Genomic DNA, 227,103 nt, shown 5'->3' with positions numbered 1-227,103 from the left:
AGCTCGTCGAGGCGTTCGCGGCGCAGGTCCTGGCCTTCACGGACGCACTCGACCTGCCCGACGACGACGCCCGCCTGTGCGCGGACGGCGGCGCCCTGGCACTGGGGCACCCGTGGGGCGCGAGCGGGGCCGTGTCGGTCGTGCGGCTGTTCAGCAGGCTCGTGCGCTCGGGCGCCCCCGCGGGGTCGCTGGGCATGGCGGCCGCGGCCGTGGGCGGGGGCCTGGGAGTGGCGGGGCTGTTCGAGGTGGTCCGATGAGAGGGACGAGCATGCGGAGGACGGCTGCGACGGAAGCCCCGGCCCAGGTGACGTCACCGCCCGAGGTGGGTTGCGTCGTCGGGCTCGAGGACGTGCACGTGCGCCTGGGCGAGCGCGACGTGCTGCGCGGGATCACCGTGGACCTCACGGAGCGGCGCATCGGGATCGTCGGCGCGAACGGCTCGGGCAAGAGCACCCTCGCGCGGCTGCTCAACGGGCTCGTCCTGCCCACCCACGGCACCGTGCGGGTCGACGGCCTCGACACCCGCCGCGCAGGTGCGCAGGTCCGCAGGCGCGTGGGGTTCGTGTTCTCCGACCCCGACGCGCAGATCGTCATGCCCACCGTCGCCGAGGACGTCGCCTACTCCTTGCGACGCAGCGAGCACGACCGCGCCGCCCGCGACCGCCTCGTCGCGGACTGGCTCGCGCGCCACGGCCTCGACGGGCACGCCGACCACCCCGCGCACCTGCTCTCGGGCGGCCAGAAGCAGCTCCTCGCACTCACGTCGGTCCTCGTGACCTCGCCGCGCCTCGTCGTCGCCGACGAACCGACGACCCTGCTCGACCTGCGCAACACGCGCCGCGTCGCCGCGCTGCTGGCCGAGATCCCGCAGCAGGTCGTGCTCGTCTCCCACGACCTCGACCTCATGACGGGCTACGACCGCGTGCTCGTGATCGACGAGGGCCGGGTCGTGGCCGACGACCAACCCGCCCCCGCGATCGCGTACTACCGGCGGCACCTGGACGAGCGGCCATGACCCCCGCGAGGACGGCCCCGCCGCGCACAGCAGCAGGCACGGCGACGGGCACGACCGGGGCCTACGTCGTCGGGCGCTCGCTGCTGCACCGCGCCCCCGCCGGACCCAAGCTCGCCGCGCTCATGGTGTGCTCGCTCGCCCTGCTGCTCGTGCGCGACGCCGTGGGCGTGGGCCTCGCGGCCCTCGCGGTCACAGGGCTCTACGCGCTCGCGGGCCTCGGGTGGCGCACCGCGTGGGGCCAGGTGCGCCCCCTGCGCCTGTTCCTGCCCGTGGTGTTCGTGCTCCAGTGGTGGCTCATGGACCTCACGTCCGCCGCGGTGCTCAGCACGCGCCTCCTGGTGCTCGTGGCGCTCGCGGGCCTCGTGACCTGCACGACGCGGGTCTCCGACCTCCTCACCGCGATCGAGCGCGGGCTCCGGCCGCTCGGTCGCGTCGGCGTGGACGTCGAGCGCATCGCGCTCGTGCTGGCCCTCGCGCTGCGCAGCGTGCCCGTCATCGCGGACCTCGCGGGACGGGTCCGTGACGCGCAGCGCGCCCGCGGCCACGAGCGCGACGTGCGCGCCTTCGCCGTGCCGCTCGTCGTGGGCGCGATGCGGCAGGCCGACGCGCTCGGCGAGGCGCTGCGGGCCCGTGGCTTCGACGACTGATCCCGTCAGGCCCGCCGCTGCTCGAGCCACTCGATCGCGACGACGCCCTGCCGCCGCTGGAACGCGCGCAGGGTCGGCATGGTCAGCGGGGCGGGGTGGCGCGCCGCGTCGAAGAAGTACCCGGCGAGACCCGCGAGGAACGCGTCGACGTGCTCCCGCGTGGCCACCCGGAACAGCGGGTGGGTCGCCGCGATCCGGTCGACGTCGACCGTGCTGCCGTTGACCCGGGCGTCGAGCAGCAGGGTCACGCCGTCGATCCAGCGTGCGCCCGTCCCGGCCCACGGCCAGTCCACGACCCACACGCGGGCGGACGTGTCGACCAGCACGTTGTCGCACCGCAGGTCGAGGTGGACGAGCCGGTCGCCGTGCGCTGCCCGCGCCGCCCCGGCCGCGAGCGCCTCGAGCTCGTCGAGGTGACCGGCGGCCCAGGCCGGGAGTGCAGAGAGCTCCCCGTCGGCCCGCAGTCGCGTCCAGCCGTCGAAGAGCGAGGCGAGCTCGGCCGTCGCCTCGGGGAACGGCGAGGCGCCAGAGGGGTCCCGGACCACGGGCTGCTCGAGCAGCGCACCGAGGAGCGCGATGAGCTCGCGGCGCTCGGTCGGCAGACCGGGGTGGCGACCCTCAACGTCCTCGATCACGAGGGCGACCCACTCGTCGGACTCGTGCGCACCCAGGAGCCGGGGCGCCGGCGCGGCGTCGGGCAGGCGGCGCAGCACGTCGAGCTCACGGCGGTGGATGTCGTAGGCGTCGACGCTGCGGGTGCGGCTCACGGCCTTGACGAAGGCGCGGGCGCCCGCGGACGTGCGCACTCGGTCGGCGCTGCCCGGGGAGTACCCGTGCGCCTGGCTCTCGGCCAGGACCACCTCGCCGCCGAGGATCTTCTCGACGTCCGTGCGTACGTGCGGTGCGAGCTCCTGCCAGGTCGTGCGCCGCGTCGAGACGGTGCGTCGTGTCGAGTCCATCCGGGTGACAGTAGTCGGCGTGCGGCGCGGGACCGCTGAGCGCGCGCCCGCGAGTCCTGTCGAGTCCTGGCTGGCGCTCGCTGCCGCTGAGTGCGTGGTTCGGCGGCGACTCGCCGGGCGTGTCGCAGCCGAATCACGCACTCAACGGCCGGCAGCCTGCGCGGGCTCCGCGGCCTCCTCCGCCGCGGACGCCCGCGATCCCTTGAGCGAGAGCAGCATCGAGACGGCGAGCCCTGCCGCGGTGACCCCGACGAGCAGGCGGTAGTCGACCGCGCCGACCACGGCCGCCGCGACCACGGTCATGGCGAGCTGCGGAACGTTGAGCAGCATGTTCGTCGCGGCCGACGTGCGGCCCTGGAGCGTCGACGGGGTCTTGAGCTGGCGCTCGGTCACGAACCCCACGATGGCCCACGTGACGCCCAGCCCGATCGCTCCCATCCCCGCGATGATCGCGGGGAGGTTCGTGCCCAGGGCGGGCAGGATCCCGAGGGTGACGATCCCGAGCGCGAGGGCGACCAGGCGCTGCGACCCGATCCTCTTGATCATGCGTGCGGCCGTGAGTCCCGCGACGATCGCCGTGACGCCCTGGACGCTCGAGATCGGTCCGAGCATCTCCGGGCCCAGCCCCAGCCCGTTCTCGATGACCGCGAAGCTCACCGCGTTGAGCACGCCCACGGCTCCGAACGCGACCGCGAGCGCGACCGTCAGGACACCGAGCGGCGCGGTGCGGACCAGGTGCCGGAAGCCCGCGGTGACCTCGGCGAGGAACGGCTCACGCTCGTCCTGCGGCGTCGGCGGGGTCTCGACGAGCACGATCCGGGACACGAAGAACGCCGCGATCACGAACGCCACGACGGCCGAGACCACGAGCGGGAGCGGCCCGACGGCGACGTACACGCCCGCGCCGATGACCGGCATGACGAGGCGGAACGTCTGGTCGATGGTCGTGAGGCGACCGTTGGCGGCCCCGAGCGCCTCGTCGGGCAGCAGGTCGCGGATGAGCCCGGACTGGGCCGCGGCCGTCGCGAAACCGATCCCGGAGTACACCACCGTGACGACGAAGATCAGCCACACCTGGTCCGGACCCCGGACAGCGAACAGCGAGAGCAGCGAGACCGCGCCGACGAGGTAGGCGACGATCATCATCCGGCGGCGCGAGACGCGGTCGGCGACCTGGCCGAGCAGCGGCGAGACGAGCGCCGGGAGGCCCAGCGCCGCGAACACGAGGCCCGCCGTGCCGTTGGATCCCGTGAGGTCCTTGACCCACACCGCGAAGATGACCGCGAGGACCGAGTCCGCGAAGTTCGTGAAGCCCCACGCGACCGTCAGGAGGCGGAAGGGGCGCGTGCGCAACGCCCGCTTGACCGGTGCCGCGGTGTCGGTGTCGGCGCTCATGCGTCGGCCTCCTCGCCGGTCGGCAGCTCGATCGTGACCGAGCCAGGGGTGGGAGCGCCGGGAGCAGGCGGGGCTGCCGCGGACGGGGGAGCGTCCGGGTCGAAGGGGTCCGCGTTGACGACGCCGAAGAGCCGGGCGGGCCGCGACCCCTCGGGGCGCAGCTCAGGGTGCGCCCAGCGTCCCTCGAAGCGGTCGGTGATCGCCTGGAGCTCGCGCGAGAGCTCGGCGAGCTCTGCGGGCGTCGCCCAGAACGAGCTCTTGGTCATGACGGACGCGAGCAGCCACTCGTGGGGCTGGCGGGGCGCGCCGTCGATCCAGTGCGTGATCCGCGCAGCCTCCTGGCCGACCACGATCCGCGCGAGCTCGCCCGCGGCACGCAGCGACTCGGGCTGCTCGGGGTCGTAACGGCTGGTGCGCCCCGCCCCCACAGGCTTCCACGGCTTCTCGCGCCCGACCCGTTCGGCCGGTTCGACGAACCCGTACTTGGCCAGCATCCGCAGGTGGAACGAGCAGCTCGCGACTGACTCCCCCGTGACCTCCGCGCAGCGCGTGGCGGTGGCCTGGCCCTCGTCGTCGAGCAGGTCGAGGATCGCGAGGCGCAGCGGGTGCGCCAGGGCGCGGATGCGTTCCGGGTCGGAGGTCGTGACGGCCTCGTCGCGCTGCGCCGGAAGCGGGGGCTGCGCGGGCTGGTGAGCGGCGTCGTCGGGCGGGGTGGTCTGCGGCATGACAGCCACGGTACAACTCTAAAGAAGTCTTGCGCAAGGGTTCTTTAGAGTCAGGTAGACAGCTGGCTCTCCTGCCGCAGGTCGTGCAACCGGTCGATCACGACCACTCCCCCCAGTACCGCGACGGCCAGGCTCGCACCGGCCAGGACGTCCGTCACGAAGTGGTACCCGAGGTAGAGCCGGCTCCCTGCGACCACGACGATCACGACGACGCTCACCACGACCCACAGCGCGAACACGATCCGGCGCTGACGCCCCTCCTTCCACTGCCGCCACACGAGGTAGCCCCCGACGAGCACGAGGGTCGCCGCACCGATCGTGTGCCCCGACGGGAACGAGAAGCTGTGCTCGACGCCCGCGACGACCATCGCGGACTCGTCGGGTCGCGGCCGGGCGACGAGCGCCTTGAGGACCGTCGAGACGAGCGTCGAGGTGATCATCGCCCCGACGAGCAGCCCCGGCTCCCACCAGCGCCTGGTCGCGAGTCCCCACCACAGGCAGCCCACGGCCACGAGGATCGGCAGGACCACGGGCCCGAACATGGTGGTGACGAACGTCAGCACGGTCGTCGCGGTCGCGCTCCGGTGCGCGACCATCCACTCCAGCACCACGTCGTCGGTGAACCAGAGGTCGTCACGCTCGCGCACGGAGTCGTAGACGACCACGAACCCCAGGACGCCGATCACGATCAGGACCAGGCCCGGCAACGCGGCCACCAGCCGCGAGCGCCACACGTCCCGCCCGCCCGACGGCGCCGCCTCCCCCGCACTCAGGTCACCTCGGGCGCCGCGCGCCTCGTCGTCAGGGTTCATCCCGAGAGCCTAGGGAGAAAAAGGGGTGCGCCGCTCGGCGAGGAGGTGGAAGTGTGGCACCCATCACCGCGGTGGCGTCCGTCCGGTCAGTACCGGGCGGTGGAGGGCCCGGCCAGGTCCACGAATCCGACGTCACGAGAGACACCCACCATGCATCCCCAGCTCATGTACGACGTCGCCGACCTCGGCCGGCGCGAACAGCTCCAGGAGCAGACCCTCCGCCGCAGCTCGCTGCGCCGGGCGACGACGCGCCTCCCGGAGCACACCCGGCGATCCCGCCGACCCCGTCACACCGCATGACGCGGCTCGACCCTCCGGCGCCACCCGCCGACCGGGTTCCCGCACAGCGAAGGCCCTGACCCCTCACGGGAGCCAGGGCCTTCGTGCTGTCCGCGGGCTGGTGTCAGGCGTGCACTGCGCCGACAGCCAGGACGGCGTCGATCTCGCGCAGGAAGTCGGGGAGGTCGTCAGGATTGCGGGACGTCACGAGCGTCCACCCGCCGGCGTCGTCCCGGACCACGGACCGGTCCTCCCAGGTGCCGCCCGCGTTGCGCACGTCGGTCCGCAACGACGGGTAGGTCGTCAGGGTCCTGCCCTCGAGCACGCCCGCCTCGACGAGCACCCACGGACCGTGGCAGATGGCCGCGACCGGTCGGCCGGACGTCGTGAACGACGTCACGGCGGCGATCGCCGCGTCCTCGAGCCGCAGGGAGTCGGCGTTGAGCGTGCCGCCGGGGACGAGCAGCAGGTCGTAGCCCGCGGGGTCGACGTCCTGCAGCCGGAGCGTCGGCGGGACGGTGGTTCCCGGGTCCTTGTCACCCACGAGGGTCTCGACGGGGTCGATCGTCACGGCGGCGACGTCGACGTCCGCCCCGGCCGATCGCAGGTGCTCGAGCGGCACCACCAGCTCGTCCTGCTCGACGCCGTAGTTCGTCACGATCGCCAGGACGCGACGGCCCGCCAGGTCGGTCTCAGCCATGGTTGTCTCCTTCTCGTCGTCGTGGGAGCACCCGGGTGCGGTCGCACCCAGGTCCTCCTCGACCGTAGGTCGGGCACGTCCGGCTCGCAGCACGGACGTTCAGGACCTCGGCCCCGGCCCCCACGGCCTAGGCTGTGGGCGTGAGCCCTGTGAACACCAACGACCGCATCGTGTGGATCGACTGCGAGATGACCGGCCTCGACCTGGGTGCCGACGCGCTCATCGAGGTCGCCGCCGTCGTCACCGACTCCGAGCTGAACGTCCTGGGCGAGGGGGTCGATGTCCTCATCACCCCGCCGGACGAGGCGATCGAGCAGATGGGTGACTTCGTCCGCGAGATGCACACCACCTCGGGGCTGCTCGAGGAGCTGCCGGGCGGCACGACCATGGCCGACGCGCAGGCCCGTGTGCTGGAGTACATCCGCACCTGGGTGCCCGAGCCCGGCAAGGCCCCGCTCGCGGGGAACTCGGTCGGCACCGACAAGACGTTCCTCGAGCGGGACATGCCGGAGCTGGTCGGGCACCTGCACTACCGGATCGTCGACGTCTCCTCGATCAAGGAGCTCGCCCGCCGCTGGTACCCGCGGGTCTACTTCGCGTCCCCGGCCAAGACGGGCGGCCACCGCGCGCTGGGCGACATCCTCGACAGCATCGACGAGCTGCGCTACTACCGCGAGGCCCTGTTCGTGCCCCAGCCCGGCACGGACTCGCGGACCGCGAAGGCGATCGCCGAGCGGATCAAGGAGACGAGCGTCGGCACGACCCTCGGGACGATCGTCGCGCCCCCAGCAGAACCTGCCGCAGGAGCCGCCGCGGGAGCCCCGGCGGGCCCTGGTTCGGCGCCCGCCGGTGGCGAGGCCGAAAAGCTGTCCTGAGAGCCCTCAGAAACCAGGTACACTTTTCGACGGCTGCTAGAACGGTTCCTCGGAACTCGAGCAGGCCGTGGTGGGTATAGCTCAGCTGGTAGAGCACCTGGTTGTGGTCCAGGGGGTCGCGGGTTCAAGTCCCGTTACTCACCCCACGGGAAGAGGCTCCTCGCGTTCGCGCGGGGGGCCTCTTCTGCATTCTGCACCCTGCGAGCTCCTGGCGGCGGCTGTGATCCCGCTCACCGGTGGAGTCGGACTACCTGCGGACAGCCCGACCGAGTGGCCGCGCGGAGCGAAGGTCCTGGACGAGCCGAGGCGTGCTCGGCTGACGGACTGCGGCCGGGAGCTGCCGCACCGGGTAGGCCAGGCGGACCACGTAGTAGTTGACGTACTCGGCGGCTGCGAATCCCCAGACTCCGGCGACGAGCAGCATCACGGTGACGTCGCGGGGCCACCACACCACCACTCCGATCAGGCCGGCCGCCAAGGCGCCGGCGGTGAGGGCCCGGAGGGCGCGGTACGTCACTGCCACGGCTGCCGGCATCGGTGCTCGTCCGACCCAGGTGCGCGCCAGGAGCCAGTAGGTGCCCGCCTGCACGAGGACGAGGAGCAGAGGGACGAGCGCCGACCACAGTGCTGCCTGGTCGCGGGGGGCGGCGAGCCTGGGCGCCACGACGGTCAGCGCGGCCGTCGCGAAGACTCCCGCGGCGGCGAGCTCGCCGGTGCCGAGTCGCAGGTAGGCGCTTCGCAGCTCGTCCCGCCGTTGCTCCAACATGGCGGCACCGTAGCAGGGCGGCCCCTGAGAGCCTCTCACCGCCCCGCAAGGCCCGCGGCAGCGACGGTGATCCCGCTCACCGGTGGCGGCTCCGCCAACCTTCCCTACAGTGGGTGAGGTGTCAGCCCCCGCGAACACTGCCGTCCGTGGTGAGCACCAGCACGCGCAGGCCGTCGCCACGTTGGTGCGCTCCGCCTCTGCCGTCGACCCCGGCCGTCCTCTGCGCCTGGCGAAGCGGACGACGAACCTGTTCCGCCCCCGGCGCCCGTCCCCTGGTCCCGGCCTCGACGCGTCGGGCCTGACGGGGGTGATCTCGGTCGACGACGCCGCGGGCACGGCAGACGTGCAGGGCATGTGCACGTACGAGGACCTGGTCGCGGTGACGCTGCCGCACGGTCTGGTCCCGACCGTCGTCCCTCAGCTGCGCACGATCACGGTGGGCGGCGCCCTGGCGGGGCTCGGCATCGAGTCGAGCTCGTTGCGCAACGGCCTGCCGCACGAGGCGGTCCTCGAGATCGACGTCCTGACGCCGTCGGGCGAGCTCGTCACGGCCAGGCCCACGGGTGAGCACGCCGACCTCTTCCACGCGTTCCCCAACTCGTACGGGACCCTGGGGTACGCGACGCGCGTGCGGCTGCGCCTGGACCGGGCCGAGCCGTTCGTCGCGGTCCGCAACGTGCGCTTCGGGTCGGTCGCGGAGGTTGCTGCGGCGGTCGGCAAGATCGCGGCGGACGGCTCGTGGGAGGGGCAGCGGGTCGACTTCTGCGACGGCGTCCTGTTCGAGCCGGGCGAGGTGTACCTGTGCCTGGGCCGCTTCTCGTCACGCGAGGAGGCTCGGTCGCTCGCGCCCGCGCCGAGCGACTACACGGGGCAGCACATCTACTACCTGTCGGTGCGTGAACGTCCGCTCGACGTGCTGAGCACGCACGACTACCTGTGGCGCTGGGACACGGACTGGTTCTGGTGCTCGCGCGCGTTCGGGGTGCAGAACCCGGTGGTGCGCAGGCTGTGGCCGCGTCGGTGGCGACGCTCGGACGTCTACCGCCGGATCGTGGGCCTCGACGAGCGCCTGGACCTCACGGGCCGGCTCGCCGACCTTCGCCGTCGGCCGCGCGACGAGCGGGTGGTCCAGGACGTCGAGGTGCCGCTCGACCAGCTCGAGAGCTTCATGGCGTGGTTCACGGGCCACGTCCCCATGACGCCCGTGTGGTTGTGCCCGCTGCGGCTCGCCTCGCCCGAGCCGTGGCCGCTGTACCCGCTCGAACCGCACCGCGTGTACGTCAACGTGGGCTTCTGGGGCGGTGTCCCGATCGCCGAGGGCGGGCGCGACGGCGACGTGAACCGGCTGATCGAGATGGCGGTCGCGGTCCGGCACGGTCACAAGTCGCTCTACTCGACCTCGACGTACGGGCGCGAGACGTTCGACACCTTGTACGGCGGCGTCGACTACGCGGCCGTCAAGGACCGCTACGACCCGGCAGGGCGCACGCCGACGCTCTACGAGAAGGCGGTGCTGGGGGCATGACGCAGATCGCGGTGGCCGAGGTCCTCGACGAGCTGGCGGACGGCCCGCTGCCGTTCGGCTTCAGCGCGTACGACGGGTCGAGCGCGGGTCCGCCCGACGCCTCGTTCCACGTGCACCTGGCGAACGAGCGGGGCCTGCGCTACGTCGCGACCTCACCCGGCGGGCTGGGGCTCGGCCGCGCGTACGTCGCGGGCGACCTGCAGGTGGACGGGGTGCCGGGCGGCGACCCGTACCCGTTGCTCCGGGCTGCTGCCGACGGGCTGCGGCTGCGCCGTCCGAGCCCGGTCGAGGTGGCCCGGTGGGCGCGCGGTCTGGGCCTGGGCGTCCTGCGGCCTCCCGAGCCGCCTCCCGAGGAGCACCTGTCGCGCCTGCGCCGGCTCACCGAGGGGCTGCGGCACTCGCGGCAGCGGGACGCCGAGGCGATCAGCCACCACTACGACGTCTCGAACACGTTCTACGAGCACGTCCTGGGGCCGTCCATGACGTACACGTGCGCGTGCTTCCCCACGCCGCAGGCGACGCTCGAGGAGGCGCAGGAGCACAAGTACGCGCTGGTCGCGGGCAAGCTGGGGCTGCACCCGGGCATGCGGCTGCTCGACGTCGGGTGCGGATGGGGCGGCATGGTCCGGCACGCGGCGCGCGCCGGGGTGCGCGCACTGGGGGTCACGCTGTCCCGGCAGCAGGCCGAGTGGGCGCAGGCCCGGATCGAGGCCGAGGGGCTGGCGGACCTCGCGGAGGTCCGGTACGGCGACTACCGCGACGTGACCGACGGCGGCTTCGACGCCGTGAGCTCGATCGGGCTGACCGAGCACATCGGGGTCGCGAACTACCGTGCCTACTTCACGTTCCTCCAGGGGCGTCTGCGCGACGGCGGCCGTTTGCTCAACCACTCGATCACGCGCCCGACCAACACGGCCCGTCCCCGCGCGGGCGGCTTCATCGACCGGTACGTCTTCCCGGACGGCGAGCTCACGGGCTCGGGCCGGATCATCTCGACCATGCAGGACGTGGGTCTCGAGGTGCGGCACGAGGAGAACCTGCGCGAGCACTACGCGATGACGCTGCGCGAGTGGGGCGCGAACCTCACGCGGCACTGGGACGCGTGCGTGGCCGACGTCGGGATCGGCACGGCCCGCGTGTGGGGCCTGTACATGGCCGGCTCGCGGCTCGCGTTCGAGCGCAACGAGATCCAGCTCCACCAGGTGCTCGCGGTGCGCCCCGAGCCGGGCGGGGCGTCGGGCTTCCCGCTGCGCCCGGACTGGACCCCGTAGGCCCGACGGCGCCGCTCGCCGTGGGCGCTCGAGCACGGCGTGGCGAGGGTCAGGCGAGCGACGCTGGGCGCACGTGGACCCACAGGGTGCTCACCCAGCCCCACCCTCGCTCGGCCGCTTCACGGTCACGCCGGGCGACGAGCTCGACGTGCACGTCGCTCGGCGGTCCCCACGGCGAGGTCGGGTACGGGAGGTGGACGCGGTCGCTCGTGTCGGGTCCCTGGAGGAAGTGCTTCTCGCCGAGGACGTAGATCGACGGCGGCTCGTGCTCGTCGAGGACGAGGTCGAGAAGCTCGGGCCTGTCCTGTGGCGGGGCCTCGGACCCGGCCAGAGGTACGGCCAGGGCGACCCGGCAGTCGGCCGACAGTCCTCGCGTCGCCCTCAGGAGGGACTCGAGGACTCGGGGGACGTCATCGAGCCCGTCCCAGCCCTCGCCCAGCTCGTCGAGGTGCCGGGTGTCGAAGTGGTGGGGCGCCTGCCCTTCCTGGATGCGACCGACAGCGGTCCGCAGCCACGCGATCGTCTCGCTCATCGAGCCTTCCTGTTCGTCGCTCCTGCAGGCGCAAGCATGACAGCCCGCGTCCGCGGCTTCCAGGGGCATCCGCGGGGCGAGGCGGCGGCCGCAGCCCGACGGCGCAGAACGCCGAGGGTGCTCACGGCGGCCGTGCGTCAGGACCCGTCGCGGGCCGCCGTGAGGTGCGTGTGCGCGCACCGCCACCCGTCGGCGCCCCGGACGAACACGTCGGTGATCCACTCGTCGGAGGTGAACGCCTGGCCCTGGTAGTGGCCGGTGTTGGCGCCGCGGCCGACGAGCACGGCGACGTCGCCCAGCAGGCGGACGCTGCCGGTGATCTTGCTCATCGACTCGTGCGTGAGGTCGCCTGATCGCACGAGGGTCAGGAAGTCCTCCCGGGACGTGGTGCCGTCCTCGCCGACGATCAGCCAGTCGTCGGTCATGAACCGGCCGATCGCGTCGGCGTCGTTGGCCACGATGGCGTGCCCCCAGTCCGCCTCGACGGCTTCCAGCTCGCCCTGCAGGTCGTGGTCGGCGTCGTGTCCCATGCCACCCTCCTGGCGTTCACGGACCCGTTGCGGAGGACCGCTCGGGACCTTCGTCCCGGGCCCGGAGAACCTTCGGCCCTACGCGTCGGAACGGTTCGGCGGGCCGCTTCTCCCGAGAGTGACACTCTGTCATCTCCACGTGACGGAGGCCACAGATTCTCGCTTGTGAAGGCGTTCACAAGGTCTGTAGGGTCGACTTATCGAAGCGCTCCCAGCATAGGGATCGCAACGAAGTTCGAACCTTTCGCACCTCATCTCAGGTCGCCTCGACCTCTTCTTCTGGGAGTCACACCATGAGCACCAGCACCGCTGGCCCCGCCCGCTCCGTCCGCCTCATCGGCCTCGTCACGATGATCGCAGGCCTCGTGCTGCTGCTCGCCGGCGCAGCCACCTGGGCCACCATCAGCTCGCAGCTGGCCGCCGAGAAGATCACGGTCTCCGAGGACGCCTCGATGCTCGCCGGCTCGCCGGTCCGGGGCCCGTTCAGCGCCTACGCCCAGGCAGAGGTCATCAACGAGCACGCGCTCGCCATGAGCGAGGGCAAGACCTACGCAGAGCTCGACAAGGAAGACCCGACCCGTGCCACGGTCATGAACGGCTCGTTCCTGCGCGCCTCGCTCTTCACCTCGGTCGTGTCCTACGGTGTCAGCGCGCTGGTCATGGGCCTCGGTGTCCTGTTCGGTCTCCTCGGCTACGCACTGCGCCGCATCGGAGCAGCCCCCGCACTGAGCGCCGGCACCGCGACCACCCCTGAGGTCGTCAACGCCTGACGCAGCGGCGCAGCAGCACCAGCACGACCAGCTCGGCAGATCACCCGGCAAGAATCTCCCGGCATGGTGAAGGCCCGACGAGCAACCGCTCGTCGGGCCTTCATCACGTCCGGGGTCGGGGCGCCGTGACGTGCGCCCGCCTGACGAGGGCGGGCGGTCAGGCCTCGGGGCTCGCCGCGAGCCGCCGTGCCACCGCGTCCGCGAAGCGGTCGAGCGAGCCCTTGCCGAGCGAGAAGAAGAGCGAGGGCTCGGTGAGCTCGGCCTCGATGACCATGGGGGCGCCGTCGTCCCCGTTCACCAGGTCGACCCGTGCGTAGAGGTTGGGCTCCTGCCCGGGGACTGCCTGCGCCGCGACCGCGAGCGCCTGCTCGGCGACCGCGAGCTGCTCGGGGCTCGCCTCGAAGCGGCTCATCTCCTCCTGCTTGTACAGGCCCTGGGTAGGCCGGTGCGGTCCGGTGAGCAGCGCGTTCTTGCGCACGGCGTGCGAGAACTCGCCGTCGATGAAGACGAGCCCGGTCTCCCCCGCGGTGTCGACGCTGCGGACGTACGGCTGGACCATGACCTGGCGGCCGGAGGCCAGGAGGTTCTTGGCGTGCTGGATCGCGAGGCCGCGCGAGTGCGCCTCACCGGACTGGTAGCGCCCGGTGTCCTTGGCCCCGGCGCTCACGACGGGCTTGATGACGAAGTCGCCCTGCGCGGGCAGTCGCGTGTGGATGGCGCGCGAGGACAGGTTCTGGCTCGGGTCGAGCCAGAGCGTCGGGATGACGGGTACGCCCTGCTCCTCGAGCTCCTTGAGATAGCGCTTGTCGGTGTTCCAGCTGATGACGGCGGCGGGGTTGAGCACACGACCGGCGCGCTCCGCCCACTCGACGAACTCGTCGCGGCGCGGCGCGTAGTCCCAGGCGGAGCGTACGACGACCGCGTCGAACGACGACCAGTCGACCGACTCGTCGTCCCACACCGACGGCACGGCCTCGATGCCCCGGGCGACGAGGGCGCCCACGAGGGGGGCGTCGTCGGGGTCGAGCCGGGGCAGGACGGAGCAGGTGGCGAGGGCGATGCGCGCGGTGGTGGTCACGCGTACGAGCCTAGACGTCCCGCGCGCACCGTACACGCGCGGGCGGTGAGATCTCCGTCGCGCCGCTAGACCGCGGCGGCGTCCGCGGTGCGCCGCAGGGCGGTGAGGATCCCGTCCGCGGTGAGGGTCCCGACGACGTCGCCCGCGTCGTCAGCGACGGGCACCCGGCCCATCGCGGAGCCGGGCAGCGCCGCGATCGCCTCGAAGGCGACGGACAGCGGCGCGCCCAGGCGGATGGGGTCGGGGGCAGGTGCCGAGATGAGGTCGACGCTCTCGAGGTCTGCGCGCTGCACCATGGCGAGCCCGAGCATGCGGACCGGCGCGCCCTCTCCGATGAACTCGCGCACTGCGTCGCTCGCGGGGTGGGCCAGGACGGTCAGGGGCTCGGCGAGCTGTTCGAGGTGCCCGCCGAAGCTGAAGACCGCGATGCGGTCGGCGAGGTGGACGGCCTCGTCGATGTCGTGCGTCACGAACAGGACCGTGGTCCCGAGCTCGCGCTGGATGCGCCGGAACTCGGACTGGAGCCTTCGGCGCCCGGCGGGGTCGACGGCGCCGAAGGGCTCGTCCATGAGCAGGACCGGTGGATCGGTCGCGAGGGCCCGGGCCACGCCGACGCGTTGACGCTCGCCGCCCGAGAGCTCGTGCGGGTAGCGCTTGGCATAGGTGTCGGGGGCCAGGCCGACGAGCTCGAGCAGCTCGCCGACCCGTGAGCGGGTTCGTGCCTTGTCCCAGCCGAGCAGGCCAGGGACGGTCGCGACGTTCTGCGCGACGGTGCGGTGCGGGAACAGGCCGACGTTCTGGATCACGTACCCGATGCGACGCCGCAGGGCCACGGGGTCGCCCTGCGTGATGTCCTCGCCGCGCAGCAGGATGCGCCCGGCCGAGGGTTCGACGAGACGGTTGGTCATGCGCAGCGTCGTGGACTTGCCGCAGCCGGACGGCCCGACGAGCGCGAGCATCTCGTGCTCGCGCACGCTCAGGGACAGGTCGCCCACGGCGACGGTCCCGTTCGGGTACTCCTTGCGGACACCGTCGAACTCGATGACCGTCTCGTCGGTGATCGTCGGGAATGCTGGGGTGGCCTCGGTGGTGCCGGTCGGGGTGCTCGCCATGCCCCGACGCTACCCGGCGCACCACCCCGTCGCGCGAGCGGTGGGCGGCTCGGGATAGGTTCGACGGCATGCCACCCAACCCGTGGTTCTCGTGGAGCTACGTCCAGAACAACTGGGGAGAGATCTCCCAGGCGCTCGTCGAGCACACGACGATCACCCTCCAGGCCGTGCTCATCGCGCTGGTCATCGCCCTGCCGCTCGCGGCGCTCGCGCACCGTGTGCGCTGGCTCGCCGTCCCCGTGCTCGGGACGACCGGCGTCATGTACACGATCCCCTCGCTCGCGCTGTTCTCGATCCTCGTCCCGTTCACGGGGATCGGCCGGACCCCCGTGCTCATCGGTCTCGTGATGTACGCCCTGCTCATCCTGGTGCGCAACATCCTGGTGGGCCTGCAGGGCGTCGACCCGGACGTGCGCGACGCGGCCAAGGGCCTGGGCTACGGGCCCACGCGACTGCTGGCCTCGGTCGAGATCCCGAACGCGCTGCCGAGCATCATGACCGGCGTGCGGCTCGCGACCGTCTCGACCGTGGCGCTCGTCACGGTCGGGTTCGTGGCAGGGTTCGGCGGGCTGGGCACCCTGATGTTCCGCGGCTTCCGGTCGAGCTACAACGCCCAGATCATGACGGCGACGCTCCTGTGCCTGCTGCTGGCGGTCGTGCTCGACCTGCTGCTCCTGCTCCTGGGTCGGGTCCTGACCCCGTGGTCGCGCACCCGGGCGCCGGGCTCGGCAGACCGCTCGGCAGACCGCTCGACGGACCGCTCCGGACGGGGCGCGGATGAGGCGGCGGTCGCGCAGGCGGCCGAGGCGGCGAGCGAGCGGACCGCATGAACGTCGTCCAGGAAGCCCTGACGTGGCTCAACGACCCGCTCAACTGGACCGGCCCCGACGGGCTGCTGGTCCGCACGGGCGAGCACCTGGAGATGACCGCGGTCGCGGTCCTCCTGGCCGCCCTGATCGCGCTGCCCGCGGGCATCTGGCTCGGCCACTCGGGCAAGGGCGCAGGGCCGACGATCGTGATCGTCAACACCTCGCGCGCGCTGCCGACGTTCGGGATCCTGCTGATCCTCGCGGCGGGCGGGCTGTTCGGGGACCGGGCCGCGGTCATCTCGGCCGTGATCTTCGCGATCCCGCTCATCCTCGCGAACGCCTACACGGGCGTCGCCGAGGTCGACCCCGACGTCAAGGACGCGGCGCGCGGCATGGGCATGAGCTCGCAGCGCTCGCTGTGGCTCGTCGAGGTCCCCCTCGCGGTGCCGCTGGTCGCGGCCGGACTGCGGACGGCGATCGTGCAGGTCATCGCGGTGCTGACGCTCGCGGCGTTCGTGGGCGGCGGAGGGCTCGGCGTGCCTCTGCGGGTCGGCTTCTCCAACCAGCGCTACGGGCAGGTCCTCGCGGTGGGCGTCGTGATCGCGGTGCTGTGCCTCGTCGTCGACGCGGTCCTCGCGCTCGTCCAGCGGGCTGTGACCCCCGCACCGCTGCGGGTGAGGGCGCGCACCGTCCGCTGAGGGGCCCTCGGGTTGCCGGGGCCTCCCCTCAGGGGTGGAATGGGGTGTTCGTGCGAGCCGACGACCCGAGAGGCACCTGACACCCATGTCACGGCGATCCACCACTTTCCGCTCCCTGACCGCTTCCGCTCTCCTCGTCGTCGCTCTCGCGGCGTGCGGTGAGGCCGGTTCCTCCGGCACCGAGGCGTCCGGGGGTTCCACGTCGACCGCGAGCGGCACGGTGTGCGAGCCCGTCGCGGGCGACGCGCTCGTCGTCCTCGAGGACGACGAGAACCTGCAGACCGTCGACAACATCATCCCGGCGGCCAACGCGGCCGCCGTCGCGGACCAGCCGGCCGTGCTGGAGCTGCTCGACACCGTGTCCGCGGCGCTCGACACCGACAAGCTCATCGCGCTCAACAAGGCCGTCGACGTGGACCGGCAGACGTCCTCGCAGGCCGCGGCGAAGTTCGTCGAGGACGAGGGCCTCGCGGCGACGTCGACCCCGGGGACCGGTACGTCGCTCGTCGTGGGCGCGGCCAACTTCTCCGAGAGCACGACGCTCGCCGAGATCTATGCCGCGGTCCTGCGCTCGGGCGGCTACGACGTCACGGTGCAGACCGTCGACGCGCGCGAGACGTACCTGCCTGCGCTCGTCTCGGGCCAGCTCAGCGTGTTCCCCGAGTACGTGGGGACGCTCACCGAGTTCCTCAACAAGGAGCTCAACGGCGCTGACGCCGAGCCCCTCGCGAGCGGGGACCTCGACTCCACCGTGACCGCGCTGCGCGATCTCGGGACGCAGAAGGGCCTGACGTTCGGCGAGCCGTCGGCAGCCCAGGACCAGAACGCGTTCGCCGTCACGACGGCCTTCGCCGAGGAGCACGACGTGACGACGCTCAGCGACCTCGCCGAGGCCTGCCCCGGCGGTGTCACGCTCGGCGCCGGGCCGGAGTGCCCCGAGCGCGCGTTCTGCCAGCCTGGTCTCGAGGAGACCTACGGCCTGAACATCACGAACTTCGTGAACCTCGACGTGGGTGGGCCGCTGACGAAGTCGGCGCTCCTCCAGGGCGAGATCGCGCTCGGCCTCGTGTTCTCCTCGGACGGCCAGCTCGGCTGACCGAGCAGGCGGCCGCTCGGGGCCCCGCGGCTACAGGCCGTAGGTCTCGAGCAGCCGTAGCCAGACCTCGCTGATCGTCGGGTAGGCGGGCACAGCGTGCCACAAGCGTGCAAGCGGCACCTGCCCGACGATCGCGACGGTCGCGGCGTGCAGCATCTCCGCCGCGTCCGGGCCGACGAACGTCGCGCCCACGACGACCTGCCGGTCGGTGTCGACCACGATCTGCGCGGTCCCCTCGTAGCCCTCGGCCACGAGCACGGCCCCGGACACCGAGCCGAGCTTGTACGACACCGCCTTGACCGTGAGCCCCGCCTTCCTGGCCTCGGCCTCGGTCATCCCCACCGACGCGACCTCGGGACGGGAGAACAAGACCTGGGTCTTGGCGCCGTGGTCGGCGGTCGCGGCGTAGCGGCTCCAGGGCTCGGGGGTCTCACCGTCCGCCCCTGCCGCCGCAGCCTCCCCCGGCTTCGCCCTCCCGAACCTCGCCGCGACCACGTCGCCCACGACGCGTCCCTCGTACTTGCCCTGGTGCGTGGTCGCCACGCGTCCGGTCACGTCGCCGCACGCGAACAGCCAGCCACCCTCGACGCCCTGGACCTCGAGCTGGTCGTCGACCGCGAGCGCCTTCCCGGGCTCGAGCCCGAGGACGTCGATCCCCAGGTCCGCGGTGCGCGGCACGCGGCCCGTCGCGACGAGCACCTGCGCCGCCGCGACCGACCCCTTGCCCTGCGGGCCGTCGTACGCGAGGCGCGCTCCGCCGTCGGGCAGGGACGACGCTCCCGTGACGCTCACGCCCAGGCGCACGTCCACGCCGATCGCCTTCAGGCCGGCCGCGACGGCCTCGCCCGCGAAGGGCTCCGAGCGCCCGAGCAGTCGTCCGCGCGAGAGCAGCGTGACCTTCGACCCGAGGTCGCGGAACGCCGTCGCCATCTCGACGCCCACGACTCCCCCGCCCAGGATCACGATCGAGGTCGGGACGTCCTGGACGCTCGTGGCCTCGCGGCTGCTCCACGGGTCGGTCTCGGCGAGGCCCGGGGTGTCGGGCAGGACGGGCACGCTGCCCGTCGCGACGACCACGGCGTGCCGCGCGGCGAGCAGGCGGGTCTCGGGGAGGTCGTCGACGTCGGCGTCGGGGTCCTCGGGGCTGACCTCGACGAGCTTGGTCCCGACGAGCCGGCCCAGGCCGCGCACGAGCGTGATGCCCGCGCCGTCGAGCCACTGGACCTGCCCCGAGTCGTCCCAGTGCGAGACCATCTCGTCACGGCGCGCGAGGATCGGCGCGGAGTCGAGCACCGGGTCGGCCTGGACGCCGGGGACCGCGCGCGCGGCCGCGAGCGCCGCGCCCGGACGCAGCAGCGCCTTGGACGGCATGCACGCCCAGTACGAGCACTCGCCGCCGACGAGCTCGGCCTCGACCACGGCGACGCTCAGCCCGGTGCGGCTCGCGCGGTCGGCAGCGTTCTCACCGACGGGCCCACCGCCGATCACGATCACGTCGTAGGTCTCGTCCGGGGTGGCCTGGGTGCGTGGGTCGGTGCTCATGCCTCCCATCGTGACCCGGACCTCGCGCGGTTGCCCGCCGGGCGGGGTGGACGCCCGCCTCAGGTCACGTCGTCGACACGGGCCTCGTCGAGGCGGTCGAGGATCTGCGCGACCGTCTCGGCGACGGTCCACCCGGTCGTGTCGAGGTGCAGGCCGCCCGGGGTCTCGCGCGCGGCCGCAGCGAACTCGTCGGGGGTCCACGCGCCGTAGGCCTGCTTGTGCCGGGCGGCGTCCCGCGCGGCGAGGGCCGCAGCACTGGGCACCAGCACGACGGCGTAGCGCGGCCGGGTGCGCAGGCTTGCCGTGAAGCGGGCCAGGTCGGGCCCCAGCAGGATGTCCTGGACCACGGCCGTGATCCCCGCGGCCGCGTACGTGTCGGCGGTGCGGGCCGCGAGCACGTGGCGCAGGTCGAGCTGGGAGCGGGCCCGCGCCGAGAGCGGCGGGTCCATCGACGCCTGCCCGCTCACCACGAAGCGGCGGAACATGTCGCCGCGCACGTGCGACGCGAGAGGGAAGGACCGGGCCAGGGCCTGCGCGACCGTCGACTTCCCGGAGGCCATCGCCCCCGTGACGACGAGGACGGGAGCGGACGCGCCGGCGGGAGCGGCGCCGTCGGGCAGCGGGGTCTCAGGGGGCATGCCCGGACCCTAGGACGTGCGGCGGGCCGGACGCGAGCGGATTGTCGGGCGCTCGGCGACCTCAGACCCGGCGGAACTCCAGGTCCGTGATGACCCGGCCCGCAGCACGGCCCTTGTTCTCGAAGCTCGTGAGCACGCGCCCCTCGAAGCGCGGCGCGACCGCCCCGACCCCGTGGACGTTCTCGAACGACGGGTCCGCGCCGACGACCTCCAGCATCTGGTCCGCGTACTCGGCCCAGTCGGTCGCGAGCCGCCACGTCCCCCCGGGACGGACGACCCGGGCGGCGAGCCGCGCGAGCTCGGGCGTCACGAGGCGGCGCTTGTGATGGCGCGCCTTGTGCCAGGGGTCGGGGAAGAAGATCCAGAGCTCGTCGACCGAGCCCTCGGGCAGCGTCGTCGTCAGGACCTCGGCCGCGTTCGCCTGCACCAGGCGCAGGTTCGTCAGCCCGCGCTGCGCCGCCCGCAGCACCGTCTGGGCGAGGCCCGGCGTGTAGACCTCGACGGCCAGGAAGTCACGTCCCGGGGTGGACTCGGCCGCGTTGACCACGGCCTCCCCCAGACCCGACCCGACCTCCACCACGAGAGGCGCCGTCCGCCCGAAGGTCGCTGCGACGTCGAGCACGTGGGCCGGGTCGACGGACGTACGCGCGACCGCCCGCGGGACGTCCAGGACGAACTGGTCGGCGTGGTCGTCCCACGCGCGCTGCTGGCGGGCGTTGAGGCGGCCGCTGCGGCGGACGAAGGACACGATGTCGGTACGGAAGCCCTGCTCGCGGGCCTCGGAGAGGGTCTCGGGCACCCGCCCAGTCTAGGCGGGCGCCCGAGACCCCCGCGCGCAGCGTCAGACGTACTGCGCGTACGCCGGCAGGTCGAGCTGACCGTTGCCCGACAGCCCGATCACGACGACCTCGGGCTCGGTGAGCGTGCGCGCGTACGCGATCGCCGCCGCGACCGCGTGCGTCGACTCCGGTGCCGGGACGATGCCCTCCGACCGGGCGAACTCCAGCCCCGCCCGGAACGCCTCGTCCTGGTCGATCGCGACCGCGTCCATGAGCCCCAGGTTCACGGCGTGCGACACCATGGGCGACATGCCGTGGTACCGCAGGCCGCCCGCGTGGATGGCCGGCGGCACGAAGTCCTTGCCCAGCGTGTGCATCTTCAGCAGCGGCGTGAGCCCCGCGACGTCACCGTGGTCGTAGCGGTACTCGCCCCGCGTGAGCGACGGGCACGCCGAGGGCTCGCACGCGACGAGCCGCGTCGTCGTCCCCTCGCGCAGGTTGCGCCCCAGGAACGGGAACGTGAGACCCGCGAGGTTCGACCCTCCGCCCGCGCACCCGAACACGACGTCGGCGACCGGCTCCCCCGCCTCCTCGAGCTGGACCAGGGCCTCCTGCCCGATGACCGTCTGGTGCAGCATCACGTGGTTGAGCACGCTGCCCAACGAGTAGTGCGCCTGCGGGTCCTGCGCCGCGACCTCGACGGCCTCGCTGATCGCCATGCCGAGCGAGCCCGTCGTGTCCGGGTCGCTCGCGAGGATCGCACGGCCCGACGCCGTCAGCTCCGAGGGCGACGAGTGGCACACGCCACCGTAGGCCTCCATCTGGAAGCGGCGGTACGGCTTCGACTCGTACGACGCCCGCACCTGCCACACCTCGCACGTCAGCCCCAGGAGCGCCGCCGCCATCGAGAGCGACGCCCCCCACTGCCCCGCGCCCGTCTCGGTCGTGAGCCGCGTCGTCCCCTCCATCGCGTTGTAGTAGGCCTGCGCGATCGCCGTGTTCGGCTTGTGCGACCCGACCGGGCTCACGCCCTCGTACTTGTAGTAGATCCGGGCAGGCGTCCCGAGCGCGCGCTCCAGGCGGTGCGCGCGGATGAGCGGCGCCGGCCTCCACATCGCGTAGATCTCACGGATCGTCTGCGGGATCTCGATGTAGCGCTCGGTGCTGACCTCCTGCTCGATCAGCGCCAGGGGGAACAACGGGGCCAGGTCGGCGGGCACCAGGGGCTCGAGCGTGCCCGGGTGCAGGTGCGGCGGGACCGGCTCGGGCAGGTCCGCGTTCAGGTTGTACCAGTGCGTCGGGACGGTGGAGGGGACCTCGACGCCGAGCGGCTCGAGCGAGCGAGCGGTCGAAGCGGCGGGCACCGGGGGCGCCGCCGGTACCGCGGGAGCTGCGGGCGCCGCGGGCGCCGGGGTGGGGAGGGGGGACGTCGTCAAGGAACTCTCTCCTTCGCGGATGGGCACGTGCGGGGGGCACGTTCCGGGCGATCCACTCCGGGAGACCTGCTGGACCGCCCGTCGTCGGGCTCGGTCAGCACGCCACAGCGTCCGACCGTCAGCGGTCGGGCCACCAGGTGTGTGCGGTGAGCAGGTTCACGGGCAGACCATAGCCCGCCGGGTGGCGGATTGTGAAGCGCGTCTCACGGACGGCCGCGCGCCGGGGACGACGAAGGCCCCTCCCCGCGTCTACGCAGGTGAGGGGCCTTCGTGGTGGTGCGCCATCATGGACTCGAACCATGAACCCGCTGATTAAGAGTCAGCTGCTCTGCCAATTGAGCTAATGGCGCCTGGTGGTGCTGGTCGTGCGGTGCTGCCAGGTCCGCCGCTGCGGACGTCACGACGGCCCCGTCTCCGGGGCCGTGATCGTGGTGCGCCATCATGGACTCGAACCATGAACCCGCTGATTAAGAGTCAGCTGCTCTGCCAATTGAGCTAATGGCGCGCGAGAAGAAACACTACTGAACCGGCCCCCCGGAGACAAATCAGGGGGCCGGGCAGGGCTGTGACCTGCACGACAACCCGCTGCGCGGGCCGCCGTCCGCACCGCGCGTGCTACAGGTACAGCCCCGTCTTGCCGCTCGTCTCCTCGGGCTGCGAGACCGCGCTGACGTCCTTCTCGCGCAGCAGCACGAAGCTCTTGCCGTTCAGCTCGACCTCTGCGCGCTCCTCGGGGTCGAACAGCACGCGGTCGCCCCGGCTCACGTGCCGCACGTTCTCGCCCGTCGCGACGACCTGCGCCCACGCGAGCCGCTTGGGCCCGACGGCCGTCGCGGGGATCACGAGCCCTGCCGAGGACTGCCGCTCGGACGAGTCGACCTCGGGCAGGACGAGGAGGCGGTCGTGCAGCATGCGCAGCGGCAGGCGCTCGGGCTCGCTGCCCGACGGCGTCGCGCACGTCGCCGAGGTCTTCTTCCGGGAGGTGGTGGCCGGGGACGCGGCGGGCTCGGGGTGTGCGTCCGGCTCGGGGGCGTCGTGCGGGGTGGGGGTCGTCGTGCTCACGGTCCCCACGCTACCGGTGTCCTCTAGGCTCGGTGTGAACCACGAACGCACCACGAGGAGTTCCATGAGCACGCGCCTTGCCGTCGGGGACGACGCCCCCGACTTCACCCTGCCGACCGCCGACGGCGGTTCCGTGACGCTGTCCGACCTGCGCGGCAGCTCGGTCATCGTCTACTTCTACCCCGCGGCCTCGACGCCCGGCTGCACCAAGGAGGCGTGCGACTTCCGCGACTCGCTCGCGTCGCTCCAGGGCGCGGGCTACAAGGTGGTCGGCATCTCGCCCGACGCGCTGCCCAAGCTCGTGAAGTTCGCCGAGGCGGAGGCGCTGACGTTCCCGCTCGCGTCCGACGAGTCCAGGCAGACGCTCGAGGCGTACGGGGCGTGGGGCGAGAAGAAGCTCTACGGCAAGACCGTGACGGGCGTGATCCGCTCGACCGTCGTCGTCGACCCCGACGGCAAGGTCGCCCTCGCGCAGTACAACGTCAAGGCGACGGGCCACGTGGCCAAGCTGCGCCGTGACCTGGGGATCGACCCCAAGAAGTAGGTCGCCCGGCCTGCGAGCCGCCGACCGGTGCACCCCTCGCGCGCCCGTAGACTGTGCGGGCGCGCGAGTGGCGTAATTGGCAGCCGCGCCAGGTTTAGGTCCTGGTGTCTTCGGACGTGCGGGTTCGAGTCCCGCCTCGCGCACCACGGTCGGTGAAGGTCAGCCGACCGGCACGTCGATCGTCCCGGGCACCAGTCCCGGCTTCTTCTCGGCGCAGTCGGTGTCCGGGTCCAGGCCCCATCCCTTGACCTGGACCGCGTCACCGGCGCACCCGACGAGCGTCCGGTCCCCGAGCGGTTCCTCGAGCTCGACCGTCGTGAGCCGGACCCCGAAGTCCTCGCTGCACGCTCCCCTGGTCCGCTGGACGAAGGCCCGGACCTCGACGCGCCGGGCCCCCTCCTCGACCTCGATGCCGTCGGCGTCGGTGCACGTGCTGCCGCCGGCGTAGACCCCCAGATCGAGCGACGCACCCTCCTCGGACACCAGGATCCACTCGACCTGCTGTCGTGGGGGCGTGCCCAGACCGCACCCGACGAGCGTCCCCGAGCCGACCGCGCACACGACGGCTCCTGCGACCACCCGACCGATCAGGCCCGGTCCCCTCCGCACGGGCCTTCGCCCGCCCCCTGTCCGTCTCGTCATGCCGGGACCCTACCGTCCACCGGGCCGGCCCCCGCCCCTGCGACGCCTCGTCGTCCTACTCTGGGAGGAGGTCTCGAGGAGGCGATCCGACGTGCCGAACGGTCACAGGGTTCAAGCGACCACCGCGCGCGACGTCGCGGCGGCGATGTCGGCGATCGACCGGCGGCGCTTCCTGCCGCGCAACCAGCGCCCGTACGCGCGCGACGACCGGCCGCTGCCGATCGGTCACGGCCAGACGAACTCCCAGCCCCGGACGGTCGCCGACATGCTGCGTCTGCTCCAGGTTCCTCGGGGCGCGCGCGTCCTGGACGTGGGATCGGGTTCGGGGTGGACGACGGCGCTGCTCGCCCACCTGGTCGGGTCGAGCGGGAGCGTCGTGGGCGTCGAGATCGACCCGGACCTCGCGGAGTGGGGGGCGGCGAACCTCGCGACCTACCCCATGTCGTGGGCCCGGATCGAGGTCGCCGAGCCGGGCGTGCTCGGGCGCCCGACCATGGGCGGCTACGACCGTGTCCTCGTCTCGGCGGCGGCCCAGGTCCTGCCGCAGGAGCTCGTCGACCAGCTCTCGATCGGTGGGCGTCTCGTGATCCCCGTGCAGCACGTGCTGGTCCTCGTGGAGCAGCACCTGACGGGCACCGTGACGAGCCGGCACGGGAGCTACAGCTTCGTGTCGCTCATCGGGTCGTGACCCCGGATCCCCCCGCACCCACGCGCCAGCGTGCTGCCGAGAAGTGGACGCGGCACCGCGCCTGGTAGGACTCGACGCCTCCGACGTGCTCGGCCCCCGCCGCGAGGGCGTCGCCACGTCCGTCGTCACCACGGCCGACGACGACCCGCTCGTGGAAGGGGGCGTCCTCGCCGCAGACCGTGCAGACGGCCGTGAGGCGGTCGGTTCGCTCGGCCAGCGCACCGAGCGCCGGGATCGGTTCGAAAGGGCGTCCGTCGAACGTCACGTCGAGCCCCGCGACGATCATGACGAGGCCCGTGTCGGCCGCGTGCTGCACGACGTCGAGGAGGTCGGGCCCGAAGAACTGCGCCTCGTCGACCGCGACGAGCTCGACCGCGGGGTCGATCAGGTCGAGGATCTCCGTGGCGGACGTCGCGGCGCGCGAGGGGATGTCGAGGCCCGAGTGGGAGCTGACGATGCCCTCACCGCGCCGGTCGTCGAGCGCGTGGTGCACGACCTCGACACGGCGACCCGCGATCTGCGCCCGGCGCACGCGCCGCAGCAGCTCCTCGGTCTTGCCCGCGAACATGGGGCCGCTGATGACCTCGACCCGTCCCCGCCGCACGTCGTCCACGCAGTCAGTAGACCATGTGACGACGACAGCGGCAGCACCCGGGAGGGCATGGCCCGGGGCTCAGTCTCGCGCGTCCCACTCGGAGCGCAGCACGCCCATGACGACCGCGTCGTACCGCTGCCCGCGCACGACCCGCGCGTCGCGGAAGCGGCCTTCCTCGACGAACCCGAGGCGTCGGCCGACGGCCAGCATCGGTGCGTTGCCGGACCACGTCGCGAAGTCCAGCCGCGCCCAGTCGGTCACCGAGAAGAGGTACGTGGTCCACAGCGCGAGCGCCTCGCGGCCGACCCCCCGCCCGCGCACGGCCGGGTCGTAGACGCCGATGCCCATGCGCGCCCACGCGGTCTCCTGCGACTCCCAGTACCAGGAGACGGTCCCGACGAGGTGGTCGTCGGGGTCCGCGATCACGGCTGAGCGGGGCGGCAGGCCGTGCACCACTCCGGGCGGCGCCTGCGCAAGGGCGGCGACCCGCGCGTCGGCCTGCGTGTCGTCGGGCACGGGGTAGTACGGTCCGTCCCACTCGTGCCACTCGTGGTGGGGACGCAGCCACTCACGGAAGACGGCGAGGTCCGCGGGCCGCCAGGCCCGGAGCCGGGCAGCATGCCCGACGCCGTAGACCGGCACCTGCGGATCCCTCGCCGTCATCGGTGGTTCAGCGTGCGTCAGTCGACGTCGCCCTGCGGCGCGGAGCCCTCGTCGGACGCCTCGTCGGTCACGTCAGCCGACGCCGCAACCTCCCCAGCAGTCGTCTCGTCAGCGGCGGCCTGCTCGACCGGAAACGAGTCCTGGTCGTCGGCGACCTCCGGGGCACCCTCCGTGGACTCGGCGTCCGTCAGCGCGGTCTCGATCCCGACCGCTTCGGCCTCGGCCGACTCGACGGCCTCGACCTCGGTGACCTCGGTGACCGACGCCTCGGCGACGACAGCCTCCTCGGCGGGCGCGACGCCGTCGTGCTCGTGGTCGTGCGCATGGGCCGCCGCGGCAGCGATCGTGGCGAGCGTGGCCTTGACGGCCTCGCGCGCCTCCGACGTGACCTCGGGCAGGACCGGGACCGCGGGGGTCGCGGCAGGTGCCGTCTCCTTGGTCGCGCGCTTGCGGCGCGACCGAGAGCGCGAGCCCTCCGACTCGGCGGGCTCCTCCTGCGCTGCGGCAGGAGCCGGGGCGTGCTGGTGACCGCCGCCGTTGTTCGAGCCACCCGACTTCTCGATCGGGTCGGTGTGCACGATGAAGCCACGACCGTTGCAGTGGTCGCACGTCTCGCTGAACGCCTCGACCAGGCCCTGGCCCACACGCTTGCGCGTCATCTGGACCAGGCCGAGCGAGGTGACCTCGGCGACCTGGTGCTTGGTGCGGTCGCGGCCCAGGCACTCGACCAGGCGACGCAGCACGAGGTCGCGGTTGGACTCGAGCACCATGTCGATGAAGTCGATGACGATGATGCCGCCGATGTCGCGCAGGCGCAGCTGGCGGACGATCTCCTCGGCGGCTTCGAGGTTGTTGCGCGTCACGGTCTCCTCGAGCGTGCCACCGGAGCCGGTGAACTTGCCCGTGTTGACGTCGACGACCGTCATGGCCTCGGTGCGGTCGATCACGAGCGAACCGCCCGAGGGCAGCCAGACCTTGCGGTCCATGCCCTTGGCAAGCTGCTCGTCGACGCGGTGCGCCGAGAAGGCGTCCTTCTCGGACGTCCAGCGCGAGACGCGCTCCTTGAGGTCGGGCGCGAGCTCGGCGACGTAGCTCGAGATCTCGTTCCAGGCGTTGTCACCCGAGACGACGAGCGAGCTGAAGTCGTCGTTGAAGATGTCGCGGACGACGCGGATCGCGAGGTCCGGCTCACCCTGGAGCAGTGCCGGGGCGGAGACCGACTTCGCCTTCTTCTCGATCGCCTCCCACTGGCTCTGCAGGCGCTCGACGTCGGCGCGCAGCTCGTCCTCGCTCGCTCCCTCGGCGGCCGTGCGCACGATCACGCCCGACCCCTCGGGCACGACCTCGCGCAGGATCTTCTTGAGGCGGGCACGCTCGGTGTCCGGGAGCTTGCGCGAGATGCCGGTCATGCCGCCGCCGGGGACGAACACGAGGTAGCGGCCCGCGAGCGTGATCTGCGACGTGAGGCGAGCGCCCTTGTGGCCGATCGGGTCCTTGGTGACCTGGACCAGCACGGAGTCGCCGGACTTGAGCGCCTGCTCGATGCGGCGCGGCTGCCCGTCGAGGCCCACGGCGTCCCAGTTGACCTCGCCGGCGTACAGGACGGCGTTGCGGCCCTTGCCGACGTCGATGAACGCAGCCTCCATGGACGGCAGGACGTTCTGGACGCGGCCCAGGTAGACGTTGCCGGCCATCGAGACCTGCGACTGCTGCGAGACGTAGTGCTCGACGAGCACGCCGTCCTCGAGCACGGCGATCTGCGTGCGACCGTTCTTCTCGCGCACGACCATGGAACGCTCGACCGACTCGCGGCGCGCGAGGAACTCGGCCTCCGTGATGATCTGACGACGGCGACCGGCGTCGCGGCCCTCGCGGCGGCGCTGACGCTTGGCCTCGAGGCGCGTCGAGCCCTTGAGCGCGGTCACCTCGTCCGAGGACGTGCTGCCGCTGCGCTCGCGCGTGCGGGTGCGGGTGGACGACGTGGAGGTGGAGACGCCGGCGCTCTCGCTGCCGTCGGCCCGTCCGCCGCGACGACGGCGGCGACGGCGACGGCTCGATCCCGAGCCCTCCTCACCGTCGTGATCGTCGCCGTGGTCGTCCTGCCGGCCCTGCTGGTCCTGCTGGCCTTCTGCGGTCTCGGCGCCCAGGTCCCCCTCGGTGGTGGCTCCCGCGACCTGCTCCGACCGGTCGTCCGTCTCGTCGTCGCCGTACTCGTCGCCGTCGGCGCGCGAGTCGCCACCGCGGGAGCGGCGGCCACGGCCACCGCGACGGCGACGGCGACGCGGTGCGTCCTGCTCGTCGTCCTCGGCGGAGGCCGACCGCTCGTCGGGCTCGACCACGATCTCGAGGTCGTCGGCCTCGAACGCGTCGGCTGGGATCTCGACGCCCTCGGCGACGAGCTCGGCCTCGATCAGCTCGATCTCCTCGACCGCAGCCAGGTCTGCCCCGGCGAGCTCGACCTCGACGACGGGCGCCGCCTCGACTGCGGGCTCGGCAGCGGGGGCCGTCGGGGACTGTGCGGGGGTCGTCGTCGCGGAGGTCGACGGTGCACCGGCGCCGCGGCGCGCGGACCGGCCGCGACCGCCACGTGTGCGGGCGGGGGCCTCACGCTGCTCGACCGGGGTCTGCTCGGCAGGTGCCTGGGGTGCCTGGAACGACTGGGGAGCCTGGACGACCGGAGCCTCGGGGGCCGAGGCCTCCACGCGGGCGGGCGCCTCCTCGGTCGGGCGCGTGCCCGGCGTGGCGAAGCTCGGCAGGGCGTCCGTGGGCGACGTGGTCGGGCGCACCACGCGGCGCGAGCGGCGCGGCGCGGCGGCCGGGTCCGGCGCCTGGAACAGGAGCGCGGTCGTCGCCAGGCGCGGGGTGGCGGAGCCGCCACCGGTCGACGCGGGCGAGGCGGGTGCCTCCTCGGCGACCGGGGTGGCCGCCTCGGCCTCGGCCTTGGCCGCAGCCGAGACCTTGTTGACGCGGCGCGAGCGGACCTTGGGCGCGGCGGGCTCGGCGGGAGCCTCGACGACGGGCGCGGTCTCCTCGGTCGGGGCCTTCGAGGTCGCGCGGCGACGCTTGGCGGCGGGGGCCTTCTCGGCGGGGGCCTCTGCGGGCACCTCGGTCGGTGTCCGGGTGGTGGCGTCCTCGGTGGCCGGCGCATCGGCCTGCGCTGCGGAGGACCGCGTGGCCCGACGGCGCTTCGTGGCCGGGGCGGCGGGCTCGTCCGCCGCGGGGGTCGGCTGGGCGGCCGGGGCTGCTGCGGGCGCCTCGGCGACCGGTGCCTCGGCGACGGGTGCAGCGGCGGGCTCGGATGCCGGCTCCGCGGCGGGCTTGCGGGTGCGACGAGCGCGGGCGGGCTTCTCGGCCGGGGCGTCCTGCTCGGCGGCTGGCTTGAGGCCGAGCTCGGACAGCACGTCGAGGACCGGTGCGTCGGCGGCTGCGGCGCGGGCGGCCGCGCCTCGCTTGCCACCACGACGGGGCGCGTCGGCCGGGGCGTCCTGGGCGGGTGTCCGAGCCGCGGCGGTTGCCTTCTCGGCGGGTGCCGTCGTCGCGGGCGGTGCGGCAGGGGGCTCGACCGTGGCCGGGGCCTTCGGGGCGGGCGCGTCGGCGGCCGTCGTGGCCGAGGGGGTCGTCGTCGGGCGGACGACGCGGCGCGAGCGGCGCGGGGCGGCCTCGGCGGTCGGGAGGTCGATCCCGAGCGAGCCCGAGGGGGCGTCGGGGTTGACGGCCGCGGGCTGTGCCGCGGCCTTCACGGCGGGGAGGGAGATCTGGGCTGCTGCGGCCTGGGCTGCTGCGGCCTGGGCGACCTCGGCGGAGCCGGGGGCCGCTGCGGTCCGGGTGACGCGTCGTCGGGCAGGCTTCCTGGCGGGTGCTGCGTCCTGGCCGGCGGTCGAGCTCGTCGAGTCAGGGGTCGAGCTCGTCGAGTCAGGGGTGTGGTCGAGGGTCACGCGATGCGCTCCTGGTACCCCGAAGGTCCGTCCCCACATCGTGCGGCCCGTTCGGGCGGTAGTCGTCGCTCGGGACGTGCGCATCGCAGCGCTGTCGTCCCCGCGACGGAAGTCGGCGGTGGCGGCTCGGGCAAGGGCGGGCGGCGGGGGGCGCTTCGCCGGGCGGGCCATTCTTCCCGTTCGGCGGCGCTCCGCGAGCCGCGGACTGCGGTTGCGTCGAGCACGTACTGGGCACGGAGGAGATGTGGTCCCCCTTGCTGGGTCAAGTATCGCACAGCCGACGTCGATCAGATGGGCATCTACAGGTCCGCCGCCCGTGTCGTCCAGAGGACCAAGGTCCCGATCCGGACCTTGTGAAGGTTCTCACAAACTGTCGTTTCCCGAGAGTTTTGGCGCCTGCACCCCTCGCCGATGGTGCAGATTGGTCATAGCGTCAGCAGTAGGAACGCTGACCCTGCCCTGAGACGACCTCTCAGAACCCCCGGTAGCCCCCAGGAACCCCCCAGGAGCGTTTGTGGACGTCCTCGATCTCGCGAGGTGGCAGTTCGCCATCACGACCGTCTACCACTTCATCTTCGTGCCGTTGACGATCGGGCTCGCTCCTCTCGTCGCCATCATGCAGACCGCATGGGTGCGCACGGGGAACGAGCGGTGGCTCAAGCTCACCAAGTTCTTCGGCAAGCTCCTCCTCATCAACTTCGCGATCGGTGTCGTGACGGGGATCGTGCAGGAGTTCCAGTTCGGCATGAACTGGAGCGAGTACTCACGCTTCGTCGGAGACGTCTTCGGTGCCCCGCTCGCCATGGAGGCGCTCGCCGCGTTCTTCATCGAGTCGACCTTCCTCGGCCTGTGGATCTTCGGCTGGGACCGCCTGTCCAAGAAGGTGCACCTCGCGTGCATCTGGGCCGTGGCGATCGCCGTGAACCTCTCGGCGTTCTTCATCCTCGCGGCCAACTCGTGGATGCAGCACCCCGTCGGGACCATCTACAACCCCGAGACCGGTCGCGCCGAGATGAACGACATCGGTGCCGTGCTCACCAACAACACGCTGTGGGCGGCGTTCCCGCACACCATCACCGCGGCCTTCCTCACCGCGGGCACGTTCGTCGCCGGCATCGCCGCCTGGTGGATGGTGCGCCTCGTGCGCACCAAGAAGGCCGAGAACATCGAGCTCGCTCGCAACGTCTACCGCCCGGCCATCACGCTCGGCGTCATCGCGATGATCGTCGGCGGACTCGGGGTCGCGGTCAGCGGCGACTTCCAGGCCAAGCTCATGTTCCAGCAGCAGCCCATGAAGATGGCCGCGGCCGAGGCGCTGTGCGAGAGCTCTCCCGACGGCGCGCCGTTCTCGATCCTCGCGATCGGCGACCTGTCCGACTCGTGCGAGGGCGTCAACCACATCCTCGAGATCCCTGGCCTGACCTCCTACCTGGCCGAGGGCAGCTTCAGCGCGCCCCTCCCGGGCGTCGACGAGGTCCAGCAGAACATGACCGAGCGCTACGGCGACCTCACCGCGGCCGGCGAGCCCGTCAACTACTCCCCCAACCTGGCGCTGACCTACTGGAGCTTCCGGCTCATGATCGGCTTCGCCGTCGGGTCGATCGTCCTGTCCGCCATGGCGCTGTGGCTGACCCGCAAGGGCCGGGTCACGGACAACAAGTGGTTCGCCCGCGTCGGCATCTGGGCCATCCCCATGCCGTTCATCGCGTCCTCGTTCGGCTGGATCTTCACCGAGACCGGGCGCCAGCCCTGGGTCGTCGCCCCCAACCCCTCCGGGATCGACTCGATCCGCCTGCTCACCGAGCGCGGCGTGTCGACCGTGGTGAGCCCCGGCGTCGTCCTGACCTCGATGATCGTCTTCACGCTCGTCTACGGGGCCCTCGCGGTCGTGTGGTTCACGCTCATCCACCGCTACTCGGTCGAGGGCGTGCCAGAGATCGTGCACGACGACTCCCCCGAGGCGCGCGCCAAGGGCGACCCCGACGACCCGGACTCGGCCGACGAGTCCGACCGCCCCCTGTCCTTCGCGTACTGACGCGCTCTGACGGCTCAAGGAGACCCAGTACTCATGGAACTCACCATTCTCTGGTTCGTGCTCATCGCGATCCTGTGGATCGGCTACCTGGTCCTCGAAGGCTTCGACTTCGGCGTGGGCATGCTCCTGCCGATCCTGTCCCGCAACAAGGACAAGGCGAAGAAGGACACCGAGCGTCGGCTCATCATCAACACGATCGGCCCGGTCTGGGACGGCAACGAGGTCTGGCTCATCACCGCGGGTGGTGCGACGTTCGCGGCCTTCCCCGAGTGGTACGCCACGCTCTTCTCCGGGTTCTACATCCCGCTCTTCCTGATCCTGCTCGCGCTCATCGTGCGCGGCGTCGCGTTCGAGTACCGCGGCAAGATCAACGACGACCGCTGGCGTGCACGCTGCGACCAGGCCATCGTCTTCGGCTCGTGGATCCCCGCGATCCTGTGGGGCGTCGCGTTCGCCAACCTGGTCCGCGGCGTCGAGCTCGACGCGGCCCACCAGTACGTGGGCGGCTTCTGGGCCCTGCTCAGCCCGTTCGCACTGCTCGGTGGCCTCACGACCGTGCTGCTCTTCCTCATGCACGGTGCCGTGTTCATCGCCCTCAAGACCGACGGCGAGGTCCGGGTCAAGGCCCGCCGCCTGGCCGGCTGGTTCTCGGTCGCCTCGGTGCTCGTGGCCGGCGGCTGGGCCGTGTGGGCCCAGGTCGCCTACTCCGTGCCGTGGACGTGGGCCGTGGTCGTCGTCGCAGCCGTCTCACTGGTGGGGGTCGTGCTCGCCAACGCCAAGGCCCGCGAGGGCTGGGCGTTCCTGTTCTCCGCGCTCGCGATCCTCTCCGCGACCGTGCTGATCTTCGGGTCCATGTACCCCGACGTGATGCCGGCTCTCGACCCCGCGAACTCGCTGACCATCGACAACGCGTCCTCGACGCAGTACACGCTGACCGTCATGACGTGGGTCGCCGTGTTCCTGGTGCCGCTCGTGCTGCTCTACCAGTCGTGGACGTACTGGGTGTTCCGCCGTCGCCTGTCGACCAAGGACATCCCGCCACCCATCGGTCTCTCGCTCAGGAAGCTCAAGGACTCCGCGTTCGGCGGGCCGTCCTCGGGCAGCGCCAAGAACCTGGACCTGACCCCCGCCACGGGTGACGAGGACTCGGGGACGGGCGCGGCGGCGTCGGGCCGCACGAGCGACGGCACCGGCAGCACGCCCGCGTGAAGCCTCTCGATCCACGGCTCCTGCGCCAGGCGCGGGCGGCACGCGGGTACGTCGTGCTCACGGCCGTGCTCGGTCTCGTCACGGCCGGGCTCGTCGTGGCGCAGGCGCTGCTCGTCGCGAGCGTCCTCGCCCCCGCGATCCAGGGCGGCCTCACGCTGCCCGACGTCGCCACGCCCCTCTCGTGGCTCGCCGCGGTCGTGGTGGTGCGCGCCGGGGTCGCGTGGGCGCAGGAACGGTTCGCGCTCAAGGCCGCGACCAAGACCGTCGCGGAGCTCCGCGAGCAGGTCGTCAGCCACGCGGTGGCCCTCGGGCCCCGATGGCTGGCGACCGGCCGCGGGCCGGCCGTCGCGACGCTCGCGACGCGCGGGCTCGACGACCTCGAGCCCTACATGGTCCGCTACCTGCCCCAGCTCCTCCTCGCAGCGACCGTCACGCCCGCGACCCTGGCCGTGGTGCTGGGCCTCGACTGGATCTCCGCGCTCATCATCGCGGTCACGATCCCCCTCGTCCCGCTCTTCATGATCCTCGTCGGGCAGCTCACGGCCGGGACGTCCGAGCGACGGCTCAAGGTGATGCAGCGGCTCGGGTCGCAGGTCCTCGACCTGCTGGCCGGGCTCCCGACCCTGCGCGCGTTCGGTCGCGAGCACGGCCCCGAGAAGCGCGTCAAGGCGCTCGGCGACGCGAACCGACGCGCCACCATGGGCACGCTGCGCGTCGCGTTCCTGTCGGGCATGGTCCTCGAGCTGCTCACGACGCTGTCGGTCGCGCTCGTCGCGGTCGGCATCGGGCTGCGGCTCGTGTACGGCGAGGTCGGTCTCGAGCCCGCGCTCGCCGTCCTGGTCCTGGCGCCCGAGGTCTACCTGCCGCTGCGGCAGGTCGGCATGCACTTCCACGCGTCGACCGACGGGATCGCGGCGGCCAACCAGGCGTTCGAGGTGCTCGACGAGCCGCTGCCGCCCGTCGGGACCGTCCCCGCCCCGGCCCTCGCCGGCGCACGCCTCACGTTCGACGGTGTCAGCGTGCGAGCGGGAGACCGCGACGTGCTGGCCCCCGCCGCGCTGACGGCCGCGTTCGGTGCCCGCCTCACGGCAAGCGACACCGACGACGCCTCCAGGACCGGTGCGGCGCCGTCGGGCACCGTGGTCGCCCTGACCGGGCCCAGCGGGTCCGGCAAGACGACCACGGCCCTGGTGCTCCTGGGCCTGCTGGCCCCCGACGCCGGGCGCGTCCTGGTGACCCCGGCGGGCGGCGAGCCCGTCGACCTCGCGGACGTCGACCCGACCACCTGGTGGCCGCAGGTCGCCTGGGTGCCGCAGCGCCCCACGCTCGCCCCGGGGACCGTGCGTGACGTCGTGCTCGACGGTCGCGAGGTCCCCGACGCCGACCTTGCCGCCGCCGCGCGCCTGTCCGGGCTCGACGCCGTGCTCGACGTCCTGCCCGACGGCTGGCGCACCGCGATCGGCCAGGGCGGCGTGGGGCTCAGCGTGGGCCAGCGCCAGCGCGTCGCCCTCACGGCCGCACTGCTCGGCGACCCGGCCCTCGTCCCCCTCGTGGTGCTCGACGAGCCCACGGCGCACCTCGACGCGCGCGGCGAGCAGGCCGTGCTCGACGCCGTCCGCACGTGGCGCGACCAGGGACGCACGGTCGTCGTGGTCGCGCACCGCACGAGCCTCGTCGAGCTCGCCGACCAGGTCGTGACGGTGTCCTCGGCACCGCTCCCACCCTCCGTCCCGGACGGGGCACCCGGCGCCGACCCCGGCGCGCCCACGCCGTCCGCCTCCTCGTCAGGAGCCGTCGCATGAGCGCCCCCGACCAGTCCCCGGGTCCCTCCGCCCCCACCGCCGAAGATCCTGGCGGCGGTGCGGCGGCCACGATCGGCACCGACCCGCTGTGGCGTGCGGTCCGGCTGCTCGACGTGAGCTGGGGCCGTGCCGCGAAGGCGATCGGCCTCGGGTCGCTTGCCCTCGCGAGCTCGGTCGGCCTCGCGGCCGTCGCGGCCTGGCTCATCGCACGCGCCTCGCAGATGCCCCCCGTGCTGCAGCTGTCCATGGCGACCGTCGCGGTGCGCGCGTTCGGCATCTCGCGCGGTGTGTTCCGCTACCTCGAACGCCTGGCCTCGCACGACGTCGCGCTGCGCGGCATGGCCTCGCTCCGCGCCAACGTGTACACCTCGCTGGCCTCCGGGCGTACAGCGGCGGTGGCGGGCGTGCGACGCGGTGACCTGCTCGCCCGTGTCGGCGCCGACGTCGACGCCGTGGGCGACGTCGTCGTGCGCGCGATCATCCCCGCCGGCGTCGCGCTCGTGGTGTCCGCGGGCTCGGTGATCCTCGTCGGGGTCTTCCTGCCGTCGGCCGGGGTCGCGCTGCTCGCATGCCTGCTGCTCGCGGGCGTCCTCGGCCCGTGGCTCTCGGCACGCGCCGCCCGGCGCACCGAGGAACGAGGTGCCGCCGCACGCGCCGAGATGACCTCGACCGTGCTCGAGACCCTCGAGGGCGCGGGACCCCTGACCGTCTCGGGGCGCCTCGCCCAGCGCATGGACGCGCTGCGTCGCACCGACCGCGAGCTCGCGGCCGTCACCGACTCGGGAGCCAGGACGTCGGGCACGGCCGCAGCCGTCAACAACGCCGCGATCGGCCTCGCCGTGCTCGCCGCGCTGGTGCTCGGGATCCCCGCCGTCGCCGCGGGCACGCTGACCCCGGTCGAGCTCGCCGTCGTCGTCCTCACGCCCCTCGCGGTGTTCGAAGCAGCGGGCGTGCTGCCCGCCGCCGCGGTGCAGATGCACCGCTCGCGCCAGGCCGCCCGCCGCATCATGGAGCTGCTCGACGCCGCCGCCGCTCCCGACGTGTCAGAACCACCGAGCACCAGAGGTCACGCTGCTTCTGACACGATGGCCAGTCCCGGAGACGTGTCAGGACCACCGAGCACCAGAGGTCACGCTCGTTCTGACAGGTCGGCGGTCGTCGTGACCGGCGCGGCGTGCGGCTGGGACGGGCGCCCGGCCGTCACCGGGGTGGACCTGGCGGTGCGCACCGGGCGCTCGGTCGCGGTCGTCGGCCCCTCCGGCGTCGGCAAGACGACCCTGCTCATGACGACCGCCGGGCTCATCCCGCAGGTCGCGGGGAGCATCTGCCTCGACGACGCACCGATCGCGACCTTCCCGCCCGACGACGTCGCGCACCAGGTCGTCTTCGTCGCCGAGGACGGGCACGTCTTCGACACCACGGTGCTCGAGAACCTGCGCGTCGCCCGGGGGGACGTGACGCCGGACGAGGCGACGGCCGCCCTGGTCGACGTCGGGCTCGGCGAGTGGCTCTCAGGACTGCCCGACGGGGTCGAGACGACCCTCGGCCCCGACGCGACGACGATCTCCGGCGGGGAACGCCGTCGGCTGCTCGTGGCGCGCGCCCTGCTCGCCCCCGCGCCCCTGCTGCTCGTCGACGAGCCCGCCGAGCACCTCGACCCGGCGACCGCCGACGAGCTGCTCACCCACCTCGTGGAGACCAGCCGCACCGGCGGGCGCGGGATCGTGGTCGCGACCCACCGCCTGTCGGCGCTCGCCGCGGTCGACGAGGTGCTGCTCCTGGGACGACCCGCCGACGCGTCCCCCGACGCGCCCGCGACCGTGCTGGCCCGTGGCACGCACGCCGAGCTGCTCGCGCACGACGAGGGCTACCGGTGGGCGCTCGCGCAGGAGACCGCGAGCGCCTGACCCGGCGGCCCCGGCGGCGCAGACGCCTGCACCACGAGTCGGCTCAGCCCGGCGACCGCAGGCTCGCCAGGCGGCTCACGACCGGGTCCCGCCACCCCGCGAGGTCCTGGGGCCCGTTCTCGGCCCAGAGCTCGTGGAGCTCGGACGTGTCGCTGCCCTCGACCGCGCGTTCGAGCGTCGTGAGGACCCAGTCGTGCTGCTGGTCGGTCAGCGACCCGGCGAACGCGACGGCGTCGACCCCCTCGAGGTGGTCGTCCGTCGGCCGCAGGCCGCGGGCCACGGCGAGCACCTCCGCGATCGCGATCGCGGCCTGCGCGTCGTCGACCTCGAGGTAGTCCTCGTCGAGGTACCCGCTGAAGTCCTCGATCCCGAAGTTCCCTGCGCGCAGCGCCGCGAGCAGGTCGCCCGCGCCGTCGTTCTCGAACGGTCCCGATCCCCACGTCCCCATGTGCGTCCTCCCTGTCCGCGGGCTGCTCGGCCCGGCGGGACGACCCTACGGGGGCCCGGTGACACGGGCCCGGTGACACGGGCCCGCGCGGAGCGGCTCAGGCCCGGGACGCCCCCAGCCGTGACAGGAAGAGCGCCTCGCCGACCGCGAGCTGCTCGATCTCGCTGGGCGCGACCGACTCGTTGGGCGCGTGGATGAGGCACGCGGGCTCCTCGACGCCGAGCAGCACGATCTGCGCGTCGGGGTACCCGGACGCGAGCACGTTGCACAACGGGATGGACCCGCCCTGGCCGGCCGTCACGGTCTCCTTGCCGAACGCGTCCGCGAGGGCGCGCGAGAGCGTGTCGAACACGGGGCCGTCGGTGCGCGCCTGGAACGGCTGCCCGACGGCGTCGCGCACCGTCGTGACCCTGACCCCCCAGGGCGCGTGGTTCTCCAGGTGGGCCACGAGCTTGTCCTGGAGGTCGCGCGCGTCCGCACCGGGCGGGATGCGCAGGTTGAGGCGGGCGGCCGCGCGCGGCTGGATCGCGGCGGCCGAGCCGACGACGTTCGGCGCGTCGATCCCCAGGATCGTCACCGCCGGACGCGCCCAGAGCTGGTCGGAGACCCGCCCCGACCCCAGCAGGCGCGTGCCGTCGAGCATGCCGGCGTCGCTGCGGAACTGGTCGGGGTCGTAGTCGACGCCGGGCCAGGTCGCGTCGGCGATCTCGGACGGGACGCCGTCGATGGTGGTGTTGCCCTGGTCGTCGCGCAACGAGGACAGGAGGTGGACGAGGGCCGCGAGCGCGTCGGGGGCCGCTCCCCCGAACATGCCCGAGTGGATCTCGCTCTCGAGCGCCTCGACCGTCACGACCACGTTGGCCGCGCCACGCAGGGACACGGTGAGCGTCGGCAGGCCCAGCGTCGCGTTGCCCGTGTCCGCGATGAGGATCGCGTCCGCCGAGAGCTCCCCCGGGTGGGCCTCGACGTACTGGTCGAGTCCCGCGGTGCCCTGCTCCTCGGAGCCCTCGATGACGATGCGGAGGCCGACCGGGTAGTCGTCACCGCCGAGCGCTCGCAGGGCCCGCAGCGCTGTGAGGTGCGTGACGATGTTGCCCTTGCAGTCCGCGGAACCCCGCCCGTAGAGTCGCCCGTCCCGCTCGGTCAGCTCGAACGGGGGCGTGCGCCACGCCGCGTCGTCGAGCGGCGGCTGCACGTCGTAGTGCGAGTAGAGCAGGACGGTCGGCGCCCCGGGCGGCCCGGGTCGGTGCCCCAGCACCACGTGGGACCCGTCAGGGGTCTCCTCCAGGTGCGCGTCGTCGATCCCCTCGGCCCGGAACGCGTCCGCGACCCAGTGGGCCGCCCGCTCGCAGTTCTCCTTCGGGAACAGCCGTTCGTCGGCGACCGACGGGATCGCGACCAGGGTCCGCAGGTCGTCGAGCGCTCGTGGCAGCAGCGACGCCACCTGCGCCTTCAGGGGAGCGAGGTCTTCCGGTGTGCTGCTCACGAGTCCTCCTGGTGCGTCGTGCTGCTGTCGAGGTTGAGCGAGTCGACGTAGGCGTCGAACTCGTCGAGCTGGTCGGGGCAGTACACCTCGATCACGAGGCGGTCCCCGGCGAGCCGTCGCTCGTCGACGAGCGAGGGCCTGCTGCCGGGACCGGTGGCCCCGTTGGTGGACCCGAGGTTGGCCGTCGCCTTGACCAGTGCGGCCGGGTCGGTGCAGAACCCGCCCCCGTCGGCCCCGAGGACGGCGACGATCTGGTCCTCGTCGAAGGCCGTGATGCCGATCGCCTCGAACTCGGCGTGGAGCTCGGCGGCCCGCTGCTCGGCCACCTCACGATCCTGCGCGGCGTGGTAGTTGTGGTACAGCACGGCCATGAGGACTCCGACGGCGACCGCGAGCAGGGCCGCGGCGGTGTAGAGGATCCAGCGCCGGGAGTCGCCCGGCTCGTCCTCGTGCTGGGGCAGGCCGTCAGGGCCCTCGGTGGTGGACGTCGCGGTCATGTCACGCCTCCTTCGGTCCGTCAGCCGGGGCGTCGACGAGCGGTTCCTCCGGCCCCCCGACGTTGTCCGGGTTCTTCCATCCCGGCTTGCGCAGGAAGTAGAAGAGCGCGGGCACCAGGATCCCGACGATGCCCAGCCCGCCACCGACGATCAGCAGGTACACCCCGCCGCTGCCGCTCGAGAACTGCGCGGGCGGCACGAAGCCGATGATCATCGCCGCGACCGACGCCAGGAAGCCGACGGTGCACAGCAGCGTGAGCGCGGGCGCGCGGTACCCGCGGGGGTGGTCCGGCTTGTTCCGTCGCAGCCGGACGGCCGCGACGAAGAGCAGCAGGTACATGATCAGGTACACCTGCGTGGTGATGACCGACAGGATCCAGTAGGAGCTCGAGACGTCCGGGATGAACGCGTAGAGGAGCGCGATGGCGGTCGTCACGAGCCCCTGCGACACCAGGATGTTCTGCTGGACGCCGTGCTTGTTGAGCTTCTGCAGGAACGGCGGCAGGTACCCCTCCTCGCGCGCGACCGTCAGCAGCCCCTTCGAGGGGCCCGCGAGCCAGGTCAGCATGCCGCCGAGCGAGGCCGCGATGAGCATGAGACCCAGGATCGGCGTCAGCCAGCTCACCCCGAAGTTCGCGAAGAACACGTCGAAGGCCTGCATGACGCCGGCCGTGAGGCTGAGCTGGTCGGCCGGGATGACCCAGCTGATCGCGAGCGCCGGGAGGATGAAGATCAGCAGGACCAGGCCGATCGCGAGGAACATCGAGCGCGGGAACTCCTTGGCGGGCTTGCGCAGGCTCGTCACGTGCACGGCGTTCATCTCCATGCCCGCGTAGGACAGGAAGTTGTTGACCACGAGCACGAGGGACGCGATCCCGGTCCACTGCGGCAGCAGGTGCGAGGCGTCCATGGGAGCGGCCGAGGCGTTGCCCTGCCCGAGGAACACGAGCCCCAGGACGACGAGCAGCGCGCCGGGCACCAGGGTCCCGATGATGAGGCCGAAGCTCGACAGGCCCGCGACGGTCTTGGTGCCCTGCGACGACACCCACACCCCGGTCCAGAACAGCACGACGATGACGATCGCGACGTACAGGCCGTTGCTCGCGAGCGACGGGTTGATGACGTAGGCGAACGTGCTCGCCACGTACCCGAGCAGGCTCGGGTAGTAGAAGATCGTCATCGCGAACTGGCACCAGATCGCGAGGAAGCCCGCGGGCTTCGAGATGCCGTCGGCGACCCAGCGGTAGACGCCTCCCGACCAGCCGGACGCGAGCTCGGCCGACACGAGCGAGGTCGGCAGGAGGAAGACGATCGCGGGCACGATGTACAGGAACACCGCCGCCAGCCCGTACACGGCCATGGTCGGCGCGGCCCGCAGGCTCGCGACCGACGACGTGATCATGAACGCGAGCATGAGCCAGGTGATGTAGTTCTTGGGCGTCCTGGCCGTGATCGCCGCGCGCATCTCCTCGCGCGTGGGCGGCGCCCCGCGGGTCCCCGTCGCGGCCGTCGAGGTCGCCCCCGTCTTGCCCGACTCCGCCGTGGATGAGGCCATCGTTCCTCCGTGCCGCCAAGACCCCCTGGACGGGCGGGTCGCCGTGAACCGCTGGGACGTGCCAGACGTTGCGAACATATCGCCAGGGACCGGTTTGCGCCCCCGGAACGCCGGGCGGTGCGCGGGGCCCTCGCCTGCCTGCTCGGCCGACGTGTCGGCGCTGGTAGCGTCGGCGTGCCCACCGTGCCGGGTCCGGGTCGGCCGACGCCGGCCGTCCGCGCGACGGGCGCCTTCTCGACCGCGTCCTGCCCGCCGCGGCCGTCGCACCTTCCCCCGTCTGGAGCCACGCGTGAAGATCCTCGTCCCCCACACGATCGCCCTCGACCTCACCCCGGGGGCGGCCCCGGCGGGCCGGGACGGCCCGCCGAGGCCGGACGAGGTCGTCCTGTACGACGCTTCCGCTCCCCTGCCCGCGGAGCACCGCGACGCCGAGGTCCTCGTCGCGTGGGCCAACTCGCGCGAGAACCTGGCCGACGCCGCCACCCACCTCTCCCGGCTCCGCTGGGTGCAGACGCTTGCCGCCGGACCGGACGCGATCCTCGCGGCGGGCTTCGCCCCCGAGGTGGTCGTGACCAACGGCCGGTCGCTGCACGACGGCCCCGTGGCCGAGCACGCCCTTGCGCTCACGCTGGCCGCGGTCCGCGACCTCGACCGCCTCGGGGCGGCTCAGCGCGAGCACTGCTGGGACGCGCTGATGCCCGACCTGCAGGCCGACCCGGCGACGAGCCGGCACTTCACGCTGCACGGCGCGCGCGTGACGATCTGGGGGTTCGGGTCGATCGCCGCCAGGCTCGCGCCTCTCTACGCGGCACTGGGGGCGCACGTCACAGGGGTCGCGAGCTCGGCGGGCGAACGGCACGGCTTCCCGGTCGTGACCGACGCGGACCTGCCACGGGTCCTCGCCACGACCGACGTCCTGGTCTCTCTGCTGCCGGCCGTCCCGGCCACACGCCACGCGTTCGACGCCGCGCGCATCGACGCGCTCCCGGACCACGCGGTGTTCGTCAACGTGGGCCGGGGGGCCACGGTCGACGAGGAGGCCCTCGTCGTCGCGCTGCGCGAGGGCCGGCTGGGCTGTGCGGCCCTGGACGTGACGGAGACCGAACCGCTGCCGTCCGACTCCCCGCTCTGGGACGCCCCGCGCACGATCATCACGCCGCACGTCGCGGGCGGGCGTCCCCAGGGAGCGTCTGAACTGGTCCGGGAGAACCTGGCGAACCTGCGCGCCGGCCGCCCGCTGCGCAACGTGGTCCTGCGCGGCTGAGCGCCGCCCTACCTACCAGCGCGCGTTCCGCGGCACCTTCTGGCAGACGGGGCACGTGTACGAGGACCGGTTCATGAACTCGTCGCGCCGCACGAGAGCCCCGCAGCGCGTGCACTCCTCGCCCTCGCGGCCGTACACCGCGAGCGAGCGCGAGAAGTAGCCGGACTGGCCGTTGACGTTGACGTAGAGCTCGTCGAAGCTCGTCCCGCCCTGGACCAGCGCCTCGCGCATGACCTCCTCGGCGGCGTCGAGCACGCGGTGCGCCTCGGCCAGGCGCAGGGTGTCGGTGGGGCGCGCGTAGTGGAGGCCGGCGCGCCACAGCGCCTCGTCGGCATAGATGTTGCCCACGCCGGACACGAGGCGCTGGTCGAGCAGGGCCCGCTTGATACCGGTCCGACGACGGCGGATCGCCCTCGCGAGGTCGTCGCGCCGCAGCGCGGGGTCGAGCAGGTCGCGCGCGATGTGGGCGGCGGGCTCGGGGATCTCCGCGAGAGCCGAGCCCCAGCCACCGGGGCCACCGTCGGGCGTGGGCGCGAGGTCCGTGACGGACAGGTGCCCGAACGTGCGTTGGTCCACGAAGTCGAGGGTCCGCGGCGTCCCGGGCTCCCCGGAGAGCGCGGACAGCTCGAGCCGGACGCGCAGGTGCGGCACCTTGTCGACCGCGGCGGTCCCCGAACGGACCAGGAGCTGGCCACTCATGCCCAGGTGCGCCATGAGAGCGGTGACGTGATCGCCTGCGGGCGCTGCGCCGTCGGGCAGGGTGCTGCGACCAGAGGCGTCGGCGGGATCCTGCGACAGGAGGAGCCACAGGTACTTGCCGCGGCGGACCGCGGCGCCCACGCGCTGGCCGACGAGCTGGCCGCGGAAGCTCTCGGGGCCGCCCTCGTGGCGGCGGACCGAGTAGTCGCGCAGGACCTCGACGCCGGTGACGACCCGGCCCGTGACGTGACGTGCCAGGCCGTCACGGACGGTCTCGACCTCGGGAAGCTCAGGCAACGGTCCCGTGCGCCCCGTCGATCGGCTCGGCCGGGTCTGCCGGGTCTGCCGGGTCGGCAGCCGGCACGGCCGCCGCGGACAGCGGGCGCTCGATGATCGCCCGGTAGGCCATCTCGGCGGCGTCCTGCTCCGCGTACTTCTTGGCCGAGCCGCTGCCCGTGCCGTACACGACACCGTCGAGCGAGACCTCGGACGTGAACGTGCGGGCGTGGTCGGGCCCGTCTCCCTGGCTCGCGTACGCGGGCGCACCGAGGTTCCGTGCCGCAGCCGCCTCCTGGAGCGACGTCTTCCAGTCGAGCCCCGCACCCAGGTCCGCGGCGACCGCGAGCGTCGGGTCCACGAGACGGTGCACCAGGTCGCGCGCCACCTCGAGGCCGTGGCTGAGGTAGGTCGCGCCGATGAGGGCCTCGACGGTGTCCGACAGGATCGAGTCCTTGTCGTTCCCGCGCGTGCGCACCTCGCCCTTGCCGAGCAGGATGTACCCGCCGAGCCCCAGGGTGCGCGCGATCGCGGCGAGGGACTTCTGCGAGACGGTAGCCGCTCGCATCTTGGCGAGCTCACCCTCGGGGAGGTCGGGGTGGCGGCGGTACAGCGCCTCGGTCACGACCAGGCCCAGGACCGTGTCGCCCAGGAACTCGAGGCGCTCGTTGGTCGGGATCCCGCCGTGCTCGTGCGCGAACGAACGGTGCGTCAGTGCAAGCACGAGAAGCTCGGGATCCAGGTGGATCCCGAGCCTCTCGAGAAGACCGGCGGCCGCGGGGGCGTCCGGCGTCACGCTATTCAGCCTGCGTGCTCGGTGCGCAGCGCCTCGACGTACTGACGGCTCTTGTAGGTGCCGCAGGTCGGGCACGCAGCGTGCGACAGCTTGTCGCCCTTGCACTGCGGGCAGGTCGTGAGGTTCGCGGCGGTGGTCTTCCACTGCGAACGACGCGCACGGGTGTTGCTGCGCGACATCTTGCGCTTCGGAACAGCCACGGCTAGCTCTCTTTCGTCTCGTCGGACACGCTCGGATCCTCGAGCATGCTCTGTAGTGCCGACCACCGGGGATCGACAATGTCGTGCGAGTGATCAGGATCCTCCGCCAGACGTGCTCCGCACTCGGAGCACAGGCCCTGGCAATCGGGCTGACACAACGGTCTGAATGGTAGTGCAGTGACGACGGAATCCCGAAGCGCGGGCTCGAGATCGATCAGGTCGCCCTCGAGCTCGTACACCTCGTCCTCGTCGTCACCGGACTCTGCCGCGGCCTTCGCACGCTCGGGATACACGAACAGCTCCTGGATGTCCGCGACGACGTCAGCCGTCAGCGGTTCCAGGCACCGCACGCACTCCCCGACCGCCTGGGCCTGGGCAGTCCCCGTCACCAGCACACCGTCCATCACCGACTCGAGCCGGACGTCCAGCTCGAGGTCGGTGCCTTCAGGGATGCCGATCACGACGGTTCCGAGGTCGGCCGGAGCCTTGACCGAGCGAGTCACCTCACGCATCGATCCGGGACGCCGACCGAGCTCGTACGTGTCGAGCACAAGAGGCGAGCGCGAGTCGAGAGTGATGGGTTCCTCCACAGGGTTTCGGCGACCCGAGCGGGCCACCGGTGTTCAAGGTCACAGCACGCACGCCTGTCCCGCGAGAACTCGGGGGATGGACGAGCGTCCTCGGTCCCAGTCGATGACAGGAAGGACCAACGGACCATCTTACGGCATCGCCGAAGTGCCGTCGAACCTCGCGAACTGCCCGGTCAGGCCCCGTCGGCCTGCCCCTGGTAGTCCCCGATGCGCTGCGCGAGCTTGGCGCGTCCCGCGTGCACCTGCGCCATGATCTTGCCGAGGTCCACCTCGAACTCCGCGAGGCGGCGGTCGCAGTAGTCGTCGGCGTCGACGCGCAGCTCCGCGGCGGTCCGCTCGGCCTCCTCGACGATCGCCCGGGCACGGGACTCGGCCTGCACCGCGACCTGCTCCTTCTGGACCAGCTCGATCGCGCGGGCGCGTGCCGTGGTGAGGATGTCCTCGGCCTGCCGGTTCGCGTCCTCCAGGACCGCGTTGGCCTCGGCCAGGACCTCGTCCGCGTGCGCGAGCTGCTCGGGCAGTGCCTGGCGCATCTCGTCCACGAGAGCCAGGGCGTCGGCCTTGTGCACGAGGACCGAGGACGACATGGGCATCGCCCGGGCGTTCTCGACGAGCAGGGCCAGGTCGTCGAGGATCACGTGGAGACCGGCCTCGGTCTGCGCCTCGTCCTCGGTCTGCCCGAGCGGGTGGTCGTTCATCGGCCTGTTCCTTCCGTGGTGGGGTTCGCCTGCCGCGTCTGGTCGCCGGCCGGCGACGCGCCTGCCGCACGGTCCGCGAGCGCCTGGCGCACGAGGTCCCCGACGCCCGCGGGCACCAGGTCGTCGACGGGGCCGCCGAAGCGGGCCACGTCCTTGACGAGCGAGGACGCGACGTGGGCGAGGGCCGGGTCCCCCGGGACGAACACCGTCTCGACGCCCACGAGGTGGCGGTTCATGAGGGCCATGGGCAGCTCGGCGTCGAAGTCCGCACCGCCCCGCAACCCCTTGACGACGGCCGCGGCCCCGACCTCGCGGCAGAAGTCCACGAGGAGGCCGGGCACGATCTCGACGCGGACGTCCTCGAGCCCCGGGGACGCGTCGAGGGCCGCACGGGCGATCTCGACGCGCAGCTCGGCGCTCAGCAGCGCGGACTTGGAGGAGTTGCGGGCGACTCCGATGACGACGACGTCGAACAGCGAGCGCGCGCGGCGGACGATGTCGAGGTGGCCGAGGGTGAGGGGGTCGAACGACCCCGGGCAGACGGCGATGGTCACCTCGCCACGGTAGTACACGCCCGCCGGGAATCCGGGCAGGTCAGGGTGGTCGGACGGCCCGTGGGGCGGCGGCACCAGGCCGGGGCAGGGGTCGGCCGGGGAGGGGCGACCGTCCTGCGCGGGAGCCACGGGCGCGGCAGGATGGGGGCCATGCCTCCCGCGTCCGGCCCCGTCGTCGTCCCCCTGCGTTCCGTCGAGCAGCTCACCCAGCTCTACCGCGACGTGCTCAGCCCGTCGTTCCCGCCCGCCGAGCTCGTCTCGCTCGACTCGTTCCTCGCGGACCACGCGGCGGGGCACCTGGAGTCGTTGGGTGTCGTCGAGGTGCCCGACGGCGCCGCTCCCCCGGCCCGTGCGGCCACGGCGGGCACGGGGTCGGGTGGGTCGGGCACGGGGCACGCTGGCGCGAGCACCGTCTCGGACGGCCACGGCAAGGTGAGCACAGCCCTGGGCGAGGCCGACCCGGAGCCGACCGGTCGGGTGGTGGCGGGCGTCGTCGGGTCCTGGTCCGCCGAGGCGCGCGTCCTGCTGGTGCAGTACCTGGCGATCGCCCCCGGGCGCCGCGGAGGTGGGATCGGTGCCGCGCTGCTCGGGGCGGCGGTCGCCGCGTGGCGGGAGGACCTGCGGCCGGTCATGGTGCTCGGCGAGGTCGAGCACCCGCAGTTCCATTCCGCGAGCGAGGCGCACGGCGACCCCGAGGCGCGGCTGCGGTTCTACGCCCGCCACGGTGGTCGCGTGCTCGCGGTGCCGTACTTCCAGCCGGGCAACGAACCGGGGGCCGAGCGCGTCCCTGCGCTGCTGCTCATGACGCTCGCGACCGAGAGCCCGGAGTCGACGAGCGTCCCCGCCGCGCCGCTGCGCACGTTCCTGCGGGAGTACATCGAGGCCAGCGAGGGGTCCCTGGCCGACGACGCCCCGACCCGCGCCCTGCTCGACGCGACCTCGGGCGACCGGGTCGAGCTGCTCGGGGTGGACGAGCTGGACCGGGTGCCCGTGGGACTGCTCGACGGTCCGTCGCTGCGCGCGCCGGCGGGCTGACCCCGCCCGCCCCCACCTCCCGGCCGGCTGCCCGGCCGCCCGGCTGCCCGGCCGCCCGCGTCTGGCACGCCAGCCCCCGTCTCGCGCGGGCCTCAGGAGGCGTCGGCCTGCGGCTCCTCTGCCGCCACGGGGCCCGCGTAGAACACCGCGGTCTCGCCGTAGTCCTTGCGGGCGAGCAGCTCCCACGCGGTCGGCCACGTCGGCTCGGGGCTGCGCGTCGACCGTTCGACCACGACGACCGCGTCCTCGACGAGCGCTGAGGTCTGCGCGAGCTGACGCAGGAGCTCGGCGACGACTGCCTCGGACACGTCGTAGGGCGGGTCGATGAACACGACGTCCCACGTGGTCGCGGGCGCCGACTGGACGAACTTCTCGGCCTTGTCCTGGACGACCTGCACGTTCGTCAGCCCGAGGGTCCTGACGTTGGCCCGGCAGACCTCGGCCGCGACGCGCGCGGCGTCCACGAGCACGACCCGCTGCGCACCCCGCGAGGCGGCTTCCAGCCCCAGAGCGCCGGACCCCGCGTACAGGTCGAGCACGTACGCACCGTCGAGGACCCCGTAGTGCTCGAGCCGCGAGAAGATCGCCTCGCGCACCCGGTCGCTCGTGGGCCGCGTCCCCTTGGGGGGCACCTGCAGGCTGCGTCCACCGACCGTCCCGGCCACGATCCTCGTCATGCGGACAGCCTAGACGGACCCTCCGGCACGCCCGCGCCGCGTGGGCGGCGTCACCCTCGGCGCTCCGGTGCGTCACCCTCGGCGACCCCGGGCGTCACCCTCGGCGCCCTCGGGCGTCACCCTCGGCGAACCGGCGCGACCGTCACGCCCGTTCCAGGAACTCCTCGCGCTCGGGGTCGAGCCAGCTCGCGATCGCGGCGCGCAGCTCGGGGTGCTCCGCCAGGTCCGGGTCGGCCGCGATGACGTCGGCCGCGTCGGCCCGCGCCTGCTCGATGACCGCGACGTCCTTGACGACCCGCAGCAGCTTCAGGGAGCTGGCCTTGCCGGACTGGGCTGCGCCCAGCACGTCGCCCTCGCTGCGCAGCTCGAGGTCGACGGTCGCGAGCCGGAACCCGTCGGTGGTCTCGGCCATGGTCTCGACGCGCACGGCCGCGGGCGTCCCGGGCTCGACGGTCGAGACGAGCAGGCACAGCCCGGGCGCGGACCCGCGGCCCACGCGCCCGCGGAGCTGGTGGAGCTGCGAGAGGCCGAACCGGTCGGCGTCGAACACGACCATGACGGTGGCCTCGGGGACGTCCACGCCGACCTCGACCACGGTGGTCGAGACGAGGACCTGGACGGTCCCGGACGCGAAGTCGGCCATGACCTTCTCCTTGTCCGCGGGGGGCATCTGCCCGTGCAGGACGCCGACGGCGAGCCCTCGCAGCGCGGGCACGTGCGAGAGCTCCTCGGCGACCTCGAGCACGGCGCGAAGCGGTGGCCGGTCCGACCCGGTGCCCTGTCCGTCGAGATCGAGAAAGTCGGGCACCTCGTCGAAGTCGTCGGTCCGGGTCTTCTTCTTCGCGGGGGCGGCGGCCCCGTCGGGGGCGCCCGGGCCCGCCGCAGGTTCGTCGGGGTGGATCCGCGCGCACACCACGTAGGCGCGGTGCCCGGCATCGACCTCCTCGCGCACGCGCTGCCACGTCCGGTTCATCCAGGCCTCGTTGTCCGCGGGCACGACGTGCGTCGTGATGCCTGCACGCCCTGCCGGGATCTCGGTGAGCGACGACGTCTCGAGGTCGCCGAACACCGTCATGGCGACCGTGCGCGGGATGGGCGTCGCCGTCATGACGAGCAGGTGCGGGCTGGTGCGGGCCTTGGCGCGCAGCGCGTCGCGCTGCTCGACGCCGAACCGGTGCTGCTCGTCGACCACGACCAGGCCGAGGTCCGCGAACTGCACGTTCTCGCTCAGCAGCGCGTGGGTCCCGACGACGATCCCGGCCCGGCCGCTCGCCGCGTCGAGCAGCGCGCCCTTCTTGGCCGCGGCCCCCATGGACCCGGTGAGGAGCGCGACGCGCGTCCCGTGGTCGGCCCCGCCCAGCATGCCCTCCTCCGCGAGCGGTCCCAGCAGCGCCCGCAGGGTGCGGGCGTGCTGCGCGGCGAGCACCTCGGTGGGGGCCAGGAGCGCGGCCTGCCCTCCGGCGTCGACCACCTGGAGCATCGCGCGCAGCGCGACGACGGTCTTCCCTGAGCCGACCTCGCCCTGGAGCAGGCGCTGCATGGGCCGCGAGCGCGCGAGCTCGCCGGAGATCTCCTCACCGATCTCGCGCTGCCCGGCCGTGAGCGTGAACGGCAGCGATGCGTCGAAGTCCGCGAGCGCGCTGGGTCCGCCGGGTGCGCGCAGGGGCCGTGCCGTCGCCTCCTCGGCCTCGGCCCGCGCGCGCCGCTGGGCGAGCGCGGCCTGGAGCACGAACGCCTCCTCGTAGCGCAGGCGGTCCCGGCCGTGCTGCCACTGGCGCGTGTCGAACGGTTCGTGGACGTCCTTGAGCGCGTCGTGCCGCGACCCGAAGCCGCGGGCCTCGCGGACGGCGGGCGGCAGCGGGTCCGGCACCTCGTCCTCGGTCAGCGGGTCGAGGACCTGACGGACGGCCTTCTGGATGCGCCAGCTCGGGATCGCGGCGCTCGCCGGGTAGAGCGGGATGGGACGGCGTGCCTCGATGAGGGCGGCCTCCTCGTCGTCGGCGTCGACCCCGATGATCAGGTAGTCGGGGTGCGTGAGCTGGCGCGTGCCGCGGTACTCGCTCACGACACCGGTGAACAGGCCCGTGCGACCGGGCTGGAGGCGGCTCTCGTGGGTGCGCAGCGCACCGGTGCCCTTGGCGAAGAACGTCAGGGAGAGGCGGTGCACGCCGTCGGTCACCTCGGCCTGCATCATGGCCCCGCCCCGCGAGCGCATGGCCCGCACGGTCGCCTGGACGACACGCGCCATGATCGTGACGTGCTCGCCCAGCACCAGGCCACCGAGGTCGGTGAGCCGGCCCGGGTCGCCGTAGCGGCGCGGGTAGTGGCCCAGCAGGTCGCCCGTGGTCTCGAGGCCCAGCTTGGCGAGCGCGCCCGCCGAGCGCGGGCCGAGGACCGTGGTCAGGGGCTCGGCGAAGCGGTCGACGGGTCCGGTCACCAGGTCGCCCGCGAGGCGTCGCGTGCCGGTCACGTGGTCCGCGTCTGCCTCGGGTCCCGCGGCACGAGGGTCGCTGCTCATTCTGCTCCCAGCTCCAGGTCGGCGTGGTCGCGCCCCGAGTCGAGGACGACAACCTCGATGCCCGGGACGCGCTGGCGGGCGATGCCCGCGACGACGTCGATCACGACCGGGTCGACCCGTCGCCCCGGCAGGACGGTCAGCACCTCGTCGTCGGCCCGGAGGAGGCCTTCGAGCGCGGGTCGCACGAACGCCCCGTCCGCGGGGACCTGGACGGCCCGGACGTCGTCGAGGGTCGCGCGCATGAGGGCGACGACGTCGTCCACGGATCCCAGGGCCGCTGCCGCGAGCGCGGCGACGACGTGCAGGTCGGTGGGGGCGTCGAGCACCTCGAGGCCTCGCAGGTCGCCTGCGCCGGGGCCGACGAGCCCACCGGCCTCACGGGCCACGTCGGCCGCGACCTCGCTCCCGGGCAGGACGGCGACGCGGCGCGCACCGGTGTCCACGGCCACGCGCAGCACCTCTCCCGGGGTCGGCGCCTGGTCGGTCGTGAGGAGGACGACGGCTCCGCTGCGGGCCAGGTCCGGCACGAGGCCGGGGGCCGAGGTGATCGCGACGACGCCGTGCTCGGGGACCTCCGCCGTCGGGACCGCATGGCCGTGCAGGTCGTCGGCGAGTCCGCGTGCGGCGACCTGCGTCGCGAGGTGACGGACGCACACCTGGCGCAGCCGGGCGTCGCCGGCCGCGGTCCGGGCGGCCTGCACGGCGCGCGCGGGGTCGTCGGTGTGCACGTGGGCCTGCCACACGCCCTCCCCCACGACCACGACCGAGTCGCCGACCTGCGCGAGCGCCGCGCGCAGCGCGTCGGCGAGGGGCGGCGACGGAGCCGGGGCACCTGTGCCGTCCGTGCCGTCGACCACGAGCATGACCTCGAACTCGCCGTCGATCCCGACGGGCACGGGCTCGGCAGGGGCGGCACCGGCAAGCCCGCTCGCCAGGGGGGACGTCATGGGGGACATGGTGCCGTCGGCCACCGACAGGGGGCAGTCCGTGCCGGGGCCCTCCCCCGCAGCGTCGGGAGCGCCGAGGTCGGCCAGCACGGCCAGTTCGGTCGTGTCAGTCGTGCAGGTCAGGTCAGCGGTGTCGGCGAGGTCTGCGACGTCGTCGGCGACGGCGCCCAGCGCCCGGCACAGCGCGTCGAGGACGAGCACGAGCCCGAACGCCCCGGCGTCGAGCACGCCCGCGCGGGACAGGACGTCGAGCTCTCGCGGGCTGCGCAGCATGGCGTCGTGCGCTCCCGTGCGCGCTGCGAGCACGACGCCGCTCAGGCCTGCCCCGGCGTCCGCCGCGACGCGAGCGGCGACGGCGGCTCCGTCGGCCGCGGTGAGGATCGTCCCGGCGACCGGGACCGCGACGGCCGCGGAGGACGAGCGGGCCGCCGCCTCGAGGCGCGTCGCGACCCGCAGGGACCCGACGGGCTCGTCGGCCACGGTGGTCGCACCGGCGAACCCGCGCAGGAACTCGCTGAGGATCACGCCCGAGTTGCCGCGCGCGCCGATCAGGGCGCCCCGCGCGAAGGCGAGCAGCACGGCGTCGACGGGCGCGCCGTCGGGCACCTCGCCCACGGTCCGAGCTCCCTCCGTGACGGTCAGGAACAGGTTGGTGCCCGTGTCGGCGTCGGCCACGGGGAACACGTTCGCGCGGTCGATGCGTGCCCTGGCCTGGCCGAGCGTCCGGACCGTCTCCGCCACCCACTCCCGCACCACCGCGGGCTCGATGTGCTCCGTGCCGTCCGTCACGCTCGTGGGGCTCCTTCGTCGGGGTCGGGCGCACGAGGGTGCCGAACCCCCGCTGAGCCTGCGATACTTACCGGACCACCGTAGTCCGCCCCGCGCGCTGCACCATGCACGCTCTCGGGTCGGTTTGGGGTGGGGGGCGGCCATCGGCTACCCTATGGAGGTTGCCCGGACAGATCCGGGCGACCACGGACGTTCCCCGGCCTGCGTGCTGGTTCGGAGCGTTCACCCCACAGACCATTCACTACGTCGCCGCTGTCCTTTCGCGGAGGCGTGCACGACGATCAGGAGAAATCGTGGCTGCCAACTGCGAAGTCTGCGGCAAGGGCCCGAGCTTCGGGCACAGCATCTCGCACTCGCACATCCGTACGAAGCGTCGCTGGAACCCGAACATCCAGCGCGTCCGTGCGATCGTCTCGGGGACCCCGAAGCGTCTCAACGTGTGCACCTCGTGCCTGAAGGCCGGCAAGGTCGTCCGTCACGTCTGAGCCTTCCCGCTCGTTCGCCGAAAGCCCGTCAGGACTCGTCCTGGCGGGCTTTCGCGTTCCTGGGGACCACCAGGGCCCGACGGCGGCGCTCACCTGCGGCGCGCTGGCCGCGGCACGCGCGTGGTCGTCGCGGGCCGTGACGGGTCGAGTCAGTCGGCGCGACGCTGCCGGGGCCGGGCGCGGAAGTGTGCCCGCTCGCCCTGGGGGCCGTGCAGGACGAGCAGCTCGACCGGGTGCTCGTCGGCGTTGAGGACCGCATGGGGGGTGCGGGTGTCGAACTCTGCGGCCTCGCCCTCGCCCAGGACCAGGTCGTGCTCTCCGAGCAGGAGCCGCAGCCGCCCGCCGAGCACGTACAACCACTCGTAGCCCTCGTGCACCTTGGTCTCCGGCAGCACGTCCGAGGTCCGCCCGTGCAGGACCTGCTTGTAGGCCTGGACCCCGCCCGGGCGGCGGGACAGCGGCAGGATCGTCGAGTCTCCCCGTCTCACGGGCCGCGCGTGGATGCGCGGGTCACCCGTGGGCGGTGCGCCGACGAGCTCGTCGAGCGGCACCTCGTGCTCGCGCGCGAGGGGCAGCAGGAGCTCGAGCGTGGGGCGCCGGCCTCCCGACTCCAGGCGGGACAGGGTGCTCACGGAGATGCCTGTGCGGTCGGAGAGCTCGACGAGGGTCAGCTGACGCTGCCGGCGCAGCGCGCGCAGGCGGGGGCCGACGGCATCGAGGGCTGCGGCGAAGGGGTCGTCCTGGGGTGCGGGTGCGGGTGCGTCCATGCACCCGAGTTTGCCACTTCGGCAACAGGAGTTGCCACCGATGACCCTGCGCGCCGATGCTCGTCGAGGAGGTGGTCCCCATGACCCGCACGAGCCCGACACCCGCCACGGGTGAGAACACGCACATCGACCGCACGCCCCGTGTCCACGACGTGATCGTCGTCGGAGGCGGCGCGGCCGGGCTCAGCGGAGCCCTGACTCTCGCCCGCGCGCGGCGCGACGTGCTCGTGGTCGACGCCGGCCGTCCCCGCAACGCCCCGGCCGCGCACATGCACGGCTACCTGTCCCGCGACGGCGAGGACCCATCCGCGCTGCTGGCCACCGGTCGCGGCGAGGTCACGGCACACGGCGGCCGCATCACGCAGGGCGAGGTCGAGTCCGCCGCCCGGCTGCCGGACGGCGGTTTCGAGGTGCGGCTCGCGGACGGCCGGGACCTGCACGCTCGCCGGCTGCTCGTCACCACGGGACTGGTCGACGAGCTGCCCGCGGTGCCCGGGGTCGCCGAGCGCTGGGGCAAGGACGTCCTGCACTGCCCGTACTGCCATGGCTGGGAGGTCCGCGACCGGGCCGTGGGCATCCTCGCCACGAGCCCGATGGCGCTCCACCAGGCCCAGATGTGGCGGCAGTGGACCGACGACGTGACGCTCTTCCTCCACGAGGAGCCCGCGCCGGACGCACCGACCCACGCCGCGCTCGACGCACGCGGCGTCAGGGTCGTCGACGGTCCGGTCGAGGCGCTCGACGTCCAGGAGGGCTCGCTGCGCGGCGTGCGCCTGACGTCCGGGGAGGTCGTGCCGTGCGACGCCCTCGTCGTCGCGCCCCGCTTCACGGCCCGGTCCGCGGTCCTGGAGTCCCTGGGCATCGAGACCGCGGAGCAGGTCGTCGACGGCACGGTGGTCGGGACGTACGTCCCGTCCGACCCGATGGGGGCGACCTCGCTGCCCGGGGTCCGCGTCGCGGGCAACGTCACGAACATCATGGCGCAGGTCGTCGCCGCAGCCGCCGCCGGGGTCCAGGCCGCTGCGGCGACCAACGGTGATCTGATCGCCGACGACGTCCGACGTGCGCTCGCGGACGTACCGGTCGACACCCGGCAGGCGACCGCCGACAAAGGCTGAGAGGATCGGTGGACGGTGGACCGCGAGGGGCGACGCCGACGTCCCAGCCCCCTCGCCGAAGTCGACAACACATCCCCTGGGGGAGATTTGCTGAAGATCCAGACCGAGAGGGTTGGCGAATCTCCACGGAAGTGGCAGGATTTGGTCATGGTGACGGAACTCAACGAGGTAACGATCCGCACGGCGACACCGCAGGACGCGGCGTCGATCGCCCAGGTGCACATCGCGTCCTGGCGCGGGGCCTATGCCGGGATCGTCCCCGACGAGTACCTGGCCTCTCTCGACCACGACCAGCGTGAAGCGGCCTGGACCACGAACCTCGCGAACTCGGGCGCCGACATCCTCCTCGCCGAGGCCGACGGTAGGGCCCTCGGGTTCGCCAGCATCGGGCCTGCACGCGACGAGGACGCCGACGAGGGCGACCTCGAGATCTACGCCATCTACCTCGACCCCGAGGCCTGGGGCCGGGGTGTGGCCCGCGACCTGATGCGGACCATGCTCGGCAAGGTCCCCCCGCGCACCCCCGTCTCCCTGTGGGTGCTCAAGGACAACGACCGCGCACAGCACTTCTACCGTCGTCACGGGTTCGCCCCGGACGGCGTCGAGCGCCGCGACGACATCGGTGGTCGTGACCTGACCCAGGTGCGGTACCGCCGCAGGTCCTGACCCGAGGGCCACGCCCACGTCCTCCCGTCGAGGGGGTCACCCGTGAGGGTGGCCCCCTCGACCGTCGTCCGCACGCGGCTCAGCCGCGGAAGTGGTCCCACCCGACGCCGTGCGCGCGCGGAGCGACCCCGTCGACCGTGACCGCCGGACGTCCGGCGCCGGAGGCCGCGGGTCCCGCAGCCACCACGCGCCCAACCTCCCGGAACGGCTCGGGGAGGGCCGTCCCCGCAGGGAAGGTCGCGAGCAGCCCGTGGTCCTCGCCGCCCGTCAGCACCCAGTCGCGAGCCAGCGCCGCCCGGTCCCCCGACGCCGCGACGTCCTCGGCGGCGGACGGCCACTCCCCGGCCGGACGCCGACCCGTGGCCGAGCTCACGGCGGACGCCGCACGGGCGAGCCGGGCGAGGTCCGCCGCGAACGCGTCGAGGTCCAGGTCGATCCTGACGCCGCTCGCGCGCGCGACACGGCCCGCGTCCCGCAGCAACCCGTCGGACAGGTCCAGCATCGCGGTCGCACCGGCGTCGGCCGCCGCGGGGCCCGCGGCGAGCGGCGGCTCGGGCCGCAGGTACGCGCCGACCAGCTCACGGTCCGCGTCCCCCAGGTCGTGGTCGAGCAGGGCGAGCCCCGCGGCGGACCAGCCCCTGCGCCCGGCGTGCGCGACGACGTCGGACACCTGGGCGCCCGAGCGCAGGACCGGCGCGCGCCCGCCCAGGTCCCCGTGGACCGTGACCGCGACGACCACGTCGTCACCGCTCGACAGGTCTCCCCCGACGACGGCCGCCCCGGACGGGGAGCACGCCGCGGCAAGTCCGCGCGCGAGGCCCGTGACCCACCCGACGGGCAGGTGCCCCGGGATCACGAGCGAGACCACGAGCGACGTGGGCCGTGCCCCCATGGCGGCGACGTCGGCGAGGTTCTGCATCGCTGCGCGCCACCCCACGTCGTACCCCGTGGACCACTCCGGGCGGAAATGGCGCCGCTCGACCAGGACGTCCGTCGAGACGACGAACCGCCCGTCGGACGCGCTGACCACGGCCGAGTCGTCGCCCGGACCCACCAGCGTCGCCTCGCCCGTCGGCAGGAGCGGGAAGATCGCCGCGAGCAGCTCCTCCTCCGAGGTCTCTCGTACCAGGGCCGGGTTCTCGTTCGGATCGCTCACGGCGCCACCTTACGCGGGACCGGAACGCCCGCCGGAGCGGCTACCGTTGGAGGGTGCTGAACGCCCCTCGTACCCCTGCCCGACGCCGGACGCTCACCGGGATCCTGCTGGTCGCCGTGGCCGCGGGCCTCGGAGCCTGCGCACCGACCATCGGCGTCCCGGTCGCGGACGACGCCGCGAACCCGAAGTGCGCCGAGGTCGTCCTCGCGGTCCCCGACGAGCTCGCCGGCCTCCCCCAGGTCAAGACCGACAGCCAGGCCACCGCCGCCTGGGGCGAACCCGGCGCGGCCGTGACGCTGCGCTGCGGCGTGACCCCGCCCGAGCCCACCACGGCCGGATGCCTGGGGGTGCCGAGCAACGCCGGGAGCGTCGACTGGATCGTCACCGACGACGGCAAGGACACCTGGACGTTCGTGACCTACGGCCGCGACCCCGCGGTCGAGGTCCAGCTCCCCCCGGCCGTGAGCACGACCCGCACCTCGTCGTTCGTCTCGGACCTCAACCGTGCGGTGTCCAAGGTCGAGCAGACGCGCTACTGCATGTAGGTCAGCACAGCGAGCCCGTAGGACGACGAGAGCGCGCCGCCCCGTGAGGGCGGCGCGCTCTTCGCGTGTACCAGATCAGGAGGCCGGGACGGTCAGCGCAGGCCCGTGGGGCGCTGCAGCGCGAGCTGGATGAGCTCGTCGATCAGCTCCGGGTACGTGATCCCGGACTTCTCCCACATGCGCGGGTACATCGAGAACGGCGTGAAGCCCGGCATCGTGTTGATCTCGTTGACGATGACCTGACCGGCGGTCGTCACGAACACGTCGACGCGCGAGAGCCCCTCGGCACCCACGGCCTCGAACGTGCGGACCGCGATGTCGCGGACCTCGTCGACGAGGTCCTGCGGCAGGTCGGCCGGGCAGCTCAGCTCGACGCCCGCCTCGTCGAGGTACTTGGCCTCGAAGTCGTAGAAGTCGTGGTGCGCGTCGGTCACGACGATCTCGCCCGGCAACGACGCCCGCGGGCGCTCCCCCTCACGGCCACCGAGGACCGCGCACTCGATCTCACGCCCCACGACCCCGGCCTCGATCACGACCTTGGGGTCGTGCCTGCGGGCCTCGGCGATGGCCGCGGGCAGGTCCGCGAGGTCGTCGACCTTGGTGATGCCGAGGCTCGACCCCGCCCGGGCCGGCTTGACGAACACGGGCAGGCCCAGGCCCGCGACCGTCTCGGTCCAGGCGGCAGGGTTGCGGTCCCACTCCCCCGGGGGGATGACCGTGTACGGCGCGATGGGCAGGCCTTGCCCCGCGAGCACCAGCTTCATGAACTGCTTGTCCATGCCCACGGCCGACGCGAGCACCCCCGCGCCCACGTAGGGGACGTCGGCGAGCTCGAGCAGCCCCTGGAGCGTGCCGTCCTCGCCGAACGGCCCGTGGAGCAGCGGGAAGACGACGTCGACCTCGCCCAGCTCGCGCGGGAACTCGCCCGGCTCCAGGACGCGCAGCACTCGCTGCCCCACCGCGAGCGGCAGCAGCACCTCACCACCCGTCGCCGTGACCTCCGGCAGGTTGCCGGGCGTGATCTCCCAGCGCTCGGGCTCGTCGGCCGCGAGCACCCACTGCCCCGCCCTGGTGATCCCGACGGGGACGACCTCGTAGCGCTCGCGGTCGATCGCGCGCATCACGCCGCCCGCGGTCGCGCACGAGATCACGTGCTCGCCGGAGCGTCCGCCGAAGAGGATGAGGACGCGCGTCTTGCGCGCGGGAGCACTGGGTTCTGGCTGGCTGGACATCGCCGACGACCCTACCGGAACCGTGCTCGACAGCGTGAACAGGAGCGGACGGGCGAGGTGCCCAGGAGGTGGAGGTGCGGTGGTAGAACGGGAGCATGACCTCTCCGCTGCTGACCGACGACCTGCTCGACCGCATCCGCTCGCGCGCCGCGACCTACGACCGGGAGAACACGTTCTTCACCGAGGACTTCGAGGAGCTGACCGCGGCCGGCTACCTGAAGGCGTTCGTGCCCACCGCGATGGGCGGGCCGGGCCTGGGGCTGCGCGACGTCGCGCACGAGCAGATCCGCCTCGCGGGCGCAGCCCCCGCGACCGCGCTCGCGGTGAACATGCACCACGTGTGGACCGGCGTCGCGCGCTACCTGTACGAGCGCGGGGACCACTCGCTCGACGTCGTCCTGGAGGAGGCCGCGCGCGGCGAGGTCTTCGCGTTCGGGTACTCGGAGCCCGGCAACGACCTGGTGCTCTTCGGGTCGAGGACCCAGGCCCGGCCCGACGGCGAGGGCGGCTACTCGTTCCACGGCCGGAAGATCTTCACGTCCCTGTCGCCCGCGTGGACCCGGCTGGGGGTGCTAGGGATCGAGACGGCCACCGAGGACGGCCCCGCGCTCGAGGGCGACCCTCGCCTCGTGCACGCGTTCGTGACGCGCGAGGGCGGCGGCGTCGACGTGCTCGACGACTGGGACACGGTCGGCATGCGTGCGAGCCAGAGCCGGACGACCCTGCTCGTGGGCGCGCACGCCCCGGCCGACCGGGTCGTGCGCCGCCTGGCCCCGGGGCCGTCGACCGACCCGCTCGTGCTCGCGATCTTCACGACGTTCGAGGTTCTCCTCGCGTCGGTCTACACGGGGATCGGCAAGCGGGCCCTGGAGCTCGCGATCGAGAACGCGCACCGGCGCACCTCGATGAAGAACGGCGGCAGGCCGCTGTCACAGGACCCCGACATCCGCTGGCGGGTCGCCGACGCAGGCATCGCGATGGACGGGATCTACCCGCAGATCGACCAGCTGGCAGGCGAGATCGACGCCCTCGTGGACCGTGGTGCGGGCTGGTTCACGGCCGTCGCGGGCCTCAAGGTGCGGGCCACGGAGACGGCGCGCGTCGTCGTCGACCAGGCGATCCGGGTGTCCGGCGGGTCGTCGTACTTCGCGTCCTCCGAGCTCGGGCGGCTCTACCGTGACGTGCTCGCCGGGATCTTCCACCCGTCCGACGACGAGTCCACGCACTCGACGTTCGCGAGCGCGCTGCTCGGGCCGGTCGAGGACTGACGAGGGGCCGACCGGCGTCGCATCGAGCGTGCAGCTCGGGTCGCCCTGGCCGGTCGGCACTTCTTGCCGACGACGACCCGAACGGCACGCTCGGCACTTCCCTGTCTCCCTCCGCGGTTGCCCGCGGCACCCACCCGGCCGCCAGGCGTAGCCTCGCCCCATGACGACCGAGCCGACCGAGCCCACCGAGCCCACCGTCCGCCGCTCATCGCTGTCCCCCGCCACGATCGCGGTCGCGGCCGGGCGCCCGCGGCGCGAGCAGGGCGGGCCGGTCAACCCGCCCGTGGTCCTGTCCTCGACGTACGTCTCGCGCGGCGTGCAGGAGCCCGGCGAGCTCCTCTACACGCGCATGGACACCGAGACGTGGCACCCGTTCGAGGAAGCCCTCGCGACCCTGGAGGGCGCGACGGAGCCGGGCATCGTGTTCGGCAGCGGCATGGCGGCGATCGCCGCCGTCTTCTCGTTCGTCGCAGCGGGCGGCAAGGTCGTCCTGCCCCGGCACGCCTACCAGGTCACGCTGGGGTTCGCAGACGACCTCGCGGCCCGGTACGGGGTCGAGGTCGTCCGGGTCGACGTCGCCGACACCGACCAGGTGCTCGCCGCGCTCGACGGCGCGGACCTGCTCCTGATCGAGTCACCGACCAACCCCATGCTCGAGGTGGCCGACCTCCCCGTCCTGCTGGCCGCAGCGCGCGCACAGGGCGTGCTCACCGCGGTCGACAACACCTTCGCGACCCCGCTCGGGCAGCAGCCCCTCACCCTCGGGGCCGACGTCGTCGTGCACTCGGTCACGAAGTACCTCGCAGGCCACTCCGACGTCGTGCTGGGGGCCGTCGTCACGAACGACCCGGACCTGGCCGCGAAGGTCCGCGCGTACCGGACCCTGCACGGCGCGATCGCCGGGCCGTGGGAGGTGTGGCTCGCGCTGCGCGGGCTGCGCACGCTCGCGCTGCGCGTCGAGCGGTCCCAGGCCAACGCCGCCGAGATCGCCCGGCGACTGGCCGAGCACCCGCTCGTCGAGGAGGTCCGCCACCCGAGCCTGCCGACCGACCCGGGCCATGAGCGCGCGGCCCGCACCATGACGGGCTTCGGGGCGATCCTCGGCCTGCGCCCCCGGGGCGGGCGCGAGGCCGCGGACGCGGTGGTCGAGGCCGTCGAGCTGTGGGTTCCCGCCACCAGCCTGGGCGGGGTCGAGTCGAGCCTCGAACGGCGGCGGCGGTTCGCGACCGAGTCGCACACGGTCCCCGAGGACCTGCTGCGCCTGAGCGTCGGCATCGAGGACGTCGAGGACCTGTGGGCGGACCTCGACCGGGCCCTGCGCACGACGGTCAGCGGATAGCCGTCCGCCACCGGCAGACTGCCCGCGGCTACCGAGGGGCGTCCGTCCCGTCGACGGGCTGCGGCTCGGCGGGCTGCGGCTCGTACACCTCCGCGCTGAAGACCACGACCCCCGACTCGAGGTCCACGTCGATCGGGGGCGCGGTCGACGGCGCCTGCACGATGTCGAGCCGCTGCCGCTCCTTCTCCTCGGTCAGGTGGACCCGGCTCGGCTGGAAGACGTCGACGAGCTCGCCGAACGCACCGGACCCGGGGCTCTCGCCCGACCCCCGCCCGTCACCGAGCCGCCGGTCCCTGGAGCGCCCGCTCACCATGCGCTCGATCGCGACGACCGCGACGATCACGAGCACGACGATGAAGAAGAGCGGCCCGCCCGCACTGCTGATCCACGGCATGCAGCCACCGTAGGGCCGACGAGAGCCCCTGTCATCCCTCGCGCGAGGGACCGTCGCCCGTGCACGCAGGACTCGCCGGCATGGGCGCCCGTCGGCGCCGGCCGCCACCTGTCGCGGGGCGGCACGACCACGTCCCCGGAGGAGCTCGTTCCCCGATCGAGACCTGTCCTCCCACGATCCGTGACCTGCTCGGCCTAGGCTCGAAGGCCAGCCGGGAGACTCTCCCGGTGAGAACTTCCAGGAGGTAACCGATGAACGCCACGACCCGACGACTCCGGCCCGCGGCGCTCTCCGCCGGTCTCGTCGCCGCACTTCTCGCCATCACGGCCTGTTCAGGAGGAAGCGACGAGGGCGACGAGACGGCCCCGGGCACGCCGACGCCGACGGTGTCCTCGACGCCCAGCCCGTCGCCCACCGCGGGCGCGACGGACGCCCCGACCGGGTCCACGGACGACGACGGCTCGACGTCGGCTCCCCCCTTCCCGGCGAACACCGAGCCCGACACGTCGGAGCCCTCGGCCGGTGCGGCGCTGACCGTGACGGACGTGCGCGTGGGCAGGCACGACGGGTTCGACCGGGTGGTCTTCGAGCTCGGCGGCACCGGCACCCCCGGCTGGCGCGTCGAGTACGTGCCGGAGGCGATCGAGGACGGGAAGGGGGACGTGATCGACGTCGACGGCGACGGCACTCTCCAGGTCATGATCTCGGGCTCGGGCTACCCCATGGACACAGGGGTCGCCGAGTACGCGGGCCCCAACCCCCTGCGGGTCGCCGAGACGGACGAGGTCGAGGAGGTCGTGCTGCGCGGGGTCTTCGAGGGGTACACGCAGGCCTTCATCGGGACCGACGACGCCGACAACCCGTTCCGGGTCTACGCACTGACCGACCCCGCCCGGGTCGTCGTCGAGGTGCGTGACGACGCCTGACGGACGAACGGCCCGGCCCCCGTGAGGGCCGGGCCGCAGCCTCCCCGTGGGGGCCGGGCCGCACGCGCGTGTCCGCCTCAGCGTCCCGACGTCACGCCCTCGGACTTCTGGGGCCGCGAGAGCAGCCCACGAGCCATGTCGTCGACGGGCATGCCCTCGTGCAGGACGGCGACGACGCCGGCCGTGATGGGCATGTCGACGCCCACCTTCTGCGCGAGCTCGAGGACCGAGCGGCAGGACTTGACGCCCTCCGCGGTGCCTCCCGTCGCCGCGACGGCCTCGTCGAGGCTCATGCCGCGGCCGATGTGCTTGCCGAGCGTGTGGTTGCGGGACAGGGGGGACGTGCAGGTAGCGACCAGGTCCCCCATGCCCGCCAGGCCCGAGAAGGTCTCGGCGTCGGCCCCGAGCGCGAGCCCGAGCCGCGTGATCTCGACGAGCCCGCGCGTGATGACGGTGGCCGTCGTGTTGTAGCCGAACCCTCGGCCCTGGGCGATGCCCACGGCGAGCGCGATGACGTTCTTCACGGCGCCGCAGAGCTCGACGCCCACGACGTCGGAGTTGGTGTACGGGCGGAAGTAGGACGACGAGCAGGCGGCCGCGACGAAGCGCGCCGTCTCCTCGTCCGTGGCCGAGACGACGGTCGCGGTCGGCTGGTGCTCGGCGATCTCGCGCGCGAGGTTCGGGCCGGACACGACCGCGACCCGGTCGAGGGGCAGACCCCACACCTCGGCGACGACCTCGCTCATGCGGCGGTCCGTGCTGAGCTCGACCCCCTTCATGAGGGAGACCGCGACGACGTCCTCGGCGAGGTGCTCACGCAGCGGCGCGAGCGTCGCCCGGGCGCTCTGGGACGGGATCGCGACGACGACGAGCTGCGCCCCGGCGAGAGCCTGCGCCGCGTCGGTCGTGGCCGTGAGCCCCGCCGGCAGGTCGATGTCGGGCAGGTACGCGGAGTTGCGGCGGGTCGCGTTGATGTCGGCCGCGACCTCGGGGTTGCGGCCCCACAGCCGGACCTCGCAGCCTGCGTCGGCCAGGACGGCGGCGAACGTCGTGCCCCATGCCCCCGACCCCAGGACGGTCGCGGTGATCTGCTGGTCGCTCACTTGCGCTCCTCCGAGCCGGGGTTCTTGCGGACGTCGAAGCGCTCGGCAGGGGCCTGCTCGCCGCGGATGCCCTCGAGCAGACCGGTGATGGCGTCCATGATGCGGTCGGTGGCCTCACGCAGGGTCGCGGTGTCGACGGGACGCTCGTAGAGGTCCGACAGGTCGACCGGCGGCCCCGCGTGCACCGCGACGTTCTTGGGCGGGAACGGCCGGAACCGCTTGCTGTAGCGGGGCAGAAGGTCCTGCATGCCCCACTGCGCGATGGGCACCACGGGCATGCGGCTCGCGAGGGCCAGGCGCGCGGCGCCCGTCTTGCCGACCATGGGCCACAGGTCGGGGTCACGCGTCAGCGTGCCCTCGGGGAAGACCGCGACGCACTCGCCCAGCGCGAGCTGGTCGACGGCCACGCTGACCGAGGACGCGGCGCCCACGGTGTTGCGCTGGACGGGGATCATGCCCGTGCGGTTCAGGAGGCCGCCGAAGAACGGCACCTTCCACAGCGACGCCTTGGCGAGGATCTTGGGCGCCCGCCCGTTGTCGTACAGGAAGTGGGCGAACGTCAGCGGGTCGATGTTCGACATGTGGTTGCCCGCAGCGATGAACCCGCCCGTGGCGGGGATGTTCTCCTCTCCCTGCCAGTCGCGGCGGGTGATGGCGAACATGAGGGGTCGCACGATGAGCGCGACGAAGCGGTACGCGCGGCTGTCAGGATGAGCTTTCGGCACGGTCACCGAGCCTACCGGGCCGCGTGCCGTCGTCGGGCCCGACCGCTCAGATCCACCCGTGGCGGCGCGCGAGGTGCACTGCCTCGTGCCGGTTGGTCGCACCCAGCTTCGCGGCGGCCGAGGACAGGTAGTTGCGCACCGTGCCCGGCGCGAGCGACGCCCGCGTCGCGATCTCCTCGACCGGGGCTCCACCGGCCGCGAGCTCCAGGACGTCGGCCTCGCGGGGCGTCAGAGGGCTCGAGCCCGCCGCGATGGCCTCGGCCGCGAGCTCGGGGTCGACGTAGCGGCCGCCGGCGTGGACCTGGCGCACGACGTCCGCCAGGACACGCGACGAGACCGTCTTGGGCAGGAAGGCGCCGACGCCTGCCTCGAGCGCGCGCTTGAGGTACCCGGGACGACCATGGCTCGTGACCATGACGACCCGGCACCCCGGCACCTCGCCTGCCAGGGCCCGTGCGACCTCGATCCCGTCGAGGCCCGGCATCTGGAGATCGAGCACCGCGACGTCGGGGGTGTGCTTGCGCGCGGCCGCGAGCGCCTCGGTCCCGGACGCGGCCTGGGCGACGACGTCGAGGTCGTCCTCGAGCGAGAGCAAGGTCGCGAGCGCGTCACGGATGAGGTTCTCGTCGTCGGCGAGCAGGATGCGGATCACGCGGTGGTGCCTTCCTCGGCAGGGCTGGGGGCGCCGGCACCACGGCCCCGGGGGCCGCGCGGCATGCGCGGGACGAGGCTACCCATGGTGGGGGCCGGGAGCGGGACGCTGGCCGTGAGGCGGAAGACGGGCGGCCGGAGATGGGTCTCGAGGCGCCCCCCGGTCTCGGCGAGCCGCTCACCCAGGCCGATCAGGCCGGACCCGCTGGGGCTCCCCGGGCTGGTCGTGGTCCGGTCGAGGTCGGGGACGCCGTCGTTCGTGACGGTCAGCACCGCCTCACCACGCTCGACGCGCAGCATGATCTCGCACCGTGCGGCGTCCGAGTGCCGGACCACGTTCGTCACGGCCTCGCGCACGACCCAGGCGAGCGCCTCCTGCGTCGCCAGGGGCAGCGCAGCCTCCTGCTCGTCGCCGCAGGACTCGATCGTGGTCTCGATGTCGGCCGACCGCAGGACCGAGCGGGCCCCGCTGAGCTCGGCCGGCAGGTCCGTGGCCCGGTACCCGGCGACCACGGCCCGCACCTCGCGCAGCGAGTCCTGCGCGATCTGGCGCACCTCGAGCATCTGCTCGGCCGCCCCCGGGCGACCGCGTGCCGCGAGCTCGGCGGCCAGCTCGCTCTTGACGGCCACGACCGAGAGCGTGCGACCGAACACGTCGTGCAGGTCTCGCGAGAAGCGCAGCCGCTCCTCGGCGACGGCCAGGCGGGCGTGCAGGACACGGTTGCGCTCCTGCTCCCACACGATCCCCAGCATCCAGACCGAGACACGGTAGGACGCGAACACACCGACGCACATGATCGCGACGGCGATCCCCTGGCCGACCGCCATGCCCGTGGCCGTCTCGTCGCGGACGGGGGCGACGAGCCAGGCGACGACCGCCGAGACCGCCGAGACACCGAGCGCCCCCAGCGCGAGCCACCGGAAGGTCAGGAGCGGTGCGCACGCGGCGACGGAGAACCCGAGCGCCGCGGTCACGACCAGGACAGGGGTGTTCCCCATGAACATCGCCCCGTCCCCCTCGGGGTAGGCGCCGACACCGACCACGCACGTCGCGACGGCCAGGGCACCCATGCTGCCGAGCACCCACCGGGGCGGGGGCGGTCCTCCGAGGAACCGGGTGATCCCGCACCTGATCACGACGACGCAGGACACGGTGTGCGCGACGCTCAGCGCGACCAGCGGGGCGAGCAGCGCGGGGTGCCCCGTGGGGGTCTCGCCGACGATCCAGAGCACCACGTACAGCTCGAACGTCGAGATCACGTACAACGACCAGCGCGTGTAGGTGTCGAACCGTTCGGGGTTGGAGCGACGCGACCACGCGCCGACGAGGGGGTTCCGGCTCACGAGGACCAGCCTGTCATGCGACGACGACGACGCGTGCGCACCGGGTACACCCGCCAGGGGGCCGGTCGTCACCGGCGCGGCTCCCACCGCATGTACCGGGTCGCGAGCCACGCGCCCAGCACGCACCAGCCGGCCAGGACCGCGAGGGGCGCCGCTGCCAGGGCGAACGTCTCCCCGAAGCCCACCGCGACGCCGTCGGGCCCCAGACCCGTGAGCCCGATCGTCAGGAGCTCGGCGACCGGGTGCAGGGGCGTGAGCTCGGCGAGCACCTGGACGCGCTCCGGGAGCATCGTGAGCGGGAGGGTGGTCCCCGACAGGAGCAGCGCGAGAGCCATGACGGGCAGCGTCGAGAGCTGGGCGGTCTCGACCGTGCGCGTGAAGGCCGTGCTCGCGGCGGCGAGCGCCGTGAAGACGAACGCCCCGGCGAGGACCGCGACGAGCAGCAGCAGGACGTTCGCCGGGGCGTCGAGCCCGATCCACAGCGCGATCGCCGCCCCGCCGAGGACGAGCTGACCGAGCATCGTGACGACGGCGGGCGTCGCGGCCCCCGCCAGGATCTCGCCGTCGGAGCACTGACCGGTCCGCAGGCGCTTGAGCACGAGCTCCTCGCGGCGGGCCACGTAGGCGCTGGCCAGGTTGTAGTAGACGACGAACATGAGGGCGAAGCAGATGAGGCTCGTGAGCGCGAACGCACCGATCGTCGACGCTCCGGCGTCGTCCCCCACGAAGGCACCGAAAGCGCCCGAGAAGTGCAGGAAGGCGACCATCGCGGGCGCGAGCAGCACCCCGTTGAACAGGGCCGTGCGGTTGCGCACGAGGAGCAGGGACTCGGCGCGCACGAGCGAGCCGATGCGGCGAAGCGAGCTGACGACCCCGCTCGCGGTGCGGGTCGCGGCAGGGGCACCCGGGGTCCGGGTCGAGGTGGGGGCGAGGGTGGTCATGCGGCACGCTCCGTCGGGTCGGTGGTGGACGCGAACGCGGTGCGGGCTGCGCCCGGCCCGTCCGCGATGGCGAGGAAGGCCTGCTCGAGGGACGCCGGGCGGGCCTCGATGCGGCCGAAGGTCACGTCGCGGTCGGTCGCCCAGGCGAGCAGCACGGCAAGGGTGCGCTGGAGGTCGCGCGTCGCGATCGCCACGGTGCCACCCTCGACGCGGGTGAGCGTCTCCCCGGGCAGCAGCGGCAGGTCGGTCAGGTGGGGTCGCACGCTCTCCTCGTCGAGGTGGACGAACGAGGGCTCGGCCTCGACGATGTCCGCGACCGTGCCCTCCTGCACGATCCGGCCGCCGTGCATGATCGCGAGGCGGTCGGCGAGGCGCTCGGCCTCCTCGAGGTAGTGGGTCGTGAGGACGACGGTCGTGCCGTCGTCGAGAAGCCCGCGCACGAGGTCCCACGCCGAGCGGCGGCTCTCGGGGTCGAGCCCCGTGGTCGGCTCGTCGAGGAACAGGACCTCGGGGCGCCCGAGGAGCGCCAGTGCGAGGTCCAGACGTCGTCGCTCACCGCCTGAGAGCGAGCTCACCGTGACGTCGGCGCGGCCGCGCAGCGCGACCAGGTCGAGGGCCTCCTCGACAGGGCGCGGCGCGGTGAGGGTGCCTGCCCACATGCGCGCGGTCTCGATCGCCGTCAGGTCGGACGGGAAGCCCGCCTCCTGCAGCATGATCCCGATGCGGGGGCGGACCTGGGCGCGCCGGCGGTAGGGGTCCTTGCCGAACACCTCGACCGTCCCGCCCGTGGGGCGGGCCAGCCCCTCGACGACCTCGAGGAGCGACGTCTTGCCCGCGCCGTTGGTCCCGAGGAGCGCGAAGAGCTCGCCACGCCGGACCTGGAGGTCCACCCCCGCGACGGCCTCGAAGCCCTTCGCGCCGCGTGAGCTGCTCGCGTACCTGCGGCGCAGGCCGCGCACGTCGATGACGAGGTCGTCCGGGGTGTCTCGGTGGGTCTCCCGATGGGTCTCCAGGTGGGTCTCACGGTGGGCGTCGCCCTGACGTGCGCGGCCCGGACCCGTGGTCCTGCCGGTGATGTCGTTGTCCATGCCTCCAGCCTGCTGGCGGCCAGGGCCGTCCGGCAGTGCACCCCGTCACGCGTTCCGTCGGGTTCGTCATCCCCCGCTCGTGAGGTTTGTCACGCCTGCGCGACGGTGGCCGCCGAGGTGGCGCCGGTGTCACCCCGTCGGGAGCCACCGGCGCCGCGAGACGGCGTGCTCGCCGGGGTCAGCCCCGGCTGACGTCAGCGCCCAGTGCCTCGAGCTTGTCCTGGAAGTACTCGTACCCGCGGTCGATCAGGCCGATCCCCCGCACGGTCGAGGTGCCCTTGGCCGTGAGCGCCGCGATGAGGTGGCTGAACCCGCCGCGCAGGTCCGGGACCTCGATGTCGGCCGCGGACAGCGGCGTCGGGCCGGAGATGACGGCCGAGTGGTGGAAGTTGCGCTGACCGAACCGGCACGGCAGGCCGCCCAGGCACTCCTTGTAGACCTGGATGGTCGCGCCCATGCCGCGCAGCGCGTCGGTGAAGCCGAACCGGTTCTCGTAGACCGTCTCGTGGACGATCGACAGGCCCTTGGCCTGCGTGAGCGCGACGACGAGCGGCTGCTGCCAGTCCGTCATGAAGCCGGGGTGCACCGCGGTCTCGAGCACGATCGCGTTGAGGTCGCCGCCCGGGTGGTAGAACCGGATGCCGTCCTCCTGGACCTCGAACTCGCCGCCGACCTTCCGGAACGTGTTGAGGAACGTCATCATCTCGGGCTGCGTCGCGCCCTTGACGGTGATGTCGCCGCCCGTCGCGAGGGCCGCCGAGCCCCAGGACGCCGCCTCGATGCGGTCGCCGAGGGCCGTGTGCTGATAGCCCATGAGCTTGTCGACGCCCTCGATGCGGATCACGCGGTCGGTGTCGACCGAGATGATCGCGCCCATCTTCTGCAGGACGGCGATGAGGTCCATGATCTCGGGCTCGATCGCGGCGCCCGACAGCTCGGTGATGCCCTCGGCGCGCACGGCCGTGAGCAGGAGCTGCTCGGTCGCGCCCACGCTCGGGTAGGGCAGGGAGATCTTGGTGCCCTGGAGGCGGCGCGGCGCACGGATGTGGATGCCCTGCTCGCGCTTGTCCACCACGGCGCCGAACTGGCGCAGGATGTCCAGGTGGTAGTTGATGGGCCGGTCGCCGATGCGGCAGCCGCCCAGGTCCGGGATGAACGCCTCGCCCAGGCGGTGCAGGAGCGGGCCGCAGAAGAGGATCGGGATGCGGCTCGACCCGGCGTGCGCGTCGATGTCCGCGACGTGCGCCGACTCGACGTCGGTCGGGTCGAGGTGCAGGACACCCCCGGCCTCGTCCGCGACGACCTTGACGCCGTGCAGCTCGAGCAGTCCCGTCACGACGCCGACGTCGCGGATCTGCGGCACGTTCCGCAGCACGCTCGGCCCCTCGCCGAGCAAGGAGGCCACCATCGCCTTGGAGACGAAGTTCTTCGCCCCCCGCACGGTGATGGTCCCGTTGAGCGGAGTGCCGCCGTTGACGTACAGCAGATCGTTCATGTGGTCGTGGTCGCCTAGCTCTCTCGAGGATCGTCCGGATGGTCCTGCGTCGGCACGGGCTGCACGCCCGTGCCGTCGTGCGACGCCGCTCGCGGTGCCGCACTCCCCCGTTCCCCAACGCAGGGCATCAGACGATTATTCACCCACCAGCGCGTGCCCGACGACGGAGGCTCGCCTCCCGCACGACGTGCGCTCCGCCGTCGGGCACCTGGCACGTGCTACGCCCGGGCGGACTCGTACTGCTCGACGTAGCGGTCGATCTCGTCGAGGTACGCCGCGCGACGCTCCGCGTCGATCCACGACGCCTCGAACGAGTTCTTCGCGAGCGTCACGACCTCCTCGGACGTGAGGCCTGCCTTGGCCGCGACCGCGGCGTAGTTGTCGGCCACGTATCCGCCGAAGTAGGCCGGGTCGTCGGAGTTGATGGTGATCTTGACGCCGTCGCGCAGGAGCTGGGCGACCTCGACGGCCTTCATGTCGTCCGTCACGAAGCTGTTCGACACGGGGCAGCTCGTCAGGCCGATGCCGCGGGCCTTGACCTCGGCCACGAGCGCGGGGTCCTCGACGATGTTGGTGCCGTGGTCGATGCGGTCGACCTCGATGGTCTCCAGCACGGTGCGGATGTTGTCGATGCTGCCGACCTGGTCGATGTCGCAGTGCATCGTCAGGCGGTAGCCGAGCTCGCGGGCCCGGGCGAAGACCGCGGTGAACTTCTCGGGCGGGTTGCCACGCTCGTCGGAGTCGAGGCCCACGCCCAGGATCAGGTCCTTGAACGGCACCGAGGCCTCGAGCGTCTCCGCGGCGCTCTCGGCCGAGAGGTCGCGCAGGAAGCACATGATCAGGTCGGCGTCGACGCCGAAGTCGGCCGCGGCGGCCGCGGCCCGGTGGTAGCCCTTGACGACGGCCTCGAACGGGACACCGCGCGCGGTGTGCGCCTGGGGGTCGAAGAACATCTCGGCGTGCTTGACGCCGTTCGCGGCCGCGCGCAGGAGGTACGCGTGGGCGAGCTCGAAGAAGTCGTCCTCGGTCTGCAGGACGTCCATGGCCGGGTAGTACACCGCGAGGAAGCTCGTGAGGTCCGTGAACCTGTACGTCGCCTGCACCTCCTCGACCGTGGTCTGGCCGATGTCGATGCCGTTGCGCTCGGCGAGGCGCAGCTTGAGGTCCGGCTCGAGGGTGCCCTCGAGGTGCAGGTGGAGCTCGGCCTTGGGCAGCCCGGTGACGAAGTCCAGGGTGGGCTGGAGGGGCAGAGGCATGGTTCTCCTTCGTGTGGGGGTCGTCCTCCCATCATGCCTTGCGGGCTGTGGAGGTCCGTGGTCCCGGGTCCCGGTCCGCGTCCGGTCCGCGAGATAGAGGGTTGCCGTCGAGGTAGAGGTGCCAGGCCCTCTGTCTCGACGGCAACCCTCTATCTCGTCGCGGTGTCGGATGCCCGAGGTCAGTCGAACAGGTTCGTCTGCAGCGTCGTGTACAGGACCGTGTGGACGCGGTCACGCAGGGCGTTCCCGACCCCCACCGGGTCCTCGTCGACCGCGGCCTTCGTCGCCTTGTCGGAGCCCGGGAGCATCGCGAGCATGAGGTCGTTGCCGTAGCGGGCCGCGAGGCCGGGATCCATCCAGGCCCCGAGCACCGCGTCGGTCGAGACGACGCCCTCGAAGCCCCACTCGCCGCGGAGCACGTCCTGCAGGAGCTGCTCGTTGGCGCCGGCCCACACGCCGCCCATGTTGATGAACGAGCTCATGGCACCGGTCGGGTCGGCCTCCTTGACCGTGATCTCGAAGGGCTTGAGGTACAGCTCGCGCAGCGCCTGCTCGTCGACGAAGACGTTCACGCCCGTGCGGGCGTTGACCTCCTGCTCGTTGAGCACGAAGTGCTTCATGAAGGTCAGCACGCCCTTGCTCTCGGCGCCCGAGACCATCGCGGCCGACATCATGCCCGACAGGTGCGGGTCCTCCGAGAAGTACTCGAAGTCACGCCCACCCAGGGCCGTGCGGTGCAGGTTCATGCCCGGTGCGTACCAGCCCTCGATGCCGTAGGCGTTCGCCTCGGTCCCCACGGACTCGCCCAGCGCGCGGGCGAGGTCGTCGTTCCAGGTCGAGGCCACGACGATCTGGGTCGGGTAGGCAGCCGCATCGAGCGAGCTGAACAGGGAGTTCAGCCCGGCGGGCCCGTCGAGCAGGTCCATGGCGGGGATGCCCAGGCGGTCGACCGCGTGCGTGCGGTACGCGCCCTTGGCGAAGAGGTCGACCTGCTCGTCGAGCGTGAGCTGGTCGAGGAACTCCTCCCACTGCGGGTCGTCGTGGTCGAGACCCGCGAGGTCGGCCAGGACGAGGCCGTTGTCGGCGCCGTACGTCGGCGTCTGGCCCTCGGCGGGCTCGATCTGCGGGTCCATGCGCGCGAGCAGCTCGTCGGAGGCCGTGGCCCCGGCCACTGGTGCCTGCGGGTACGTGCCCTCCCAGTCGGAGCGCGAGAGGTACGTCAGGTCACCCTCGACGTCGTCGAACCGGTTGGTGAGCTCGGCCCCCGTGTCGGCGTCCGTGACGTAGACGACGTCCTCGGCCACCACGTGGTCGAACTGCGCGACCGGGGTGTGGACGTCGGTGCGCACCGAGACCTGGTAGGTCCCGGCCTCGAGCAGGTACGCGCCGTGACCCTCGGTGTCCCAGGAGGCCATGTCGCGCACGTCGAACGTGACGGTCACGGTCTCGGACTCGCCCGGCTGGAGAATCCCGGTCTTGTCGTAGCCCGCGAGCTCGATCGCGGACTTCTCGACGCCGCCCGGCGTGTACGGGGCAGAGAAGTAGACCTGCACGACGTCCCTGCCCGCGACGGCGCCCGTGTTCGTCACGGTGACGTCGAGGCTGATCGTGTCGTCCTCGACGCGCGGCGCCGTGGCCTCGTGCGCGAACGTGGTGTAGCTCAGGCCGTGGCCGAACGGGAACTGGACGGCCTGCGCATAGCCCGCCTCGTCGCCCGCGTAGCGCGTCTCGTAGTAGCGGTAGCCGACGTAGATGCTCTCTTCGTAGTCGAGGTAGGAGCGCTTGACGTTGGCGTAGTCGAAGTCGCCGACGTTGGCGATCGCCGGGGCGCTCGTCACGTCGTAGGCGTAGGTGTCGGTCAGGCGGCCGGACGGGTTCACGTCGCCCGTCAGGACCTTGGCGAGCGAGACCGCGCCGCGCGGGCCCGGCGTGCCGATCCACACCGCTGACTTGATCTGCGGGTACTCGTCGAGGAAGCCGAGCTCCATCTGGTTGCCCGAGTTCACGACCACCACGACGTCGTCGAACGAGGCCGTCACGACGTCGAACAGCTCGCGCTGCTCGTCGGTCAGGCGCAGCTGCTCGGGGCTCATGTCCGACCCCTCGACGCCGTCGTTCCCGATGACCACCAGCGCGGTGCCGGAGAACTCCGTGGCCTGGGCCATGACGTCGTCGGTGAGGTAGTCCGGGGCGGGCTCGCCCTCGGCCGGCCTGAGCATCGAGCTCGCGATCTGCACGAGACCGTTGCCGCCGCCCGTGCTGGTCTTGGCGCCGGCCTCCTCCATGGTCGCCTTGAGATCGGGGTTGACCGAGACGCCCTGCTCGGCGAGAGCGTCGTAGAAGGTCACGGCCTGCGACTGGTTGCTGCCGCCAGATCCGCCGCCCCCGAGGATGAGGTTGAAGGACGCGAAGCTGAACACGTTGAGTGCGTCCTCGGCCAGCGGCAGGAGGTCGTCCTGGTTCTTCAGCAGGACGATGCCCTCGTCGGAGATGTCCTCCGAGACCTGGGCAGCGTTCTCGCGGGCGGCCACGCCAGCGGCGGTGGACGAGTCGTACTCGATCGTCATGAGGCGCCCGAACGAGCTCGCGAACGGCGCGACCAGGGCGCCAATCCCGACCACGGCGACGGCCGTGACACCCCATCCGACGGCGCGGCGGGGCCGGTGCTCGACCTTGCGGTCGATGCGCGCCCGGCGCTTGTCCTCGCGGCGCTCGGCCCGGGTCATCCCGGCGCGGGCCTCCTTGCGCTCCGCCTTCGCGGTCTTCCTCGCCTCACGGGCCGCACGCTTGTCGGCCGCCTTGGCCGCCCTGCGCTCCTGCGGCGCCATCGCCTTCAGCTCGGCGCGCCGGGTTCGCCTTGCCGCGCGCAGCTCCTGTGCGCGCGCGACGGCGTCCCGCTTGATCTCTGTGCGTGTCGCCATTGCCTCTCAGTCCTTCTTCCGAGCCCGCGCGGCCATCGCGTGGGCACGCCATGCCGGGACCAGACGGCGTGCGCCGCCCCAGAACCGGCCGTTGACCATCAGCAGGAAGGCGTCGAGCATCGCGTCGTCGACCTTGCCTGCGCTCATCCGCGACACCGACCGGAAGGGCAGGTCGAGGACGAAACGGGTGTTGTTCGCCGCGTGGGGACGTCCCAGCAGCATGAGCAGTCGTCCGGCCGTGTCGATGAGCCGGACCAGGCCGCCTCCCACACCGCCACGACCGCGCGCCTGGGCGATGATGTCGGCGCGCGTGAGCGGGCGCCCGGCGGGCCAGTCCTGCGCCGGGGGCGTCCGTCCCAGGAGCGCGGCGAACTCGTCGTCGGGGACGCGGTCCACCTGGCCGCTGCGGTAGTGCGGGAGGTCTCCGGCGGATGCCGTGACGGCCTCGGCGGCCTCGCCGGTAGCGGCGGGGGTGGCGCCGAGGGCCCACGGTTCGCCGTCGACCACGACGGGCGCGGACAGTCGCAGGTCGCGTGACGACGCGCCGACCTGCAGGGTGTACGTGCCGGGAACGGTGCGCCAATCGTGGCTGCCCGTGTCGTAGGCGGCGAACGCGTGCGCGGCGAGGTCGACGCTCACGCTCGCGCTCTCCCCCGGCGCCAGGGTGACCTGCGCGAACCCCGCGAGCTCGCGGGGCGCACGGAACTCGCCCTGGGCCGTGTCCGGCGCCTCGACGTAGACCTGCACGGTCTCGGTCCCGGCGCGGTCGCCGGCGTTGGTGACCGTGACCTGGACGCTCTCGCGGTCCGCGGCGAGGTCGCTGTGCTCGAACGTCGTGTAGCTCAGGCCGTGCCCGAACGGGTAGCGGACCGGCAGGCCGACCTTGTCGGCGTGGCGATAGCCGACGTAGATGCTCTCGCGGTGCTCGGACGTCGCCTCGGTCCGCCCGAACGTCGCCGACGACGGCACGTCGGTGTAGCGCAGCGGGTACGTCTCGGCGAGGCGCCCGGCGGGGTCCGCCCGGCCGGTCAGCACGTCGGCGATCGCCTGCCCGCCGCCCTGGCCACCGAGGTAGCCGTGCACGATCGCGTCGACGTGCTCGGCGAACGGCAGCTCGACAGGCGCGCCACCAGCCAGCACGACCACGACCGGCACACCGAGAGCGGTCAGCTCGCGAGTCAGCGCGAGCTGGTTGCGCGCGAGGCGCATATGCGTCCGGTCGACGCCCTCGGCCTCGGCCGACTCGTCCAGGCCGAGGAACAGCAGCACGACGTCGGCGCGCTCCGCGAGCCGGACCGCCTGGCGTCGGCGGCGCACCGACGCGGCCGAGTCCCACGCTCCCCGGCCTGCGTCGCGGCGCGCGTAGCCCTGCGCGTAGCCCACGACGTCCAGGCCGCTGGCCCGCAGCGCGTCGAGCGGCACGTCCACCCGGGTCGGGTTCACGAGCGAGCTGCCCGCGCCCTGATAGCGCGGGGTCGCCGCGAAGTCGCCGATCACCGCGACCCGTCCAGAGTGCGGCCCGAGCGGCAGGGCGCCGCGCGCGTTGCGCAGCAGGACGACCGAGCGCCGTGCGGCCTCGACAGCGAGCGCGTGGTGCGCGTCGAGGTCGACCGGTGCGGCGCCGTCGGGCCCGCTGGTGGTCGTGGCGCCCTGGGCGCGAGCACGTTCCGTGCGTGCGATCAGCGCGAGCAGTTCGTCGACGCGGGCGTCGAGGACCGCCTCGTCGAGGCGCCCCTCCTCGACCGCTCGCACGACCTCGGCGTCGGTCACGCCGTCGGTCGACGGCATCTCGAGCGCGTTGCCCGCGACGAGGCCCGCGACGCGGTCGTTGTTGCCGCCCCAGTCGGTGACGACCAGGCCGTCGAAGCCCCACCGCTCGCGCAGGATCTCGTCGAGGAGCTCGCGGTGCTCGTTCGCGTAGGTGCCGTTGACCTTGTTGTACGAGCTCATGACGGTCCACGGCCGGCCCTCGGTGACCGCGATGCGGAACGCCTCAAGGTAGGTCTCGTGGAGCGCCCGCTCGTCGACGACCTCGTCCATCGTCATCCGGTGCGTCTCCTGGCTGTTCACCGCGAAGTGCTTGGCGCTCGCGGCGACGCCGCGGGACTGGATGCCGCGGATCTGCGCCGCGGCGAGCCGGCCCGCGAGCAGCGGGTCCTCGGAGAAGTACTCGAAGTTGCGGCCCGCGAGCGGGTTGCGCTTGATGTTGAGGCCGGGGCCCAGCAGCACGCTGACGTTCTCGGCGGCGGCCTCGGCGCCGAGCGCCTCGCCGACCCGCTCCACGAGGCCCGGGTCCCAGCTGTTGGCGAGCGTGGCCGCGGTCGGGAAGCACGTCGCGGGCAGGCTGGCGTTGAGACCGAGGTGGTCCGCCGCCCCGCCCTGCTTGCGCAGACCGTGCGGGCCGTCGGTGAGCATGATCGAGGGAACGCCGAGCCGGTCGACCGGCTTGGTGTTCCAGAAGTTCGCGCCTGAGGTGAGCGAGGCCTTCTCGGTGAGGGTCATCTCGCTACGGGCACGTCGTCGGGCGTCAGGAGTGAGCACGGCCACATGCTAGCCCAACTTCCACCAGATGGTGGAATTACGGGAGGCGGTAGCCTCTGACCTCGGAGGGGATACATCGTGACCATGCAGCAAGCAGCCACGACCGGGCGGCCCGACGGGTACGCCACCGGGCGTGCGACCAAGCAGTCGATCGTCGCCCGCGCGGCCGAAGCCTTCGCGCAGAAGGGGTTCTACGGGGCATCCCTGCGCGGCATCGCCCGCGAGGCCGGGATCGACCACTCGACGCTCCTGCACCACTTCGGCAACAAGACCGCGCTGCTCCTCGCCGTCATCGAGTGGCACGACGCGCAGCACGCACCGCCCTCCATGCCCTCGGAATTCAGCCCCGAGGACCTCGTCGACGGGTTCGTCAGCACCGCCCAACGCAACCGCGAGGCACCCGGGCTGGTGCAGCTCCTCTCGACCCTCACCGCCGAGGCCGGGACACCCGGCCACCCCGCTCGGCCGGTGCTGCAGGAGCGGCACCAGGTGCTGGTCTCGATCATCGGCGGGACGATCCGGACGCAGCGTTCGCGCGGAGTGCTCGCCGACGCGGGCGCCACGCCCGAGGAGCGCGCCGCGCTCTTCATCTCCACCTGGGAAGGGCTCCAGGTGTTCGACGCGCTGCACCCTGGGGAGGTCGACGTGCCGGGGATGGTCGGGGAGATGCTGAGGCGGGAGTTCGGGATCGGGTGACGCTGTGGCGCCCGCCGGGTGCGGTCGCCACAGGTGCCCGACGGCGGCGCTCGCCCCCTCCCCCTGCACCACCTCGCGGGTATACTCGCGGTATGACACAGGTGGAGATGACGACGATCAAGGTCCCGGTCGCTGTGCGCGACCGGCTCAAGGCACGCGCCGAGGCACTGCACGTCACCCAGGGCGAAGCCCTGGAACGGCTGCTCGACGAGTCCGCCGACGAGAACATCCAGGCCTACATCACTGACGCCATGGAGTCCTGGAGCGAGGCCTTGGAACGGCTCGCGTGACCAGGTACGTCACCCTGACCGAAGCCATGGCCGTGGTAGACCGCAACAGCTGGCACGTGCGAGACCTCGGACTGCTGGACTCCGTCTGCCAGCGGCCCCGGGCGCGCATGTACGACGTCGAGCTGTACGAAGGGCTCGACCTCAAGGCCGCCACGATCATGGACTCGGCCAACCGGCTCCATCCGCTGCACGACGGGAACAAGCGACTCTCGCTGATCCTCGTGCACGTCTTCTACGCCCTGAACGGGCGCCGCCTCGTGGGCGACCAGATCGAGATGGCGGACTTCGTGATCGAGGTCGCCGACACCCACCTACCACTCGAGAAGATGAGTGAGTGGCTCGATGCGCACACCCGGGAGCGGCGCGGGTAGCAGCAGGACGTCGCAGGGCTCGGCCGCGGCGATTGCAGCTCCGCCGCATCTCTTCCCGACGGTGGAGCACGCCACCACGCGGAACGTGAGCGACTCCCGCCGGCGGGCAGTCGAACACCGGACCACTACCCTGGGCCGATGCACCCACGCCCCAGTGTCCGCCCAGCCCGTCCCGACGACGCGGACGCCATGGCGGGCGTCCACGTCGAGTCCTGGCGACAGACCTATCGAGGGCTGATGCGCGACGAGGCACTCGACGCCCCGGACCTGCTGCCGGCGCGCCGGCGATTCTGGCGAGCCGTGCTCGTCGAGGAGCAGTACGGGTCGTTTTCCACGGCGGTCGCCGAGGCCGAGGGCACCGTCGTCGGGATCGCTCTCGCCGGTCCGACCTCCGAGCCCGACGCCGACTGGGACGCACAGCTCTACGTGCTGTACCTGCTCGACGTGTTCCACGGCAGCGGCGCGGGCCGTCGACTGATGGAGGCTGTCCTCCCGGTCGGCGGCTCGACCGGGCTCTGGGTCGCCGACCCCAATCCGCGGGCCCAGGCGTACTACGCGAGGCAGGGCTTCTTGGCTGACGGGGTGAGCAAGGTGGAGGACGGGGTGAGCGAGGTGCGCATGGCGCGAGGCCCGGGCGCGCTCGCACCGGGGCGGTCAACGTGAGCGACGGTCAAGGCAGCAGGTCGAGGTACTGCGCACGCGCCTTCATGGCGTGAATGACCATCTCCTCACCGGAGTCGAACACCAGGATCACGATCTCCAGGATCCTCCCGCCGTCGTCGAAGCCCAGCAGGAGCCACCGTCGCAGGTCGTCCTCGTCATCGAGGGGGCCCGGAACACCGAGTCCCGGGCGGCGCACAGGATGCCGGACTCGGTCAGCCTGTCGCGTCGAAAGTGCTTCCGGGCCGAGGCATGCAGCTTCACGCCACGTGGGTCCAGGCGCGCACCGCAGCACGGATCGCCTCGGACCGGTTCGCCAGCCCCTCGGCCCGGGCACGCTCGGTGAGCGCCTCGAGCGTTCGCGCATCCAGCCGCACCGGCACCACGATCCCCGGACCTTCGCCAACGCTCGGGCGCCCACGACGCCGCAGGACGCCGACGTCGTAGCCGGCCTCGGCCTCGTCGGCCCACGCCTGGACCTGCTCGTCGTCGACGGCCCCTCCGTGCACCTTCTTCTCAGCCATAGCGATTATCGTATACGCATTGCTGAATGGAGGCTAGAGTCTGCGCGGCGGCACGTTGCTGTAGAACCGTATGGCCGCGTTCGCGAGACCCGGTGGCTTGCCGCCCAGCAGAGCGAGGCCCGGACCCACGACGAACGTCGCAGGCCCGGGCCATTCCTACCGATCGCCCGACCGACCAAACAGCCAGGTCAGAAGTTGATCATGTGCCCCGCGAGCCCGTGGATCGCCTCCTGCACGGCCTCCGACAGCGTCGGGTGCGTGTGCACGTTGCGCCCCAGCTCGGACGCCGTGAGGTCCCACTTCTGCGCGAGCGTGAGCTCGGGCAGAAGCTCGGACGCGTCGGGGCCGATCAGGTGGCCACCGAGGAGCTCGCCGTAGCGGGCGTCGGCGACAAGCTTGACGAAGCCCGTGGGCTCGCCCAGGCCGTGCGCCTTGCCGTTCGCCGTGAAGGGGAACTTGGAGACCTTGACGTCGAAGCCCTCGTCGCGGGCCTGCTGCTCGGTGAGGCCGAAGCTCGCGATCTGCGGCTGGCAGAACGTCGCGCGCGGCATCATGCGGTAGTCGCCGAGCGTCATGGTCTCGGCGCCGCCGATGGTCTCGGACGCGACGACTCCCTGCGCCTCGGCGACGTGCGCGAGCATGAGCTTCGCGGTGACGTCACCGATCGCGTAGATGTGGGGCACGTTGGTGCGCATGACGTCGTCGATCGCGATCGCGCCGCGGTCGGTCAACGCAACACCCGTGTTCTCGAGGCCGAAGCCCTCGACGTTGGGCGCGAAGCCCACGGCCATGAGGACCTTGTCGACCTCGATCGAGCCGGGCTTGTCGTCCTTGACGCCCTTGTAGGAGACGGTCACCGACGACCCGCCATCAACGACGGTCTGCACCGCGGTCGACGTCAGGATGTTCACGCCGAGCTTCTTGTACCGCTTGGCGATCTCCTTGGAGACCTCGATGTCCTCGTTGGGCAGCGCGCGGTCGAGGAACTCGATGATCGTCACGTCGACGCCGTAGTTCTTGAGGACGTACGCGAACTCCATGCCGATCGCGCCCGCGCCGACGATCGCGATCGAGCGCGGCAGCTCGCGTGTCAGGATCTGCTTCTCGTACGTGACGACGTTCTCGCTCAGCTCGACGCCCGGCAGCAGGCGGACCTTCGAGCCCGTCGCGATGATGACGTTGGCGAACGTCACGGTCTCCGTCTGGCCCGAGGAGAGCGCGACGTCGATCGTGTTCGCGTCGCGGAACGTGCCGCGCCCGTCGTACTCGGTGATCTTGTTCTTCTTCATGAGGAAGTGCACGCCCTTGACGCGGCCGTCGGCGACGTCGCGGCTGCGGTCGAACGCCTTGCCGAAGTCGAACGACACGTCACCCGTCATGCCGAAGAAGTCGGCCTGGTGCGTGAACAGGTGGGCGAGCTCCGCGTTGCGCAGGAGCGCCTTGGAGGGGATGCACCCGACGTTGAGGCACACACCGCCCCAGTACTTCTCCTCGATGATCGCGACGGACTGGCCGAGCTGGGCCGCGCGGATGGCGGCGACGTAGCCGCCGGGGCCCGCGCCGAGGACGACGACGTCGTAGTGGTTAGCCATGGGGACCAGCCTAGGACGTCTGCCCGACGGCGGTGCGACCGATCGCGTCACACGTCGCCCGGGGAGCGCCGAGGGTGACGCCCCGAACCGCCGACGGTGACGGCTGTGACCGCCGAGGGTGACGTGCATGGCTGCCGACGGTGACTGACCCGGACGCCGACGGTGACCGCATCAGCCCCTGGTGGTGACGGAACCGATGCCGACGGTGACACGCCCCGACGACGGGAGCGACGCCGTCGGGCAGCTGGCGCGTCACCGTCGGCGGGTACCGCGGTCACCCTCGGCGGGCATGGGCGTCACCGCCGGCGGCCAAGTGCGTCGCCCTCGGCGCGCGGACGGGCCGCGACGGCGGGGCGCCCGAGTCGTTACGATGCGCTACAGCCGCGTCGATTCCCGACCTCCGGGCTCGTGGGCGGCGACACGGGCCTCGTGGAGACCTCATGGCCGTTGGACTCGTAGCCCTCCTGGACGACATCGCAGCGTTCGCCAAGCTGGCGGCCGCGTCCGTCGACGACATCGGCGCCGCGGCGGGGCGGGCGAGCGTCAAGGCGACCGGTATCGTGATCGACGACACCGCGGTCACACCGCAGTACGTCGCCGGGCTGGCCGCGAAGCGCGAGCTGCCCGTGATCAAGCGCATCGCGATGGGGTCGCTGCGCAACAAGCTCCTGTTCATCCTCCCCGCCGCCCTGCTGCTGAGCCAGTTCCTGCCGTGGCTGCTCACGCCGCTGCTCATGGTCGGCGGCGCCTACCTCGCGTTCGAGGGCGCCGAGAAGCTCTGGGAGATGGTCTCGGGCAAGCACGCCGAGGCGGTCGACGAGGCCGCCGCGAAGAAGGCCGTCGACGAGGACCACGTCGTGTCGAGCGCGGTGCGCACCGACTTCATCCTCAGCGCCGAGATCATGGTCATCGCGCTCAACGAGGTCGCGGAGGAGGGCTTCTGGGCCCGCGCGATCATCCTGGTCGTCGTCGCGCTCCTCATCACGGCGGTCGTCTACGGGATCGTCGGGCTCATCGTGAAGATGGACGACATCGGCCTGCACCTCGCAGGGCGCGAGACCGGCTGGGTCAAGTCGTTCGGCCACGGCCTGGTCAAGGCGATGCCGCGCGTCATGGCGGTCATCTCTATCGTGGGCACGGTCGCCATGCTGTGGGTCGGCGGCCACATCCTGCTGCAGGGCACCTATGACCTGGGCTGGCACGCGCCCTACGACCTCCTGCACGTCCTCGAGGACGCCGTGCACGGCGTCCCGGCCGTCGGCGGGTTCCTGGTGTGGCTCGTCGACACCCTGGGCTCCGCGATCGTCGGCGTCGTGGCGGGCGCGGTCGTCGTGACGGTCGTGCACTTCATCCCGCGCAAGAACAAGCACTGATCCTCGCCCTCGCAGGGCGCTGCGGGCGGGCTCCTGGTTCCGGGAGCCCGCCCGTCCTCGTTCTCGGGGCGCGTGTGGGTGGCCGCCCCTACCGTGGAAGGACCGCCGAGGGTTCGCAGGAGGACGTCATGGGCTTGCAGTTCGGGTTCGTCGGGAGCTTCGGTTCCGCGTCGGAGCTGGTCACGATGGCCCGCGAGGCCGAAGAGCACGGCTGGGACGGCTACTTCACGTGGGACGGCATCAGCCTGCCCGGCATGGAGGGGTACGACCCGTGGGGCATCCTCGCCGCGGCGGCCGTCCAGACCGAGCGCGTGACGCTCGGCGCGCTCGTGTTCGCGCTGCCACGCAGGCGGCCGTGGGAGCTCGCGCGTCAGGCGCTGACGGTCGACCACCTGTCGGGCGGTCGGCTGGTCCTGCCGGCGGGGGTCGGGGTGCTCGACGACGCCGGCTTCAGCGCCGTTCCCGGTCAGCTCACGTCGCTGCGTGAGCGGGCCGAGCTGCTCGACGACGTCCTGGCCTTTCTCGAGCGTTCCTGGTCCGGTGAGGCGTTCTCGTTCGACGGGAAGCACATCTCGACCGGCGAGATGACGATCTCACCGCAGCCCGTCAACGGGCGCATCCCGGTGTGGCCCGTGGGGGTCTTCCCGAGCGAGAGGTCGATGAGCCGCGCGGTGCGCTGGGACGGGGTGACCGTCCAGCTCCGCGGCGACCGCGGCATGGACCCGCTCACGCCCGACGACGTGCGCGAGGTCGCGAGCTGGGTCGCCGAGCATCGCGACCCGGGCGCCGGGCCGTTCGAGCTCGTCGTGCAGCGCGACTTCGCGACCGACCTCGACGCTGCCGCCGAGGACGCGCGGGCGCTCGAGGCGGCGGGCGCGACCTGGTGGCTCGAGGCCGGCTGGGACCCGACGAAGGTGACGGCAGCGTCGCAGCTCGCAAGGATCCGCCAGGGCCCGCCGCGCCCCTGAACGAGAGCCGCACGCCGAGGGTGACGCGGTGGCCCGCCGAGGGTGACCAAACCCCTGGTCGAGGGTGACGTAGGCGCCTGCCGAGGGTGACCGAGACGTCTGCTGAGGGTGACCGTCCTGACCGTCGGCGGTGACCCGCGCACGGCCGCAGTGGCGGCCCGGCCCTCCGGCGATCCACGTCAGCACGGGTACACGTCACCCTCAGGTCGCGTGTCCGTCACCCTCGACGCACCAGCACGTCACCTTCGGCAGCAGTCCGCGTCACCCTCGGCGGGCCACCGCGTCACCCTCGGCGGGCGCGTCCGTCACCCTCGGCGGGCGCGTCCGTCACCCTCGGCGGGCGCGTCCGTCACCCTCGGCGCGCACCGGCGCGCGGGCCCGCACACGCCGACGGCGCCGCTCCCCTACCCGGGGGAGCGGCGCCGTCGGGCCGGGCTCAGACGGGCGTCACGCGGACGGGCGCGCTGCCTCGATCTCGACCGTCGGCAGGTGCTTCGCCGGCAGCGTCCTGGGGCGCCACGACGCGCGCGTCTGCTCGAACGCCGTGATGTCGCCCTCGTGCTGGAGGGTCAGGCCGATGTCGTCGAGGCCCTCCATGAGGCGCCAGCGCGTGTAGTCGTCGATCTGGAAGCGGACCACGACGTCGTCGGCCGTGGCGGTGCGCTCGACCAGGTCGACCGTGACCTCGGTGCCGGGCTTGGTCTCGAGGACCTTCCACAGCAGCTCGATGTCCTCCTGCGCGACGATGCCCGCGACGAGGCCCTGCTTGCCCGAGTTGCCGCGGAAGATGTCCGCGAAGCGCGAGGCCAGGACGACCTTGAAGCCGTAGTCCTTGAGGGCCCACACGGCGTGCTCGCGCGACGAGCCGGTGCCGAAGTCGGGGCCTGCGACCAGCACGGAGCCCGACGTGTACGCGGGCTGGTTCAGGACGAACGCGGGGTCGCCGCGCCACGCCGCGAACAGCGCGTCCTCGAAGCCCGTGCGCGTCACGCGCTTGAGGTAGACGGCGGGGATGATCTGGTCCGTGTCGACGTTGCTGCGGCGCAGCGGGACACCGACACCGGTGTGGGTGGTGAACTTCTCCATGATGCTTCTGCTTCCTCGATGAGTGTCGTCAGGGGGCCGGTGTCAGACCTGCAGCGGGACGCGCGGGTCGAGCGGCGCGAGGGGGGTGCCGTCGAACGACGTGATGTCGACGTCGGCGGGCAGGTCCAGGTCCGCCAGCGAGGACAGGGTCCCGCGGATGGCGGTCGCGGCCGCGACGAGCGGCGACACGAGGTGGGTGCGCCCGCCCTTGCCCTGGCGACCCTCGAAGTTGCGGTTGGACGTGGAGGCCGAGCGCTCGCCGGGAGCGAGCTGGTCGGGGTTCATGCCCAGGCACATGGAGCAGCCTGCGTTGCGCCACTCGGCGCCGAAGTCGAGGAAGATCTTGTCGAGCCCCTCGGCCTCGGCCTGGAGCCGCACGCGCGCCGAGGCGGGCACGACGAGGACGCGCAGCGAGTCGGCCTTCTTCTTGCCCTGGACGACCTTGGCGACCGAGCGCAGGTCCTCGATGCGGCCGTTGGTGCACGAGCCGATGAAGACCGTGTCGATCGCGATGTCGCGCAGCGGCGCGCCCGGGGTCAGGCCCATGTACTCGATCGCACGCTCGGCGGCGACGCGCTCGTTCTCGTCGGCGATCTCCGAGGGGACGGGGACGTTCGCGGACAGAGGCAGGCCCTGGCCGGGGTTGGTGCCCCACGTGATGAACGGTTCGAGGTCGGCCGCCTCGAGGACGACCTCCGCGTCGAACGTGGCGTCGTCGTCGGACCGGAGCGTCTTCCAGTACTCGACGGCGGCGTCCCAGTCGGCACCCTCGGGCGCGTGCGGGCGGCCCTTGAGGTATTCGAACGTGGTCTCGTCGGGTGCGATCATGCCGGCGCGCGCGCCTGCCTCGATCGACATGTTGCAGACCGTCATGCGGGCTTCCATGGTCAGCTTGCGGATGGCCTCGCCGCGGTACTCCAGGACGTAGCCCTGGCCGCCGCCGGTGCCGATCTTCGCGATGATCGCGAGGATGATGTCCTTGGACGTCGCCCCCGGGGGCAGCTCGCCGTCGACCGTGATGGCCATGGTCTTGAAGGGCGCGAGCGGGAGGGTCTGGGTCGCGAGCACGTGCTCGACCTCGGAGGTGCCGATGCCGAATGCGAGGGCCCCGAACGCACCGTGCGTCGAGGTGTGGGAGTCGCCGCACACGACGGTGAGGCCGGGCATGGTGAGCCCGAGCTGCGGGCCGACCTGGTGGACGATGCCCTGGTCCGCGTCGCCGAGCGAGTGGATGCGCACGCCGAACTCCTTGGCGTTGTTGCGCAGCGTGTCGATCTGGGTGCGGCTCGTGAGGTCCGCGATCGGCAGGTCGATGTCGAGCGTGGGGGTGTTGTGGTCCTCGGTCGCGATCGTGAGGTCGGGACGGCGCACCTGCCTGCCGGCGAGGCGCAGGCCCTCGAAGGCCTGCGGACTGGTGACCTCGTGGATGAGGTGCAGATCGATGTAGAGGAGGTCGGGCGACCCGTCGGTGCCTCGTCGCACCAGGTGCGCGTCCCAGACCTTCTCCGCCAGCGTGCCGGCCATGTTGGTTCTCTCCTACCTGTGTCCTGCGGTGGTCGCTCACGCGGGGGCCGTGGGCGACGATCGGGGGGTACATCTCGGTCGTGGACCGGGCTGAATCTCCCGGTCCGTCGTCGACACGACACCCGCTGACTTGCATCTCACTGTGCGAGACGTCAATATCGACCTATGGACAATTCTAGCGGAGTCGGCGTGCTGGACAAGGCGGCGTCCGTTCTGGGCGCCCTGGAGTCCGGACCAGCCACCTTGGCCCAGCTCGTCACCGCCACCGGACTCGCCCGTCCGACGGCTCATCGCCTCGCAGTCGCGCTCGAGCACCACCGCATGGTGGCCCGCGACATGCAGGGTCGTTTCGTCCTCGGTCCGCGCCTGAACGAGCTCGCGACGGCAGCCGGCGAGGACCGCCTGCTCGCCGCGGCGAACCCCGTTCTCACGGCCCTGCGCGACCACACCGGCGAGAGCGCCCAGCTCTACCGCCGCCAGGGCGATCATCGCATCTGCGTCGCCGCGGCCGAGCGTCCTGTCGGCCTGCGAGACTCCATCCCCGTGGGCGCGACGCTCACCATGGGCGCGGGCTCCGCGGCCCAGGTGCTGCTCGCCTGGGAGGAGCCGGACCGCCTGCACCGCGGCCTGCGCGAGGCCGTCTTCACGGCCACGATCCTCTCGGGTGTCCGACGGCGCGGCTGGGCCCAGTCCGTCTCGGAGCGCGAGCTCGGGGTCGCCTCGGTGTCGGCGCCCGTGCGCGGCCCGTCGGGGCGCATCGTCGCCGCCGTCTCGATCTCCGGGCCGGTCGAGCGCCTCACGCGCCAGCCCGGCCGCCTGCACTCCGGCTCGGTCGTCGCTGCGGCCAACCGCCTGACCGAGGTCCTGCGCCGCGCCGGGGAGTAGCCGTCCATCGACCGTATGACCGTGGGGGGCGGGCGCCGCGAGGCGCCCGCCCCCCCCACGGTCATACGGCGCCCGGCCACGCCCTGACCCACACCGGTGGCGCCACGGCCTTGCCCCGCCATGTCCGGACACGGGACCCACGACCGATTCGGGCGAAACGCTAGACTCGGCCCCGGCGCGCCTCCGACGGCGCTCCGCCTGTTCGCTCCACCATGGCGGGCAGAGCCGAGAACCGCCCCGATCGACGACGTGAGGACCACACGATGCCCGGCAAGGCCAAGACCATCCTGATGTGGGTCGTCATCGTCTTCCTGCTGTACGCGGTCGTCCAGAGCCCTGACCGCGCGGCAGACATCGTCCAGGCGATCTGGGACGTCATCCTGGGTGCCTTCCAGAGCTTCGGGCAGTTCGTCCAGTCGCTCATGAAGTAGGCGCACCATGGCGCAGGACCTCCCCGCACCGGCGTACGAGTCCGCGCCGCGCCTGAGCGCGCGCCACCTGCGGCGCTACATCCTGCCCGGCGAGCGCGTCGTGCTGGCGACGCGGGCCCACTGGGGCAAGCTCGCCGAGCCCGTCGCCACGACGTTCGCCGCGTTCCTGCTCGTCGCCTGGCTCGTCAGCGTCCTCGGTCCGGCCGTGGGCGAGGGCTCGCTGCTGCTCTGGTGGGCCTGGGGGCTCGTCGCGCTGCGGCTGCTGTGGAAGGTCCTCGACTGGCGCAACGAGTGGTTCGTCGCGACCGACAAGCGCATGCTCCTGATGTTCGGCCTCGTGACCCACAAGGTCGCGATGATGCCCCTCGGCAAGGTCACCGACATGAGCTACAGCCGCTCGATCCTCGGGCGGATCCTCGGCTACGGCCAGTTCATCCTCGAGTCCGCCGGGCAGGACCAGGCCATGAGCCGCATCAACTGGGTCGCCAACCCGGACGCCACGTACCGGAAGCTGTGCGACACCATCTTCATCCCCGGCGGACGCGGCGGGCCGTGGGGCCAGCAGCCGCAGGGCGGCGCTCCCGCGGGAGGTGCGACTCCCCCGCCCCCGGCACAGCCCGCGCAGGCCCCGTTCGCGACGTCGCGGCAGGCGCCGACCCCCGTCCCGGGCCGGTTGAGCTGGGCACCGACGAGCGACGGGCCCGAGAGCGACCTGTCAGCCGCCGCGACACAGCCCATCGCCGTCCGCTCGGCCCAGGCGGGCGGGCAGGGTCACCTGTTCGTCGCGCCCCGCGGCAGCTCCCCCCGGTTGGGCGGCTCCGACCGCCCGGTCATGGCTCCCGCGCCGCCGACCCCTGCGATCGACGGGACGGCCCGGCCGAACCAGTTCGACGACCGCCTCGACGACGGGACCGACGGCGAGTCCGACGGCCCGGCGTGGGAGGTCTCCGACGACGACCGCGGCCGGTTCGTACCCGTCACGCCGTGGGACCCGCAGAGCGGCTGGCAGGCCACGGACCCGTGGTCGCGACCCGAGGATCCCTCGGGCCCGCCGTCGGCGACCCCGCCCGTCCCACCCCCGCCCGCCTGACGCGTCAGCCAGGCCTACCGGTCCGTGGGGCACCTCGGCCTGCCCTGCACCAGCCCCTCCGGCCCGGGGCCGAAAGCAGAGCGCCGGGACATCTCTGCCCGGTTCGGGCCCTTCGACCCTGTTCTCGACTCAGGACTCCAACCTACGGTGCAGTAACCACCCGCCCCCAGGCCTGAGAAGGGTCCACCTGTGACCACGCTGTCCCTGCCCGTCCCCGCATCGTTCCCGCCCCTTCCTCGTGTGATCCAGGGCGGGATGGGGATGGCGGTCTCGTCCTGGCGACTCGCGTCGGCCGTCGCACGCACCGGGCAGCTCGGCCTGGTCTCCGGGACCGCGCTGGACCTCGTCCTGGCGCGCAGGCTGCAGAACGGCGACCGTGACGGCGCGGTCCGCAGGGCGCTCGACGCCTTCCCGGTGCCCCGCTTCGCCCAGCGAGTGCTCTCGCGGTACTTCCGCCCTGAGGGGCGCGGCGAGGGCCAGCCCTACGCCCCCGTGCCTCGCCTCGCGCTCCGTCAGACCCGCCTGGCGCAGGAGCTCATGATCCTGGGGAGCTTCGTCGAGGTGTGGCTCGCCAAAGAGGGGCACGACGGTCGGGTGGGCATCAACTTCCTCGAGAAGATCCAGATGGCTGCTCCGGCCGCCGCCTACGGGTCGATGCTCGCCGGGGCGGACTACGTCGTGACCGGGGCAGGTATCCCGCGCGACATCCCGCACCTGCTGGACCAGCTCGCGGATCACGAGGCCGTCCAGTTCCCCGTCACGGTGGTCGGTGGCAGCCACCACACGGTCGACCTCGACCCCGACGCGCTCCTCGGTGGGTCGCTACCGCCCGTGACCCGGCCGACGTTCCTCGCCGTCGTCTCCGCGCACGCTCTGGCCGAGCACCTGGTGCGCGAGGACCGCACCCGGCCCGACGGCTTCGTGGTCGAAGGGCATCCCGCGGGCGGGCACAACGCCCCTCCCCGCGGGCGCCTGACTCTCGACGAGGCCGGGCAGCCGGTGTTCGGCCCACGCGACCAGGCCGACCTGACGAAGATCGCCGCGACCGGGCTGCCGTTCTGGCTGGCGGGCGCACAAGGCACCCCGGAGGCGTTGGCCGCTGCGCGCGAGGCCGGTGCCACGGGCGTCCAGGTCGGCACGCTCTTCGCGCTCTCGACCGACTCGGGGCTCGAACCCGCCCTGCGCGAGGACGTGCTCGCGCGGCTGCGCACCGGGACGCTCGACGTCCGTACCGAGCCGCTCACGTCGCCGACCGGCTTTCCGTTCAAGGTCGCCCAGCTCTCGGGCACCCTCTCGGACGCGGCCGTCGCGGCGGCACGGCCCCGGCTGTGCGACCTGGGCTACCTCCGTACCCCCGTCGAGAAGGGCGACGGCAAGGTCACCTACCGCTGCCCCGCGGAGCCGGCCCACATGTTCGAGCGCAAGGGAGGAGGGGCCGACGACACCGTGGGCCGGTCGTGCCTGTGCAACTCGCTCGCGGCCGACGTCGGGCTCGGTCAGACGCGTGCGGACGGCTACGTCGAGCTCCCCCTCGTCACCCTCGGGGCGGACGTCGCGGGTGCAGCACGGCTCGCCGACCTGCACGACGGCGCGTGGTCGGCCGGCGACGTGCTCGACTGGCTCCTGGACGAGGGGGCGACGGCCACGAACGCGGCCTGAGGGGCTCAGCCCGGGGTCGGGACGCGACGGTTCCTGACCTTCTCGAGCTGGGCCGACAGGTCCCAGTCCGCGGGTCGCGCGCCGGGTGCGGACCATGGGGCTCCCGCGTCGACCCAGGCCTTGCGGGCTCGGAGTGCGGTGCGCCAGGAGACGTCCTGCACGCCGCTCTCGGATCCGCAGCAGTCACAGATGGTGTAGAGGGGAGTGCCCCCGTGCCACAGCTCCTCCGGGTCGCCCGGGTCGGACCAGCCGCAGACCCTGCACGTCACGTCGATGAACATCGCAGGAACCTAGCACCTTCGTCCGCCGCTCGTCGGACGGGTCGCCGACCGGATGCTCCCCGGAGACGACGAAAGATCGATCATCTTTCGATGATCGAGCTCTGCGTTGGTACCCCCAACGGGATTTGAACCCGTGTTACCGCCGTGAGAGGGCGGCGTCCTAGGCCGCTAGACGATGGGGGCCAGGACCGCTCACCCACCCCGAAGAGCGAGAGAGCGTCATCGAGGCCCGGTCATCTGACGATGGCCAGGCCTCGTACGTACCCCCAACGGGATTTGAACCCGTGTTACCGCCGTGAGAGGGCGGCGTCCTAGGCCGCTAGACGATGGGGGCCTAAGCTCGTCACCCCGAGGGGCGCCGTGCCGTTGAGAACTCTACTGCACGTTTCGTGTCGGTTTGACCGACTCGATGCGCTGCATGCTCTGCGCTGGGGTACCAGGACTCGAACCTAGAATGACGGTACCAGAAACCGTTGTGTTGCCAATTACACCATACCCCAAGGAGGTATCAGCGCCGCGCCCTCGTCCCGTTCCCGGGCCGCGGGTGAGCGCCTCACCGAGAGAAAACATTACCGGACACTTCCGGCCCGGCCAAATCGCCCTCGCGTCCCCGCCTGCGCCCCGCCCCGCCGCAGCCGGCCGGCCTCGCCCCACCCCGCCCGACTGCGGCGGCAGCCCACCCCACGCCCCTGCGACACGTCGTGCGTCAGATGTAGACCTCGCCGCCGGGACGTGGCACCGTCGAAGACGTGAGCACCGACGACGCCTCGACCCCCGACCCCCCGCGCGCCTCGCACGCCGAGCGCGCGTCCTCGTTCGGCGCCGGAGCGGGCGAGTATCGCGCCGTCCGGCCGTCCTACCCGGACGCCGCGATCGACTGGATGCTCCCCGCGGGCGCACGGCACGTGCTCGACCTCGCTGCGGGCACGGGCAAGCTCACCGAGCGCCTCGTGGCGCGCGGGCTCCACGTGACCGCCGTCGAGCCCTCCGCGGGCATGCGCGCCGAGCTCCAGGACGCCGTGCCGGGGGCCCACGTCCTGCCCGGGACCGCCGAGCGCATCCCCCTCGAGGACGGCAGCGTCGACGCGGTCCTCGTCGCCCAGGCGTGGCACTGGTTCGACGTCTCCGCCGCGGTCCCGGAGATCGCGCGCGTCCTGCGCCCCGGAGGGCGCCTGGGCGTCGTGTGGAACGTCCGCGACCACACGGTCGACTGGGTCGAGAGCTTCACCGAGATCATCCATCGGGGAGACTCGCTCGAGCCTGTCCACCGGACACCCACGATCGACGACGGCGACGGGGCCTTCGCACCGCTCGAGCACGCGACGTTCTCGTGGGAGGACCGCCTGTCGGCCGCGTCGCTGCGGACGCTCGCGTCCACACGCAGCCATCTCCTGACCTTGCCGCCGGCCGAACGCGACGAGCTGCTCGACGCCGTCGACCGGCTGGTAGCCACGCACCCGGCCCTCGCCGGCCGGTCCGAGATCGACCTCCCGTACCGCGCCGAGTGCTGGCGCGCGGACCGCGTCCGCGGCACCGACGCCGACGCGGTCGACGCATGAGCGCCCAGCCGGAGGATCTCGCGACCACGCTGGCTCCGGGTCCCGTCACGCCCGACGACGTCCGCACGGCCTCCCGCTGGCTCGCCGACGGCGTCACGCGACATCCCGACGCGGCCTTCGACGCGCAGGCGGGGCCCGTGCGGTGGTCGTGCTGGGCGACCGCCGAGCACGTCGTCGACGACCTGCTGGCCTACGCGCTCCAGGTCGCGGGCCTCCCCCTGCTCGACTACCTGCCGCTCGCGGGCCCCAAGGGCGAGGACGAGATCGCGCACGTCAAGCGTGAAGCCGGACCGGCGGGCCTCGCCGAGGTCATCGTCGCGGGCGGCGAGCTGCTCGCCGCCCAGGTCGCGGCGAGGCCCCCCACGGCCCGCGCCTACCACCCGTACGGACTCTCGGACCCGGAGGGCTTCGCGGCCATGGGCGTCGTGGAGATCCTCGTCCACGGCCGAGACGTCTTCCAGGGGCTCACCGGTACGTCTCCGACGCTGCCCGACGGGCTCAGCGCCCGGGTGCTGGCCCGGCTCTTCCCCGACCTCCCGTCGGCCGCGCTCGCCCTTCCCCCGGACGACGCTCTCGTGTGGGCGACGGGCCGCAGCGACCTGCCCGGCCTGTCGCGACGGACCCGGTGGCGCTGGGACGCGAGCGTCCGGTAGCCCGCCGCCTGGCGGCGACGTCGGAGCGTCGTCGCCGTCACGTCAGGAGCAGCACCGCGACGAGCGAGGTCCCGATGACGACCGTGGCCGAGGCGGTGCCGAGCACGAGCGCGCGCCGACCCGTGCGGACCAGGTGCGCGGCGTCGACCCCGAGGCCCATCGCGAACATCGCGGCGGTGAACAGCAGCGTGGTCACCATCGTCGTCACCTCGATGACGGACGCGGGCAGGACGCCCGTGCTCCGCACCAGCACCGCCACCAGGAAGCCGACGACGAAGAGCGGCACGGGCGGGGTCCGGCGGGTCACCGAGGCTGCAGGGGTCCCCGCAGCGACCTCGACGTCGGCGGGGCGCGCCACACGCTCGCGCCGAGCCCGGAGCACCCCGGCCCCGGCCACGAGCGGGGCGAGGAGCACGACGCGGGCCAGCTTGCTCACGGTCGCGGTCGCGAGCGCGGCGGCCGAGACGGCGCCGCCCGCGGTCACGACCTGCGCGACCTCCTGGACGCTCGCGCCGATCCACAGCCCGGCACGATCGTCGGCCAGGCCCAGCAGCCCGGCGAGCCACGGCAGCACGAAGATCGCGAGCGACCCGAAGATCGTCACGAGCGCGAGCGCGGTCGCCACGGCGTCGTCGGCCTCGCGCCGCGACTCCTCGTCGTCACCGCTCCCGACGACTCCCTGCATCGCGGAGATCGCGGCGGCACCGCAGATCGAGAACCCGGTCGCGACGAGCAGCGAGGTCACACGCGGCACGCGCAGTGCCCGTCCGAGCGCGAGCGTCGCGCTGAACGTCACGGCGACCGTGATCCCGACGACCGCGAGCCCGCGCCACCCGAGCGCGAGGACCTCGGGCAGCGAGAGCTGGAGCCCCAGCAGCACGACGCCGGCCCGCAGGACGCGCGTCGCGGTCCACCGCGTCCCCTCTTGGGTGCGGGACGTGAGGGCGGCGGCCCGTCGCGCCACCCCGTTCCCCTGCCCGACGGCGGCGCTCACCCCGCCCGCGCGGCGCAGGCTCCCGAGCAGCGAGCCGACGACGGCCCCCACCAGGAGGGAGAGCACGAGCGGCGAGAGCGGGACCACCTGCGCGAGCAGGTAGGCGACGAGGGTCGCGACGGCGCAGAAGGCGAGCCCGGGGGCGGCGCGCCGGATCCAGGGCGCGGGGCTCTCGGTCGGAGCCGGGCTGCCGGTCGTGGCGGGCCGGTCGGGGGCGCGCGTCGCGCCCGGGGTGGGGGCTGCGAGGTCGTTCGTGGGGGTCATGGTTCCACCGTGCCGCGACCGGACCCGCACCAGAAGGCCCACTTCCAGACCTAGCCATAGGATGAGGCTATGACTGAGGCTGACCAGCGCACCTCCGCGAGCACCGCTCCCCCGCGCCGCGAACGCACCTCGCTGGCCCTGCTCGAGCTGCTCGTCGCGACCGACCGGCACGGGTCCATCAGCGCGGCCGCCCGTGCGCTGGGGGTGTCGCAGCCCAGCGCCTCGGCCGGCATGCGGCGCCTCGAGAGGCACCTGGACCTCGAGCTCGTGACCCGCTCGACCCGCGGTGCCCGCCTGACCGAGACGGGGCGCGCGGCCGCGACCTGGGCCCGTGAGGTCATCGAGGCCTCGGACCGGTTCGAGACCTCGGCCGCGGCCCTCCGTGAGGCACCCTCGGCCCGCATCCGGCTCGCGGCGAGCCTCACGATCGCCGAGTACCTCGCGCCCCGGTGGCTCGCGACGCTCGCCGCTCCGCGAGCGACGGGCGGCCCGGCCGGTCCGGAGGTCCCGACCCCGGCCCCCGACGTCGAGCTGCTGGTCCGCAACTCGCGCACCGTCATGGAGCTCGTGCTCGCCGACGAGGCCGACCTCGGGTTCATCGAGAGCTCGACCATGCGACGGGGGCTGCGAAGCCGCACCCTCGCCCGCGACGAGCTGCTCGTCGTCGTCGCCCCCACGCACCCGTGGGCGTCCCGGAGGCGCCGCACCGCGACCGTCGACGAGCTCCTGGGCGGCGGCCTCGTGGTGCGCGAACGCGGGTCCGGCACCCGAGAGACCCTCGAGAAGTCGCTGCTCGCGGCGGGCGCCCGGTTGCCCGACCACCTGCCCTACCTGGGGTCGACCGCGTCGCTCAAGACCGCTGTGCAGTATGGCGGCGCCGTCGCGGTGCTGTCCCGTCTCACCGTGGCCGACGACCTCGCACGAGGGTCGCTCGTGCAGGTCGACGTGCCCGGCCTGGACCTGTCCCGGCGGCTGCGCATGATCTGGAAGGACGGCACCGAGCTGTCGACGGCCGCGCGACGCATCGCAGCGGTCGCGGCCGGGAGCGCCGGAACGTCGCACTCGAGGACCGCCCGGTCACCGACCATCGCGAGATAGAGGGTTCTGGTCGAGGTAGAGGGCTACAGCCCTCTACCTCGACCAGAACCCTCTACGTCAGCACCGGCTCGCGACCCGTCAGCGACCCGCGAGCACCAGGTCGCCGACCTCGTCGAGGCTCGCCACGACGTGCACCCCGGCCGCACGCGCGGCCTCGGGGTCCTCCTCGGCCGGGCCGCCGCGCCGGGTGCCGGGGCGGTCGATCCACACGCCCGTCAGCCCGGCCGTGGCAGCGGCACGGGCGTCGACGTCGAGCTCGTCACCCACGTAGACGGTGCGGGCCGGGTCGGTACCCAGCCGCGCGCACGCCTCGACGAAGACCCTCGGGTCCGGCTTGCCGAAGCCCAGGGTGTCGACGCCCACGAGCATCGGTACCTCGGACAGCCCCGAACGGGACAGCTTGTCCGTCTGGAGCGCGACGGCCGCGTTCGACAGGGCTCCCACCCGTACCCCGGCCACGGCGAGCCGCTTCAGGAGGGGGGCGGCGTCGTCGTGCGCCTGCCAGCTCTCCTCGAACGTGCCCCAGAAGACCGACTTCCAGCCCGCGTACCCGTCCTCGTCGAGGACCGCACCGCCGAACGTCTCCTGGAGCTCGTTCGCGCGCAGCATGCGCTGCCGGTCGAACGTCAGCTCGCCGCGCGTGTACGCCCGGTACCAACCGTGCGGGTCGCTGCGCCACAGCGCCAGGACCTCGCCGTACCGCTCGACCGGCACGTGCGGCAGGTACACCGCGCACACCGCGTCGATCGCGAGCGCGAACGCGCCGCGGGTGTCGACGAGCGTGTCGTCGACGTCGAACAGGACGCCGTCGACACCGTCGACAGCACCGCCGGGCAGCGTGGCCTCAGGGGTGCTCACAGCGCCGCGCGCAGCGCACGCAGGCGCGCGAGGGTCGACTCCTTGCCGAGGATCTCCATCGACTCGAACAGCGGCGGCGACACGCGACGGCCCGTCACGGCCACGCGCAGCGGCGTGAACGCGAAGCGCGGCTTGATGCCCATCTCCTCGACCAGCACTGCCTTGAGCACCTCCTGGATCGGGTCGGTCGAGAAGTCGTCCAGGGCGTCGAGCACGCGGACCGCGGCGTCGAGCACTGCCGGCGCCTCCTCGCGCAGCGCGGCGCGCGCCTCGTCCTCGACGGGCACGGCGTCGTCGGCCACGAACAGGAAGCCCAGCATGCCCTTGGCCTCGCCGAGCAGGACCATGCGCTCCTGCACGAGCGGTGCACCCGCCGTGACGAGCGCCTGCTGCTCGGCCGACAGGTCCGCGAACGAGTCCGCCGGGACGAACCCGCCCTGGTGCAGGTATGGCACCAGGCGGTCGCGGAAGTCCTCGGGGGCCAGCATGCGCAGGTGCGTCGCGTTGATGGCCTCGGCCTTCTTCAGGTCGAAGCGGGCCGGGTTCGGGTTGACGTCGGCGACGTCGAACGCCGCGACCATCTCCTCGACCGTGAAGATGTCGTTGTCGGCGGAGATGCTCCAGCCCAGCAGCGCGAGGTAGTTCAGCAGACCCTCGGGCGTGAAGCCGCGCTCCTTGTGCAGGAACAGGTTGGACTCGGGGTCACGCTTGGAGAGCTTCTTGTTGCCCTCGCCCATGACGTACGGCAGGTGACCGAACTCGGGCATGACGTGGGCGACACCCAGCTCGAGCAGTGCGCGGTACAGCACGACCTGGCGCGGCGTCGAGGACAGCAGGTCCTCGCCGCGCAGCACGTGCGTGATCCCCATGAGCGCGTCGTCGACCGGGTTGACGAGCGTGTACAGGGGCTGGCCGTTGCCGCGCACGATCACGTAGTCCGGGACCGAGCCCGCACCGAACGAGATCTCGCCGCGCACCAGGTCCGTGAACGACACGTCCGTGTCCGGCATGCGCATGCGCAGCACGGGCTCGCGGCCCTCGGCGCGGAACGCGGCCTTCTGCTCGTCCGTCAAGGTGCGGTCGAACCCGTCGTAGCCCATGGCCTTGGGGCGACCGGCCGCGACGTTGCGCGCCTCGATCTCCTCGGGCGTCGAGAACGACTCGTACGCGTACCCGCCCTCGACGAGGCGACGTATGACGTCCTGGTAGATGTCACCGCGCTGCGACTGGCGGTAGGGCTCGTGCGGGCCGCCGACCTCGACGCCCTCGTCCCAGTCCATGCCGAGCCAGCGCAGCGCCTCGAGGAGCTGCTGGTAGCTCTCCTCGGAGTCGCGCGCGGCGTCCGTGTCCTCGATCCGGAAGACGAACGTCCCGCCCACGTGCCGGGCGTACGCCCAGTTGAACAGGGCCGTGCGGATGAGGCCGACGTGCGGCGTCCCCGTGGGAGACGGGCAGAAGCGGACGCGGACGGGCGAGGAACCAGGTGCAGGGATCACGTCCCACAGCCTATCGCCGCCCACCGGGCACGACGCCGACGCGGGGCGCACAATCGCGTACATGGCAGGTTCCCAGCACCCCACGACCACGGCGACCGACCGCTCCGACCGTCCGGCGGGCACCGGCGCGAGCGGTCTCATCGCGGACGCGCTCGCCGGCGTCCACGAGGCGTTCCGCGGTCTCGACGAGGGCACGGTCGCGACCTACATCCCCGAGCTCGCGACGGCCGACCGTTCGCTGTTCGGCGTCGCCCTGGCCGGGGTCACGGGCAGCATCTACACCGCGGGCGACGCCGACGTCCCCTTCACCATCCAGTCCCTGTCGAAGCCGTTCGTGTTCGCCCTGGCGCTCATGGACCGGGGGCTGCCCGAGGTGCTCGCGCACGTCGGCGCCGAACCCAGCGGCGAGGGGTTCAGCTCGATCCGCCTCGACCCCGTCACGGGGCGGCCGCCGAACCCCATGGTCAACGCGGGCGCGATCGTCACGACCTCGCTCGTGCGCGGCGACACCGAGGATGAGCGGTTCGCGCGCATCCTGCACGTGCTCGGCGCGTTCGCGGGGCGCCCGCTCGAGGTCGACAGCCGGGTCTACGTCAGCGAGTCGGAGACGGGCGACCGCAACCGCGCGATCGCCTACCTCATGCACAGCACCGGAGCCCTGACCGCGGACGTCGAGGGCACGCTCGACACGTACTTCCGCCAGTGCTCCGTCCTCGTCACGGCGCGCGACCTCGCCCGCATGTCGGCGACGCTCGCGAACGGCGGCGTCAACCCGGTCACGGGCGAGCGCGTCGTCGACGAGGTCGTGACCGAGTGGGTGCTCGCGGTCATGGCGACGAGCGGCATGTACGACTACGCGGGTGAGTGGCTCCTGCGTGCGGGGCTGCCCGCGAAGAGCGGCGTCTCGGGCGGGCTGGTGTCGGTGGGCGTGGGCCAGTTCGGTCTGGGCCTGTTCAGCCCGCCGCTCGACGCGCGTGGCAACAGCGTGCGCTCGGTCGCGGCCGCGCAGGAGATCTCCCGGCAGTTCGACCTGCACCTCATGCACCGCCCGGACCGTGACGTGCCCACGCTCTACCGTTCGACGCGGGCGGACCGCCTGCGCCACCTCGCGCACCGCACGCCCGCCCAGCTCCTGCGGCTGCGGGAGCTGGGCGCGGCCATCTCGGTGCGCGCGGTCCAGGGCACCGTCGAGTTCGCGGCCGCGGAGACGATCCTGCGCTCGGTCGACGACCTGCCCTCACCGCTGCCGGGCGGCGAGCGGTGGCTGATCCTCGACCTGCACCGCACGTCCCGCGTGGTCACGCTCGGTGCGCAGCTCCTGCGCGCCCTCGTGGCCCGGCTGCGCGCCCAGGGGGTGCACGTGGTCGTGGTCGACCCGTTCGAGCGTCGGCTGATCGCGGGCGTCGACCACGAGTTCACGACGTTCGAGAACGCGCAGCGCTGGTGCGAGGACCGCCTCCTGGAGGCCGCCCGGGGCACCTGAGTCGTCAGCCCCGCCGGACGACCGGGTTCGCCAGGACGCCCAGGCCCTCGACCTCGCACTCGACGCGGTCGCCCGCGTCGATGCGGCCCACGCCGGCCGGGGTGCCCGTGAGGATGACGTCACCGGGCAGCAGCGTGAACGCCTCGGAGATGTAGGACACCAGGTACGGGACGTCGAAGATCATGTCGCGCGTGCGGCCGTCCTGGCGCGTCTCGCCGTTGACGCGCGAGGTCACCGCGAGGTCGTCGACGTCGAGGTCGGTGTCGATCCACGGGCCCAGCGGGCACGCGGAGTCGAAGCCCTTGGCGCGGGCCCACTGGCCGTCGGTGCGCTGGGCGTCACGGGCGGTCACGTCGTTGGCCACGGTGTACCCGAGGATGTAGGACGCCGCGTCCTCGGGACGCACGTCCTTCGCGATGCGCCCGATCACGACCGCGAGCTCGGCCTCGTAGCTGACCTCCTCGGTGAAGTCGGGCAGCACGATGGGGTCGTCGGGGCCCACGACCGAGGTGTTGGGCTTGAAGAAGATGAGCGGCGTCGTCGGGACGTCGTTGCCCATCTCGGCCGCGTGGGCCGCGTAGTTGCGGCCGACCGCGACGACCTTGGAGCGCGGGATGACGGGCGCGAGGAGGCGGACGCCGTCCCCGAGCTCGATCCGCTCGCCCGTCGGCAGGACGGGCATGTAGAGGGGGTCCCCGTTGAGGACGGCGAGGTAGGTCTTGCCCGCCTCCTCCTGCACGAGGGCGTAGCGGGGGTCTTCTCCGGTGGTGAATCTGGCGATGCGCACGGGCCCAGCCTACCGACGCGCGAGGCCGCGGCCCCCGGGGCGGGGGTCCGCGGCCTCGTCTCGGTCCGTGCCGTGCGGCGCGTGCCCGGTCGCCCCAGCACGCCCGACGGCGGCGCTACGCCCGGGCGAGCACCTCGCCGTTGAGGACGGCGAACCATCCGGCGGGTTCCTCGGCCCAGCGCAGCCACTCCTGCGCGAGCTGTTCGAGGGCGACGTCGTCCGCGAGCGCCGACTCCTTGGCCTGGACGGCGAAGTTGGACGCGATGCAGCGTTCGGCCCACAGCCCGCCCCACCAGGCGCGGTCGGCGGGGGTCGAGTAGCACCAGACCCCGGCCGAGGGCACGATCTGGGCGGGGTCGAAGCCTGCTTCCTGGACCCAGGCGAGGAGGCGTCGGCCGGCGTCGGCCTGGTAGCCGTAGGCGTGCGTGACCTCGTGGTAGAGCTCGTTCCACTCGGTGAGGCCTGCGGACTCGGGGTACCAGGTCATGGCGGCGTAGTCGGCGTCGCGCACGGCGACGATGCCGCCGGGCTTGGCGACGCGCTTCATCTCGCGCAGGGCGGCGAGGGGGTCGGACAGGTGCTGGAGGAGCTGGTGCGCGAACACGACGTCGAACGTGTCGTCGGCGAAGGGCAGCTCGTAGGCGTTGGCCTGCTGGAACGAGACGTTGCTCAGCCCGGACCCGGCGGCGAGCTCGCGCGCGCTCTCGAGGACGGCGGCGGAGGCGTCGACGCCGATCACGGTGCCGTCGGGCACGTGGCGGGCCAGGTCGACCGTGAGGGTCGCGGGCCCGCAGCCGACGTCGAGGACCTTGTGGTCCCCGCGAAGGTGCGGCAGCAGGAAGCCTGCGGAGTTCTCCGCGGTGCGCCAGCGGTGCGATCTCAGGACGGACTCGTGGTGGCCGTGGGTGTACGACTCGGACTCCATGCTGGGTGTGCTGCCCAGTGCCCCGGTGGGGGCGTCGGGCGCATGGGCGTCGGGCGTGGCGTCGGCGGTGACGTCCTGGTCCGGCGTGGGGGTGTGGGTCATGCTTGCACGGTAGAACGCTTCCACCCTTCCCACAGCCCTGTTCTCACATCATGGGCGGGCGAGGGTCGGGGTGCGGCCCGGCGCGTCGCGCGCGCAGCGCGGCCGGGTCGGGCGAGCACCCGGGAGAATCGTGGCGTGACCACTGTCCCGGCCGCCCCTGCCCGCCCTGCCCCCGCGACGTCGTCGGGCGGGTCGTGGCGTCGGCACGCGGCCCTGCTGCTGCCCGCGGGCGACCGGGTGCCGGGCGTCGACCTGGCCCGGGGGCTCGCGATCCTCGGCATGTTCGCCGCGCACGTGGGCGTGACGTCGGACGACTTCTCGACCGGGGAGGGCTGGCTGTCGCTCGTGCACGGGCGGTCCTCGATCCTGTTCGCGGTGATCGCTGGGGTCTCGCTCGCGCTCGTCTCGGGGCGCCGCGCTCCCCTGTCGGGCGTCCCGGCGCTCCAGGCGCGCACGCGCATCCTGGTGCGTGCCGTGCTGCTGCTCGCGCTCGCGGGCCTGCTCGACCTGCTCGGCACCCCGGTCGCCCTGATCCTGGGCTTCTACGCGGCGTACTTCGTGCTCGCGCTGCCGTTCCTGCGGTGGGCGCCGCGGCGGCTGTTCGGCCTCGCGCTCGTGATCGCGGTCGTGGGTCCGGTCCTGGTGCACTGGTTGCCCGAGGTCCTGCTGCGGGCAGGGCTGACGCTGCCCGTGGACGGGTCGGGGGCGCTCACGGACTTCCTGCTCACGGGGCACTACCCGGCGCTCGTGTGGATGGCGTTCGTGCTCGTGGGGCTCGGGGTGGGGCGGCTCGACCTGACCGCACGGCGCCTCCGGGTGCGGCTGCTGTGGGGCGGCGCGGCCACGGCACTGGGCGCGTACCTGCTCTCCGCGCTGTTCACGGGCACGACGCTGACCCAGGTCCTCGCCGGGTCTGGCCGGGCCGCGCTGATCCAGGAGTCTGCCGCGTACGCGTCGGGCCTGTACCAGCCCGAGCCGCTGCCGTGGAGCGCCCCGCTGCCGACGTCGGACTACCTGTGGCTCGCCGGTCCGCACACCGACACGACGCTCGAGGTGCTGGGCTCGGGCGGGTTCGCGCTCGCGGTGCTGGGCCTGTGCCTGCTGCTCGGTGACCGCCGCCCGGTCCTGCGGGTGCTGGCTCCGCTCGCGGCCGTGGGCTCGATGGCGCTCACGGTGTACTGCCTGCAGATCGTCGCGATCTGGGCGTGGCAGGACCAGCTCATGGCGGGCACGGGGAACGGCGAGCTGCTGGTGCTCGTCGTGGCGAGCCTGGTGTTCGCGACGGTGTGGCGGTGGTCGTTCGGGCGCGGCCCGCTCGAACGGTTCGTGGGCTGGGTCGCGGGGCGGGCGGCGTCGGTCTCCTCGGGCGTCGCCGGCCCGGACGGCCCGCTGCCCGCCGGGCGAGACGCCGGCCCGACGGCGCCGCCCACCTCGGGCGGGGACGTACAGTCGGGCGCATGACGACTTCTGCACCCGACGCCCCTGCCCGCCCCGAGGTCCGCCGCCTGGGTTCGTCCGGCCTCGCGGTGTCCGCGATCGGTCTGGGCTGCAACAACCTGGGGCGCCCGCGCACCGCGACCGAGTCCCTCGACGGGTCCCGCGCCCTGGTCGACGCAGCGCTCGACGCGGGCATCACGTTCTTCGACGTCGCGGACGTCTACGGCGCGCAGCCCGGCCTGAGCGAGGAGCTCCTGGGCAAGGCGCTGGGCTCGCGCCGCGACGACGTCGTGGTCGCCACGAAGTTCGGCATGCCCATGCACGGCGCGAACGGCGAGGACTTCCGGGCGCGCGGCTCGCGGCGGTACGTCGTCAAGGCGGTCGAGGCGTCGCTGCGGCGCCTCGGGACCGACTGGATCGACCTCTACCAGTTCCACACGCCGGACAGGCGCACGCCGGTCGAGGAGACGCTGTCCGCGCTCGACGACCTGGTCCGCGCGGGCAAGGTCCGCTACGTGGGGCACTCGAACCGCGCGGGCTGGCAGATCGCCGACGCCGAGTACCAGGCGCGCCTGACCGGCACCGTCCGGTTCGTGTCGGCGCAGAACCAGTACAACCTGATCGACCGCGAGGCCGAGCTCGAGGTCCTGCCCGCGGCGAAGGCCTACGGGCTGGGCGTGCTGCCGTTCTTCCCGCTCGCGAACGGCCTGCTGACGGGCAAGTACGCGCACGGCACGGGCCCCGACGACGGCCGCCTGGTCCACTCCAAGCCGCACCTCCTGGAGTCCGCGCCGTGGAAGGCCCTGCAGGCGTTGCGTCTCTTCGCGCGCGAGCGCGGCGTGACCGAGGTCGAGGTCGCGTTCGGGTGGCTGCTGGCCCAGCCGCAGGTGTCGAGCGTCATCGCGGGCGCGACCCGGCCCGAGCAGGTCGTGCAGAACGCCGCGGCCGGCGCCTGGGTTCCGGCCGCCGAGGACCTGGCGGCGCTCGACGCGATCTTCCCGCCGGCGCGCAAGGTCGCACCGTTCTAGCGGCACCCGGCCGCAGGGCCGGGGGGCGTCGGTAGGCTGGGGCCATGGGAGAGAACCCCCGGCCGGTCGTCCTGGGAGTCGTGCGTGGGCAGCCCGACGAGGTCCTGCGCACCGCGTCCGGGCTCGCGGCGCGCCTCGGTGCCGAGCTGATCTGCGCGACGGTGAACCCCGCACGCTTTCTGGTCGCGGAGAGCGCTGACGGTCACGTGACGTCGGCATCGATCGACCCGGACTTCCACGACGCGCACGACGACGAGCTCGACCCGGAGGTCGCCGGGCATCTCGCGGCGGTCCTCGACCCGGTCGGTGTCCGCTGGAGCACCCGGCTGCTCGCCGGGGACCCGGCGGACGCGCTGGCCCGGCTCGCACGGACGGTCGACGCCGAGCTGATCGTCGTGGGCACGCACGGGCCCGGCCGAGGGATCCACGAGCTCTTCAACCGGTCCGTGGCGATCCACCTCGCGCACCGCCAGACCCGTCCGGTCGTGGTCGTGCCGGCGGGCGCGGCGGGCGCAGCGGGGCCGGCAGACCCAGAGCGCCCGTCCGCCGGGACCCCGGCCTGATGCCCGCGCGCGATCGGCCGAACCACCTGCGCCCGGCCGCGATCGGGCTCGTCGTCGTCGGCGGGGCGCTCGGCGCTGCGGGGCGTGAGGCCGTCGTGCTGGCGGTGCCGGACGTGCCGGACGTCGGCGGGCTGCCCGTCGCGATCCTGCTGGTCAACGTCGTCGGTGCCTTCGTCCTCGGCCTCCTCTACGAGTCCCTCACCCGTCGCCCGCCGGGCGAAGCGCGCGCCGGGCAGCTGAGGCTGCTGCTCGGGACGGGGGTCTGCGGCGGGTTCACGACGTACAGCACGCTGGCCACGGGCACGGCGCTGCTCGTCGACGCGTCGCGCACGGACGTCGCGATGATCTACGTCGCCGCCACGCTGGTCGTCGGGACCGTGGCGACGGTGCTCGGGATCGTCGTGGGTTCGAGGCTCCCCGCGTCCGACCGTCCCGTCGACGGGGGCGTGCGCCGGTGACGCTCGCCCTCTTCCTCGTCGTCGCCGTCGCCGGTGGCCTGGGCGCCGGGACCCGCTTCGTCCTCGACGGCGTCGTGCGCTCGAAGGTCCGGACCGCCTTCCCGTGGCCGACGACGGTCATCAACCTGTCCGGCTCGCTCGCGCTGGGCGTCCTCACGGGCCTGGTCGTGGCCCGTATCGCACCGACTGACGTGGCCGCGGTGATCGGCACGGGCTTCCTGGGCGGCTACACGACGTTCAGCACCGCGAGCTACGAGACGGTCCAGCTGGTCCGACAGAAGCGCTACGGCACGGCGTTCGCGTACTCCGTCGGGGTGCTGGTGGCGTGCGTCGTGCTGGCGTTCGCGGGGTACCGCTGGGGTTCGTCCCTCTGAGCGTCGGGGCGCTCGATCGGCCCGGCCAGAACGGCCAGGACGGCTACGGTCTCGTCCGGCCCGCAAGGCCGTTCCGGCCTACGCTCGGCTCATGACGTTCGCCGAGGTGGTCGAGGTCGTCGGCAAGGTGGTCGACGCGGCAGGGGTGGCCGCGATCGTGGTCGGCGCCCTGTACGCGGCGCTCCTGTCCCTGACCCGACGCCGGGAGGGCAACGTCTACCGCCTGTTCCGGCGGCGGCTCGGCCGCTCGATCCTGCTCGGTCTCGAGCTCCTGGTCGCCGCCGACATCATCCGTACGGTCGCGATCACGCCGACGCTCGAGAGCGTCGCGGTGCTCGCCGCGATCGTCCTCATCCGGACGTTCCTCAGCTTCTCGCTCGAGCTCGAGATCACGGGCCGGTGGCCCTGGCAGCAGGCCCCCGAGCAGGACCCCGCACCCACCGGGGACGCCCGGGACGCCCGGGACGCCGCGGACGCCTAGGACGCCGCGGCGGAGCCCACGCGCCCGTAGGCTCCGCCGTCTGCGAGCGTCAGCTCGTCGTCGAGAAGAGGATCGCGTCGTACTCCCACGCCCCGACGTTGACCTCCATGGTCAGGTCGGCGGGGTCCGTGACCCCGAAGACCACGGGGAACGTCACGGACTGCCCCGGGAGGACGGACGTGCTCGGGGTGGAGCTGATCTCGTTCGCCGCGTCGAAGACCTGCGAACCTTCCGTACCGCCCGAGGAGAGCGTGACGTACGTGAACGTGGGGTCGAACGTCTCCGCGGTGCCGTTCGTCAGCGTCACGTCGACGCGCACGAACTGCGTGAACCCCTCGTCACCCGCCGCCGTGTCGCTGGGCGTGAACGCCGCCGGGGCGCTCACGCCGACCTCGAGACCGTCCTCGTAGACCGCGGCGTCACCGAAGGTGAGGGCCGGCGACGGGGCGCCCGCCACCGAGTCCTGAGCGTCCTCGGCGTCGGCACCGGTCTCGTCCGCGGCGGACTCACCGGCGGCAGGCTCCTCGGGGGCCTCGCTCGAGATGCTCGTCGACTCGAGGCTCGAGGAGAGCTCTTCGAGCGCAGCGACGAAGAAGATCTGGGAGACGACGACACCGATCCCTGCGACCACCGAGATGATGATCGCGGCGATCGACATGCCCTTGCCGCTGCCGAGCGTCCCGGCCTTGACGAGCCCGATGATGCCCAGGACGAGACCGGCGAGCGCCAGGACCGCCGCGAAGAAGTTGATGAACGGGATCAGGCAGAGCAGGAGCCCCACGATCGCGAGCACGAGGCCCGTGATCGCCAGCCCGTTGGTCTTCTTGGGCGGGACCGCACCGTAGGGCGGGTAGCCGCCCTGCTCCGGCCCCCAGGCGGCGGGCTGGCCGGGCTGGCCGGGCTGCTGGTACGGAGAGGGCTGCGGCGCTCCGGGATAGCCGAGCGACGGCGGGGTCGGCTCTGCGGGTCCGGGAGGGGGGTACGTCATCTCGTCTGCTCATCTTCTGGTCGTGCACGGCACGGCGACGCCGGGGTGTGCGGAGGGGGAGGCGCGCACGCTCGGGCACGCACTCCGGCACAAGTGTTCCATGTGTGGAGATGACGCGGAGAGGACGTTCGGGTGAAAACGACCGGGACCACGCACGGACCCCCACGACCTCTCCCCTCCTGCCGACACCTACCCTGGAACCATGCCCACGCTCCCCGCTCCCCACCGGGCGCGCCCCGCGACGGCGCGCCCCGCCGTCGGGCCGGATCCTCTTGCTGGCGACGAGTGGCCCGCCCTCGCCGCGGCGCACGCCGAGCGCGCCGACGCCCTGACCGCCGGCTGGCGCGAGCGCAAGGCCCGCGGCGAGAAGCACGCCGTCGAGGACTTCCTCTTCACCTACTACCCCACGCGCCCCGCCCAGCTCCGGCGGTGGCACCCGGGCGCGGGCGTCGTCCTCACGTCCTCCGGCACCACCCGGCCCGACGACGTCGCGCCCCTCCTCGCCGAGCGCGCCGCCTGGCGGTGGTACCGGGCCGGCACGGACGGCGGCGTGAGCCTCGACACGGGCGCCTTCCTCACCGACCGGGGCGAGACAGTGCGCTACGCCCGCGAGCTGCTCGCGGCCACGGCCTCCCGGCCCGCGACGCTCGGATGCTTCGGGCTGCACGAGTGGGCCATGGTCTACCGCGACCACGCCCAGGGGCGCGACCACCGCCACCCGCTGCCGCTGCGCCTCGGGGCCCACGGGACCGACGAGGTCGTGGCGACGCACCCCGTGCGCTGCTCGCACTTCGACGCGTTCCGCTTCTTCACCCCGGAAGCCGTGAGCCTCAACCGGCTCCAGCCCACGCGCGAGACGCAGCCCGCGCTCGAGCAGCCCGGCTGCCTGCACGCCAACATGGACCTCTACAAGTGGGCCGTGAAGCTCAGCCCCGCCGTGCCGAGCGGGCTCGTGCTCGACGCGTTCGAGCTCGCCCGCGACATCCGCTGGGTCGACATGCGAGCCAGCCCCTACGACGTGTCGTCGTACGGGCAGGCCCCCGTCGCGATCGAGACGCCCGAGGGCAAGGCCGAGTACGTGCGGCTCCAGCGCGGGTTCGCGGAGCGCTCGGCCGTGCTGCGCGCGCGGCTGCTCGAGGTCTGCGAGCGCCTGCTGGGCTGATCCGGCGCCGAGCCGCTCGGGGGTGTTCGTCCACCTGGCAGGATCGGAGGATGTCGCGTCCGCCCCTCGCTGAGATCCCCACTCGTCCCGTGCCCGTCCCGCCCGCCGTGCGCTCGCTCGTCGACTCCGCCGGAGGCGGGGACCTGGTCGCCGTGTGGGTCAACAACCTCGGCGGCCTCACGTTCCGCTGGGGCACGGATCGCTACGTCAAGTGGGTCGCGGCCGGGACCCCGGAGATCGACCTCCTCGCCGAGGCCGAGCGGCTCACGTGGGCGTCGCGGTTCACGCCCGTGCCTCGCGTGCTCGACGCCGGGCAGGACGAGGTCGGCGCCTGGCTCGTGACCGAGGCGATCGACGCGGCCTCGGCCGTCGACCCGCGCTGGATCGCCGAACCGGCCACCGCTGCGGCGGCGATCGGCCACGGGCTGCGCGTCCTGCACGAGGCCCTGCCGGTCGAGGACTGCCCGTTCGCGTGGAGCGTCGAGCAGCGCGTCGCGCGCGCCGACGAGCGCATCGCCGACGGCGAGGGCCCGTCCGAGTGGTTCCCCGAGCACGCACGGCTCACGGTCGCGCAGGCGCGCCCCCTGCTCGACCTCACGCCCCCGGTGGACCGGCTCGTCGTGTGCCACGGCGACGCGTGCTCGCCCAACACCCTGCTGACCGTCGACGGCACGTTCGCGGCGCACGTCGACCTCGGGTCGCTCGGCGTCGCGGACCGTTGGGCCGACCTGGCCGTGGCCGCGTGGAGCACCGAGTGGAACTACGGGCCGGGCTACGACGGGATCGTGTACGAGGCCTACGGGATCGAGCCGGACCCCGAGCGGATCGCGTACTACCGGTTGCTGTGGGACCTCGGCTGACGCCGGTGCCGGCCCCGGTGCCGGCCCCGGTGCCGGCCCCGGTGCCGAGATAGAGGGCTGGTGCCGAGGTAGAGGCCTCTGGCCCTCTACCTCGACGCGAGCCCTCTACCTCGGCGGAGCGGTAGCCGGACTACGCCCTCGAGTCCTGCTGGACCGGCGCCCAGACGTCGCCCGGGACGTCCCCGGGCAGGTCAGGGTTCCCGGTCCCGACGAACCGGGTACCTGTCCCGTCCTTGCGCAGTCGCTCGAAGTCCTTGAGAGCCCCGAACGCCCAGCGGCCCAGCAGCGTGATCGCGACGAGGTTCACCAGAGCCATGAGCGCCATCGCGACGTCCGCGACCGCCCACACCGCCTCGAGCTCGATGAGCGACCCGATGCCGATCGCGGCGAGCACGAGCGTGCGCAGCGCCGTGAGCGCCTTGGCCCGGATGCCGAGGAACGTCAGGTTGACCTCGGCGTACGAGTAGTTGCCGAGCACCGAGGAGAACGCGAAGACGAACACGAGGATCGTCATGGGCCACACGGTCCACGACCCGAGCTGAGCCGCGACGGCCTCCTGCGTGAGCGAGGCGCCGGCCGCGTCGGTCGTCGTCCCCGGGTCGAAGACCTCGGGGCCGGCCATGAGGATGATGAAGGCCGTGGCCGAGCACACCACGATCGTGTCGACGAACACCCCGAGCGACTGGATCAGGCCCTGCTTGGCGGGGTGCGACACCGTCGCCGTCGCGGCGGCGTTCGGGGCGCTGCCCATGCCCGCCTCGTTCGAGAACAGTCCGCGCTTGACCCCGTTGAGCAGCGCCGCGAGGATGCCGCCCGCGGTGCCCGCGACCGCCTGGTCGAGGCCGAACGCGCCCTCGACGATCTGCCGGACGACGCCCGGCACGGCGCCGAGGTTCATGAGGATGATGGTGCCTGCGATCAGGACGTAGACGCCCGCCATGATCGGCAGCACGATCCCTGCGACCTTCGCGACGCGCTTGACGCCGCCGAACAGGACGGGGGCCGCGAGGACCATGAGGAACACCGCGGTCCAGCCGGGCGAGACCTCGTGGCCGTTGTCGAGCGCCTCGCTGATCGTGTTGGCCTGCACCATGTTGAACGCGAAGCCGAACGCGAAGATCAGCAGGATCGCGAACACGATGCCCCACCGGCGTGAGCCCAGGCCGCGCTGGATGTAGTAGGCGGGGCCGCCGCGGTAGGAGCCGTCGTCGGCACGGACCTTGAAGATCTGGCCGAGCGTCGCCTCGACGAACGCCGTCGCCATCCCGATGAGCGCGACGCACCACATCCAGAAGATGGCCCCCGGGCCGCCGAGCGTCAGCGCGATCGCGACGCCAGCGATGTTCCCCGTCCCCACCCGGGACGCGAGCCCCACGCAGAAGGCCTGGAACGACGAGATGCCGCCCTCGGCCGCGCCCGTCGAGCCTCCGACGAGCCGGAACATGAGCCCGAACAGCCGCACCTGGACGGCGCGCGTACGGACCGTGAAGTAGATCCCCGCGCCGATGAGGACGTAGATGAGGACGTACGAGTACAGGGCGTTGCTCAGCGGGTCGATCAGCGCCTCTTGCAAGACGTCCATGCTTCATTCCTCCAGCCCGACGGCGGGGCAGCCGTCCGGAGGACGCTAACCTCTCGCGGTGGTCCTTGTCGCGACGACCCTCTCGGTCGGGCCGTCGTCGGGGTGCGGTCCTCGCGGTGCGCCGAGGGTCCGGGAGACCCGCGCGCCCCCGGGGACAAGGCCTCTGCGACAATGGCAACGATGAGCACCACGACCCCCACCACCCGTCCCGAGCCCGGCCTGGTCCGTCACCTGCCGGCACCGGACGGCTCGGGCACCCCGGACCCTGACGCCCTCTACGAAGGGTTCACCGAGTGGGCCACCGAGACGGGGATCGACCTGTACGCCCACCAGGACGAGGCCGTCATCGAGATCTTCTCGGGCGCGCACGTCATCCTGGCCACGCCCACGGGCTCGGGGAAGTCGCTCGTGGCGGTCGGCGCGCACTACGCGGCCCTCGCCGCGCACCGCGCGGGAGTCCCCGGCCGCAGCTACTACACGGCCCCGCTCAAGGCGCTCGTGAGCGAGAAGTTCTTCGCGCTCGTCGCGGTGTTCGGGTCCGCGAACGTCGGCATGATGACGGGCGACTCGTCGGTCAACCCGACCGCTCCGATCATCTGCTGCACCGCGGAGATCCTCGCGAACATCGCGCTGCGCGACGGCGCCGACGCGGACGTCGCGCAGGTCGTCATGGACGAGTTCCACTACTACGCGGACCCGCAGCGCGGCTGGGCGTGGCAGGTCCCGCTCCTCGAGCTGCCGCAGGCGCAGTTCGTGCTGATGTCCGCGACGCTGGGCGACACCTCGACGTTCACCGAGGACCTCGAGTCCCGCACGGGGCGCCCCGTCGCGGAGGTCACGAGCGCCGAGCGCCCCGTGCCGCTGACGTTCAGCTACGTCGTCGAGCCGCTGGGCGAGGTCATCGAAGAGCTCGTCACGACGCACCGCGCGCCGGTGTACGTCGTGCACTTCACGCAGAAGGACGCGGTCGACCGCGCCCAGGCCCTGCTGAGCATCAACGTCGCGAGCCGCGCGGAGAAGGACGCGATCGCGGCCGAGCTGGGCGACTTCCGCTTCACCTCGGGGTTCGGCAGGACACTCAGCAAGTTCCTGCGCCACGGCGTGGGCGTGCACCACGCGGGCATGCTGCCCAAGTACCGCCGCGTGGTCGAGCGCCTGACCCAGGCGGGGCTGCTCAAGGTCGTGTGCGGCACCGACACCCTGGGCGTGGGCATCAACGTCCCCATCCGCACGGTCCTCATGACGAGCCTCGTGAAGTTCGACGGCGAGAGAATGCGTCACCTCACGGCGCGCGAGTTCCACCAGATCGCGGGACGTGCGGGCCGCGCGGGCTACGACACGCTCGGCGAGGTCCTCGTCATGGCCCCCGAGCACGTGATCGAGAACCGCAAGCTGCTCGCCAAGGCGGGCGACGACCCCAAGAAACTCAAGAAGATCGTCCGCAAGAAGGCCCCGGCGGGAGCCGTCAACTGGACCGACGCGACGTTCGAGCGCCTGCGCGACGCCGACCCCGAGGCTCTGACCAGCCACTTCACGGTCAACCACGCCATGGTGCTCAACGTGCTCGCACGCGGTGACAAGGGCGAAGACCCGGTGCGAGCCATGAAGCACCTGCTCACGGCGAACCACGACACCGACGCCCAGCGCGAGCGCCACGTGCGCCAGGTGTTCCGCATCTACCGCTCGCTGCGCGTCGCGGGCATCGTCGAGCGCGTGCGCGTGCCCGACCCGACCTACCCGAGCGGATGGCGCCCCTCGGTCCGTCTCACGGTCGACCTGCCGCGCGAGTTCGCGCTCAACCAGCCGTTGTCGCCCTTCGCGCTCGCGGCGCTCGACCTGCTCGACGTCGAGTCCCCCACGCACGCGCTCGACGTCGTCTCGGTCCTGGAGGCCACGCTGTCCGATCCGCGCCAGGTGCTCGTCGCCCAGCAGCACCGGGCCCGCGGCGAGGCCGTGGCGGCCATGAAGGCCGAGGGGTACGAGTACGAGGAGCGCATGGCGCTGCTCGAGACCATCACGTGGCCCAAGCCGCTCGCGGACCTGCTCGAGCCCGCGTTCGTGACGTACAAGCACTCGAACCCGTGGGTCTCGGACGCCGAGCTCTCGCCCAAGTCGGTCGTGCGCGACATGGTCGAGCGGGCCATGACGTTCGCCGAGTTCGTCTCGGTGTACGGTCTGGACCGCACCGAGGGTGTCGTGCTGCGCTACCTCGCCGACGCGTATCGCTCGATGCGCCAGACCATCTCCGAGGAGCACCGCACCGAGGAGGTCCAGGACATCACGGAGTGGCTGGGCGAGCTGGTGCGCGGCACCGACTCGTCGCTGCTCGACGAGTGGGAGCGGCTGGCCAACCCCGTCGACGATGACGCGGACGACGAGGTCGGCGACGGCCCGCTGTCCGGAACAGGCGCCGAGGCCCCGGCCCGGCCTGTCACGGGCAACGTGCGTGCCTTCCGGGTCCTGGTCCGCAACGCCCTGTTCCGCCGGGTCGAGCTCGCGGCGCGGGAGAACTACGACGCGCTCGAGGCCCTCGACAAGGCGAGCGGCTGGGACGGCGACGCGTGGGCCGACGCCCTCGACCCGATGTTCGAGCTGCACGGCAACGACGCGATCGGCGTGGACGTCGCAGCGCGGTCGTCGGCCCTCGTGCAGATCGTCGGGAACGGCGTGCGGCCCGACGGCGAGCGCGTCGAGCCGGGCACGTGGTTCGTCCGCCAGGTGCTCGACGACCCGGCCGGCGACCACGACTGGGCGATCAGCGCCGTCGTCGACCTCGCGGCGAGCGACGAGGCCGGCGCCGTGGTACTGAGCGTCGTGGCGGTCGGGACGATCTGACGCGGCCTACCGGAGCACGTCGTCGGCCGGGCGGCGGGGCGTGCGGGGAGACGTCGGGCTGTAGCCCAGCCGCATGACCATCTGCGGGACGCCCGCGTCGAGCGCCGTGGCGAGCTCGGCGCGCGTGGCGGGGTTCTCGAGGACGGTGGTCGCGAACGAGGCGTGCACGAAGTAGGTCGTCGCGGTCAGCAGGACACGTTCGAGCGCCTGGCCAGCCACGAGCCAGTCGCGCACGGTGTCACCCGGGGTCGTGAGGACCGCGAGCGTCGAGCGGTGCTCGAACGCGGCACGGTTGCTCAACGTGTCCCCGCCGAAGTGGCGCACGGGCGCCAGGGCGTCGTCGCTCGCGGGGCCCAGCGCGGAGACGGGGATCCCGTCGGGGCGGTCGGGATCGTTCGTGACCCAGCGCGCCTGCTCGACGCGACCGGTGTGATCCCGCCCGGCCTCCTCCTCGGCCCGCCGGACGAGGTCCAGCAGGACGGTCCGCTCGGGGGCCTGCGGTGCGAGCGTCACGAGACGTGCGCCCTCCGCGGCGGCCGCCTCGTCCAGGTCGTCGACGACGTCGGCGTCGAGCGGCTGGTCCTCGAACGGCACGCGGGACGTCGAGCGCCGTTCGATCGCGACCGCGAGGTCGAGCTCGTCGGCGTCGGGCAGGACGCCCGGCACCAGGTCGACGCGCGCGACGAGCGCAGGATCGCCGTCGCCCGGGACGAGCGAGAGCACCGGACGGAAGGACTCGCGGCGGGCCGCGACGCGCAGGTTCGCGAGGAACGCCCCGCAGCTGATGAACATCTCCCGGCCCGCGGGGTCGGCGTGGGTCAGGCGGCGAGAGTCGTCGGCGCGCACGTCGAGCGTCGTGCCGTGCACGTGCACGGACCACGGCTGGGTGTTGTGCACGCTGGGGGCGCGGGACGCGGCCGCGAGGATCCGTTCGATGCGGGGGTCGTCGATGCTCATGTGCGTTCTCCCTGCTTCCGATGCGCCCCTGACGCATCCCCTGCCGGCGGTCACCTCTGCCACTCCGAGCGTCCCAGGAGGTCCCCGGGTCGGCCAGTGCCAAAGGTCCCGGCGGAGCTGAGGTGCAGGTCACAGGCCTGGGGCGCCAGGAGACGGGCCCCGTGGTGGCGCGCCTCGACCCACCACGACAGACCCGCTCCACGGTCCTACGGTGGCCACATGAGCACACCGGGACCGCACACGACTCCGCACGAGGGCGAGCAGCACCGGAGCGAAGGGACCGGCGCGCGGCTCAACCGCCTCCGGGCCGGGGTGCTCGGCGCGAACGACGGCATCGTGTCGACCGCGGGCGTGGTCGTGGGCGTCGCCGCGACCAGCACGTCGATCCCCGTCATCGCGACGGCGGGGGCCGCAGCGCTGCTCGCGGGCGCCCTGTCGATGGCCGCGGGCGAGTACGTCTCGGTGAGCACGCAGCGCGACACCGAGGAGGCCATGCTCGCCAAGGAGCGCCAGGAGCTCGCGACCATGCCCGACGAAGAGCTCGCCGAGCTCGCCGGGATCTACCGGGCCAAGGGGCTGACACCCGAGCTCGCGCACGAGGTCGCGGTCCAGCTCACGGCGCACGACCCGCTCGGCGCCCACGCCGACGCCGAGCTCGGGATCGACCCCGACGAGCTGACCTCGCCGTGGGAGGCAGCGGTCGCCTCGATCGTGTCGTTCACGGTCGGCGGCCTGCTGCCCCTGGCGGCGATCCTGCTGGCGCCCACCGCTGCCCGGATCCCCGTGACGTTCGTCGCGGTCGTCCTGGCGCTGGTCCTGACGGGCTGGGGCAGCGCACGGCTGGGGCAGGCGCCGACCCGGCGCGCGACGATCCGCACGGTCCTGGGAGGCGCGATCGCCATGGGTGTGACGTACGGGATCGGGTCGCTCGTCGACGTGAACGTCTAGGCCTGTTCGGAAGCCGCCCTAGGCGGTCCAGTTCGAAGCACCGGGATGCGGTGGTGTGGTCGGCCCGGTGTTGGGTCCTGCTGAGCGCCCTCAACTGGGCCGTAGGTAGTCGATACCGAGATGTACCACGCGAACCCGCGGGCCTTCGACTGCCAGGGCCGCCGCCTGCGCGGCGAGTTCGGCTTCTATCGCTCGACGATCGAGCGACGCCAGCACCTGCCGACGTTTGTCGGTGTCGTCGGCCCAACTGGCAAGATCGGGCCAGACAACCAAGTAGATTCCATGGCTCGCGGAAGTGTCACGCATGTACCGCTCGACGAGTTGATCACGCATCGCTGTACAGAGGTCCGTATTCCAGGCACCCTTGACCTCGATTGGCAGGCAGAGGCGGCCCGTGTTCGGCCCACTCGGAGGAACGGCTTCGACGAGAAGGTCTGTGCGCTCACCAATCCCGCTAGGCCGGTTGCGCCGAACCTGCACCTCTCGATTGACGACCGCGCCGGGCACCACGCGAGCAAGTTCGTTAGCCAGGTAGTCCGAAACCTCATCCTCAGACTTGGGCCGACCCGCATAGGTGTCCCACAGGTAGTGCGACTCAGGTGTTGCGCCAGTCAGCCGCGCCTGGACATCCGCCAACGCCAACCCCACGACCTCACCGAGCGCAGGCCCGTCGTTCACCACCAGCGTGCTGTGATCCCTCGATAACCGAACCAGCTGCGACATCGAAGTCGGCACCCATTGGTTGCGGCGCAAACCCGCCTCGGCGATCGCCAAAACATGCAGGAGCCCTCGTTCGCCAGGCGTCGCCGACACGATCACGCGGATAGCCTCGACGGATTCCAGCGACCCTGCATCCTGTAGTTCGCGCAGAAGCCGGTCGCGCCACTGTCCGATCTGCTCGCGCGGTCCGACAAAATGGGTCTCGTCGAACTGCGGGTCAGACTCCGATGGGAACCTCGCACGCAGCCAAAGGTACAAATCGCCAAGCACAGCCGCCGGCACGTGATCGAACTGCTCGTGGCCGCGAACGACCATCGCTCGCCCGAGCACCTGCTCTGCGGACTCCAGGTCACTGTCCAACGCGGCCTTCACCGCCGGCCAACTCCGCTCCAGGTCGCAATCGATCAGTGTTCGTGCCGCCATATGACGGCGGGCATCGTCAGACGCATCGTCCAGCCACTCCAGCAGCAGCTCTCGCAGCCCTTCAAAGTCGTTCTTCGCGAGAGATGCAACGAGCTCTTCTCGTGGCTCTTCCCCCGCGGACCGTGCCAGCGACAGATACGTGGCTGCGACGGTGTCATCCCACAGGTAACTTGCCTCGTTCGAGGCCAACGGCCGCTCTCCGTGCACGATGGTGGCCTCCACGCGGGCCACCAACGCGGCCCGTGCCCGGTCACGCCCCTCGCTGCCAGCGAGGTCTAGCAACTGCATCTTGTCAGCCCACGTCGCACCATTCACCAGCGCGGTCGTCCAACTTGCCAGAACCGGAGCCCACTCGATCCATACAGATGCGGGAAGCTGGCGGAGGCGATCAGGCGCCACTCTGAGCAACAAGACCATCGCCCGATACCCAGCATCCGCGGGATAGTGGCGAATCCCGGGCTTCTTAAGCCACTCCTGTGGTCGGCAGGGGTACGAGCGCAGGTAGCGATCCGCGGAATCAACCAAGCGCTCCTGCAGTCCCACGCTCAACGTCGGCCACCTCTTCATGCCCACCACGTCCGGATCGAACTCGGCTCCAAAGTGCTTTGATCCCGGGACGACCGTCAACAGTCGCATGCTATACCAGAAGCCTGCTCCCTCACCCTTGTCGAACTGCGCCAGCCGCTCCTCGACCTGCTCGTTGAGGTTGTCCTTCATATCGGCGCGCGGACGGCGGCGCCCGAGGGCAGCCTGCCGCTCCTGACGCAAGGTCCCGGCCTCAGGCGAGTCGAGTGCAATCGGGTCTACCCATGCGTGGACGAGGTCAGCATGCAGAGGGTGTACACGCGACATGGAGAGCACCAGGTCGCGGTGTTCGGCCATACCAATGTCATACGTCATCTGGAACAGTGAACGCACCGCGTCCCGCGTCCCACCCTGAACTTGGGTATACAGCTCCGCGAGCCACGCGAGATCCTCCGCGCGAACGACCGCAAGAGAGCACAGGTCCCAGGCTCGCCGCGTCCTCGAGTCCGGCGGTGCCGCTGCGAGCACGGCGACAACGACTGCCCGGCGTAGTAGCGGATCGGCCAATGGATCCTCGCGCTCATCGCCGCGGTGGTCCTCAAAACGCAATCCGTCGTAGTGCTCGGCCCGCACCGCAACGACCTGAGCGAACGCGTCAACGACAACGCGGTCAGTTGGCCTTCTCGCCGCGAGCATCAGAACGCGGTTCGCGAGGGCGCCCAGGACGTGGTCGTCGGCCGGAGTGTTCAGGTCGCTGAGGAGCCACCGGAGGCCAGCGTCGATGTCGGCCGTGTCGACGCTTTCACGGAAGCGGTCAAGGAAGTTCGCGTAGGAGCCGTGATAGTTGCGCCGACGCCGGGGTGTCAGCACCGAGAAGACCTCCGCACTGGTTATGGCCTGCGGCCAAGAAGCAAGCAGAGCAACGCCCTTGAGATCATCGTCCGGGTCCTCGCCCCGAGCTGCGGTGCCTGTCGCGAGCGGGCGTAGCGACGCCGTGCGCTCCGGGACCGGGAGTCGCGTCAGCACCCAGCCAGCCGCCAACCGGTCTTCAGGCTCGGCAGCGAAATCGGTAGCAATCGCCACAAGGTCGTCACGCAGCTCTATCGCAGCACACTCCTCAGCCAGCTCAAGCGCCAGCCGGCGACGATCTGGGTCCACGTCACGCAGATGGCAACGAATCTGCTCCGCGACATCGCGGTGCCGGAGCACCCCGTACGACCTGTCCCACCGCCCGACGGTGAGCGTGCTCGCGCTCGCGAAGAGCCCATCGATCACCGCTGCCCGCAGTCCGTCACCCGGGAGCTCAACCTCACCCTGAAACGCAGCCGGGTCCGCAAGAGCGAGGAACTCAAACCGATCCGGGGCGATCGCTACCGTCCAGGCCGCAGCCAAGCGGGTCTGCGGCCAGCACCGACCATCCGGCCCAAGGAACAGCGACCGCGCCTGCGATTCGGAGAGATCGTTCGCAACCACCCAATCAGCGGCCAGAAAATCCGCGAACGTTGCGTGTGCCCAACCAAGACGTTGTCCACCACGGCTCGTGAACAGTCCCGAACGCACTACCTCGAGCACCGCAGGGACAGTGACCTTGACCGAGCCCGAGGCCGTCGGCTCAGCACCCCCCGCGAGCTGCCCAACGGCCACGTCCTCACCATCGGCATCAACCTCTGGGCCCGTCCAGATTGCGGGAATGCCTCCAAACGTGGTCACCGCAGCAATGCGACGGGCGATCGCCACACGCTCATTAGCCTGAAGTGCACCATCGAGGCCCGCGTCGCGCCGGACGGGGTTCTGCTCTTCGCACAGATGGCGGACCCCAGCGGCGTACAGGCCAGCACCCCGCTCGGGCAACCTGCCCGACTGGCCGAAACTGCGAGCAAGGAAACGCAAAGTCAACGGGCGCGCAGCCAGCGGCCCCGCGCCAGCTAGTGCAACCTCATTGAGAAATCGGGCTGGATCGCACCACATGGCCGCGATCGCCGACACATCCACCCGACGAAGAGGCAGGATCTCGGCAACGGTAATCGCCCCAAACAGCTCCTCAAGCGAGCGCTCAAGCCCCGCCGGCCAGTCCGCCGTTCGGCAGGTGATGCGCATAATAAGCCGGTCATGCGGCAGCCGACGAAGACTGTCAGCGACGACGGCTCCCACGTTCGGGACCCGCGTCCGAACCTCATCGAGCGAATCAAGAACCAGACACAGGCGGTCCGCCCCACCAGCCCAAGCGACAACATCCGGGCCATTGAACACCTCTCGCACCAGCCGATCCTCAGAGCCATACGACGCGAGATCGAACGACAGCACTGGCACCCCACTGGGGGCCAACTGAGTTGCCCCAGTGATCACCGTCGACTTCCCCGCCCCAGGCTCACCCAGCAACGCCAAGCAGCGGTGCTCGCCAAGCTCATCGGTGCGTACGACATCGGGATTTGCAGACCGAGCACCGAACCAGGTCGAATCGCGATCACGCAGCAGGCCGTCCTCGTCAAGCGCGTAGTCGCCCCCGCGAGTACACCAGAACCGCTCTACGCTCACAGTCGACATAAATCTCCTTAGGCCACGAACTCGATCTCGCCACCACCGAACGCGCGCAGGGTACGACGGAGGCTAACAGCGCACGGGGTGCGACACGTCGGCGAGACGAGCGAATCCAAACAGCGGGGAGCTCCGCGTCCATCGATCCATCGCACCTGCTGCTCGTCCCCGGGGCGCGCGGCACTTAGGGGCACAATCGTCCTGTGGCCAAGAAGCAGAAGTCGCCCCACGCCGGCACGCCCGCGCTCGTCGCGCTCGACAAGGCCGGTGTGCCGCACACCGTGCACCCCTACGAGCACGACCCGTCCTCCGACCTGAGCTACGGCCTGGAGGCCGCGGCCGCGATTGGTATCCCTGCCGAGCAGGTGTTCAAGACCCTGGTGACGTCGGTCGACGGGACGCTCGTCGTGGGTGTCGTGCCCGTGGACCGCACGCTCGACCTCAAGGCCCTCGCGCACGCGGTGGGCGGCAAGAAGGCCGCGATGGCCGAGCAGGCTGCGGCCGAGCGCGCGACGGGGTACGTGGTGGGTGGCATCTCGCCGCTCGGCCAGCGGCAGCGGCTGCGCACCGTGATCGACGCGTCGGCGCTCGGTTTCGACGCGGTGTTCGTCTCGGGCGGGCGCCGTGGGCTCGACGTCGGGCTCGCGCCGTCGGACCTGGTCGCGCTCACGGGCGCCTCGACGGCGCCCATCGCGCGCGGCTGAACACTCTCCTGCCGTCGCCCGACGGCGGTGGGCCGGGTCGCGCACCCGGCCAACCGCCGTCGGGCACTCGTCGTGTGCGCCCGGCCCGCCCCGGAGGGCGCGGCTCAGGCGCGGCGCACGACCGGCGGGACCCAGCGACCGTCGAGCGCCTCCGGGAGCGGTGCGTAGAGCCGCATCGTCACGCCCAGCGGACCTCGCGGCGCGGGGAGCCAGTTCGCCTCCCGGTCCGCGCCCGGGCTCTCGTGCTGCAGGTACAGGTCGAGCGACCCGTCCTCGGCGTACCGAAGGTCGTCGCGGTCGCCGATCGCGAACCGGTCGAGGGCGTTCGCCACCTGATAGCCCTCGGCGTCGTACATCGTGACCGACCAGAAGGCCGCCGCGGGCGGGAGCTGGTCGGCGTCGAAGTGCAGCACGTAGTCGTGGTCCCCGTGCAGGGGCCGACCGTCCGCGTCGGTCGCGAGGAGCGGGTAGATCGCGTCCTCGACCGGGTTGGCCCCCAGCCCGACGAGCGTGACGACGGCCCGCTTGAGGTAGAAGTTCCCGTAGACGCCCATGGTGTCGCGGTAGAGCATCCAGCCGTTCGCCACGGTCCCGAGCGTCGCGCGCGACGTGTCCAGCAGCGCACGGGCGCTCGCCGCTCCGGCCTCGATCTGCGCGATCTCGGCGTCGTCGAACTGCCCGGCGTCGAAGTCCTCGCCCGGGACGATGCCCAGCGCACCGATGCGGGCGAGCACCGAGAAGTCGGTCAGGTGCGGCGGGTTCGTGTCGAGGAGCCGGGTCGCGTAGGTGAAGAAGTCGACCGCGCTGAGGGAGTCCACCAGGTGCAGCGGCTCGGTCCGCGTGTCCGCGGTCGGGTCGATCGTGAACGGCGGCCGCTCCCCCAGCTCCTGCACCGACAGGCCGTCCTGCACCGCGTGGACCGCCGGGTAGTCCGCGACGCCGTTGGTCTGGATGCGGCCGATGACCCACACCTGCGGGGTGGGCGCGACGATCAGCGCGGCGTCCTCCGGGAGGTCGTCGTAGAACTCGGTGAGGTCGCCCTCGTAGTCCGGTCCGACGATCAGGTAGTCCCCCGCGCCCGTCCCCGTGGTCCGCTTGCCGATCGTCGCGAAGACCTCGGTCCACATGTCCAGCAGGGGCAGCATGTAGTAGCGGTCGTCGGTGTCGGGGACGTGGAGCAGCACCGGGCCGTCGGTCAGGTCGAGCCACAGGTTCGCGTACAGCGTGTCGAAGTTGGGGCGGACCACGGCCCGGAAGTCCGCGGGCGGGAGCTCCCGCAGGTGGTGGAACACGTTGGGCGGCCCGAACCCGGGGCGGACGCCGGCCGCCACGTTCGTGGCCTGGCGCCGGCTGAGGTCCATGGTCACGAGCGGGTACAGGTAGACGTACGCCTCGTGGCTCAGCGTGCGCAAGTCGTTCGACAGGGTTCCCATGACGCTCCGTCCGTCCGCGCCGTGCGTCGGCGCACTCGTGGCTCAACGTATCCACGGGGGGCGGGCGGTGCGCGTCGAGCGCGGCTCGCCTGTCCCCGGACCGGCACCGCTGCCCGGCGGCCGGGCACCAGCGGACGGCCCGACGGCGGGACGTCCGCTGGGCGGTCCGGCGCTGGGCGGGCGTGCCGCGGGTGGGAGGATCGACGGATGACCGACGACTCTGCGACCACCCTGCCCCCGGTGCTCACCGAGATCCGCGACGACTTCCTCGCGCTCGGTGAGCGTGACCGCCTCCAGCTCCTCCTGGAGTTCTCGCGCGAGCTCCCGGACCTGCCCGCGCGTTACCAGGACGCCCCCGGGCTGCTCGAGCGTGTCGAGGAGTGCCAGTCGCCTGTGCGCGCGTTCGCCGAGGTCGAGCAGGACGGGGTCCATCTGTACGCGACGGCGCCCGCCGAGGCCCCGACCACGCGCGGTTTCGCGTCGATCCTGGCGCAGGGTCTCGACGGGCTGACGCCCGAGGAGGCGCTCGCCGTGCCCGACGACTACCCGTTCATGATCGGGCTGACGAACGCGGTGAGCCCGCTGCGCCTCCACGGCATGACGGGCATCCTGGTGCGCGCCAAGCGCCAGATCCGCGAGCAGCTCGTCCGCCCGGTCGAGCAGTGAGCGGTTACCCCTGAGGCGAGTGGTTCAGGGGCATCAGCTCACTTCTCGGCCGAGGGCTCCGAGCGCAGCGCGAGGCGCCGCGCCAGCACTGCGCACACGACGAGCTGGAGCTGGTGGAAGACGATGACCGGGACGGCGACCGTGCCCGCGACCGCGACCGGGAAGAGCACCGCGGCCATGGGCAGCCCCGTCGCCAGGCTCTTCTTGGAGCCGCACATGAGCAGCGCGATGCGGTCCTCGACGCCGAGCCGCAGCCCCGCCCCACCCCACCAGGTCACCGCGAGCAGGACCGCGAGGATCACCGCGCTGATCCCGACCAGCGCGAGGATCGTCCATCCCGAGATCCCGGCCCACACTCCTGCGCTCGTCGCGGCGGCGACCGCGCCGAAGACCACGATCAGGATCGTGCCGCGGTCCACCGACAGCGTGAGCCGGCGCCGCGCCCGGACCCATCGCCCCACGAACGGTTGCAGGACCTGACCTATGAGGAACGGTGCGAGCAGGTGCAGCAGGACGTCGCGCAGACCGCTCAGCCCGCCCGTCGCGCCGCTCGACGACATGAACCACAGCACCAGCAGCGGGGTCACGACCATGCCCACGACGTTCGAGACCGTGGCCCCGCAGATCGCGCCCGCGATGTTCCCGCGCGCGACCGACGTGAACGCGACCGACGACTGCACGGTCGAGGGCAGCAGTGACAGGAACAGGACGCCCGCCGCGAGCGGCGCCCCGAGCACGGGCGTCACGGCCCAGGAGACCGCGAGCCCCACGAGCGGGAAGACCACGTACGTCGAGACGAGGATGCCGCCCTGGAGGCGGACGTTCCGCAGGCCCGACCAGACCTCGCTCGTCGACAGGCGCATCCCGTAGACCAGGAACAGGACAGCGACCGCGACGTCCGCAACCATGTCGACGACGCGCTGTACGTCGGCAGGCACCGGGACCACGAGCCCCAGGACCATGGTCGCGACGAGAGCCACGACGAACGGGTCGACCCACTGCTTCAGAACCTGGCGCACGGGACCCGAGTCTAGGTGTCGCCCGGGGCCGCCGGCCGCTGCCGGGTCGGCACGTGTCAGAACCAGCGAGCCCTCGGGGTCACGCTCGCTCTGACACGTCAGCGCGTCAGGGGGTCAGAACAGCGTGTACCCGCCGTCGACGGTCACGACGGCCCCCGTCATGAAGCTCGACGCGTCGCTCGCGAGCATGACCACGACCGGTCCCAGCTCGGCCGGCGTCCCCCACCGCTGCATCGCGGCGGGTGCCACGCAGTCGTCGTAGTACTCGGGCTGGTCGACCGGGGAGGCCTCGGTAAGGATGTACCCGGGCGCGATCGCGTTGACCCGGATCCCGTGCGGCGCCCACTCGGCGGCGAGCCCCTTGGTGAGCTGGTGCACCGCGGCCTTCGACGCGAGGTAGGCGGGCTGCCAGCGGGGGCGGTTCACGATCTGCGCGGACATCGACCCGACGTTGACGATCGTCCCACCGCGACCGTCCTCGACCATCTGCCGGGCCACTGCCCTCGAGCAGTACCAGACGCCGTCGAGGTTCGTCGCGAGCGTGCGGTGCCACACGTCGTCCTCGATCTCCAGAGCCGCGCCCCCGATCGAGATTCCCGCGTTGTTGACGAGCACGTCCACGCCGCCGCCCTCGTGCCCGACCTGCGCGACGACGTCGTCCACCTGCTCGCGGTCCGTCACGTCGAGCTCGTAGCCGTGCGCGTCGAGGCCCAGCGCCCGCAGGTCGTCGGCCGCGGACCGTGCGGCCTCGATCGTGGTCGCGGTCAGCGCGACGCGCGCGCCCGCCTCCCCCAGGGCCCCGGCGAGGCCGCGGCCGATGCCCCGGCTCCCGCCCGTGATCAGCGCCGTGCGACCGGCGAGCGAGAACGAGTCCAGGACGGGCATGGGTCTTCCGATCAGCAACGAGATGGGGTCGGTCGCGACGCGTGCCCGCGACCCGGTGGGACGACGACGGCGCCGACCCCGCCGGGGGTCGGCGCCGCGGCGGCTCAGAAGTCGAACAGGTCCTCGAGCCAGGACTCCTTCTTCTTGCGCTTGCGGTAGCGCGGGTCGTCGCTGCGGTACTGGTCGGACCCGCGGTAGCGGTCGTCCCCGCGGTAGTCGTCCCGACGACGGTCGTCACCCCGGTAGTCGTCGCGGCGACGGTCGTCCGCGTAGCCGTAGGGCGCGGGCGGCGGCGGCACCGGGAGCTGCTGCGTCGGCGGGTACTGGACGGGCGGCGGGGTCGCGGCGCGCGGTGCACCGTGCGGCGCGGCCGCCGCGGCAGGGCCACCGGCCTCGGCGGCGATCTCGGCCTCGAGGCTGCGGTCGATGATCTTGTCGAGCTCGCCCCGGTCGAGCCACACGCCGCGGCACGTGGGGCAGTAGTCGATCTCCACGCCCTTGCGGTCGGACATCACGAGCACGGTCTGGTCGAGAGGGCACAGCATGACGGGTCTCCTTCGTCGGGTCGAACGCTCAACGGTCGGCGCGCGGCGGTGGTTCCCGACTCGCCGGGCACCCCGCCCGCCGGCGGGGCAGGGCACAGCCTATGACGGACGCTCAGACCTCGAAGAGGTAGCCCATGCCCGGCTGGGTGATGATGTGCCGCGGGTTCGCGGGGTCGTCCTCGAGCTTGCGCCGCAGCTGTGCGGTGTAGACGCGCAGGTAGTTGGTCTCGGCCGAGTACGCGGGCCCCCACACGTCGTGCAGGAGCTGGAGCCGCCCGACCATGCGACCGCGGTGCCGCACCAGGACCTCGAGCAGCGACCACTCGGTCGGGCTGAGGCGCACCTCCTGCCCGGCTCGCAGCACGCGGCGTCGGGCCAGGTCGATCAGGAGGTCGCCCGCCTCGACGACCGGCTCGGACACCTCGGCCGGTTGGGCGCGGCGCACTGCGGCCCGCAGCCGCGCGAGCAGCTCGTTCATCGCGAACGGCTTCGTGACGTAGTCGTCCGCGCCCGCGTCGAGCGCGTCGACCTTGTCGTCGCCGAGCTGGCGCGCCGAGAGCACCACGATGGGTACGGCACTCCATCCGCGCACGCCCTCGATGACCTCGAAGCCCGTGAGGTCCGGCAGGCCCAGGTCGAGGAGGATCACGTCGGGGCGGGCGCTCGCCGCCGCGTCGAGGGCCTCCGCACCGGTCATGGCCACGGTCACGTCCCAGCCGTGCGCGCGCAGGTTGATCGCGAGGGCTCGGACGAGGCCCGCGTCGTCGTCGACGACCAGCACCCTGTTGCCGTCGATGCTCATGCGCGCACCTCGCCCTTCTCGTCGTCCGTCATGCCTGCCGTGCCTGCCGTGCCTGCCGTGTCTGCCGGGCCGCCGCTGTCGGTGCTCACGGCGTCATCCTCCCGTGCGTCGCGCGGCACCGTGACCACCATGGTGAGTCCGCCGCCCGGCGTGTCCTCGGGCGTGATGGTCGCCCCCACGGCCCGGGCGAGTCCGTCGGCGACGGCGAGCCCCAGTCCGAGCCCTTCGCCGGTCGTGTCGCCGAGGCGTTGGAAGGGCTCGAACATGCGGACCTTGGACTCGTCGGACAGGCCGTGCCCGGTGTCGACGATGCGCAGCTCGATCTCGCGCGGCCCGGCCGACGCCGTGATCCGCACGGGCTCGCCGGGCGGACTGTGCCGCACCGCGTTCGAGGTGAGGTTCGCGACCGTGCGTTCGAGCAGCCCGGGGTCGGTGCGCACGAGGGGCAGGTCGTCGGGGACGTCGAGACGCACGACGCCCGGCCCGTAGGGCTCGACCGCGAGGGGCACGATCTCGTCGACCGACGCCGCGCGCAGGACGGGGCGCACGCTGCCCGTCTGGAGCCGCGAGAGGTCCAGCAGGTTGTCGATGAGCCTCTCGAGCCTCCCCGTCGAGTCCTGGATGGTCCGGGTCAGCGCCTCGGTGTCCTCGGCGTCGAGGTCGACGTCGGGGGAGGCCAGCCCGTCGACGGCCGTGCGGATCGAGGCGAGCGGGGTGCGCAGGTCGTGCGAGACGGCGGCGAGCAGCGCGGTGCGCGTCGCGTCGGCCTGCTCGAGGACGGCGGCCTGGGCGGCCTGCTCGCGCAGTCGCCGGTACTCCAGGACGAGCCCGGCCTGTGCTGCGAACGCTTCGAGGACCTGTCGGTCGCTCGCGGGCAGGGCTCGTCCCCACAGGGACAGGCGGTGGTGGTCGTCGACGCGCAGCTCGGTGTGCCCGGGGACGTCACGGTGCCCGACGGCGGAGCCCGCCCGGGTGCGCGCGTCACCCTCGGCGGGCCGAGCGTCACCCTCGGCGGGCCGAGCGACGCCCTGGGCGCGGTCGGTCGTCGCGACCGTCCGCCACGCGGTCCTCTCCCCCGCGCGCGACTCGAGGTCGACCCGCGACAGGCCGAACGTCTCGGCGAGCCGCGTGACGATGGCCTGCGCGGTGTCCTCGCCCGAGAGCACCGAGCGCGAGAGCGCGGCGAGGGTCGAGGCCTCGGCGCGCGCCCGGTACGCCTGCACGGTCCGGCGTGCCGAGAGGTCCACGACGGAGGCGACGGCGGCCGCGACGAGCACGAACACCACGAGCGCGAGAAGGTTCTCGGGGTCCTGGACCGTGAGGAACCCCGTCGGTGGTGTGAAGAACCAGTTGAGGCACAGGAAGGACACGACGGCCGCGGCGACGGCGGGCCAGAGCCCACCCACGAGCGCGACGCCCACCGACCCGGCGAGGAACAGCATGAGCTCGGTCGAGAGCGAGACGTCCTCGCTCAGCTGCAGGAAGACGCCGGTCAGCAGAGCGGGGACGACGAACGCGAGAGTCCACCCGGCGATCCGTCGCCGTCGGGACAGCGCCGACCACCGGCCCCGCAGGAGCCGGCCCGTGCGGGCCTTCTCGTGCGTCACCAGGTGGACGTCGATCGTCCCGGCGAGTCGCGCGATCTCGGTGCTCGACGACCCGAGCAGTGCCTCGCGCCAGCGGGAGTGCCGCGAGACACCCACGACGATCATGGTCGCGTTGACGCCTTGCGCGAAGTCGACGACGGCCGACGCGACGTCCTCCCCCACGACCGTGTGGAACGTCCCGCCGAGCGACTCGACGAGCTCGCGCGACGCGGCGATGGCGGCGGGCGGGGCGCTGGGCAGCCCGTCGGTCGCGAGCACGTGCACGGCGACGAGCTCGGACCCCGCGGCGCGCTGGGCGATGCGGGCGCCACGGCGCAGCAGCGTCTCGCCCTCAGGCCCACCCGTGACGGCGACGACGACACGCTCGCGCGCGGGCCACGTACCGACGATCGCGTGGTCGGCCCGGTAGCGGGTCAGGGCGTCGTCGACGCGGTCGGCGAGCCACAGGAGCGCGAGCTCGCGCAGCGCCGTGAGGTTGCCCGTGCGGAAGTACGACGACAGGGAGGCGTCGATCTGCTCGGCCCGGTACACGTTGCCGTGCGCGAGCCGACGCCGCAGCGCCTGGGGCGAGAGGTCGACCAGCTGGATCTGGTCGGCATCACGCACGACCTGGTCGGGCACGGTCTCGCGCTGGCGCACTCCCGTGATGGCCTCGACGTCCCCCGTCAGCGACTCGAGGTGCTGCACGTTGACCGTGGTCACGACGTCGATGCCCGCAGCCAGGAGGTCCTGCACGTCCTGCCAGCGCTTGCGGTGCCGCGACCCGGGCGCGTTGGTGTGCGCGAGCTCGTCGACCAGCGCCACCTGGGGTGCGCGGGCGATCACGGCGTCCACGTCGAGCTCGGTCAGCTCGACGTCGCGGTGGCTCACGACGCGACGCGGCACCACCTCGAGGTCGCCGATCTGCGTGATCGTGGCGGCGCGCCCGTGCGTCTCGACCAGCCCCACGACCACGTCGGTCCCGCGGGCGCGCCGCCGGTGCGCCTCGCCGAGCATCGCGTACGTCTTGCCGACGCCCGGGGCTGCCCCGAGGTACACGGTGAGGAGCCCGGGGCGGCGAGCGACGCCGTCGGGCCGGGGGGTGCCGGACGCGCCCGGGCCCGGGCGCCCCTCCTGGGGGCTCCCGGACCCTGCGGTCTCGTGACCGCCGTGCGTCTCAGGCACGGGGCACCCGCGCCGTCCGGTCCACGGCGCTGGGCCTCGTGCTCGTCGTCATGGGTTCATCTTCTCCGAGTTCTCGAGCGCGAGGTTGAGCCTGAGCACGTCGACACGCGGTTCGCCCAGGACACCCAGGTCCCTGCCCGCGGTGTGCTGGGCCACGAGGTCGGCGACGACGGCCTCGTCGAGGCCCCTGGCCTCGGCGACCCGCGCGACCTGCAGGGCCGCGTAGGCAGGGCTGATCTGCGGGTCGAGGCCCGACGCCGAGGCCGTGAGCGCGTCGGCGGGCAGCGACGCGGGGTCCACGCCGTGGAGATCCGCGAGCGCCGCCCGACGCTCCTCGATCGAGGCGACGAGCTCGGGGTTGAGAGGCCCGAGGTTGGTGCCCGAGGAGGCGAGCGTGTCGTAGCCGTCGCCCGCGGCCGAGGGACGGCCGTGGAACCAGCGCTCGGCGTCGTCGGCCGCCGCGAAGTCCTGCCCGATCAGTGCGGACCCGACGACGGGGGCCCCGTCCGTGCCCGTGTCGGAGAGGGACGTGGCGTGCGTGCCGTCGCTGCGCACGAGCGAGCCGTTCGCCTGCCACGGCAGGGCGAGCTGCCCGACGCCCCACACCGCGAGCGGGTACGCCACGCCCAGGAGCAGCGTCAGGACGAGCAGGACGCGCAGGCCCGCGAGGCTCTGGCGGAACAGCGAGGCGGCGCCGGCCGAGGCCGAGGGGCGCGCGAGGGGGGCGGGGCGTCCGGGGACGCCCGCGGGGGTGGACAGAGTTCCAGGCATGTCAGCCAATCCCGGGGATGAGGGAGATCACGAGGTCGATGAGCTTGATCCCGACGAACGGGGCCACGAGGCCGCCCACGCCGTAGACCAGGAGGTTGCGGCGCAGCATCGCGGAGGCCGACGACGGCCGGTACCGCACGCCCTTGAGCGAGAGCGGGATGAGCACCAGGATGATGAGCGCGTTGAACACGACGGCCGACAGGATCGCCGACTCGGGGCTCGACAGGCGCATGACGTTGAGCACCCCGAGCTGCGGGAACACGACCATGAACATCGCGGGCAGGATCGCGAAGTACTTCGCGATGTCGTTCGCGATCGAGAAGGTCGTCAGGGCGCCGCGCGTGATGAGGAGCTGCTTGCCGATCTCGACGATCTCGATGAGCTTGGTCGGGTCGGAGTCGAGGTCCACCATGTTGCCCGCCTCCTTGGCGGCGGTGGTCCCGGTGTTCATCGCGACACCCACGTCGGCCTGCGCCAGGGCGGGGGCGTCGTTGGTGCCGTCGCCCGCCATGGCGACGAGCCGCCCGCCGGCCTGCTCGCGCCGGATGAGGGCGAGCTTGTCCTCGGGGGTCGCCTCGGCCAGGACGTCGTCGACGCCCGCCTCGGCGGCGATGGCCCGCGCGGTCACGGCGTTGTCTCCCGTGACCATGACGGTGCGGATGCCCATGGCGCGCAGCTCGTCGAACCGTTCGCGCATGCCGTCCTTGACGACGTCCTTGAGGTGGACGACGCCGAGCACGCGCGCCGGCCCTTCGCCGATCTGCTCGGCCACGACGAGCGGTGTGCCGCCCGAGGAGCTCACGGCGTCGACGTGGGCTGCGAGCTGCTCGGCCGTCGTCCCCACGGTGGTCGCCCCCGTCGAGTGCACCCAGCGCTGGACCGCGCTGCCCGCACCCTTGCGGATGCGGCGCACGCGTCCGCCCGGCAGCGGCAGGTCGATCCCGCTCATGCGCGTCTGCGCGGTGAAGGGCACCATCTCGGCCACGGTGAGGTCGTCCGTCCGGTCCGACGGCCGGTCCCCCACGCCGTACCGCTCGCGCACGAGCGCCACGATGCTCTTGCCCTCGGGCGTCTCGTCCGCGAGGGACGAGAGCCGGGCGGCCTCGGCGAGCTGCGCCGTCGTGACGTCGCCGACCGTCAGGAGGTCGGCCGCCTGACGGTTGCCGTACGTGATGGTGCCGGTCTTGTCGAGCAGCAGGACGTCGACGTCGCCCGCGGCCTCGACCGCGCGGCCCGACATCGCGAGCACGTTGCGCTGGACGAGCCGGTCCATGCCCGCGATGCCGATCGCCGACAGCAGCGCCCCGATGGTCGTGGGGATGAGGCACACGAGCAGCGAGATGAGGACGATCATCGACTGCTCGGAGCCCGAGTACACCGCGAACGGCTGGAGCGTCACGACGGCCAGCAGGAAGATGATCGTGAGCGAGGTCAGCAGGATGTTGAGCGCGATCTCGTTGGGCGTGCGCTGACGCTCCGACCCCTCGACGAGCGCGATCATCCGGTCGACGAACGTGTGGCCCGCGGGTGCGGTGATCCGCACGACGATCGTGTCGGACAGGACCACGGTCCCGCCCGTGACCGCCGACCGGTCCCCGCCCGACTCCCGGATCACCGGGGCGGACTCGCCCGTGATCGCGGACTCGTCGACCGACGCGACGCCCTCGATCACGTCACCGTCCCCGGGGATGATCTCGCCCGCCCGGACGACCACCACGTCCCCGACGCCCAGCGTCGAGGAGGGGACCTCCGCCGTCGGGAGGGACGCGAGACCCGTGCCCGACGCCAAGGTGTCGGACGGAGCCATGACGCGCCGCGCGGTCGTCTGCTGCTGCGTCGCTCGCAGGCTCGACGCCTGCGCCTTGCCGCGGCTCTCCGCGATCGACTCGGCGAGCGTCGCGAACAGCACGGTCGCCCACAACCACACCGCGATGGCCCACGCGAACACGCTGGGCTCGAACGCGGCCAGCAGCGTCGTGGCCACGGCCCCGAGCTCGACGACGAACAGCACGGGCGACGTGTACAGCTCACGCGGGTCGAGCTTGCGCAGCGCCCCGGGCAGCGCGGCCCGGACCTGCGCCCACGAGAGCGAGGCGCCTCGGGCCGGCTTTCCACTGCGGCCGGAGGGAGCGCCGGCAGTCCGGGGTCCACCGGTCGGGCCGGCAGCACCCTCCTCGACAGCACCGGCTGAGCCTCCGGCGACAGGAAGCAGGACCGCGTCGGACGCATCGAGCAGCGTGTCCCCGCGGGGGGCGGGGCGGGTCGTGGCGGGCCTGGCGGAGGACCGAGGAACGAGGTCCTCGGGAAGACCCGCCCCGCCCCCCGCGGGGACGCGCCCGGAGGGAGCGACAGAAGAAGAACTGTTCATGAGAGCGACTCCACGATGGGACCGAGCGACAGCACGGGGACGAAGGTGAGCCCGACGACGACCAGGGCGACGGTCCCGAGCACGCCCACGAAGAGCGGCTGGTGCGTCGGGAGGGTGCCCGCGGTGGCGGGGACCGTCGTCTGGGAGGCGAAGCGTCCGGCGAGCGCCAGGACGAGGGCCATGGGGACGAAGCGGCCGGCGAGCATCGCGATGCCGAGGGCCGTGTTGTAGAAGGGCGTGCCGGACGTGAGGCCGCCGAACGCCGAGCCGTTGTTGTTGGCCGCGGACGTGAACCCGTACAGGACTTCGGACAGCCCGTGCGGGCCCGCTTCCTGGATGCCCGCCTGCCCGGCGGGCAGGGCGATCGCGAGGGCCGTACCGACGAGCACGAGGAACGGGACGGTGAGGATGTAGAGCGCGACGAGCGTGATCTCCTGGCGGCCGATCTTCTTGCCGAGGTACTCGGGCGTGCGCCCCACCATGAGCCCCGAGACGAACACCGCGACGATCGCGAGCATGAGCATCCCGTACAGGCCCGACCCGACCCCGCCCGGCGCGATCTCGCCGAGCATCATGGTGAACATCGCGACGCCACCGCCCGGTGCGGTCAGGGAGTCGTGCATGGCGTTGACCGCCCCGGTCGAGGTGCCCGTGGTGGACGCGGCGAACAGGGCGCTCGCGGCCGGGCCGAAGCGGGTCTCCTTGCCCTCCATCGCGCCACCCGCGGCGAGGGGCGCGGCACCTGGTCCGGCCATCTCGGCCCAGGTGATGAGCGCGACCGCGGTGAGCCACAGCGCGCCCATGGCCCCGAGGATCGCCCAGCCCTGCCGCTTGTCGCCGACCATGAGGCCGAACGTGCGGGGCAGCGTGAAGGGGATGACGAGGATGAGGAAGATCTCGAACAGGTTGGAGAACGGGCTGGGGTTCTCGAACGGGTGCGCCGAGTTGGCGTTGAAGAAACCGCCGCCGTTGGTGCCGAGCTCCTTGATGACCTCCTGCGACGCGACGGGGCCGCCGAGCACGTGCTGCGTGCCACCTGCGACGGTGTCGATCGCGGTGTGCGCGTCGAAGTTCTGGATGACGCCCGTCGCGAGCAGCACGAGCGCGCCGACGAACGCCATCGGGAGCAGGATGCGCACGCAGGTCCGGGTCAGGTCGGACCAGAAGTTTCCGACGCGCCCGTCCGTTCCGGAGCGCATGAAGCCGCGGATCAGGGCGACGGCGACGGAGATGCCGACGGCGGCGGACACGAAGTTCTGCACCGCGAGTCCCGCCATCTGGAGCAGGTGCCCTGCGGCGGCCTCGCCCGAGTACCACTGCCAGTTCGTGTTGGCCACGAACGAGACCGCGGTGTTCCAGGCACCGGCCGGGTCGAAGCCGGCGAACCCGAGGTTCATCGGCAGGTGCGCCTGGAGGCGCGCGAGCCCGTACAGGACCAGGAGGGAGGCCATCGAGAAGCCGAGGAGCGAGAGCAGGTAGGTGCTCCACCTCTGCTCGGCGTCGGGGTCGACTCGCATGACCCGGTACCCGGCCCGTTCGATGCGCAGGTGCCGGGGCGAGGTGAAGACGCGCGCCATGTAGGCGCCGAGCGGGGCGTGCACGGCGGCGAGCGCGAGGAGGAGCAGGGCGACCTGCCCGACGGCGAGCCACGCCCCGGAAGTCTGGGTGAGCACGGTCGCGCTCACCGGACCTTGTCGCTGCGGAGCAGGGCGACGAACAGGTAGCCGAGGAGCACCACGACGGTGCCGAGCCCGACCCAGTCGAGGACCGTCATGACGAGGACCCCCCGGAGGAGCCGTGGCGGCGTGCCACGAGGCCGACGGCGGTGAAGAACACCACGGTCAGCAGGATGTAGGCCAGGTCGGCCATCTGAGCTCTGCCTTCGAACGTCGTGCGGCGGGCGGCTCCGGGGATCGCGAGCGGGTGCTCGTGGTCCGTGCGGGAGGCGCGGTGCCGGTGCGCAGCTCCTGCGCACACCTCAGGTCTACGGCGCGGGCGGGACGTCGGAGGTGGGCGTTGACGGGTCCTTGACGGGGGCCGGGCAGGTGTTGACGCAACCCTGACGGCGCGGGCCGTGCGGCGGCATCAGTCGGCGTCGAGGCGCTCGCGCAGCTCTTCGGCGAGGTGCACGTCGTTGTCGAGCGCGGCGAGGGCGTCCGCGAGCAGGGGCAGCGCCTCGGCGCCGGCGAGGAACCGGGCGGCCGCGTCGTCGTCGTGCAGCTGGAGAGCGAGGTCCGCCCGCAGGACGAGCGCCCGGAAGCGCAGGCGCTCGGAGACGGTCCGGGTCCGGACGCCCTCGGCGTCGAAGGCCCGGTCGAGGACGCGGGCCGCACCCGTGGGGTCGCCTGCTCCGCGCAGGATGCGTGCGTGCTCGACGGCACGGGCGATGTCGGCGGGCGCGTCGACGGTGCGCCGTGGGAGGCGGCCCAGCGGGACCTCACCACGCTGCACCACGTGTGCCTCCTCGCACTCGTCGGGCCGCGGGGGCTGCCGACGGGCTGTGTCCGATCTGTCCGTCCTCGTCCACCCTAGCCGCGACCTGTCGCGTGCGCGCGGGATGCTGCTCGGCGCGCCGCCGACGAGGAGCGGGCTCGGCCGCGGACGGACGACGGCCGTCGCGAGCCGTCGCGAGATGCGGCGAACGGGGGTCCGGGACGTCCCTGGACCCCCGTTCGCCGCCTCTCGGCGGGTGCCTCAGCGCTGGACGCGCGCGCTCCCGCCTGACGCGAGCTTGCGGACCTCGGCGAGCGACGCCGTCGACGTGTCACCCGGGGTGGTCATCGCGATCGCGCCGTGCGCGGCGCCGTACTCGACCGCCTCCTGGATCGAGCCGAGCTCCATGAGCCCGTACGCGAGGCCTGACGCGAACGAGTCGCCGCCGCCCACACGGTCGAGGATCTCGAGGTCGGCGCGGTGCGTGGCCTCGGCGAAGCCCTGCACGCGGGACCACGCGACGGCACCCCAGTCGTTGCGGGTCGCGGAGTGCACCGCACGCATGGTCGTACCGATGACCTGGAAGTTCGGGTAGGCGGCCGCAGCGGTCTCGATCATGGCGCGGAACGCCGCGGTGTCCAGGTCGGTGAGGTTCTCGTCGACGCCCTCGATCTCGAACCCGAGGCTCGCGGTGAAGTCCTCCTCGTTGCCGATCATGACGTCGACGTACTGCGCGAGGTGGCGGTTGACCTCCTGCGCACGCGCAGGGCCGCCGATGCCCTGCCACAGCGACGGGCGGTAGTTGAGGTCGTAGGACACGATCGTGCCGTGCTTGCGCGCGGCCTTCATCGCGGCCTCGGCGACGTCCGCGGACGACGCGGACAGCGCCGCGAAGATCCCGCCGGTGTGGAGCCAGCGCACGCCGCGCCCGAACAGCTCGTCCCAGTCGACGTCGTCGGGCTGCATCTGCGCGATCGCGGTGTTGCCGCGGTCGCTCACCCCGACCGCGCCGCGCACCCCGTAGCCGCGCTCGGTGAAGTTGAGGCCGTTGCGGACCGTCCGGCCGATCCCGTCGTACGGCACCCACCGGACGTAGCTCGTGTCGAGCCCGCCCGTGAGCATGAGGTCCTCGACCAGTCGGCCGACCTCGTTGTCCGCGAGCGCCGTGACGATCGCGCCGCGCAGGCCGAAGCAACGGCGCAGGCCGCGCGCGACGTTGTACTCCCCGCCACCCTCCCAGGCGTCGAACGAGCGCGTGGTCTTGATGCGTCGCTCGCCCGGGTCGAGGCGGAGCATGACCTCGCCGAGGGAGACGACGTCGTAGGTGCAGTCCGCGGCCGGGCGCAGGTTCAGAGGGGCGGCTTGAGGCGTGGTGGTCATGCCTGGCTCACTTTCCTGCGACAGGGGTGGCGGCGGGCGCCGTGGACGGGAGGGCTGCCGCGAGGGCCACGGCCTCGGTGGAGCGGCGTGCGATCTCGGCGAAGTCGCCCGCCTCGACGAGGGACTTGTCGACCATCCACGAGCCGCCTACCGCGAGGACCGAGGGCACGGTGAGGTACTCGGTCGCGTTCGCGGCGCTCACGCCGCCCGTGGGGACGAAGCGCAGGCCGGGGAACGGTGCGGACAGCGCCTTGATCGCGGGCACTCCCCCGTTGATGCCGGCAGGGAAGAACTTCACGACGTCGAGCCCCAGCGCGAGGGCCGCCATGATGTCCGACGGCGTCGCGACCCCCGGGAAGATCGGCAGGCCGTGGTGCTGCGCGCGGCGCACGACGTCGGCGCTCAGGCCGGGCGAGACGACGAAGCGGGCGCCGGCGTCGACGGCCTGGTCGACCTGCTCGGCGTTGATCACGGTCCCGGCCCCGGTCACGAGCTCGGGAAGCTCGCGCGTCACGGCCGCGATCGCGGCGCGTGCACCGGCGGTGCGGAAGGTGATCTCGGCGATGGGCAGGCAGCCGTCGAGCAGGGCGGTGCCGAGGGCGAGCGCCTGGGCCTCGTCCTCCACGACGACCACGGGGACGACCCGGACCCTGGCGAAGAGCTCGTAGAGGTCGGTCGGGGGCGCAGCGGGTGACATGAGGCCTCACGTTTCGTTATAGTGAACGGATGTTCTGGAATACGAAATCACTCTACGTGAACGGACCCAGCCCGTGGTAGTCCGGCCGACCGCCGGGACGGACGCTCCCGAGGGCGGCCCCGCACCGGCCACCAGCCCCCTCGGCTCGGTCGACAAGGCGCTGCTCGCGCTCGAGCACCTCGCGGCCGCAGGCCCGCACGGCACCCCTCTGGGCCCCCTCGCCGCAGACCTCGGCCTCAACAAGACCTCGCTGCACCGCACGCTCGCCGCGCTGCGGTTCCGCGGCTACGCCGAGCAGGACCCCACGACCGGGAGCTACCGCCTCGGACCCGCCGCGACCGCGCTCGGGACCGTCTTCCTCGGCGAGGAGCACCTGCCCGCACTGCTGACCCCGGCGCTCACCGCGGTGTGCGAGGCGTCAGGCGAGCTCATCCACCTGGGCGTGCTGTCCGGACCGGAGATCGTGTACCTCGACAAGGTCGAGCCCGCGCGCGCCGTCCGCGTGTGGTCGGCGATCGGCCGCCGCCGCCCGGCCGCCACCACCGCGCTCGGCCGCGCCCTGCTCGCGTTCCGCGCGACCGACCCCTCCGCGATGGGCTGGTACGCCGCCGCAGCCGGCGAGACGAGCCCCGTGACCGGCGACGCGCTGTGGGCCACCCTGGGCGAGACCCGTGAGCGCGGCTACGCGACCGAGACCGAGGAGAACGAACCCGGCATCAGCTGCCTCGCGGTCCCCCTCCTGCGCGCCGGCCAGGCCGTCGCGGCACTGTCGGTGACCGCCCCGGCGGACCGCATGGACGCGAGCCGGCACGTCGAGCTCGCGCGAATGATCGACACCGTCGCCCGCCCCCTGCTCCCCCCGTCGCTGAGCCTGCCCGCCGACCTCGCTCCCTCGGGCCGCTGACCGCCCGCCGCCCCGGCGGCCACCCCGGAGGAACCGGGCACCGACCAGGCCGAGCCGGGACGCCGACGGCGAGCGACGCCGTCGGGACCGGAGCTCCCGGCACGATCCCCCGTTCGCTGCGCGGCCCCCTGCGGTGTGAGAGAGTTCAGAGCACACGCGATCTGCCCGTCGACCCGGGCACGACGAACGAGGAGCACCGCGGCGATGACCGTACTTGTGGCCTACAACGACTCGCCACAGGGTGAGGCGGCACTGCGAGCCGGAGCCGCCGAGGCGCTCCGCCGAGCCCTGCCGCTCGCCGTCTTCGTCCTCACCCCGCTCGAGGGGCCCCCGCAGGAGGACCCGCCGCTCCCGTCGGACCTCGCGCACCTGCTCGACGCCCTGCCCGAGGGCACTCCGGTCGCGACCGTCACGTACCGCGAGGCACGCGTCGACCCGCCCGTCGCGATCCTCGACGAGGCCGAGCGCCTCGCGGCGAGCCTCGTCGTGATCGGCTCGCGCAAGCGCTCCCCCGTCGGCAAGTTCCTCCTCGGCAGCACCACCCAGCGCGTCCTGCTCGACGCCCACGCCCCCGTGCTCGTCATCAAGGCCAAGCACTAGCCCACCTCACGCCAGGAGGTCCCCATGGACCCGGTCGTCGCTGGTCTCGTCATCGTCGCCGTCGGGTTGCTCCTGTGCTTCCTCGGCGTCGGCTCGGTCCACCTCGCGGTGATCGCGTCCGGGTTCGGTCTCGGCTGGATGCTGGGCGACCTGTTCGGCGCGAGCCAGTCGACCGCGCTGCTGGTCGGGGTCCTGGGTGCTCTCGTCGCGTGGATCGCGGTCGCGTTCGTGTTCAAGCTCGCGTCGTTCTTCATCGGGATCGTGACCGGTGCGGTGATCGGCGCCAAGCTCTACGGCACGGTCTCTGGTGACTCGGGGAACTGGGTCCTCGCGGCGATCATCGTCATCGCGGTCGCGGCGGCCTGCGGGTTCCTCGCGGACAGGTACCGGCGGCGGGCGCTGCTGTGGCTCACGACCATCGGTGGTGCGGGCATCGTGCTCGGCGGCCTGGGCAGGGTGTCCCCGGACACGCTGGGCTTCCTGCGCGACCCGTCGCCGGGCTGGGAGCAGGTCGTGTCGTTCCTCTGCTGGGCCGCGCTGGCCCTCGCGGGGTGGCTCGTGCAGCGGCGGCTGTTCGCGAAGCGCCTGGGCATCGAGCGCGACGAGGAACCCTCGAAGCGCTGACCCGCCGCCCCCGCTTCCGCTGAGTGCGGAGTTCTTGTGCGACTCGCCGGGCGTGTCGCACAAGAACTCCGCACTCAGCGGCGGAGGCGGGGAGAGCTAGCGCACCGCGACCTCGATGAGGTTCCTCCACGGGTCGTCGAACCGGAGCGTCGCGCCGTCGTGGCGCATCTGGATCCCGCGCCGGGACAGCCGGTCGACGAGGGCCGTGACGTCGTCCTCGGACGGGACCGAGATGGCGACCTGGCCGAGTCCGAGCGTCGAGGCGCGCGCCCCCGCCCCCCGGCTGTTCCACGAGTTCATGGCCATGTGGTGGTGGTACCCGCCCGCCGAGACGAACAGGGCTCCGGGCAGCGAGGCCGTGGCCTCGAAGCCCAGGGTGTCGACGTAGAACTCGCGCGCCGTGGGGATGTCGCCCACCTGGAGGTGCACGTGTCCCACCACGGTGTCGTCGGGCCCGACGACGTCGGTCGACAGCGCCCGGTCGAGCGCCTCGTCGGTGAGGTGCTGCTGCAGGAACGCGCGGGGGTCGATGTAGAGCGTGTCCATCGCGACCTGGCCGTTCTCCCAGGTCCAGGTGTCGCGCGGGCGGTCGTGGTAGAGCTCGACGCCGTTGCCCTCGGGGTCGGTGAAGTAGAACGCCTCGGACACCAAGTGGTCGCCGCTGCCGACGAACGTGCCGGGGGCGGTGCGCGCGACCGACGCGACGGCAGCGGCGAGCGCAGGGGCGTCGTCGAACAGCAGGGCCGTGTGGAACAGGCCGGCCTCGCCGCGACGCGCACGCGGCAGGTCCTTGCCGCGGCGCAGGACCACGAGGGGGGTCGCGCCGCGCCCGAGGACCACGGTCTCGTCGCGCGAGCCGGTCCCGGCGCCGGGGATCGCCGCGAGCAGCGCGTCCGACGGCGTCAGCACGGCCAGCGAGAGCGCGTCGCGGTAGTAGCGGGTCATCAGGTCGAGGTCGGCGACGTGCAGCGTCACGGCGTCCATCGAGGTGTCGGCCGAGAGCAGGTCCCTGGTCGCGGTGCCAGTGCCGGGAACCTTCGTCGCACGGTCAGTCATGATGTCCTCCGTCCTGGGCCGGGTCCCGACCTCTGCCCACCAGAATAGTTGACGCTTCAATTAAAAGGAAGCCTGGGATGCCCCCGGCGTCGGCCGACCGGCCGCTCGGCCGACGCCACGCCATTCCTCACGCGGCCGACGTCACGCCCACCGCAGCCCGCAGCCCTTCGGCGAGCGGCGTCGTCGGGCGCCCGAGGAGGCGCGACAGCTCGCCCGACGTCGCGGCGAGCAGACCGTCGCGCGTGTTGCCGTCGAGAGCGACCACGAAGCCCGCGGTCCCCTCGTCGAGGCCCGCGTCGAGCAGGATCTGCAGGTGCGCCTCGGGGGTCACGTCCTGGTAGACGACCTCGCGGCCGACGATCTCACCGATGGTCGCGGCGAGGTACGGGTGGTCCCACGCGACGTCGCCCGAGAGCTCGTGGACGCCCCCCTCGAAGGCCGGGTCGGCGTCCGCCGCCGCGAGGACGACGGCCGCAGCCTCGGCGTAGTCCTTGCGGCTCGCCGAGGCGACGAGGCCCTCGCCGACGCTGCCGAGCACCACTCCGGTCTCGCGCGCCTGCTCGACCGCGCCGAGGTAGTTCTCGGTGTACCAGCCGTTGCGCAGGATCGTGGCGGGCAGGCCCGAGGCCGCGACGAGCTCCTCGGTGGCCTTGTGCTCGGGGGCGAGGACCAGCGCGGACGTCGTGGCCTGCGGTGCGCTCGTGTAGACGAGGTGGCGGACACCTGCGGCCCTCGCGGCCTCGACCACGTTCGCGTGCTGCTGCACGCGCCGGCCCACCTCGGAGCCCGAGATCAGGAGGAGGACGTCGACGCCCGCGAGCGCCGTCGCGAGGGTCTCGGGGCGGGAGTAGTCGGCCTCGCGGACGACGACGCCGCGCTCGGCGAGGTCGGCGGCCTTGGCCGGGGTGCGGACGGCGGCGACGATCCGCTCGGGGGCGACGCCGTGCTCGACGAGCGAGTCGACGACGAGGTGTCCGAGGTGTCCGGTGACGGCGGTGACGGCGATCATGGGGTCCTCCTGAGGGGGTGATGGGTACCGCGACAGCCTGGCACTAACTTTTCGTCAGTGCAATCCATTCGGCGGTGCATTCTACGTCACAGTGCTCACGATCGGCCTGCGCGCTAGGCTGGCCCCGTGACCGATCTCCGCCCCACCCCCGACATCACGGGACCGTCCGACGAGATGCTCGCCGACGTGTTCCAGCGCGGCTGCACGTCCCGCCACGCGCTCGAGGCCGTGACGGGTCGGTGGGGAGTCCTGACCGTCGCAGGCCTGCGCGACGGCGCGGTCCGCTTCAACGCGCTGCGCCGACGCATCGACGGCGTGAGCGAGAAGATGCTCGCCCAGACGCTCCAGGGACTCGAACGCGACGGACTGGTCGTGCGCGAGGTCCGCGCGACCATCCCCCCGCACGTCGAGTACTCGCTCACCGAGCTCGGGCAGGTCGTCGCCGACAGGCTCGTCGACCTCATCGACGTCCTGGAGGGCGCGGTGCCCCAGGTCGTCGCAGCCCAGGAGGCGTACGACGCCAGGGCCGCGCGCTGACCGTCGCCAGGCGTCCCTCGCGGCCGGGCAGCCTCCACCTCGGCACCCACCGCTGCGTAGACTCGCGGGCATGACCGCCATCGCCCTCGGGCTCCCGCGCGTGCGACCCACCGGGGCGCCGAGCACTCCCGGGCGCCCGGACACCGAGGCGCTCGTCGACCGCTTCGGACGCGTCGCCCACGACCTGCGGGTGTCCGTCACGGAGAAGTGCTCACTGCGCTGCACGTACTGCATGCCCGCCGTGGGACTGCCCGCGATCCCCCGCGACGACCTGCTGACGCCGGGCGAGATCGGACGGCTCGTCGGTATCGGCTACCGCCTCGGGATCCGCGACGTGCGGTTCACGGGCGGAGAGCCCCTCATGCGCCCCGACCTCGCCGAGATCGTCCGGCGCACGCGCGCAGCAGCCCCCGGGGTCCGGATCTCGATGACGACCAATGCGATCGGCCTCGACAAGCGCGTCGGCGAGCTCGTCGACGCGGGTCTCGACCGCGTCAACGTCTCGCTCGACACGGTCGACCGCACGCACTTCGCCGAGCTCACGCGCCGCGACCGTCTCCCCCAGGTTCTCGCGGGCATCCAGGCCGCTCTCGACGCGGGCCTGTCCCCCGTCAAGCTCAACGCGGTCCTCATGCCCGAGACCCTCACGGGCGCGACCGACCTGCTCGCGTGGGCCGTCGAGCACGGGTGCCGGCTGCGCTTCATCGAGCAGATGCCGCTCGACGCCGACCAGAGCTGGGCCCGCGACCGGCTCGTCTCGGCCGAGCGGCTGCTCGACGTCCTGGGCACCCGCTTCGACCTGACACCCGTGGGCCGTGAGGACCCGTCGGCCCCGGCCGAGGAGTGGGCGGTCGACGGCGGCCCCGCGACCGTCGGGATCATCGCGTCGGTCACGCGCTCGTTCTGCGGCGACTGCGACCGCACGCGCCTGACCGCCGAGGGCACCGTCCGCTCGTGCCTGTTCGGGAACGAGGAGGTGGACCTGCGGGCGTTGCTGCGCTCCGGGCCGTCCGCAGGTTCGTCCGGCGCGTCCGGCGAGCCTCGCGGCGACGGATCCGACGACGCAGCCACCGACGCCGCGATCGTCGCCGCCTGGCAGGGTGCCATGTGGGCCAAGCCGTTCGCGCACGGCCTCGACCGTGGCGCCCCCGACGCGGGCGCGATCGGCGGTTCAGCAGACGATCCCGAGGCCTTCGCGCGCACCGAGCGCAGCATGGGCGCGATCGGCGGCTGACCGGCCCGGCAGCCAGACCGGCCGACGTGTCCAAGATCATGGACCGCAACGGCGCGGGAGCCGCAGGATCCCGCGCCTGGACGCTCCCCGCGCCCTACCATGGAGCCGTGGCCCTCCTCGACCTTCCTCGCGACAGCCGTACGCCCGACGAGCGCGCTCCACGCACCGACTCGCTCCCCGTCCACCGGCCCGGCCCGAGCCGCCTGACCGCAGGACCGAGCACTGTCCTCGGGACCCTGATCGGCGTCACGGCCGGCACGTTCCTGCTCGCGGGCCCGGGGCTGATCCTGGGTGCGCTCGTCGGCATCGGGTTCGGCCTCCTCAAGGACAACCCGCACGACTGACCGGCGGCTGGAAGGCAGGCGCAAGATCCTCGCAGTACCGGCTCGACGCCTCAGGACCGTTCGGCGACGCTGAACAGGTCGCCCGGGGTGGCCCCCAGGGCATCGCACACAGCGGTCAGAGTCGAGAACCGCACAGCCTTCGCCTTGTTGGTCTTGAGGATCGAGAGGTTCGCCATGGTCAGCCCCGTCCGCGCCGAGAGCTCTGTGAGAGTCAGCCCGCGTGCCCGCAGCACCTCGTCGAGGTGGCAGACGATGCGGTGACTCGGCTCGGTCGGGTCAGACGAGCCCATCGGTCTCCTCCTGGAGCCGGGCACCCTGCTGGAAGGCCACGGTCAGCGCCGAGGTCACCAGGCCCAGGACGACGATCATGACCGGCCAGTGCGGTACGTCGAGGCCGAGCCCCGCGATGGCCAGCTCGTGCGTACCACCGAGGTCCGTGGCTCGAGGGAACCAGCTCCAGAGCGCAGCACCCGCGGCGGAGTCGACCGCTCCCTGCAGCAGCCCGCCCACGAGGAGCGTGGCGCTGAGCCAGGTCAGGGTGGAGCGGACGCGACGCCCGAACGCGTCGCCCGCTGCGATCGAGCGAATCGCACGAGCGAGCAGGACCGACGCGATCAGGTAGGTGATCGCGGCGAGAAGGGCGGGCGTGGCTGCGAGAACCCTCAGTGCTGCGGGGACGTCGTCGAGGAACATCGTGTATCCCTCGCGGACCTCTGCCTGGAGCAGCTGTGGCAGGTCGACGACCGGCTTGCGCGGTTCGGCGCCACCTGAGGTGTAGAGGTAGCGGCCGGTGATCGTCATCCAGGCCTGCACCAGCTCCGACAGCGCTGCGAGGGCACCCAGGAGAAGGACAGCAAGGGTCGTCACGGTCGTGATGAACGGTCTGCGTGAGGTCTCGACGACGGCGGCGTCCATGAAGTCCCCTTGTCGACTATCAGTTTTATCGAAGAACGATAAAACGGAAGAGTGGGCCATGACAAGGGCAGAGGCGGAGGCCGGTCACCGAACCGTGACGTCCCTACAGCCCGACCCACTCCGAGTCGCCGTCGGTGAAGTGCTGCCGCTTCCAGATCGGCACCTCGGCCTTGATGCGTTCGACGAGCAGCGAGCAGGCCGCGAACGCCTCGGCCCTGTGCCCCGAGGCGACGCTCGCGACGAGCGCCACGTCCCCGATCGTCAGCGCCCCGTAGCGGTGCACGGCCGCGACGCGCAGCCCCGTCTCGGCGGCCACGGCCGCGCAGCAGCGCCGGAGCACCTCGGTCGCGTCGGGGTGCGCCTCGTAGTCCAGGCCTGTGACGTCGCGCCCGTCGTCGACGTCACGCACGACACCGCGGAAGGTCACGACGGCGCCGCACTCGCGCGAGGACACCGCGCCTTCCACGGACCGCACCACGGCGTCGTCGAGCACGTCGTCCGTCACGCGGGACACGTCGCCGCGCGGCGTCGCACCGTGGTCGTCGGTCGTCATCTGCTCGTCCTCTGCTCTCGGAGCACCGCTCACAGCCGCACCACCCGCACGATCTCCCCGGCCTCGACCCGGTCGACGCCCTCGGGCACCTCGATCAGGACGTCTGCGGCCGCCATGGTCGCCACGAGGTGCGAGCCCGCGCCGCCGACGACCTCGACCGTCCCGTCCGCCCCGAGCCGTCCGCGCAGCATCTGCCGCTTGGCCGGCGGGGAGTCGATCGCCGCGGTCACGGTGCGTGTCTCGTCCTCCCGGGCGGGGAGGCCTGCCGCGTGTTCGAGGACGGGGCGGGCAAAGACCGCGAACGAGACCTGGGCGCTCACGGGGTTGCCGGGGAACGTGAGGACAGGGGTCCCGTTGTGGGTCCCGAACCCCTGCGGTCCGCCGGGCTGCATCGCGACCGACCGGAACGTCACGCCGTCCCCGAGGGTGTCCTTGACGACCTCGTACGCACCCTGGCTCACGCCGCCCGACGTGAGGACCAGGTCGGCCACCTCGGCGGCCCGTGCCAGGAGCGCGGCCAGCTCGCGCGGGTCGTCGCCCGTGCGCCCGGTGAGCACGACGTCGGCACCGGCCCGCCGGGCGGCGGCCGCGAGCCCGGGCAGGTTCGCGTCGTACACCTGCCCGGTCGCGGCGGCCTCGCCAGGCTCGACGACCTCGGTGCCGGTCGAGACGACCGCGACCCGCACCCGCGCCCGGACCTCGAGCACGGGCACGCCGCACGACGCCGCGGCGGCCAGGTGCTGGGGTCCGAGCCTCGTCCCAGCGGCCAGCACCAGCTCGCCGCCCCGCACGTCCGACCCGACGTCCCGCACGAGCTCGCCCGCGCCGCGCGGCGCCAGCACCCCGACGTCCGTCCCGGCGGACCCGCGCGGGGCCCCGGTCGCGTGCACGCCGAACCGCACCGCGTCGGTGTCCTCCACGGGCACGACGGCGTCGCTCCCCTCCGGCACGACCGCACCGGTCATGATCCGGGCCGCCGTCCCCGGGGCGAGGACCACCGGGGTGCCGGGACCTGCGGGGATCTCGGCCACGACGGGCAGCACGACGGGCGCCCCGACCGAGGCCCCGGCGACGTCCGCCGACCGCACCGCGTAGCCGTCCATCTGCGAGCTGCGGAACGCGGGCAGGTCCACCGGTGCGAACAGGTCCGCCGCGAGCACCCGGTCGAGCGCGTCGGCCAGCACCACACGCTCGACGTGCCGGTCCGCGAGCGCCGGTCGGAGCAGTGCCTCGACCTCGCGGCGGTGCTGCTCGACGCTCACGCGACGGGCACCCGCGGCCTGCTGGTGCTGCGTCCCGGGTGCGGTCCGCGCGGGAGCGGGCGGCGCCGTCGGGCCGCTTCTCGCCTCTCCGCTCCACGCTGCCTGCTCTGCTGTCACGTCCGCTCCTCACACCGCCCGGCGGGCCACCCGTCCGGGCAGCCGCGGGACCCAGCCTGTCACGATCCGCGGGCCACGAGCGCACCCGACCGACGGTTGCGCCGCGCGCCGCGCCGCTCCCCTCGGTGCGGTGGCCCGTCCGCCCCTCGGGCGACACACTGAGAGTCCTGGCGGGCCGTCGACGGCCCGCTGCCGCGACGCAGACGACGGGGGCGACCATGGGATCGCGCAGCACCGGAGCAGACCGTGCCTCGCACCGCTGAGCGCGCCACGGGCATCGTCCTGCTCACGCTCGCCTCGGGCCAGTTCGTCATGACGCTCGACAGCTCGGTCATGAACGTGTCGATCGCCCAGGTCGCGCAGGACGTGGGCACCACGGTCACCGGCATCCAGACCGCGATCACGCTCTACACGCTCGTCATGGCCACGCTCATGATCCCGGGCGGCAAGATCGGTGGGCTGATCGGGCGCCGTCGGGCGTTCGTCATCGGGTGCATCATCTACGCGTGCGGGTCCTTCACGACCGCCCTCGCACCGAACCTCGGGGTCCTGATCCTCGGCTGGTCCGTGCTCGAGGGGATCGGTGCGGCGCTCATCATGCCCGCGATCGTCGCGCTCGTCGCCTCCAACTTCGCGGCCCCCGACCGGCCGCGCGCGTACGGCCTGGTCGCGTCCGCGGGAGCCATCGCGGTCGCCGCCGGGCCGCTCGTGGGCGGGCTCGTCACGACCTACTGGACGTGGCGGTACGTGTTCGTCGGCGAGGTCGTGATCGTGGCCGTGATCCTGCTGCTCACACGCCGGATCGCCGACGCACCGCTCGGCCCCCGGTTCCGGCTCGACCTGGTCGGTGCGGCGCTGTCCGCGACCGGGCTCGGCATCGCGGTGTTCGGCGTGCTGCGCTCGGGGGAGTGGGGCTGGGTCCAGCCCCGGCCGGGTGGCCCGTCGTGGCTCGGGCTGTCCCCCACCATCTGGCTGATCCTCGCCGGGATGCTGGTCGTGCGGCTCTTCTTCGCGTGGGAGCACCGCATGGTCGCGGCGGGCAAGGACCCGCTCGTCCGGCCCGACATGCTGCGCAACGCCCAGCTCAACGGCGGGCTGACGATGTTCTTCTTCCAGTTCATGCTCCAGGCCGGGCTGTTCTTCACCGTGCCCCTGTACCTGTCGGTCGCGCTCGGCCTGTCCGCGCTCGACACCGGCATCCGGCTCCTGCCGCTGTCCGTGACGCTCCTGCTCGCAGCCGTCGGGATCCCGCGCTTCTTCCCTCACGCCTCGCCCCGCACCGTCGTGCGGTGGGGGGTGGGCGCGCTGCTCGCCGGGTTGGTGACCCTGCTCGCGGGGCTCGAGGTCGGCGCCGGGCCCGAGGTCGTCACGGTCCCCCTCGCCCTCGCGGGGCTCGGCGTCGGGGCACTGGCCTCACAGCTCGGTGCCGTGACCGTCTCGGCCGTGCCCGACGAGGAGAGCGGTGACGTCGGCGGGCTGCAGAACACCCTGACCAACCTGGGCGCCTCGCTCGGGACGGCGCTCGCAGGCTCGGTCCTCGTCGCGGGTCTCACGGCCACGTTCCTCCAGGGGATCGCGGACAACCCCGAGGTGCGGGCCGAGGTCGCCGCGACGGCCCAGGTCGAGCTCGCGGGCGGCATCCCGTTCCTCTCCGACGCGCAGGTCGAGGAGGCGCTCACGAGTGCCGGGCTGCCGCCCGACGAGGTCGCCGCGCTCACGGAGGAGAACGAGGCCGCGCGCATCACGGGACTGCGGGCGAGCATCGCCGTGCTCGCCCTCGTGGCGCTGACGGCGCTGTTCTTCGCACGCCTGATCCCGACCGTGCCCGCGGGTGGCCCGGCGGCCCCGAGGAAGGACTCGGACGCTCCCTCGGCTCAGGCGCCGTGACGCCCGCGCCTACTGCCAGACGCCGAGGATCGCGCCCATGACGGCGAGCGCGACCACGTCGTGCAGCCCGTCGATCAGGGTCAGCCGGGTCGGCAGGTGCGCGAACCCGTTGTGGATCACGTGGGTCCCGGCGCGGAACACCAGACCGACCAGCGCGCCGAACAGCATTCCTTCCCACGGCCCGTCGAGGCCGGTCGCGAGGATCAGCGCCCCCAGGAGGATCGCCGTGAGCAGCGAGGTGACGCCCGTGGCGGCGAACCGTGGCCCGGCGCCCGCGCTGCTGCTCATTTCCTCCTCGGTCAGCCCGACGAGGCTCGCCCACTGCCGGCCCAGCGCACCGGTCGAGTAGAACAGGAACCCGACGACGAACGTCGAGAGGGTGGCCACGAGCACGGCCCACCAGTTGAGGTCTCCGATCGCGTCCAGCCATGCCATGTCTCGCTCCTTCCGCGGGGTGCCCCTCGTGGGGCGTGCTGCCCGACGACGCAGCGCGCCACCGGTGTCAGGCCGACCGCCGGGGCGCTCGGCACGCCGGGCGGAGGCGTCGACGCTCAGGTCAGGACGAGGCGCCGAGGGGCGTCCGTGAGGGTCGGCACGGCTTCGACCGCGACGTCCCCACCGGTGGCCTCCATCCACCACGCGATGTTGCGCGCGTGCCGTGCGTAGTCGGACGCCGGGTCGGCGCTCAGCGCGAGCGCGAGGTCGGACAGCAGGACGTCGTCGACGTAGCCGTCCGCGAGCGGCACCCCGGCGAGCAGGCGCCGCGTCCCCTTGAACCGGGGCCTGTGCTTCCACCGCTTGACGGTGTTGAGCACGCGGTACGGCACCGGAGGCGTGAACCGGCCGACCAGCTCGGGCTCGTCACCGAGCTGGGCGAGGACCCGGTCCGGGCAGAACGTCAGCCCGCACGCCGCCGCCTGCCCCATCATCCACAGCAGGGCGACGTCGGACAGTCCCGACGAGACGGTACCCCCACCGACGTCGGAGTGGGCGCCCGGGAACCAGACCTGCTTGACGCCGCCCGGCCGGTCGTCGTCGGCCCGGACGTCCCACAGGCACGGCTCGAACGTGAGGCGGCGCTCGTCGATCGCGAGGGCCTGGCGCGCGCACTGGACCGCGCCCGAGAGGCGCACGTCGTGGAACCGGCTCCGGCGGCGGGTGACCCCCGGGACACCGAGGGCCCCCACGGTGTCGAACACACCGAGGAACGTGATGGGCACCTGCGGGTAGCAGTACCTCTCACGGTACGCCGAGACGCGGGCGCGGCGACCCGGCGAGTGGTCGCGGTACAGGGCCTCTGCCTGGGCCAGCAGGTTGCCGGAGCCGCGGTCGGCGAGCGCGTCCGCCATGAGCAGGCCGACGCTCGCGATCATCCCCACGACGCTGCGTGCGGTGTACGCGCCACGGCTGAACCCGAACGCGTACACCTCGTCGTCGGGCTCGTAGTTCAGCGCGAGGTCCCGGTAGCCCGCGACGACGTTGCGGCTGAGACCGTAGCCGAACGCCCCGCCCAGCAGCGCGTCGACCCGGTAGCCGCGGGCGCCGACCCCCTCGACCGAGAACACCATCTGCTGGACCCCGTCGGGCCCGATGCCCGTGTGGACCGACCGGGCGATCTTCTCGATGTTCGACACGCTCGCGCGGACCGGTGAGTTCCACGTGCCGTCGCAGCAGAGCACCAGGCGTTTCATGGCTCCTCCTCGAACCCTCCCGTCACCCTCGGCGGGCCGACCTGCGGTGAGCGTGACGCGCGCTCAGTGGTGCACGTGCGCCGGCACCCCCGTGGAGCCCTCGATCTCCGCCTCCGCGATGCCGAGCAGACGGTCCGCGAGCGCACGCAGCGCGCGAGCCGCAGCGACATGGTCGCCGATCGCCTCGATCTCCGTGTCGCCGGGGTCCTTGCGCGCCCTGCCCACGGCGTGGAGCTCGGACGGGACGTCGCCGACGAGGACCGCCTCCGCCGTCGTGCGCCCTGCGCTCTCGACGAGGCTCACCTGGACGTGCCAGGACTTCGCGTGCACCGGGACGGCGACCTCGTGCGCCTCGGCGCCCTCGACGGGCGCACGGACCATGGTGTCGGGTCCCGGGTAGACGAGCGTCCGTTCACCCGTGTCTGCCCACTCGACGAGGTACGGCGGTGACCCGTCCTCGTGCTGGACCTCGACGACCATGCCGTCGCGGACCGCGCCGCCGACGACCCCCGAGGCCCGGATGAGCCTGTCTCCGACCGTTGCCAACATGTCGCACCTCCTCGCTGAGGAACCTGCTTCCATGATGCGCGCCGCACGGCCCGCACGGAAGGGCGGCGGCCGCGCGGCTGGTCAGCGCAGGCGGCGCAGGAACTCCCGTGTCCGTCCGCGCTGCGGGTCGCCGAGGACCTGCTCGGGCGTGCCACGCTCGTGCACGCGTCCCTGGTGCAGGAAGCAGACCTCGTCCGCGACCTCGCGCGCGAAGCCCATCTCGTGGGTCGCGACGAGCATCGTCACGCCCTCGGCCCGCAGGCCCGCGAGCAGGTCGAGGACCTCGCCCACGAGCTCGGGGTCGAGCGCCGAGGTGACCTCGTCGAGCAGCAGCAGCTCGGGTCCCGAGACGAGCGCGCGGGCGATCGCGGCGCGCTGCTGCTCACCACCGCTGAGCTGGTCGGGGTAGGCCGTCATGCGGTGCGCGAGCCCGACGCGGCGCAGCATGGCCTCGGCCGCCGCCTCCGCCTCGGCTCGGCTGCGCCCGTGCACGAGGCGCGGCGCGAGGGTCACGTTGTCCATGACCTTCATGTGCGGGAACAGGTTGTACGACTGGAAGACCAGGCCCATGCGCGCCCGCACGGCGTTCGCGTCGAGGCGCGGGTCGGCGACGTCCTGCCCGTCGAGCAGGATCTCGCCGTCGTCGATCTCCTCCAGGAGGTTCACGACGCGCAGCAGCGTCGACTTGCCCGACCCGGACGCCCCGACGAGCACGACGCAGCGGTGCTCGTCGACGTCGAGGTCGATCCCGTCGAGCACGAGGCGCTCGCCGTACGTCTTGCGGATCCCCCGCAGGGACAGCAGGTGACTCATCGGATCGCCCCCGCGCCGCTCACGGTCGCGAGCGACCCGCGCCAGCCCTGTCGGGCCGAGTACACGTCGACGACACGCGTGAGCGGGATCGAGACCAGCAGGAACAGGACGCCCGCCACGACGTAGGGCGTGAAGTTGTAGCTGCCCGACGCCGCGATCTGCGCGGCCCGGATCGCGTCCACGGCGCCCAGGATCGAGATGAGCCCCGAGTCCTTCTGGAGCGAGACGAGGTTGCTCGCGAGCGGCGCGGTCACGTGCCGCACGGCCTGCGGCAGCACGACCTTGCGCGTCGTCTGCGCGCGCGTCAGCCCGAGCGAGCGCGCGGCCGAGACCTGCGAGGGGTGCACCGACTCGATCCCGGCCCGGAACACCTCGGCGAGGTACGCGGTGTACGTGAGGATGATCGCGAGCGCACCGAGGAACGCCCCCGACGTCGGGAGCCACTCGAGGCGCAGCGCCGGCAGGCCGAACCCGACGAGCAGCAGCACGAGCAGCAGCGGCACCCCGCGGAACACGTCGACGTACGCGACCGCGAACGCACGCAGCGGGAACAGCGCCGGGATGCGGCTCGTGCGGATCACGGCGAGCGTCATCCCGAGCACCATCCCGACGACCGACGCCACGACCCACACCCGCAGGTTGAGCCACAGCCCCTCGGCGATCGCGGGCAGCGAGTCCCAGGCGCTCTGCGGGGAGAAGAACGCGTCGCGCGTGCGCTCCCACCCGGGGGCAGTCGTCACCACGACGTACAGGACCGCGACCACGACCACGGTCGAGAGCGTGGACACCCACGCTGCCCGACGGCGCCGCGCACGCCGGTAGGAGTCCCTCGCCACCGCGAGCGCGGACGGGGTCCAGCCCGCGCTCGCGGGGTGAGCGTCGCCGTCGGGCCTGCGGTCCTCGGGCGGTGCGACGCCCGACGCGCCCCCGCTCACCTCAGCCCAGCTCGGGGATGTCGTCCGACTTGAGCCACGTGGTGCGCAGCTCGGCGAGGGTGCCGTCCTCCTCGAGCGCGTCGACCGCGGCCGAGACGCAGCCGGTGAGCACCGACCCCAGGTCCAGGACCAGGCCGTACTGCTCGACCGTGCCCTGGTCCGGCAGGGTGCCGATGACCACGGAGTCGGGGAAGTACTCGGTCGAGGCCGCGACACCCTGGTCGACGTCCATGACCATGACGTCGACCGTGCCCGACTGCAGGGCCGTCATACCGTCGCCCGCACCGTTGAAGGGGACGATGTCCGCGTCGTCGCCGAACGCGGCCTTCGCGAGCGTGAGGCTCGTCTGGGCGGCCGTGACACCGATGCGCAGGTCCTTGAGCTCGTCGAGCGTCGTGGCCCCCGCGTACGGGCCCGCCTCCTGCACGATCACGCCCTGGCGCGTCGTGAGGTACGGGCTGGAGAAGTCGACGGCCTTGCGGCGCTCGTCCGAGATGGACGTCTGCCACGCGGCGAAGTCGAACTCCTTGATGCTGGGGCTGACGATCTGCTCGAACGTCACGAGCTCCCACTCGACGTCGTCCGCGGAGTACCCCAGGCGGTCGGCGACCTCGTAGACGAGCGCGGACTCGAAGCCCTCGCCGCTGTCGTGCTCGCCGATGTACCAGGGCGAGTAGGCCTCGCCCGCGGCGACCGTGAGCTTGCCGTCGGTGCGGGTGGGCAGGGCGCCCGGCTCGCACGTGGGCGTCGCGCCGGCCGAGCCGGCGTCGTTCGAGGAGTCGTCGGCGGAGCAGCCCGCGAGGAGCAGGGCGGTCGAGACGGCTGCGACGGGCAGCACGGCGTTCAGGCGGCGCATGAGGACCTTCCAGGGTCAGGAGGGTGAACGAGGCGGCTCCGGACAGCCGCGGGTGACGCGTGCTGCCGGGACTCGCCGGAGGTCGACTCTACGCCGGTCCCACGCGGTGAGACAGGGGCGGGACGCACGGTGAGACGGTGGGTCGCGTCACACCGTCGCGCCGTCGCTCAGTCCTCGGGGAGGTGGAGGGCGTCGAGACGCCCCTCGGTGTCGAGCGACTCCAGGATCGAGCGCGCGATCTGGTCGAGCTGGTCGACCTGCTCCGGGGTGAGGCGGTCGATGATGTGCTCGCGCACCGTGCCGACGTGGCCCGGGGCCGTCGCGACGACCTTGTCCCAACCGGCGTCGGTCAGGACCGCGTTCGTGGCCCGGCGGTCCTCGGGGCAGGGCGTGCGCTCGACGTAGCCGCGGCCCTCGAGGCGCTTCACGACGTGCGACAGGCGCGGCAGGGTCGCGTTGGTCTTGTGCGCGAGGTCGGTCATGCGCAGCGTGCGGTCCGGCTCCTCGGAGAGCATCGCGAGCACGAGGTACTCGAAGTGGGTGAGCTGCGCGTCGCGCTGGAGCTGGGTGTCGAGCACGCCGGGGAGAAGCTCGGAGACGGCCTGGAGGCGTATCCAGGTCCGCAGCTCGCGGGGGGAGAGCCATCGCACGCCTTCTCTTTGTAGCGGGGGCAGGATTTGAACCTGCGACCTCTGGGTTATGAGCCCAGCGAGCTACCGAGCTGCTCCACCCCGCGTCGGTGAACACCACTCTACGCGACCTTTCAGCCCGTCCGTGACCAGGGCACCTTCTCTTTGTAGCGGGGGCAGGATTTGAACCTGCGACCTCTGGGTTATGAGCCCAGCGAGCTACCGAGCTGCTCCACCCCGCGTCGGTGAACACCACCTTACGGGACCGGGGCCGGGGCGCCAAATCGGGCAGTCCTCACACGTCAGGAGCGGTGCGGAGCGACGATGCAGACCCCGAAGCGGAACACACGCTCCTCCCCCGGTGCGAGCCGGACGTCCTGCGCGCAGTCCTCGCGGTTGAACGCGTTCGTCATGCTCTCGACGGGTTCGAGCGCGATCGACGCCCGCGCCCGCTCGCTCAGCCCGTCGCCGGTATACACGTGCATGTTGCCGCGCTCCTGCCACAGTTCGATGCCCGCACCGGTCGACGGGTCGAGGACGCGTGTGCGAGCGCGCCCGTCCGCGTCGGTCACGAGGTCGGTGAACGCGGTGTCGAGGCAGGTCTCGGCAAGCGCCACCGGCCCGACGGCGTCACGCACCACCCGGGCCGCCTCGCCGTGGAGCGGAAGCAGCGTCGCGTCGGTCGCGACCGTCGCACGGGCGGGCACGTCCAGCTCCAGGCCGTCGATCGTGTCGTGACCGGGGATGCGGAAGTAGGGGTGCCAACCGGCTGTGACGGGTGCCGCGTGCCGGCCGGCGTTGCGGTAGGTCCAGGTCACGACGAGCGTGCGCTCGGTGAGCTCGAAGCGGATCCGGGTCTCGAGGTCGAACGGGTATCCGGTGACGTCGGCGCCCCGGATCTCGGTCACGAGGGTCAGGGCCGCGACCTCTGGTTCGCCTGCCCCGCTCGCGCCATCCGCACCCTCGGCGCCGTGCAGGGCTACCCCCTCCTCCGACACGACCTCCCAGTCGAGCACGCGGGCGAACCCGTGCATGGTCTGGGTCTCCCCCGGGGCGACGGGCGGGACGTGGTGCGTGACGCCGTCGAACACGTACTTGCCGCCCGCGATGCGGTTCGCGAACGGGAACATCAGGCCGGACCGGGTCGCGTCCTGGGCGAGGAGCGCCTGCTCGGTCGCGTACCCGTCGAGGAGGTCGACGACGTCGTGCGACGCCGAGGAAGGCTCGGTCCATGGCGCCCGCCAGGCGAGGACCGTCGCGCCACGAAGGGCGACGACGAGCTCGGCTCCGGAGGGGTGGACGAGGGTGACCGTCGGCAGTGCGCCGAGCGTTCCCTCGACGATGTAAGCGTTGCTGCAAACGGTTGCACTGGTCATGAGGCCCCATGTTCGTCTGCTGCACGACAAATGACAAACCCACCCGCCGGCGGTGACCTTCCAGGTCGCCGAAGGTGACGCGCCTGACCACCGACGGTGACCACCCTGATCGCCGAGGGTGACCGGCTCACCCGTCGACGGTGACACCCTCGGCGAGGCAGCGCGTCACCGTCGGCGGAGTCACGCGTCACCGTCGGCGGAGTCACGCGTCACCGTCGGCGGAGTCACGCGTCACCCTCGGCGGGTGGGAGCGTCACCCTCGGCGGGTGGGAGCGTCACCCTCGGCAGGCGGGAGCGTCACCCTCGGCGGGTGGTGAGACGACGGACGCCGCCCCCGACCCTCAGGTCAGGAGCGGCGTCCGTCGTCTCTCCGCACTCACCCCCGGGGGTGGCCGGTCATCCCCGTGTCACGGGGTCTCGGTGCCCAGCGACTCCTCGGCGGCGATCGCCGACTCGAGCGCGGCCTGCAGCCGTTCCTGCGACTCGCCGTAGGCGGCGAAGTCACCCTCGGCGAGTGCCGCCTGACCGTCCTGGATCGCCTGGTTGGCGGCCTGGAGCGCCTGGTCGAGCTGGGCGCGTGCCTCGGGGTTCTCCGTACCGGTGCCGGGTGCGGGGGTTCCCGTGCCGGGGTCGGTGCCCGGGTCCGTGGTGCCCTCGTCCGGAGGCGTGACCGTCTCGTCCGTCGGGATCTCGGGCAGGACCTCTCCGCCGGCGTCGCCGGCGTTGGCACCCGACTCGCCTCCGAAGACCTGGTTGAGGGCCTCGTCGAGCGTGTCGGCGAACCCGACCTGGTCACCGAAGCTGACCAGCACCTTGCGCAGCAGCGGGAACTTGGTGCCCTCGGACGCCTGCACGTACACGGGCTGCACGTACAGCAGCCCGCCACCCACGGGGAGCGTGAGCAGGTTGCCGTGGATCACGGTCGAGTTGCCGCGGCTGAGGATGTTCAGCTCGTTGGACACCGTGGGGTCCGAGTCGAACGTGTTCTGCACCTGGCCCGGTCCGGGGACCGTCGCGTTGCGTGGCAGCTCGAGGAGCCTGAGCTTGCCGTACGACTCGGCCTTCACGCCGGCGGTGCTCCCCGCCTCGGCGTCGACCGCGAGGAACCCGGTGAGGATCTCTCGGTCCGAGTTGCCACCAGGGATGAACGTCGTCATGAGCGAGAACGCGGGGTTCTCCTGACCGGGCATCTGCAGCGTCAGGTAGTACGGCGGCTGGTAGGGCTTGGTGCCGGTGCCGCGGACGGTGGGGTCGCGCGGGACGTTCCAGAAGTCCTGACCGGAGAAGAACTCGCGGGCGTCGTCGACGTGGTAGCTCGTGAGCAGCGCACGCTGGACCTTGAACATGTCCTCGGGGTAGCGCAGGTGGCTCATGAGGTCGCCGCTGATCTCGGAGATCGGCTTGAGCGACGTCGGGAAGACGTTGTCCCACGCCTGCAGGATCGGGTCCTCGGTGTCCCACGCGTAGAGGTCGACCGACCCGTCGTAGGCGTCGACCGTGGCCTTGACCGAGTTGCGGATGTAGTTGACCTGCTGCGGCGCGAGCGCCGCGACCGACTGCGAGTTGACCGTCAGGGTGTCCTGCGTCGCCTCGTCGAGCGGGCGCGACGCCGAGTACGGGTAGGAGTTGGTCGTCGTGTAGCCGTCGACGATCCACTTGACCCGGCCGTCCACGACTGCGGGGTAGACCTTGCCGTCGAGCGTCAGGTATGGGGCAACCTTGGCGACACGGTCACGCGGGGACCGGTCGTACAGGATCTGCGAGTCGGTCGTCACACGGTCCGAGAACAGGATCTGCTCGGAGCCGAACTTCAGGGCGTAGAGCAGCTTGGTGCCGAACGAGCCGACGCTGGGGCCTGCGACGGCCCCGTCCTCGGCGCCGAACGTGTTGTTGACCTGGCCGCCCGCCTCGTCGTCCGGGTAGTCGAACTCCCAGGGCTTGGTGCCCTCGGGGGCGCCGACGATCGAGTACTGGGTCGAGTCCGGGCTGAAGTAGATGCGCGGCTCGTACTCGGGCAGGGATCCCACCGACGGGATGTCGCCCTCGTAGAACGCGGGCTGGCCGCCCGGGCCGATCTGGTTGCCGTACGCGGCGACGACGCCGTAGCCGTGCGTGTACACGGTGTGGTCGTTGACCCAGTTGCGCTGGCTCGCGCCAAGACCGGCCAGGTTGAGCTCGCGCACCGCGATCACGGTGTCACGGCTCTGGCCGTCGATCATGTACCGGTCGACCGAGAGGGTCTCCTGGAAGTTGTAGTACTGCTTGTTCTGCTGGAGCTGGCGGAACGTCGGGCTGACGATCTGCGGGTCGAGCAGGCGGATCGACGCCGTGGTGTCGGCGTCGGCGCGCAGTGCCCCGGCCTCGGCCTGGGTCTTCGCGTCGTAGTTCGACGCCTCGACCCCGTCGAGCCCGAACGCGGTCTTGGTCGCGTCGATGTTCCGCTGGATGTACTCGGCCTCGAACTCCTGCGCGTTCGGGTTGACCTGGAAGCGCTGGACGACTGCGGGGTAGATCCCGCCGATCGCGATCGCGGAGACGACCATGAGTCCCACGCCGATGGCGGGCAGACGCCAGTTGCCGCGGACCGCGGTCGCCACGAACAGCAGCGCGACGAGGATCGCGACGCCCGTGAGGATCGCCTTGGACGGGATGACGGCGTTGACGTCGGCGTACGAGGCGCCGTCGAACTTGTCACCCGTCGTGGTCAGGAGCGAGTACCGGTCGAGCCAGTAGTTGGCACCGATGAGCAGCATGAGGACCGCGGCGGTGACCGAGAGCTGCACGCGAGCGGCCTTGGTCGTGCGCGGGCCGCTGCCCGCGCCGCCACCGATGCGCACCCCGCCGTACAGGTAGTGGGTCGCCAGGGCGCCGATGCCCGCGATGATGACTGCGGCCATGAGGAAGCCCACGGCGAAGCGCAGCACGGGCAGCGTGAAGACGAAGAACGAGATGTCCAGACCCCACTGGGGGTCCCTGGTGCCGAACGGCACCGAGTTCAGCGCCAGGAGCACCGTGCTCCACTGCGAGGAGGCCGCCGCACCGGCGAAGAAGCCGATGAGCGCGGGGCCGGCGATCGTCACGACCTTGCGCAGCGGCTCGATCGCCTCGCGGTACTGGTCGAGCGTGGCCTGCTCGGGCGTCGAGGGCGCGTAGATGGGGCGCGACCTGTAGGCGAGCGACAGCGACAGGAAGACGAGTCCGCCCATCACGAGGAATCCGCCGACGAACAGCGCCGCACGGGTCCCCCACTCGGTCCACAGGACACCTTCGAAGCCCAGCTGGGTGAACCAGAGGACCTCGGTCCAGAACTGCGCGAGCAGGAACAGCAGGAGGACGAGGGCAGCCACGACGGCAACGGCGATGCCGAGCGGGCTGCGTCGTCTGCGGGAGCCGGCCTCGGACCCCGAAGGGCGTCGTGGCGCTGCGGCGAATGACACGGTGGGCTTACCTCTTTGCGTTCGGTCGAGCGTCAGGTCGTCAGGCGTCGGTTCCTGTCCGCGCCGGGCCCACGACCACCGGATTCACCGGCGGTCCACGGTCTCGACAGGGTCAGGCCACAGGCCGTCCATCTCGTCAACGGCCCACAGCGGTTCCAGGTTCCCACACGTACCTGGCCCCGACCTGCCGACTGCGCCGACGCCGTCGGGCCTGAGATGCTGTGGACATGGCAGACACCTCCTCCCCCGCGCCCGACCAGCCCTCACCGGGCACGTCGCAGGCCGACACGGGCGTCCCCGACGACGCGCCCGCCCCCATCGTCCCCCTCGCGCAGCTCGCGCTCGCCGACGCCGTGCGCGACGTCGAGGCGCACGTCGCGGCCGACGGCTGGGACGCTCCCCCGCGCGTGTTCGCGCTCGTCCGCACGGCCGACGCGATGGCCGCCGACCCGGGCCTGGCGGACCGTCTCCCGCCCGAGGTCGTGACCGCGGCGCGCGGCATCCCGGACCACCTGGTCTCGGTCGAGCAGGAGGGCCTGCCCGACGTCGAGACGCTCGAGGACCTGCTCGCGGGGATCTCGTGGCCCGGCACGGTCGACGGCGCCGCGATCGTCGCCGAGCGCGTCGTCCTGCCCCCGTCGGCCGAGGAGGGACTGCCCACCGACCCGGCAGCGGCCCTCGCCTACCTGTCGTCGCACCCGGACCGCCAGGACGTGCGCCTCGCGGTCGGTGTCCTGCGTGACGGCACCCCGTGGTGCGCGGTGCGCACGCGCGCGAACGACGACGGCGACGCCGTCGCGTTCGGCCCGGACCTGGTGCCGGGTCTGATCGAGGGGCTGCGCGCGACGTTCGAGTGACCGTCAGGTGTCCGCCGTGGCGACCGTCCGGGTGGCCGACCGGGTGGCCGTCCGGGCGGTCGCCCAGGGCAGGGCGAGACCGCGTGGGCAGCGTGCGCGTCGTGGGTGCGAGGGGGACGGGCGCCTCCTGTGCTCAGCGGCCCGGCACGTCCCGCCGGGCCGCCGGGCACCGGCTCACGTGCACGTCGGCAGGCTCGCGCCCTCGCCCGCGCCGATCGCGACCATCGCGTCGCGGGCCTCGTCGAGCGTCGAGACCTTGACGACGTCCAGCCCCTCGGGCACGTTGCCCACGACCTCGTCGCAGTTCGACTCGGGGGCGAGGAACCACGTGGCCCCGTCACGCTTGGCACCGTAGAGCTTCTGCTGGATGCCGCCGATGGGCCCGACGTTCCCCTCGACGCTCATGGTCCCGGTCCCGGCGATCACGGCGCCGTTCGCCTCGTCCTCGGGCGTGAGCCGGTCGATGATCCCGAGCGCGAACATGGTCCCCGCACTGGGACCGCCGATGTCCTCGATCTGGATCGAGACGTCGACCGGCAGGTCGAAGGCCGGGTCGATGAAGACCCCGAGGATCGCCTTGCCGTCGGCCTCCTGGGTCGTGATCGTCAGGTCGACGGCTTCGCCCGCGCGCTCGACCCCGAGCACGACGTCGTCGCCCGGCGTGACGGTCGCGAGCTCGTCGATGAGGTCCTGGTAGGTGACGACGTCGGTGCCGTTCACGGTCGTGATGACGTCCCCGGTCTCGACGACCCCGTCCGCCCCGGTGTCCTGCGCGGCGCCCTGGATCGTGAGGGTCGCGGGCACGTCGTAGCCCAGCTCGGTCAGCGCCGCGACGGTCGCCGTCTCCTGCGAGGAGAGCATCTCCTGCTGGCTCTCCTGCTCGCTCTGCTCCTGGGTCACGTCGCGCGGGAACGTCTCCTCGACGGGGCGCACCGAGCGCGACCTCTCGGCCCACCCCTCGACGACCTGGACGAGGTTCGCCGGGTAGCCGGGCCCGCCCGCGACCGAGACGGTGGTGAGCAGCAGCTCGCCCGTCGAGTCGTACGTCTCGGCGCCCTCGATCGTGATGAGGTCCTGGTCGTTCTGCGCACCGAGCGTGTCCTGCGTGGGTCCCGGCGAGCGCACGACGTACGGCGCGGGCATGACGGCGAGGCCCGCGACCAGGAGGGTCGTGGCCAGGACGGAGATGCCGAGCGTGAGCGAGCGTCGCGTCACGGGCGGGGGCGTGTAGTCCTCGTCCGGCGCAGGGCCGAACGGGTCGCCGGCACCTGCGGGCTCGTACGGTTCGCGGGAGAGCGGTTCTGTCACGCCGCTATCATCCCCGAGATTCCTGGACGTTCGCTGGCGGTCCGCCGCGAGCCCGCTGCTCGCTGCCCGACGGCGCCGCTCACCACAGGCCTGCGGGTGCGGCCCGCGCACGGGCCGGGGAGCACGCGAGGTGACCTCACGACGCGCGGCGACTCACCGCCGTCGGGCCTGACGCCAGATCGCCGCGGTACCCAGGAGCGCGACCGCGGCGCCCGCCGCGCCGAGCGCGGCCGCGTCCCGCCCGCCCACGCGTCGCCCACCGAGCGCGACCCGCCCCCGGACCCCCTCCATGAGGGCGTCGACGCTCCGGGCGCTCGACCAGGCGGGCTCCCAGCCCGCGGCGTGCAGGCCACGGGCCGTGACCGTCCACGGGTGGACCACGTAGGCCAGGTCGCTCGCGGGCGACGGCAGCACGCCCACGCGGTGCAGGCGCTCGGCGGCACCGAACGCGGTCGCGGCGGGCAGGGTCACGTTCGCGAGCCCGGTGCGCTCGACGAGCTCGGCCGGGGTCACGACGTCGGGCTCACCGTCGACGAGCGCCCCGACCGTGAACGTCCCCGACAACCCCTGGGCGACGACGACGCCGACGGCCGACGCCAGGTCGTCCGTGTGCAGGAGCTGCCAGGGGCGGTCGCTGCCCTTGACGGTCAGGAGCCGCGGCGCCTCGAAGTGACGGGTCAGGATCGTGTCGACGCCGGGACCGACGACCATCGCGGGACGCAGGACCGCGAGACGGACAGCCGGCCCCGTCGGAGACTCGGCCGACGCGGCAGCGAGGCCCTCGACCAGGGCGTCCTCGAACGCCACCAGGTCCGCGACGAAACCCGCGGCGTCGGGCGAGACGGGGTCGTCGTCCTCGATGACCGCGCGGTCGGCGCTCGCACCGTGGACGGTCGCCGACGTGACGGCGACGAGCTGCTCGACCCCGTGCCGCACGGCTGCCCGTGCCACACGCACGGCCTGGTCGACCAGGTGCGTGCGCCTCGACTCCCCTTTGGCGGCCCTGACACCGAACTCCCCGGCGGGCGCGACGACCACGAGCGTCCGCACCCCCTCGATCCACGGGGCCGACAGGTCGTTGGGCTCGACCGGCGCCTTCTGCGGTCCTCGTCCCCCGAACGCGGCACGCAGGAGCTCGGCGACGCGCCCTTCGCCCACCACGACGGCCACGGCGTCCGCGCCGGAGCCGCCCTCCCGAGGGCCGGGCTGGTCGCCGGCGTCCACGACCCGAGCGTCGGCGGCGCTGCGCCGTGAGCGAACCGTGCCCTCCGACATGCCTCGACCCCCCTCGTCCGTCCTCGAATGTGGTTACGGTGATTCCTGACGCTATCCCGAGGAGACCCCGATGAGCAGCCAACCGCCCGACGAGTTCGCCTCCGGTGCGGGCGACCAGCCCGACGCGCAGTGGGAAGAGCTCCTGCGCTCCATGTTCGGCGCGGACGCCGACGAGGCCCTGCGCGAGCTGCGCGCCCGCGGCCTCGACCCGGCCGCCCTCGCCGCGGGCAGCGGCCTCAGCAGCGACCCTGCCACCATGAAGCACGTCCTCGCCCAGGTGCAGCGGCTCCTCGCGACCTCGGGCGACGGACCGGTCAACACGGACGTCGCGCACGACGTCGCCCGCCAGGTCGCGGTCGCCGAGGGCGACCCGTCGCTGACGCCCGCGCAGGTCCGCTCGGCGACCGAGGCCCTGTCGGTGGCCGAGCTGTGGCTCGACGCCGTCACGGACCTGCCGCCCGCCGGCGGCAAGCGCTACGCCTGGAGCCGGTCCGAGTGGGTCGAGAAGACCCTGCCCGCCTGGAACGCTCTCGCAGCGCCCGTCGCCTCCTCGGTCGCCGACGCACTCTCGACCGTGCTGCGCGACCAGCTCCCTGGTGGGGGCGAGGGGCCCGACGCCGGGTTCGGCATCCCCGGGCTCCCTGCGGGGGCGCTCGGGATGGACGTCGACCCCGCGCAGATGATGCGCCGCCTCGGCTCCGCCGTGTTCGGCATGCAGATCGGCCAGGCCACAGGGACCATGTCCCGCGAGGTCTTCGGGGTCACGGACATCGGGCTCCCGCTGCTCGAGGAGCCCGCGACGGCGCTCCTGCCCACCAACGTCGCCGCGTTCGCCGACGGCCTCGACGCCCCCGTCGAGGAGGTCCGCCTCTTCCTGGCCCTGCGCGAGGCGGCGCACGCCCGCCTCTTCACGCACGTGAGCTGGCTCCGGGCACACCTGCTCGGGCTCGTCGAGGCGTACGCCCGCGGCATCACGATCGACCTGGACGCGCTCGAGTCCCAGCTCTCGGACATCGACGTCACGGACACCGGCGCGCTCCAGCGTGCGCTGTCCGGCGGCGTGTTCGGCCTGCAGAACACCGACGAGCAGAAGGCCACCCTGCTGCGCCTGGAGACCGCCCTCGCCCTGGTCGAGGGCTGGGTCGACGAGGTCAGCGCGCAGGCGGCCCTCCCCCACCTCCCGCACGCCGTCCCGTTGCGGGAGATGCTCCGGCGTCGGCGCGCGGCCGGCGGCCCCGCCGAGCAGATCTTCTCGACGCTCGTGGGACTGGAGCTGCGGCCGCGCCGCTCGCGCGACGCCGCGACGCTGTGGGCGCTCATCGCGGCACAGGGCGGCCCCGGCGCCCGGGACGAGGTGTGGGACCACCCGGACCTGCTGCCCAGCCCGCTCGACCTCGACGACCCGGCCGGCTACCAGGCGCGGCGCACCGAGGTCGCCGAGGAGCAGAGCGAGCTCGACAAGGCGCTCGCCGACATCTTCAGCGAGGCCGAGGACTCGACGGGCAGCCCGGGGCCCGCCGGGTCGACAGGGCCTGCCGACTCGGCGGGTCCGACCGACGACACGGAGAACGAGCCGGACGGCTCGCCGCGCGACTGACCGTGCCCGACGACTGACGGTCCCCCCGCGACTAGCGTGCGGGCTCTCGCTCGGGGCCCGGCACGACCCGCCTGGCCGGCACGGCGTGCCGGTCGGGCGTCGGGTTCGTCGGGGGATCCTCGGGCGGGCCCGCCGGGCCCCCCGTCGGCATCGTGGGGTGGGCCTCGATCTCGACGTGGGGCGGGGCGTCCTCGACGTCGTCGGGGGCCTCGGGCCCCTCGGCGGGCCCGCCGTCGCGGCTGAACGAGACCCCCTCGAGGAACCCCTTGGCCCGTTCCGTCCGCGGGTACGCCTCGAGCAGCGCCCAGAAGCCCGGCCCGTGCCCGGCGTGCAGCAGGTGGGCGAGCTCGTGGAGCAGCACGTAGTCGAGCACCCACTCGGGCATGCCCTGGACCCGCGTCGAGATGCGGATGCTGCCGTCGATCAGGGTGCACGACCCCCAGCGGCGTCCCTGGTTGCTCGACCAGCGCACGCTCGTGGGGTGCGCCCTGCCGTCGAGGTACTTGGTGGACAGCTCGGCCGCACGGGCGACCAGCTCGTCGTCGGAGGGCCTGCGGCGCCGTTCCTTGTCGGCGAGCCGGTCCAGCATGCGCTGCACCCACTCGCGTTCCTGGGCGCGCGTGAACCGCGCGGGGATGGACACGATTGTGCGGTTCCCGTCGCGATAGGCGCTGACCGTGCTCTTGCGTCGACGGCTCCGGCGTACCTCGACGTACGTCTCGGCGCTCTTCGCGGCGCCCGGCTCGGCTTCGTAGGCCACGGCACAGACCGTAGTGGGTCCGCGTGACATATGCCATAGACCACGCCGACGCTCGGCCCGCTGGCGTGCGTGGAATCGTCGAGAACTGGTCAAGGCTTGGCGAGGAGACCCGGCTTGTGGAGAACCCCGGCTGCCGCTCTCCCGACGTCAGACTGGACCGGCAGGTCCCTGCACCAGCCGAGGAGAAGCCATGGACGACGCCCCCCTCTTCCCTGTCCGCCTCCGACCCGGGACCGTCGTGCTTCGCCGGGACCACGGAGTGCTCCAGTACGGCACCGACGAGCGGTGGAGCGTGCTCCTCAGCGGTCTCGACGACCACGAGACCGCCTGGCTCCTCGACCACCACCGGTCGGGACGCCCCCTCCTGCACGCACCAGGCGCCCGGTACACGGTCACGCCCGAGCGCCAACGGGCGATCGTGCGTCACCTGCACGAGGCGCTCCTCGTCGTCGGGCCACCCGACGAGAACCTCCACGGGGTCGTCGCGCCCGCGCACGGCCGCGCCGACACCCCGACCCTCGCGCTGCTGCGCCCCGACGGGAGCGGCCGGGCGACCATGGCCCACCGCGCGCAGGCGACCGTCGGTGTCGGAGGGCTGGGCAGGTTGGGGCTCGGGATCGCGGTCGTGCTCGCCACGGCGGGCGTGGGCACGCTCCTGCTCGACGACGCCGCGCCGGTCCAGGCGACCGACGTCGGGCTCGGCGGGTACCGGCCACGAGACGTCGGTCGACACCGAGGAGACGCGGCCGGGCGCGTGCTGACCGACCTCGCACCCGAGGTACGCAGCCGCCAGGTCGCCGCGTCGCGGTGGGTGTCACCGTCCGAGACGCGACCCGACGTCGCGGTCGTGGTCGAGCACCGCGTGCTGCGCCCCGAGCGCTACGGGCGGCTCACGGGCGACGGGACCTCGCACCTACCGGTCGTGGTGCGGGAGGCGGACGTGGTGGTCGGACCGTTCGTCCGACCGGGAAGGACGCCGTGCGTCCGGTGCGTCGAGGGGCATCGCGCCGACCTCGACCCGCAGTGGCCGCAGCTCGCGGACCAGCTACGAGATCCTCAGCGGGAGGTCCTCGACGTCGAGGAGACCACGCTGGCAGCCGTCGGCGCGGCGATCGCCGCGAGCCAGGTGCTCGCGCACCTCGACGGGCTGACACCCCGCGCAGCCACGGCCTGCATCGAGATCGCTGTTCCCGATGCCGTGCCGAGGCTGCGCGAGGTGGTGAGCCACCCGCGGTGCGGGTGCTCGGACCTGACGGTCGCGGCAGCCACGTCAGGCCGCCGATGACGCGGAGACGGAGCCCTCCGCCTCACGGGCGGCGGCGCGAGCCGCCTCCTCCGCCTGACGGGCGAGGACCTCGGCCTTGCTCGGCCGACCACGCCCTCGCTTGCGGGCGACGACGGCTCCGTCGACGAAGACCTCGCCGCCCCAGACGCCCCAGGGCTCCTGACGCTCGATCGCGCCGGCCAGGCAACCGGCGACGAGCGGGCAGGCCTGGCACAGGGCCTTGGCCTGCTCGACCTGCGTCGACTGCTCGGCGAACCAGAGCTCGGGGTCGTTCGTGCGGCAGGGCAGCAGCCCGGCGAGGAGCCGGTCGAACTCGGCCGCGTCCGAGGAACCGAGGGGGGTGGTGAGGGGTTGGTGGGGAGTCCAGGGGCCGGATCCGCCCTGGGCAGTGATGTTGTCGAGCAGCGCGGTGAGCCGCACGATGTCCTCCAGTGATGTCCTGATCTGCGTGTGAACTTCTTTGTCACAGGACCCGCAGGTGGCCGTGGCGTCCAGGGATGGTGGACGGCCGACCGGGAAGACGATCGCATTCGGAGAAACACGAAGGCCGCGGGTCCAGGTGGACTCCGCGGCCTGAGAATGGGTGTGCCGGTGACTAGACCGGCGACGTCCTCAGTGCGGAGTCGGGAACGGGGCGGATGACGAGGGATCCGCCGCGCCGTGCGCGGTTGATCGGATCGGCCGACACATGTGTCGGGCTCGCCGTCAGGATCTGCTTCACCAAGCCCACCTCCCATCTCCGTCGAACGCCCGCCTCTCGGCGCGCGTCTCTCCTACAAGGACTCCTGAACCATATGCCGCCCCCGGAAGGACGCACAACTTATTTAACGGACTTCTTCCGACGAGTTTCCTCGTGCCCCGAAGAAGCCCGGGATCACACCGGAATCAGCCTGCAGAACGGGCCACGATGTCCAGCAGCGTCGCGCCGTACCTCTCGATCTTGGCCGGACCGATCCCGTTGATCCTCGCCAGGTCGGGCACCGAGGCCGGCCGGGTCTCGGCGATGGCCGCGAGCGTGCCGTCGACCAGGATCGTGAACGCCGGCTTGTCCGTCTCCTGCGCGACCGACAGCCGCCACTCGCGCAGCTGCTCGAACAGCGCCTGGTCGTACTCGCCCGTGAGCTGGACCTTGTTCTGGTTCGCGCGGCTACGACGCGGGGCGCGCGTCTGCTCGTCGTCGGGCCACAGGCCGTCGAGGAATCGCGTGCGACGACGCGACGCACGCCCGCCGGGGTTGCGCGAGCGCCCGAACGACACCTGCAGGTGCTCGCGCGCACGCGTGATGCCCACGTACAGCAGGCGACGCTCCTCGGCCACCGCCTCGTCCGTCTCCGCGAGCGAGATGGGCATGAGGCCCTCGCTCATCCCCGCGAGGAAGACCGCGTCCCACTCGAGCCCCTTAGCGGCGTGCAGCGACGCGAGCGTGACGCCCTCGACCGTGGGGGCGTGCTGGGCCGAGGCACGCTCGTCGAGCTCCGCGACGAACGAGACCACCGTGGGAGGCGCGTCCTGCGGCGCGACGCGCGCGACGTCGTCGGCCAGGGCGACCAGTGCCTGCATGGACTCCCACCGCTCGCGCGCCGCACCACGCGCCGACGGCGGCTCGTTCGCCCAGCCCGCCGTGATCAGGACGTCCCGGACCGTCTCCGGCATGGGGACCTGCGGGTCCGCGGACCGGGCCGCGCCGCGCAGCAGCACGATCGCGTCCCGGACCTCCTTGCGCTGGAAGAAGCGCTCGCCACCCCGCACGAGGTAGGCGATGCCGGCGTCCGCGAGCGCCTGCTCGAACCCCTCCGACTGGGCGTTGGTGCGGTAGAGGATCGCGATCTCGCTCGCACGCGTCCCCGCGGCCAGGAGTCTGCCGATCTGCGCGGCGATGCCCTTGGCCTCGGCCTCGTCGTCGTCGTACGCGACGTACGCGACAGGCGGACCGGACGGCCGCTGGGCGACCAGCTCGAGCGCCTGGTGCGCTCCCCCGCGGCGCCCCGCGCGTGCCAGGAGCTGGTTCGCGAGCGTCACGACCTGGGGCGTGGACCGGTAGTCCCGCACGAGTTTCACGACCTGGGCCCCCGGGTACTTCTTCGGGAACGTGAGCAGGTGGTGAGGCGTGGCGCCCGTGAACGAGTAGATGGTCTGCGACGGGTCGCCGACCACGCACAGCTCCTTGCGCCCGCCCAGCCACTGGTCGAGCACGAACTGCTGGAGCGGTGACACGTCCTGGTACTCGTCGACCACGAAGTGGCGGTACTGGCGGCGCACCTCGTCGGCCATGGCCCCCTGCGACGAGAGCATGTCGCCGAGCATGAGCAGGACGTCCTCGAAGTCGATGACCGAACGCTCGGTCTTGACCTCCTCGTACGACGCGATGAGACGCGCGACGGTCTGGTGGTCGTAGCCCGCGGGCGCCGGGCGGTCGATCGCTGCGCACGCCTTCACGTAGTCGTCCGCCGTGACGAGCGAGACCTTGGACCACTCGACCTCGGACGACAGGTCGCGGACCGCGATCCGGTCCACGCCGAGCCCCAGCCGGCGCGCTGCCTCACCGACGACGGGAGCCTTGTACTCGAGGATGCGCGGTGGCGCGCCACCCACGACCTTGGGCCAGAAATAGCTGAGCTGACGCAGGGCCGCGGCGTGGAACGTCCGGGCCTGCACGCCCGTGGCCCCCAGCTCGCGCAGCCGCGTGCGCATCTCGCCCGCGGCGCGCGCCGTGAACGTCACGGCCAGGACGCTCGTGGGCGTGTACACGCCCGTGCGCACGCCGTACGCGATGCGGTGCGTGATGGCTCGCGTCTTCCCGGTCCCCGCGCCGGCGAGCACGCAGACAGGCCCGTGCAGCGCGAGGGCGACGTCGCGCTGGTCGGGGTCGAGGGCTTCGAGGATCTGGTCCGCTGACTCGTTCGGCATCACGTCGATTCTCTCAGCCCCCGCCCACACCGGCCGCCACCCTCCACAGGACCGGACGTTCCGTGCGTCGCACCGCACGTGACCCCGGGAACAACCCGCCGCGCACGGGCGTTGGCCACGACGGCAGCGCCCAGGTCTCGCACCCCGGCCTGCCGGCCCGTGCGCACGGCCGGGCCCCGCGAACGAAGGAGCACCGATGGCCACGGCCCCGACCACCCCCGACGCCGGATCGATCGTCATGTACTCGACGACCTGGTGCGGCTACTGCCGTCGCCTGAAGACCCAGCTCGACTCGGCGGGCATCGGGTACACCGAGGTCAACATCGAGGAGCACCCCGCGAGCGCCGCGTACGTCGAGCAGGTCAACGGCGGCAACCAGACGGTCCCGACCGTGGTCTTCCCGGACGGCACCGCGGCGACCAACCCGTCGCTCGCCCAGGTCAAGGAGCGCCTCGCGGCCTGACGGCGGTGAGCCGGTCCGCCGGTCCGCCGGTCCGCCGAGGTAGAGGGCTGCCGTCGAGGTAGAGGGTCCCGGCCCTCTATCTCGGCGGTAGCCCTCTACCTCGTGGGCGACCGGCGTACCTCACTCCCCCGTGAGCGGGCCCCCGAACCACTCCTCGACGAGCGCCCGCGCGATCGACGAACGGCTCGGCAGCCTCACGTCCCCGCTCTCCGTGGCCTGGGCGAGCTCTGCGCGGGTGAACCAGCGCGCGTCGGTGACCTCCTCGCCGTCGGGCCGGATGTCCGTCGTGAGCGCCGTGGCCGTGAAGCCCAGCATGAGCGAGGCCGGGAACGGCCACGGCTGGCTCGCCCGGTAGACGACCTCCCCGACCGTGACGCCGACCTCCTCCGCGACCTCGCGCCGCACGGCCTGCTCGAGCCCCTCGCCCGGCTCGACGTAGCCCGCGAGCGTCGAGAAGCGCCCCTCGGGCCAGTGGGCCGCGTGGCCCAGCAGGAGCCGGTCCTCGCCCGGGCCCGTCCCCGGGTCGACGACCGCCATGATGACCGCCGGGTCCGTGCGCGGGTAGTGCTCGACGTCCTGCGCGACGCAGCGCCGCACCCAGCCCGCCGCGACCGGCACGGTCGGCTCGCCGCAGCGCGGGCAGCGCTCGTTGGCCGCGTGCCAGGCGGCGAGCGCGACGGCCTCGGTCGCCAGGCCCGTGTCACGGGGACCGAGGCGCGCGGCGAGCTCGCGCAGCCCCGCCCACTCGTGCGCGCGCACCAGGACCGACAGCGGCCCCTTGGGGTCCACGCCCTCGATGTCGAGGTCGAGGTCGTCCGCGTCGTCGGGCAGGAGGAGAGCCAGGAAGGACGTGCCCGACGGCGCATCCTCGCCCAGGAAGACCCAGCGCGGCGTGTTGCTGTGATCACCCGAGGCCACGTGCGGCTCGGGGACGGCCGCGACCTCCTGCGGCGTCGCGAGCGCGAGCCCGTCCGGGCCGGTCGCGAGACGACCGCGGTGCAGCAGCACCACGCGCGTCGACGGGTCGGCACGGAGCCTCGCGAACAGGCCCTCCTCGGTGCGGCGGTGCGCCGCCCGGTCGAGCATCGAGTGCGCGAGCGGGAGGTGCGCGGCGAACGCATCGGGAGAAGCGCTCGAGACGGCGGGGCCCGTTGCGGGCGTCGCGGCGGGGGCTGGATCGGGGGCGGGATCGGCGGGGTGCGGTACGGCAGGCGAGGTGTGGTCGGTCACCCGTCGACCGTAGGTCACGCGAGCCGTGCGCGGCACGCGGCACGTCCAGCACGCGGACACGCCACCGCCCCGGTGACGGCGCCCGCCCCGCACCGACTACCGTGGTCGCGTGCCACGCTCACCGCTCAACCTCGCCGCGCTCGCGACCGCGGCCGTCCCCGGCCTCGACGTCCGGTCCGTGCGGCCGTCCGAAGCGACGGGCGACGACGACGTCGCGATCGTCACCGACAGCGGCGGACAGGAATGGGTCGTCCGCGCGCCCCGCACCCTCGCGGCCGGCGCTGCCCTCGAGGCCGAGACCGCGCTCCTGGACTCGCTGCGCCACTACGTGACGACGGGCGTCCTGTCCTTCACCGTGCCCGACGTCCTGGGCTACGCGCTGCTCCCCGAGGGCGGGCGCGCCGTCGTGCACCACCGGTACGGCGGGGTGCCCCTCGACCTCGACACGCTGCGCCCCGGCCCCGGGCTCGCCGCGGACCTGGGGCGCGTCCTCGCCGCGGTGCACGAGCTCCCGCACTCGGTCGTCGAGAACGCGGGCCTGCCCGTCTACACGGCCGCCGAGTACCGCGACCGGCGCCTCGCCGAGGTCGACGAGGCCGCCAAGACCGGCCGGGTGCCCGCCCGGCTCCTGCGCCGCTGGGAGGCCGCGCTCGAGGACGTGTCGCTGTGGAAGTACCAGCCCGTCGTCGTGCACGGCGACCTCGGCACCGAGCAGGTGCTCGTCGCGCGCGGACGCGTCGTCGCCATCACCGACTGGGCCGAGGCGCGCGTCGCCGACCCGGCCGACGACCTCGCCTGGCTGCTCGTCGCGGCCCCGCCCGAGGCGATCGACTCGATCATGGAGGCCTACCAGCTCCGCCGCACCGAGCTCACCGACCCCCACCTGACCGACCGGGCGCTGCTCGCGGGCGAGCTCGCGCTGGCCCGCTGGCTGCTGCACGGCGTGCGGCACGGGCTCCAGGACGTGATCGACGACGCGGTCGACATGCTGATCGACCTCGACGAGGCGACGAGCGGGGAGAACGAGGGGTAGCAGGCAGTCTCCGGCCAGCCGTCGTCAGCTGCCCACCACCAGCGCCTCCAGCTCGGCTGCGTCGAGCAGGCGCTCGGGGCGCACGGTCTCGTCCGAACCCAGGTAGTAGAACGCCGCGTTGACCTTCTCGACCGGCAGCCCGGACCAGCGCGACCACGCGAGCCGGTAGACCGCGAGCTGGACCTCGCGCGTGCGCCGGGCCTCGGCGTCGCGCGGTGCCTTGCCCGTCTTCCAGTCCACGACCACGACGGCGTCCTGCGCGCCGTCCGCGTGCTCGGGCCTCTCGGGGAAGACCGCGTCGATGCGCGAACGGAACATGATGCCCCCCACGGGGGTCTCGACGTCGACCTCCACGGCGATCGGCGTGCGCCCCGCCCACTCCGAGGCGAGGAACGTCTGCTGGAGCGCGTCGAGGTCCAGGTCCGGCGAGATGTCCTCGTCGTCGGCACCGGGCAGGTCGTCGACGTCGAGCAACGACGACGACGTGAAGTACTGCTCGGCCCACAGGTGGAACTGCGTGCCGCGGCGCGCGTGCACCGTGGGCTGCGCAGGCACCGGGCGCCGCAGGTGCAGCGCGTACTCGCCCCGGTCCGCAGCAAGACGCACGAGTCCCGACGCCGAGATGTGCGCAGGGAACGAGATCTCGCTGCTCCGGGCGTCACGGCGGTCGCGCTCCTCGAGCAGGATGCGAGCGAGCTCGCGCAGGTCCGTGCCCGACGCGTCGAGCAGCGGAACCTGCCCCTGCGAGATCGCACCCGAACCGGCGTCCGCCCCGCGACCGGCAGCCGCCGAGAGCGACGCGCGGGTGTCGATCCGTTCGCGGACCCAGTCCGCGGCGGCGCGCACGACCGCACGAGCACGCGGCTCGGCGGTCGGCACACGCGGCACCGGTATGGGCGCGCCGTCGGCCACCGCGACGTCCGCCCCGGTGCGGTCGACCCCCGGCTCTTCGCGCGGCCACTCGGCCTCGTGGACCAGCTCGTCGCGCGGGTTGGTCTCGTCCTTCCCGGGCATGCCGGCCCAGTCGGCGTCGCTGATGATGCCGGCCCCGGCGAGCTCGACGAGGAACGGCGAGGGTGTGCGCGGCTTGGTCGCGTCCCGCCACCAGGACCCGGCGAGCAGCAGCTCGGCGCGTGCGCGCGTGAACGCGACGTAGGCGAGGCGGCGCTCCTCGTCGACCTGGTGCTCGCCGCTCGCCGCGAGGAACTCCTTGCGACGGCCGTCGAGGTCCTTGGCGTCCTCGGCGATCTCGTAGCGGAAGACGGGCAGGTCCTCGGCGTCGCCGCGCAACGGGTACGGCAGGTTGCCCAGGCCCGTGAACCAGCCGCTGTCGGTCGGCCCCTTGTCGCCCACGGCCGTGTTGGGGAAGATCCCGTCGACCATGCCCGGCACGGCGACGACGTCCCACTCCAGCCCCTTCGAGGCGTGCACCGTGATGATCTGCACCGCGTCGGGGTCGGGCTCGCGCACCGGCAGGTCGAGGCCCCGCTCCTGCGACCCGGCCGTGCCGAGCCACGCGAGGAACGCGCCGAGCGTCGGCAGGTCCGCGGACTGCGAGAACGTCGCCGCGACGTCACGGAACGCGTCGAGGTGCGCGCGGCCCCGGTCGCCGACCTCCTCGCCGTAGCCGCCCGCCGCGAGCGTCGCCGCGGTGGTCACCTCGATGTCGAGCCCCAGGGCCCGCTCGGCCTGGGTCACGAGCTCGGGGAGCGACAGGTACGTCTGGCCGCGCAGGTCGCGCAGCACCTTCGCCAGCGCGACGAGCCGCGCATGCCCGGCCTCGGTGAGCACGCGGCCGTCCCGCGCGGGGTGCCCCGGGGCGGGCAGGTCGTCGAGCGCGTCGACGATCGACCGGTGGTCGACGACGTCGCCCTCGACCACCGTGAGCGTCCCGTCCGCGGCGACGCCGGGCAGCTCTGCCTCGCCCGGTGTGCCTGCACCAGACGGACCGGCGGACGCTCCGCCGTCGGGCGGGCCCATCGGAGAGGAGTCGGCAGACGGGCGGCGCGCCGCGTCCCGGCGCGCCAGGTCCGCCGCCCAGCTGCTCAGCGCGTGCAGGTCCGCCGCGCCCAGGTTGAGGCGCGGACCCGTGAGGACGCGCATGAGCGAGTCCCCGCGCGACGGGTCGTGCGCGACCTCGAGGAGCGCGACGAGGTCCACGACCTCCGGGGTCGAGAGCAGGCCGCCCAGGCCCACGACCTCGACCGGCAGCCCCTTGGCACGCAGCGCGACCTCCATCGCGAGGAACTGCGAGCGCGCGCGGCACAGCACGGCCGCGGTCACGCGTTCCTGGCGGCGCGTGCGCGGACGCCAGCGCTCGGCGACGAAGTCCGCGACCGCCGCGGCCTCCTCCTCGAGAGTCGCCGCGTACACGCCGGTCACGACGCCGCGCCCCGCGCCGGGCCGCTCGTCGAGCTGGGGAACGGGCACGCGCGTGGCGCCCTCGCGCAGCGGCGCGGCCGTGACGTTGGCCGCGGCCAGGACTGCCCGGTCGTTGCGCCACGACGTGCTGAGGTACTGCACGTCGGCGGGCGCACCCGTGCTGCCCGGGCCCGTCGCGCGGAACCGCTCGGGGAACCGTGCGAGGCCCGACGCGCTCGCGCCGCGCCAGCCGTAGATCGACTGGTTCGGGTCGCCGACCGCCGTGACCGGGTGCCCGCCGAACAGCGCGCACAGGAGCTCGACCTGCGCGTAGGACGTGTCCTGGTACTCGTCGAGCAGCACGACCCCGTACCGGGCCCGCTCCCCCGCACCCACCGCGGGCACGGTGCGGGCGAGCCGGGCCGCGATCGCGACCTGGTCCCCGAAGTCGAGCGAGTCCGACGTCCGCTTGCGCTCCTGGTAGGTCTCGACGACGTCGAGCAGCCGGTGACGCTCCCCGAGCGAGGCGAGGAGCCTCTTGACCTCGGCGTAGTGCTCGGTGCGCTTCCCACCGAGCGGCGTCGCCAGGATCGTGTCGACGATGCCCGTGATGCCCGCGCGGGCCTCGTCAGGGCTCAGCAGGTGCTCGCTCAGCGCCCCGGACAGCGACAGGACAGCGCCGACGACCGTCGAGAACGCGGCGTCGGTCTGGAGGTCGCCGGCCCAGCTCTCGACGACCTCCGCCGCGAGCTGCCACTGGCTGGCCTCCGAGAGCAGCCGGGCGCCCGGCTCGATGCCGATGCGCAGCGCGTGGTCCCCCACGAGCGAGGCCGCGTACGAGTTGTACGTCGAGATCGCGGGCCGGTCCAGCATCGACAGCGCCGCGCCGTCCCTGCCCAGCGCCCGGTCGAGCTGCACGAGGCGCGACTGCACCCGCTCCGCGAGCTCGCCCGCCGCCTTGCGCGTGAACGTCAGGCCGAGCACGGCCTCCTTGGCGACCCACTCGTTCGCGATGAGCCACACGACGCGCGCCGCCATGGTCTCGGTCTTGCCCGACCCGGCCCCGGCCACCACGAGCAGCGGCGCGAGGGGCGCCTCGATCACGGCGACCTGCTCGTCGGTGGGTCGCGGACGCCCCAGCATCTCCGCGATGCGCACGGCCGAGAACTGCGGCTCGGGCAGCTCCCGCGTCCCGGCCGTCGCGCCACCGGCCCCGGCAGCCCCGGCCGGGAGACCGACCGCCCCGAGGTCGACGTCGTCGAACAGCGACTCGGCGCTCATGCGATCACCTGGCGGCCTTCCGTCATGAGGGGGCAGGAGCGGCGCACGGGGCACACCGAGCACAGCTTGTTCTCGCGGGCCGTGAACACCGAGTCCGCCATGGTGTCCGCGACGTCCTCGACGAGCTCGCGCGCCCAGCTCGACCCGTCGGGCTCAGGTTCGAGCGCGGGCTGCGTCCGCAGGCCCGCGTCCTTGCCGTCGCCCACGAACACGAGCTGTGCGCCCGCGCTGCGGGTGCCGTCGGGCAGGTCGAGCACCCCGCCCTCGACGGCGAGCTGGTAGGTACCGAGCTGGGGGTTGGTCACGGCCTCCGCGACCGACGGCTTGGTCTTGCCCGTCTTGAGGTCCGCGACGCGCACCGCGCCGTCCCCGGCGTCCTCGACCCGGTCGATGACGCCGCGCAGCACGGCCCGGCCGATCTCGAGCTCGAACGGCGCCTCGACGAGCAGCGGCTTACCCGAGGACTGCAGGTATCCCGCGAGGCGGCCCACCATGTCCTCTGCCTTGTGGCGCGTCTGGGTCGCGGGCCACCCGGGCGTGAGCGCGAGCTCGGGCCAGCGCCGGTCCAGCTCCGCGGCGAGCTCGGAGTGCGTCCCGCGCGGCGCTTCCTGCGCGATCGAGTGGACGAGGTTGCCCAGCGACTGCGCGGTCGCGTCGGGAGCCGTGCCGCCCGCACTCTCCACGGCCCAGCGCAGCGCGCACCGGCTCACCGACTCGACCTTGGACGGCGAGATCATGACCGTGTCCTCCGGCCCCCACAGGGGCTCTGTGCTCGAGACCGGGTTGACGCCGTACCACGACTCGGGGCGGGCCTCACCGACACCCGCGAGCGCCAGGTCCGCCAACAGCTCGGCGAGGGCGTCGGCGCGCTCGGGGTCGGGGGCGTCCGTCCGGTCCGGTCGCCCCCCACGCATGCCTGGGCGCGCGGCGGCGGACGACGTCACGGGCACCTCCCGCACGACCTGCTCGACGAGCAGGCTGCGCGCCGAGGCGACGAGCCCACGCAGGTCGAGCGGCTGCCCCACCTCGACGCGGCGCGGGTCGCGCTCCTCGTCGGGTGCCGCCGGTCCGTCGCCGTCGTCCGGCGTGCCGCTCGCGGTGGGCGTGTCGTCGTCGGGCCCTGCGGGCGGGCACACGAGATCCACGAACGGCGAGGGGACCTCGTCGACGTCGCTCACGGCCGTCACGAGCAGGCGACGCGTCGCGCGCGAGGTCGCGACCGCGAAGGACCGCAGCTCGTCGGTGAGGACGGCCCTCCGGGCGTCCGGCCCCAGGCCGTGCGCGTCCTGCGAGCGCCCCGCGAGGAGCTCGACGAGCGCCTCCGACCCGAGCAGCGAGTCGCGCAGCCGCAGGTCCGGCCACACGCCGTCCTGGACCCCGGCCACGACCACGACGTCCCACTCGCGTCCTGCCGCGCCGGCGGGCGTGAGGGCGGCGACCGAGTCCGTGCCGGCGGCGCGGGCCGCGAGCGAGTCGGCGGGCAGGTCCTGGGACTCGAGGTACTCCACGAACGCCGACGGCGGAGCCCCCGGCATGCGGTCGACGAAGGTCTCGGCGGCGCGGAAGAGAGCGAGGACCGCGTCGAGGTCGCGGTCGGCGCGGGCGCCGACGGCCCCCCCGCCGAGCGCTGCGTCGCGCCACCGGTCCGACAGGCCGGTCGCGCTCCAGATCGCCCAGAGCACGGTCTGCGCGGTCGCGTCGGGGGCTCGGGTGGACTCCCGTCCGGCGGCGATCACCCGGGCCACGGACACGGCGCCGCGCCGCACGCTCGTGGGCAGCGTCGCGGCGCGCGACTCGTCGAGCAGGACCTCGACCAGGAGCGCGTCCGAGGTGCGGCCGCCGCCCGAGCCGAGCTCCTCGGCGCGCAGCGCCCTGCGAAGACGCCGCAACGCGACCACGTCGAGGCCTCCCACGGGGGAGGTCACGAGCGCGGCCGCCGTCACGGGGTCCAGCTCGTCGAAGCCCGACGGGTCGTCCGACGCGGCGGGATCGCGCTCGATCAGCGTCTCGGCGGGATCGCCCACGTCGCGGGTCAGGGCGTCGTCGATCCCGGCTGCGCCGCGCACGCCGTCGAGTCCCCGCGAGTACCCGGCCGGGGGCAGGCCGACCGCGACGCGCATGATCGCGAGCAGCGGCGTGACCGCGGGCTCCTCACGCAGCGGCACGTCCGAGCCGAGGATGCCGACGGGCACCGAGGCCGCGATGAGCGCGCGGCGCAGCGTCGCGAGCTGGGCCCCGGCGCGGCAGACCACGGCCATGCGCCCCCAGGGGGTGCCGTGCAGCAGGTGCTCGGCGCGCAGCTCGCGGGCCACGTACGCGGCCTCCTCCGCGCCGCTGCCGAGCAGCGCGACCGAGGCGCCGCGCGGCGGTCCGTCCTCCGGGCCGGGGACGGGCGACGCCGCCGCCCCGCGGTGGACCGCGCCCGCGACCGTGCCGATCTGGGTCGTCACGGTCCGCGTGACCTCGCGGAGGTCGCCCTCCTGCCGCCAGGCGGTGCCGAGGACCTCGACCCGCGCGTCGAACTCGCCCGTCGCGGCGCGCCGTCGCACGGGCGCCGCCGCCCGCCCGACCAGGGCAGGGCTCGCGCCGCGGAAGGTCTGGACGGCCGTGTCCGGGTCCGCGAGCAGGACGAGGCGCGCGCCGTCGTCGTGCACCACGCGCAGGAAGCGCGCCGTCGCGATCGTGGCCTCCTGGTAGTCGTCGACGACGACCAGGTCCCACCCGGGCCGAGGAGCGCCCGTGACCTCGTCCTCCCAGGCGAGCAGGGCCTCGGCCGCCTCGTCGACCACGACCGCCGGGTCGTAGCGCGAGCCCAGGTCCGGGGTCCCGACCCGCAGCGCCGTCACGTCGAGGTACTCCTGGTACACCTGCGCGGCGGTCCGCCACTCGGGGCGGTCGTGCTGCGCGCCCAGGTCGTCGAGGTCCGCGGGGGTCAGGCCGCGCTCGGCCGCGCGCATCAGGAGGTCGCGCAGCTCCTGGCGCAGGCCCCGCAGGGCCAGCACCTCCTCCGGCAGCCCGTCCGGCAGGCGCAGCGGCACACCCTCGCCGTCGAGGTGACCCGCGAGCAGCTCGGCGAGGAGGAGGTCCTGCTCGGGGCCGGAGATGAGGGTGGGCGGCGGCTCACCGGTCGCCGCGGCCCGTGCCCGCAGGACCGCGAACGCGGCGGCGGCCGCCGTGCGGACCATGGGGGCGCTCACCGTGCGGTCCGCGCGCGCCGACAACCGGTCGCGTACCTCCGCCGCGGACCGTCGCGACGCCGCGACCACCAGGATCCGGGCCGGGTCCACGCCCTCGCTCAGCGCCTGTGCGGCCACCTCGATGGCGACGGTCGTCTTGCCCGTCCCGGGCGCCCCGACGACGAGCGTCGCAGGCTCCGTGCGCGCCGCGTCGAGCGCGGCCCGCTGGGTCTCGTCGAGCCGGACGGGCGCCGCGGAGGCGGTGTCCGGCAGGACGAGGCGGAGGTCGGGAAGGTGCAGCACCCGAAGATCTGATCACGAGGCACCCACATCGTCAGGCAGCCAAGGCCCTGCACGGGGACGGTTAGAGCGTCGGCCACCCGTTCGGCAGGCAGCCCTCGGTCGACATGGACTGCTGGACCATGACGGGGGCGAGCGCACCGGGCGCCGGGCAGCTCACGTGCCGGTGCCCCAGCACGTGCCCGACCTCGTGGTTCACCAGGTACTGCCGGTACAGCGGCAGGTCCTGCCCGAAGTCCGTGGCACCGTTCACCCAGCGCGAGAAGTTGAGGATCGCTGCGCCCGTCGTCCCGCACGAGTACTCGCCGATCGTCTTGAGCGGGGCGCACAGCCGGTCGGTCGTGGCCGGGCTCGCAAGGACCACGCGGATGTCCGCGTCACCGCCGGTCCGGGCGAACGTCACGCCGTCCACCGCGCTCCAGCCCCGCGGGTCGTTGAGCGTCGCGAGCACGGCGGCCGCGAACGTCTCGCCGTCCACGGGCAGCCCCTGCTCGACCTCGACGCGCACGCGCTTGACCGTCCCCGCTCCGGGGGCGGGCACCTCGGCCGGCACGATCACCAGCGCCCCGCCGAGGTCCGGCACGACCTCCCGGCCGACCAGTCCCGACCCCTCCTCGACGACCCTCTCGAGGGGCAGCGGCAGCGCCCCCGGGCCGTCGAGACCGAGCTGCGGGTCACGGACCGAGCGGCTCGCGGTGCCCTCCGAGCGCACGTCCGTCGCGCCCTCCGTGCCGGCGGTCCCGTCCGCCGCGGCACCGGCGGTCGCCTCGGGCGCGGCCACCTCCTGCCCGACGCCGTCACCCCCCGGGCCGTCCGTCGCACCGGAGGCCACGGGATCCGTGGGCGCACCGGGGAGCAGCGCCCCCATGCCGAGGACACCGGCCCCGATCCCGCCCAGGACACCGGCCACGACGAACGCCGCCGCCGGACCGCCGCGCATCCCGCGCCGACGCGCGCCCCCGACCCGTGCCCGGTTGCGCCCCCCACGCGGCGTGCGCGACGCCGTCGGGCCCGGGAAAAGGGCCTGACCTGGGTGTTCACCCTCCACCGGACGATCCCCCAGGGGTCCCCTCCAACCATCGACGGGCGCTCCTGGTGCATTCACGTGTCCATGATCGCACCGCCCGCCGCACCACTGCGGCGCTGCCCGTACTATCGCCGCATGTCGGGGGTCGCAGAGAAGCAGAGAATGCCCGGTACCGTGCGCGCACGCATGCCCCGGGGCGAACGGCGGGCGCAGTTGCTCACCGTCGCCGAACGCCTGTTCTCCGACCACGGCTACCACCACATCACGATGGACGACATCGCCGACGGAGCCGGGGTCAGCAAGCCCGTCCTCTACCGGCACTTCCCGTCCAAGCTCGACCTGTACCTCGCGCTCGTCGACCAGCAGGGCGCGGCCCTCGTGGACTCGGTCCGCACCGTCCTCACGCCGTTCCGGTCCCCGCCGCCCGGCACGTCCCCCGCCGACGTCGACGCCCTCGCGGTCGACGGGCTCGCCGTGATCGAAGCCATCGTGCGCGCCTACGTCGACTACGCGCGGAGCGCCGGCCCGTCCGCGGGCCTCCTGTTCGAGTCCGACGTCATGCGCGACCCGGACGTCCGGGCCCGCGTCCTCGAGCCGGACGAGGTGAACGCCCGCGAGTTCGCCGTCGTCCTCGGCCGGCTGACGACCCTCACCGCGCACGAGGCGCTCGTCGTCGCCCGCACCTGCACCGCGATCGCGCGCAACGCCGCGGGCGAGGCCGCTCGCGTCGGCACCGACGTGACGGACGAGGAGCTCACACGCCTCGTGCCCGCGCTCGCGTGGCGCGGGGTCCACGGGATGCTCCGCCGCGACCGCTGAGCCCCGCCCGCCCCCTCACCCGCCGCCACCAGCGCGGGAACGTCCGAGACGCCCGGGAATCTCGTTAGTATCGGAGGAGTTGTCGACAAGTGGCCGGCGGGATCACCCGCGGGCGACGCTCGCGAAGGAGAATCACGTGGAAGTCACCATCGGTGTGCAGAACCTGGCCCGCGAGCTCGTGATCGAGACGGAGGAGACCACCGAGGCCGTGGCCGCCGCCGTCTCCGCTGCGCTGGCCGGCGGTCCGGCCCTCGAGCTGCTCGACTCGCGCGGACGCCGCGTCATCGTCCCGACGGCGTCGATCGGCTACGTCGAGATCGGCACCGAGGAGCAGCGTCGGGTGGGCTTCGGCTCGCTCTGACTCGCGTCCGGCGTGCACCCGGAGCGCACAGCGCACGAGAGCGGGGCCCCGGCTGTCAGCCGGGGCCCCGCTCTCGTCGCCTCGGGGACCTCAGGCCGCGAGGCCGTGTCGAACCGCTCAGGCCGCGAGGCCGTACCCCACCGCTCAGGCCGCGAGGCCCAACCGCCCCATGCGGCGCGTGTGCTCGGCCGTGAGCTGGGAGAACACCCAGGCCTGGCGGTCGGCGGCCGTGCCCGTCACGTCGGCCGACCCGGGCGTGCCGGCCTCGGTGCGGTGGCCCGCGCCGTCCGCCAGGAGTCGGCTCAGCCCCTCGCGCTCGGCGAGCAGCGACTGCACGAGCCCGAGGGCCTCGCCCACGAGGCGTCGACCCCACAGCGCGAGGCGCGACGCGAGCACGGGGTCCGCCGCGGCGGCGTCGGCGATGACGGTCGCGGACCGCTCGGAGTCGACGCCGTCCGAGAGGATCGCCAGGACCAGGTCGCGGGAGCGGTCGTCGAGCCCGTCCGCGGCGAGGCGGCAGAAGTCGTCGGCCACGCCGTGCCCGACGTATCCCTTGAGGACGCCCTCCCACCAGGTGCTCGACGGGGTGCGGCTCTCGAAGTCGTCGAAGATGCCGTCGAAGGCGCCCATCTCCGCCTCCGGGTCGCCGCCCAGGTCCGCGATGCGCTCCAGGACGAGCTCGTGCCGCGCGAGCATCCTGCCCGCGTGCCGCGAGAGCTGGTGGCGCTGCGCGAGGGTCGGGGCGTTCGCCGCGTCGGTGGCCAGGCGCCCGAACGTCGCGAGCTCGGTGTACGCGATGAGGCCCAGGAGACCGATCACGTCGCGGTCGGTCGCGAGCCTCTCCGTACCGGCGGACAGGTCGTGGTGCAGGGGCTCGCTCATCCGGCCAGGATAGTCGAGCGCCCTCCGCGGGCTGCGACATGAAACGTGACAACCCGGGTGATGACGGGTCCAGCAGGAGCAGTCGGATACTATGGGTGGGTACATCGGTTGCCCGGTCGTCCGAATCCCCCGGCCCCCGGTGGGCGCTCCTGAGCCCCACCCCGTGCCGAAAGACTTGCGAACGACACTGCACGACGCCGACCTCGGTCGGTGCGCGCGGGCGGAACCGGGGTTCGCGCCTCAGGGCCGACGACCCCCGACGACGTCTTCGCGGCGAATACCCACGATCGGCTGCCGGCCACTAGGCGCGAGAGACCGTACCTGCCTGGGACTTCCCGGAGCATCGTGGACCCGCCGAACCGTCGGGTCGATCACGCACGTGCGGCGCCTCGCGCCAGACATCAGAACCACGAGGCACCAGTGACCACCACCGAAACTCCCGTCGAGCCCACCGCGCTCGACCTCCCCACGTCCGAGACCCCTGCCGCGAGCCCTGCCGACGACGTCCAGGGCACGCTGTCGTCGAGCGTCCAGGCCAAGGACGTCTCCTTCGCGGACTTCGGCGTCCGCCCGGAGATCGTCGAGGCGCTCGCCGACGCCGGCATCACCCACCCGTTCCCCATCCAGGCGATGACGCTGCCCGTCGCGATGTCGGGCCACGACATCATCGGCCAGGCCAAGACCGGTACCGGCAAGACGCTCGGCTTCGGCGTTCCGCTGCTGCACCGCGTCGTCGCTCCGGGCGAAGAGGGCTTCGACCAGCTTCCCGCCCCGGGCAAGCCGCAGGCGCTCGTCATCGTCCCGACCCGTGAGCTCGCCGTCCAGGTCGCCGGTGACCTCGAGGCCGCGTCGGCCAAGCGCAGCGTCCGCATCATCCAGCTCTACGGCGGCCGTGCGTACGAGCCGCAGATCGCGACGCTCAACGCGGGTGTCGAGGTCGTCGTCGGTACCCCGGGGCGCATGATCGACCTCATGAACCAGGGGCACCTCAACCTCACGCGCGCCCGCTGCGTCGTGCTCGACGAGGCCGACGAGATGCTCGACCTGGGCTTCCTGCCCGACGTCGAGAAGCTCCTCTCGCGCACGCCCGCCGCCCGCCACACGATGCTGTTCTCGGCGACCATGCCGGGCGCGGTCGTCTCGATGGCGCGCCGCTACATGACGCAGCCGACGCACATCCGGGCCAACGACCCGGACGACGGCGGCCAGACCGTCAAGAACATCAAGCAGGTCGTCTACCGGGCGCACGCGCTCGACAAGGTCGAGGTCCTCGCGCGCATCCTCCAGTCCGAGGGCCGCGGCCTGACGATCGTGTTCGCGCGCACCAAGCGCACGGCCGCCAAGGTCGCCGACGAGCTCGCGGACCGTGGCTTCGCGTCGGGCGCGATCCACGGCGACCTGGGCCAGGGCGCCCGCGAGCAGGCGCTGCGCGCGTTCCGCTCGGGCAAGATCGACGTGCTCGTCGCGACCGACGTCGCAGCGCGAGGCATCGACGTCGACGACGTCACGCACGTCGTGAACTACCAGTGCCCCGAGGACGAGAAGACGTACCTGCACCGCACGGGCCGTACCGGCCGCGCGGGCAACAAGGGCACGGCCGTCACGTTCGTCGACTGGGACGACGTGCCCCGCTGGTCGCTCATCAACAAGGCCCTGGACCTGAACATCCCGGAGCCCGTCGAGACCTACTCGACGTCCCCGCACCTGTACACGGACCTCACCATCCCCGAGGGCACCAAGGGCCGCCTGCCCAAGTCGGCGCAGACCCGCGCGGGCCTGGACGCCGAGAAGCTCGAGGACCTGGGCGAGACCGGCAAGCGTGGTGGTTCGCCGTCGCGCACCGGCCGAGACGCGGGGCGTGACGCGGGCCGCTCGGGCTCGCGCGACGCCGGCCGTTCCGGTGGCCGCGACAGCGGTCGCGGCGGCTCGCGGTCCGGCGGCCGCGAGGGCGGCCGCAGCGGCGAGGGCGCACAGCGCTCCTCGTCCACGGGTTCCACCGACGCTGCTCAGGCTCCGCGCACCGAGGCTCCGGCCGCCGGCGCCTCGACCGAGGGAGCTCCCTCGCGTCCGCGTCGCCAGCGCAACCGCCGCCGCACGCACGGCGGCGCGTCGGGTGCCGGGACGGCAGGGACGCCGGCTCCGGCCGAGTGATCCTCGACCGCTCGGCCTGACCTGACGGCGGGCCGTCGCTCCACGGAGCGGCGGCCCGCCGTCGTGTCCGGGGACCTCGTCGGGACGCGTTCCACAGGTCGGGTCTAGCGTGGGTCCATGGACCCTCGCGTCAGTCTGATCACCCTGGGGGTGCGCGACGTCGCCCGGGCGCGCACCTTCTACGTCGACGGCCTCGGGTGGGAGCCGGTCAACGAGGTCCCGGGCGAGGTCGTCTTCCTCCAGGTCGGTCACGGCCTGCTGCTCTCGCTGTGGCGCCGTGCCGACCTCCTCGAGGAGGCCGGTCCCGGCATCCACGAGGCCCACCACTCCCCTGAGCCCCTGCCGCGACGCATGGTTCCCGTCACGCTCGCGCACACCGTCGGTTCGCCCGCCGAGGTGGACGACGTCCTGGCGAGCGCGCTCGCCGCGGGAGGCTCCGTCGTCGTGCACGCGCAGGTGCGCGTGTGGGGCGGCTACTCGGGGTACTTCGCGGACCCGGACGGGTTCCGCTGGGAGGTCGCGCACAACCCGGGCCTCGTGGTGTCCGACGACGGACAGGTCACCTTCGTCGCACCGGAACCCGACCCCGGGGCCTGGTAGGGCCCGGGGTCGGTCTCGTCACGGGGTCCAGTCCACGTCCGAGACCTCGTTCCACCCGATGCCGGCGGCCGTCCATCGCGGGGACACCTGGACGAGCCGGTTGCGGAAGTCCGCGTAGCTGCGGTCGTCCTGGTCGGACCACGCGACCTCGGCGGTCGCGGGCAGGCGCGGGAAGAGCATGAAGTCGGTGTACTGGTCGACGGGCACGAACTCGTCGAGGCTCTCGGGAGTCTTCGCGAGGCTGTCGGGGTAGGTGCGGTCGGACCACAGCAGCACCTCGACGCCGGCCATGTCGGACTCGTCGGCCAGGGCGCTCGTGCCGTCCAGGGTGGTGAGCTCGGTCGCCGGGTCCCAGTCGTAGGCCTCCTCGAGCGTGATCTGCGTGGCCCACTCCAGGCCGTACGGGGTGTCGTCGTCGTACTTCATGTCGAGGTAGGTGCGGTCGGCCGGGGACATGATGAGCCGCGCGCCCAGGTCGAGGGCGTCCTGCACGTCGACCAGGTCGGCGTTCCTCGCTTCTCCGCCGATGACGGGGCGCAGCCGCTCCCCGACCCCCCAGTACTGGATGAGGGCACCCGGCGGCAGCGCCTCGGCCGCACCCCACTGGTGCCAGCCGATCACGGTCTTGCCGTGGCCGGTCGCGATCTCGTTCGCGGCCTCGGCGTAGTTCTCGTACCAGCCGGGCGGGCTGGGGGCCTCGTCGCCGCCCAGGTGCAGGTACGGTCCGGGGTTCTGCCCCACGACCGACGCGAGGACGGCCTGGAGGAACGCTCGGACGTTGCCCATGTTCTCGTCGCTCGAGCAGACCACGGGGTTGTTGACCTCGGGGCCCCAGTACTGCGCCGTGGGGACACCGTCGCAGGTCAGCGACCCGAGCGACGCCTGCGCCGCGAGCGTGTGGCCAGGACCGTCGATCTCGGGGACGACCGTCATGAACTTCTCGCCTGCGTACGCGACGATCTCCGCGTACTCCTCGGCGGTGTAGTACCAGCGTTCGCCCTCGCCGCTGGCCGGCTCCCACCACTCCTGCGTCGTGGAGCCGATCTCGGTGAGCTCGGGCAGGGCGTCGACGGCGATGCGCCAGCCCTGGTCGTCCGTCAGGTGCAGGTGCAGCGCGTTGAGCTTGTACGTCGACGCGTGGTCGATGAAGCGCTTGACGGACTCGACCGGGTAGAAGCGGCGGGCCACGTCGAGCATCGCGCCGCGGTAGGCGAACCGGGGCTCGTCGGTGATCGTGACGGCCGGGGCGGTCCAGCCGCTCGCGGGTGCGTCCTGGACCGTCGCCGACTCGATCTCCGACGGGAAGAGCTGGCGCAGCGTCTGGACGCCGCGGAACAGGCCGGGGGGCGCGGCCGCCGTCAGGACGACCTGGTCGTCGTCGACCGTGAGCTCGTACGCGTCGACCGCCAGGTCGTCGAGCAGGCCGTTCGGGTCCCAGGTCACCTCGGGGTCGGGGGCGAGCTCAAGTCGGATCTCGCCCGCCGCGCCCTCGACGGCAGGGCCGAGGGGTAGCTCGAAGCCCGTCGCCGTGCCGAGGTACTCCGCGAGCTCCTCTCCGACCCGGTACACCTCGGGGGCCATCTCCTCCGGGGTGACCAGTGCGATGGTCGAGTCCGCCGTGAGGGCGAAGCCCTTGCCCTCGTCGACGCTCACGTCCGTGGGCACCGGGACGAGCCCGAGGCCGGTCGACGGGACGGCGCTCTCCTCCTCGGCCGTGCAGCCGGTGAGCAGCGTGGCCGCAAGGACGGTGGCGACAGCCCCGGTGGTGAGGGCGGCGGGTCGGCGGCGACCAGGTGAGTTCATCAGCACTCCTTCGTAACTCATGACCGGAGAAGGCCGCGCCTTCCCCGCGGCTCCACCCTAGGGGCGTCCGGGGGCGCGAGGCCGCGGGTCAGCCATCTCGATGAGGTAACGAATCCGGTGGGACCGCTCCCCTGATGTCCGGCAGGCCGTACCGCTCCCGGAGCGCCCCGCGGCCCGACAGCACGACGCCCGCGAGACCCGGTGGTCTCGCGGGCGCCGGCACCGCTCGGAGGAAGGGCCTCAACCCGCCATCTGCACGAACGCCGTGACGGCGTCCGCGACGAGCTGCACCGCGATGGCCGCGAGCAGCAGGCCCGCGATACGGGTCACGAGGATCGTGCCCGAGTCCCCCAGGACGCGGTGGATGACGTTCGCGAAGCGCATCGCCAGGAACAGCGTGAGGTGCACGGCGACGACGCCGGCCGCGATCGCGACCCAGTCCGCCGCGGACCCGTCGGCGCGCTGGACGAAGACCATCGTCGCGACGATCGCACCCGGCCCGGCAAGGAGCGGCGTGCCGAGCGGGACGAGGGCGACGTTGACGCCCTTGTTGCCCGACGGCGTCGGCTCCTCCATCTTTCCCGTCAGCAGCTCCATCGCGACCAGCAGGAGCAGGAGGCCGCCGGACGCCTTGAGCGCCGGGAGCGAGATGCCCATGTAGTTGAGGATCTGCTGGCCGAAGACCGCGAACGACACGATCACGCCGAACGCGACGAGGATCGCCGTCCGCGCTGCCTGGTTGCGTTGCTTGGCGCCCATGGCGCTGGTCAGTCCCAGGAAGATGGGGACCGTCCCGGGAGGGTCCATGATCACGAACAGCGTGATGAACACCTCGGTGAAGAGGCGCAGGTCCATGATGTCGTTCACGACACCACCGCCCGCGCCGTCATCGGATCACGTCCAACGTGCCTAGCTCCTCGATCGTCTCCAGCACTCGTGGTGCTGTCGTGTTCTCGCCGAGCCGGTTCGGTTTGCCGGCCCCGTGGTAGTCGCTCGAACCCGTCACGAGGAGGCCCAGGGTGTGGGCGACGTCCTCGAGGCGGGCAACCTGCCGTGCGCTGTGGTCGCGGTGGTGCACCTCGAGCCCCAGCAGTCCTGCGTCGGTCATCTGCTCGATGACCTCGTCCGGCACCACGCGTCCTCGTCCGTCGGCGCCCGGGTGGGCGAAGACGGGCACCCCTCCGGCGGCGCGCACGGCGCGCACGGCGTCCAGGACGTCGGGTGCGTAGTGCGGCACGTAGTAACCGGTGCCGGGGTGCAGGATCGTGGCGAATGCCGCCGAGCGGTCGCTGACGTGGCCGGTGGCCACGAGGGCGTCCGCGATGTGCGGTCGCCCGATCGTGGTCCCCTCCTCCGTCTGCGACAGGACATCTTCCCACGTGAGCGGGTAGTCCTCGCCGATCCGCTCGACCATGCGCCGGGCGCGTGAGACGCGGTCCTCGCGCGTGCGCTCGGTCTCGGCCAGGAGGTCGGGGTGCGTGGGGTCGTGCAGGTAGCTCAGGAGGTGCACCGAGACGTGCCCGGAGCGGGCCGAGATCTCGGCACCGCGCACCAGGGCGACGCCGTGGCGTCGGGCGGACTCGGCGGCGTCGGCCCAGCCGGCGGTCGTGTCGTGGTCGGTCAGGGCGACGACGTCGAGCCCTGCGGCGGCCGCGTCCGCCACGACCCGCGCCGGGGCGTCGGTCCCGTCGGACGCCGTGGAGTGGGTGTGGAGGTCGATGCGCACCGTCTCAGGATAGTGACGGCGCACGTCTTGGCCCGACGGCGGCGGGCCCGACAGCGCCGCTCGTCGGCCTGCTCCAGCTCGCACACGGGGGCGCCCACTCGGACGTGCCGCTCGCAGCAGACCGTCCCCAAGGCCCGCACAGGACGTTCACGTGAGCAGCGCCGGGCTTTCGCAGCGCTCCCAGGTGGCGCTGGCAGCATCCGAGGAGATGCGTAAGAGCCAGCCCGCCCTCCGGGCCACCACCGCCCTGTCCGCCCCGTCGATCGACCTCCTCCCGAGCCTCGCGCAGGCGTCCGCGGCGGGGTCGCCCGTCGCCGTCGTGTTCGTGCACGGGGTGCGCACGTCGAACGCGATCTGGGGTCGTCAGCTCGCCCACGTGCGCGACGCGGGGCACCTCGCGGTCGCGGTCGACCTGCCGGGGCACGGCGAGCGCAGCGGTGAGCGATTCACCCTCGCACGTGCCTTCGAGATCCTGGACGACGCCGTCGCGTCCTTCCCCGACGAGGTCCCGGTCGTCGTGGTGGGCATGTCGCTCGGCGGGTACACGTCGCTCGCGTACGCGGCGAGCCACCCCCAGCGCCTGGCAGGAGTCGTCGCGTGCGCGTGCAGCGCCGACCCGCGCGGGAAGCCCGTCGCGCTGTTCCGCGAGGCCGCCGCCCTCGTGGACGCCGCGGGCGCCGCGGGCCGCCGCGCCCTGGGGCGCGTGCAGGACGTGCTGCGCGCCGGGCGCTCGCTGCCCGGCGGCGCTCGGGCCTCGGCACAGCTCACGGGCGCCGGGTCGTTCGCGGACCCGCAGCTCCCCGGCAGGCCCGCGTGGCAGGTCGTGACCGACATGCTGCACGAGCTCGCGGGCCGGTCGTCGCGCGCGGACCTGCGCTCCGCGAAGGTGCCGGTGTGGCTCATCAACGGGCAGCGCGACCACCTGCGCCTCGACGAGAAGCGCTACCTCGACTCGGTGCCGGGCACCGCGCTCGTGGTCGTGCCGGGCGCCGGCCACGACGTGAACCTGGACGCCCCCGACGCCTTCAACGCCGCGCTGACCCGGGCCCTCGGCGACCTCACGAGCCGCTGGTTCCCCGCGCGCGAGCAGACGCTCGTCGGCGCGGCCGCCTGACCCGGCGACCACCCGCCCGCCGCAGCCGAGGCCAGAGGGTGAGCGGCGCCGTCGGGCCGCACGCCCCTTCCCCGGCACCGATGGGAGACTGATACCCATGAGCAACGACACCACCCCTGTCAGCGCGTCGGACGCGGAGTCCGAGCAGGAGATCGCCGCCCGGAACGACAACCGGTCGCACCGGCCCGACTCCGAGGCCTTCAAGGCGTTCATCACGAGCGGCTGGGCGCCGCGCGCGAACGGCGACGTCGCGCCCGGCGTCGCCGCGCCGTACACCGCGGCCCGCCGCGCCGAGCTCTCCGCAGGCTTCCCCGGCGCACGCCTCGTGATCCCCGCGGGGCCGCTCAAGGTCCGCTCGAACGACACCGACTACCGGTTCCGCCCGCACTCGGCGTTCGCGCACCTCACGGGCTTCGGCACGGACCAGGAGCCCGACGCCGTCCTGGTCCTGCACCCCGTCGAGCCCGGCACGGGCGACGACGGCTCGAACCACCACGCCGTCCTGTACGTGCGCCCCCTCGCGGCGCGCGACACCCAGGAGTTCTACGCCGACTCGCGCTACGGCGAGTTCTGGGTCGGCGCCCGCCCGAGCCTCGACGACGTCACCACCGTGACGGGCATCGAGGCCGCGCACATCGACGAGCTGCGCGACGCGCTCGCCAAGGACGTCGGCGAGCACGTCGTCCTGCTGGTCGTCACAGGGGCCGACGAGAACATCGAGGCCCTGGTCGAGGCCATCCGCCTCGAGAACGGCCAGACCGACGACGCCGCGGCGGACGCCACGCTCGTCGAGGCCGCCTCGGAGCTGCGCCTCGTCAAGGACGCGCTCGAGATCGAGCACATGCGCGAGGCCGTCGACGCGACGATCGAGGGCTTCGCCGAGGTCGTGCGCAACCTTCCCCGTGCGACCGAGCACCGTCGCGGCGAGCGCGTCATCGAGACGACGTTCGACGCGCACGCCCGCCTGGAGGGCAACACGGTCGGCTACGAGACCATCGCGGCCGCGGGCGAGCACGCCACGACGCTGCACTGGATCCGCAACGACGGCCAGGTCCGCGCGGGCGAGCTCGTGCTGCTCGACGCGGGCGTCGAGGTCGACTCGCTCTACACGGCCGACGTCACGCGCACCCTGCCCGTCGACGGCACGTACACCGACGTCCAGCGCCGCATCTACACCGCGGTGCTCGACGCCGCCGACGCGGCCTTCGCGGTCGCCGTCCCGGGCGCCCGCTTCCGCGACATCCACGCCGCCGCGATGGAGGTCATCGCCGAGCGCCTCGCCGAGTGGGGCCTGCTGCCCGCGACCGCCGAGGAGTCCCTCGCGCCCGAGGGCCAGTTCCACCGCCGCTGGATGGTGCACGGCACGAGCCACCACCTCGGCCTTGACGTGCACGACTGCGCGCAGGCACGGCGCGACCTGTACGTCGACGGCGTCCTGGAGCCCGGCATGGTCTTCACGATCGAGCCCGGCCTGTACTTCAAGAGCGACGACCTCACGGTTCCCGAGGAGTACCGCGGGATCGGCGTCCGCATCGAGGACGACGTCCTGATCACCCAGGACGGGAACGAGAACCTCTCGGCGGCTCTCCCTCGCCGCCCCGAGGACGTCGAGGCGTGGATGGCGTCGCTGCGCGACTGACCGAGCCCTTCAGCACGACGAAGGCGGCGGCCCCGGGGACTTCTCGGGACCGCCGCCTTCGTCGTGCCCGGGGGTCAGACGGCGCGTGCCACGACGAGCAGCTCCCCGGCGCCCTCTCCCACGGGTTCGCACGCCCACCCGCCGAAGACCTGCTCGACGACGAACCCCGCCGCCTCGACGCTCGCGCGCACCTCGTCCTCGGGGCGGAACCGGAGCGTCGCGGTGGACAAGAGCTCGTCGCCCTCGGGCATCTCGTAGCCGAGCGTGAAGTCGACGACGCCGTCGCGCTCGCCCGTGATCTCGCACCAGGTCTGCACCACTCGACCGTCACCCAGGACGACCGGGTCGCGCTCGTCGGGCGTGTGCCACGACTCCCACGCGCGGTCGCGGGGGTCGCAGGTGTCGAACACGAGGACCCCGCCGGGGACGAGGGCGGCGCGGAGGTCCGCGAGGACACCGGCCCACTCGTCGTCGTCGACGAAGAACTGGGCGACGTGGCTCGTCATGAGGGCGACGTCGAACGCACCGGAGGGCGCGTCCGCCGACGTCCCGACGACCCAGGTCACGCCCTCGGCACCGGGCCGGCGCCGGGCCGCGTCGAGCGACGCGGTGGCAGGGTCGATACCCGTCACGCGGAGCCCCGCGGACGCCAGGGCCACGGTCAGCCGTCCTGTCCCGCACCCGAGGTCGAGCACGCGCGGGCCCGGGCCCTCGGTCGCGCGGGCGAGGAAGTAGTCGTCGTCGGGACCCCAGGTGTTCTGGGCGTCGTAGACCTCGACGAGGCGGGCCTCACGGAACTCGGCCTGGTGCGTGGCGGTGTGCATGCCGGTCACGCTAGCTGGCCACCTCGCGGGCGGTCACGAGAATTCCCTCTTGTGTACGCCACACACAATGCGTATTGTCTACACAGTGTAGGGAGTACACAACAGTCTGCGACGCACACGGAGGTAGCGATGCCCGACCCCATGATCGACGTCCGGGGGCTCACCAAGGCCTACGGATCCCACGCCGTCCTTCAGGGCGTGGACCTGACCGTCCGGCGCGGCGAGATCTACGCGCTGCTCGGACCCAACGGCGCGGGCAAGACCACCGCCGTCAACATCCTCACCACCCTCGTCCGGCCGGACGCCGGGACCGCGAGCATCGCGGGCCACGACGTCGTCCGCCAGGCCGCGAGGGTCCGCGAGGTCATCGCGCTGACCGGCCAGTACGCCTCGGTCGACGGGTTCCAGACGGGCGAGGAGAACCTCGCCATGATGGCCACGCTCGCGCACCTGCCCCGCGCCGTCGTCGCGGACCGCACGGCCGAGCTGCTCGACCGCTTCGACCTGACCGACGCCGCCGGGCGCCGCGTCGAGACCTACTCGGGCGGCATGCGCCGCCGCCTCGACCTCGCGATCAGCCTCGTCGCGGACCCGCAGGTCCTGATCCTCGACGAGCCCACCACCGGCCTCGACCCGCAGTCGCGCACCGAGCTGTGGGACGTCGTCCGCGAGCTCGCGGCCGACGGCATCACCGTCCTGCTCACGACCCAGTACCTCGAGGAGGCCGACCGGCTCGCCGACACCATCGCGGTCCTCGACGGCGGGCGCATCGTGGCCCGCGGCACCGCGAGCGAGCTCAAGGCCCTGGTCCCCGGCCAGCACGTGCGGGTCGACGTCGAGGACCACCGCGCCCTCGCAGCCGTCCAGGACCTCGGGCTCGAGATCTCCGGGATCGACCAGAAGGACCTCGCGGCCATGGTCCCCACGGCCGACCCCCTCCGCACGGTCCGCGACGTCCTGGCGCTGGCCGACGAGCGCGGCATCCCCGTGACGGGCGTGAGCGTGGTCAAGCCCTCCCTCGACGACGTCTTCCTCGCTCTCACGGGACCACGAGGCTCCCGGGCCGCGACCCCGTCCACCACCCCCGGGCCCCGGGCCCCGCACGTCCCCGCCACGACCGAGGCAGGCCACCGATGAGCACCACCACGCCAGAGACCGCCCGGGCCGCGCGCCCCGCCCCCGGCCGGCGCGCGACCGGCGCAGCCCGTAGCACCCGCCACTCCCCCGCGACCGCGCTGCGCGACGTCTCGGCCATGACCGGTCGTGAGCTGCGGCGCACGCTGCGCAGCGTCGACGGGCTGGTCACGGCCCTCATGCTGCCCGTCCTCGTCATGCTCGTGTTCGTCATCGTGTTCGGCGGGGCGATCGAGGACGACGGCAGCTACGTCGACTACGTCGTGCCGGGCATCCTCGTGCTGTGCCTCGGCTTCGGCTCGGCGACTGCCGCCCTCTCGGTCGCGCAGGACATGACGAGCGGCACGATCAACCGGTTCAAGACCCTGCCGATCTTCGGCCCGTCGGTCCTGTGGGCCCACGTCCTGGCCAGCACGGTCCGCAACCTCGTCTCGGCGACCCTCGTCCTGCTCGTCGCGGTCGCGCTCGGCTTCAGCCCCGGCGCGGACCTGGGCGGCTGGGTGGGCGTCGCCGGCTACCTCGCGCTCATGGTCCTGACGTTCACCTGGCTGAGCTGCCTCGCGGGCCTGGTCCTGAGCGTGGACGCCGCCGCGAGCTTCAGCATGTTCTTCCTGTTCGTGCCGTACCTGTCGAGCGGGTTCGTCCAGGTCGAGACCATGCCGACGTGGCTGCACGGCTTCGCGGCGCACCAGCCGTTCACGCCCGTCATCGAGACGTTGCGCGCCCTGCTCTCGGGCACCTCGACCGCGGGGAGCCTCGTGCCCGCGATCGCGTGGCTCGTCGGGATGTTCGTGGTCTCGTGCGCCCTGGCCTCGGTGCTGTACCGCCGTCGGACGGCGCACTGAGCGCGGTCCCGAGCAGGTGCGTGACGACGTGGCCGCGGCCCGTCCCGACGCGTCCCCGACCGGACCCGCGATGATGTACCCATGACGGACACCACCGATCCCGGCCTGCCCCACGCCATCGCCCTGGCGTGGGGCGTGGCCGAGAACCCGCAGCGCGGCCCGCGCCGCGAGCTGAGCATCGAGCGGATCGTCGAGCAGGCCATCGAGATCGCCGACGCCGAGGGGCTCGCGGCGCTCTCGATGAGCAAGCTCGCCGCGGCCCTGGGGTACACGACCATGTCGCTGTACCGCTACGTCACGAGCAAGGACGACCTGTTGCTCCTCATGCAGGAGCAGGCGATCGACGTCGACCTCCCCTCGGGTGCACGGGCCGACGTCGACGCGGTCATGGAGGGGCGGATCCCCGACGGCGGCGAGCCGACGTGGCGGCGCGGGCTGCGCGAGTTCGCCCTCGCGACGCTCGCGATCTACGAGGCCCACCCGTGGTTCCTCGACGTCGCGGTCCAGGGCGTGCCGCTCACGCCCAACAACCTGCGCTTCGTGGACCTCGGCCTGCGCGCGATGCACGGCACTTCCCTCACGGACGAGGACAAGCTGGCGATGATCATGCTCGTCACGAGCTACGCGCAGGGCGCGGCCCGGATCCAGCGCGAGCTGCGCGGCGCCCGGCAGGACCCGACGGGTCGCGACGTGAGCGGTGCCGCGTACGCCGAGGTCTTCTCCGAGCTCGTGACGCCCGAGCGCTTCCCGTTCCTGCACCCCGTCGTGGCGTCGGGGGCGTACCTGAGCGAGGACGACGGGGCTGACGACGTCGTGTTCGGCCTCGAGCGCGTGCTCGACGGGGTCGGGGTCTACATCGACCGCTCACCCGCCAAGCGCGCCGACTCGCCTCTCCCCGCGCCCGAGGAGCGCGCGGCGGCGGAGCAGTACGCGCGCGACCCCCAGGTCAAGGAGGCGTCCAAGGCGCGCCGCGAGGCGGAGAAGGCGGTCCGGGAAGCCGAGAAGCGGCTCAAGGAGGCGCGCAAGCGCGAGCGCGACGCGGCGAAGGCCGCCGCCGAGCGGGCGGCGCGCTGACCTAGCCGCGCGTGCCCGACGACGTCTCGTCGGCCGGGCCTTCGGCGGCGGCCTGGGCGTCGGCCGCCGGGGCGCCCTGCCCCTCGACCGGTGCACCGTCGGCCGGGGCGGTCGGCGTGACGTCGCTGCGCATCGCACCGTAGCGGGGCGCACCCGACGGCGTGGTCCAGCGCGGGTCGGGTGTCCGGACCGGCGGCGCGGGCTGCGCCGGCGCGTCGCTCGGCTGGACCGGGCTCACGGCCGGAGCGGGCGCCTGCGGCTGCTGCGCCCCCCACGGCTGCCCCTGCTGACCCGGCTGCTGTCCGGACGCCTGGCCCGGCTGACCCCACTGGGCCGGCTGCCCCGGCTGCCCGGGCTGGCCCGCGACCGGCGGGACCCGACGCGCGACGGCCGCGGCGCCGTCGGGCATCTGGGACAGGAGGCGACGCGCGTCGCCCGCCCGCTCCGCGAGGCACAGCAGCGCGTACGACGACGCGACGATCTGGCTCGACGACGTGAAGTCGCGCTTGCCGCCAGTGAGCGAGTACGACAGGACCGAGAAGAGCAGGCCGAAGCCGGCACCCAGGCCGATCGCGGCGAGCATCAGCCCGCCACCGCTGTTGAACATGTACAGCAGCAGACCCACGAACAGACCGAACCACGCACCGGACGCGAGGCCCGCGAGCGCCACCCGCCCGTACGTGAGGCGGCCCATGACCCGCTCGACCATGCGCAGGTCGGTACCGACGATGGTCACGAACTCGACGGCGAACTTGTTGTCGGAGAGGTAGTCGACGGCCTTCTGCGCCTCGAGGTAGGTCGCGTAGGACGCGACCTGCTCCCCGCTCGGCAGCGTCGGGACCTTGGGCGCGGAATTGGGACGAGTCATGCTCATCTGCCCAGTCTCCCGTACATGTCGGTGTGAGGCGAGGGAGTTCGCTCAGGGGGGAGCGACGGGGGCCCGCGCGCTCAGACCGCGTCGAGCACGGCCAGCAGGCGCACGACCTCGTCGCGCATCGCGTCCCTGCCCGCACCCAGGTACTTGCGGGGGTCGACGACGGTCGGGTGCTCGTCGAGGTAGGCCCGCAGCGCCTGCGTGAGCGTGTTGTTGAGGTGCGTCGAGATGTTGATCTTCGTCATGCCCTCCTTGACCGCGCGCGACAGGTCGTGGTCGGCGACCCCCGACGAGCCGTGCAGCACCAGCGGGACGGGCACGGCGGCGCGCAGCCCGGCGATCCGCTCGAAGTCGAGCGACGCCGTCCGGTCCGTCATGGCGTGCGACGATCCGACCGCGACCGCGAGCGCGTCGACCCCGGTCGCCGCGACGAACGCGACGGCCTCCGCGGGGTCGGTGCGCACGCCCGGCGCGTGCACGCCGTCCTTGCCCCCGACCTTGCCGAGCTCGGCCTCGACGAAGACCCCGCGGGCGTGCGCCTCGCGCACGACGTCGGCCGTGGCCTCGACGTTGCGCTCGTAGTCGAGCGCGGACCCGTCGTACATGACCGAGGTGAACCCCAGCCGGACGGCCTCGCTCACGAGGGCACGGTCCTCGGCGTGGTCCAGGTGGACGACTACCGGCGCGCTCGACGCCCGCGCGACGGCGAGCGTCGCGAGCGCGATCGGCTCCAGGCCGCCGTGGTAGCGGGCGGCGTTCTGGCTGATCTGCAGGACGACGCCCGTGCCCGCGCGGGCGGCCGCGGCGACGAAGGCCTCCGCGTGCTCGACCTGGATCACGTTGAAGGCTCCGACCCCGCGGCTCTCGGCGCGGGCCCGGTCGACGAGCTGGTGGGCGGTGACGAGCGGCATTCAGTCCTCCGTGGTGCTGGTGTCGGTCAGGTTCTCGGTGAGGACGCGGGCGCCGAGGCGGCGCACGTCCTGGGGGTCGACCTCGCCCGCGACCAGCTGCAGCACCGCCGCGGCCGACGTGGCGACGGTCAGGGCCAGTCGCTCGGCCCAGGGCTTCCCGGCGCTCACCGCGAGCGCCGCCATGGCCGCGTCGCCCGCGCCCGTCGGGTTGCCCTGCACGGGGACGTCGAGCCGTGCGCGGGCGGCCGGGGTCGTGGACCCGGGCTCGAACGCCGCGAGGCCCTTCTCGCCGTCGGTCACGACGACGGCGCGCGCCCCGAGCGCTTGCAGCGCGGCCACGCCCTCGGTGAGGCCGGGCACCCCGGTCGCCTCGGCGAGCTCGGCACGGTTGGGCTTGAGGAGGTCGGCGCCCGCCCGGGCGGCCCACAGCAGGCCCGGCCCCGAGGCGTCGACGTGGACCGGGCAGCCGGTCTCCCGCAGCGCCCGCACCAGGTCGGTGAACCGGTCCTGCGTCGTGCCCACCGGCAGGGAGCCGGAGATCGTCACGACCGTCCCGTCCCCCGCGAGCCCGACCGCGGTGCGCACGAACAGCGCCCACTCCTGCGCGGTGAGCGGCGCCCCGGGTTCGTTGAGGACCGTGGGGTGACCGCCGTCGTCGGGCCCCGCGTGCTCCGGGACCACCGCGACCGCCTGCCGTAGCGCCCCCGCGACGGGCACGAGCGACGCGGGCTGCCCCGCTGCGTCGAGGTCCGCCGCGAACGCGGGCCCGAGGAGCCCGCCCACGGGGGCGACCGCGACCGAGTCGCCGCCCAGCGCCCGTACGACGCGGGCGACGTTGACCCCCTTGCCGCCCGCACGGGCCGCGACCGAACGGACCCGCAGCGCCTCGCCCGGGTCCAGGCGGTCGACGCCGTAGGTCACGTCCCAGGCCGGGTTCGGCGTGAGGCACAGGACCCGCGCCGCGAACCGCTGCGCGCCCCTCACATCGGTTCCAGGTCGCTCGCGGCCACCGCGTCCCACGCGAGGACGGTCGCGCCGTACGTGCCGGCGGCCGAGCCGAGCACGGCCGGGACGAGACGAGGGGCCGGGTGGATCGTCAGGTAGGACCGCACCGCGGCGTCGAGCGGGACCATGAGGTCGTCGCCCGCACGCACGAGCCCGCCACCGATCACGACGACAGGGAGGGCAAGGACGCGGACCATCGCGGCGACGAGCTCGCCGAGCCGGTCGACCGCGCGGTCCCACACCTCGCGCGCCACGTCGTCGCCGGCCTGCGCCCGGGCCAGGACCTCGGCCGAGCCGGGCACCTCGCTGGCCGACGCGCCCGTGAGCTCGCGGTAGCTGCGCGCCATGCCGGCGGCCGACGCGTAGGTCTCGGCGCACCCGCTGCCGCCGCAGGGGCACGGCGTCCCGCCGCGCACGCCCCCGTGACCCAGCTCGCCCGCGAACCCGCGCCCGGCGTAGACCTCGCCGCGCAGCACGATCGCCGCGGCGATCCCCGTCCCGACCGACACGTACGCGTGGTCGGGCTCGCCGCGGCCCGCGCCGAGCCGGGCCTCCGCGAGGCCGCCCGCACGCACGTCGTGGCCGAACCCCACGGGCAGCCCCGTCGCGTCCGCGACGACCTGCCGCAGCGGCAGGTCCACCCAGTCGAGGTTCTCCGCGTTGAGCACGACGCCGGCGGCCTCGTCGACCGTGCCGGGCACCGCGAGGCCCACCCCGCGCACCTGGTAGCCCGCCGGGACCTCGGCCCGCAGCGCCTCGACCGCGGCGAGGACCGCGGCGACCGAGGCCTCGGGTCCCTGCGCGGCGCGCGTGGGCACCACGCGCTCGACGAGGATCTCGTCGGGCACACCCGGGCGGGCGCCGCGCGCGACCAGCGCGGACTTGATGTCGGTCCCGCCGACGTCGAGCGCGATCACCGCCGGGCGGAGCCCCGCCCCCGCCGCCCTGCCGCGCGAGGACGGCGAGGGCGACGGCGCGGACGGCGGCCGGGACGACGACGCGGGCTCCGTGGCGACGGGGAAGGCGACCTGCTCCTCCCCGGGCCTCATGATGCGACGTCCGCCAGGATGATCGAGCGCGTCAGGTGGCGCGGGGCGTCGGGGTCCAGGCCCTTGCGCTCGGCGTTCGCGACCGCGAGGAGCTGGCAGCGCACGAGCGTGATCTGCGCGTCCTCGTCGAAGCGGACCACCAGGGCGCCGGTCCGGGAGACGTCCTCGACCAGCCCCGGGACCTCGGGGCCGAGGAGGAACACGGCGCTCGTCTCGTCGGAGATGCTGATCGGGCCGTGGCGGTAGTCCATGGCCGGGTACGACTCGGCCCAGGCGAGCGAGGCCTCGCGCATCTTGAGCCCGGCCTCGTTCGCGAGCCCCACGGCCATGCCGCGGCCCAGGAAGGTGAACTGGGTGCGGGCCAGGACCTCCTCGGGGACCTGCCACCCCACGACGTCCTCGGCCGCGGCCGAGAGCGCCTCGACGTCGTCGCCGAGACCGGCGCGCAGGAGCGTGAGCGCGGCCGTCGCGAACCGGGTCTGGACCACGGACTGCTCGTCGGCGAAGGGCATCACGACCACGTCGTCCGCGGCGCGCGCGCCCGGCGACGTCGGGTCGCCCACGATCGCCAGGGTGCGCTGACGGTCGCCGAGCACGTCGAGGAGGTGCAGGATCTCGGTCGTGGTCCCGGAGCGCGTGATCGCCACGACCCGGTCGTAGTCACGGTCCACCGGGTACTCGCTGCCCGCGAACGCGTCGGTGACGCCCTGGCCCAGCTCCTCACGGCGGGCCGCGTAGGCCTGCGCGATGAACCAGGACGTGCCGCAGCCGACGATCGCGACGCGCTCGCCCGGCTGCGGGAGGACCGCGGCGCTCTCGGCCGCGAGGCGCGCGGCCTCGCGCCAGACCTGGGGCTGGCTCGCGATCTCGGCGCTGACGTGGGAGGTGCTCATGGTGTCGAACCCTTCTGGTGGGGCCACCGGGTGCGCGGACCGCGCGCGCCCGGCGTCCGTCATGGTGCGGACGTCGTGGACGGGACGGTGGGAGGTGAGGGAGGTGCCGTGGGGACGACGACGACCTCGATCCCGGCGTCCCGCAGGGGGGCGAGCTGCGCCTCGGTCGCGCCTGCGTCGGTGACGAGCGTGGTGACGGCGGAGAGGTCGCAGATCTGTGCGAACGAGCGGACCCCGAGCTTGTCGGAGGTCCCGACGGCGACCACGGCACGCGAGTGCTCGACCAGTGCGGTCGTGACCCCTGCCTCGTCGGGGTCGGCGCACGTGAGCCCGGCGTGCACGTCGATGCCGACCATCCCGACGACGAGCACGTCGAGCCACAGGCTCCGGGCCATCGTCACGGCCAGGGGTCCCGTGAGCTCGTAGGACTGCGCGCGGGCGGTGCCCCCCAGGCACACCATGCGCACCTGGGGACGCAGCACGAGGTCGGTCGCGATGTTGAGGGCGCTCGTGACGACGGTGTAGACGTGCTCGCCGTGCCGGGCCGCCTGCTCGGACGCCTGGTCGGAGATCTCACCGAGCGCCTTGGCGACGAGCGTCGTGGTGCGGCCGCCGTTGAAGCCGACGACGGGCTGGCCGGTGTGACGCTCCGCGACCAGCCGCGCGGCGGCCTCGGCCACGAGCTGGCGGTCGTCGACCTGCTGGCCGTACCGACCGGGCAGGCCGTAGGCGACGGACGCTGCGACGACGCCGCCGTGGGTGCGGTGCGCGAGGCGCCGGTCGGCCATCTGGTCGAAGTCACGGCGCACAGTCGACTCGGAGATGCCGAACTGCTCGGACACCTCCGTCACGGACAGCCGCTGCCGGTCGGCGAGCAGCGCGAGCATGCGTTCCCACCGGACGGACTTGCTGAGCCCCCCCGGTGCGTCGCCGACGGCCGGGTCCTCGTGGCGTGCCATGCGTCTCTCCCTGCCTCGGGGCCGCAGCGCCTGCGCTGCGAGCCGGACCACCTCAGGGCCTGCCTGATTGATTCTGACGGATTCGCGTCTATTAATGTCAGATTCAATCAGAGATCATCGCGGGCGTCCAGCACGTCGCCACTACCCGACCGCTCGGCACACGGTCAGCACATGGTCGGCACCTCCTCTCCTCCAGGTCCCCGGACGGTCGGAGCGCCACCGCACCGAGCGGTGCGTAGTCTTGCGACGTGAGTGCAACTACCCGCGTCTTCGTCGCGCGCCTGGCTGGCACGGCGGTGTTCGACCCCCTCGGTGACCAGGTCGGACGCGTGCGTGACGTCGTCGTCCTCCTCCGCCCCAAGGGGGCCCCGCGGGCCGTCGGCCTCGTGGTCGAGGTGCCCGGGCGACGGCGCGTCTTCCTCCCCCTGACCCGCGTCACGAGCATCGACGCGGGACAGGTCATCAGCACCGGCCTGGTGAACATGCGCCGCTTCGAGCAGCGCGCCATGGAGACCCTCGCGGTGAGCGAGCTGCTCGACCGGACCGTGCAGTTCGTCGACGGCTCCGGGTCCGCGACGGTCGAGGACCTCTCGATCGAGAAGCAGCGCACGGGCGACTGGCTCGTCAACCAGCTCTTCGTGCGCCGCCACACGACCCCGGGCGCGCTGGGGATCCGGCGGCGCGGCGACGCGTTCGTCGTCGAGATCGGCGCGGTCACGGGCCTCGCCGGGACGCCCGAGACCCAGGGCGCCGCCCGCCTGCTCGCGGCGTACGACGACCTCAAGCCCGCCGACCTCGCCGACGTCCTGCACGACCTCGGCGACACGCGCCGCCTCGAGGTCGCCACGGCACTCGACAACGAGCGCCTCGCCGACGTCCTCGAGGAGCTCCCCGAGGACGACCAGGTCGCGATCCTCTCGGGCCTCGACACCGACCGCGCGGCCGACGTCCTGGAGGCCATGCAGCCCGACGACGCCGCCGACCTCCTCCACGAGCTCCCCCAGGAGCAGGCGGCCGAGCTCCTCGAGCTCATGGAGCCCGAGGAGGCGCGCGACGTGCGCCGGCTCCTCGCGTACGACGAGGACACCGCGGGCGGCCTCATGACGACCGAGCCCGTGGTCCTCGGCCCCGAGACCACGATCGCCACCGCTCTCGCGCAGATCCGCCGGCAGGACCTGCCGCCCGCGCTCGCCGCGCTCGTGTTCGTCGTGCGCCCCCCGCTCGAGACGCCCACCGGGCGCTTCCTCGGCGTCGTGCACTTCCAGAAGCTCCTGCGCGAGCCCCCGCACGTGTCGGTCGGGTCGGTGCTCGACTCCGACATCGAGTGGGTGCGCCCCGACGCGCCGCTCGGGCGCGTCACGCGCCTGCTCGCGGCGTACGACCTGCTGGCCCTGCCCGTGCTCGACGACGAGAAGCGCCTGCTCGGCGCCATCAGCGTCGACGACGTGCTCGACCACATGCTGCCCGACGACTGGCGCGAGACCGACGACGACGCCGACGAGTCGAGCCTCGGCACGCAGACCCCCGCGTCCTCGGCCGTCCCGATCCGCCGAGGAGGCCTCCGTGGCTGAGCGCCTCGACACGCCCAAGGCCGCGCGCCGCACCCTCCTGCCACGCGTGCGCGTCGAGCAGGACGCGTTCGGCAAGATCTCCGAGGGCATCGCCCGCTTCATGGGCACCCCGCGGTTCCTGCTCTACATGACGGTGTTCTGCCTCCTGTGGCTGGGCTTCAACACCTGGGGGCCCGAGTCGCTGCGCTTCGACTCCGCGGCCCTGGGCTTCACAGCCCTGACGCTCATGCTCTCGCTCCAGGCGTCGTACTCGGCCCCCCTCATCCTGCTCGCGCAGAACCGCCAGACCGACCGCGACCGCGTGAGCGCCGAGCAGGACCGCCAGCGCGGCGAGCGCAACCTCGCCGACACCGAGTACCTTGCACGCGAGATGGCCGCGCTGCGCATCGCGCTCAACGAGGTCGCGACGCGCGACTTCGTGCGCTCCGAGATCCGCAACCTGCTCGAGGAGCTCGACGAGAAGGAGACCGAGCGCGCGGCAGAGGCCGCCGACGCGGGCCGGGCGGGCGGCGCGGGCTCGTCGGGCTCCGCCTCCGGCCGGGGCGGGCTCGACTCCCCGCTGCCGCGTTCCTCCGGTCGCGGCACGAACCGCGACGGGCGCCGCGCCACCACGGGGCGCCGCGGGCCGGACGCACCGACCGAGCAGTAGGGCGCCCCTCCTCGCACGCTCACCGGCCGCTTAGGATGGGGCCCATGGCTGGCGGCTCCGCAACACCCACGACCGACGTACTCGAGGACCTCGTCCGGACGGCCCTGACCCAGGTGATGGACCCGGAGATCCGGCGCCCCGTCACCGAGCTCGGGATGGTCCGCTCGGTCGAGGTGACGGGTGACGACGGGGGCGGCGCGCGCGTCGTCGTCGGCATCGACCTGACCGTGGCGGGCTGCCCCATGAAGTCGACCCTCGTCAAGGACGTCACGGCCGCGGCGCGGACCGTGCCGGGCGTGGGCGAGGTGCACGTCGACCTCGGCGTCATGAGCGCCGAGCAGCGCACCGCGCTGCGCACCATGCTGCGCGGCGGCGTCGGCGAGCCCGAGATCCCGTTCGCGAAGCCCGACTCCCTGACCAAGGTGTACGCGATCGCGTCGGGCAAGGGCGGCGTCGGCAAGTCCTCGGTCACCGCGAACCTCGCGGTCGCGCTGGCCGCGGACGGGCTCAGCGTGGGTGTGGTCGACGCCGACATCTACGGCTTCTCGATCCCCCGCATGCTCGGTGTGGACCGCCAGCCCACGCGCGTCGACAACATGCTCCTGCCGCCCGTCGCCCACGGGGTCAAGGTCGTCTCGATCGGCATGTTCGTGCCGCAGGGCCAGCCCGTGATCTGGCGCGGACCCATGCTGCACCGCGCGCTCCAGCAGTTCCTCGCCGACGTCTACTGGGGGGACCTCGACGTCCTGCTGCTCGACCTGCCGCCCGGCACGGGCGACATCGCGATCTCGGTCGCGCAGCTCCTGCCGACCAGCGAGATCCTCGTCGTGACGACCCCGCAGGTCGCGGCCGCCGAGGTCGCGGAGCGTGCGGGCTCGATCGCGACGCAGACCCAGCAGGGCGTCGTCGGCGTCGTCGAGAACATGTCGTGGCTCGAGCAGCCCGACGGGTCCCGGCTCGAGCTGTTCGGCGCAGGCGGCGGCGCCAAGGTCGCGGAGAACCTCACGGCCGCGACGGGTGGGCCGGTCGAGCTGCTCGGGCAGGTCCCTCTGGACATGTCGCTGCGCGAGGCCGGGGACGCGGGCACCCCCGTGACGCTCTCCGACCCCGACTCCCCCGCGGCCGTCGCGCTGCGCGGCGTCGCGCGCAGCCTGGCCGCCCGCAGCCGCGGCCTCGCAGGCCGACGGCTGGGCCTCTCGCCCGTCTGACCTGGACCGTCTCGCCGCCCGGACGACCACGAGGGCCCGCTCCCGCAGGGGTGGGCCTTCGTCGTGTCCGGCGACAGGTCCCCGGCGCGCGGCCCCAGGACCGTGAACCTGGCACACCCGTCCAGGGTGTAGGGTGCGCTCATCGTTCGTCAGAAGCGTGACCAGTGCCGGTCGCCCAGGGGGGCATCGACAACGCATCACGGCAGGAACCACACCTGATCGTGATCTTCTGCGCAGACATCTCATACCTGAGGTGGATACGCGGGCCGAATCGGCCCCCCTAGGCTTCCCGGAGCATGCCAAGACCTTGAGCCTCGTGCTCATCGGATTCACCTGGAGACCTGCCGTGGGCGTCACCCGCCGGATCATCTTCCCAGCCCTTCGCATCGTGATCTGGGCGGTGATCGCCGTCACCCTCGTCGTGATCGCCTTCAAGTCCGCCCCCCAGGCCGAGGGCGACACCGAGTCCCCCTCGGCGGTGGTCACGTTGCCGCAGGTGGCCGTGGCCAAGGGGCCCATCACCAACACCGTGACCCTCACGGGCCAGGTCGTCGCGGACCCGGCGAGCGCGGAGAAGGTCACGCAGCTCGGCAAGGTCACCGCGGTGCACGCCAAGGTCGGCGACGTCGTCGCGGTCGGTGCCCCGCTGCTCGAGGTCACCCTCGAGACGCCCCAGGAGCCTCTCGTCACCACGAACAAGGAGACGGGCGAGGAGAAGGTGACCGAGCGCAAGCCCAAGGTCACCAGGACCACCATGAAGGCCACGACGGCCGGGACGGTCGCGACGTTCACCGCGATCAAGGACCAGGAGGTCGCGGTCGGCGAGACGTTCGCGACGGTCTCCCCCGGCACGCTGTCGGTGTCCGCGTCGATGCTGCCCGAGCAGCAGTTCCGCCTCCTGACGATCCCCACCGAGGCGATCGTGACGGTCACCGGCGGGCCGGCGCCCTTCACGTGCACCGGCCTGCGCATGGGAACGGCCGCTGCGGCACCTGCCGAGGGCGCAGACCCGACGGGCGCCGAGCCCGGTGCGACGCCGTCGGCGTCGATCACGTGCGCCGTCCCCGGGGACGTCACGGTCTTCGCCGGGCTCGCGGCCAAGCTCGAGGTCACCGCGGGTTCGGCGGAGGACGCGCTGCTCGTCCCCATCACCGCGGTCCAGGGCTCGGTCGAGACGGGCAACGTCTGGCTCGCGGGAGAGGAGGGCGGCGAGCCCGTCGAGACGGCCGTGAAGCTCGGCATCACCGACGGTACCCAGGTGCAGATCGTCGAGGGCCTCGCGGAGGGCGACCTCGTGCTCCAGTTCGTGCCCGGCCAGGACGTCGCCCCGGTCGACGAGGGCATGATGATGTACGGGGGCTCGGTCGGATGAGCCTGCTCGAGCTGCACGGCGTGACCCGGTCGGTCCGCCTGCCCGACGACCGGATCCTGGAGATCCTGCGCGGGATCGACCTCACGGTCGACGCGGGCGAGCACGTCTCGATCGTCGGCCGGTCCGGGACCGGCAAGTCCACGCTGCTCAACATCCTGGGCCTGCTCGACACCCCCACGGCGGGTGAGTTCCTGCTCGACGGCGTGCCGATCGGCCGCCTCTCGGGGCGGGTGCGCGCGCGTCGGCGCGGCGCGGACTTCGGCTTCGTGTTCCAGCAGTTCAACCTGCTCCAGGCGCGCACGGCGCTCGAGAACGTCGCCGCTCCCCTCCTCTACGCGCAGGGCAAGCAGTTCTGGGCTCGCAAGCGCCTCGCGGCCGAGATGCTCGAGCGCGTCGGCCTCGGCGACCGCCTCGACACCATGCCGGAGAAGCTCTCGGGCGGCGAGCAGCAGCGTGTCGCGATCGCCCGAGCGCTGGTCCGCGGCCCGCGCGTCATCCTCGCGGACGAGCCCACGGGGGCCCTCGACGTCGACACGGGTGGCGAGGTCATGGACCTGCTCGACACGATCGCCCAGGAGAACGGGTCCGCCCTGATCGCCATCACGCACGACCTCGCGGTCGCCTCGCGCGCCAAGCGTCACTTTCGGCTCGCCGAGGGCGTCCTCACGCCCATCGCGATCGGCGCCCGCAGCGCGGGCTCGCTCGACGGCCTGGGCTCCGGCGTGGAGCGCGTGCCCGACGGCGAGGACCACCAGGCCGAGCACGTCGCCGTCACGCTGGGCTCGGTCGCGTCCGCGGCGACGGCGACGGTCGAGCCGGTCGGCGCGCCCCGCCCCGGCACCGGGGTCGACGGGCTCTTCGACGACTCGGTGGTGGCCTCGTGACCGGCTTCTTCGGCGCCCTGGCCGAGGCGTGGGACGAGCTGCGGGTCCACAAGCTCCGGGTGCTGCTCGCGCTCGTCGGGGTGGCCGTGGCGGTCTGCGCGATCACCACCATCACGGCGGCGGGCGACATGCTGCGCCAGGTGTCTGCCGAGGCCAACGAGCGGTGGAGCGGTCGCCCCGCGACGCTCAGCGTCTCGGCGTACCCGACGGGTCAGGAGATCCCGGGCGTCGAGGAGTACGTCGCGGCCTACGAGGACATCACGGCCCGCTACGAGGTCGAGTACTCGTCGATGGTCATGTGGTCCGAGACCACCTTCCGCTTCCCCGGCGGGGCCATGCCGACGCAGACGAACGCGGTCAGCGCCGACTGGGCCACCATGCACCGCTTCGTGGTGGACGGCGGCCGGTGGTTCACCGAGAGCGACGCCGACAACCTCTCCCCCGCGCTCGTCGTCAACCAGGCGTTCCTCGACGCGCTCGGCCAGCGCATCGAGGACCATCCGACGATCACGATCGGCGGAGAGAACCCGGTCGAGGCGACGATCATCGGTTCCTACGCCAACACCTGGCCGGGCGAGCCGCCGGCCGCGTACATGCTCGTCGAGTCCAAGCTGCGATGGAGCACCCCCGAGTCGCTCATGAACACGGGCCCGCCGTCGCTCGAGCTCTGGGTCCCGACCGACACGGTCGACGCGCTCACCGACGCGGTCCGCCGCGACCTGTCCGGCGCCATCGCCGGAGCGCAGGTCGACGTGTCCCGCATGGACAGCCCGGACATGAACATGATCGACGGGGCCACCAAGTGGGTCATCCTGGGCGTGAGCGCGGTCGCGCTCCTGCTGGGCGGCCTCGGGCTGGTCAACATCGCGCTCGTCACGGTGCGCTACCGGATCCGGGAGATCGGCATCCGCCGCAGCTTCGGCGCGTCCTCGGGTCGCGTCTTCTTCTCGGTGCTCATGGAGAGCGTCGTCGCGACCGTCGTGGCGGGCGTCGTCGGGGTCTCGCTCGCGGTCGTGATCCTGCACAACGTCCCGCTCGACACCATGATGGGCTCGCCCGTCCAGGACCGGCCGGGCTTCCCGGTCTCCGCGGCCGTGACCGGCATGGTCGCGGCGGTCAGCGTGGGCGCCCTCGCCGGCCTGATCCCCGCGCTCGTCGCGGTCCGGGTCAAGGTGATCGACGCCATCAGGTACTGACCCGACGCTCCTGGGTGGGCGTGCCGCAACGCTGCGCACGCCCACCCAGGAGCCCGACGAAACACCGCGGGTGAGACCGCGCGCAGTGTCGACACGACTGTCCTAGGGGGGACACCGCATGAACCTGCCGTCATCCACGCGGCCGTACGGGCTCGGGTGCACCCGTCGAGCGCCCGCGAGGGCCCCGCAGACCTCCGGGGCGCCGATCGAGTTCCGGATCGACCCGCTGCTCGCGACCGCTCACGAGCAGCGGTCCGACGGCATGTCCGTCACCGGGACCGTCGGCTTCCCCCGCCCCGACGACGAACCGCGGTCGGTCGTCGCCACGTTCGGGAACCTCTCGGGACGGACCTCCAGACCGTGAGCGCGTCCGACGGTCCGCCGCCGGGCTCGCCGCAGCCCTCGCATCACCCCTCCCCTCCCCACCCACCAAAGGAAAGCACCATGCGTCGACCCTCGACACGGAACACCGGGATCACGGCACTGAGCATCACCGGGGTGCTCCTGCTCACCGCCTGCGGGGGTGGCACCGACACGCCCTCCGCCGACGAGGACAGCCCGCTGACGGCGTTCTACCAGTCCATCAGCGGCGACTTCGACTCGGAGGAGCAGCAGAAGAAGTGGGACGAGCAGACCCGCAAGACCGAGGAGCTCACGGCCGCCTGCATGGTCGAGCAGGGCTTCGAGTACATCCCGGTCGACCACAGTGCCGGCATGGTCACCTTCGACGAGGAGGAGCGCGACCCGGAGGAGTACGCCGCCGAGTACGGCTACGGCATGACCATCTACCAGGAGCCGACCGAGGAGGAGCAGGCCGAGATGGACTCGTACGTCGACCCCAACCAGGCGTACCTGGAGTCGATGTCCGAGACCGAGATGAACGCCTACTACGAGGCCCTCTACGGTGCGATGAGCTCGGTCGAGCCCGACGAGAACGGCGAGATGCCGCAGTTCACCCCGGAAGAGATGGGCTGCCAGGGCATCGCCCAGGACGAGGCGAGCGGTGGCGAGCAGGCGCTCTGGGAGTCCGAGGAGATGACTGCGTTCAACGACGCCGTCACCACGCTCTACGAGGACGTCGAGAAGTCGCCGAAGCTGACCGAGGTCACCGCGAAGTGGTCCGACTGCATGGCTGAGGCCGGACTGGACCACGCCACCCCGCAGGCAGCCATCGACTACTTCGTGGAAGCGTCCAACGCCCTGTACGACAACGAGACCGGCGAGGGCCCCAGCGAGGACGAGCTGACTGCGCTCCAGGAGGAGGAGAGGAGCACTGCCGTGGCCGACTACGCCTGCCAGGAGGAGGTCGACTACCAGGACGTCCACCGCACGGTCCAGTTCGAGCTCGAGAAGACGTTCGTCGACGAGAACAAGGACCTCCTGGACCGCGTGGCCGCCGCCTACAAGGAGCTCGAGAAGTGAAGTTCTCTCGCTCCCGCGGGGACCGCGCCGTCGGTGCACCGGCGACCGACGGTGAGGGTCCACCGGCGGGCGGGGCGGCCGCACCGACACCCGGGACCGGGCTGCGGGGCCACCGCCTCATCTGGCTCGTGGCGGGGATCGCCGTGCTGAGCCTCCTGGCGGGCATCATCGTGAGCCGCCTGGTCGTCTCGCCCGCACAGGCCGCTGCCGACGCGAAGGCACCCGCGGCCGGGCTCATCACCGTCCCCGTCGAGAAGAAGCTCATCGCGAACGACGTGACGCTGCGCGGAGACGTCAAGTACGACGACGCCGTCCAGGTGAAGGTCGAGACCGCCGACCTCAGCGGCCCCGCGATCGTGACCGGGCAGGTCCCCGCGCTCGGGGCCGAGCTCGGGCAGGCCTCGATCGCGCTGGAGGTCTCGGGACGTCCGGTCATCGTCCTCCCCGGCGACCTCCCCGCGTACCGGACCCTGCGGGTCGGGGTGTCCGGGCCTGACGTCGCCCAGCTCAAGGCAGCGCTCACCGCTGTCGGGATCAACCCGGGCAACGGCGGCAGCGACATCTACGACGCCGCGACGGCGGCCGCCGTCGACAAGCTCTACGCCAACGTCGGGTACCCGTCGCCGACGAGCGGTGACGAGGCCAAGGACGGCGTGGAGTCGGCCTCACGAGGGGTCCGGGACGCCGAGGAGGCGCTCACGTCGGCCCGCGCGGAGCTCTCCGCCTCGAAGGGTGGCGCGACCGAGGTCGAGAAGCTGACGGCGGACAACGCCGTGCGCGAGGCCGAGAGGAACCTGGCCGCGGCGCAGGCCGGCACGCCGGACCCCGCCGCAGACCCCGGGACCCCGCCCCAGCCCGGGGACGTCGCGGGTGCCCAGGACGCGCTCGCGCTCGCGCGCGCGGAGCGAGCCGCGCTCGACAAGCCGAAGGACGTCGCGGCACAGACGGCCGCGGTCACGAACGCGCAGCGCCAGCTCGACGACGCCAAGAGGGCCCTGGGCGAGGCCCGCACGGAGACGCTGACCGCGCTGCCTGCGAGCGAGGTCCTCTTCCTCGCCAGCCTGCCGCGACGCGTCGACGAGGTGCTCGTGGAACGTGGCGCGACCGTCTCGGGCCCCGTCATGGCGGTCTCCGGGGCGACTCTCGTCATCGAGGCGTCGGCCGGTTCGTCCGACGCCGAGCTCCTCGCCCCCGGGGCCACGGCGACCTTCGTGCTGCCGGACGACTCGCAGGGGACGGCGACCGTGACCTCGGTCGAGGCCCGCAAGGCCGACACCGAGGGCGGGGAGTCGAACGCCGACGCGAAGAAGGGCGCCCGCTTCACGGTCTCGCTCGCACCGGACGCACTGACACCGGAGCAGATCACGCTCCTGCAGGGGAGCAACGTCCGCCTCACGATCCCGGTGAGCTCGACGGCCGGAGAGGTGCTCGCCGTGCCGGTCGCGGCGCTGACCGCCGGACCTGGTGGCGAGTCACGGGTCGAGGTGCTGCGCGGCGCTCCCGGTGCGGAGAGCACCGGCACGGAGAAGGATCGGGCGACCGACCTCGTACCGGTGAAGACCGGCCTCGCTGCGGGCGGGTTCGTCGAGATCGTCTCGTCGGACGTTCCTCTCGAGCCCGGTGACAAGGTGGTGGTCGGCAAGTGACCGGGGACATCGACTGGCTCGGCCTGAACGGGTCGGCCGGTCCACCCTCGTCCGTCCTCGACGAGCCCCCGGGCGCGCTCACGGCACCCGGCCACGGGGAGGAAGGCGCGGGTCCAGGCACCGCGGCAGTCACGCCTCCCGCTGTCGTCGAGCTCGTGGACGTGACCCGGAGCTTTCCCGGTCCGCCCGTCGTGGACGCCCTGACCTCGGTGAACCTGCGGATCGACCCGGGCGACTACCTGTCGATCATCGGACCGTCCGGGTCCGGCAAGTCGACGCTCCTGAACCTCCTGGGGCTCCTGGACCGCCCGACCTCCGGGGACTACCTGCTGGACGGAGTGGCGACCGGGCGCGCGTCCGAGTCGGTGCGCTCGGCCCTGCGGGGCGGCCGGATCGGCTTCGTCTTCCAGTCCTTCCACCTGCTCCCGCACCGCACCGTGCTCGACAACGTCCTCCTCGCGACGCTGTACAGCGGCGTGCCACGGGGGGAGAGGCAGGAGCGTGCGCGGGCGGCCCTGGACCGGGTCCACCTGTCGCACCGGGTCGACTTCACGCCGACCACGCTCTCGGGCGGCGAGCGCCAGCGTGTCGCGGTCGCCCGTGCCGTGGTCGCGAGCCCGCACCTGCTCCTCGCCGACGAGCCGACGGGCAACCTGGACTCGACCAACTCGGTCGAGATCATGGAGCTGTTCGACGAGCTGCACGCCGACGGGCTCACGCTCGTCGTCATCACCCACGACCCGGCGGTCTCCGCCCGGGCGCAGCGTCGGGTGCGTATCGCCGACGGCCGGCTCACGGAGCTCGACCGATGAGGGCGTTCGACGCGTTGGCTGCGCGTCTACCGAGGCGGGCGACGAAGGAGCGGATCCACCGTAGCCGGGCTCGTGACCGGTTCAACGCCCGCGACCTCTTCGCCGAGGCCGCGCACGGGATCGGCGCCCGCCCCGGGCGTCTGGTCCTGACGATCCTCGGCACGGTCCTCGGCATCGCGTCGGTCGTGATCACGGTCGGGCTCGCACAGACCGCCGCGGGCCAGATCAGCCGCCAGTTCGACGCCGTCGCCGCGACCCAGGTCGTCATCACCCCGGCGAAGGCCGGCACCGGGGACGAGGCGCGCCCCAAGGGGCGCATCCCGTGGGACGGCGCGGACCGTGTGGCCCAGGTCAACGGGGTCGTCGCCGCCGGGCTCGTGGCACAGGTCGACATCGAGGACCGACGGGTCACCGCCGTCCCGGTCAACGATCCCTCGGTCGCCGAGAAGGCGAGCCCCGTGGTCGTCGCGGGCTCCGGCGGTCTCGTCGACGCCGTGCGGGGGCGGATCGTGGTCGGACGTTTCTTCGACAGCGGGCACGACGCGCGCAGCGACCGGGTCGTGGTGCTGGGCGAGCGCGCTGCGGAGAGCCTCGGTGTCAACCGCGTCGACAGCCAGCCGTCGATCTTCATCGGTGAGGACGCGTACACCGTCATCGGGATCTTCGGCGACGTGAAGCGACGGACGGACCTTCTCGACGCGGTGGTGCTCCCCGTCGGCACCGCGCGACAGGACTTCGCCGTCGGCGCGCCCGAGGAGCTGCAGATCCACATCGAGACCGGAGCAGGTTCCCTGGTCGCGGAACAGGGCCCCGTCACTCTCGACCCCAACGCGCCCACCTCGTTCAAGGTCCAGGCGCCGGTGAGCGGATCTGCGCTCCAGGAGAACGTCCAGGCGGACATCAACGCGATCTTCCTGGCGCTGGGCGGGATCGCCCTCCTCGTGGGCGGTCTCGGGATCGCGAACGTCACGCTGCTGTCGGTCATGGAACGGGTCGGGGAGATCGGTCTGCGTCGTGCCCTCGGCGCGACCAAGCGGGACATCGCCGGTCAGTTCGTCGTGGAGTCCGTGGTCATCGGGCTGCTCGGGGGTCTGGTCGGTGCGTCGCTGGGGGTGTTCACGGTGGTGGTCGTCTCGGTCGCCCAGGAGTGGACCCCCATCCTCGACATCCGTATGGCGATCGGTTCAGCCTTCCTGGGAGGCGTGATCGGCCTGCTCGCGGGGACCTATCCCGCGCTCAAGGCAGCGGCGATCGAGCCGATCGCCGCGCTGCGCGGGGGCATCTGACCTGACGAAGCGCCACCTGACGGCCGGTCACCCCGTGCGGGTGACCGGCCGTCGTCGGCTGCGGGCGCCGGGCGTGGGCGGCCCACGCCCGCCAGCACCCGGGCATCCGGGCATCCGGGTATCCGGGCCGCCACACCCCTCATGTTCAATGTTGTTCGTTTCTGTTTGAATGTGTCACCATGGCTGCATGCTCGCCTCCCAGCGCCACGAACGCATCCTCGCGGGCCTCCGCGACCACGGCGCCGTCCGGATCGCCGACCTCACCCAGGAGCTCGGCGTCTCCGACATGACGGTCCGCCGGGACCTGCTCGAGCTCGCCGACCAGGGGCTGCTCCGCAAGGTCCACGGCGGCGCGGTCTCGCCGCAGGCCACGTCGCACGAGCCGGGGTTCGAGGCCAAGAGCACGCTCGCGCTCGACGAGAAACGAGCGATCGCGCGTACCGCCGCGCGCCTCGTCTCCCCCGGGTCCTCGATCGCCCTGTCCGCCGGCACCACGACGCACCTCCTCGCCGTGGAGATCGCGGCGGACGCCGCCCTGCGGCCGCTGACCGTCGTGACGAACTCGCTCCCGGTCGCCGAGGCCCTGCACCGCACGGGCGACCCCCGGCTCGAGACCGTCCTCACCGGAGGCTCCCGGACGCCGTCGGACGCCCTGGTCGGGCCCCTCACCGAGGCCGCGCTCGCGAGCCTGCGCGTCGACCAGACCTTCCTGGGCGCGCACGGCGTGAGCGTCGAGGCCGGGCTGACGACGCCGAACCTGGACGAGGCCGCGACCAACCGCGCCCTCGTCGCGATCGCCGGCCGGACGGTCGTCCTGGCCGACCACTCCAAGTGGAGCACCACGGGCCTGAGCGTCTTCGCCCGGCTCGACCAGGTCGACGTCCTCGTGACCGACGACGCCCTCCCGGCGCCCGACCAGGAGGCGGTGCGCGACGTCGTCGGACAGGTCGTGGTCGCCACGCACGACGAGACCCCTCGCCCGACCCGGCCCGCCCAGACCCCACCCACCCCCGCATCCCAGGACGGTCGTACCTCCCGATGAACCAGCACCTGCGCCGCACCCTGACCCGTCTGGCCGACGGCCGCGAGCTCGTCTACTTCGACGACTCCCCCGCGTACGTCTCGGGCGAGCTCACGCGACGGCTCGACGACCCCCGCCCGCTGGGCGACCGTTTCGCCCCCGTGACCGGACCCGACGGGCACGAGCACCCGTACACCGGCCCCGAGATGCGCCTCGACCCGCTCTCGGGCGACTGGATCCCGATGGCCGCGCACCGCATGAACCGCACGTTCCTGCCCGCGGCGGACTCGTGCCCGCTGTGCCCCGCCCGCCCCGGCGCTGCCTACTCGGACGGCGAGATCCCCGACACCGACTACGACGTCGTGGTCTTCGAGAACCGCTTCCCGTCGCTGCAGTTCGTGCCAGGCGTCTCCGACGGCACAGGTGCGCCGGACGGCTTCTTCGGTGGCGAGGGCACGCTCGAGACCCGCGCGCCGGCGTCGGGCCGCTGCGAGGTCATCGTCTTCTCGAGCGACCACACCTCCTCGTTCGGCGCGCTGCCCCCGCAGCGCGTGCGCACCGTCATCGACGCCTGGGCCGACCGCACCGAGGCGCTCGGGCGTGAGCCGGGCGTCGAGCAGGTCTTCTGCTTCGAGAACCGCGGCCAGGAGATCGGGGTCACGCTCCACCACCCGCACGGCCAGATCTACGGCTACCCGTACCTCACGCCCACGACCCGCGCGATGCTCGCCCAGGCCCGCGCGCACCACGAACGCACGGGCGGCAACCTGCTGCGCGACGTCCTCGACGCCGAGCTCGCCGACGGCCGCCGCATCGTCCTGGAGACCGAGCACTGGGTCGCCTACGTCCCGTTCGCGGCCCGCTGGCCCGTCGAGGTGCACCTCGCGCCGCGCCGCGACGTGCCCGACCTGCCCGCGCTCTCGGGCGCCGAGCGCGACGACCTCGCGGTCGCCTACCTCGAGCTCCTGCGTCGCCTCGACCTGTTCTTCGAGGGGCCGGGTGGCGCGCCCGTCGCCCTGCCCTACATCGCGGCCTGGCACCAGGCCCCGGTGCGCGAGGGACGCGACCTGTCGCGCCTGCACCTGCAGGTCTTCTCGGTCCTGCGCGCGCCGGGCAAGCTCAAGTACCTCGCTGGATCCGAGTCCGGCATGGGCGCATGGGTCAGCGACACCACGCCCGAGCGGATCGCCGCGCGCCTGCAGGCCCTCGCCCCGGCCCCGGCCGCGCAGTGGGTCGAGTCCTGGCCCGACGACGTCGGTGCGGACCGCGTCCGACAGGCCTTCGCGGAGGTCTTCTCGGCCGACGACGCAGAGGACGTCCGCGTCTACGCGGCACCCGGGCGCGTCAACATCATCGGCGAGCACACCGACTACAACGCCGGGCTGTGCCTGCCCATAGCGCTCCCCCACCGCACGTACGTCGCGCTGCGCCCCCGGACCGACTCGGTCGTGCGCCTCGCCTCGACCCAGGAGCCCGGTGCTGCGTGGACCGGGCGGCTCGAGGACGTCGCGCCGGGAGCCGTGACCGGCTGGGCCGCGTACGTGGCCGGGGTCGCGTGGGCCCTCGGGCAGCACCTCCAGGCGACGGGCGGGTCGGCGGCGCAGGTGCGCGGCTTCGACGCCGTGATCGACTCGTGCGTGCCCTACGGTGCGGGCCTGTCGTCGTCGGCCGCGCTCGAGTGCTCGGTCGCGGTGGGTATCGACGACGTCGCAGGCCTGGGCCTCGCGGCCACCGACGCCGGACGCGCGGCCCTGGCGGCCGCCGCGATCCGCGCCGAGAACGAGATCGCGGGCGCACCGACGGGCGGCATGGACCAGTCGGCCTCGTTGCGCTGCGCACCGGGTCACGCTCTGCTCCTCGACTGCCGCCCGGGGCTCGACCCGGCCCGCGCCGTCGAACAGATCCCGTTCGACCTCGCGGCCGAGGGGCTCGCGCTGCTCGTGATCGACACCCGTGCCGAGCACGCGCTGGTCGACGGCCAGTACGCACAGCGACGAGCGACGTGCGAGGCGGCCGCCACGACGCTGGGCCTCGCGAACCTCCGCGAGCTCGCAGACACGGTCATCGCCGCCGCGGAGGGCGACGCTGCGTTCGCCGAGGCCCTCGGTGCAGCGCTCGACCGCCTGCCCGACGACGTCTCGCGCCGCCGCGTCCGGCACGTGGTGACCGAGATCGCCCGGACCCAGGACCTGGTGTCGCTGCTGCGCGCAGGGCGAGCCTCCGACGTCGGGCCGCTGCTCGACGCGTCCCACGCGTCCCTGCGCGACGACTACGAGGTCTCCGCGACCGAGCTCGACGTCGCAGTCGAGGCCGCGCGCGACGCCGGTGCCCTGGGAGCCCGCATGACGGGCGGCGGGTTCGGCGGGTCGGCCATCGCGCTCGTCCCGGCCGACCGCGCCGAAGCCGTCGCGGACGCCGTGACCGCAGCCTTCGCCCGGGCAGGGCTCGGCGCACCCGGGTTCCTGCTGGCCGTGCCGTCAGCCCCGGCCGGCGCCTGCTGACGCCCCGCTGCCCACGAGGGTGCGCGGCGAGGACTCCTCGCCGCGCACCCCGCCCGGCCCGACGCGAGGGCCAGGGCGCGGTCGCCCACCCGGGAACCACCAGTTCCAGCGACCCAGGAGCGACATCGAGGCAGGCAGCAGCAGGCCACGGACGATCGTGACGTCGAGCAGGACCGCGACCGCCATCCCCACCCCGATCTCCTTCATGGCCACGAGGTCGCCCAGCGCGAAGCCCGCGAACACGATCCCGATAGACACCGCCGCGACCGTGATCACGGGACCGGACGCCACGACGCCCGCGAGGACCGCCCGGTCGTTCGCACCGCGGTCGTCCGCCGTCCGACGGCGCCACTCCTCCCCGATGCGCGCGAGGAGGAACACCTCGTAGTCCATCGACAGGCCGAACAGGAAGACGAACAGCAGCGCCGGACTCGTGGCGTCGATCGTGCCCGTCGGTTCGAAGCCCAGCAGCCGCGCACCCCAGCCCCACTGGAAGACCGCGACCAGCACGCCCAACGACGCGGTCAGGGCGAGCAGGTTCAGGAACAGCGCCTTGAGCGGCACCACGACCGACCGGGTGAGCCAGCCCAGCAGGAGCATCGCGGGCAGCACGACCACGGCGAACGCCCAGGGCAGCCGGTCGCGCGACTGCTGCGTCGCGTCGACCAGCTCGGCCGCGGGGCCCGCGACCTGCACCGAGAACGGGACATCCATCGCCCGGACGTCCCGGACCAGGGCCTGCGCCGCCTCACCCGTCGCCGTGCCCGCCGGGGTGGCCTCGGCGACCGTCACGTCGGGCGGGAAACCGGTGAGGTGCTCGACGTCCTCGACACCGGGCAGCGCGTAGACCGCGTCGAGGAACGACTGGACCTCGGGGTCCTCGACGGACGCCCCCAGCACGAGCTCGACCGGTTGGACGCCCAGGACCTCGAAGTCCTGCTCGATCCTCTCCTGCGCGACCCGCTCGGGCGTCCCCGGCGGCAGGGACCGCGCGTCCGAGGCCCCCAGCGCGAGCGAGGCCAGCGGTGCGCTCAGGAGCAGGAGGACCGCCGTCGACCCGAGCGTGACGGCCACGGGGCGCCGCTGGGCGAACGCCGCGGACCGCGCGAGCAGACCGGGACCGCGCCCCGTGCGGCGGCGGACCCAGGTCCGGGTCCGTGGGGCAGGGATCGACGCGTGCAGCACGGCGACCAGGGCCGGCACGAGCGTGAGCCCGGCGAGCGTCGTGAGCGCGACCACGAGCAGACCGCCCAGCGCCATGCTCGCGAGCAGGGGGTCCGCCAGGACGAGCAGCCCACCGAGCGCCGACGCGACCGCGAGCCCCGAGACGAGGACCGCCCGGCCCGCGGTCGACACGGTCCGGGCCAGCAGCTCCTCGAGCGTCGCCTCGGGGGCCGCCTCGCGCTCCTCCCGGAACCGCACGACCACCAGAAGGCTGTAGTCGACGGCCAGGCCGAGGCCCAGGAGCGTCACGACGTTGACCGCGAACTCGCTCACGGGCACCGCGCCCGCGAGCGCGCTCAGCCCGAGGAGCGAGGCCGCGATCGACGCGAGCGCGGCGACGATCGGCGCCAGACCGGCCCGCAGGCCGCCCAGCACGAGCACCAGGACGACGCACAGCACCACGAGGGCGACCGACTCCCCCACCACGGCGTCGGCCGTCGCGATGTCGGCGAACGTCCGCTCGGCCATGAGCTCCCCGCCCACGACCACCTCGGGTGCGTCGATGGTCCGGAGAGCAGCCGCCACACGGTCACCGACGACGAGCGCCTGCTCGTCCGTGAGGTCGTGGTCCAGCTCGACCAGGACGAGCGAACCGAGGCCGTCGTCCGAGATCAGGCCACCTGACGTGAAGGCGTCCGAGACCTCCAGCACGCCCGGGATCTCTCGGACCTCGTGCATCACGCGGGTCCCGCTCTCGACGAGCGAGGGCGTGAAGAAGTCGACCCCGCCGACGAACGCCGTGAGGGTCTCGCCCTGCGGGTCGAGCTCGTCGAGCAGCGCCTGCGCCCGGGCCGACGGCGCACCGGGCGCCAGGCTGTCGACCGCGGTCGTGCGGTCGAAGACCCCGCCACCGACCACCGCGCCGACCAGCGCGACCACTCCCCACACGACGAGCACGATGATGCGGTGCCGGGCCATGACCCGTCCCAGGAGCGCGAGCATGGGTCGACGTCCTCTCCACGACACGGTGGGACGTCGTCGTCGACGCCCCAGCAGATGGTGACAGACGCCGCAGGCGCCTGTCGTGGTGGGTGCATGATTCGGCTGCGACACGCCGGGCGTGTCGCAGCCGAATCATGCACTCAGCGGGGGGATGTCACGTCAGCCACAGCTCGACGCGTCGTAGGCCGTCTCGACCACGACCTCCTTGTCCCCGGCGCCCGCCGTCACGGTCGCCGTCCCGGCCTCGACCGAGGTCGAGCGGGTCGAGAACGACTGCTGAGCCGACTTGCCCGGCAGCACGCCGACCATCGTCTTCTTGCCGAACGGCGTGCTGAGCACGACGTCGACCGGCACCGTGTCGTCGTTGACGGCACGCACGGTGAGCATGACCTTGCCCGCGACGCACTTGGGCTGGACGGTCACCGACACCGCGAGCTCGGGCTCGGGCTCGGCCGCCAGGTCCTTGACGCGGATGTTGCGGTAGGAGACCGTCTCACCGTTGCCGTGGTTCTGGATGCCGATGAACCCGCTCGACAGGTCGCGCGCCGGGTCGGTGCTCGTGAAGTCGTTGACGAGCACGTCGTTGAGGTAGATCCGGATGCGGTCCCCCTCGACCCGGATGTCGTACGCGTTCCACTGCCCCACGGGCTTGAGGGCCGCGGTCACGGCCGCCGCGTCAGCACCCTGGAACGTGTAGATCGCGCCCGTGGTGCGGTCGGCCGCGTCGCTCGCGTCGATCTGGATCTCGTAGCCCTGGTTGACCGCGACCCAGGGGTCGTTGCCGGGGTTCGGGAAGCCGACGAAGACGCCGCCGTTGTCGTCCTTGACGAGCTTCCAGTCGAGCTTGAGCGAGTACTCCTCGAGCTCCTGGGCCGTGTACCAGAGCAGTCCCATGCCGCCGTTGGTGCGGATCGAGCAGTCGTCCTGACGACCGAACGTCCCGGCGCCCGCGAGCTTCCAGTCGGCCAGGCTCGCGAGGGTACCGTCGAAGATGCCGCGGTAGCCCTCCTCGACCTCTGCCGGGGAGCAGATGTCGGGGTCCTGCCCGATCGACAGCACGTCCAGGTTCACGTTGCCCTGGTCACCCTGGTCGTACCTGAGGGTGATCGCGTTGTGCCCGGCCACGAGGTCGACGTCACGCGTGATCGTCTCCCACACCTTCCAGTCGCCGGTCGTGGGCAGCGTCCACGGGCCGACCTTCTGGCCGTTGACGTAGAGCGAGACGTTCTTGGCGCGCAGCTCGGTGTACGGGTGGATGCCGTTCGCGTAGCGCAGGTTGAGCGGGTAGGTGCCCGCCTCGGGGACCGTCACGGCGAACGTGCGGCCCGAGCCGACGTTCTGCATCCCGGCGGCGAAGCCCGCGCCGGAGTAGTTGCTGTGGTCCGAGCCGAGGCTCGAGCCACCGAGCGGCTGCGCCTCCTCGGCCTCGTACCAGCCGCGGTCCGCCGGGGCGACGTAGCCGGGCAGCGAGTTGAGGGTGTACCAGGCCTCGGTGCTCAGGAGCTCGGCGCCCTCGTCCGAGGCGAACGGGCGCGGGGAGCGCAGGTGCACGACGTGGCCGGGCTTGAGACCGTCGACCGCGAGCGTGACCGTGGTGCGGTCCTCGGAGACGGTGGCGTCCGTGACGAACAGCGGCTGCTCGTCGACCTTGGGACCGCCGTACTGCTGGGTCGGCACGTAGCGCCACTGCGTGAGGCGGTAGGCGTCGGCCAGCTTCGCGACGACGGCGTCGGACACCGGGTCGGTGTACTCGATCTCGAACCCGCCCTCGACGACGCGCATCTCCTTCATGTCGAAGGAGTCCTCGTTCACCGTGGCGAGCTTCTGCAGGCCGAACCGCAGCTTGCCGGACTCGCCCCAGTTGCCGCCCTCGCCCGTCCCGCCGACGTACAGCGCGCCGTCGGGGCCGGTGATGACGCGGTTGGCGCCGACCTCGAGGCCCGCGGTGTGGCGGAAGACCGCCCCCTGGAACTCGCCGTCGACCTTCTCGAGGAACGCGCGCTGGAGGCCGCCGTACGTGACGTCGCCGAGGAGCATCTGGCCGGCGAACTCGCCGTCCTGCACGAGGATCGGGTTGCCCGGGGAGTTGGCGATCTCGTTCTGCGGGAGCCACAGCGCGGGCTGGGACACGGGGTTCGCGTCGAACGGCCCGGCCGGGGTGGTGAAGTGGTTGAAGAACTTGTCCTGCTCGATGTGCACGAGCTTGTTCGCGGGCAGCCACGCGCCCTGGTTGTCCGTCCCGAAGATCTCGCCCTCGGGGCCGAAGCCGATGCCGTTCGGCGTGCGCAGGCCGCCCGCGACGTAGGTGACCTCGCCCGTCGCGCGGTCGATCTTGATCGCCGTGCCACGGTTGGCGGCAGGCTGCGGGGTGGTCGTCGCGCCGCCGTTGTCGATCGCGACGGAGAGGTTGACGTAGAAGTAGTCCTCGTCGTGGATCAGGCCGAACGCGAACTCGTGGAAGTTGCCGCCGTCGGGCCACCCGGCGATCTTCGTGTGCGTGTCGTAGAAGCCGTCGCCGTCCGGGTCGGTGAGCTGCGTGAGCTGGTACCGCTCGGAGACGAAGATCGAGTCCTCGATGACCTCGATGCCCATCGGGTTGAGCAGCTTGTCCGCGACCTTCGTGACGGTGACGTCCTCGGGTCCGGTCGCGTCGATCACGCCGTCGAGGAGGTACACCTCACCGGTCGTCGGGTCGGGCCGCCAGCCGCCGGAGCTCACGTCGCCCGTGGTCACGACGGCCAGCTTCTCGTCCGGTGTGAACGCGAGGCCCGAGACCTTGGGCTCGAAGCCCGCGGGGCGCAGGTCGATCAGCTCGTAGTTCGGGTTGACCGTGTCCAGGCGCAGACCGTCGCCCGAGGTGTCCGTGGCTCCCTCGCAGTACTTGTTGCCGGGCGCGGTGACCCGCACGACGTTCGCCTCGGTGCTCAGGGCCGACGTCGGGACGACCTCGAACGTCGAGGACCCCGGGGTCTTCCACGCGAGCGTCAGGCGCTGCTTGTCGGTGCCCTCGTAGTACTCGACCCGCAGGTCGTGAGCACCTTCGGCGAGAGTGATCGCCCCCTCGACCGAGGTCGAGTCGTTCGGGCCGTCGTTCTCGAGGAGGAGCTGGTCGTCGACGTAGACGAGCGCGCCGTCGTCGTTCGTCACGCGGAACGTGTACTCACCCTCGGCCGGGACCGTGAGCGTCGCGAGCGCGTGCGTGATGAAGCGGTCCGAGGCGCCGAAGTGCTCGGGCGTGCTCCAGTCGATCGTCGGCATGAGCTTGTCGACGTTGGGCGTGGTGCCCGACTTGAGGGTGCACACGGACCCGGGGTCCTGGGCGAGCTGGAACGTGCGCAGCGTGACGCCGGGCTCCATCTCGGTGTCGGCAGCCTGTGCCGACGGGAGTGCTCCGGCGAAGGCGAGGGGTACGAGCAGGGAAGCTCCGAGCAGGCCTGAGAGGCCTCTTCGATGGCGTGAGGGGGTTCGCACTGGAGTTCTTCCTCCTTGAAGACGAGTCAGCGTTGACTCTCGGACCCTAAGGAGGCTTCTGCCTGCTGTCAACCAAAAGTCGAATGTCAGTCAACAGATTCCGGGATCGCGCCATCGGCGGATCACCTCAGCGCGGGTCGCGGCTCGCGTCGTGGTGGATCGCGACGAACACCGACCACGGCTCGCCACCCGTCGCAGGCTCGCGCTGCCGGAAGTCCTCGAGGACCTCGTTGAGCCGCTGCGACAGCTCCTCACGCCCAGCGGCGTCGAGCCGCAGGCCGAGCCTGCCCATGTCGACGGTCGCGGGATCAGCCGCGGCCAGCTCCTCCAGGAACGCGTCAAGCAGCACTCGATGCCCTCCAGGCCCCAGGTCCGCGGTCCAGGACTTGCCCGTCGCGAGGTACGGCACCTCCCGCGCCCCCCTCGCCCCCACCCGCTCGGGCTGCGCCGCCAGGAACCCGCGAGCCACGAGCGTCCTGACGTGATGGAGCGTCGTCGCCGGGTTCTTCCCGAGCGCCTGGGCGATCTCCTTGTTGGTCCGCGCCTCGTCGAGGCAGATGCGCAGGATCCGCACCCGGAGCGTCGACGCGAGGGCGCGCGCGTCGGCGTCCCGGTCGGCGACCGAGCCACCGGTCGTCGGCAGCTCCGCGGTCGGTGCGTGGACACCGGCGCGCTTGACGGGGGGCCGCACGGGCGAGGGCGGCGCGGGCGAAGCCGCACGATCGGAGGTCACCCCCACAGGCTAACTGATTGACATTTCTCAATCACTTGCAGCAGGCTGACCCCATGACGTCCGACGAGCCCGCGGTGAGCACCGTCGCTCCCCCGCGCAGCCTGGTCCACCACCGCGACTTCCGGCACCTCTGGGGCGGTGACGCGCTGGGCCAGCTCGGCGCGCAGCTCACGGGCTTCGTCCTGCCGATCTTCGCCGTGTCCCACCTGCACGCGACCGAGTGGCAGATGGGCGCCCTCAACGCCGCCGAGACCGCGGCCTTCCTCCTGCTCAGCCTGCCCGCCGGGGCCTGGGTCGACCGGATGCGCAAGCGCCGGGTCCTCGTCGCAGCGGACCTCGCACGCGCCGCGATCCTGTCGGTCGTGGTCGTCGCCGCCCTGACCGACCAGGCCAGCATGGGGCTGCTCATCGGCGCGGCCGTCGTCATCAGCACGTTCAGCCTCTTCTTCGACGTCGCGCACCAGAGCTACGTCCCCGGGCTCGTCGGGCTCGACCACGTCGTCGAGGGAAACTCCAAGCTCCAGGCGACCCAGTCCGTCGCGATGATCGCCGGACCGGCGATCGGCGGCATCGCGCTGCGCGTCCTGTCCGCGCCGCTCGTCATGGTCGCGACCGTCGGCACCTACCTCGCGAGCGCGCTCGCCGTCTCGCGGATCCGCCACCACGAGGACCTCCCCGACCCGGCGGCACGCCGCCCCCTGCGCACCGAGATCGCCGAGGGGCTCCGCTTCGTCGCGAGCGAGCCCCTGCTCCGCCGCATCCTCGCGTGCACGTCGCTCAGCAACCTGGGCGGTGCGATCGGCAACGCGGTCGTGGTGATCTACGCGCTGCGCACGCTCGACGTCGGGACGGCGACCTACGGCGTCGTGCTCTCGGCGAGCGCGGCCGGCGGCCTGCTCGGTGCGGTCCTGGCCGACCGCGCGGCGCGGCGGGTCGGACCGGCGCGGATCATCCCCGTCTCGGCCGTCTTCTCGGGCATCGCGTACGCGATCACGCCCGCGGCGGCCTGGGTGGCGACCACAGGTGCCGCGGACGCCCTCGTACCGGCGGTGCTCGTCTTCGGGGGCTTCGCCTTCAACCTCGCCGTCGTCGTCTACAACGTCGCGCAGGTGAGCTTCCGCCAGCGGCTCTGCCCGCCTGCGTTGCTGGGCCGCATGAACGCCTCTGCCCGGTTCCTCGTGTGGGGCCCCATCCCGATCGGCGGGCTGCTCGGCGGGTGGATCGGGACCGTGTGGGGCGTGGCGCCCGCCCTGTGGGTCGGGACGCTCGTCATGTCGCTCGGGGCGCTGCCCGTGCTGCTGTCACCGCTGTCCCGCATGACCGAGCTGCCCGTCCCGGCCCGCGGCTGACGATGCCCGGCGCCGGGCACGAGGGGCGGCGGCCGGGCCTGCAGCGGACTCGCCGGCCGGGGCCGGTGCTTCCCGTCAGAGGTCGTACGTCGCGACCAGCGCGGCGTGGTCGCTCCAGCGGCTCTCGTAGTCGTCGGCGCGGTCGACCTCGACCTTGACCGCGCGCTCGGCGAGCGCGGGCGTCGCGAGCTGGTAGTCGATGCGCCACCCCGCGTCGTTGACGAACGCCTGCCCGCGCCACGACCACCAGGTGAACGGTCCGGGGCCCTCGCCGCCGTGCTTGCGACCGAGGTCGACCCAGCCGAGCTCGTCGAACCAGGTGTCCAGGTATGCGCGCTCCTCGGGGAGGAAGCCGGCCGACTTCTGGTTGCCCTTCCAGTTCTTGATGTCGACGTTCTTGTGCGCGATGTTCACGTCGCCCGCGACGACCGCGAGGCCGCCCGCGGCCGAGAGCTCGCGCAGGCGCTCGGTGACCTTCTCGAGGTAGGCGTACTTCTCGTCCATCGTGGGCGTGCCCGCGGTGCCCGAGTGGATGTACGTCGAGACGACCGTGAGCCTCTCGCCCGACGGCAGCTCGAGGTCGGCCTCGACCCAGCGGCCCGTGTCGACCGGGGGCTCCGGCTCGCCCGTGCCCAGCCCGACGCGCACTGCCGTCACAGGCAGCCGCGACACGACCGCGACACCGGCCCGGCCCTTGATGTCGCACGCCTGGTGCGCGACGTGCCAGTCGTCGCCGACGAGCTCGTTCAGGATCTCGTCGGGGGCGCGGACCTCCTGCAGGAGCATGACGTCGGGGGTGCGCGACGCGACCCAGGCGCCCATCCCCCGGCGGTAGGCAGCGCGGATCCCATTCACGTTGGCAGTAGCGATCGTCAGCACCCGGCCATCAAACCCCACGCCACCCACAGGGACGAAAACCGGGCGACGAGAGCCTGGTCACGCCCCCGCTGCCCGCGCCCACCGCACGTTGTCAGAACGAGCGTGGCCTGTACCTCACGCTCGTTCTGACAGGCTGGCGCACGAAGGGCTCAGCGAGCGATGCCCGCAGCCCGCTCGGCCGAGTCCACGACGTTCGCGAGGAGCATCGCGCGCGTCATGGGCCCGACACCACCCGGGTTAGGCGAGATCCAGCCCGCGACCTCGGCCACGGCCGGGTCGGCGTCGCCCACGACACGGCTCCTGCCGGTCTCCTCGTCGACCTCGCGCGAGACGCCCACGTCGATCACGACCGCGCCCGGCTTGACCATGTCGCGCGTGATGATGCCCTTGACGCCCGCGGCCGCGACGACGACGTCGGCCCGGCGGACGAGTGCGGCCAGGTCCTGGGTGCCCGTGTGCGTGAGCGTGACCGTCGCGTTGACGGCGCGGCGCGTGAGGAGCAGGCCGATCGAGCGGCCCACGGTCACCCCGCGCCCCACGACCACGACCTCCTTCCCCGCGAGCGAGACGCCGTGGCGCTCGATGAGCTCGATGATCCCGCGCGGCGTGCACGGCAGCGGCGACGTGACCTCCTCGTTGACGCGCAGCACGAGGCGGCCGAGGTTGGTCGGGTGCAGCCCGTCGGCATCCTTGTCGGGATCGATGAGCTCGAGGATGCGGTGGGTGTCGATGCCCTTCGGGAGCGGGAGCTGCACGATGTACCCGGTGCACGCGGGGTCCTCGTTGAGGCGGCGGACCGCGGCCTCGATCTCCTCCTGCGTGGCCTCGGCGGGCAGGTCCTCGCGGATCGAGGAGAGCCCGATCTCGGCGCAGTCGCGGTGCTTGCCCGCGACGTACCACTGCGAGCCCGGGTCGTCGCCGACCAGGAGGGTGCCGAGTCCCGGCACGACGCCGTGCTCGGCGAGGACGGCGAGACGGGTCGTGAGCTCGGCCTTGATGGCGGCGGCGGTGGCCTTGCCGTCCAGGATCTGCGCGGTCATGGGGGCTCCTCAGGTTCTGGCGGGGCTGAACAGACCGCTGAGTGCGGAGTAGTTGTCGTGGATCGGCCGGATCCGCGACAACTACTCCGCACTCAGCGGGTCACGGGTTTACTGCGACAGTCCCGGGTACAGCGGGAAGTCGGACGTCAGCTTGCGCACGCGAGCGCTCAGGCCCTCGACGTCCGCGCCGGCACCGGCCTTGAGGGCAGCCGCGATGATCTCGGCGACCTCCGCGAACTCGGCGTCCCCGAAGCCACGGGTCGCGAGCGCGGGCGTACCGATGCGCAGGCCCGACGTGACGCGCGGGGGGCGCGGGTCGAACGGCACAGCGTTGCGGTTCACCGTGATGCCCACTGCGTGCAGGAGGTCCTCGGCCTGCTGGCCGTCGAGCTCGGAGTGACGCAGGTCCACGAGGACCAGGTGCACGTCGGTGCCACCCGTGAGGACCGAGACGCCCTTCTCGGCGACGTCGGGCTGGGCCAGGCGGTCCGCGATGATGCTCGCGCCGCGCAGCGTGCGCTCCTGACGGTCCTTGAAGTCGTCCGAGGCGGCGATCTTGAACGACACGGCCTTCGCGGCCACGACGTGCATGAGCGGTCCGCCCTGCTGACCCGGGAACACGGCCGAGTCGATCTTCTTCGCGTATTCCTCCTTGGAGAGGATGAAGCCCGAGCGCGGGCCGCCGATGGTCTTGTGGACCGTCGAGGACACGACGTCGGCGTACGGCACCGGGGACGGGTGCAGGCCCGCGGCGACGAGGCCCGCGAAGTGCGCCATGTCGACCCAGAGCTTGGCACCGACCTCGTCCGCGATCTCACGGAACGCCGCGAAGTCGATGTGGCGCGGGTAGGCGGACCAGCCGGCGATGATCACGTCGGGGCGGGTCTCGAGGGCCGTCTTGCGGACCTCGTCCATCTCGATCCGGTACGACTGCGGGTCGACGCCGTACGCCGAGACGTCGTACAGCTTGCCCGAGAAGTTGATCTTCATGCCGTGCGTGAGGTGGCCGCCGTGCGCCAGCTCGAGGCCGAGGATCTTGTCGCCCTTGTTGATGAGGGCGTGCAGGACGGCCGCGTTCGCGGTCGCGCCCGAGTGCGGCTGGACGTTGACGTGCTCGGCACCGAACAGCGACTTGGCGCGGGCGATCGCGAGGTTCTCGGCGATGTCGACCTGCTCGCAGCCGCCGTAGTAGCGGCGGCCCGGGTAGCCCTCGGCGTACTTGTTCGTGAGGACGGAGCCCTGCGCCTGCAGGACCGCGCGCGGCACGAAGTTCTCCGAGGCGATCATCTCGAGGGTGTCGCGCTGGCGCGCGAGCTCCCCGTCGAGGACCGCGGCGATCTCCGGGTCCACCTCGAGCAGGGACTGGTTCAGGACGTTCGGCTGAGCGCTCATGCGTCTCCTTGGGTGCGTCTGCGGATGACGGTCTCGCGGGAGGGCGTGCCCCGTCCGGGCACGCTCCCCACAGGGGGCGACCCGGGGCCCAGGCGAACGACCCGTCGTCTACACAGCATGCCGCTCCCCGGTGGTGATCCACCATCCCCGTCCGTCCCGCGGCCTCCCCGAGGGGCGGCGTGCGGGGCGCGGGTGCGCCAGTCGCGACGTGCACGATCCTAGCCCACGTCCGTGCGGGGCGGCAGTGGCGGGCGTCACGCCGCGTCGCCCTCCTGCCCGACGACGGAGCGCACGTCGGGCGGGTACGTCACCCTCGGCAGAGCGGAGGGTCACCCTCGGCAGAGCGGAGCGTCACCCTCGGCGGGGCCCGGCGTCACCCTCGGCAGAGCGGAGCGTCACCCTCGGCGACGCGGGGAGAGGGTGTGCGCCCTCCCCCCGCGTCACCTCCTGGTCGCCGGCTCAGGAGAGCGCGGCGCGCCTCTTGCTCAGCAGGTCGAACGCGACCGCGAGGAGCAGCACGAGGCCCTTGATCGCCTGCTGCCAGGCGGCGTCGACGGCCATGATCGACAGGCCCATGTTGAGCACGCCCATGATGAGCGCACCGATCATGGCGCCGGACACGCGGCCCACGCCGCCCGCGACCGCGGTGCCGCCGATGAAGCACGCGGCGATGGCGTCGAGCTCGTAGTTCATGCCTGCCGCAGCCACACCCGCACCGGCACGCGAGGTCGTGATGACGGCCGCGACCGCGGCCAGGACGCCCATGTTGACGAAGATGCCGAAGTCGACCCGGCGCGAGTTGACGCCCGACAGCACGGCCGCGTGGCGGTTGCCGCCGATCGCGTAGATGTGGCGGCCGAACACGCTGCGGTTCAGGACGAACGAGTACGCGATGATGAGGATGCCCACGATGAGCAGCACGACCGGCGTCCCGCCCGAGCTGAGCGACAGCCAGTACGTCACGACCCCGATCAGGACCGCGGCCAGGACGATCTTGACGACGAACGCGGGCAGCGGCTCGACCGCGAGCTCGTGGCGACGCAGCGACGTCCGCGAGCGCCACTGCGCCACGGCGAACGCCACGATGCCGATGCCGCCGATCGCGAGCGTCACGACGTCGAGGTTCCCGACGAACCCGAACCAGTTGGGTACCGACCCGTTGCTGATCGCGATGAAGCCGCTGGGCAGGCCCGCGACCGTGGTGCCGACCAGGACGATCGCGAGGCCGCGGAAGATGAGCATGCCCGCGAGCGTCACGATGAACGCCGGTATCCCGACGTAGGCGACCCAGAAGCCCTGCCACATCCCGACGAGCGCCCCGACCCCGAGGGACAGGACCACGGCGAGCAGCCACGGCAGCTCCCACTGGCTCATCATGATGGCGCACAGCCCGCCGACGAACGCGACGACCGAGCCGACCGACAGGTCGATGTGCCCGGCGACGATCACCATGACCATGCCGATCGCGAGGATCATCACGTACGCGTTCTGCTGGATGAGGCTCGCGACGTTGTTCGGGTAGAGCAGGCGCCCGTCGGTGAGGACCTGGAAGAGCAGGACGATCACGAGCAGTGCCGCGACGATGCCGTACTGGCGGACGTTGCGGCCGAGGTATTCCCTGACGGCGTTCATCGGACGTCGACTCCCTTGTCCATGGTCATGTAGTGCATCAGTGCTTCTTGGGTGGCGTCCGCGCGCGCGACCTCGCCGGTGATCCGGCCCTGGCTCATCGCGTAGACACGGTCGCACAGGCCGATGAGCTCGGGGAGCTCGGAGGAGATGACGACGACGGCCTTGCCCGCGTCGGCGAGTGCGTTGATGATCGCGTAGATCTCGTACTTGGCGCCCACGTCGATGCCACGCGTGGGCTCGTCGAGGATGAGGACGTCCGGGTCGGAGTACACCCACTTCGACAGGACGACCTTCTGCTGGTTCCCGCCCGAGAGCTTCCCGGCGATCGCCTCGACGGTGGGCGCCTTGATCCGGAAGTCCGTGCGGTAGCGCTCGGCGACCTGGGTCTCGGCCTGCGAGTCGACGACGCCCCAGCGGGACACCTTGCCGAGCGCGGAGGCCGAGACGTTCTCACGGATGGTCTGGATGAGGTTGAGGCCGTACCGCTTGCGGTCCTCGGTCGCGTATGCGAGCCCGTGGCCGATGGCTTCGGAGACGCTGCGCGTCCTGATGGGCGTGCCGTTCTTGTAGACGGTCCCGGAGATCTTCGCGCCGTAGGAGTGTCCGAACACGCTCATCGCGAGCTCGGTGCGTCCGGCCCCCATGAGCCCGGCCATGCCGACGATCTCACCGGCGCGCACGTGCAGGCTCACGTGGTCGACGACGACGCGCTCGGTGTCGATCGGGTGGTGCACGGTCCAGTCCTCGATGCGCAGCACCTCGTCGCCGATGGTCGGCTCGTGCTCCGGGAAGCGACTGTCGAGCGAGCGCCCGACCATGCTGCGGATGATGCGGTCCTCGGTCACGGGCTCGGTGCCGTGCAGGTCGAGGGTCTCGATCGTCGCGCCGTCGCGGATGATCGTCACGCGGTCGGCGATCGCGGCGATCTCGTTGAGCTTGTGGCTGATGATGATGCAGGTGATCCCGTGGCTGCGGAACTCGTCGATGAGCTTGAGCAGGTGGGCGCTGTCCTCGTCGTTGAGCGCCGCGGTGGGCTCGTCGAGGATGAGCAGGTCCACGCGCTTGGACAGCGCCTTGGCGATCTCGACGAGCTGCTGCTTGCCGACGCCGATGTCCATCGACTTGGTCGCCGGGTTCTCGGACAGGCCGACGCGCGCGAGCAGGGCCGCGGCCTCGCTCGTGGTGCGGTGCCAGTCGACGATCCCGGCGGAGGCCTTCTCGTTGCCGAGAAAGATGTTCTCCGCGATCGACAGGTGCGGGACGAGCGCCAGCTCCTGGTGGATGATGACGATCCCGCGAGCCTCGCTGTCGCGGATGGTCCTGAACTCGCACGTCTCGCCGTCCATGACGATCGTGCCGTCGTAGGTGCCGTGCGGGTAGACGCCCGACAGCACCTTCATCAGGGTCGACTTCCCGGCCCCGTTCTCCCCGCAGATCGCGTGGACCTCGCCCCGGCGCACGTCCAGCGTGACGTCCTGCAGGGCCTTGACGCCGGGGAACTCCTTGGTGATCCCCCGCATCTCGAGGATGTTGCTCTCGCTGGCCATGGGTCAGCTCCTCACTCGTCCGTTCCGTGGTGGCCCGTCGCCGCGGTGGTGCCGCGGCAGGGCGACCGTCTCGACCGTCGTGCTGCGCGCACCGTGCCCGGCCCCGGGACTGCTGTCCCGGGGCCGGGCACGGTGCGTCCGGTCAGAGGCCGAGCTTGTCGGCCGTGTAGAAGCCGGAGTCGACGAGCGTCGTCTGGACGGTGTCGGCGGTCACGACCTGCGGGTCGAGGAGGAAGGACGGCACGACCTTCACGCCGTTGTCGTAGGTCTCGGTGTCGTTGACCTCGACCTCCTCGCCCTCGACGATCTGCTGGACCATCGTGGCGACCTGGTCGCCGAGCGTGCGGGTGTCCTTCCAGACCGTCATGGCCTGCTTGCCCGCGAGCATGTTCTTGACGTTGGCCTCGTCGGCGTC

Annotated in this window: 204 protein-coding genes, 9 tRNA genes, 2 pseudogenes and 1 riboswitch (2 of these 216 running past the window's edge); of the genes and pseudogenes, 89 read left to right on the top strand and 126 right to left on the bottom strand. The window is 72.7% G+C overall.

All coding sequences use genetic code 11. From position 1 onward, the window contains the following. The 3 genes in view from IE95_RS0106915 to IE95_RS0106905 are tightly spaced (at most 11 nt apart) and all read left to right on the top strand, a layout consistent with a single transcriptional unit that may run on beyond the window. Positions 1–257 carry the end of a thiolase family protein gene (locus IE95_RS0106915; RefSeq protein WP_036571248.1) on the top strand. 931 nt of this gene lie to the left of the window's left edge, so only the last 257 of its 1,188 coding nucleotides appear in the window; its start codon lies off the left edge, out of view; it ends in the stop codon at positions 255–257. 11 nt (positions 258–268) lie between these two features. Beyond that, the gene (locus IE95_RS0106910; RefSeq protein ID WP_206053294.1) at positions 269–1,015 is read left to right on the top strand and encodes an energy-coupling factor ABC transporter ATP-binding protein; all 747 of its coding nucleotides are present in this window, start codon (positions 269–271) and stop codon (positions 1,013–1,015) included. Next, positions 1,012–1,662 carry an energy-coupling factor transporter transmembrane component T family protein gene (locus tag IE95_RS0106905; protein ID WP_084689906.1) on the top strand — a complete coding sequence of 217 codons (651 nt, stop codon included), beginning with the start codon at positions 1,012–1,014 and terminating at the stop codon, positions 1,660–1,662. The genes IE95_RS0106910 and IE95_RS0106905 overlap by 4 nt, the downstream gene beginning before the upstream one ends. Before the next feature lie 5 nt (positions 1,663–1,667). Here IE95_RS0106905 and IE95_RS0106900 read toward each other — a convergent pair whose 3' ends face one another. The 5 genes from IE95_RS0106900 to IE95_RS0106875 form a co-directional block, all read right to left on the bottom strand. Further along, on the bottom strand, positions 1,668–2,621 hold the full coding sequence (locus IE95_RS0106900) for a phosphotransferase (RefSeq protein ID WP_030150897.1): 954 nt from the start codon (positions 2,619–2,621) through the stop codon (positions 1,668–1,670). A 141-nt stretch (positions 2,622–2,762) separates the two neighbouring features. Continuing rightward, positions 2,763–4,016, bottom strand: coding sequence for an MFS transporter (locus IE95_RS0106895; RefSeq protein ID WP_030150896.1), 1,254 nt, complete (start codon positions 4,014–4,016; stop codon positions 2,763–2,765). Continuing rightward, entirely contained in the window at positions 4,013–4,741 is a 729-nt protein-coding gene (locus tag IE95_RS0106890; protein ID WP_051702828.1) for an ArsR/SmtB family transcription factor, read from the bottom strand. The genes IE95_RS0106895 and IE95_RS0106890 overlap by 4 nt, the downstream gene beginning before the upstream one ends. A gap of 50 nt (positions 4,742–4,791) precedes the next feature. Beyond that, on the bottom strand, positions 4,792–5,553 hold the full coding sequence (locus tag IE95_RS0106885; protein ID WP_084689905.1) for a phosphatase PAP2 family protein: 762 nt from the start codon (positions 5,551–5,553) through the stop codon (positions 4,792–4,794). A 403-nt stretch (positions 5,554–5,956) separates the two neighbouring features. Beyond that, the gene (locus IE95_RS0106875; protein WP_030150893.1) at positions 5,957–6,532 is read right to left on the bottom strand and encodes a type 1 glutamine amidotransferase domain-containing protein; all 576 of its coding nucleotides are present in this window, start codon (positions 6,530–6,532) and stop codon (positions 5,957–5,959) included. Between the two features lie 188 nt (positions 6,533–6,720). On the opposite strand from IE95_RS0106875, the gene orn reads away from it, so the two are divergent. Together orn and IE95_RS0106865 are read left to right on the top strand one after the other, a co-directional pair. Next, complete coding sequence (orn, locus tag IE95_RS0106870; RefSeq protein WP_240666221.1) at positions 6,721–7,407, top strand: oligoribonuclease; 687 nt, start codon at positions 6,721–6,723, stop codon at positions 7,405–7,407. Between the two features lie 70 nt (positions 7,408–7,477). Beyond that, positions 7,478–7,553 (top strand) — tRNA-His (locus IE95_RS0106865). Between the two features lie 101 nt (positions 7,554–7,654). Here IE95_RS0106865 and IE95_RS0106860 read toward each other — a convergent pair. Further along, positions 7,655–8,173 carry a hypothetical protein gene (locus tag IE95_RS0106860; RefSeq protein ID WP_030150891.1) on the bottom strand — a complete coding sequence of 173 codons (519 nt, stop codon included), beginning with the start codon at positions 8,171–8,173 and terminating at the stop codon, positions 7,655–7,657. Positions 8,174–8,291: 118 nt separating this feature from the next. On the opposite strand from IE95_RS0106860, the gene IE95_RS0106855 reads away from it, so the two are divergent. After that, complete coding sequence (locus IE95_RS0106855) at positions 8,292–9,698, top strand: FAD-binding oxidoreductase (RefSeq protein WP_051702855.1); 1,407 nt, start codon at positions 8,292–8,294, stop codon at positions 9,696–9,698. After that, on the top strand, positions 9,695–10,969 hold the full coding sequence (locus tag IE95_RS0106850; protein ID WP_030150889.1) for a class I SAM-dependent methyltransferase: 1,275 nt from the start codon (positions 9,695–9,697) through the stop codon (positions 10,967–10,969). The genes IE95_RS0106855 and IE95_RS0106850 overlap by 4 nt, the downstream gene beginning before the upstream one ends. A gap of 49 nt (positions 10,970–11,018) precedes the next feature. Here IE95_RS0106850 and IE95_RS0106845 read toward each other — a convergent pair whose 3' ends face one another. After that, positions 11,019–11,501 carry a hypothetical protein gene (locus tag IE95_RS0106845; RefSeq protein WP_030150888.1) on the bottom strand — a complete coding sequence of 161 codons (483 nt, stop codon included), beginning with the start codon at positions 11,499–11,501 and terminating at the stop codon, positions 11,019–11,021. A 137-nt stretch (positions 11,502–11,638) separates the two neighbouring features. Continuing rightward, entirely contained in the window at positions 11,639–12,031 is a 393-nt protein-coding gene (locus tag IE95_RS0106840) for a nuclear transport factor 2 family protein (protein WP_030150887.1), read from the bottom strand. A 293-nt stretch (positions 12,032–12,324) separates the two neighbouring features. Between IE95_RS0106840 and IE95_RS0106835 the strand changes: the two genes are divergently transcribed. After that, a complete protein-coding gene (locus IE95_RS0106835; protein ID WP_030150886.1) occupies positions 12,325–12,801 on the top strand; it encodes a hypothetical protein in 477 nt (158 codons plus the stop codon). A gap of 157 nt (positions 12,802–12,958) precedes the next feature. Here the strand turns inward: IE95_RS0106835 and IE95_RS0106830 are convergent, their stop codons facing one another. Next, positions 12,959–13,879, bottom strand: a complete 921-nt coding sequence (locus IE95_RS0106830) for an ATP-grasp domain-containing protein (RefSeq protein ID WP_030150885.1) — start codon at positions 13,877–13,879, stop codon at positions 12,959–12,961. 65 nt (positions 13,880–13,944) lie between these two features. Beyond that, positions 13,945–14,991: an ABC transporter ATP-binding protein gene (locus tag IE95_RS0106825; RefSeq protein ID WP_084689904.1), complete on the bottom strand. Its 1,047-nt coding sequence runs from the start codon at positions 14,989–14,991 to the stop codon at positions 13,945–13,947. Positions 14,992–15,059: 68 nt separating this feature from the next. On the opposite strand from IE95_RS0106825, the gene IE95_RS0106820 reads away from it, so the two are divergent. From IE95_RS0106820 to IE95_RS0106810, 3 genes are all read left to right on the top strand, one after another. Then, entirely contained in the window at positions 15,060–15,821 is a 762-nt protein-coding gene (locus IE95_RS0106820; protein ID WP_084689903.1) for an ABC transporter permease, read from the top strand. Then, a complete protein-coding gene (locus IE95_RS0106815) occupies positions 15,818–16,498 on the top strand; it encodes an ABC transporter permease (protein WP_030150882.1) in 681 nt (226 codons plus the stop codon). The genes IE95_RS0106820 and IE95_RS0106815 overlap by 4 nt, the downstream gene beginning before the upstream one ends. Before the next feature lie 85 nt (positions 16,499–16,583). Beyond that, complete coding sequence (locus tag IE95_RS0106810) at positions 16,584–17,594, top strand: glycine betaine ABC transporter substrate-binding protein (protein WP_030150881.1); 1,011 nt, start codon at positions 16,584–16,586, stop codon at positions 17,592–17,594. A gap of 30 nt (positions 17,595–17,624) precedes the next feature. On the opposite strand, the gene IE95_RS0106805 is transcribed toward IE95_RS0106810, so the two are convergent. The 7 genes from IE95_RS0106805 to IE95_RS0106775 all read right to left on the bottom strand — a co-directional run bounded on the left by IE95_RS0106805 (position 17,625) and on the right by IE95_RS0106775 (position 22,913). Then, positions 17,625–19,136: a dihydrolipoyl dehydrogenase family protein gene (locus IE95_RS0106805; RefSeq protein WP_030150880.1), complete on the bottom strand. Its 1,512-nt coding sequence runs from the start codon at positions 19,134–19,136 to the stop codon at positions 17,625–17,627. A 59-nt stretch (positions 19,137–19,195) separates the two neighbouring features. Next, positions 19,196–19,774 carry an AAA family ATPase gene (locus IE95_RS0106800; protein WP_051702827.1) on the bottom strand — a complete coding sequence of 193 codons (579 nt, stop codon included), beginning with the start codon at positions 19,772–19,774 and terminating at the stop codon, positions 19,196–19,198. A gap of 61 nt (positions 19,775–19,835) precedes the next feature. Then, positions 19,836–20,573: a tRNA (guanosine(46)-N7)-methyltransferase TrmB gene (gene trmB / locus IE95_RS0106795; protein ID WP_030150878.1), complete on the bottom strand. Its 738-nt coding sequence runs from the start codon at positions 20,571–20,573 to the stop codon at positions 19,836–19,838. 42 nt (positions 20,574–20,615) lie between these two features. Beyond that, complete coding sequence (locus IE95_RS0106790; protein WP_030150877.1) at positions 20,616–21,917, bottom strand: TrpB-like pyridoxal phosphate-dependent enzyme; 1,302 nt, start codon at positions 21,915–21,917, stop codon at positions 20,616–20,618. Positions 21,918–22,263: 346 nt separating this feature from the next. Further along, positions 22,264–22,339, bottom strand: a tRNA-Lys gene (locus tag IE95_RS0106785). A gap of 79 nt (positions 22,340–22,418) precedes the next feature. Then, positions 22,419–22,494, bottom strand: a tRNA-Lys gene (locus IE95_RS0106780). Positions 22,495–22,604: 110 nt separating this feature from the next. Continuing rightward, entirely contained in the window at positions 22,605–22,913 is a 309-nt protein-coding gene (locus tag IE95_RS0106775) for a GroES family chaperonin (RefSeq protein WP_338068425.1), read from the bottom strand. Between the two features lie 202 nt (positions 22,914–23,115). Here IE95_RS0106775 and bcp point away from each other — a divergent pair, with 202 nt between their 5' ends. Both bcp and IE95_RS0106765 read left to right on the top strand, forming a co-directional pair. Beyond that, positions 23,116–23,595: a thioredoxin-dependent thiol peroxidase gene (gene bcp, locus IE95_RS0106770; protein ID WP_030150875.1), complete on the top strand. Its 480-nt coding sequence runs from the start codon at positions 23,116–23,118 to the stop codon at positions 23,593–23,595. A 61-nt stretch (positions 23,596–23,656) separates the two neighbouring features. Next, positions 23,657–23,741: transfer RNA gene (locus IE95_RS0106765), tRNA-Leu, on the top strand. Between the two features lie 13 nt (positions 23,742–23,754). Here the strand turns inward: IE95_RS0106765 and IE95_RS0106760 are convergent. Next, on the bottom strand, positions 23,755–24,174 hold the full coding sequence (locus tag IE95_RS0106760; RefSeq protein WP_030150874.1) for a hypothetical protein: 420 nt from the start codon (positions 24,172–24,174) through the stop codon (positions 23,755–23,757). 154 nt (positions 24,175–24,328) lie between these two features. On the opposite strand from IE95_RS0106760, the gene IE95_RS0106755 reads away from it, so the two are divergent. Further along, on the top strand, positions 24,329–24,925 hold the full coding sequence (locus tag IE95_RS0106755) for a protein-L-isoaspartate O-methyltransferase family protein (RefSeq protein ID WP_276319033.1): 597 nt from the start codon (positions 24,329–24,331) through the stop codon (positions 24,923–24,925). Here the strand turns inward: IE95_RS0106755 and IE95_RS0106750 are convergent. Genes IE95_RS0106750 through IE95_RS0106740 form a run of 3 tightly spaced genes read right to left on the bottom strand, consistent with a single transcriptional unit; the run spans position 24,912 to position 30,118 of the window. Next, entirely contained in the window at positions 24,912–25,538 is a 627-nt protein-coding gene (locus IE95_RS0106750; RefSeq protein WP_276319034.1) for a thymidine kinase, read from the bottom strand. The genes IE95_RS0106755 and IE95_RS0106750 overlap by 14 nt on opposite strands. 60 nt (positions 25,539–25,598) lie before the next feature. After that, positions 25,599–26,162, bottom strand: coding sequence for a GNAT family N-acetyltransferase (locus IE95_RS0106745; RefSeq protein WP_240666217.1), 564 nt, complete (start codon positions 26,160–26,162; stop codon positions 25,599–25,601). A gap of 38 nt (positions 26,163–26,200) precedes the next feature. After that, on the bottom strand, positions 26,201–30,118 hold the full coding sequence (locus IE95_RS0106740; RefSeq protein ID WP_051702826.1) for a ribonuclease E/G: 3,918 nt from the start codon (positions 30,116–30,118) through the stop codon (positions 26,201–26,203). Between the two features lie 514 nt (positions 30,119–30,632). Between IE95_RS0106740 and IE95_RS0106735 the strand changes: the two genes are divergently transcribed. The 4 genes from IE95_RS0106735 to cydC are packed head-to-tail and all read left to right on the top strand — an operon-like array spanning position 30,633 to position 37,071. Beyond that, complete coding sequence (locus IE95_RS0106735; RefSeq protein ID WP_030150869.1) at positions 30,633–32,153, top strand: cytochrome ubiquinol oxidase subunit I; 1,521 nt, start codon at positions 30,633–30,635, stop codon at positions 32,151–32,153. A 33-nt stretch (positions 32,154–32,186) separates the two neighbouring features. Next, on the top strand, positions 32,187–33,362 hold the full coding sequence (gene cydB, locus IE95_RS0106730; protein ID WP_084689899.1) for a cytochrome d ubiquinol oxidase subunit II: 1,176 nt from the start codon (positions 32,187–32,189) through the stop codon (positions 33,360–33,362). Then, positions 33,359–35,164: a thiol reductant ABC exporter subunit CydD gene (cydD, locus tag IE95_RS0106725; RefSeq protein ID WP_084689898.1), complete on the top strand. Its 1,806-nt coding sequence runs from the start codon at positions 33,359–33,361 to the stop codon at positions 35,162–35,164. Before cydB ends, cydD begins: the two co-directional genes overlap by 4 nt. Continuing rightward, a complete protein-coding gene (cydC, locus tag IE95_RS0106720; RefSeq protein ID WP_084689897.1) occupies positions 35,161–37,071 on the top strand; it encodes a thiol reductant ABC exporter subunit CydC in 1,911 nt (636 codons plus the stop codon). The genes cydD and cydC overlap by 4 nt, the downstream gene beginning before the upstream one ends. 43 nt (positions 37,072–37,114) lie before the next feature. On the opposite strand, the gene IE95_RS0106715 is transcribed toward cydC, so the two are convergent. The 4 genes from IE95_RS0106715 to gadC form a co-directional block, all read right to left on the bottom strand. Beyond that, positions 37,115–37,519, bottom strand: a complete 405-nt coding sequence (locus tag IE95_RS0106715; RefSeq protein WP_030150865.1) for a DUF4259 domain-containing protein — start codon at positions 37,517–37,519, stop codon at positions 37,115–37,117. Between the two features lie 97 nt (positions 37,520–37,616). After that, on the bottom strand, positions 37,617–39,005 hold the full coding sequence (locus IE95_RS0106710) for a dipeptidase (protein ID WP_030150864.1): 1,389 nt from the start codon (positions 39,003–39,005) through the stop codon (positions 37,617–37,619). Then, on the bottom strand, positions 39,002–39,502 hold the full coding sequence (locus IE95_RS18720; RefSeq protein ID WP_051702825.1) for a hypothetical protein: 501 nt from the start codon (positions 39,500–39,502) through the stop codon (positions 39,002–39,004). Before IE95_RS18720 ends, IE95_RS0106710 begins: the two co-directional genes overlap by 4 nt. A gap of 1 nt (position 39,503) precedes the next feature. Beyond that, positions 39,504–41,057 (bottom strand): glutamate/gamma-aminobutyrate antiporter GadC, encoded by a 1,554-nt coding sequence (gene gadC, locus IE95_RS0106700; RefSeq protein ID WP_240666216.1) that lies wholly within the window; start codon positions 41,055–41,057, stop codon positions 39,504–39,506. A 289-nt stretch (positions 41,058–41,346) separates the two neighbouring features. On the opposite strand from gadC, the gene IE95_RS0106695 reads away from it, so the two are divergent. Next, positions 41,347–42,321: a phosphoglycerate dehydrogenase gene (locus tag IE95_RS0106695; RefSeq protein WP_030150861.1), complete on the top strand. Its 975-nt coding sequence runs from the start codon at positions 41,347–41,349 to the stop codon at positions 42,319–42,321. Between the two features lie 12 nt (positions 42,322–42,333). Here IE95_RS0106695 and mutM read toward each other — a convergent pair whose 3' ends face one another. From mutM to coaD, 6 genes are all read right to left on the bottom strand, one after another. After that, the gene (gene mutM, locus IE95_RS0106690) at positions 42,334–43,317 is read right to left on the bottom strand and encodes a bifunctional DNA-formamidopyrimidine glycosylase/DNA-(apurinic or apyrimidinic site) lyase (RefSeq protein WP_030150860.1); all 984 of its coding nucleotides are present in this window, start codon (positions 43,315–43,317) and stop codon (positions 42,334–42,336) included. Beyond that, positions 43,310–44,092, bottom strand: a complete 783-nt coding sequence (rnc, locus tag IE95_RS0106685) for a ribonuclease III (protein WP_211249070.1) — start codon at positions 44,090–44,092, stop codon at positions 43,310–43,312. The genes mutM and rnc overlap by 8 nt, the downstream gene beginning before the upstream one ends. A 5-nt stretch (positions 44,093–44,097) precedes the next feature. Beyond that, complete coding sequence (rpmF, locus tag IE95_RS0106680) at positions 44,098–44,292, bottom strand: 50S ribosomal protein L32 (protein ID WP_030150858.1); 195 nt, start codon at positions 44,290–44,292, stop codon at positions 44,098–44,100. Between the two features lie 2 nt (positions 44,293–44,294). Next, positions 44,295–44,882, bottom strand: coding sequence for a YceD family protein (locus tag IE95_RS0106675; protein ID WP_030150857.1), 588 nt, complete (start codon positions 44,880–44,882; stop codon positions 44,295–44,297). 173 nt (positions 44,883–45,055) lie between these two features. After that, positions 45,056–45,580 carry a hypothetical protein gene (locus tag IE95_RS0106670; protein WP_030150856.1) on the bottom strand — a complete coding sequence of 175 codons (525 nt, stop codon included), beginning with the start codon at positions 45,578–45,580 and terminating at the stop codon, positions 45,056–45,058. After that, on the bottom strand, positions 45,577–46,134 hold the full coding sequence (coaD, locus tag IE95_RS0106665) for a pantetheine-phosphate adenylyltransferase (protein WP_051702851.1): 558 nt from the start codon (positions 46,132–46,134) through the stop codon (positions 45,577–45,579). The genes IE95_RS0106670 and coaD overlap by 4 nt, the downstream gene beginning before the upstream one ends. Before the next feature lie 150 nt (positions 46,135–46,284). Between coaD and IE95_RS19500 the strand changes: the two genes are divergently transcribed. Then, positions 46,285–47,169: a hypothetical protein gene (locus tag IE95_RS19500; RefSeq protein WP_051702824.1), complete on the top strand. Its 885-nt coding sequence runs from the start codon at positions 46,285–46,287 to the stop codon at positions 47,167–47,169. Between the two features lie 92 nt (positions 47,170–47,261). Here the strand turns inward: IE95_RS19500 and rsmD are convergent, their stop codons facing one another. The 3 genes from rsmD to IE95_RS0106645 all read right to left on the bottom strand — a co-directional run bounded on the left by rsmD (position 47,262) and on the right by IE95_RS0106645 (position 52,100). Next, positions 47,262–47,846 carry a 16S rRNA (guanine(966)-N(2))-methyltransferase RsmD gene (gene rsmD / locus IE95_RS0106655; RefSeq protein WP_030150853.1) on the bottom strand — a complete coding sequence of 195 codons (585 nt, stop codon included), beginning with the start codon at positions 47,844–47,846 and terminating at the stop codon, positions 47,262–47,264. Between the two features lie 142 nt (positions 47,847–47,988). Beyond that, positions 47,989–50,364, bottom strand: coding sequence for an ATP-dependent DNA helicase RecG (locus tag IE95_RS0106650; RefSeq protein WP_084689896.1), 2,376 nt, complete (start codon positions 50,362–50,364; stop codon positions 47,989–47,991). Beyond that, complete coding sequence (locus tag IE95_RS0106645; RefSeq protein ID WP_030150851.1) at positions 50,361–52,100, bottom strand: DAK2 domain-containing protein; 1,740 nt, start codon at positions 52,098–52,100, stop codon at positions 50,361–50,363. Before IE95_RS0106645 ends, IE95_RS0106650 begins: the two co-directional genes overlap by 4 nt. Before the next feature lie 293 nt (positions 52,101–52,393). On the opposite strand from IE95_RS0106645, the gene rpmB reads away from it, so the two are divergent. Continuing rightward, on the top strand, positions 52,394–52,585 hold the full coding sequence (gene rpmB / locus IE95_RS0106640) for a 50S ribosomal protein L28 (RefSeq protein WP_030150850.1): 192 nt from the start codon (positions 52,394–52,396) through the stop codon (positions 52,583–52,585). A gap of 149 nt (positions 52,586–52,734) precedes the next feature. On the opposite strand, the gene IE95_RS0106635 is transcribed toward rpmB, so the two are convergent. Continuing rightward, complete coding sequence (locus IE95_RS0106635; RefSeq protein WP_030150849.1) at positions 52,735–53,352, bottom strand: helix-turn-helix domain-containing protein; 618 nt, start codon at positions 53,350–53,352, stop codon at positions 52,735–52,737. 80 nt (positions 53,353–53,432) lie between these two features. Here IE95_RS0106635 and IE95_RS0106630 point away from each other — a divergent pair, with 80 nt between their 5' ends. Further along, positions 53,433–54,470, top strand: coding sequence for an NAD(P)/FAD-dependent oxidoreductase (locus IE95_RS0106630; RefSeq protein ID WP_051702850.1), 1,038 nt, complete (start codon positions 53,433–53,435; stop codon positions 54,468–54,470). Between the two features lie 147 nt (positions 54,471–54,617). Next, positions 54,618–55,136, top strand: coding sequence for a GNAT family N-acetyltransferase (locus IE95_RS0106625; protein ID WP_030150847.1), 519 nt, complete (start codon positions 54,618–54,620; stop codon positions 55,134–55,136). Positions 55,137–55,215: 79 nt separating this feature from the next. On the opposite strand, the gene IE95_RS0106620 is transcribed toward IE95_RS0106625, so the two are convergent. Continuing rightward, positions 55,216–56,292 carry a thiamine-phosphate kinase gene (locus IE95_RS0106620; protein WP_030150846.1) on the bottom strand — a complete coding sequence of 359 codons (1,077 nt, stop codon included), beginning with the start codon at positions 56,290–56,292 and terminating at the stop codon, positions 55,216–55,218. A gap of 53 nt (positions 56,293–56,345) precedes the next feature. Between IE95_RS0106620 and IE95_RS0106615 the strand changes: the two genes are divergently transcribed. Beyond that, positions 56,346–56,837, top strand: a complete 492-nt coding sequence (locus tag IE95_RS0106615; RefSeq protein ID WP_338068421.1) for a DUF3515 domain-containing protein — start codon at positions 56,346–56,348, stop codon at positions 56,835–56,837. A 92-nt stretch (positions 56,838–56,929) separates the two neighbouring features. Here the strand turns inward: IE95_RS0106615 and IE95_RS0106610 are convergent, their stop codons facing one another. Further along, on the bottom strand, positions 56,930–58,069 hold the full coding sequence (locus tag IE95_RS0106610; protein WP_030150844.1) for a D-alanine--D-alanine ligase family protein: 1,140 nt from the start codon (positions 58,067–58,069) through the stop codon (positions 56,930–56,932). 95 nt (positions 58,070–58,164) lie between these two features. On the opposite strand from IE95_RS0106610, the gene IE95_RS0106605 reads away from it, so the two are divergent. Next, positions 58,165–59,337: an acyl-CoA dehydrogenase family protein gene (locus tag IE95_RS0106605; protein ID WP_030150843.1), complete on the top strand. Its 1,173-nt coding sequence runs from the start codon at positions 58,165–58,167 to the stop codon at positions 59,335–59,337. A gap of 160 nt (positions 59,338–59,497) precedes the next feature. After that, positions 59,498–60,676 (top strand): trans-sulfuration enzyme family protein, encoded by a 1,179-nt coding sequence (locus IE95_RS0106600; RefSeq protein WP_030150842.1) that lies wholly within the window; start codon positions 59,498–59,500, stop codon positions 60,674–60,676. Between the two features lie 28 nt (positions 60,677–60,704). Here the strand turns inward: IE95_RS0106600 and IE95_RS0106595 are convergent, their stop codons facing one another. Continuing rightward, positions 60,705–61,070: a DUF6191 domain-containing protein gene (locus IE95_RS0106595; RefSeq protein WP_051702823.1), complete on the bottom strand. Its 366-nt coding sequence runs from the start codon at positions 61,068–61,070 to the stop codon at positions 60,705–60,707. A gap of 251 nt (positions 61,071–61,321) precedes the next feature. Between IE95_RS0106595 and IE95_RS0106590 the strand changes: the two genes are divergently transcribed. After that, the gene (locus IE95_RS0106590; RefSeq protein WP_030150840.1) at positions 61,322–61,996 is read left to right on the top strand and encodes an AMIN-like domain-containing (lipo)protein; all 675 of its coding nucleotides are present in this window, start codon (positions 61,322–61,324) and stop codon (positions 61,994–61,996) included. A gap of 77 nt (positions 61,997–62,073) precedes the next feature. On the opposite strand, the gene IE95_RS0106585 is transcribed toward IE95_RS0106590, so the two are convergent. The 10 genes from IE95_RS0106585 to IE95_RS0106540 form a co-directional block, all read right to left on the bottom strand. Beyond that, positions 62,074–63,099, bottom strand: a complete 1,026-nt coding sequence (locus IE95_RS0106585; RefSeq protein WP_240666215.1) for an NAD(P)H-dependent glycerol-3-phosphate dehydrogenase — start codon at positions 63,097–63,099, stop codon at positions 62,074–62,076. After that, positions 63,096–63,824: a lysophospholipid acyltransferase family protein gene (locus IE95_RS0106580; protein ID WP_030150838.1), complete on the bottom strand. Its 729-nt coding sequence runs from the start codon at positions 63,822–63,824 to the stop codon at positions 63,096–63,098. Before IE95_RS0106580 ends, IE95_RS0106585 begins: the two co-directional genes overlap by 4 nt. A gap of 46 nt (positions 63,825–63,870) precedes the next feature. Then, entirely contained in the window at positions 63,871–64,476 is a 606-nt protein-coding gene (locus IE95_RS0106575; protein ID WP_030150837.1) for a response regulator transcription factor, read from the bottom strand. Next, entirely contained in the window at positions 64,473–65,819 is a 1,347-nt protein-coding gene (locus IE95_RS0106570; protein WP_129429391.1) for a sensor histidine kinase, read from the bottom strand. Before IE95_RS0106570 ends, IE95_RS0106575 begins: the two co-directional genes overlap by 4 nt. 68 nt (positions 65,820–65,887) lie before the next feature. Next, entirely contained in the window at positions 65,888–66,760 is an 873-nt protein-coding gene (locus IE95_RS0106565) for an ABC transporter permease (protein ID WP_030150835.1), read from the bottom strand. Then, a complete protein-coding gene (locus IE95_RS0106560; RefSeq protein ID WP_084689893.1) occupies positions 66,757–67,848 on the bottom strand; it encodes an ABC transporter ATP-binding protein in 1,092 nt (363 codons plus the stop codon). The genes IE95_RS0106565 and IE95_RS0106560 overlap by 4 nt, the downstream gene beginning before the upstream one ends. Positions 67,849–68,026: 178 nt before the next feature. Beyond that, positions 68,027–69,343, bottom strand: a complete 1,317-nt coding sequence (gene murA / locus IE95_RS0106555; RefSeq protein ID WP_030150833.1) for a UDP-N-acetylglucosamine 1-carboxyvinyltransferase — start codon at positions 69,341–69,343, stop codon at positions 68,027–68,029. Between the two features lie 218 nt (positions 69,344–69,561). Then, on the bottom strand, positions 69,562–70,599 hold the full coding sequence (locus IE95_RS0106550) for an adenosine deaminase (protein WP_030150832.1): 1,038 nt from the start codon (positions 70,597–70,599) through the stop codon (positions 69,562–69,564). 179 nt (positions 70,600–70,778) lie between these two features. After that, positions 70,779–73,520 (bottom strand): glycoside hydrolase family 3 protein, encoded by a 2,742-nt coding sequence (locus IE95_RS0106545; RefSeq protein ID WP_051702821.1) that lies wholly within the window; start codon positions 73,518–73,520, stop codon positions 70,779–70,781. Positions 73,521–73,526: 6 nt separating this feature from the next. Then, positions 73,527–76,061 carry a glycoside hydrolase family 3 C-terminal domain-containing protein gene (locus IE95_RS0106540; protein ID WP_206053286.1) on the bottom strand — a complete coding sequence of 845 codons (2,535 nt, stop codon included), beginning with the start codon at positions 76,059–76,061 and terminating at the stop codon, positions 73,527–73,529. Between the two features lie 84 nt (positions 76,062–76,145). Between IE95_RS0106540 and IE95_RS18715 the strand changes: the two genes are divergently transcribed. The 4 genes from IE95_RS18715 to IE95_RS0106520 all read left to right on the top strand — a co-directional run bounded on the left by IE95_RS18715 (position 76,146) and on the right by IE95_RS0106520 (position 78,081). Next, complete coding sequence (locus tag IE95_RS18715; protein ID WP_051702820.1) at positions 76,146–76,757, top strand: TetR/AcrR family transcriptional regulator; 612 nt, start codon at positions 76,146–76,148, stop codon at positions 76,755–76,757. Positions 76,758–76,849: 92 nt separating this feature from the next. Next, the gene (locus tag IE95_RS20055) at positions 76,850–77,047 is read left to right on the top strand and encodes a hypothetical protein (RefSeq protein WP_129429393.1); all 198 of its coding nucleotides are present in this window, start codon (positions 76,850–76,852) and stop codon (positions 77,045–77,047) included. Beyond that, positions 77,044–77,418, top strand: a complete 375-nt coding sequence (locus tag IE95_RS0106525; protein ID WP_051702819.1) for a type II toxin-antitoxin system death-on-curing family toxin — start codon at positions 77,044–77,046, stop codon at positions 77,416–77,418. Before IE95_RS20055 ends, IE95_RS0106525 begins: the two co-directional genes overlap by 4 nt. A gap of 138 nt (positions 77,419–77,556) precedes the next feature. Further along, positions 77,557–78,081, top strand: coding sequence for a GNAT family N-acetyltransferase (locus IE95_RS0106520; protein WP_030150826.1), 525 nt, complete (start codon positions 77,557–77,559; stop codon positions 78,079–78,081). 7 nt (positions 78,082–78,088) lie between these two features. Here IE95_RS0106520 and IE95_RS20830 read toward each other — a convergent pair whose 3' ends face one another. The 3 genes from IE95_RS20830 to lpdA form a co-directional block, all read right to left on the bottom strand. Further along, the gene (locus IE95_RS20830; protein ID WP_240666214.1) at positions 78,089–78,277 is read right to left on the bottom strand and encodes a hypothetical protein; all 189 of its coding nucleotides are present in this window, start codon (positions 78,275–78,277) and stop codon (positions 78,089–78,091) included. 61 nt (positions 78,278–78,338) lie between these two features. Then, complete coding sequence (locus IE95_RS0106510; protein ID WP_030150825.1) at positions 78,339–78,602, bottom strand: ribbon-helix-helix domain-containing protein; 264 nt, start codon at positions 78,600–78,602, stop codon at positions 78,339–78,341. A gap of 188 nt (positions 78,603–78,790) precedes the next feature. Further along, on the bottom strand, positions 78,791–80,194 hold the full coding sequence (lpdA, locus tag IE95_RS0106505) for a dihydrolipoyl dehydrogenase (RefSeq protein ID WP_030150824.1): 1,404 nt from the start codon (positions 80,192–80,194) through the stop codon (positions 78,791–78,793). Positions 80,195–80,634: 440 nt separating this feature from the next. On the opposite strand from lpdA, the gene IE95_RS0106500 reads away from it, so the two are divergent. Beyond that, a complete protein-coding gene (locus IE95_RS0106500) occupies positions 80,635–81,567 on the top strand; it encodes a DUF808 domain-containing protein (protein ID WP_030150823.1) in 933 nt (310 codons plus the stop codon). A 128-nt stretch (positions 81,568–81,695) separates the two neighbouring features. Then, positions 81,696–82,535: an LLM class flavin-dependent oxidoreductase gene (locus tag IE95_RS0106495; protein ID WP_030150822.1), complete on the top strand. Its 840-nt coding sequence runs from the start codon at positions 81,696–81,698 to the stop codon at positions 82,533–82,535. 447 nt (positions 82,536–82,982) lie between these two features. Here IE95_RS0106495 and leuD read toward each other — a convergent pair whose 3' ends face one another. Further along, positions 82,983–83,621, bottom strand: a complete 639-nt coding sequence (gene leuD / locus IE95_RS0106490; protein WP_030150821.1) for a 3-isopropylmalate dehydratase small subunit — start codon at positions 83,619–83,621, stop codon at positions 82,983–82,985. Positions 83,622–83,663: 42 nt separating this feature from the next. Beyond that, on the bottom strand, positions 83,664–85,145 hold the full coding sequence (gene leuC, locus IE95_RS0106485; protein ID WP_030150820.1) for a 3-isopropylmalate dehydratase large subunit: 1,482 nt from the start codon (positions 85,143–85,145) through the stop codon (positions 83,664–83,666). 165 nt (positions 85,146–85,310) lie between these two features. On the opposite strand from leuC, the gene IE95_RS0106480 reads away from it, so the two are divergent. From IE95_RS0106480 to IE95_RS0106465, 4 genes are all read left to right on the top strand, one after another. Continuing rightward, complete coding sequence (locus tag IE95_RS0106480; RefSeq protein ID WP_030150819.1) at positions 85,311–86,030, top strand: IclR family transcriptional regulator; 720 nt, start codon at positions 85,311–85,313, stop codon at positions 86,028–86,030. A gap of 263 nt (positions 86,031–86,293) precedes the next feature. Further along, positions 86,294–86,461 (top strand): hypothetical protein, encoded by a 168-nt coding sequence (locus tag IE95_RS20645; RefSeq protein ID WP_164984114.1) that lies wholly within the window; start codon positions 86,294–86,296, stop codon positions 86,459–86,461. 7 nt (positions 86,462–86,468) lie between these two features. Continuing rightward, complete coding sequence (locus IE95_RS20050) at positions 86,469–87,551, top strand: PH domain-containing protein (protein ID WP_084689890.1); 1,083 nt, start codon at positions 86,469–86,471, stop codon at positions 87,549–87,551. 189 nt (positions 87,552–87,740) lie between these two features. Then, the gene (locus IE95_RS0106465; protein ID WP_240666213.1) at positions 87,741–89,210 is read left to right on the top strand and encodes a beta/alpha barrel domain-containing protein; all 1,470 of its coding nucleotides are present in this window, start codon (positions 87,741–87,743) and stop codon (positions 89,208–89,210) included. A gap of 5 nt (positions 89,211–89,215) precedes the next feature. On the opposite strand, the gene IE95_RS0106460 is transcribed toward IE95_RS0106465, so the two are convergent. The 4 genes from IE95_RS0106460 to IE95_RS0106445 form a co-directional block, all read right to left on the bottom strand. Then, positions 89,216–89,491: a hypothetical protein gene (locus IE95_RS0106460; RefSeq protein ID WP_030150816.1), complete on the bottom strand. Its 276-nt coding sequence runs from the start codon at positions 89,489–89,491 to the stop codon at positions 89,216–89,218. A 107-nt stretch (positions 89,492–89,598) separates the two neighbouring features. Then, positions 89,599–89,674 (bottom strand) — tRNA-Glu (locus tag IE95_RS0106455). Between the two features lie 78 nt (positions 89,675–89,752). Beyond that, positions 89,753–89,825: transfer RNA gene (locus IE95_RS0106450), tRNA-Glu, on the bottom strand. Between the two features lie 94 nt (positions 89,826–89,919). Further along, positions 89,920–89,991 (bottom strand) — tRNA-Gln (locus IE95_RS0106445). 249 nt (positions 89,992–90,240) lie between these two features. Here IE95_RS0106445 and IE95_RS0106440 point away from each other — a divergent pair. Together IE95_RS0106440 and IE95_RS0106435 are read left to right on the top strand one after the other, a co-directional pair. After that, positions 90,241–91,050 carry a class I SAM-dependent methyltransferase gene (locus IE95_RS0106440; protein ID WP_051702818.1) on the top strand — a complete coding sequence of 270 codons (810 nt, stop codon included), beginning with the start codon at positions 90,241–90,243 and terminating at the stop codon, positions 91,048–91,050. Beyond that, entirely contained in the window at positions 91,047–91,703 is a 657-nt protein-coding gene (locus IE95_RS0106435; RefSeq protein ID WP_030150814.1) for a hypothetical protein, read from the top strand. The genes IE95_RS0106440 and IE95_RS0106435 overlap by 4 nt, the downstream gene beginning before the upstream one ends. 37 nt (positions 91,704–91,740) lie before the next feature. Here the strand turns inward: IE95_RS0106435 and IE95_RS0106430 are convergent, their stop codons facing one another. Beyond that, on the bottom strand, positions 91,741–92,961 hold the full coding sequence (locus IE95_RS0106430; protein WP_051702817.1) for a YeiH family protein: 1,221 nt from the start codon (positions 92,959–92,961) through the stop codon (positions 91,741–91,743). 69 nt (positions 92,962–93,030) lie between these two features. Between IE95_RS0106430 and IE95_RS0106425 the strand changes: the two genes are divergently transcribed. Continuing rightward, positions 93,031–94,059, top strand: coding sequence for a LysR family transcriptional regulator (locus IE95_RS0106425; protein ID WP_051702816.1), 1,029 nt, complete (start codon positions 93,031–93,033; stop codon positions 94,057–94,059). 78 nt (positions 94,060–94,137) lie between these two features. Here IE95_RS0106425 and IE95_RS0106420 read toward each other — a convergent pair whose 3' ends face one another. Together IE95_RS0106420 and gltX are read right to left on the bottom strand one after the other, a co-directional pair. After that, positions 94,138–94,917, bottom strand: coding sequence for an HAD family hydrolase (locus tag IE95_RS0106420; RefSeq protein ID WP_030150811.1), 780 nt, complete (start codon positions 94,915–94,917; stop codon positions 94,138–94,140). Next, positions 94,914–96,413 carry a glutamate--tRNA ligase gene (gene gltX, locus IE95_RS0106415; protein ID WP_240666212.1) on the bottom strand — a complete coding sequence of 500 codons (1,500 nt, stop codon included), beginning with the start codon at positions 96,411–96,413 and terminating at the stop codon, positions 94,914–94,916. Before gltX ends, IE95_RS0106420 begins: the two co-directional genes overlap by 4 nt. Before the next feature lie 61 nt (positions 96,414–96,474). Here gltX and glsA point away from each other — a divergent pair, with 61 nt between their 5' ends. Further along, the gene (gene glsA / locus IE95_RS0106410; protein ID WP_051702815.1) at positions 96,475–97,896 is read left to right on the top strand and encodes a glutaminase A; all 1,422 of its coding nucleotides are present in this window, start codon (positions 96,475–96,477) and stop codon (positions 97,894–97,896) included. Positions 97,897–97,900: 4 nt separating this feature from the next. Here the strand turns inward: glsA and IE95_RS0106405 are convergent, their stop codons facing one another. Together IE95_RS0106405 and IE95_RS0106400 are read right to left on the bottom strand one after the other, a co-directional pair. Then, a complete protein-coding gene (locus IE95_RS0106405; RefSeq protein WP_030150808.1) occupies positions 97,901–98,683 on the bottom strand; it encodes a fumarylacetoacetate hydrolase family protein in 783 nt (260 codons plus the stop codon). 115 nt (positions 98,684–98,798) lie between these two features. Then, complete coding sequence (locus tag IE95_RS0106400) at positions 98,799–99,608, bottom strand: methyltransferase domain-containing protein (protein WP_030150807.1); 810 nt, start codon at positions 99,606–99,608, stop codon at positions 98,799–98,801. 237 nt (positions 99,609–99,845) lie between these two features. On the opposite strand from IE95_RS0106400, the gene IE95_RS0106395 reads away from it, so the two are divergent. From IE95_RS0106395 to IE95_RS0106370, 6 genes are all read left to right on the top strand, one after another. Then, positions 99,846–101,171, top strand: coding sequence for a heparan-alpha-glucosaminide N-acetyltransferase domain-containing protein (locus IE95_RS0106395; RefSeq protein WP_240666211.1), 1,326 nt, complete (start codon positions 99,846–99,848; stop codon positions 101,169–101,171). Continuing rightward, the gene (locus IE95_RS0106390; RefSeq protein ID WP_036571243.1) at positions 101,168–102,175 is read left to right on the top strand and encodes an aldo/keto reductase; all 1,008 of its coding nucleotides are present in this window, start codon (positions 101,168–101,170) and stop codon (positions 102,173–102,175) included. Before IE95_RS0106395 ends, IE95_RS0106390 begins: the two co-directional genes overlap by 4 nt. A 44-nt stretch (positions 102,176–102,219) precedes the next feature. Beyond that, the gene (locus IE95_RS0106385; protein WP_051702814.1) at positions 102,220–102,738 is read left to right on the top strand and encodes a universal stress protein; all 519 of its coding nucleotides are present in this window, start codon (positions 102,220–102,222) and stop codon (positions 102,736–102,738) included. Continuing rightward, entirely contained in the window at positions 102,738–103,196 is a 459-nt protein-coding gene (locus IE95_RS0106380; RefSeq protein ID WP_036571240.1) for a fluoride efflux transporter FluC, read from the top strand. Before IE95_RS0106385 ends, IE95_RS0106380 begins: the two co-directional genes overlap by 1 nt. Beyond that, entirely contained in the window at positions 103,193–103,570 is a 378-nt protein-coding gene (gene crcB / locus IE95_RS0106375; RefSeq protein ID WP_030150802.1) for a fluoride efflux transporter CrcB, read from the top strand. Before IE95_RS0106380 ends, crcB begins: the two co-directional genes overlap by 4 nt. A 91-nt stretch (positions 103,571–103,661) precedes the next feature. After that, the gene (locus tag IE95_RS0106370) at positions 103,662–104,051 is read left to right on the top strand and encodes a DUF1622 domain-containing protein (RefSeq protein WP_030150801.1); all 390 of its coding nucleotides are present in this window, start codon (positions 103,662–103,664) and stop codon (positions 104,049–104,051) included. 49 nt (positions 104,052–104,100) lie between these two features. Here IE95_RS0106370 and IE95_RS0106365 read toward each other — a convergent pair whose 3' ends face one another. Continuing rightward, positions 104,101–105,039, bottom strand: coding sequence for a DUF4190 domain-containing protein (locus IE95_RS0106365; RefSeq protein WP_030150800.1), 939 nt, complete (start codon positions 105,037–105,039; stop codon positions 104,101–104,103). A gap of 202 nt (positions 105,040–105,241) precedes the next feature. Here IE95_RS0106365 and IE95_RS0106360 point away from each other — a divergent pair, with 202 nt between their 5' ends. Both IE95_RS0106360 and IE95_RS0106355 read left to right on the top strand, forming a co-directional pair. Next, on the top strand, positions 105,242–106,201 hold the full coding sequence (locus IE95_RS0106360) for a 3-methyladenine DNA glycosylase (protein ID WP_164984113.1): 960 nt from the start codon (positions 105,242–105,244) through the stop codon (positions 106,199–106,201). Positions 106,202–106,251: 50 nt separating this feature from the next. Further along, positions 106,252–107,061, top strand: coding sequence for an aminoglycoside 3'-phosphotransferase (locus IE95_RS0106355; protein ID WP_030150798.1), 810 nt, complete (start codon positions 106,252–106,254; stop codon positions 107,059–107,061). A gap of 130 nt (positions 107,062–107,191) precedes the next feature. Here the strand turns inward: IE95_RS0106355 and IE95_RS0106350 are convergent, their stop codons facing one another. After that, entirely contained in the window at positions 107,192–108,643 is a 1,452-nt protein-coding gene (locus IE95_RS0106350) for an alanine/glycine:cation symporter family protein (protein ID WP_030150797.1), read from the bottom strand. 180 nt (positions 108,644–108,823) lie between these two features. On the opposite strand from IE95_RS0106350, the gene IE95_RS0106345 reads away from it, so the two are divergent. Then, on the top strand, positions 108,824–111,478 hold the full coding sequence (locus tag IE95_RS0106345) for a DEAD/DEAH box helicase (RefSeq protein ID WP_084689886.1): 2,655 nt from the start codon (positions 108,824–108,826) through the stop codon (positions 111,476–111,478). A 6-nt stretch (positions 111,479–111,484) separates the two neighbouring features. On the opposite strand, the gene IE95_RS0106340 is transcribed toward IE95_RS0106345, so the two are convergent. Continuing rightward, complete coding sequence (locus tag IE95_RS0106340) at positions 111,485–112,435, bottom strand: Acg family FMN-binding oxidoreductase (protein WP_030150795.1); 951 nt, start codon at positions 112,433–112,435, stop codon at positions 111,485–111,487. Positions 112,436–112,654: 219 nt separating this feature from the next. Here IE95_RS0106340 and IE95_RS0106335 point away from each other — a divergent pair, with 219 nt between their 5' ends. Continuing rightward, a complete protein-coding gene (locus tag IE95_RS0106335) occupies positions 112,655–113,383 on the top strand; it encodes a VIT1/CCC1 transporter family protein (protein ID WP_030150794.1) in 729 nt (242 codons plus the stop codon). A gap of 90 nt (positions 113,384–113,473) precedes the next feature. Here IE95_RS0106335 and IE95_RS0106330 read toward each other — a convergent pair whose 3' ends face one another. After that, a complete protein-coding gene (locus IE95_RS0106330; RefSeq protein WP_129429395.1) occupies positions 113,474–117,595 on the bottom strand; it encodes an NACHT domain-containing protein in 4,122 nt (1,373 codons plus the stop codon). A 194-nt stretch (positions 117,596–117,789) separates the two neighbouring features. On the opposite strand from IE95_RS0106330, the gene ybaK reads away from it, so the two are divergent. Further along, a complete protein-coding gene (gene ybaK / locus IE95_RS0106325; protein ID WP_030150792.1) occupies positions 117,790–118,290 on the top strand; it encodes a Cys-tRNA(Pro) deacylase in 501 nt (166 codons plus the stop codon). 104 nt (positions 118,291–118,394) lie between these two features. On the opposite strand, the gene IE95_RS0106320 is transcribed toward ybaK, so the two are convergent. After that, positions 118,395–119,723 (bottom strand): DUF1254 domain-containing protein, encoded by a 1,329-nt coding sequence (locus IE95_RS0106320; RefSeq protein WP_030150791.1) that lies wholly within the window; start codon positions 119,721–119,723, stop codon positions 118,395–118,397. 207 nt (positions 119,724–119,930) lie between these two features. Here IE95_RS0106320 and IE95_RS0106315 point away from each other — a divergent pair, with 207 nt between their 5' ends. Further along, a complete protein-coding gene (locus tag IE95_RS0106315; RefSeq protein ID WP_030150790.1) occupies positions 119,931–120,389 on the top strand; it encodes a SufE family protein in 459 nt (152 codons plus the stop codon). A gap of 38 nt (positions 120,390–120,427) precedes the next feature. Here IE95_RS0106315 and IE95_RS0106310 read toward each other — a convergent pair whose 3' ends face one another. The 12 genes from IE95_RS0106310 to eda form a co-directional block, all read right to left on the bottom strand. Beyond that, complete coding sequence (locus IE95_RS0106310; RefSeq protein WP_036571237.1) at positions 120,428–121,408, bottom strand: bile acid:sodium symporter family protein; 981 nt, start codon at positions 121,406–121,408, stop codon at positions 120,428–120,430. A 114-nt stretch (positions 121,409–121,522) separates the two neighbouring features. Continuing rightward, entirely contained in the window at positions 121,523–122,293 is a 771-nt protein-coding gene (locus tag IE95_RS0106305; protein ID WP_030150788.1) for an SDR family NAD(P)-dependent oxidoreductase, read from the bottom strand. A gap of 104 nt (positions 122,294–122,397) precedes the next feature. Beyond that, entirely contained in the window at positions 122,398–122,838 is a 441-nt protein-coding gene (locus IE95_RS0106300) for a TFIIB-type zinc ribbon-containing protein (protein WP_030150787.1), read from the bottom strand. A gap of 112 nt (positions 122,839–122,950) precedes the next feature. Then, on the bottom strand, positions 122,951–123,640 hold the full coding sequence (locus IE95_RS0106295) for a response regulator (protein ID WP_030150786.1): 690 nt from the start codon (positions 123,638–123,640) through the stop codon (positions 122,951–122,953). Next, positions 123,637–126,411: a DUF4118 domain-containing protein gene (locus IE95_RS0106290; RefSeq protein ID WP_428829408.1), complete on the bottom strand. Its 2,775-nt coding sequence runs from the start codon at positions 126,409–126,411 to the stop codon at positions 123,637–123,639. The genes IE95_RS0106295 and IE95_RS0106290 overlap by 4 nt, the downstream gene beginning before the upstream one ends. A 48-nt stretch (positions 126,412–126,459) precedes the next feature. Further along, positions 126,460–127,182: a potassium-transporting ATPase subunit KdpC gene (kdpC, locus tag IE95_RS0106285; protein ID WP_084689885.1), complete on the bottom strand. Its 723-nt coding sequence runs from the start codon at positions 127,180–127,182 to the stop codon at positions 126,460–126,462. A 1-nt stretch (position 127,183) separates the two neighbouring features. Next, positions 127,184–129,550, bottom strand: a complete 2,367-nt coding sequence (kdpB, locus tag IE95_RS0106280) for a potassium-transporting ATPase subunit KdpB (RefSeq protein ID WP_240666210.1) — start codon at positions 129,548–129,550, stop codon at positions 127,184–127,186. Beyond that, a complete protein-coding gene (gene kdpA, locus IE95_RS0106275) occupies positions 129,547–131,235 on the bottom strand; it encodes a potassium-transporting ATPase subunit KdpA (RefSeq protein ID WP_240666209.1) in 1,689 nt (562 codons plus the stop codon). Before kdpA ends, kdpB begins: the two co-directional genes overlap by 4 nt. Beyond that, positions 131,232–131,324, bottom strand: coding sequence for a potassium-transporting ATPase subunit F (locus tag IE95_RS20355; protein WP_129429396.1), 93 nt, complete (start codon positions 131,322–131,324; stop codon positions 131,232–131,234). Before IE95_RS20355 ends, kdpA begins: the two co-directional genes overlap by 4 nt. A 311-nt stretch (positions 131,325–131,635) precedes the next feature. Beyond that, positions 131,636–132,004, bottom strand: coding sequence for a hypothetical protein (locus IE95_RS0106260; RefSeq protein WP_051702813.1), 369 nt, complete (start codon positions 132,002–132,004; stop codon positions 131,636–131,638). A 240-nt stretch (positions 132,005–132,244) separates the two neighbouring features. After that, positions 132,245–133,363 (bottom strand): sugar kinase, encoded by a 1,119-nt coding sequence (locus IE95_RS0106255; RefSeq protein WP_030150780.1) that lies wholly within the window; start codon positions 133,361–133,363, stop codon positions 132,245–132,247. Positions 133,364–133,370: 7 nt separating this feature from the next. Next, positions 133,371–134,060 (bottom strand): bifunctional 4-hydroxy-2-oxoglutarate aldolase/2-dehydro-3-deoxy-phosphogluconate aldolase, encoded by a 690-nt coding sequence (gene eda / locus IE95_RS0106250; protein ID WP_036571235.1) that lies wholly within the window; start codon positions 134,058–134,060, stop codon positions 133,371–133,373. 73 nt (positions 134,061–134,133) lie between these two features. Between eda and IE95_RS0106245 the strand changes: the two genes are divergently transcribed. From IE95_RS0106245 to IE95_RS0106235, 3 genes are all read left to right on the top strand, one after another. After that, entirely contained in the window at positions 134,134–134,964 is an 831-nt protein-coding gene (locus IE95_RS0106245) for an IclR family transcriptional regulator (protein ID WP_051702812.1), read from the top strand. A gap of 204 nt (positions 134,965–135,168) precedes the next feature. After that, positions 135,169–135,564 carry a universal stress protein gene (locus tag IE95_RS0106240; RefSeq protein WP_030150777.1) on the top strand — a complete coding sequence of 132 codons (396 nt, stop codon included), beginning with the start codon at positions 135,169–135,171 and terminating at the stop codon, positions 135,562–135,564. Between the two features lie 24 nt (positions 135,565–135,588). Next, positions 135,589–136,188, top strand: coding sequence for a hypothetical protein (locus tag IE95_RS0106235; RefSeq protein ID WP_030150776.1), 600 nt, complete (start codon positions 135,589–135,591; stop codon positions 136,186–136,188). Positions 136,189–136,284: 96 nt separating this feature from the next. Here the strand turns inward: IE95_RS0106235 and IE95_RS0106230 are convergent, their stop codons facing one another. Together IE95_RS0106230 and IE95_RS0106225 are read right to left on the bottom strand one after the other, a co-directional pair. Further along, a complete protein-coding gene (locus tag IE95_RS0106230) occupies positions 136,285–137,244 on the bottom strand; it encodes a VOC family protein (RefSeq protein ID WP_051702811.1) in 960 nt (319 codons plus the stop codon). Positions 137,245–137,371: 127 nt separating this feature from the next. Beyond that, entirely contained in the window at positions 137,372–138,253 is an 882-nt protein-coding gene (locus IE95_RS0106225) for an SDR family oxidoreductase (RefSeq protein WP_030150774.1), read from the bottom strand. 126 nt (positions 138,254–138,379) lie between these two features. On the opposite strand from IE95_RS0106225, the gene IE95_RS0106220 reads away from it, so the two are divergent. From IE95_RS0106220 to IE95_RS0106210, 3 genes are all read left to right on the top strand, one after another. Beyond that, positions 138,380–138,790 carry a winged helix-turn-helix transcriptional regulator gene (locus IE95_RS0106220; protein WP_276319035.1) on the top strand — a complete coding sequence of 137 codons (411 nt, stop codon included), beginning with the start codon at positions 138,380–138,382 and terminating at the stop codon, positions 138,788–138,790. 70 nt (positions 138,791–138,860) lie between these two features. Then, positions 138,861–140,024 carry a GTP 3',8-cyclase MoaA gene (gene moaA, locus IE95_RS0106215; RefSeq protein WP_030150772.1) on the top strand — a complete coding sequence of 388 codons (1,164 nt, stop codon included), beginning with the start codon at positions 138,861–138,863 and terminating at the stop codon, positions 140,022–140,024. A 26-nt stretch (positions 140,025–140,050) separates the two neighbouring features. Beyond that, positions 140,051–140,368 carry a hypothetical protein gene (locus IE95_RS0106210; RefSeq protein ID WP_129429398.1) on the top strand — a complete coding sequence of 106 codons (318 nt, stop codon included), beginning with the start codon at positions 140,051–140,053 and terminating at the stop codon, positions 140,366–140,368. A 50-nt stretch (positions 140,369–140,418) separates the two neighbouring features. Here the strand turns inward: IE95_RS0106210 and IE95_RS0106205 are convergent, their stop codons facing one another. From IE95_RS0106205 to IE95_RS0106190, 4 genes are all read right to left on the bottom strand, one after another. Next, entirely contained in the window at positions 140,419–140,658 is a 240-nt protein-coding gene (locus IE95_RS0106205; RefSeq protein ID WP_030150770.1) for a helix-turn-helix domain-containing protein, read from the bottom strand. Continuing rightward, the gene (locus tag IE95_RS0106200) at positions 140,645–141,283 is read right to left on the bottom strand and encodes a DUF2975 domain-containing protein (RefSeq protein ID WP_030150769.1); all 639 of its coding nucleotides are present in this window, start codon (positions 141,281–141,283) and stop codon (positions 140,645–140,647) included. Before IE95_RS0106200 ends, IE95_RS0106205 begins: the two co-directional genes overlap by 14 nt. Positions 141,284–141,386: 103 nt before the next feature. Beyond that, a complete protein-coding gene (locus tag IE95_RS0106195) occupies positions 141,387–141,836 on the bottom strand; it encodes a molybdenum cofactor biosynthesis protein MoaE (RefSeq protein WP_051702810.1) in 450 nt (149 codons plus the stop codon). A 29-nt stretch (positions 141,837–141,865) separates the two neighbouring features. Then, positions 141,866–143,215: a molybdopterin molybdotransferase MoeA gene (locus IE95_RS0106190; RefSeq protein ID WP_206053284.1), complete on the bottom strand. Its 1,350-nt coding sequence runs from the start codon at positions 143,213–143,215 to the stop codon at positions 141,866–141,868. A 246-nt stretch (positions 143,216–143,461) separates the two neighbouring features. Here IE95_RS0106190 and IE95_RS0106185 point away from each other — a divergent pair, with 246 nt between their 5' ends. Beyond that, positions 143,462–145,102: an MFS transporter gene (locus IE95_RS0106185; protein ID WP_051702809.1), complete on the top strand. Its 1,641-nt coding sequence runs from the start codon at positions 143,462–143,464 to the stop codon at positions 145,100–145,102. A gap of 9 nt (positions 145,103–145,111) precedes the next feature. On the opposite strand, the gene IE95_RS0106180 is transcribed toward IE95_RS0106185, so the two are convergent. The 11 genes from IE95_RS0106180 to IE95_RS0106130 all read right to left on the bottom strand — a co-directional run bounded on the left by IE95_RS0106180 (position 145,112) and on the right by IE95_RS0106130 (position 155,388). Further along, complete coding sequence (locus tag IE95_RS0106180; RefSeq protein WP_030150765.1) at positions 145,112–145,537, bottom strand: DUF1761 domain-containing protein; 426 nt, start codon at positions 145,535–145,537, stop codon at positions 145,112–145,114. A gap of 116 nt (positions 145,538–145,653) precedes the next feature. Further along, entirely contained in the window at positions 145,654–146,793 is a 1,140-nt protein-coding gene (locus IE95_RS0106175; protein WP_036571232.1) for a DUF2235 domain-containing protein, read from the bottom strand. A 63-nt stretch (positions 146,794–146,856) separates the two neighbouring features. Continuing rightward, positions 146,857–147,342, bottom strand: a complete 486-nt coding sequence (locus tag IE95_RS0106170) for a dsRBD fold-containing protein (RefSeq protein WP_030150763.1) — start codon at positions 147,340–147,342, stop codon at positions 146,857–146,859. A gap of 81 nt (positions 147,343–147,423) precedes the next feature. Continuing rightward, positions 147,424–148,155, bottom strand: coding sequence for an amino acid ABC transporter ATP-binding protein (locus IE95_RS0106165; protein ID WP_030150762.1), 732 nt, complete (start codon positions 148,153–148,155; stop codon positions 147,424–147,426). Further along, positions 148,152–149,090 carry an amino acid ABC transporter permease gene (locus tag IE95_RS0106160; RefSeq protein WP_084689883.1) on the bottom strand — a complete coding sequence of 313 codons (939 nt, stop codon included), beginning with the start codon at positions 149,088–149,090 and terminating at the stop codon, positions 148,152–148,154. Before IE95_RS0106160 ends, IE95_RS0106165 begins: the two co-directional genes overlap by 4 nt. A 1-nt stretch (position 149,091) precedes the next feature. Then, positions 149,092–149,946: an ABC transporter substrate-binding protein gene (locus IE95_RS0106155; protein ID WP_030150760.1), complete on the bottom strand. Its 855-nt coding sequence runs from the start codon at positions 149,944–149,946 to the stop codon at positions 149,092–149,094. Between the two features lie 167 nt (positions 149,947–150,113). Then, positions 150,114–150,596, bottom strand: a complete 483-nt coding sequence (locus IE95_RS0106150) for a MarR family winged helix-turn-helix transcriptional regulator (RefSeq protein ID WP_030150759.1) — start codon at positions 150,594–150,596, stop codon at positions 150,114–150,116. Positions 150,597–150,608: 12 nt separating this feature from the next. After that, a tRNA-Met gene (locus IE95_RS0106145) sits at positions 150,609–150,682 on the bottom strand. A gap of 61 nt (positions 150,683–150,743) precedes the next feature. Continuing rightward, positions 150,744–150,817, bottom strand: a tRNA-Met gene (locus tag IE95_RS0106140). Between the two features lie 60 nt (positions 150,818–150,877). Further along, the gene (locus tag IE95_RS0106135) at positions 150,878–151,951 is read right to left on the bottom strand and encodes an aldose 1-epimerase (RefSeq protein WP_030150758.1); all 1,074 of its coding nucleotides are present in this window, start codon (positions 151,949–151,951) and stop codon (positions 150,878–150,880) included. 407 nt (positions 151,952–152,358) lie between these two features. Further along, positions 152,359–155,388 (bottom strand): UPF0182 family membrane protein, encoded by a 3,030-nt coding sequence (locus tag IE95_RS0106130; RefSeq protein ID WP_030150757.1) that lies wholly within the window; start codon positions 155,386–155,388, stop codon positions 152,359–152,361. 227 nt (positions 155,389–155,615) lie between these two features. On the opposite strand from IE95_RS0106130, the gene IE95_RS0106125 reads away from it, so the two are divergent. After that, the gene (locus IE95_RS0106125; RefSeq protein WP_240666207.1) at positions 155,616–156,245 is read left to right on the top strand and encodes a PPA1309 family protein; all 630 of its coding nucleotides are present in this window, start codon (positions 155,616–155,618) and stop codon (positions 156,243–156,245) included. A 174-nt stretch (positions 156,246–156,419) separates the two neighbouring features. On the opposite strand, the gene IE95_RS0106120 is transcribed toward IE95_RS0106125, so the two are convergent. Together IE95_RS0106120 and IE95_RS0106115 are read right to left on the bottom strand one after the other, a co-directional pair. Beyond that, entirely contained in the window at positions 156,420–157,553 is a 1,134-nt protein-coding gene (locus tag IE95_RS0106120; protein ID WP_030150755.1) for a YlbL family protein, read from the bottom strand. A gap of 153 nt (positions 157,554–157,706) precedes the next feature. Continuing rightward, positions 157,707–158,777, bottom strand: a complete 1,071-nt coding sequence (locus IE95_RS0106115; RefSeq protein ID WP_129429407.1) for a Rossmann-fold NAD(P)-binding domain-containing protein — start codon at positions 158,775–158,777, stop codon at positions 157,707–157,709. A gap of 121 nt (positions 158,778–158,898) precedes the next feature. Between IE95_RS0106115 and IE95_RS0106110 the strand changes: the two genes are divergently transcribed. Next, positions 158,899–160,425: a zinc-dependent metalloprotease gene (locus IE95_RS0106110; RefSeq protein ID WP_051702807.1), complete on the top strand. Its 1,527-nt coding sequence runs from the start codon at positions 158,899–158,901 to the stop codon at positions 160,423–160,425. 196 nt (positions 160,426–160,621) lie between these two features. Here IE95_RS0106110 and IE95_RS0106105 read toward each other — a convergent pair. After that, positions 160,622–161,215: pseudogene (locus IE95_RS0106105) on the bottom strand (SprT-like domain-containing protein); the annotation flags it as partial. Between the two features lie 160 nt (positions 161,216–161,375). On the opposite strand from IE95_RS0106105, the gene IE95_RS0106100 reads away from it, so the two are divergent. Continuing rightward, on the top strand, positions 161,376–162,470 hold the full coding sequence (locus tag IE95_RS0106100; RefSeq protein ID WP_030150751.1) for a ThiF family adenylyltransferase: 1,095 nt from the start codon (positions 161,376–161,378) through the stop codon (positions 162,468–162,470). Here the strand turns inward: IE95_RS0106100 and IE95_RS0106095 are convergent. The 3 genes from IE95_RS0106095 to IE95_RS0106090 form a co-directional block, all read right to left on the bottom strand. Next, positions 162,456–162,890 carry a WhiB family transcriptional regulator gene (locus tag IE95_RS0106095; RefSeq protein WP_030150750.1) on the bottom strand — a complete coding sequence of 145 codons (435 nt, stop codon included), beginning with the start codon at positions 162,888–162,890 and terminating at the stop codon, positions 162,456–162,458. The genes IE95_RS0106100 and IE95_RS0106095 overlap by 15 nt on opposite strands. 175 nt (positions 162,891–163,065) lie before the next feature. Then, a complete protein-coding gene (locus tag IE95_RS21245; RefSeq protein WP_275588966.1) occupies positions 163,066–163,191 on the bottom strand; it encodes a hypothetical protein in 126 nt (41 codons plus the stop codon). Positions 163,192–163,355: 164 nt separating this feature from the next. Further along, a complete protein-coding gene (locus IE95_RS0106090) occupies positions 163,356–165,377 on the bottom strand; it encodes an ATP-dependent DNA helicase UvrD2 (protein ID WP_030150749.1) in 2,022 nt (673 codons plus the stop codon). A 196-nt stretch (positions 165,378–165,573) separates the two neighbouring features. Between IE95_RS0106090 and IE95_RS0106085 the strand changes: the two genes are divergently transcribed. Beyond that, positions 165,574–165,840 carry a mycoredoxin gene (locus IE95_RS0106085; RefSeq protein WP_030150748.1) on the top strand — a complete coding sequence of 89 codons (267 nt, stop codon included), beginning with the start codon at positions 165,574–165,576 and terminating at the stop codon, positions 165,838–165,840. Positions 165,841–165,960: 120 nt separating this feature from the next. Here IE95_RS0106085 and nudC read toward each other — a convergent pair whose 3' ends face one another. Next, entirely contained in the window at positions 165,961–167,070 is a 1,110-nt protein-coding gene (gene nudC / locus IE95_RS0106080; RefSeq protein ID WP_240666206.1) for an NAD(+) diphosphatase, read from the bottom strand. Positions 167,071–167,179: 109 nt separating this feature from the next. Between nudC and IE95_RS0106075 the strand changes: the two genes are divergently transcribed. After that, positions 167,180–168,103, top strand: coding sequence for a phosphotransferase (locus IE95_RS0106075; protein ID WP_030150746.1), 924 nt, complete (start codon positions 167,180–167,182; stop codon positions 168,101–168,103). Between the two features lie 24 nt (positions 168,104–168,127). On the opposite strand, the gene IE95_RS0106070 is transcribed toward IE95_RS0106075, so the two are convergent. From IE95_RS0106070 to IE95_RS0106060, 3 genes are all read right to left on the bottom strand, one after another. Continuing rightward, positions 168,128–171,745: an ATP-dependent helicase gene (locus IE95_RS0106070; RefSeq protein ID WP_084689881.1), complete on the bottom strand. Its 3,618-nt coding sequence runs from the start codon at positions 171,743–171,745 to the stop codon at positions 168,128–168,130. Beyond that, complete coding sequence (locus IE95_RS0106065) at positions 171,742–175,224, bottom strand: ATP-dependent helicase (protein ID WP_051702806.1); 3,483 nt, start codon at positions 175,222–175,224, stop codon at positions 171,742–171,744. Before IE95_RS0106065 ends, IE95_RS0106070 begins: the two co-directional genes overlap by 4 nt. 61 nt (positions 175,225–175,285) lie before the next feature. Next, positions 175,286–176,161 (bottom strand): DUF3152 domain-containing protein, encoded by an 876-nt coding sequence (locus tag IE95_RS0106060; protein WP_129429408.1) that lies wholly within the window; start codon positions 176,159–176,161, stop codon positions 175,286–175,288. 222 nt (positions 176,162–176,383) lie between these two features. On the opposite strand from IE95_RS0106060, the gene IE95_RS0106055 reads away from it, so the two are divergent. Both IE95_RS0106055 and IE95_RS0106050 read left to right on the top strand, forming a co-directional pair. Further along, on the top strand, positions 176,384–177,067 hold the full coding sequence (locus IE95_RS0106055) for a TetR/AcrR family transcriptional regulator (RefSeq protein WP_030150742.1): 684 nt from the start codon (positions 176,384–176,386) through the stop codon (positions 177,065–177,067). A gap of 136 nt (positions 177,068–177,203) precedes the next feature. Continuing rightward, the gene (locus IE95_RS0106050; protein ID WP_030150741.1) at positions 177,204–177,428 is read left to right on the top strand and encodes a DUF3107 domain-containing protein; all 225 of its coding nucleotides are present in this window, start codon (positions 177,204–177,206) and stop codon (positions 177,426–177,428) included. Between the two features lie 144 nt (positions 177,429–177,572). On the opposite strand, the gene IE95_RS0106045 is transcribed toward IE95_RS0106050, so the two are convergent. Then, a complete protein-coding gene (locus IE95_RS0106045; RefSeq protein ID WP_051702804.1) occupies positions 177,573–178,310 on the bottom strand; it encodes a ferritin-like fold-containing protein in 738 nt (245 codons plus the stop codon). A 420-nt stretch (positions 178,311–178,730) separates the two neighbouring features. Between IE95_RS0106045 and IE95_RS0106040 the strand changes: the two genes are divergently transcribed. After that, on the top strand, positions 178,731–180,461 hold the full coding sequence (locus IE95_RS0106040) for a DEAD/DEAH box helicase (RefSeq protein WP_030150739.1): 1,731 nt from the start codon (positions 178,731–178,733) through the stop codon (positions 180,459–180,461). A gap of 117 nt (positions 180,462–180,578) precedes the next feature. Next, positions 180,579–181,061: a VOC family protein gene (locus tag IE95_RS0106035; protein ID WP_030150738.1), complete on the top strand. Its 483-nt coding sequence runs from the start codon at positions 180,579–180,581 to the stop codon at positions 181,059–181,061. A gap of 18 nt (positions 181,062–181,079) precedes the next feature. Here the strand turns inward: IE95_RS0106035 and IE95_RS0106030 are convergent, their stop codons facing one another. The 3 genes from IE95_RS0106030 to IE95_RS0106020 form a co-directional block, all read right to left on the bottom strand. Then, positions 181,080–182,864 carry a beta-N-acetylhexosaminidase gene (locus IE95_RS0106030; protein ID WP_164984111.1) on the bottom strand — a complete coding sequence of 595 codons (1,785 nt, stop codon included), beginning with the start codon at positions 182,862–182,864 and terminating at the stop codon, positions 181,080–181,082. Between the two features lie 240 nt (positions 182,865–183,104). Further along, positions 183,105–183,731 carry a MarC family protein gene (locus IE95_RS0106025; protein ID WP_030150736.1) on the bottom strand — a complete coding sequence of 209 codons (627 nt, stop codon included), beginning with the start codon at positions 183,729–183,731 and terminating at the stop codon, positions 183,105–183,107. A 19-nt stretch (positions 183,732–183,750) separates the two neighbouring features. Continuing rightward, positions 183,751–184,590 carry a PHP domain-containing protein gene (locus IE95_RS0106020; protein ID WP_030150735.1) on the bottom strand — a complete coding sequence of 280 codons (840 nt, stop codon included), beginning with the start codon at positions 184,588–184,590 and terminating at the stop codon, positions 183,751–183,753. A 208-nt stretch (positions 184,591–184,798) separates the two neighbouring features. Between IE95_RS0106020 and IE95_RS0106015 the strand changes: the two genes are divergently transcribed. Next, the gene (locus tag IE95_RS0106015) at positions 184,799–185,704 is read left to right on the top strand and encodes an alpha/beta fold hydrolase (RefSeq protein WP_084689924.1); all 906 of its coding nucleotides are present in this window, start codon (positions 184,799–184,801) and stop codon (positions 185,702–185,704) included. A gap of 97 nt (positions 185,705–185,801) precedes the next feature. Then, positions 185,802–187,343 (top strand): aminopeptidase P family protein, encoded by a 1,542-nt coding sequence (locus tag IE95_RS0106010; RefSeq protein ID WP_030150733.1) that lies wholly within the window; start codon positions 185,802–185,804, stop codon positions 187,341–187,343. A gap of 74 nt (positions 187,344–187,417) precedes the next feature. Here the strand turns inward: IE95_RS0106010 and IE95_RS0106005 are convergent, their stop codons facing one another. After that, positions 187,418–188,167, bottom strand: a complete 750-nt coding sequence (locus IE95_RS0106005) for a class I SAM-dependent methyltransferase (RefSeq protein WP_030150732.1) — start codon at positions 188,165–188,167, stop codon at positions 187,418–187,420. 129 nt (positions 188,168–188,296) lie between these two features. Here IE95_RS0106005 and IE95_RS0106000 point away from each other — a divergent pair, with 129 nt between their 5' ends. From IE95_RS0106000 to IE95_RS0105990, 3 genes are all read left to right on the top strand, one after another. Beyond that, entirely contained in the window at positions 188,297–189,304 is a 1,008-nt protein-coding gene (locus IE95_RS0106000; RefSeq protein WP_051702802.1) for an ATP-binding cassette domain-containing protein, read from the top strand. Continuing rightward, the gene (locus IE95_RS0105995) at positions 189,301–190,146 is read left to right on the top strand and encodes an ABC transporter permease (RefSeq protein WP_084689879.1); all 846 of its coding nucleotides are present in this window, start codon (positions 189,301–189,303) and stop codon (positions 190,144–190,146) included. The genes IE95_RS0106000 and IE95_RS0105995 overlap by 4 nt, the downstream gene beginning before the upstream one ends. A gap of 81 nt (positions 190,147–190,227) precedes the next feature. Beyond that, entirely contained in the window at positions 190,228–191,220 is a 993-nt protein-coding gene (locus IE95_RS0105990) for a TetR/AcrR family transcriptional regulator (protein WP_030150729.1), read from the top strand. 1 nt (position 191,221) lies between these two features. On the opposite strand, the gene IE95_RS19495 is transcribed toward IE95_RS0105990, so the two are convergent. From IE95_RS19495 to IE95_RS0105960, 6 genes are all read right to left on the bottom strand, one after another. Next, entirely contained in the window at positions 191,222–192,094 is an 873-nt protein-coding gene (locus IE95_RS19495) for a YflT domain-containing protein (RefSeq protein ID WP_051702801.1), read from the bottom strand. Between the two features lie 74 nt (positions 192,095–192,168). Further along, positions 192,169–193,005, bottom strand: a complete 837-nt coding sequence (locus tag IE95_RS0105980; RefSeq protein ID WP_030150727.1) for a class II fructose-bisphosphate aldolase — start codon at positions 193,003–193,005, stop codon at positions 192,169–192,171. After that, entirely contained in the window at positions 193,006–193,989 is a 984-nt protein-coding gene (locus IE95_RS0105975; protein ID WP_051702800.1) for a 1-phosphofructokinase family hexose kinase, read from the bottom strand. After that, positions 193,986–195,059, bottom strand: a complete 1,074-nt coding sequence (locus IE95_RS0105970; protein WP_084689878.1) for an ROK family protein — start codon at positions 195,057–195,059, stop codon at positions 193,986–193,988. The genes IE95_RS0105975 and IE95_RS0105970 overlap by 4 nt, the downstream gene beginning before the upstream one ends. Beyond that, positions 195,056–195,952, bottom strand: coding sequence for an SIS domain-containing protein (locus tag IE95_RS0105965; protein WP_030150724.1), 897 nt, complete (start codon positions 195,950–195,952; stop codon positions 195,056–195,058). The genes IE95_RS0105970 and IE95_RS0105965 overlap by 4 nt, the downstream gene beginning before the upstream one ends. Before the next feature lie 59 nt (positions 195,953–196,011). Further along, positions 196,012–196,911, bottom strand: a complete 900-nt coding sequence (locus tag IE95_RS0105960; protein ID WP_051702799.1) for a DeoR/GlpR family DNA-binding transcription regulator — start codon at positions 196,909–196,911, stop codon at positions 196,012–196,014. Positions 196,912–197,159: 248 nt separating this feature from the next. Here IE95_RS0105960 and IE95_RS0105955 point away from each other — a divergent pair, with 248 nt between their 5' ends. From IE95_RS0105955 to galK, 14 genes and pseudogenes are all read left to right on the top strand, one after another. Further along, positions 197,160–198,482, top strand: coding sequence for a magnesium transporter MgtE N-terminal domain-containing protein (locus IE95_RS0105955; protein ID WP_051702798.1), 1,323 nt, complete (start codon positions 197,160–197,162; stop codon positions 198,480–198,482). Further along, positions 198,475–199,131: a DUF1003 domain-containing protein gene (locus IE95_RS0105950; RefSeq protein WP_084689877.1), complete on the top strand. Its 657-nt coding sequence runs from the start codon at positions 198,475–198,477 to the stop codon at positions 199,129–199,131. Before IE95_RS0105955 ends, IE95_RS0105950 begins: the two co-directional genes overlap by 8 nt. A 44-nt stretch (positions 199,132–199,175) precedes the next feature. Next, entirely contained in the window at positions 199,176–200,339 is a 1,164-nt protein-coding gene (locus tag IE95_RS0105945; protein ID WP_129429409.1) for an Mrp/NBP35 family ATP-binding protein, read from the top strand. A 316-nt stretch (positions 200,340–200,655) separates the two neighbouring features. Then, positions 200,656–201,711: a permuted SH3 domain-containing protein gene (locus tag IE95_RS0105940; protein WP_129429410.1), complete on the top strand. Its 1,056-nt coding sequence runs from the start codon at positions 200,656–200,658 to the stop codon at positions 201,709–201,711. Next, positions 201,708–202,595: an ABC transporter ATP-binding protein gene (locus IE95_RS0105935; RefSeq protein WP_084689876.1), complete on the top strand. Its 888-nt coding sequence runs from the start codon at positions 201,708–201,710 to the stop codon at positions 202,593–202,595. Before IE95_RS0105940 ends, IE95_RS0105935 begins: the two co-directional genes overlap by 4 nt. Beyond that, positions 202,592–203,791: an ABC transporter permease gene (locus IE95_RS0105930; RefSeq protein WP_030150717.1), complete on the top strand. Its 1,200-nt coding sequence runs from the start codon at positions 202,592–202,594 to the stop codon at positions 203,789–203,791. The genes IE95_RS0105935 and IE95_RS0105930 overlap by 4 nt, the downstream gene beginning before the upstream one ends. 118 nt (positions 203,792–203,909) lie before the next feature. After that, positions 203,910–204,155: a hypothetical protein gene (locus IE95_RS0105925; protein ID WP_030150716.1), complete on the top strand. Its 246-nt coding sequence runs from the start codon at positions 203,910–203,912 to the stop codon at positions 204,153–204,155. An 80-nt stretch (positions 204,156–204,235) separates the two neighbouring features. Further along, positions 204,236–205,213 carry a hypothetical protein gene (locus IE95_RS0105920; RefSeq protein WP_030150715.1) on the top strand — a complete coding sequence of 326 codons (978 nt, stop codon included), beginning with the start codon at positions 204,236–204,238 and terminating at the stop codon, positions 205,211–205,213. Continuing rightward, positions 205,210–206,859, top strand: coding sequence for an efflux RND transporter periplasmic adaptor subunit (locus tag IE95_RS0105915; RefSeq protein ID WP_051702797.1), 1,650 nt, complete (start codon positions 205,210–205,212; stop codon positions 206,857–206,859). Before IE95_RS0105920 ends, IE95_RS0105915 begins: the two co-directional genes overlap by 4 nt. Before the next feature lie 155 nt (positions 206,860–207,014). Next, on the top strand, positions 207,015–207,671 hold the full coding sequence (locus IE95_RS0105910) for an ABC transporter ATP-binding protein (RefSeq protein ID WP_051702841.1): 657 nt from the start codon (positions 207,015–207,017) through the stop codon (positions 207,669–207,671). Further along, positions 207,668–208,957: an ABC transporter permease gene (locus IE95_RS0105905; protein WP_084689875.1), complete on the top strand. Its 1,290-nt coding sequence runs from the start codon at positions 207,668–207,670 to the stop codon at positions 208,955–208,957. The genes IE95_RS0105910 and IE95_RS0105905 overlap by 4 nt, the downstream gene beginning before the upstream one ends. 187 nt (positions 208,958–209,144) lie before the next feature. Next, positions 209,145–209,999, top strand: a complete 855-nt coding sequence (locus IE95_RS0105900) for a DeoR/GlpR family DNA-binding transcription regulator (RefSeq protein ID WP_030150711.1) — start codon at positions 209,145–209,147, stop codon at positions 209,997–209,999. After that, a pseudogene (gene galT, locus IE95_RS21025) lies at positions 209,996–211,189 on the top strand (galactose-1-phosphate uridylyltransferase); the annotation flags it as partial. The gene IE95_RS0105900 and the pseudogene galT, both read left to right, overlap by 4 nt. Continuing rightward, positions 211,163–212,479, top strand: coding sequence for a galactokinase (gene galK, locus IE95_RS20825; RefSeq protein ID WP_420849263.1), 1,317 nt, complete (start codon positions 211,163–211,165; stop codon positions 212,477–212,479). The pseudogene galT and the gene galK, both read left to right, overlap by 27 nt. Here galK and IE95_RS0105885 read toward each other — a convergent pair. From IE95_RS0105885 to IE95_RS0105875, 3 genes are all read right to left on the bottom strand, one after another. Further along, the gene (locus IE95_RS0105885) at positions 212,456–214,645 is read right to left on the bottom strand and encodes an MMPL family transporter (RefSeq protein ID WP_051702796.1); all 2,190 of its coding nucleotides are present in this window, start codon (positions 214,643–214,645) and stop codon (positions 212,456–212,458) included. The genes galK and IE95_RS0105885 overlap by 24 nt on opposite strands. Before the next feature lie 159 nt (positions 214,646–214,804). Then, on the bottom strand, positions 214,805–218,002 hold the full coding sequence (locus IE95_RS0105880; RefSeq protein ID WP_206053368.1) for a 3-keto-alpha-glucoside-1,2-lyase-like domain-containing protein: 3,198 nt from the start codon (positions 218,000–218,002) through the stop codon (positions 214,805–214,807). Between the two features lie 241 nt (positions 218,003–218,243). Next, positions 218,244–218,849, bottom strand: a complete 606-nt coding sequence (locus tag IE95_RS0105875; protein ID WP_240666426.1) for an ArsR/SmtB family transcription factor — start codon at positions 218,847–218,849, stop codon at positions 218,244–218,246. 53 nt (positions 218,850–218,902) lie between these two features. Between IE95_RS0105875 and IE95_RS0105870 the strand changes: the two genes are divergently transcribed. Next, the gene (locus tag IE95_RS0105870; RefSeq protein ID WP_030150706.1) at positions 218,903–220,198 is read left to right on the top strand and encodes an MFS transporter; all 1,296 of its coding nucleotides are present in this window, start codon (positions 218,903–218,905) and stop codon (positions 220,196–220,198) included. A gap of 75 nt (positions 220,199–220,273) precedes the next feature. Here the strand turns inward: IE95_RS0105870 and IE95_RS0105865 are convergent, their stop codons facing one another. The 6 genes from IE95_RS0105865 to chvE all read right to left on the bottom strand — a co-directional run. Next, on the bottom strand, positions 220,274–221,077 hold the full coding sequence (locus tag IE95_RS0105865) for an exodeoxyribonuclease III (protein ID WP_030150705.1): 804 nt from the start codon (positions 221,075–221,077) through the stop codon (positions 220,274–220,276). A 149-nt stretch (positions 221,078–221,226) separates the two neighbouring features. Continuing rightward, the gene (locus IE95_RS0105860) at positions 221,227–222,117 is read right to left on the bottom strand and encodes a bifunctional methylenetetrahydrofolate dehydrogenase/methenyltetrahydrofolate cyclohydrolase (protein WP_030150704.1); all 891 of its coding nucleotides are present in this window, start codon (positions 222,115–222,117) and stop codon (positions 221,227–221,229) included. Between the two features lie 108 nt (positions 222,118–222,225). Continuing rightward, positions 222,226–223,509: a serine hydroxymethyltransferase gene (gene glyA, locus IE95_RS0105855; RefSeq protein ID WP_030150703.1), complete on the bottom strand. Its 1,284-nt coding sequence runs from the start codon at positions 223,507–223,509 to the stop codon at positions 222,226–222,228. A gap of 79 nt (positions 223,510–223,588) precedes the next feature. Next, positions 223,589–223,679: riboswitch (ZMP/ZTP riboswitch) on the bottom strand. Positions 223,680–223,968: 289 nt separating this feature from the next. Next, the gene (mmsB, locus tag IE95_RS0105850; RefSeq protein ID WP_030150702.1) at positions 223,969–225,141 is read right to left on the bottom strand and encodes a multiple monosaccharide ABC transporter permease; all 1,173 of its coding nucleotides are present in this window, start codon (positions 225,139–225,141) and stop codon (positions 223,969–223,971) included. Then, positions 225,138–226,688 (bottom strand): multiple monosaccharide ABC transporter ATP-binding protein, encoded by a 1,551-nt coding sequence (gene mmsA / locus IE95_RS0105845; protein ID WP_030150701.1) that lies wholly within the window; start codon positions 226,686–226,688, stop codon positions 225,138–225,140. Before mmsA ends, mmsB begins: the two co-directional genes overlap by 4 nt. Positions 226,689–226,830: 142 nt before the next feature. Then, positions 226,831–227,103 carry the 3' portion of a multiple monosaccharide ABC transporter substrate-binding protein gene (gene chvE / locus IE95_RS0105840; RefSeq protein ID WP_030150700.1) on the bottom strand. 861 nt of this gene lie beyond the right edge of the window, so only the last 273 of its 1,134 coding nucleotides appear in the window; the start codon falls outside the window, past its right edge — the gene reads right to left on this strand; its stop codon occupies positions 226,831–226,833.

This window comes from Oerskovia turbata (genome assembly GCF_000718325.1).
Taxonomy (GTDB): Bacteria; Actinomycetota; Actinomycetes; order Actinomycetales; family Cellulomonadaceae; genus Oerskovia; species Oerskovia turbata.
Note: the sequence above shows the minus strand (reverse complement) of the source record. Positions and strands in the feature narration are given on the sequence as shown.

What these genes read in the sequence shown, in the direction of transcription:
- IE95_RS0106910 (WP_206053294.1), top strand. Translation starts at nt 269, where the DNA reads ATGCGGAGGACGGCTGCGACGGAAGCCCCGGCCCAGGTGACGTCACCG.
- IE95_RS0106905 (WP_084689906.1), top strand. Translation starts at nt 1,012, where the DNA reads ATGACCCCCGCGAGGACGGCCCCGCCGCGCACAGCAGCAGGCACGGCG.
- IE95_RS0106900 (WP_030150897.1), bottom strand. Translation starts at nt 2,621, where the DNA reads ATGGACTCGACACGACGCACCGTCTCGACGCGGCGCACGACCTGGCAG.
- IE95_RS0106895 (WP_030150896.1), bottom strand. Translation starts at nt 4,016, where the DNA reads ATGAGCGCCGACACCGACACCGCGGCACCGGTCAAGCGGGCGTTGCGC.
- IE95_RS0106890 (WP_051702828.1), bottom strand. Translation starts at nt 4,741, where the DNA reads ATGCCGCAGACCACCCCGCCCGACGACGCCGCTCACCAGCCCGCGCAG.
- IE95_RS0106885 (WP_084689905.1), bottom strand. Translation starts at nt 5,553, where the DNA reads ATGAACCCTGACGACGAGGCGCGCGGCGCCCGAGGTGACCTGAGTGCG.
- IE95_RS0106875 (WP_030150893.1), bottom strand. Translation starts at nt 6,532, where the DNA reads ATGGCTGAGACCGACCTGGCGGGCCGTCGCGTCCTGGCGATCGTGACG.
- orn (WP_240666221.1), top strand. Translation starts at nt 6,721, where the DNA reads ATGACCGGCCTCGACCTGGGTGCCGACGCGCTCATCGAGGTCGCCGCC.
- IE95_RS0106860 (WP_030150891.1), bottom strand. Translation starts at nt 8,173, where the DNA reads ATGTTGGAGCAACGGCGGGACGAGCTGCGAAGCGCCTACCTGCGACTC.
- IE95_RS0106850 (WP_030150889.1), top strand. Translation starts at nt 9,695, where the DNA reads ATGACGCAGATCGCGGTGGCCGAGGTCCTCGACGAGCTGGCGGACGGC.
- IE95_RS0106845 (WP_030150888.1), bottom strand. Translation starts at nt 11,501, where the DNA reads ATGAGCGAGACGATCGCGTGGCTGCGGACCGCTGTCGGTCGCATCCAG.
- IE95_RS0106840 (WP_030150887.1), bottom strand. Translation starts at nt 12,031, where the DNA reads ATGGGACACGACGCCGACCACGACCTGCAGGGCGAGCTGGAAGCCGTC.
- IE95_RS0106835 (WP_030150886.1), top strand. Translation starts at nt 12,325, where the DNA reads ATGAGCACCAGCACCGCTGGCCCCGCCCGCTCCGTCCGCCTCATCGGC.
- IE95_RS0106825 (WP_084689904.1), bottom strand. Translation starts at nt 14,991, where the DNA reads ATGGCGAGCACCCCGACCGGCACCACCGAGGCCACCCCAGCATTCCCG.
- IE95_RS0106820 (WP_084689903.1), top strand. Translation starts at nt 15,060, where the DNA reads ATGCCACCCAACCCGTGGTTCTCGTGGAGCTACGTCCAGAACAACTGG.
- IE95_RS0106815 (WP_030150882.1), top strand. Translation starts at nt 15,818, where the DNA reads ATGAACGTCGTCCAGGAAGCCCTGACGTGGCTCAACGACCCGCTCAAC.
- IE95_RS0106810 (WP_030150881.1), top strand. Translation starts at nt 16,584, where the DNA reads ATGTCACGGCGATCCACCACTTTCCGCTCCCTGACCGCTTCCGCTCTC.
- IE95_RS0106805 (WP_030150880.1), bottom strand. Translation starts at nt 19,136, where the DNA reads ATGAGCACCGACCCACGCACCCAGGCCACCCCGGACGAGACCTACGAC.
- IE95_RS0106800 (WP_051702827.1), bottom strand. Translation starts at nt 19,774, where the DNA reads ATGCCCCCTGAGACCCCGCTGCCCGACGGCGCCGCTCCCGCCGGCGCG.
- bcp (WP_030150875.1), top strand. Translation starts at nt 23,116, where the DNA reads ATGAGCACGCGCCTTGCCGTCGGGGACGACGCCCCCGACTTCACCCTG.
- cydB (WP_084689899.1), top strand. Translation starts at nt 32,187, where the DNA reads ATGGAACTCACCATTCTCTGGTTCGTGCTCATCGCGATCCTGTGGATC.
- cydC (WP_084689897.1), top strand. Translation starts at nt 35,161, where the DNA reads ATGAGCGCCCCCGACCAGTCCCCGGGTCCCTCCGCCCCCACCGCCGAA.
- IE95_RS0106715 (WP_030150865.1), bottom strand. Translation starts at nt 37,519, where the DNA reads ATGGGGACGTGGGGATCGGGACCGTTCGAGAACGACGGCGCGGGCGAC.
- IE95_RS18720 (WP_051702825.1), bottom strand. Translation starts at nt 39,502, where the DNA reads ATGACCGCGACGTCCACCACCGAGGGCCCTGACGGCCTGCCCCAGCAC.
- gadC (WP_240666216.1), bottom strand. Translation starts at nt 41,057, where the DNA reads ATGGCCTCATCCACGGCGGAGTCGGGCAAGACGGGGGCGACCTCGACG.
- IE95_RS0106670 (WP_030150856.1), bottom strand. Translation starts at nt 45,580, where the DNA reads ATGAACGACCACCCGCTCGGGCAGACCGAGGACGAGGCGCAGACCGAG.
- IE95_RS19500 (WP_051702824.1), top strand. Translation starts at nt 46,285, where the DNA reads ATGCCTCCCGCGTCCGGCCCCGTCGTCGTCCCCCTGCGTTCCGTCGAG.
- rsmD (WP_030150853.1), bottom strand. Translation starts at nt 47,846, where the DNA reads ATGACGAGGATCGTGGCCGGGACGGTCGGTGGACGCAGCCTGCAGGTG.
- IE95_RS0106650 (WP_084689896.1), bottom strand. Translation starts at nt 50,364, where the DNA reads ATGAGCAGCGACCCTCGTGCCGCGGGACCCGAGGCAGACGCGGACCAC.
- IE95_RS0106635 (WP_030150849.1), bottom strand. Translation starts at nt 53,352, where the DNA reads ATGGACGCACCCGCACCCGCACCCCAGGACGACCCCTTCGCCGCAGCC.
- IE95_RS0106630 (WP_051702850.1), top strand. Translation starts at nt 53,433, where the DNA reads ATGACCCGCACGAGCCCGACACCCGCCACGGGTGAGAACACGCACATC.
- IE95_RS0106625 (WP_030150847.1), top strand. Translation starts at nt 54,618, where the DNA reads ATGGTGACGGAACTCAACGAGGTAACGATCCGCACGGCGACACCGCAG.
- IE95_RS0106610 (WP_030150844.1), bottom strand. Translation starts at nt 58,069, where the DNA reads ATGTCCAGCCAGCCAGAACCCAGTGCTCCCGCGCGCAAGACGCGCGTC.
- IE95_RS0106605 (WP_030150843.1), top strand. Translation starts at nt 58,165, where the DNA reads ATGACCTCTCCGCTGCTGACCGACGACCTGCTCGACCGCATCCGCTCG.
- IE95_RS0106600 (WP_030150842.1), top strand. Translation starts at nt 59,498, where the DNA reads ATGACGACCGAGCCGACCGAGCCCACCGAGCCCACCGTCCGCCGCTCA.
- IE95_RS0106595 (WP_051702823.1), bottom strand. Translation starts at nt 61,070, where the DNA reads ATGCCGTGGATCAGCAGTGCGGGCGGGCCGCTCTTCTTCATCGTCGTG.
- IE95_RS0106590 (WP_030150840.1), top strand. Translation starts at nt 61,322, where the DNA reads ATGAACGCCACGACCCGACGACTCCGGCCCGCGGCGCTCTCCGCCGGT.
- IE95_RS0106565 (WP_030150835.1), bottom strand. Translation starts at nt 66,760, where the DNA reads ATGACCACCCTCGCCCCCACCTCGACCCGGACCCCGGGTGCCCCTGCC.
- IE95_RS0106560 (WP_084689893.1), bottom strand. Translation starts at nt 67,848, where the DNA reads ATGGACAACGACATCACCGGCAGGACCACGGGTCCGGGCCGCGCACGT.
- murA (WP_030150833.1), bottom strand. Translation starts at nt 69,343, where the DNA reads ATGAACGATCTGCTGTACGTCAACGGCGGCACTCCGCTCAACGGGACC.
- IE95_RS0106550 (WP_030150832.1), bottom strand. Translation starts at nt 70,599, where the DNA reads ATGCCTCTGCCCCTCCAGCCCACCCTGGACTTCGTCACCGGGCTGCCC.
- IE95_RS0106545 (WP_051702821.1), bottom strand. Translation starts at nt 73,520, where the DNA reads ATGGCGACACGCACAGAGATCAAGCGGGACGCCGTCGCGCGCGCACAG.
- IE95_RS18715 (WP_051702820.1), top strand. Translation starts at nt 76,146, where the DNA reads ATGCAGCAAGCAGCCACGACCGGGCGGCCCGACGGGTACGCCACCGGG.
- IE95_RS20055 (WP_129429393.1), top strand. Translation starts at nt 76,850, where the DNA reads ATGACACAGGTGGAGATGACGACGATCAAGGTCCCGGTCGCTGTGCGC.
- IE95_RS0106520 (WP_030150826.1), top strand. Translation starts at nt 77,557, where the DNA reads ATGCACCCACGCCCCAGTGTCCGCCCAGCCCGTCCCGACGACGCGGAC.
- IE95_RS0106510 (WP_030150825.1), bottom strand. Translation starts at nt 78,602, where the DNA reads ATGGCTGAGAAGAAGGTGCACGGAGGGGCCGTCGACGACGAGCAGGTC.
- lpdA (WP_030150824.1), bottom strand. Translation starts at nt 80,194, where the DNA reads ATGGCTAACCACTACGACGTCGTCGTCCTCGGCGCGGGCCCCGGCGGC.
- IE95_RS0106500 (WP_030150823.1), top strand. Translation starts at nt 80,635, where the DNA reads ATGGCCGTTGGACTCGTAGCCCTCCTGGACGACATCGCAGCGTTCGCC.
- IE95_RS0106495 (WP_030150822.1), top strand. Translation starts at nt 81,696, where the DNA reads ATGGGCTTGCAGTTCGGGTTCGTCGGGAGCTTCGGTTCCGCGTCGGAG.
- leuD (WP_030150821.1), bottom strand. Translation starts at nt 83,621, where the DNA reads ATGGAGAAGTTCACCACCCACACCGGTGTCGGTGTCCCGCTGCGCCGC.
- leuC (WP_030150820.1), bottom strand. Translation starts at nt 85,145, where the DNA reads ATGGCCGGCACGCTGGCGGAGAAGGTCTGGGACGCGCACCTGGTGCGA.
- IE95_RS0106480 (WP_030150819.1), top strand. Translation starts at nt 85,311, where the DNA reads ATGGACAATTCTAGCGGAGTCGGCGTGCTGGACAAGGCGGCGTCCGTT.
- IE95_RS20645 (WP_164984114.1), top strand. Translation starts at nt 86,294, where the DNA reads ATGCCCGGCAAGGCCAAGACCATCCTGATGTGGGTCGTCATCGTCTTC.
- IE95_RS20050 (WP_084689890.1), top strand. Translation starts at nt 86,469, where the DNA reads ATGGCGCAGGACCTCCCCGCACCGGCGTACGAGTCCGCGCCGCGCCTG.
- IE95_RS0106460 (WP_030150816.1), bottom strand. Translation starts at nt 89,491, where the DNA reads ATGTTCATCGACGTGACGTGCAGGGTCTGCGGCTGGTCCGACCCGGGC.
- IE95_RS0106435 (WP_030150814.1), top strand. Translation starts at nt 91,047, where the DNA reads ATGAGCGCCCAGCCGGAGGATCTCGCGACCACGCTGGCTCCGGGTCCC.
- IE95_RS0106430 (WP_051702817.1), bottom strand. Translation starts at nt 92,961, where the DNA reads ATGACCCCCACGAACGACCTCGCAGCCCCCACCCCGGGCGCGACGCGC.
- IE95_RS0106425 (WP_051702816.1), top strand. Translation starts at nt 93,031, where the DNA reads ATGACTGAGGCTGACCAGCGCACCTCCGCGAGCACCGCTCCCCCGCGC.
- glsA (WP_051702815.1), top strand. Translation starts at nt 96,475, where the DNA reads ATGGCAGGTTCCCAGCACCCCACGACCACGGCGACCGACCGCTCCGAC.
- IE95_RS0106400 (WP_030150807.1), bottom strand. Translation starts at nt 99,608, where the DNA reads ATGGAGTCCGAGTCGTACACCCACGGCCACCACGAGTCCGTCCTGAGA.
- IE95_RS0106390 (WP_036571243.1), top strand. Translation starts at nt 101,168, where the DNA reads ATGACGACTTCTGCACCCGACGCCCCTGCCCGCCCCGAGGTCCGCCGC.
- IE95_RS0106385 (WP_051702814.1), top strand. Translation starts at nt 102,220, where the DNA reads ATGGGAGAGAACCCCCGGCCGGTCGTCCTGGGAGTCGTGCGTGGGCAG.
- IE95_RS0106380 (WP_036571240.1), top strand. Translation starts at nt 102,738, where the DNA reads ATGCCCGCGCGCGATCGGCCGAACCACCTGCGCCCGGCCGCGATCGGG.
- IE95_RS0106370 (WP_030150801.1), top strand. Translation starts at nt 103,662, where the DNA reads ATGACGTTCGCCGAGGTGGTCGAGGTCGTCGGCAAGGTGGTCGACGCG.
- IE95_RS0106365 (WP_030150800.1), bottom strand. Translation starts at nt 105,039, where the DNA reads ATGACGTACCCCCCTCCCGGACCCGCAGAGCCGACCCCGCCGTCGCTC.
- IE95_RS0106360 (WP_164984113.1), top strand. Translation starts at nt 105,242, where the DNA reads ATGCCCACGCTCCCCGCTCCCCACCGGGCGCGCCCCGCGACGGCGCGC.
- IE95_RS0106355 (WP_030150798.1), top strand. Translation starts at nt 106,252, where the DNA reads ATGTCGCGTCCGCCCCTCGCTGAGATCCCCACTCGTCCCGTGCCCGTC.
- IE95_RS0106350 (WP_030150797.1), bottom strand. Translation starts at nt 108,643, where the DNA reads ATGGACGTCTTGCAAGAGGCGCTGATCGACCCGCTGAGCAACGCCCTG.
- IE95_RS0106345 (WP_084689886.1), top strand. Translation starts at nt 108,824, where the DNA reads ATGAGCACCACGACCCCCACCACCCGTCCCGAGCCCGGCCTGGTCCGT.
- IE95_RS0106340 (WP_030150795.1), bottom strand. Translation starts at nt 112,435, where the DNA reads ATGAGCATCGACGACCCCCGCATCGAACGGATCCTCGCGGCCGCGTCC.
- IE95_RS0106335 (WP_030150794.1), top strand. Translation starts at nt 112,655, where the DNA reads ATGAGCACACCGGGACCGCACACGACTCCGCACGAGGGCGAGCAGCAC.
- IE95_RS0106330 (WP_129429395.1), bottom strand. Translation starts at nt 117,595, where the DNA reads ATGTCGACTGTGAGCGTAGAGCGGTTCTGGTGTACTCGCGGGGGCGAC.
- IE95_RS0106320 (WP_030150791.1), bottom strand. Translation starts at nt 119,723, where the DNA reads ATGGGAACCCTGTCGAACGACTTGCGCACGCTGAGCCACGAGGCGTAC.
- IE95_RS0106315 (WP_030150790.1), top strand. Translation starts at nt 119,931, where the DNA reads ATGACCGACGACTCTGCGACCACCCTGCCCCCGGTGCTCACCGAGATC.
- IE95_RS0106305 (WP_030150788.1), bottom strand. Translation starts at nt 122,293, where the DNA reads ATGCCCGTCCTGGACTCGTTCTCGCTCGCCGGTCGCACGGCGCTGATC.
- IE95_RS0106300 (WP_030150787.1), bottom strand. Translation starts at nt 122,838, where the DNA reads ATGCTGTGCCCTCTCGACCAGACCGTGCTCGTGATGTCCGACCGCAAG.
- IE95_RS0106295 (WP_030150786.1), bottom strand. Translation starts at nt 123,640, where the DNA reads ATGAGCATCGACGGCAACAGGGTGCTGGTCGTCGACGACGACGCGGGC.
- kdpC (WP_084689885.1), bottom strand. Translation starts at nt 127,182, where the DNA reads ATGCCTGGAACTCTGTCCACCCCCGCGGGCGTCCCCGGACGCCCCGCC.
- kdpB (WP_240666210.1), bottom strand. Translation starts at nt 129,550, where the DNA reads ATGAACAGTTCTTCTTCTGTCGCTCCCTCCGGGCGCGTCCCCGCGGGG.
- IE95_RS20355 (WP_129429396.1), bottom strand. Translation starts at nt 131,324, where the DNA reads ATGACGGTCCTCGACTGGGTCGGGCTCGGCACCGTCGTGGTGCTCCTC.
- IE95_RS0106255 (WP_030150780.1), bottom strand. Translation starts at nt 133,363, where the DNA reads ATGACCACCACGCCTCAAGCCGCCCCTCTGAACCTGCGCCCGGCCGCG.
- eda (WP_036571235.1), bottom strand. Translation starts at nt 134,060, where the DNA reads ATGTCACCCGCTGCGCCCCCGACCGACCTCTACGAGCTCTTCGCCAGG.
- IE95_RS0106240 (WP_030150777.1), top strand. Translation starts at nt 135,169, where the DNA reads ATGACCGTACTTGTGGCCTACAACGACTCGCCACAGGGTGAGGCGGCA.
- IE95_RS0106235 (WP_030150776.1), top strand. Translation starts at nt 135,589, where the DNA reads ATGGACCCGGTCGTCGCTGGTCTCGTCATCGTCGCCGTCGGGTTGCTC.
- IE95_RS0106230 (WP_051702811.1), bottom strand. Translation starts at nt 137,244, where the DNA reads ATGACTGACCGTGCGACGAAGGTTCCCGGCACTGGCACCGCGACCAGG.
- IE95_RS0106225 (WP_030150774.1), bottom strand. Translation starts at nt 138,253, where the DNA reads ATGATCGCCGTCACCGCCGTCACCGGACACCTCGGACACCTCGTCGTC.
- moaA (WP_030150772.1), top strand. Translation starts at nt 138,861, where the DNA reads ATGACCGCCATCGCCCTCGGGCTCCCGCGCGTGCGACCCACCGGGGCG.
- IE95_RS0106205 (WP_030150770.1), bottom strand. Translation starts at nt 140,658, where the DNA reads ATGGGCTCGTCTGACCCGACCGAGCCGAGTCACCGCATCGTCTGCCAC.
- IE95_RS0106200 (WP_030150769.1), bottom strand. Translation starts at nt 141,283, where the DNA reads ATGGACGCCGCCGTCGTCGAGACCTCACGCAGACCGTTCATCACGACC.
- IE95_RS0106195 (WP_051702810.1), bottom strand. Translation starts at nt 141,836, where the DNA reads ATGACGACCGACGACCACGGTGCGACGCCGCGCGGCGACGTGTCCCGC.
- IE95_RS0106180 (WP_030150765.1), bottom strand. Translation starts at nt 145,537, where the DNA reads ATGGCATGGCTGGACGCGATCGGAGACCTCAACTGGTGGGCCGTGCTC.
- IE95_RS0106175 (WP_036571232.1), bottom strand. Translation starts at nt 146,793, where the DNA reads ATGAAACGCCTGGTGCTCTGCTGCGACGGCACGTGGAACTCACCGGTC.
- IE95_RS0106170 (WP_030150763.1), bottom strand. Translation starts at nt 147,342, where the DNA reads ATGTTGGCAACGGTCGGAGACAGGCTCATCCGGGCCTCGGGGGTCGTC.
- IE95_RS0106165 (WP_030150762.1), bottom strand. Translation starts at nt 148,155, where the DNA reads ATGAGTCACCTGCTGTCCCTGCGGGGGATCCGCAAGACGTACGGCGAG.
- IE95_RS0106155 (WP_030150760.1), bottom strand. Translation starts at nt 149,946, where the DNA reads ATGCGCCGCCTGAACGCCGTGCTGCCCGTCGCAGCCGTCTCGACCGCC.
- IE95_RS0106135 (WP_030150758.1), bottom strand. Translation starts at nt 151,951, where the DNA reads ATGACCAGTGCAACCGTTTGCAGCAACGCTTACATCGTCGAGGGAACG.
- IE95_RS0106125 (WP_240666207.1), top strand. Translation starts at nt 155,616, where the DNA reads ATGGCAGACACCTCCTCCCCCGCGCCCGACCAGCCCTCACCGGGCACG.
- IE95_RS0106110 (WP_051702807.1), top strand. Translation starts at nt 158,899, where the DNA reads ATGAGCAGCCAACCGCCCGACGAGTTCGCCTCCGGTGCGGGCGACCAG.
- IE95_RS0106100 (WP_030150751.1), top strand. Translation starts at nt 161,376, where the DNA reads ATGGACGACGCCCCCCTCTTCCCTGTCCGCCTCCGACCCGGGACCGTC.
- IE95_RS0106090 (WP_030150749.1), bottom strand. Translation starts at nt 165,377, where the DNA reads ATGCCGAACGAGTCAGCGGACCAGATCCTCGAAGCCCTCGACCCCGAC.
- IE95_RS0106085 (WP_030150748.1), top strand. Translation starts at nt 165,574, where the DNA reads ATGGCCACGGCCCCGACCACCCCCGACGCCGGATCGATCGTCATGTAC.
- IE95_RS0106070 (WP_084689881.1), bottom strand. Translation starts at nt 171,745, where the DNA reads ATGAGCGCCGAGTCGCTGTTCGACGACGTCGACCTCGGGGCGGTCGGT.
- IE95_RS0106060 (WP_129429408.1), bottom strand. Translation starts at nt 176,161, where the DNA reads ATGCGCGGCGGTCCGGCGGCGGCGTTCGTCGTGGCCGGTGTCCTGGGC.
- IE95_RS0106055 (WP_030150742.1), top strand. Translation starts at nt 176,384, where the DNA reads ATGTCGGGGGTCGCAGAGAAGCAGAGAATGCCCGGTACCGTGCGCGCA.
- IE95_RS0106045 (WP_051702804.1), bottom strand. Translation starts at nt 178,310, where the DNA reads ATGAGCGAGCCCCTGCACCACGACCTGTCCGCCGGTACGGAGAGGCTC.
- IE95_RS0106035 (WP_030150738.1), top strand. Translation starts at nt 180,579, where the DNA reads ATGGACCCTCGCGTCAGTCTGATCACCCTGGGGGTGCGCGACGTCGCC.
- IE95_RS0106030 (WP_164984111.1), bottom strand. Translation starts at nt 182,864, where the DNA reads ATGAACTCACCTGGTCGCCGCCGACCCGCCGCCCTCACCACCGGGGCT.
- IE95_RS0106015 (WP_084689924.1), top strand. Translation starts at nt 184,799, where the DNA reads ATGCGTAAGAGCCAGCCCGCCCTCCGGGCCACCACCGCCCTGTCCGCC.
- IE95_RS0106010 (WP_030150733.1), top strand. Translation starts at nt 185,802, where the DNA reads ATGAGCAACGACACCACCCCTGTCAGCGCGTCGGACGCGGAGTCCGAG.
- IE95_RS0106005 (WP_030150732.1), bottom strand. Translation starts at nt 188,167, where the DNA reads ATGCACACCGCCACGCACCAGGCCGAGTTCCGTGAGGCCCGCCTCGTC.
- IE95_RS0106000 (WP_051702802.1), top strand. Translation starts at nt 188,297, where the DNA reads ATGCCCGACCCCATGATCGACGTCCGGGGGCTCACCAAGGCCTACGGA.
- IE95_RS0105995 (WP_084689879.1), top strand. Translation starts at nt 189,301, where the DNA reads ATGAGCACCACCACGCCAGAGACCGCCCGGGCCGCGCGCCCCGCCCCC.
- IE95_RS0105990 (WP_030150729.1), top strand. Translation starts at nt 190,228, where the DNA reads ATGACGGACACCACCGATCCCGGCCTGCCCCACGCCATCGCCCTGGCG.
- IE95_RS19495 (WP_051702801.1), bottom strand. Translation starts at nt 192,094, where the DNA reads ATGAGCATGACTCGTCCCAATTCCGCGCCCAAGGTCCCGACGCTGCCG.
- IE95_RS0105980 (WP_030150727.1), bottom strand. Translation starts at nt 193,005, where the DNA reads ATGCCGCTCGTCACCGCCCACCAGCTCGTCGACCGGGCCCGCGCCGAG.
- IE95_RS0105970 (WP_084689878.1), bottom strand. Translation starts at nt 195,059, where the DNA reads ATGAGGCCCGGGGAGGAGCAGGTCGCCTTCCCCGTCGCCACGGAGCCC.
- IE95_RS0105965 (WP_030150724.1), bottom strand. Translation starts at nt 195,952, where the DNA reads ATGAGCACCTCCCACGTCAGCGCCGAGATCGCGAGCCAGCCCCAGGTC.
- IE95_RS0105960 (WP_051702799.1), bottom strand. Translation starts at nt 196,911, where the DNA reads ATGGCACGCCACGAGGACCCGGCCGTCGGCGACGCACCGGGGGGGCTC.
- IE95_RS0105945 (WP_129429409.1), top strand. Translation starts at nt 199,176, where the DNA reads ATGGCTGGCGGCTCCGCAACACCCACGACCGACGTACTCGAGGACCTC.
- IE95_RS0105935 (WP_084689876.1), top strand. Translation starts at nt 201,708, where the DNA reads ATGAGCCTGCTCGAGCTGCACGGCGTGACCCGGTCGGTCCGCCTGCCC.
- IE95_RS0105925 (WP_030150716.1), top strand. Translation starts at nt 203,910, where the DNA reads ATGAACCTGCCGTCATCCACGCGGCCGTACGGGCTCGGGTGCACCCGT.
- IE95_RS0105920 (WP_030150715.1), top strand. Translation starts at nt 204,236, where the DNA reads ATGCGTCGACCCTCGACACGGAACACCGGGATCACGGCACTGAGCATC.
- IE95_RS0105905 (WP_084689875.1), top strand. Translation starts at nt 207,668, where the DNA reads ATGAGGGCGTTCGACGCGTTGGCTGCGCGTCTACCGAGGCGGGCGACG.
- IE95_RS0105900 (WP_030150711.1), top strand. Translation starts at nt 209,145, where the DNA reads ATGCTCGCCTCCCAGCGCCACGAACGCATCCTCGCGGGCCTCCGCGAC.
- IE95_RS0105885 (WP_051702796.1), bottom strand. Translation starts at nt 214,645, where the DNA reads ATGCTCGCGCTCCTGGGACGGGTCATGGCCCGGCACCGCATCATCGTG.
- IE95_RS0105880 (WP_206053368.1), bottom strand. Translation starts at nt 218,002, where the DNA reads ATGGAGCCCGGCGTCACGCTGCGCACGTTCCAGCTCGCCCAGGACCCC.
- IE95_RS0105870 (WP_030150706.1), top strand. Translation starts at nt 218,903, where the DNA reads ATGACGTCCGACGAGCCCGCGGTGAGCACCGTCGCTCCCCCGCGCAGC.
- IE95_RS0105860 (WP_030150704.1), bottom strand. Translation starts at nt 222,117, where the DNA reads ATGACCGCGCAGATCCTGGACGGCAAGGCCACCGCCGCCGCCATCAAG.
- glyA (WP_030150703.1), bottom strand. Translation starts at nt 223,509, where the DNA reads ATGAGCGCTCAGCCGAACGTCCTGAACCAGTCCCTGCTCGAGGTGGAC.
- mmsB (WP_030150702.1), bottom strand. Translation starts at nt 225,141, where the DNA reads ATGAACGCCGTCAGGGAATACCTCGGCCGCAACGTCCGCCAGTACGGC.
- mmsA (WP_030150701.1), bottom strand. Translation starts at nt 226,688, where the DNA reads ATGGCCAGCGAGAGCAACATCCTCGAGATGCGGGGGATCACCAAGGAG.